Genomic DNA, 230,686 nt, shown 5'->3' on the forward strand with positions numbered 1-230,686 from the left:
ATGAGACCGAGCTCCGCATTTAACTCGCCGGTAAACGACATAGCCAGCGGAAACACGACATAATACCCGAATGCGATCCCGATCAGGAAGCACAGGAACACATAAGGTATGTATTTAAGCGTTGCCTTCCGTTCGGCTGACCGCAAGCCCGGGCTGACGAACGCCCATACTTGATACAGCGTGAAGGGAAGTGTTACGCCCAGCGCAACCATCATCGCTATTTTCATATATACGCCAACGCCATCCCAGAAGGAGAAGGCATTCAGGTTAATCTTCACGCCTGAAAGGGCATTGACCGTGACATAATTATAGATGGGTTTAACTACGAAGAAAGCGGCAACCAGTACGAAAACAAATACGAACAGTACCCAAAACAACCGGCGGCGAAGTTCCGTTAAATGTTCAACTACACTTTGCTGCGTCTCTTCAGCCATATGCCGTCCTCCCCGACTCCTAAATTACTCAAAACATACAAAATCCTTCCCGAAGGAAGGGATCGCACCGAACTATCATGCTCCTTGCTGCAAAAGATCCTCTTAATCCGGCAGCCTTCTATCCTCTGCTTTTGACGATTCTTGAACAGAAGCCGGGAGCTCCTTCGGAGGCTGAGGCTTGCTGTCTTGAGGCTGATCCTCCATAATGTCCCGCGTCGCATCCTTGAATTCCTTGAAGGTCCGCCCTACGACGCGCCCAAGCTCAGGAAGCTTATTGGGCCCGAATATAATTAGCGCTGCGATGATAATCAATAACAAACCGCCTGCACTCATGCTGATCCCCCTTCCAAAAGCAGTTTAAAAATGTAGATTTTCATTTCTTCTCACATTTCATTCATACGCCCACATCATACCATAACTAGTAACACAGTAACAGTGAAATTCACTCCTGGGCCTCAGCCGCATTTGAACCCCGGGCTTGCAGCTACAGCCGGAATTGCCCCGTAACCATCAGCAGTGCCTCGGGCAGCTGGTCCATAATGGCTGCCAAATTCTCGTGAACTCCTTTTGGCGTGCCAGGCAGATTCACGATCAGCGTCCGGCCGCGAATGCCCACGATGCCGCGAAACAGCATGCCTGCGGGGTTCTTCTGCATGACCGAGTAGCGCATCGCTTCAGCCATGCCCGGCACCTCGCGCTCGATTACCCGGCGCGTGGCCTCCGGCGTTACATCCCGGATCGCCAGCTCCGTCCCTCCGGTAGTAAGCACTAAGTCTGCTTGAAAATAATCTGTCATCTCAATTAATGCCGCTATAATCTCATCCGGTTCATCGGGAACGATGCGGTATTCTATAATTTCCCCGCCGAGCTCTTCCTCTACAAGTTCCCGGATCACCTGGGCGCTCGTATCCTCGCGTTCCCCCCGGGAACCTTTATCGCTTGCCGTCAGGATCGCCGTTTTCCAAACCATGAAGTCACCCTCCTCATCCACATTAGGAACTCCGTTATTTATGTCTGAATTTAAATCCTTATTTAATGACGACTTATATTTATAATTATAGAAGCAATAATTTAAAGCTCAGATAAATAGTCTCCGCTTTTTCCTCCCGTTTTGCTGCGAAGCAGGGTGGGGCCGATGACCATATCCTTTTGCAGCGCTTTGCACATGTCGTACACCGTCAGCGCCGCAGCCGATACCGCTGTGAGCGCCTCCATCTCCACGCCTGTCTTGCCTTCCGTCTTCACGGTAGCCTCCACATACAGCTCATTATGACCGTTATCCGTAAAAATGAGGTTGACCCCCGTCAACGGCAGCGGATGGCACATGGGAATCCAGTCAGAGGTCCGCTTTGCCCCCTGAATCCCGGCAATTTGCGCTACGGCAAGGACGTCTCCCTTGCCAACCTTGCCTTCCTTTATAGCGCGAAGCGTGTCCGGGTGCATCGTAATCGTCGATACCGCAGCGGCGGTACGGACCGTCACCTGCTTCCCCGAAATATCGACCATGTTGGCTCTGCCTTGCTCGTTAAAATGAGTCCATTTCCCTTCCCGGGATTCCGAAGACATTATCGTTCACTACTTTCATTAATATATATTGTACCGGAGGACGTAAACAGCAGGTCTACCCTGAAGTCATGCGGCTCCATGGGAATATGATCCCTTAATATCTGTTCCTGGTAAGCCATCGCTGCGATGACTGGACCTGCGCCGGCCCCCGGATTTAAACAACTCATAAAGCGGTCGTAATATCCTCCCCCGAAGCCGATTCGTCCGCCTGCTCTATCATAAGCGAGTCCGGGAACCACGACAAGGTCGATCTCTCCCAGACGGCTCTCGGGCCAAATCTCCGTATGCTCCCCCGGCTCGGGGATTCCCCAGGCCCCCGGCAGCAAATCGCCGGCCTTCTTCAGTTCATGAAGGGTAAACCGGCTATTCCCGGCCACCTTCGGAACAAGTACACGATCCCCCTGCCGCCAGCAGCTGTTCATCAATTCACTTGTATCGGGCTCATCCCGAAATGAGGCATAAATAAAAACCGTAAGCGGCCTATTTAGCTTAATGCGCAGCGGCCCCAAAATTTCCCGTTCCGCCAGCAGGCTGGCCGCCTTGGACTGCTCCTGCCGCGACAGCTCCGAAATTTGTGACCGGCGGAGCTTCATCTCTTGGCGCAGCCGATGTTTGAGATCCGGGATATCCGTCATAATCAATCCCTCATAGAGTAATATATTCTCATCTAGTTTATCATTGTTGAAGCAAAATGAAAACTAAAGCGATTTCTGAAAAAATATCATGAATTCGCCCGTTTTCATAGCATTGGAACCCTTGTACTCCACAAGGTGAAAGACAAATGCAATACGCTGCAGTTTCATGTACACTAAAAACATAGAAAGAAAAAGCGGAGGATACAGAAGTTATGCTACTTCAAGCGACTAATATTACGAAACGATATGGTGTTACCGAAATACTTCATGGCATTAACCTACAAATTTTAGAGCGGGACCGCATTGGCCTTGTTGGCGTCAACGGAGCCGGAAAATCAACGCTATTGCAAATACTTGCTCAAGAATTGTCCTACGATGAGGGGCAAATTTTTAAGGCAAAGGAAACTACGATCGGCTATCTCGCCCAGAATAGCGGGCTGCAATCAGAGCTCACCATCTGGGAGGAAATGCTGAACGTCTTTGCTCCCCTGCTGGAGGCGGAACGCGAGCTCCGCACCATGGAGCAGGAAATCGCTGACCTGGCCGAGCATGGCGTTGAAGATAGAACCTACCGGGATTTGCTGGAGCGCTATGCCCGCAAACAAGACTGGTTCAAGGATAACGGCGGATACGAGATCGAGACTCGCATCCGCAGCGTGCTGCACGGCATGGGCTTCGGCAGCTTCCCGCCGGATACGCTTATTTCAACGCTGAGCGGCGGGCAGAGAACCCGGCTCGCTTTGGCCCGGATTCTGCTTCAGGCCCCCGATTTGCTCATGCTTGACGAGCCGACTAACCATTTGGATATCGAGACCTTAACCTGGCTGGAGGATTATTTGCGAAATTATGCCGGGGCGCTGCTGATCGTCTCCCATGACCGTTATTTCCTCGATCGGCTCGTCACAGCCATCGTTGAAATCGAGCGCCATCAATCGAAACGATACACAGGCAACTACACCCGTTATATCGAACTCAAGGCAGCCGAATACGAGAGCCAGATGAAATTGTACGAGAAGCAGCAGGACGAAATTTCCCGCATGGAGACATTCATTCAACGCAACATCGTCCGCGCCTCGACGACGAAACGGGCCCAAAGCCGCCGCAAGGCTCTAGAGAAGATGGAAATCATGGAGCGGCCGACCGGGGACCTGAAGCGGGCCAGCTTCTCCTTCGAAGCGGAATATATGACCGGGAAGGATGTGCTGCAGGTCGATGGCCTTTCCTATTCATTTGATGATAACAAGCCGCTGTTTAGCCGTGTCTCTTTCTACTTGCGGCGCGGCGAGACCGTTGCCCTGATCGGTCCCAACGGAATTGGCAAGTCAACCTTGCTCAAAATTCTAACCGGAGATCTCAAAGCCTCTTCCGGATCGATTGTCTGGGGCAGCAAAGTAAAGATCGGATATTATGACCAGGAGCAGACCCATCTCAGTGCGGCAAACACCGTGCTGGAGGAGGTATGGAGCGCCTTTCCGCATATGGAGGAGGCCAGAATACGGACGGTGCTGGGCAACTTTCTCTTCAGCGGCGATGACGTTCAGAAGAAAATTGCGGCGCTTAGCGGCGGAGAGAAAGCAAGGGTGGCGCTGGCCAAGCTGATGCTGCAAAAAGCCAACGTTCTCATTCTCGACGAGCCAACCAACCATCTGGATCTGTTCAGCAAGGAGGTGCTCGAATCGGCCCTTCTCGATTATGACGGAACCCTGCTATTCATTTCGCATGACCGTTATTTTCTTAATAAGATGGCAGAAAGGATCATTGAGCTGCATCCTGACGGCGCCCATCATTTCCTGGGGAATTATGACGACTATTTAGCGAAATTGCAGGAGCTTGCGGAAGAGGAAGACACAGGGCAATCCGCCAAACCTGCTGCGGCTGAACCCGCTTCCCCCGGCAGTGAACCTGCCCCGGCGAAGAATGGCGCTGCCTCATTTGAAGCGGAGAAGCAAGCGAAGCGTGAGGAGCGTATGCGGCAGCGCCGATTGGAACAGCTGGAGCAGTCCATTTCCGAGCTGGAGGAGCAAATCGCGGCAATTGAAGCGGAATTAGCCCTGCCCGAGGTCTATCAGGACTATACAGCCGTGCAGGAGAGACAGCTATTGATCGACAAGCATAAATCGCAACTGATGGCTGCCTATGAAGAATGGGAGTCACTGGCAGAAGCCTGAAAAATATTTTTTTTACATTCACTTAACAATCAATCTAGTTATACACAAGCTTATCCACAAATCCACCTTTGATCAACAATCAAAAACGGCCTCTCAGGCCGTTTTTTCCCTTTAAAAACACTGTTTTTCACAAATTCATGCAGATTATCCACTGAACTGTCCACATTATCCACAGTTTTCAGAAAAAACTTATCCTTTTTCTCATAAAATGATCAATCTCTTGGTACGCAAGCTTTCATTCTTTTTTCATTAAGTTAGTCTACAATCTGTGGATAACTTTGTCCACATCTTGACAGACAAACATATTTTATAGTAGCGGCAGAGTTCTTTCCCCTAGTTCTTGCTTCCCTAATTTACTGGGTCACTTTCCTCTTACGCCGCTTAGATGCCTGTAATCATTTCTTAGAATCCTATAGCTGGGAAATAGCCGGGTTGCCTGTAAACTTTGCCCCCTACACTCCTGCATCACTCCCTCCCTGCAGCGAGCATAATTACCTTATCACCTATTACTTAATAACCAAATTATGTTTCATAGAACATTAGAAGAAATAGACACCCCCGTCTATAAGCCTATTGCTAGAAATAGTGGCAATTATTATCATCTTTATAGATTTTTTAGTCCCTGTAAGCGAACAACCGGAATTTAATTAAAGAGAGACTATATTATTTTGGAGCATGATGCATTGTAATCATGAAAGGAGAAAATCATATGAAAACCGTAAAAACTGCTTCACTCTTCCTTCTAAGCCTTAGTTTGATTTATTTGGGGGGATGCCAGGGCGGCGGCTCTGGACAAGCCTCCTCCTCAGGCCAGACGCCGGCCTTCCAAGAATCCTCCCTTCCTGGCGGCGGCATCGCTTTCCCGCATAATGAACGAATCCATCTCTCGACCGACCAAAAATGGGTGGCCAGCGAAGGACATTTGTCGGACCTGATCCGCCTGCAATGGACAGCGGATCGCGCCAAGCCGGCCATATCCTGGGCAGATGAGAAAGGAGTAGATAAAACAGCAATCGTGTCCCATGACAAAGCGAACAATCCGGAGCAGCGTGATCATAAGCATATCTCCATCGAAACGACGATGTCCCCTGACGGCAAATACAAAGATCAGCTGTTTACCCGTTTAGAAATTCCTTATGATACCGATGTGTCCGAAATTCGCACCCATTCCTCCAACTTTAATGTCATGGATGGAATTTTACGAATCGCTGCCGGAGGGAACCGGGATTTGCAATTTGCTAAGACGGGCAAAGACAATGCTACCACTCCGCTTTGGAGTCTCCGAGCTAACGGCTCTGAGCTTAAAGGCAATAACGCCGGAGGCGACTTCAGCCTGGTACGCTTCTCAGACGATGGCGAAGCGATCGACAGCTCCCTGTTCGTGAAGCGGAGCGACGGAAATATCGGCGTCGGTACCAATGACCCGCAGAGCAAGCTGGATGTGAACGGAAACGGCATAACGATTCGCGAGCCGAAAACCCCCGCTTCCTCCAAAGCTCCCGGCAATAAGGGAGACATCGCTTGGGACGAGAATTACATTTACGTTTGTGTTGCCAAAGATACATGGAAACGGATGGAGCTGTCCTCCTGGTAATGGCTGCCCGCTGGATCTGGCAGCCTGCCGCCTACACGAAGCAGAAAGAACCTTGGCCGCAGAGGCACGCCGCCCTGCGCCAGGGTTCTTCTTTTCTCCGCAAGCAAGCTTGAAGTCGAACGGTTCAACCGATAAAATATATTGTCATACAGGGCCAAAGAAAGGAGCTGCACCATGACCCGAAAAGTAGTCAGCAACATTTCCGAGCTTGTCGGGGATACGCCAGCCGTGAAGCTGAGCCGTCTTGTCAGCCCGCAGGATGCTGAGGTTTACGTAAAGCTGGAGTATTTCAACCCTAGCGGCAGCGTGAAGGACCGCGCGGCCTCCCATATGATCCGCGAAGCGGAAAAGGCCGGCAAGCTGAAGCCAGGTGCAACCATCATTGAGCCGACCAGCGGCAACACCGGCATCGGGCTGGCCATGAACGCCGCAGCCAAAGGATACAAGACCATTCTGGTCATGCCGGATAACATGACCAAGGAGCGCATTAATATTTTGAAGGCTTACGGTGCGCAGGTGGTGCTTACGCCAGCAGCCAAGCGGATGCCCGGGGCGATCGAGAAAGCGAAGCAGCTCCTTGCCGAAATTCCAGGCAGCTTCATGCCGCAGCAATTCCAGAACGAAGCCAATCCAGACATTCATCGCCTGACGACCGGTCCCGAAATCGTTCAGCAAATGGACGGCAGACTGGATGTTTTCGTCGCCACCTCCGGAACCGGCGGGACGATTACAGGTACGGGCGAATATTTGCGCAGGCATATTCCCGGAATTCAGATCGCCGTCGTCGAGCCGAAGGGATCACCGGTACTGTCCGGGGGAGAGCCGGGCCCGCACAAGCTCGTCGGCACCAGCCCGGGCTTTATCCCGCCTATTCTCAATACCGGCGTCTATGACGAAATCGTTCAGGTATCCGACGACGATGCGCTGGAGACGACCCGCCGCCTGGCCGCCCTGGAGGGCATTCTAGTCGGGCCGTCCGCGGGAGCCTCAGTCTGGACGGCGCTTCAATTCGCCCGCAGACTGGGAGCCGGCAAGCGCATTCTGTGCATTGCCCCGGATACGGGGGAACGATATTTAAGCATGGACATTTTCGCTTAAAGCGTTACAATAAACCAAGTACATTAGAAATGAGGTGCCCGGCTATGAGCGAAATCATTCAGGGAGTATCCCATATCGACACGAAAGAGTTAAAGGACATTTTACAGGACTCCGGAAACCGGACCATCATCATCGACGTCAGGGAGCCGGAAGAATACATGCAGGCCCACATCCCGGGCATCCCGCTTATTCCTATGGGGGAAATTATCAGCTATATGGACGACTTGGATCCGGACCGGGAGTACGTGTTCGTATGCCGGAGCGGGCAGCGGAGCTTCAACGTAGCCAGCTACTTCCAGCAGCGCGGATTCAGCTCGGTACATAACTATGCCGGCGGCATGCTGGGCTGGGACGGGGAAATTGCTACAGGCCTGGAGAATGTCATCGAGCATCCCCTGGATCCGAAGAAGCTGGAAAGATAATATCCTGCCCGGCAAAAATACCGCCAAAAAAATCTCTCCTTACAATCGCAGGCATTTGCCGATGCCCTGTGATCATAAGGAGAGATTTTATTATTGTAAAAGGTGATAAAATAGCTGCTTTGACAATACGCCAATAAGAATTATTCTTTATTCCGCCTGATAGCTGAAATAGTCAAAATACGCCGGCGTCTCGGAATTCCGGCCGTTTCCGGTCGCATACATGCCGAGCAGCGCTCCGGTAAATCCGCCGTTCTCCTCCGGGGATAATGCGCGGGCTGGCGCGAATCCTGCTTCATGCCACGTCTTCCCGTTCAAGGAGTAAAGAAGCGCATACTCTCTTTCCTTGGCGGCGACGCGAAGCAGCATCCGCTCCGCACGAATCGGCTCCTCCGCCAGCACGATCGTCAGCCCCTGATCCGTCATGGCCGCAGTCAGAACCGAAGCCCCTTCCTTCCGGCGGATCCCGAGCGTCAAATGTCCCCGCTCGTTCAGCCTGACGGCAATGCCCGCCTCTTCACCCTCGTTCTGTGGAGCGAAATGAAGCTCGGTCGTAACGGTGACTTCCCGGTGCTGCTGGCGGACGCCGAGGAACAAGGCAGGCCCTGCATCCCGCAGCGTAAGGCTGTTTCCCTGCAGCGCTGCATATCCCGGCCTTGCTCCCAGCAGCGCCTGCTCATCCTGCGGGGACAGCAGGAACGTCCAGCGATGGTCCAACCGCGCCTCCGCGAAATCGTCCCGCCAATTCGGCTCGGAAGCCGAGGCTTCCAGCGGGATGAACGCCCCTTCCGCCGCCATCTCCAGCCGAAGCGTTCCTTCATTGTTGTCCACCACCGGCCAGCCCTCCTCCGTCCACCGTACAGGGGCCAGGAAGGTCTCCCGGCCAAGCACGCTGTACTGCCCGTCTACGGGACGGACGCCGAGGAACATGGCCCACCATCTTCCCTCCGCATCCTCGACCAGATCCGCGTGGCCGACGTTTTGAATCGGATCGTCAGGCAGGCGGTTATGGGTCAGCATCGGATGCGGCATCATTTCGAACGGGCCGTAGGGCGTATCCCCCCGGTAAACCAGCACGCGATGATCCCGCCCTGTGCCTCCGCAGGCGCAGGTCAAATAATATCGGCCGCCGATTTTGTACAAATGTGGACCTTCCGTCCATACCCCTCCGTCGCCCCGGGCCACGACTACAGGCTCGCTCAGCGCCTCTCCCGTCTTAATATCGATTTCATACTGAATAATGTGCGATTCCTTGTCCGCCCCCATTTGCGCTGTCACGTACACCTTGCCGTCGTCGTCAAACATCAGCGACGGGTCGATGTTCCCGTAAGGAATCCGGATCGGATCGCCCCATGGCCCGGCCGGATGGGAGGCCGTCATATAGAAATTGCCGATGCCCATCACATCCGTTGTAATGATATAGAAGACGCCCTCATGATGCCTTAAGGTCGGTGCATAAATGCCCTCCGAGCTCCTGCGCCCCGACAGATCGATTTGGCTCGCCCGCGTCAGCGCATGTCCGATCTGCTGCCAATGAATCAGATCCTTGCTGTGAAAAACCGGCAAACCAGGAACATATTCAAAAGAGCTCGTCGCCATATAATAATCGGCGCCTACCCTGGTCACGCTGGGATCGGGATAGAAGCCCGGCAATACCGGGTTGCGGTAGCTACGCTTCGTATTCATTCCGCTGCTCCTCTCGGCTTATTAACTACATTGCATAACTTCATAATTCGTTCGGCCGCAAGGCTAATAGCGGCCCAAAAATAGCCGCCCAATCCGCACACGAGACCAGGGATTGCGCTCCCTGATCTCTCTGCAGCCTGTTATTTCTCATTTCTGGGATTTTGCAGCCTCTGCCACGCGGTAATAGGCCGGCTTCGGCTGATGTTGGCCATCGAACAGGAACGGCCAATTTTTGCGCCCGCGCACCGGGAAATCATCCAGCCATGTATAATCATCCGCCGCTCCCCAGAAGGTGACCGCGCTGATAACGTCCTTGTACTCTTTGAGCAGCCTGAACATTTGCTCGTAGCGCTGCGCCTGGAGTTCGATGAGCTTGGCCGGGGCTTCCTTCAGATCCGTGCGCTTGTCATCGAAGGCGAACATCGACACATCCAGCTCGGTCAACTGCAGCTGCAGTCCCAATGAAGCATACTTCTCGATCGCTGCGCGAATTTCCTCCAGCGAGGGATCATACAAATTCCAATGTGCCTGCAGGCCGATGCCATGGATCGGTACGCCCTGCTCCAGCAGAAGCTGCACGAGCCGGTAGATCTTTTCCCTTTTCAGCGGATTCGATTCATTATAGTCATTGTAAAACAACTGGGCTTTCGGATCCGCCTCGTGCGCGAGCTCGAACGCTTTGGCGATAAAATCCATCCCGGCAATTTCCGTCCACTTCGATTCCCTGAGCATCTGCTTCCTGTCATCGGCAATTACTTCGTTCACGACATCCCAGGCATAGATATGCTCTTTATAGCGCCCGACTACCGTTTGAATATGCTCCTTCATCCGCGCGTACAGCGTCTCTTTGCCAACCAAGCCCCCGTCGCGGTTCTCGAACAGCCAATCCGTCGTCTGGTTATGCCAGACCAGCGTATGGCCTCGGACCTGCATACCGTGACGCTTGGCGAAATCCACGATTGCGTCCGCATCCTCGAAGGTGAATCTGCCCTCCTCCGGCTGCAGGCTGGCAAATTTCATTTCATTCTCGGCGGTAATGCTGTTGAAATGATAGGCCAGCAGCTCCTCCTGGGATTGGATCGTCCGCGGATTCACGGCCGCTCCAATCTGAAAGCAATCCGCGAAGAGCTCCTTCAGCTTCGGTTCATGTCTTGCAATAGCCCTGCTCATTAGCCCTTAACCCCTCCTAGCGTCATTCCCTGCACGAAGTATTTTTGCAGGAACGGGTAGACCATGATAATAGGCACGCTCGCCACGATTGTCATCGTTGCGCGAATCGACGTCGGCGTGACGCGGTTAATGGAAGCTTCCGAACCGGAGAACATGCTCGCATAGTCGTTGCCGCTGTTCATGGATGCATTTGAGTTCTGCAGTATTTTCATCAGCTCATATTGAAGGGTGCTCAGATTCACATTCGACGAATTGTACAGAAATACGTCAAACCAGGAGTTCCACTGCGCTACGGCAGAGAACAAAGAGACGGTAGCGATAACCGGCAAGCAGAGCGGCAGAACCACCCGGAGAAACGTCGTGAACTCGCCGGCGCCGTCAATGCGGGCTGACTCCAGTATGCCTTCCGGCAGCTTCTCGATGAACGACCGGATAATGATGACGTTGAACACCCCGATCAAGCCCGGAATGATATACACCCAGAAGCTGTTCATCAGGCCGAGCTCGCGGACGAGCAAGAAGTTGGGAATCAGCCCCCCGCTGAAATACATCGTCAAAATAAAGGCGATTGAAATAAACTTGCGCAGCACGTATTCCGGGCGGGCGATCGTATAGGCGACCATCGTGCAGCAGAAGACGGACAGCACCGTGCCGATGACGGTGCGCAGCGCCGAAATCAGTGTCGCATGAAAGATCGTCGCCTCCTCAAATACGTATTTATAGTTCTCCCACGTAAACTCCCGCGGCCATAAATAAATGCCGCCTTTGAGGGAATCATTGGCTGTATTCAGCGACACAGCAAGCGTGTTGGCGAACGGATACAGCGTAACGATGACAAGACAAATCATGAAGATGATATTGAAGAAATCGAATATCCGGTCCGATGGCGATTTGAACCGGGCATACATCTTCGGCGCTTTAGATAGCGACTTAGCCATATTGAATCCTCCTTCGAAGTACGTCCTCAGAACAGCCGGTCCTCGCCGAGTCTCTTCGCGATATGGTTGGCTGTAAACAAGAGAATGAAGCTGACCACCGTCTTGAACATCCCCGCCGCGATCGAGAGGGAGAAGTTCCCCATCTGAATCCCGTATTTAAGCACGAAGATATCAAGGTTCTCGGAGTAATCGACGTTCATGCCGTTTCCGAGCAGATATTGCGGTTCAAAGCCGGTTTCCAGCAGGTTGCCGATATTCATAATGAGCAGTATGACGACAACCGACTTAATGCCCGGCAATGTAATATTCCAAATGCGCTGGAACCGTCCTGCCCCGTCGATCTCTGCGGCTTCATACTGCGACGGATCAATACTGGTCATCGCCGCCAAATATATAATGGTGTTCCAGCCTACGTTTTTCCAGACCTCAGAAACACCGAGTATTCCCCAGAAATATTTCCCTTCCCCGAGCCATAATATCGGCTCTTTGATCAGACCGAGCCACAGCAGCACGTCGTTAATGATGCCGCCGTCCGCAGACAGCGCTGTCGAAATAATGCTGGAGGCGACGACCCATGAAATAAAGTGCGGCAAATAACTGATCGTTTGCACAACGCGCTTAAAGGCAACCTTGCGAAGCTCATTGAGAAGAATCGCTAAAGTAATCGCTGTAACAAACCCCAGAACAAGATTAATAAAGCTCATAGCTAGCGTATTGCGCATGACTCTGACGAAGTGCTCATCCTCGAACAGGAATTTAAAGTGCTTCAGGCCTACCCAGGCCTGATCGAACATGCCTTTTGCCGGCTTATAATCCTGAAACGCAATGCTCCAGCCCCATAACGGCAAATATTTGAAGACAATCAGCCAGATCAGAAAGGGCACTGACATAAAGACGAGCGCTCTCTGCTTGCTAAGCTTGTGGAAGAAACCTTTCAAGCCGCCATCGGTATTATCAGCCTTCGGCGTCTCTGCCGGTCTTAATTGGGTCACATTGTCCACGGTTTCTTCTCCTCCCTATCCAATAATGGGGAATTTAGATAACAGAAAGGCCGGAAATCCTCTCATTGTCCAGATCAGCCGGCCTTTCCATTTCAAATTCTCGGTTTATTATTTTCCTTGAATCAGATCGATTTTCTTGGCAACTTCATCTGTGATCAGCTGCTCGTAATCCTTCACTTTCAGCTTGCCAAACTCTTTTACGTATTCATCCCAGATTTTGTCGAACTCCGCCGGATTGGCAAGAACGAGTTTCGGGAAGTATTTGCGCTGCAGATCGCCCTTCTTCTGCGTAAAGATTTGCGCTGGCGAGCCTTGCTCGATCGGAATACTCCAAGCCGGATACCAAGGACGCTCGTCAGGCGCAGCGAACAATTGCGAGAACGACTTGACGCCGTACGCTTCCAGCAGCTTCTTGTCACCTTCGTGATAAGACATTTGCGCTACTTCAGGCTGACGCCCCGCCCCTACGGAGTTGCCGTCCGGCAGTGAAGAACCATTGCCGTAACGCGGCCAGTTGTATTCAAAGTACTTGAATCCGAACGACTCGCGGAAGGATTCCTTGTTCGTCTGCTCAATTTGCTCCGCCGTACGGTAGAATCGGCCGTTTTCATCTACGGAATAGGTCTCGCCTTCGATTCCCCAGTTGGACAGGATCTGATTCTCATCGGTTAGAAGATTATCGAAATATTTGATAATCCGTACAGGGTCCTTTGCGCTGACCGAGATGCCCACCCCGCGGTTGTTCACAAAGGAAGGCGGGTCAAGATACTGATCCTTGATGTTCTCGTCAAACACGATCGGCAATGCCATGTATTCCAGATCATCGTTACCGGTTTGCAGCGATACTTCGCGCAGATTATTCATCGCCTGGCCTACCTGCCATCTGTAGTCGAAGAAGCCTAGCACTTTTCCGGAGGCGATTTTGGCAATGTACTGGTCACGGTTGTCAACGAAGGACGATTTGTCAAATAATCCGTCCGCATTCAGCTTGTTCAGCTCCTGCAAATAACGTTTGGTAATCTCATCATCGGCGTAGTCATTCGCCTCGTGAGTTTCCATGTCGATGATGACTCCCCCGTCATTCGGATACCCCGCAAGATGCATCGGCGGATTCGTCAAAGCAAAAAACTGGTCTTGCGTAGTCAAAGCGATATATCCGGTCAAGTCCTCATCTGGATGCTTCTTTGCATAGTCGCGAATCAGGCTCAAGTATTCGTCAAACGTTTTGATCTTAGGATAGCCCGCTTCCTTCAGCACCCGGCGCTGAATCCAGAAGGCTCCCTGCTCGATGTTCGGAGCGGAAATATACTCGCCCACTACGGCGCTCATCGGAAGGAAATAGATATTTCCGTCCTCGGCCTTCATCAGGTTGTAGTAAGGCTCGTATACCCGTTTGATATTCGGAGCATGCTCTTCGATCAGATCGTTCAGCGGGATAAACGAGCCCGCACTCAGCAGCTTATCGATCGATCCGCCCGGCACTAGAACGTCCGGGTAGCTGTTGCTTGCGATGAATGTGCCTACCTTCGTATTCTCATCGCCGACAAGATGCTCGATTTTAAAGTTCACGCCGGTCTGGTCTTCAATGATTTTGCCAATTCTCGTCTCATTCGTATTAATGTCCTTGCCCGCTACTGCATTAAAATAAGTAAAAGTTACTTTATCCAGCTTCTCTTCCTGGGCCCCGCCGCCTGTTGACGTACTGCCTAGAGGCTGATTACTCTCCTTGCCGCCGGAGCAGGCAGACAACAGCGATGCCAGCATTACGATGGTCAGACAACTTAGCCAAAACCGTCTTTTTTTCATGCTTTTGACTTCCCCTTTCGAACCCTTCATTATTGTAAGCACTTTCATTATAAAAGAGGCCAACGGGGAGTTTTACCCGTCAATCTAAAGTTGATACTTAGGAAACTATAGGAGCCTGATATAGATTTCTATATGAATTGCTTCTCAGCCGGAATAATCAGAAGAATCTCCGTCCCCTCGCCAGGCTGGCTTTTAATGTTCAGACTCAGCTGCTCCTTGTAATACATTCTCAGCCGGTAAATGACGTTTTGAATCCCGATGCGCTCGCCCATCTCCTCCTCGCCCTCCATATAGCGGTACAATTTCTCGACCTGCTCACTGGACATGCCGACACCGTTATCGCGGACAGAGCATATTAATTGCGCGCCGGACTGCTTGATTTCTACCTCAATCCTCCCGCCCTGCTTGAGCGGCTCGATGCCATGAATGCTTGCGTTCTCCACGAAGGTGACGATGGACATTTTGGGAATCGGGATCGAAGAATCGGCTTCGCTTGCCGTCACCGTGTAGTCGATTTTATCGCCGAACCGGTACTTCTGGATTTCCAGGAAGCAGTATATGAATTCCAGCTCCTCCTTCAAGGTGACCATGTCCCTCCGCCATACGAGAGAATTGCGGAAAATCTTCGCCATATTGTGAATGATGCGGGCGGTCTCCTCCTCGTCCTTCATCAAGCTCCGCATGCGGATCGTCTCCAGCGCATTGAACAGAAAATGCGGATTGATCTGGCTTTGCAGCGCATTCAGCTGGGCATGGCGGCGTTCCAGCTCCAGGTTCTTCTTCTGGATGTCAGCTACGTATACATTGTTGATAAGACTCTGAATTTGCAGGGTCATCCGGTTGAATTCTCCGGTTAATTGTCCGATCTCGTCACGCGAGCCTTCCTCCCCAATCGTTTCAAAGTGCTGGTTTTTAACCTTCTTCATATGCTTCAAAATACGAATCAGCCTTACATTCAGCGACCGGGTAATCCAGACGATAATCAGGGTCGGCAGCAGAATATTAAGGCATGTCAGCAGCACAATGAAATCGCGGTTTTGTCTGACCTCCTGGAACACCTCATCCTCGGAAATCCTCCCGACGATGCTCCAGCCGCTTAAATTATTGCTTTGCCCATAAGCTTTGCGGAATTCAATCGTTCGCTCGGGAGCGATGATCTGGTCGAAGGGGACGGCTCCCGCATGCAGGTCGAGATCGGCATCGTTCGTATACTCGACCTCCTCCCGGTCGTTCAGCAAGTAAATGCGGCCCTGCAGGTTCAGATTGTTAAATATCTGCCGAATAACCGGCATGCGCATATCAATTTTCAGGAAGTTCCCGTTCTCCTGCCGCGAGAAATAGTAATAATCCATCCGGCGGATCACGCTGAATGTATCCAGCTGGCCGTTTTGGCCCGTTCGCACGAAGATCGGCGCGGACTGCTTGGCTGAGGAAATTTGCTTGTACCATTCCTGCTGCTTGACGTTCTGATCGATATAAACAATGCCGCCGGAATACAGCAGCGTGGGATTGTCGACATATAGGGTGATCGCCTCCACAGAATTGTAGGTCGGGCTGGAGGTGTTGATGGTTCGCCGCAGATAGGAGTCATAGGCTTCTACATACTCTGCGGGGTGCTCGTATTCCGTCTCGATGATCTCGTTAAGAAGATGGTCGGTATAAAAAACAGAAGATACCTGCAGGGTATCTTCCACTTCTTGAAGAAACTCGTTCTTGACTTGCTCCAGAGCCCGGGAAATGTCCTGCATGCGCTGATTTTTGACACTGGTTGTGGTCACATTATAGAAAATGAAATTCGTAAGCAGGATCGGAACGAATACGCATAGAAAATAAAGCAGCAGCATTTTGTCCCTAAGCCGGACATTATTCAAATTAGGTATCATCGGCTCGCCCCTTCGGACGCCCCTCCCTTCATGAGCTGCGCGCGGTATTCGCTTGGCGTCAGCTTCTCCAGCTTCTCGAATTGGGTGACGAAGTAATCGGGATTGCTGAAGCCAACGCGATCAGCGACCTCATATATGCGCATGTCCGTCTGGCGGAGCAGGCGCTTCGCCTCGCCTATTCTTAACTGCAGAAGGAAATCATTGAAATATACCCCATAGGTTTTGCGGAACAATTGGCCCAGGTAGACGGGATTCATGTAGAATTTTGCGGCAATGGATTTCAGGCTGATGTTCTCCTGGTAATGCTCTTCAATGTAAGTGCGGATTTTATGGATGCCTCCCTTTTGCCGCTCCTTGCGCAGGGCACAAATATATTGGCCGCTCTCCGCTGCAAAAGCGGTAAAAAGACGCTGCAGTTCCCGCAAGGACAAATTCAGGTCCTGCCAGCCGATGACCGGGTTCAAGGAGCCGAGCGTCCGCTCATCCCCATCCATGCTTCGGATAATGTCGATCACGCCGATTACGCATTGGTGAATATTCATCTTCACGGCCTCCGGAGCATAGCGCAGCTCCTGAAAACGCCGGAACAGCTGCTTGATCGAACGCTCAAGCTCCTCGAGCCGGTATTCTTCGATCTGCTCGATTAAACGATGGTACAGCTCCTGATCGACAGGCATATACTGAACGGTACATTCACTGTTAGGACTGTGAATCACGATGCCGTCATGGTCGTGAATATATTTATACAGCAGAGCCTCCTTGGCGCTCTCGTATGCGCCCCGAAGACCGGCCAGCCCTTGAACCGGGCATCCGGCGTAAATAAAGACGCGCCCTTCGCGAAGCTCTATATTGGCTTGAAGCGCTTCGGCGAACGGGCGGATATGATGATGGAACGGCTTCAGCATGCGATCGGAAACGATTACCCCGATGCGGTTGCGATGCTCGTGTATGTAGAGCGGCTGTTCACCGCCAACGATGGCCTGCAGCGCCTGCTCCACCTGATCCATGAACCGGTGAAGCGGTACTTCCTCTGCCTCCCGCCACGGATGCAGATCATTCAGCTCCACGAACATATAATATAAGGAGCTGCTGCTGGTCATCTTCAGTTGAGCCTCCCAAACCGCTATGACGGACTCATCGGCTTCGTTCTTGATGATCGATTCGATTATCGCCTGATTCTCCAGCCGCTTCTCCCGCTCCTTCTCGTCCTGCTCCCGGAGGAGCCTGTCGCTCAATCTGCACAGCATGTCGGTGAACTCAACTTCGTCGATCGGCTTGAGGATGAAATCATGCACCCCATAGCGAACCGCCTGCTGGGCATAGCTGAAATCGTCATAGCCGCTAATAATGACAAATACGGGCGGCTCTTCATCCTCCTCAATCAGCTGCTGGATTAGCCCGAGTCCATCCAGCACCGGCATGCGAATGTCAGTAATGACCAGATCGGGATTCGTTGTCCGAATCAACTCCAGCGCGTCTTCTCCGTTATCGGCCTCGCCGGTGATCCGGAAGCCGCAGCTCTCCCAGTCGATCAGTTTGATCAACCCCTTCCGCGTATACACCTCATCATCCACAAGAACAACACTGTGTAGCCCCATCGATATACCTCCTCTCTGCCGGCGTGCCCGGACTGCAGCCGGCATTGATGTTTGTAATTATGGTCCGATTCTGCGCCTAGGAAACACCGAAATACCGAACCGCGTTATGGTAGCAAATGTCCTGCACGATCCCCCCGATATAACCGTAATCTGCGGGGAGCTCTCCTTCTTCTATCCATTCTCCGAATAGCCGGCACAGCACCCGCCGGAAATATTCATGCCTCGGCAGAGACATGAAGCTGCGCGAATCCGTCAGCATGCCTACGAAGGTGCTGATGACCCCGATTGAGGATAACGCTTTCAACTGCTGCAGCATTCCCTCCTTCTGGTCATGGAACCACCAAGCGGAGCCAAGCTGAAGCTTGCCTGCGCTCTCGCCGGATTGAAAATTGCCGATTGTCGTAGCAAGCATTTCATAATGATAAGGATACAGGCTGTACACGATTGTCCTTGGCAACTGGCGGGCCAGCTCCAATTCATTCAGAAAGGCGTTCAAGGACGAAGCCAGATGATAATCGAGGATTGAATCGTACCCGCTGTCCCTGCCGATGGTTTCCAGCATGCGGGTGTTATTGTTGCGGATTGCCCCGATATGGAGCTGCATGGCCCAGCCGCGCTCATAATACATTTCTCCCAGACGAAGCAGCGTGAACGTGCGGTATTTATTTTCTTCCGAGTCCGTCAGCGCTGCCCCGCGAAGCGCTTTGGCAAAAATCTCCCCCGTCTCGCGCTTTGTCGCCCGCTCAAATGGAAACTCACCGAAGCCATGGTCGGACAAACGGCAGCCCTGCTCATGAAAAAAGTCGATTCTGTTCTTCAAGGCAGCCAACAAATCCTCGTAGCCTGCGATCGTGCAGCCTGCTGCCCGGCCCAGCTCCTCCATGTACTCTATGAACCCCGGAGCAGTGATGTTCAGCGCCCGATCCGGCCTGAAGGTCGGCAGCACCTTGGCCGTAATCTGATCATTGTCCTTGATTCGTCCATGCGCAGCCAAATCATCAGCCGGATCATCCGTCGTACACGCGACCCGTACGTCAAAATGCTGCAATATGCCTGCCGCCCGAAGCGATTTCTCCTGCAGCCGCTCATTGCAGCGATGCCAGATTTCCGCGGCGTTCTCCTCGCTCAGCCGCTCCTCGATGCCAAAATATCGGGACAGCTCCAAATGGCTCCAGTGGTAGAGCGGATTGCCGACGAGGCGCGGAACGGCGCGGGCCCAGGCCATGAACTTCTCCTCATCGCTTGCCTCTCCCGTAATAAGCGATTCATCGATGCCGAGCCAGCGCATCGCCCGCCATTTATAGTGATCTCCTTCCAGCCACAGCTCCGTCAAATTGCGGAACTGTTTATTCGCCGCAATATCCGCCGGATTCAAATGATTGTGATAATCGTAAATCGGCATCCCTGCTGCATATTCAAAGTAGAGCTTCTTGGCGCTATTGCTCGTAAGCAGCAGATTTTCGGTATTAAATTGCTTCATCTCCATCCCCCTGACAGATTATATTCCTGGCTAACAATTCACAGCGATATTTCTTGATTATTATTCAGTTCCATACTACCATACAAGTGTGGTAGTATGGAAGAAGTAAGGAGGTGATCGATTGAGAGGAATGAACCCTCCCATGCAAGAATCGGCTGGGAATACCGTTTATTATGAGTTAAAGAAGCAAATCGTCAATATGGAGCTGGCTCCGGGAACTACACTGTCCGAGAAGGAAATGTCGATCACTTTCAATGTGAGCCGCACCCCCGTCAGGGAGAGCTTCGTCCGGCTTGCGCAGGAAGGATTGGTGGTGGTGCTTCCCCAGCGCGGCACGCGGGTATCGCTGATTGACCCGGAGCTCGTGATGGAAGCCCAGTTCATGCGGGAGCAGCTCGAGCGAGCCGTGATCCGGCTGGCCTGCAGGCATTTTCCCGAGGAGCTGCTCGCCGAGCTCAGGAACAATCTGTCCCTGCAGAAGGAATCACTGATGAAGCATGACGGAACGGCGATGTTCGAGCTCGATGAGCAGTTTCACCGTATATTGTTCGCGGGGGTCAACAAGCTCGGAACCTGGGGCGTCATTCAGCAAATGAATGCCCATTTGAATCGGAGCCGCATCCTGTGGATGAGAACGGAGCCGCACTGGGATCATCTGTTCGAGCAGCATCGTGACATGTATGAGGCGATTCGCCAGAAGAATGAAGCCTTGGCGGATCGCCTGATGGAGACCCATCTAGCGCTCAGCATATATAATCTGGGCCTGCTTCAGGAGAAATTTCCCGATTATTTTAATAACCAGACAAAAATTAACTAGGCGGTGGAAAGCATGCGTATGGTATTTCGCTGGTTCGGCGAGAACAACGACACGGTTACGCTGGATCAAATTAGACAAATCCCTGGAACGGAGGGAATCGTGTGGGCGCTTCATGATGTGCCCGCTGGGGAGGTATGGCCTCTGGAACGGATTACGGAAGTCCGCGACTTAGCCAGCAAGCACGGCTTGCATACGGAAGTCGTCGAGAGTGTAAACGTTCACGAGGATATCAAGCTCGGGCTGCCTACCCGGGATCAATATATCGAGAATTATATTCGTACGATCGAGAATCTAGCGCAAATCGGCGTTAAGGTTATCTGCTACAATTTCATGCCTGTATTTGACTGGGCGAGAACGGATCTGTTCAAAGAGCTGGAAGACGGCTCCACCGCTCTATTCTTTGAGAAGGAGAAAATAGACGGGGTAGATCCGTTCGAGCTCGTAAAAATCATCAATCAGAACAGCGATCTAACCATGCCAGGCTGGGAGCCGGAGCGTCTCGCACATCTCACCTCCTTATTCGAGGCCTACCGGGATGTGACGGAAGAGGATTTGTGGGACAATCTCAAATATTTCCTCGACAGAATTGTCCCCGTCGCCGAGAAGAATGGCATCCTGATGGCTGTTCACCCGGACGATCCGCCATTTTCAATCTTCGGTCTGCCGCGGATCCTGAACGACCAGGCCGGCTTCCGCCGCCTGCTATCGCTGCATGACAGCCCGGCCAACGGCATTACGCTCTGCACCGGCTCGCTCGGAGCCAAGCCAAGCAATGATATCATCTCCATGATTCATGAATTCCAGGGGCGGATTCCGTTTACGCATATCCGCAACGTCCGCGTCATGGAGAATGGAGATTTCATCGAGACCTCGCACAAAACCTCCGATGGCACCGTTGACATCAGCGGCGTTGTGAAAGCCTATTATGATACCGGTTTCACCGGCTATTGCCGTCCGGATCATGGCAGGCATATTTGGGGCGAACAATGCCGTCCGGGCTACGGACTGTATGATCGCGCCCTCGGAATTATGTACTTATGGGGACTGTGGGACGCCTATTCCAAACAGCAGGCTGAAGCGCCCAAGGCCAAAGCCGGGGAGGGGAAATAGCCATGTGTGCATTGCCTAAGCATTCCTCCCTGGAAGGTAAAACAGCCGTTATTACCGGAGGCTCCGGCGTGCTCTGCCGAGCTATGGCCCAGGAGCTTGCCCGACAGGGAGTCAAGGTAGCCATTCTTAACCGGACGAAGGAGAAGGGAGAAGAGGTTGCGGAGGCGATTCAGGCCAATGGCGGCCAGGCGATCGCGGTCGCCTGCGACGTCACCGACGAGGCCAGCGTCCGCGAAGCCGAGAAGATCGTCCAGGAGCAGCTGGGCCCTTGCGACATTCTGATCAACGGCGCGGGCGGCAATCAGCCTAGCGCCAATACGACGAACGAAATTTTCCGCTCCGAGGATTTGACGAATCCGGATATCACGACCTTCTTCGACCTGAGCATTCCCGGGGTGCGAACCGTGTTCGATTTGAACTTCGTCGGCACGCTGATTCCTACCCAGGTTTTCTCCAAGGCGATGATCGGGCGTCCCGGGGCTGTCGTGCTGAACATCTCCTCGATGAGCGCGCCGTGCCCGATGACCAAAGTGCCGGCCTACAGCGCGGCGAAGGCCGCCATCAACAACTTTACGCAGTGGCTCGCCGTGCATCTGGCGGAATCCGGCATCCGCGTCAATGCCATTGCGCCCGGCTTCTTCCTGACGGAGCAGAACCGCAGACTGCTTACGCATGAGGACGGCTCGCTGACCGAGCGTTCGCACAAAATCATTACGCACACGCCGATGCGGCGCTTCGGCGTACCGGAGGATTTGCTCGGGACGCTGCTCTGGCTGGCCGATTCCGACACGTCCGGCTTCGTTACCGGAACGGTCATTCCGGTGGACGGCGGATTCATGGCCTATTCGGGAGTATGATCAAGCTTTGAAAACTATAGCAGTTTCCCCTTGCAATTAAACATGTTGTTCTTAAACCTCCCGGACAAATAAGGGGATCTTATATACTGATTAAAATTCCGGAAACCGATGAATACCATTTTCTGTGCAGGGGGAGTATCATGTTCAGCGAAAATTATGTTGTTGGGCAAGCCAGCGGCGACGGCGCTTTTCGGCTCGTCCATGAAGGATCTTCCGCGGATATCTACATATCCGCCGAGGATCATGCCGGGGTCGTTCGGGCAGCAAAGGACCTTCAGGCCGATATCGGCCGCGTGTCCGGGCAGAGTCCCATGCTCATGCACGATCCTAAGCTGCTGGCTAGTCATGCCGTCCTCATCGGGACGATCGGCAAGAGCCCGATCATTGACGCGCTGATCGCGGAAGGCAAACTGGATGCAGGCGATGTCACAGGGAAATGGGAGTCCTTTGTCATCCAGACGGTGGCCCATCCCCTTCCGGGCGTCGAGCAGGGGCTGGTCATCGCCGGCAGCGACAAAAGAGGAACCATCTTCGGCATCTACGACGTATCCGAGAAGATCGGGGTATCACCGTGGTACTGGTGGGCGGACGTTCCTGCGGTGCGGAAGAACAGCCTCTTTATCGTGCCCGGCACCTATAAGCAGGGAGAGCCCTCGGTGAAATACAGAGGGATCTTCCTCAATGACGAGGGGCCATCCCTGATGGCCTGGGTGCGTGCGAATTACCGTGATTTCACCCATGAGTTCTATGAGAAAATATTCGAGCTGCTGCTCCGTTTGAAAGCGAATTATTTATGGCCGGCGATGTGGGACAACACGTTCTACGAGGATGATCCGCTAAACGCCGAGGTTGCCGACCGTTACGGCATCGTCATCGGAACCTCCCATCACGAGCCGATGCTGCGGCCCCACGGGGACTGGAAGAAGCATAAGGAAGGCCCCTGGGATTATTCCGTTAACGAGGACGTGCTCTACCGTTTCTGGGAGGAAGGCATCCGGCGCAGCCGGGACTATGAGAGCATCGTCACACTCGGCATGCGGGGCGACGGGGATGAGGCGATGGGCGGACACTTGTCCTTGGAGGAGAAAATCGTCCTGCTCGAGAAGATCGTAAGCGACCAGCGGAAGATCATTGCCGAGCAGACCGGCAGGGCTCCGTCCGAGGTTCCACAGTTATGGGCGCTGTACAAGGAAGTTCAGGATTATTACGAGCACGGCATGCGCGTGCCTGACGATATTACGCTGCTGTGGTCCGACGACAACCACGGCAACCTGCGGCGAGTCCCTGCATCAGAGGAACGTCAGCGCTCCGGAGGAGCGGGCATCTATTATCATCTTGATTACGTCGGCGGCCCCCGTTCCTATAAATGGATCAACACCGTGCCGGTTCCAAAAATATGGGAGCAAATGCATAAAGCCTACGAATATGGTGCGGATCGCATCTGGATCGTGAATGTGGGCGACCTGAAGCCGATGGAATTTCCGCTGGAATACTTCCTGCGCATGGCTTGGGACATTTCGCAATTCACGAAGGACAATGCCTGGGAATGCACGGTCCGATGGGCGCAGCAGCAATTCGGCCCCAAGTACGGCGAAGAGGCAGCGGAGATCCTGACGGGCTATGCCAAGTTCAACGGCAGAATCAAGCCGGAGCTCCTGAACGGCGTCGAGCTGTACAGCCTGACGGACTACAAGGAGGCGGAGCTGGCGTCAGCAGAGCTGAAGTCGATCTCCAGCAAGGCTGAACAGCTGTATAATGAGCTGCCTGAGCAGCTGCGCGACGCCTTTTTCCAGCTTGCCCTGTATCCGGCCCAGGCTTCCGCGCAGGTGCTGGAGCTTCATCTGCAGGCCGCGCGAAGCCGCCTGTATGCCCGCCAAGGAAGAGCTGCGGCCAATATCGCCGCTCGGGAGGCAGAGCTGCTCTTTGAAGCGGATCGCGAGCTGACCCTCGCTTACAACAAAATGCTCTCGCAAGGCAAGTGGGACCACCTGATGGATCAGACCCATATCGGGTACACCTACTGGAACCAGCCGCCGGTCAATGCCATGCCGGAGACCGGCACGGTCGCCGCCAAGGAATATTTCGAGATGGGCATCGCCGTGGAGGGCTCGGCCGATGTATGGCCGGATGTCAACACGGTATGCAGGCTGCCCGAGTTCAACAGCTTTACCCGGGAGGCGCGGTACATCGATGTCTTCAATAAAGGCACGGAGCCGTTTACCTTCCGGGCGGCGGCCGGAGCTCCCTGGATCAAGCTGTCCATCTCCTCGGGCGAGATCGTTACGCAACAACGAATCTGGGTGGATATCGACTGGGCCGCCGCGCCCGTAGGTCACGAGGTGCATGGCGAAATCGTCATCAGCGGACCAACGGGAGAAGAAGTCGCCGTTCAAATCCTCGTCTTCCATCCCGCCGAGCCCACCCGGGAATCGTTAGTTGGCCACATTGAGACGGGCGGCGTCATCGCCATTGAGGCGGAGCATTTCTCCGCCAGCCACAGTGCCAGCGGAGCGAAGTGGCAGCCCATTGCAGGCTATGGCCGCACATTATCCTCGGTGGCCGTATTCCCGGTCACCGCGCCTAGCGCGGAGCAGCCTCATCCCGAAAATTCGCCAAGCCTGGAATATCCGGTCTACCTCACGAGCACAGGGGAGATCAGCGTCACGTTATACGCCGCTCCTTCCATCGATTTTGTAGTCGGCCAGGGGCTGCGCATCGGCGTCTCCTTCGATGATGGACCGGTACAGATTGCCGGGCTGATCGCGAAAATGCCGGACGGAGGATTCGATGAGGGCGATGGGGAGCAAAGCGTTATTTATAATATCCGTACGGGCGCAACGCGGCACCTTATCGAGCAGCCGGGCTATCATACGCTGCGCATATGGATGGTCGATCCGATCGTTGTACTGCAGAAGCTCGTTATCGATACCGGCGGCCAAAAGCCGAGCCTGCTCGGCCCGCCGGAGAGCTATTACAACGGACTGCCTGCAGGGACGGAGCCATGGGCCTTGCAGACTGCGGATCGGGAAAGCTTCGATCCGTTCGTCGTCCCGGGTATCCTGGGCGGCTGCTGCACTTCTCCCGAGGAGAAGCTGGATATTTTCGTGCAGCAGAGCGGCCTGTACACGCTGAAGCTGGCGGCCATCGTCAAGCCCGGCGACAAGCCGATGCTCCGGCTCCGCATCGACGGGCTGGAGCTGCCGGGGCCGATCTGCCTGAGGCCGGCCGAAAACAGGAGCGGGTCTCTGCGCTATATCGCGGAGAATATCCCGCTCCAGGCAGGCCGGCATTCGCTGCAGTTCACGGCCGAGCACTGCCGTGCCCTAAACGGGGAGATGCAGCTTCAGCTCGCTGCGCCGGATCGGCTGCGCGTTCGGCCATTGCTGCAGCGCAGCGGCCTGCTTCCAGAGAAGCCGCTTGTCGCCCAGATCGGCCTGCTCGGCATTGACGAGCGCTGCAGCTGCCGCTATGCGGTGACCGTCTCGCTATACAGCGAGGACGACCGCCTGCTGGACGAGGCAGCCGTGACCGGCATCGTGCCGCGCGGCGGCGAGGAAGTGCAGCGCGTCTGCCTGGCCGATCCGCGGCTTGGCAGCGAGGTTCGCGGCTATGCTCTGGCTGCCGATAGCTGTAAGGCAGGCGGCCATGCCCTGGCTGCCGGAAGCGGCAGAGCCGCTAGCCTCGCTCAAACCGCTGGCGATGGCAAGGCCCTCAGCGGGAGCGGCGGGACAGAGGCCAGCATGGCGCAATGCAGCGCGGCAAAGAGCGGCGCAACAGAAAGCGGCATGACGCCGAGCAGCAACGCAGAATGGAGCAGAACGCAGAACGGCGAAAAATGGGCTGGCGGCTCAGCTACCCGCTATAAGCTAAAGCTTGCCATAACCTATGACGGCATCACGCGAATGCACTGCTCAAATTGGATACTCTGATTTTTGTGGCATTATAAGCCTTATAGAAAAAACAGCTGCCGGATGATCCGGCAGCTGTTTTGGATTGCAGCCTTCTGGGAAATTAAATTTCGCTCTAAATGACAACGCCCTTTTTCAAAATGACATTTGCGTACAGCGCCCTCTCCCCCGTAGACACAATGGCATAGGCCTGCTTGGCCCTTTCGTAAAAGGCGAACCGCTCCATTTCCTCAAAAGCATCTGCCCCGGAATGGTATTGCTCCACGATTTGCCGGTATCTGTCCCAAATCGGGGTATCCACGCCGTCCCCGGGGATTACGGCCATCAGCGTCACGGGCCGGTCTACATACACATCCAGCGGAAACAACGGCAGTATCGCCTCCAGCAACTCAGCAATGCCATGGCCATCGCAGCGAACCAGCCGCTGGGCATGACTCGCTGCCGGGAAATTGGCATCAGCAAGCACGACTTCATCCGCATGCCCCATCTCCATCAGTACTTTTATGAGCTCCGGCGAGATCAGGCTGGAGATTCCTTTTAACATGACAAGCCCTCCCAACTTATTATCGATGAATCATAGGATTGGCCTAAACTGGCAATAATCCGAGCCAGACGGGATCAGCCAGCTTGCTTGCGGTGTATAGGCATCACAGCACAAACATCTCCATTAAGCAACCTTCGGCTGACTGATACGGTTTTCTGTTGTTCCTCTAACCATCACTGAATTCAGGCTATCGCTTCAAGAATCCCATCTCATGATCAACCCTCAGCCCGGGCAGCTAGCCCGCAGTATTTCTCATAAGCCTCTTCCCATTCATTTCGGCCTTCAGGCTCGTAGACTCGCATCGGAAATGACGCCTTTACCACTTCGATGCCTTCCCCCATATTGCGAATGCAGCCTCCAGCCTGCAGCTGTACAAGCATATTCCCGATAGCGCTGGCCTCCACCGGTCCGGTCCATACCGGGCGCTGGAGGGCATTGGCCGTAAACTGGCACAGCAGCTCGTTCTGGATGCCGCCCCCTACCATATGCAGCCCCTCGAACCGCTCCCCGGTCAGCTGCTCAGCCTGCTCCAGCACCTGACGGTAGCGCAGGGCCAGACTCTCCATGATGCAGCGGACGGTCTCTCCGATGCTGCGTGGCTCCGCTTGGCCAGTCTCCCGGCAGTAGCCGAGAATCTCTTTAGGCATATCCGAAGGATTCATGAAGCGCAGATCGTCCGGGTTGATTAGGCTGCGAAACGGCGCTGCGGGCTCCGCCAAGGAAGCCAGTTCTGGATAAGAATAAGAACTGCCGGACTGCTCCCATTTTCGCCTGCATTCCTGCAGAAGCCATAGCCCCATTATATTCTTCAATAAATGATAGCTGCCGCAGGCCCCGCCCTCATTTGAGAACTGCAGCTCCAGCACCGCAGGGTCCAGCAGCGGCTGTTCCAGCGGAGTACCGAGCAGCGACCATGTGCCGCTGACCAGGTAGGCAAAGCGCGGCGAAGCGGAAGGAACGGCCGCTGCCGCCGATTCGGTATCGTGCGAGGCCACCGCCACCACCTGCAGTGGAGGCACGCCCAGCTCGGCGCATAAGGACTCGCTCAGCTCTCCAATAACCGTTCCAGGATACACCGGCTCAAGAAGTATATCTGCAGGCAGGCCGAGCTTCTCCATCAAAGGCTTATTCCAGCCTCCTTTGACCGGATCGTACAGCTGCGTCGTCGTGGCCATCGTGAATTCGCAAGCCTTGCGCCCCGTCAGGAAATAATTCAGCAAATCGGGGGTCAGCAGCAGGGCTGCGGCCGCTTCCAGCTTGGGAGAATTTCTTTTTTTCAAGGCATAGAGCTGATACAGTGTATTAAAAGGCATAAATTGCAGCCCGCTCTCCCGAAACAGCCGCTCCTTCCCGATCAGTGCGGATAGTTCCTCCACCAGCCCTTCAGTCTGGCGGTCCCGGTAGTGGTAAGGCATGCCCAACAATTCGCCGTTGCGATCCAGCAGGCCGAAATCGACGCCCCAAGTATCGATTCCGCAGCTTATCGGCTTATATCCCGCCTGGCAGGCTTGGCGGATGGCGTGCTTGATCTCCTGCAGCAGCAGCGCGATATTCCAATGCAGGTATCTGCCGATCTGTACTGGCGTATTGGAGAATCTATGGATTTCCGTAATGCGCAGTCGGCCGGGAGTCCTGGAATCGCCAGGATCGGCGGGTTGGGCGGAAGCCAACAGATCTCCTTCGTCCCTGACAAGCTCGCCGATGAGCGCCCTGCCGCTGCCTGCCCCCAAATCGAAGGCCAGAACGCAAGGGGATTTATTCATCTTTGATCACCGCCCGTTCATTTCATTTTTTGCAGCAGCTTAATCCGGTAGTCCTCGCTTTCCAGCGCGGCAATATCCGCCGTCTCTTGAGCCGTAAGCGGTACCGGGCTGCCTGCGGCTTTGGCGCTCAAGTAAATTTTCGCGCTCTCCTCCACCACCTGGGTGCGGTAATAAGCCTCCCGCAAATTGCGGCCGGTCGTAACCAGACCATGGTTGCCGAGGAGAATCGAACTGGCTTCGTTCACCTTGGCGGCCACGGCCTCCGCAAGCACATCCGTCGTCGGAATCAGGTAGGGAATATACACGGTGCTTCCGACAAGAGCCGCCTGATCGGGGAACATAATCGGCAGCTCCCGTTCGATCAGGGTAAAAGCGATGCAGTAAGGGGGATGCGTATGAACCATCGCACCCATATCGGGCTTCTGCCGGTACCCGTATAAATGCATCAGCACCTCCGAGGATGGGCGCAAGCCGGTATCGGCAATCTCACCCGTGGGAATATCCACCTCAATCCACTGCTCAGGTTCAATTTCCTCCAGGGCAAAGCCGCTGGGGGACAGGTACATTTTATCTCCCGCCCGCGCGCTGATGTTGCCCCCGGGTCCGACGACAAGGCCGCGTTCCACGATTTTGTGCGCATATTTGCACAGCTCTATTCGCGTATCCATATTTCGCATGCTGTCTCTCCTCTCCGATAACAGTAAAATACATTACTTATACAACGGCCCGAAATTGGCGCAGGCCCGGTAATCCGCATTCTCCGCACTCTCCGTGCCGAACAGCCCCCATACCCGCGGGCGAAAAATTTGTTCTGCCGGAACATTGTGCATACTAACCGGAATGCGCAGAATCGAAGCAAGTGTAATCAGGTCGGCGCCGATATGACCGCAGCTGATAACTCCATGATTGGCCCCCCATTGATCCATTACGCTGTATACGCTCGTAAAAGCGCCGCTCCCCGTCAAATTTGGGGCGAACCAGGTCGTCGGCCAGGTAGGGTCGGTCCGTTGATCGAGCACGTCATGTACATCCTGCGGCAGGTCGACCGAATACCCCTCGGCAATCTGCAGCACCGGGCCAAGCCCTCTGACGAGATTGAGCCGGGCCATCGTCATCGGCATGCCGCCGCGCGTCAAATAATCGGTAGAAAAGCCGCCTCCCCGGAAATACTCCAGCGATGCCGGACGCCACTGGGTTGCTGCGAGCATTCTCTCCACTTCTTCGTCGCTAATCTCCCAGAAGGGCTTGATCGCAGGCCGACCATCCTTCGTCTGTTCTCCCGTACCGTCCAAGGCGGCCGAGCCCGAATTGATCAAATGAAGAACACCGTTCTTCGCCCCGCCCTCCAGCTGATAGCCCGCAACCCGCTCTACCGAAGCCGGGCTCCAATACGTTCTGACATCGGCAAAAATCTGGGCCGTATTCGTAAGCAAATAGCCGAACAGCATGCTTGCCCCGTTCAAGCTGTCGTTCTCGGTAGCGACGATGTAGGGGGAGCGTCTGCCATTCCAGTCGAACGAGGAGTTGAGCAGCGTCTCCATAAAATCTCCGTTCGGACAATGATCCGTCCACTGGCGCTGCCCCTGGAATCCGGAGGCGATCGCATGGTGACCCTGAGCCTCCTCCTCGAAGCCCAGCTCGGCCAGGCGCGGGTTGCCGATCATCAGATCGCGGGCTATAAGCGTCATTTTGACCACGGTCTCCCATTCCTGATCCTTGCGCTCGCGGGACGATTGCAGATGCTCGGGGTTATTATCCGCGCCCTCTTTGCAATGCTTCTTCGTCCAAGCCAGCGCTTTGTCATATTCCTCTGGATCGAATATGCCTTCATTCATACGCCGCGTGAACTCGCTCATATCGATGTATTCATTGCGCATCCCCAAATATTCCTGAAAGAAGCGGTCATCCACCATGGAACCCGCGATGCCCATCGATACCGAGCCCATCGACAAATACGCCTTGTCCTTCATAATCGCAACCGCCAGCCCTGCTTTGGCAAAGCGCAGCAGCTTCTCCTGCACATCCGCCGGAATTGTCCCGTCTCCTTCATCCTGAACATCCTCCCCGTAGATGCCGAATGCCGGAAGGCCTTTTTGAGCGTGCGCCGACAGGACCGCGGCCAAGTATACCGCACCCGGACGGCCTGTTCCGTTGAAGCCCCACACCGCCTTGGGCAATGTCGGGTCGGTATCCATCGTCTCCGTTCCGTAGCACCAGCAGGGAGTAACCGTAATCGTCAGGCCGACGCCGGCGTTTTTGAATTTTTTTGCAGCCGCAGCCGCTTCGGCCACACCGCCTATGCAGGTATCGGCAATGACACATTTTACGGGCTCACCGTTCGGGTAACGCAGTTGCTCCGACAGCATGGCTGCTACCGCTTGGGCCAGGCCCATCGTCTGCTCCTCCAGCGACTCGCGAACCCCTCTTCTTCTTCCATCGATCGTGGGACGAATCCCAATGGCCGGGAAGCCTTCCCGCCATCTGTAATCGCTTTCAAGCACTGTCACTGTTCTCCCTCCATTCGTGAAATTCGAGCATACCTATATTCTAATGAGGAGCAGTGGGGAAGATAACCTACTATTTTGTTCTTTTGCCGTCTATAACGGTCAATAATGTATACCTCTGACTCTGATTTATATATGTGCTCCCTTGCACTCTGTGGCCTATGCGTTTCCTTTGTACTCTGGTTATGCATGGCTCCTAGTATTCTGATATATGTACTCCCTGCACCCTGGTACCGCGCAGTCCTGTACTCTGATATATGTACTGCCTCTACCCTGATACATGCGTCCCCTGTACTCTGGTATGTGTACCCCTCTACCTGTTACATGCGTTCCCCTGTACTCTGGTATGTGTACTCCCTCTACCTGTTACATGCGCCCCCCTGTACTCTGGTATGTGTGCTCCCTCTACCTGTTACATGCGCCCCCCTGTACTCTGGTATGTGTGCTCCCTCTACCTGTTACATGCGCCCCCCTGTACTCTGGTATGTGTGCTCCCTTCACTTGTTATATAATGGTAGTTAAAGTTCGGATAGGGAGGACTGACCAGTGCCGAAAATTGAAATTCCCTACAACAAGAGCGATCGGTTTCGTTTCAAGAAAATCCCCGAGCTCCTATACGCCGGGCAAGTCGTGGACGAGACCGCCTTCTATGCACCGACGCAAATTCACGATTTCTGCGAAGTCATCTATATCGTCGAAGGCTCGGGCGAGTTCAAAATCGGCGGCAAATACTATACCCTGCAGCAAGGTGATGTGGCGATCTATAACCCCGGCGTCCTGCATGAGGAACGCTCGACGAGCCGAAATGGAGATATGTTCAAGGTCGTTTATTGCGGGCTGGACAATGTGCATATCGAAGGCGTTCCAGTCGGATTGCTGCTGCCGCCGTATGTTGACCCTGTCATTAACTGCGGGCAATATGCCGGCCGGGTCGAATCCTACTTATCGGAAATACTCCGGGAGTGCGATTCCCAGGATTTAGGCTACGAGACGCTTAGCAGCAATCTGCTGATGTCGCTCATCACACTCCTTTATCGGCTCATTGACGCAGAGCACCAGTTCCATTCCTTCAAGGGCAAAAGCGAGCTGACGATCCGAACGAAGGAATTTATCGACAACAATTTTACGCAAAGCATTACCCTGAAAGAGATCGCCGACACCCTCTATGTCAGCCAGCATTATTTGTCCCGCTTATTCAAAAAAGATTTGGGCGACTCTCCGGTCAACTATCTTATCACCCGGCGAATTGAAGCAGCCAAGCGCCTGCTCAACGAAAGCGATTCCCCAGTGCATGAGGTGGCTGCCGCCGTCGGCTACAATAACGACAAATACTTCTCTATGCTCTTCAAAAAAGTCACCGGTCAAACCCCAAGCGCCTTCCGCGAAGCACGGAGGCTGAAGCAGTAATTTGCTGAAAAAACTTGCAGGCTGACAGTTAGCATTACCGATAGGTCTGCTGGGTAAATTATGTAAATGAGGGGTTGATTGATACAGCTGTGGCATATTGGAGGCAATTTGGGGGCGATTGGTTGGCCTACTCGACTGTTGTGAGTATTGTGATTAGTAAAAAAACCATGGGCATCCACCCGGCAGCCAATGTGTTACGTAAGGTTAGGTTACTCTAAGTGCCGCTGATGCAGACTTAAGCCGTGTACACTACTGCTGAGTTATGTAGTATAGGTGGCTATATGGATCGCCGTTGTAGATCAGTAGCGTATGCTGATGCTTGTGTTGCGTAGTATAGGTTGCTCTAAGTGCCACGATACAGACTTAAGCCGTGTACACTACTGCTGAGTTATGTAGTATAGGTGGCTATATGGATCGCCGTTGTAGATCAGTAGCGTATGCTGATGCTTGTGTTGCGTAGTATAAGTGCCACGATACAGACTTAAGCCGTGTACATTGCTGCTGAGTTATATAGTATAGGTGGCTATATGGATCGCCGTTGTAGATCAGCAGCGTAGACTGATGCTTGTGTTGCATATTATAAGTTACTCTAAGTGCCTCGATACAGACTTAAGGTGTGTACACTGCTGCTGAGTTATGTAGTATAGGTGGCTCTAAGTGCAATTGTTCCGGTGACGTGATGCGTGTAGTGTGGTACAGGGTTTGACGGTTAATTTGTTGAATCTAAGTGTCGAGCTGAGCAGAACCAATCCAGCTAATTGCTAACGGACACAGAAGCCGCTATTTCGATGATTTCGGCGATTTTCCGGTTGTTACGGACACAGGAGACCTTATTAGGCAAAATTGGCTAAATTTAGGTTGCTTTTAAGCAAATAAGGTCCTCTGAGTCCGTTAGTTCTTTATTTTAGGCATTTTTATCGAAATAGCGGAACCTGTGTCCGTTACCATCCGTTTCCCGCTATACGAACGCTCTAACAAGCTAAGCTGACTCTTGCCAATGTTGCACCGGATCCCCAACAGTAGTGCAATACCATCCAGCGCGAGCTCCGCTTGCTACAACTATACTACTCGCAACAGGTTGCACCGGTATCCCCAACAGTAGTGCAAAGTCATCCAGCACGAACGCGCTTGCTACAGATACACTGACTCGCAGCAGGCTGCACCCCTGCTCGCTGGCTGATCGGCGACAACACTTCACGCAAGCATCCGCCATGCGCTATCGTCCCGCCTGAACGTGCCTACTGCTCCGCGCTTCCTCAAACAGCTTGGAACAGGCTTGCCTTCCAGCGCAGCGCTATCGGCGGTTCTGCTCCAGCCACTGTACGCCATAATCTACTAGCTCCCTCTGCGGCATCAGCATTGCGGTTGCCCCGGCTATTTTTCCCCGACGGATTCGTCCGCCAGACTCTTCCATATCTGCACCCAAGCGCTCGAAGTCAGCCGATTCGTAATCCAGATCCATGTAGTTGATCCATTGCCTGATGCCATCACTTGTTACCGGAGATTTGCATTCTACCTCTTTCTTGCCAGCGTAGCTTGCCCGATGCTCCGCAAGATGAAGCGAGGTATTGCTGCCATGACCGACGCCGAGCAGCAGTACCCATCCACAGCGATCATAGATTTTGGCTAGCGGCGAACGCTCGCCAAGACCGTGATCAAGCTCATGCCCTGCCACGATGTCACTTGCATTTGCCCCCCAGGCGGCAAATGAGACTTGGGGGTGGCTGCTGCGGACAACTCCCTTTTGCTTGCGAAACGTATCGGGAATGACGCCCATCCATTCACAGGGTGTCAGATCCTTATCATAAGGAGGCATCTCTTTCCGGATCGTCTCCCACCAAGCTTGCGATACCGGCGGATTCATCCAGCCTGACGGATCGCTTAAATCGGGAGTATGGGTCGGCATAACCAAGGTGCCGTTCTCTCCGATCGCCTTCTCTAGGGCAAGTATGACGGAGACCGGGCCGCCGAGCACCCACTGCCCGAGCGATTTAAAGGAGGAATGCACCAAAAGCGTCATGCCCTCTTCTATTCCGAGCTTCCTTAAATCCTGTAACAGCGTATCCACTGTAATTAATGATCCTTTAATTTCTTCCATTGCGTTATCACCTTTTCTTCCGATTCAATCACTTATTGCCGTTGAAAAAACATATGACCAGCAGCCGTCCAGTGAGCGGCAGCCATCAGGCATGCCTCGGGCCATTTGCCATACCCACAGGAAGCCAGGCCTATGGCGTACCTATTGAAGCTTATCCGGTATACCTAGTGACGCTTTATCTGGTGTACCTATTGAAGAATTTTCTGCCTGTGCATCCAAATCACCCGGATATATGTGACGCTTTATCTGGTGTACCTATTGAAACTCTACCGATTCTAGCCTACGGCCGACTGCCTCCCCGCGTCCCTACAGCCAACTGGCCTGCTCGCGCCGGCTCCGCATTCCGTTCAACAGCGCAATCTCACTGGACTGTACGAAGCGCTCGTATTCGGGCGTCTCCATGCCATAAATAGCAATCCGCCCTTCAGCATCGTAATGAATGCCGAAGCCGTATTTTTTGGGAAGCTGGGAAGCCCTTAGGCAAGCATGCGATTTGCTGAACAAGGCATTCCAAATTTGCTGCCGATTCTTCTCAAGCTCCTCGGCCGGAATGTTTTTATGCCGGATATGGACCTCGAACAAAAGCTGCTCATGGGTGTAGCGGTAGGGCTCACGGCTTAAGAGCTCATACTGGATCACGTGGACCGGCTTGCTGCCCCTGTTATACTGCGGAACGATGCTGCTGGTTACGGGGCAATCCGGCGATACCTTAATAAAAGTATTTTTGTAGCTCATCGTTTGACTTCGCCCCCTTCGGATATCAACATGCAAGATTATAAGAATAACAGCTAGTAACATAATCATACCCTCTATTGGTCTATTAACTCCAGCTAACTTTAGCCGCCGGTTCTATTGGAGCCGTTTAATCGAAGTGGCCTTCTCTCTTGGCCTTCCGAGGCAGCCGCTAGCCTACTCTCCTAAAGCCCTCCTTCTAAAAAAGTTATAACGGCGATCCACTCCGGCGGTAATCCGTTATTATAAGGATCCATTAGCGTGCGCGTACATATAATCCGATAAGGCTACCCTTACTATAGCGATCTGCTACCATGATCCTTTACTATGCTGTTCCTATTCAATTCTTTCAGCAGCAATTTCCCCACGGATTTTCGACAATTTTCACAGTTTCGCAAAAAATACGATAATATTTTGCAAAGAGACAGGAATATTGGAATGATTTGCCGAATAGTACCTGTTGGCGAACGAAGATGCTGATCTGTCGTTCTTTTAAGACTGCGGAAATAATGTACTCAATCATCTGCAGCTGCAGATTTATATGAAGCATTTCTGTACTGGATTCAGGAGGAAGATATGAAGCTCGGATTTAAACGTAAAAACCAACGGTACACCGTTCTCTTTGTTCCCGAAGGCTCGCAGCCGGTCTTTCGTCTGAAATTGACTTCCACATATTTGGTGGCCGGCATAGCCACTGCAGTTCTTTTGCTCGTTACTGCGCTCGTTCTGTTCACGCTGAACCGGAGCCATGCCTTCAAGATCGCAGCATTGGAGACCAGGCTCTCCGCCTCCTCGGAGCAGCTTCAAGCAACGGTCAGCGATAAAGAGCAGGAGATCGACCGGCTGCTGCTCCAATTGATGGAGCTTTCCGAGAAGTCCAAAGTGCTGGAAACGAAAATGACGGAGCTCGAGAAGCTGGAAGCAGAGTTGAAATCCATCACAAATGGAGAACGCAAAGGGAGCGGAATCCAGTCCGCTTCGGCTTTATCATGGGAAAATTCCGGCAGCGAGCAGAGTACGGAAGGAATGGGCGGCGAGCTCATCCCTTTGAGCGAGGAAGACATTGACTCTCTCCTCGAAGAGACGAGAGAGAGCATCTCCGCCTCTCTGGAAGAAATGCCTGCTCTGCAGGCCAGACTGGAGCAGACCAAGGAGGCCGTCACGGAGTACAAGGAAATGATGCGCATATTGCCAACATTTTGGCCAGCGGATTCCTTAAAAACAACCTCGCCGTTCGGCAAAAGACAGGATCCGTTTACCGGCAGGCTCACGCTGCATAACGGCCTGGATATCAAGGGTAGCACCGGCGATTCCATATACGCTGCGGCCGACGGAACTGTGACTGATGCCGGATATAGCTCGTCGCGCGGCAATTACGTCACCATCAGGCATCCGTCGGGACTATCGACGAACTACTTGCACCTAAACGAAATTTCTACGGCCAAGGGCGAGGAAGTGAAGCAAGGCGATGTCATCGGCACCCTCGGTTCGACCGGGCGGAGCACGGGGCCTCATCTGCATTTTGAAGTGGTGAAGAACGGCGTTATGGTCGACCCTGAAATTTATCTAATCAAACCGGAAAAGGATGAGGATGAATAATGTTCAAGACCAAGGCGATTCCCGTAAAGCTTGATCCTGATACTACGGACACGCTGGTAGGCGAAGGCAGCAGCTTCGAAGGCAATATCAAATCGGACGCAAGCATCCGGATCGAAGGGGAGGTTACGGGCGATATCGAATGCAAAGGCGATGTGACGATCGGAGAGAAGGGGCGAGTTAAGTCCAACATTACCGCACGCAATGTCATTGTTGCCGGCACCGTGACCGGGGACATTCAAACGAAGAGCAAGCTCTCCATTACATCGACGGGGAAATTATACGGCAATATTACCGTTGCCAGCCTCTCGGTCGAGGAAGGCAGCATCTTTGAAGGCAGCAGCCGCATGAGCAGCCAGCCGGAAACAGCATCGAGCGCCAACCAGGAGGCGGCAGCCGCTTCGCAGACCTCTTAGTTTAGCTTTCGGTCCGGTCGGCCAAAATATAGGGTTCAACTTGGATTCGATCTTATGGAATGGCCTAGAACCCCCTCTGCCTAAGGAGGGAGATTAGACCGCCCATAGGGACTTTGGCAAAAGAATTGTGTTGTTCCGCATGCTGGGCGTGCTCTGCCGATATCTTATCTGGGGCTTCACTGAAATGGGTACGGAGGCACGCAGTACATCCAGCAGCCCGTTGGGCAGCTGACGAAATAAATAAACCCTTGCTGCAATGGATCCAGCGGCTGCTGAAATGAGAACTTATAGAGCTTGTATATGTTTAAAAGAGCCCGTCGTCTCTTGCGATGGATTTTCCCCATCAAAAAAAGATCTCATCTTCCTTGCTTAAGGAATTTGAGATCTTTGCCTTTAAAGGGATATTTCAGGTCCAGGCTATCTATAGCTATGCCTTGTCTTCCTTGATCCCTACGGACCAAGACTCCAGCGTTATGCACGGCTCAGCCTTGAGCTCCCAGCCGGAGAATTCACCGCTTTTCCATTTCAAATAGGCAGCGGCCCCGATCATGGCCGCGTTATCCGTACAATACTTCAGCGGGGGGATAACGAGGTCGATCCGCTCCTTCCCGCACCGTTCGGCAAGCGCCGACCGCAGCCCCCGGTTCGCGGCAACTCCGCCGCAGAGCAATAACTGCACCGCCCCCGTCGCCCTTACCGCTCGGATCGCCTTCTCCACCAGCACCTCGATGACCGACTCCTGAAAACCGCGGGCAATGGCTGGCCCGTAGCCTTCTTCCCCGCGCATTTTATGCTGATTTACCGCATTCAGAACCGCCGACTTCAACCCGCTAAAGCTGAAATCGTAAGAATCCGGCTCCAGCCAAGCCCGCGGCAGAACCTCGACGGTCTCGGACTCCAGCGCCAGCTTGTCGACGTGGGGTCCTCCGGGGTAAGGAAATCCCAGCGCCCTCGCTACCTTGTCATAAGCCTCTCCCACGGCATCGTCTCTCGTGCGCCCGATAAGCTGAAAGCTGCCTTCGCGCTCCATCAGCACCAGCTCGGTATGGCCGCCGGACACAACTAGCGCGATCGAAGGATAATGGATGTCCTGCACAAGCCGGTTCGCATAAATATGCCCGGCGATGTGATGCGTGCCGATCAACGGTTTATCTATAGCAAAGGCCAGGCTCTTGGCGGCCATAATGCCGACCAGCAGGGCGCCAACGAGCCCCGGCCCCTCCGTTACGGCTACGGCCGACAGCTCCTCCAGGGCAATGCCTGCCTCTTGAATCGCTCCCTCCAGCATGAGCGTGATGCTCTCCACATGCTTCCGGGAGGCTACCTCCGGCACGACTCCGCCAAATGCCTGGTGCGTTTCGATCTGGCTTGCGATCAAATTCGAGAGCACCTCGGTTCCATTTTTCACAACGGCAACAGAGGTCTCGTCACAGCTTGTCTCCACTGCCAATATATAACAATTCCGATTCAAATCCAATCTTCTTCGCTTCCTTCCTCCGCGCCTGCTTGCGGCTCCCGTTCGGGAAGCTCGCACCACATGATGAGCGCATCCTCCTGATTGTCGGAATAATAGCCCTTGCGGGTGCCGACAGAATGAAATCCGAGCTTCCTGTACAAGGATTGGGCGGAATGATTCGTAACGCGCACCTCCAGCGTCATCCGGCGCATGCCGAGCTCGCCTGCCCAATCGATCATTTTGCGGAACAGCAGCTCGCCCAAATGATGGCCGCGATACGCTGTTCTAACGGCGATATTGGTAATATGCGCCTCATCAAGCACCGTCCACATGCCTGCATATCCGATCGGGCTTCCCTCGTATTCCATCACCAGATATTTCGCGAAATGATTGAGCGTCATTTCGCTGCGGAATGCCTCCTCGCTCCAGGGCAAGGTAAAGGATTCATGCTCGATAATCATAATATCGGGAATATCCTCAAGCGTCATACGACGGAAGGTTACCTTGTCCATTTGGATCGATTCTACTGACACCATGTCCGCCCCCCTCCTGAATGCTAACGCAGCTTCTTCGCTTCCGCCTCGGCCAGCTGGGTATAATTGGGCTCCAGCGTGTGAACGTCGTCAAGCGCACCACGCAGGAACTGTTCCGAGCCCATAAGCCCCAGCCATGCCCCCTCGAGCTCATATCCTCGAAGATGCAGCGTGTCTCCCAATAAAGGCCGGAGCTCCTCCAGCGCTGCCTCGTGAATTGCAGCGTCCCCAACAAACCATACCCCTGCAGGCCTTTGTCCGGGGGGCAGGGCCTGCAGGCGGCCGGCAAGCTCGTCCCGCCAATCCGCCACGAGCCGGATCGCGTCCGGCTCGATGCGTCGCGGGATTTGTCCTGCCGCCGCACTGAATAGCGCGGTATAGGCCTGTCCACGCCGGGCATCGATGAGCGGCACGATCCAATGATGGGCAGAGTCAGCGGCTGCCTCAGCATCCGCGCCTGCAAGGATGCGGCTGCCGCCAGCCTCCGTCTCGGCGGAAGCCCCGTCTCCTGCAAGTGCGATCTGCCCTGGAACTTGACCGGTTCCCGCAGCAAAAGCGCCGAAGGCTATCGCCGCCAGGCTCGATACGGCGGATACCGGCAGCCCCAGCGACCAGGCCAGCGTCTTGGCCGTCGTAACGGCAATGCGGACACCGGTATACGAGCCAGGGCCAACGCCTACAGCGATACCGTCCAGCTCCTGCTTTCCGACTCCGGCTGCCGCCATGGCTTCTTCGATCGCCGTCACTAAATAGGCCGAATGGTTGCGCTCCGCCTTGATATTCCGTTCCGCCAGCAGCCGGCCGTTCTCCATCACGGCGACGGACAGCGTCGATGTGGACGTATCCAGCGCCAATAACCGCAAGCGCGGCTGATTTGTATGCTTCATTTAAGTGCAGCTCCATTCTCTCTCAAGGTCGAGATCCATTGTCCATAAGGATCTCCGCGTCCGGTCAAATGCATTTTACGCTTTGAGCCTAATCCGGCTTCTATATATATGTGCAGCACCCGTTCCGGCAAAATTTCGTCGATGATGCTGGACCATTCCACCAGCGTCACGCCTGGGCCGTAGAAGTACTCGTCCAGCCCTAAATCCTCCGCTTCCTCCAGCGTCAGCCGGTATACATCCATATGGTAAAAGGGCAGTCTGCCCTCATACTCCTTGATCAAAGTAAAAGTCGGGCTGTTCACCGTATCCCGAACCTCTAAATGCTTCGCAAACAGCTGGGAGAAAGCCGTCTTCCCCGCGCCCAAATCGCCGTCCAAGGCTATGACTGTCCCCGGCGTCGCCCGGGCCGCGAGAAAAGCGGCAAGCCGTCCGGTCCCTTCCAAATCCTCCGCTTCATATATCCAATCGGCCGAAGCCCGATCAAATCCCACTACAATACAACCACCTTTACATACGAAAAATCGCGGCGCAGACTGCACTGCACCAAGACATCGTCCAGGGCACGCCAGCTCCGCGGAACTATGCTTAAATGCTCAAACGTATGTCCCCATTATATCGGTCTGCCGCTTGGCCCGCAACAGCTTCGGCCGAAGCCCGCCCGGTTATGAGGAGCCAAATTGGACCATACTATGATAGAGACCATCCGATAATATCCCTGGCATCACGCCCATTACAGCAACACTTTAGCCATCATCCTAAGCTTAACCGCCAAAAAATAAAATATGGAACACAGAAAGGAGCAACCTCAAATGCATACCGTATGGAAGGGCGCAATCAGCTTCGGGCTTGTGCACGTCCCCGTCAAAATGTTCTCCGCTACGGAAGACAAAGACATTTCCATGAAATACATCCATACCGCCTGCGGCAGCCCGATTTCTTATGTAAGGCGTTGTCCGACCTGCGATAAGGATACGTCCTGGGAGGAGATTTCACGGGGGTATGAGTATGAGAAAGGCAAATACGTCCTGTTCGAAAAAGAGGAGCTGGATCAGCTGTCGGCCCAAACCGAGAAAACGATCACCATTCTGGATTTCGTGGATTTGACTGAAATCGATCCGATCTATTTTCAGAAAACATATTATCTCTCACCTGACCAGGCAGGATCGAACGCCTACCAGCTGCTGCTGGAAGCGATGCGCCAGTCCGGCAAAATCGGCATCGCCAAGATCGCGATCCGCTCCAAGAGCAGCCTCGCGGCCATCCGCGTTATGGAGGGCTGTCTGGCCGTGGAGACGATCTTCTATCCCGATGAAATCAGGCCGATCGCACAGGTGCCGAATCTGCCGGAAAACATCAATGTAAACGATAAGGAGCTGTCTATGGCCAAGCTGCTGATCGAACAGCTCTCCACACCGTTCGAACCGGGAAAATATTCCGACGATTACCGCGAATCCCTGCTGCATCTTATCGAGCAGAAGATTGCCGGCGAGGAGATCAGTCTGGCTCCAGCCAAGCCTCAGAACAATGTCATCGACCTGATGGCGGCCCTGCAGGCCAGCATCGAGGCCGTGAAGCCTGTCGTTACCGATCCCGGCCCTGCCAAGCGCACGCGTAAAACGACGGCCAAGAAGCCGGAGGCCGGAACAGGCGCTCAAGATGCTCCTGCTGCAGGCGAAGGCACGCCTAAGCCGAAGAAGCGCGCATCCAGCAAAGCGAAGAAAACTATCTCCTGAGGGCAGCCCGGTCTTTTTAGCACAGGTCGCACCGCGCGCAGCTCCCAGCGCGCGGTGCTTCGCTGCATGACGGCGGTCGGTCGACCACAGGGTTAGATGCTCTGCGTAACCGTACAGCTCTCCGGCGGCATGTCCGCCATTCCCTGCAATACGGGATGGCGCATCGTTCCGCCGGGAGTCCACTCCATGAACTGCACCTTCACCGTAAGCAGCGGCCGGGTCCAAACCGCTCCCTTGATGCGCTGCGGAATATTGTGAAAGGTTCGCTCCCTTACCGTCAGAGCGGATATTTGCTGTGCAAGGCTGCGCCAGGCCTCCTGATTCAGCTTGCCGCTGCCCGTATGCCCGATATACACGAAACGCCCTTCCTCATCATACAATCCGAGCAGCAGGGCATTCATGACGCCGCCTTCCCGATAGGTTACACCGCCGATCACCGCATATAAATCATAGCCGAGCTTCAGCTTCTGCCAGCGCCCGTCTTTGCCGCCAACAGCATAAAGGCTGTCAAGCCGCTTGCTGACGACTCCTTCCCAGCCCCGCTCCTTCATGACTGTGAACAGCCGCTCTCCGTCGGTATAGCTGGGAACGAGCTGAATTTGGGCGCTCGGGATCAGAATTTCCTGCAGCAGCTCCTGCCGCTCGGCAAGAGGACGTCCCGTGACCCATTCCCCGTTATAAAACAGCACGTCAAAAATCATATGTATCGCAGGGATCTGCTTGACGGCGAAACGAATTTCCGTTTCCCGCCGCAGGCTGTCCCGCTTCATAATTTCGTGGAAGGACGGCCGGTCACCGGCAAGCGCAATCATCTCTCCGTCAAGAATGACAGATTCCGCCCGGCAATAAGAGGAGACGTCCATAAATTCCGGATACTGCCGACTTCGCTCGTTGCCCTTGCGGTTAATCAGCCGAGTCCCGTTTCCATCATAATAAGTGAGTAATCGCACCCCGTCCCATTTAACCTGCGCAATCCATTCCGGCCCCGCTGGAAGCACTTCAGTACGGATCGGCTCAAAGGGGACTACCGGCTTCAGCTCCATCTTTCCATTCCTCCTGCCTTTGCTTGTTCCTCCAGCTTGGCGCCGAAGCCAGCCTGGCCCTAAATACGCCGTTTATGTGCGCATCCATTTAATGTACATGCAGACCGATATACGGAACTTACGCGTATCTTCGGATCAGCATACGGCGTTTATGCGTATCCTCCGAACAGCATGCACTGTTTACGTGTATCCTTCGGACCGGCATACTGGGCTTGCATTGATCTTCGGATCGGCATACTGGGCTTGAGTCTAACTTCGGACCGTCATACGCATATCTTCCAACCTAAGACCGAGCTTACACATATCTTCCAGCCTTCATCCGCACTTACACGTAGCTTCCGACCTGCATACCACGTTTGCGTTGTATCTTGAAACCAGCAGAAGCTGTTTACAGGTATCTTTCACCAAGTTTGCCCATGCCGGGTTACTTCCATTCTATGTACAGGAAACAGCTTCTATAGCGGTGTTAAGTTTATTCAAAATGGGTAAGCCTAGAAACAAGCGCAGTCATACTTTTTATGAGCAACAGATCGAACAGATCGAACAGATCGAACCCATCGAACAAGTTACACAGGTCGAACAGAACAGTACAAATACAGTCAAATACAGTACAAACCGAACCAACCGGACTGACTAACTAAGCAGACTGAACTGACTGAACTGGCCGCACTGAAAAGTCCAAGGCAAGCCAGAGAAATCTATATCAAGACAAGGAGCATGTCCATGTCCAGAACGCTGAAAGGCACGATCCTCGTCGATGGCGAGGAAGTCACCATCTCCAACCCCGATAAGCTGCTGTGGCCGGAGGCCGGAATTACGAAGAAGCTGTATTTGGAGAAGCTCGCTGAAATTTCCCCCTACCTGCTGCGTTACTGCCGAAACCGTCTACTTACCACCATCCGGTATCCGGACGGGGTGGGGCGCAAATTTTTCTATCAGAAAAATGCCCCTGAACCGCTGCCGTCATTCGTCCGCACCTCCATGCATGAGGGGGTCGACTACGTCGTGCTTGACAGCCTGCCGGTGCTGCTGTGGCTCGGCAATCTGGCATGCATCGAATTCCATCCATCGCTCCATTACGTGCAAGAACAGCTGCCATGCGAATGGATGATCGATCTGGATCCCTCGCAGGATGAGGAGCCTCGCATTATGGAGGCCGCCGCCTACGTCGGGGATATTCTGTCCTCCCTGGGACTGGAGTCGGTGCCGAAAACCTCCGGGGCAACGGGCGTGCAAATCATCGTGCCGATCGAATACGGCGTTACGTTTGACGAGCTGCGGCTGATCGGGCATTTCGTAGCCCGTTATGCCACGGAGAAGTACCCCAAGCTGTTCACCATCGAACGGCTCAAAAAAGATCGCGGCGACAAAATTTATTTCGACTACCTGCAGCATTATGCCGGAAAGACGCTGGCTGCGCCCTACACGCCCCGGGCCCGCCCTGCTGCCAGCGTGTCGACGCCGTTAACCTGGGACGAGGTGCGCAGCAACCCGCTGCCCTCCGACTTCAACCTGCTCAACATCGGAGAGCGACTGAAGCAGAAGGGCGATTTGCTTGCAAACGTTCCGCCGCAGTCCGTCAAGCTCATTCTGCAGCATTTGAAGTAAATCCCAGCTTGCTGCAAAACCATCAGAGCAGCGGGGAGAGCAGCCGGCACAGAAGCTCCAGCCCTTTCTGCAGCTTCGTACGGCGGGAAAAGGCCTTCAGCTCGATCTCCCGGCTCTCTCCCAGATCCTTTAAGAAATCCTCGCATAAGTGCTGGATCGGCGCTTCATCAAACAGAATCGCCGTCATTTCGAAATTGCAGAAGAAGCTGCGCATATCCATGTTCGCCGTGCCGACCGAGGCCAGCAAGTCGTCTATGATCATGACCTTGGCGTGGATGAACCCCTTCTGGTATTGATAGAATTTCACACCGGATTGAAGCAGCTCCTCTACATAGGATAGCGAAGCATACTTCACGATCCGGCCGTCAGACTTGTAGGGAATAATGATTTTGACGTCAACCCCGCTGACGGCAGCTGTCTTGATCGCATTGTAGATGCTGGGATCAGGAATGAAGTACGGCGAAGTAATCCAAATGCGGCGCTTGGCGACGGCAATCGCCCCGAAGCACATCTCCTGAATCGCATCCCAATGCTGGTCGGGACCGCTGGTAAGTACCTGCACCTGCTCGCGGCCCTGGCAGTGATGCACGGGATACAGCTCAGGATGATTGATCCGCTGGCCCGAAGCGAGACGCCAATCTCCCAGGAAAGCATTTTGCAGAAAATACACCGCGTCCCCGCTAACCTGCAGATGCGTATCGCGCCAATAGCCCAGCTTCCCGTCCAGCCCCAGGTATTCATCCCCTACATTAAGTCCTCCGACAAAGCCCACCGTTCCGTCGACTACGAGTATTTTCCGATGATTGCGATAGTTTACCCTCCGGTCAAATGTGGCGAGTAGCGCCGGCAGGAAGAAATATACCTCAACTCCGCCATCCCGAAGCTCTTGTACGAATGAGTTTTTTAATTGGTAGCTGCCGAGTCCGTCGCAGATTAGCCTGACCTTCACGCCCTCCTGCGCCTTTCGGAGCATGACCCTTTGGAAGCTGTATCCTATCCCATCCGCACGAAAAATATAAGATTCCATATGTATATGATCCTTCGCTCGCTCCATCGCCTCCAGCATCGCCGTAAAAGTCTTCTCCCCGTCCGTCAGCACCATCGTCTCATTGCAGCCCGTAACCGGGCTTTCCGAAATATGGGTAAGCAGGCCGAATAATCTCTCCTGATGACGGTATTCCGGATTATTCATCTGGTCGATGCTGTCTATAATGGCCGCCTGCTGCCACAGCCGGGAACGTATTTCCTGAAACACCCTGGAACCCCGGCGCCGCAGCTTCCGCCGCTTCTTATAGTCCTGGGCCACGAAATAATACAGAATGAAGCCGATAACCGGAAAGAGGAACAGAATAAGCATCCAGGCCACGGCCTTGCCCGGATTGCGGAATTCCAGAATCAGAATCGTAGCGATTTGAAAAATAAATGCGAGCAATATTAGCACCAGCCACCACATGGACCTCACCTTCCTCCACTCAGCATTAGCCAGGACATTCCCAATTTATTCATATCATTTATACCGTGAACTATATGAGACAAGATGACTTTTTTGACATGTTTTAAGAGACGGGAGAATAGATACAGTAATAGAAGCTATCAAATATACGGGAAGGAGATGCCATGAGAAGTGCTAGTTTATCCCGCCGCATGACGCTGCTCGTTCTCCGGGAAGCCAATCAGCCCGTCAAGCAAATCCAGGTATCGAAACCGTTCGTCATTGCCGTGCCCATCGTCGCCCTGCTATCCATTTCCGGCCTGATTGTCAGCTTGCAGATGCAGTCAGAGAACACCATTTCGCGCCTGGAGGATACGCTAAAGCTGCAGAACCTTAAATTCGAAGCCGTCGTCACGGACAAGAATGAAGCGATCGAGCGGCTGCAGAGCCAGGTCATCACGCTATCCGGGCAGTCCAAGGAATTGATGGACCGCATGGAGCGGGTAAGCGAGCTGGAAGCCGAGCTGCAACAATTTATAGATAAATACGGGAGCCCGGGCGATGCCGGCAAGCTGTCCTCCCTCTCCAGCCTGTCCTGGGACGATTCGCTGGGAAGAGGCGGAGAGTTCATAGCCGTATATGATCAGGAAATTGAAGAATTGGCTCAGGAGACAAGCGACGATTTCCTGGAAATTAGCGCGATGCTTGATGAAATCGAGAAGAATGTGCCCGCAACGCTGCAGAAGGCCAAGCAGACCCAGTATTCCATCTCGGGAACTCCCTCGGAATGGCCAACGCTGTCCACCCGCCTGACGTCGAACTTTGGATATAGAACCGATCCGTTTACAAGGAAGGCTGCTTTTCATGCCGGAATAGACATTGCCGGCAAGATCGGCGACCCTGTGTATGCCGCGGCAGCCGGCAAAATCATCGCAGCGGAGAGCAACCGCTCCCGCGGCAAATACATTATAATTCAACATCCGAACGGACTGCAAAGCTGGTATATGCATCTCAGCGAGCTCAAGGTCTCCGAGGGAGATGCCGTCAAGAAGGGGCAGACCATTGCAACTCTGGGCAATACCGGCAGGAGTACGGGACCCCATTTGCATTTCGAGATCGTCAAGGGGGACAAGAAGGTCAATCCGCTTTCCTATTTGCAATAATATATCCCATTCATGAACGGAGGGTAAAATATGTTGAAGGATCATAAAAAAGCGTCGGGATGGCAAGGTACTCTGATCGGGCAAGGCAGCGTTGCCGAGGGCAAGCTGGAATGCGAAGCCGGCCTCAGGATCGAAGGTTCGTTCCGCGGGGAAATCCACTGCCAGGGCCAGGTGATCATAGGCGAGACCGGGGAGGCGCATTCCAATATCCATGGCGCGGACATTATCGTGGCCGGCAAGGTCGTCGGGGATATCGCTTCGCAAGGACGGCTGACGATAACGAGCAGCGGGCTGGTGGAAGGCAACGTCCATGTAGCCAAGCTGGTGATCGTGGAAGGCGGGCTGCTCAACGGTGCCAGCAAAATGGAAAAGCCAGCCCCCGTATCGCTCCCTGCTGCCGATTCCAATAAGAAGGCTAAAAAGGCAAGACAGCCCGAAGCAGGGTAACCCCCGCTTTGGGCTGTCTTTTCACCGGTAAATCTATAGATTGATTAGAATTATGCCTCGGCTGGTGCCATGCTCGCTTCATTCCGGTTCTCGCGCCGCAGGAAGTACAGCAGGGTGAGGATCAGGAACACGGCGCCAAAGCCAGCCAGTATGCCGATATTCTGCCAGGCAATGCCGAAATCTCCGCTGGAAATGACCGCTTTGTAGCCGATAACGCTATAGGTCATTGGCAGGAGCGGATTCAGGACCTTCATCCAATCCGGAATCAGCTCAAGCGGGAATGTGCCCGCACTGGTTGTCAGCTGGAAGATCAGAATAAGAATCGCCAGGAAGCGTCCCGGATTATCCAGCCAGGTGACCAGGGCCTGAATAATGAACATGAAGCATAGGCTGGTCACGAAGGTAAAGAGATAGAACATCGGTACGCTGTGCACTTCCAGCTTCAGCACGTAAAGGACGAGTGCGGCGGACAGAATCGACTGGACCAAGCTCATGCCTGTGAAGGCGAGAGCCCGGCTCACAAAGCGGTTCCACCCGGTGGCCTCGGCCACGGATGAGCCTCTGACCGGCACGACAAGCGTGGAGATCAACGCTCCGACGAACAAGCCGAGCGACAGGAAGTACGGGGAGAAGCCGGTACCGTAGTTCGGAACCTCATTGATTTTATGCTCCTCGACTTCGATCGGCTGCGCGTACATGCTGACCAGCTCATCGCTTTTCTTCACGCCGGACGTTTGCTCTGCGGCTTCGTTCAGCTTGCTCGCCAGCTCCTCGGAGCCGGAGGCCAGCTTATCCATGCCGTCCTTAAGCTCGCCTGCGCCGCCAGCCAGCTGCTTCGAGCCGTTTGCGATCGTGCTGACGCCGCCGGTCAATTGGCCTACGCCACCCTGCAGCTGCTCGGCACCTCCGCTCAGCTGCGCCGCGCCGCTTGCCAAGCTCTGGCCGCCAGCCGCCGCCTCCGACAGCTTCGCGCCGAACTGCTGCAGCCCGCTCGCCAGCTGCTCTTGTCCGCCAATCAGCTGGCCTGCGCCCTGCGCAAGCTGCTGCTGGCCTTGCACCAGCTGCTCGCTGCCCTGCAGCAGCTGTCCATGGGCGCCGTGCAATTCACGCGCGCCTTTCAGCAGCTCCTGCTGGCCGGCGGCGACCTGCTCGCTGCCTTCGGCTACCGCTTTGCTCGCGGCGAGCAGCTTCTGTACCTCCGGATTGGCAGCCAGCTCCGAATTCGCCTTCGTCAGCTGCTCAAGACCGTGCGCTACGCCTTTGGCGCCTTCGGCCACTTGGCCGCTGCCCTGAAGCGAGGCCTCGAGCCCTGTCTGCAGCTTCGCGCTGCCCTGCTCGGCAGCGGTCAGGCCGGCTTGCAGCTTCTCGGCCCCCTGCAGCGAAGCCTGCAGGCCGGTATGAAGCTGCACTCCGCCTTCATGCGCCTGGACAGCGCCGTCCTCCAGCTGCTTCTGCGCAGCAGACAGCTGGTTCAGGCCGCTGGCGAGGCTGGAGGCTCCGCCTTTAAGCTCCTTAGCCCCCTGGCTAAGAGTGGCGATGCCCTCCGCCAGAGGCGACACGCCGCTTTGCAGCTTGTTCGTGCCTTCGACCAGCTTGGCCAGGTTCTCTTTCAGCTTCAGAGCTCCTTCATCCAGCTGCACGGCGCCGTCGCTGATTGTGCTGGCTCCGGAGCCGGCGTCGCTTAAACCGCCGGAAATTTTCTCAACCTGTTCAAACAGGGTTTCCGTATAAGCTTCAGTTACTTTAGCCGATACCTTAGCTTTAATTTCCTTTACAGCGGTTCCGCCGATTTGCGAAGCCAGGAAGTTATAGCCTTCGTTCGGCTCGAACACGAGCTTGGCGGGCTGCGGCTGCTCATCCATCAACGTGGTCGCCTTGGACGAGAAGTCTTCAGGAATAACGATCTTCATGTAATACTCGTCGTTCTTCATCCCTCTGTCCGCTTCTTCCCGGGTGACGAACCTCCAGGAGAAGTCGTCGTTCTTCTTCAGCTCGTCGACCAAATCCTGGCCGGCCTGCAGCGACTTTCCTTCATATTCGGCACCGATATCTTCATTAACTACAGCAACGGGCAGCTCATTCATTTTACCGTAAGGATCCCAGAATGCCGTCAGGAACATTCCACTGTACAGCACAGGGATGAACAGGACGACCAAAATGGGGATAATCACTTTTGGCTTTTTGAAAGAAGCTCCCAAATCCTTAAAAAACACCGACATTGATTTCATTAAGCTTCTCTCCTTTGATGTCTCTATATCTATTTATCTATATATGTTGGTTTCTGAGTTCTTCTCTCTCTACTTCTAGGCACTTATTCGGGGGATAAGCCCCCTGACAGAAAAATGTGGACGAATTCCCTGATCTGCTCTTTGCTCAGCGGCTCCTCACGCTTGTTCCATTCTGAGGTGAGGGCAATATAGAGCTTGAACATCACGAAGGAGACCACCTTCGGATCCAGCGAGCGGATTTCCCCGCGCTGGGCGGCGAGCGTAATTTTGCCCTCCAGGTAGCGGAGGATCTCGTCCTCGATCCGCTGAAGCCCTTCACGAGCCTGCGGCGTGCCGAAATCGCGCACCTCCTGGGACAGCTTGATGAGCAGTTCATGCTCGCGCCTGAACTCCAGGAGCAGATCCATGGAGTGATATACGTTTTCGAAGAAGGATTTATCCTCGCTAACCTCCGTTTCAGTGATCCGCTTCATCTCCTTAATGACGGAACGGAGAATCTCGTCAAAGAGCTCTTCCTTATTCGTAAAAAAGGTATATATCGTCCCTTTCGCCACATTCGCGATTTTGGCCACCTGATCCATCGTGGTCGCCTTGTATCCGAACAGGGCAAAGGATTTCTCCGCCGCCTCAATAACCTGCTGTCTGCGGTCTACTACGGCCATCTTCATCACCTCCTTTAATTGGAATGATCGCCGGCTAGCCTTACTCGAATATCTGTCGGCGCATTCCCGGCCTAGAGCCTTGATATTTCTGATTTCTCGGAAAAATGACCAAAAATCTATTTCAGTCATTCGGTCATTTTTCACTTTAGCACTTCGATTATTTCTTTGCAACACTTTTTTGGCTTAATTCTTTTTCCCCGACTTAAGTCCAGCCTTCGACCAGTCTGCAGGCTCTTTTGTTTCCTGCTGCAAACTTTTAAACTATAACCAGAACCGGACATTCACTTTACGAGTGGTGCCGGACGCGTAAACCATAAGATATACTTTCTAAATACGTTTAAAAAATACAAAAAAAAACCGCCCCATCAGGAGCGGATTTATTCCTTGAAGCAGGTGATAACATGTCCAAAAAGCGAGTGCTGATTCTATCGGAAGGGTTCGGCAGCGGCCACACTCAGGCCGGCCATGCATTGGCCGCCGGCATTAAGAAGCTCTGCCCGGACACAAAAACGAAAGTCATGGAGCTGGGCTCGTTCCTAAATCCGATTATCGCCCCGTGGATTTTGTCTGCTTACCGCGTTACCGTAAATACGAGTCCTGCGCTGGTAGGGATGCTGTACCGGAAAAAATACGAAAAGCCAGTCGGCCGATTGACCCGGCTGGCCCTTCATAAAATGTTCTACCACCATGCCTCCCAGGTCATTCAGCAGTTGAAGCCGGATGTCATCATATGCACGCATCCGATTCCCAATGCCATCATCGCAAGGCTGCGCAGCTCCGGCCTTCGCGTACCTCTGTATACGCTGATCACAGATTATGACGCCCATGGCGCCTGGATCAGCCCTGAGGTGGATCAATATCTCGTCTCCACGCCGGAGGTTAAAGAACTGCTGCTGCAGCGCGGAGTCCATCCCGATGCGGTACGGGTAACGGGAATCCCCGTCCATCCCGACTTCTGGAGCACCCAGGACAAAGCTTCCGCCAGAAGAGAGCTCGGCATCAAGCAGATGCCGACCGTCCTCGTCATGGGCGGCGGCTGGGGCTTGCAGCTGAAGGATGAGCTCTTTGACAAGCTTATCGCCTGGCGCGACAAGGTACAGATCATTTGCTGCACGGGGAGCAATGGCAAGCTGGCCGAGAAGCTGCGTGCCTGCCCGGAGCTAAGGCATGAGAATATAACCATCATCGGCCATACCAATGAAGTCAGCAAATGGATGGATGCCTCGGATATCCTCATCACGAAGCCTGGCGGCATGACATGCACCGAGGGATTAGCCAAGGGCATTCCCATGCTGTTCTTCGAATCGATCCCCGGTCAGGAAGAGAAGAATCGCGAGTATTTCGTCAGCCATGGCTTCGGCATGGAGATGTCGTCCCCGAAGCTTATCGATCAATGGTTCAAATCGATTACAGAGCCTTTGCAAGGCAGTCCGATTTACGGCAAAGCAAGATTCCGCCGCACCCCGGCATATCGGCCGGATGCCTGCGCCAAAGACGTGATCCAGCTGCTGCAGGGCAGCGCCTTTCAAACGAGGCTGGAGTACGCTTATTTATAGAAGGTATGATTCCCGATTTCCTTCGACTTGCTCTTCGTCCGGGCAACCGTTAAATCGGTAGCCAAAGAAAGCGACAAGAAATAATAAGTGTCGTCGGACACTTCCTTGCGCCCATGTAAAGCCTCCGTCACAGCCCGAATAGAATCCTCGTTCGGCGTAACCCGATCCATTCTTCCGTTCTGCACAGGACTAAATTGTGACTTCTGGTAAATAACTTCCTTAATCGTGTCGGGGTAATTGGCGGACCGCAGCCGGTTCAAGACAACGTTGGCGACTGCCACTTTGCCTTCGTACGGTTCACCCTCTGCTTCTGCCATCACTATTTTGTGAAGGAGATGCAGCTCTTCATCCGTCAGGGCGTAGTGCCAGGTAGCCTTATCCTTGTCTGCCTGGCTAAGCAGCTCTGTCCGGGTGAAGTATATTTGGTTGGGGGGAAGAGACATATCTATTGCTTCTGCTGCCTTTGCAGCCGTCTCAGCCTTAACCGCCTGACCCTGCACCAGAGCTTGCTCCGCTGCAAGGAGATGGCGTGTGAACAAAAGCTGATAACGCTGGTTTGCCTTGGATTCGTTCTGCTTCTTCACCGGAAGTCTGGAAATAAGCGGAACGATGGGTCGATAAATACGCCTCTCCTGAGACAGGGATGCGTCAAAGCTAGCGGCCGGATTCCGATCCTGCTGCTTAATTACGGACATATTATTTGATGAAAGCTCTATTGAACTAACACGATTCTGGCTATTATCCATACGACCCCATAATAATGAAATCGACCCTGAGCACACTAGAATAGCGCTTATTAAAAGCGCGACGTAACGATTCTGTCTGAAAATATACATATGGCCTCCTACAATTGCAAATATCTCTATAATGATTCTCTAACTATGTAACCGTAAAAAGAGGTTTTGAATACTTTCTCTGAAAATTTCGACATAAAGAGCCTTCCGAAAGGGAAGGCTCTCCTTATAATCGTTCTGCAGCTAGCGGAGAAACAGAGATTCATTTCCGTAAAGGAACGATCCCAACTACCTCATACATCGGACTTACGGTTACCCTAGTACGATACAACAAAATGGTGTCATTTGTCCAATCCCCAAAGGATATTCCTTTATTTGTCAGCGGTTCCTTCAGCCTTTCGGCCTCCGCGAATTTGCGGGCCAGCGTAATATGCGGGGCATACGGGCGCTCCTCCGCAACGTACCCTAGCCTGGTATTGACGGCGGTGACCCGGCTCTGAAGGCCATGCAGCGCAGCCAGATCCCCCTGCACGCCGCTCCATAGCACCCGGGGCTGGGCTGGGCGGCCGAAGGCTCCGATTCCCGCCGCTTCCAGCTGAAACGGCTCGATTCCGGAAACTGCCTCCCGAAGGCCTTCCAGTATCGCCTGTACGCGGGAAGATGGCGTATCTCCCAGAAATTGCACAGTGATGTGATAATCCGCCGGATGCACCCATTTGCGAAATTTCAACTCGTCCTGACGCTTCTGACACCAATCGTTCAGCCGATTCTTCACCTCGTCCGGCAGTGGCACGGCAATGAACAGTCGCCATTTTTCCCCTTCCATGGACATGATCCGCCTCCTTTGTGAAAACATTCTCAATATTTGTTTTTTTGTCACATTTGGACACTTACCGCTATTATTCAGCAAACAATTGAGAATTATAATGAACTTGTATATATCCATAACATAAAATTTAGGATAGGAGAACAATAACAGCATGGGATTAGCTCGAAAAATCACATTAGCGATCATCAGCCTCCTTATGGCCATCGGCTCCTTGATCGGCGTGTTCAGCTACCAGACCGCCTACCGTCAAATTCAACAATCGGTCGGCATTGAAGTGCTGGGCTGCGCCAACATTACTACAGGGCTCGTCGACCCCCGAATGATTGAGCAGCTGCTGCAGGGTGACCAATCCGTGTTGTCCACCGTAGAGGAACAGCTCAACTGGACCGTGGACCATAAATCCTTGTTTAAGGAGAGCTTCATCTTGTCTCTGGACGGCAAAATTCTGGCTGCCGACAAATACCTCCAGGCACGCGGCTACTCCGCGGGGGATTCCTTCTATTTGGCGGAGGCGGATCGGGATATGATCCGGGAGATGAAGCACTCTCACTATAGCAGCGTATATACATATGACGGCACTGAGCTGTTGTCGGGGTATGCTCCAATTTTCTTGAACCATGATCCGGCAGGACCTATCGTTGGGCTGATGACCATCAATTTTGACGCTTCCATCATTCACGGGCGCACATGGGAGATCATTACGCTGCCCTTCGTGATCGGCGCCGCAGTCTTGCTGCTCGGAGCGGTCTGCGTCTATTTCTTCATCCATCGCATGATCCGGCCGCTCGAGCAGCTTTCCCGGCAGGTAAACCAGGTCGCAGCTGGGGATTTAAGCGTGCAGCCCCCCGCGATCCGAAGCCGGGATGAAGTCGGGCAGCTCGCCAGCGATTTCGGAAATATGGCCGCAAGCCTGCGGCAGCTTATCGCCGAGGTCAATGAAACGTCGATGCAGGTCGCTGCGGCCTCCCAGCAGCTCGCCGCCAACACCGACCAGACCGGCCAGGCTAGCGAGCAGGCTGCGCAGATAACCGAGCGGCTGACGGAAGACACCGAGTCGCAGCTGCGCAGACTGGCGGACAGCTCGGCCGTCATCCGGAGCATGGCGACGGCCATCGACGAAATCAGCCACCGTGCCGAGGCTGTCGCGCAGTCGGCACAGCAATCCGCCGATGCCTCCCGGCAAGGCCGGAGCGCGGTGCAGCTTGGCGCAGCGCAGATGGAGGTCATGGAGCAGAAGATAGAACGGCTGGCCGCCATGATCGAGGAGCTCGGCAGCCATTCCAAAGAAATTCAAAGCATTATCGGCATAATGACCGAGATTTCCGCAGAGACGAACCTGCTTGCCTTGAACGCCGCGATTGAAGCTGCTCGAGCGGGGGAACAGGGGCGCGGCTTCGCAGTCGTCGCGGCTTCAGTACGCAAGCTGGCCGAGCGTTCGGTAGAATCGGCAGAGCAGGTTTCCGGCCTCATCGGCTACATGATTCAGCAAATGGAGCTGAGCGGTGAATCGATGCGCGATGCTCTGCAGGAGACGCTTCACAGCACCGAGCTTGTACGCAAAGCCGGCCATTCCTTTACAGCGATTGAATCCTCCGCCGCCTCTACCGCGGAATCGATCGAGGGGGTTGCCAGGAATGTCAAGGAGCTCTCCGATCGTTCCGTCCGTTTAGTAGAATCCGTAGAGGACATTGTTGCTGTAGCCAATGATAATGCAAAGCGGACTCAGACGATATCCGCCGCAGCCGAAGAACAGCTGGCCGCCATGGAGGAGGTTGGAGCGTCCGCCAGCTTCCTGTCCGGCCTGTCAGAGAAGCTGCACAGCATGATTGAACGATTCAAAGTATAGTTCCCCCAACAGCAAAGGGCTGTCCCAAAAATAAACTTTACGACCGGTTGCCCTTGATGGGACCAGTATGCTCTCGGTCTCAAGATGCGTTCGATGCGACTAATACGCTCTCGGTCTCTGCGCTTAATCGGACCACTATACTCTCGGCCTCAAGTTGCCCTTGATGCGACTAATACGCTCTCGGCCTCCGCGCTTGATGGGACCAAACTCGCTCTCCACCTCCCTTTTACGCCGAGTATGAACCGCGGGCTTCTCGTTCTAGCGAACTTGAATCCGGGAATCCGGGTTACTCGTTCGAGCGAACGTGAATCCGGGAATCCGGGTTACTCGTTCGTGCGAACTTGAATCGCGGACCTCTCGTTCTAAAGAACATGAACCGCGGCTTTCTCGATTAAATGGATTTATAGTAGTTAGTTTCTGCGTCAAAGCAAGGAAAGCAGATTTAAATGGATTTCATGTCGTTAGTAAGGAGGAACTGTCCATCATGGGCGGGATTCTTGATTTTAGGTGCATCAAATCCATCTAATCTGTTGAACCACTCATTTAGAACATAATTAGATACATGAAATCCATTTAGTTTTTGAGTTCGATAGGCAAACCTAAGTGGATAATAGTCGGTGTCGGTGAAGATTACATGAATTCCATTCAGTATTCGAGTTCGATAGCTTAGTTCGTGCTTTAGTTCATGCTTGTGTTTGTGCTTGTGCTCGTGCTCGTGCTTGTATTCGTGCTTGTATTCGTGCTTGTATTCGTGCTTGTGTTCATGCTTGTGCTCGTGCTTGTGTTCGTGCTTTAGTTCGTGCTTGTGCTTGTGCTCGTACTTGTGTTCGTGCTTATGTTCATGCTTGTATTCGTGCTTGAGTTCATGCTTGTGTTCGTGCTTGTGTTCGTGCTTGTGTTCATGCTTGTGTTCGTGCTTGTGTTCGTGCTTGTGTTCGTGCTTGTGTTCATGCTTGTGTTCATGCTTGTGTTCATGCTTGTGTTCGTGCTTGAGTTCGACAGCATATGTTCGAGTTTAGAGTGCCACAGCTTATATAAGATGAGCCAAAGAATGGGGTTCAGGCAAGGGAGAAATGGATTCCGGCAAACATTGATTCGCAGAAGCGGATTTCCAGAGACGAATCCCGCAGAAACGAATCCCATAGAGACGAATTCCGCAGAGACGAATCCCACAGAGACGAGTTCCGCAGAGACGAATTCCGCAGAGACGAATCCCACAGAGACGAATTCCGCAGAGACGAATACGCAGAAACAAATTTCGTAGAAACGGATAGCTTTCTAAAAGAAAGGGGGCGCCCCCGTCATCTATGATGACTTCTGGGACGGCCCCTTGCTTGGCCTAAAGGCCAGTCACGTATATTGTATAATCATCGTACCATGCATGAACACGCTGTTATTTATCCCTGCGCTGGCGAGCCCGCGCTTCGCCGCCTTTGCGGCCCGCTTCCTCGCGGCTCATCTTCCCGTCATCGTTATCGGAATTGCTGCGGGCTTCGCCGCCTTTGTGCCCGATTTCCTGATAGAACTCTTTGTCATGATTTTTAGCGGTAGCCTCGCCGCCTTTGCGGCCAATTTCCTGATAGAATTCCTTATCATGGTTCTTAGCGGTAGCTTCGCCACCCTTCTTGCCAATCTCCTGATAGAATTCCTTGTCATGATTTCTGGCAGTAGCCTCGCCGCCCTTACGGCCTGCTTCCTCCAAGCTCATCTTACCGTCACGATTGTTGTTAGCCATGGTTGGTTCACTCCTTATCGTATTTGTAAGGTACCGCATCGGGTACGGTATTGTATTACCCGCTCCACAGAAATCAAAACATCAGCGCCGTATAATATGCGTCTTGGCAACTGGTACATAGGTGACGTTGTCAAGCAAGAGATCGTAGCCAATCGGTTCTCCATTTACGGTTATCGTAATTTTCTTCAATTTATGATCCAGCTCGTTCGTTTGCAATTTCTGTTTCATAATCGATTTCTCTCCTTATACTTCTGTGCAGATTTGCATGGACGCTTAAAATTAACCTGCCTGGAGATCATCGAAACAGTAAGCACGCTAGAGCACAATAACAGCGAGGAGCAAATATTGAACAGAGCCGATAATTTCTATAATCCCTACTTTCATAGGCCGCAGTGTTCTCCCGGCAAAAACGAAGGTACGAATAAGCGGGAACAAATAGGCTGTCATCATCAGCGGCAAGCCTAGCAGCCAGGGAATCACCAGCAGGACGACATGGTATCCTTTTGCACAGGCGATCCACCGCCTATTGGTCCGCTCGCGGAATACAGACTTCACGAAGAACACGCTGCCCATGAAAAAAAGCACGTTAAACCAAACGACCAGCAGCATGGTGCGATCCCATCCGCCTCCGCCAAGCCAATAAGCGGCAGCCCCGCCGATCGAGAAGATCAGAACAGCACACAGATCATTCAATACGGCCCGTTCTGATTTTTGCTTCACATGCCATAAATTGACCGATAGCAGGACAAGCAAAATCGGCCCAAAATAAAATAGCTTCGGAAAGCTGATCAGAACCGGAACCAAGCATAATAGGGCAATAGCGCCATAAATCACGCCCCAAGCGACCAGGCGTCTGCGCTCTTTTTTGCGCTTGACCGATTGTAGAAACGGATACGACGACAAGTATAGAAACAGCCATGCCAGAATTAAAGGCAGATGCATCCACTGCGGCCGCCCCGTCACCATTCCGATCACAAACGGAACACTGACCATGGCCCATCCCCCATGCTCATGGGGAATGACGATCCCCTGCTTCTTCACATTCCTCTAACCTCTTCCCCTTATGCCATTTCTTTTAACCGCCAATATAGGACATATTGATTTTCTTCCGCAGCAGAGCCCTCTGCTCCGTTCGTTCATCGGAGTACCGATCCCCCCGCTGCTCCCAGACGCTTCGAATGGCGGCAAGGATTTCCTCCCTGGACGCCCCTCCCCGCAAGAGGCTGCGCAAATCAAAGCCCTGCGAGGCAAACAGGCAGGTATAGAATTTCCCTTCAGACGAGAGCCTAGCACGCGTACAGGTCGAACAGAATGATTCCGATACCGAGGTAATAAAGCCGACCTCGGCTTCAGCGTCCTTATAGCGGTATCTCTGCGCTACTTCACCATAATAATGCGGCTCCAAGGCCTCCAGCTCGTACACCCTGGACAATTGATCATAAATATCCCTTTTGGTAACCACGCGGTCCAGACTCCAATCGTTATCGTTGCCCACATCCATGAATTCGATGAAGCACAGCGTGATGCCCTTCTCTTTGAAGTAGGCAGCCATCGGAAGAATTTCCTGATTATTTACGCCTTTTTGCACCACCATATTTACCTTGATCTGAAAGCCGATTTCCCTGGCATGCTCAATATTGTCAAGTATGGTGACCGGTCTGATGCCGCGTCCATTCATATATGCAAATAAATCCGGATCCAGGGCATCCAGGCTAATGTTCAACCTGCGGAGGCCTTGATCATACAACGCTTGAGCATATTGCTTCAGGAGCAGGCCATTCGTAGTCAGGCCTATGTCCTCGATCCCTTCAATGTTCACCAGCCTGCCCACGAGTTCCGGCAAATTTCTGCGCAGCAGGGGCTCCCCGCCTGTTAAACGAATCTTCTTTACACCCAGAGAAGCAAACAATTGTGCTGTGTAACAGATTTCTTCCAGTGTCAGCAGCTCGCTTTTAGGCAAAAATTCATAATCATCGCCGAAAATCTCCTTAGGCATGCAGTAGGTACAGCGAAAATTGCAGCGATCCGTTACTGAAATGCGCAGATCGCGGATGGGCCGATTCAGCTGGTCGCGTATAGGTTCATTTCTCAACATCCCCTTTGCCCCTCTCATGTCCTCCCGCAATTACTTATCATATGGCCCTTTAGCATTTAACCGCCGCTCACGGGAGGTATTACAGCCACCGTGTCCCCTGTCCGGATAACATCATCTTGGCGAGCATACTCCTCATTCACAGCAACAAATACAGTTTTAGCCTTAAAATCCGGGTAGGCTGCTTGTACCCAGTCCATAAATTCCTGAACCGTCCATTCCTGACGATCAATGAGCTCCTCCGGCTTCCCTGTCACATCGCGCAGACCTGCAAAATAGAGCACTCGTATCATTCCGCTCTCCCTCCAAGCTCAGGCTTCTTCCCCTGCTCTCCAATCCATTCCTCGCCGTCTTCCCATATTTCCTTCTTCCAGATCGGCACCATTTCTTTGATGCGTTCAATTGCGTATTCATTGGCCCCGTAAGCCGCCTTCCGATGCGGTGACGATACGGCAATGACGACGGCAATGTCGGAAATGTGCAATTCACCGATGCGATGGGTTATCGCCACACGCGTGCCCGGCCATTTCTCTTCAACTTCGGCGCCGATTTGCGCCAGCTTCCTTTCCGCCATCGGAATATAAGCCTCATAAGCCAAATATAGCGTTCTGACGCCGTGTGTCCACTCCCGCACATGCCCCGTAAACGTAGTTACGGCACCTGCCCCCGGATGCAGCACCTTATCTATAGCATCCTGAATATTTATAGGCCCGTCGACTATTTCGTACTGCTTCATTTCCATCCACCTTACATCTAAAAATAGCTCAGGGCTACCAGCCGAATGACCGGTCGCCCTGATTTTCACGATACACTAATATCGCTGAACAATCCAACATAGTGGACGACTTCACCTGAATCATCTTTTACCGCATTGATCGTCAGAAACTCCAAATATTCCTCCCCATTCTTCCGCCGGTTCCAAATTTCCCCTTGCCACTGGCCCGTTTCTCGGATCGTATGCCACATTTCCTCGTAGAATGGTTTAGACTGCCTGCCTGATTTTAATATACTGGGCTTATGGCCGATGACCTCATCCTCATTATAACCTGTTAGCTTGGTGAAGGCAGGATTAACGCTTCGAATCCTTCCCTTGGCGTCGGTAACTAGAATTCCCTGCCCTGTATAGCGAAACACCTTACTGGACATGACCAGCCGGTCCTGATAATACATCCATATGACAAGGATTAGGCTTGCTAGAGCTACTTGAGACAAAGCCATGAACCCAATGGAATACTGCCCGGTCATGGAATAAATCATGGAGAGCATAAGCGGCGGAAAGAAGCCCCCCAGCCCCCCCATCATCGATACGATCCCATTCACGGTTCCGGCCTGCTTGCCGAAGTATTGCGGAACCAGCTTGAATATAACGCCATTTCCCAGCCCCGCACAAATCGCTATAGTTAAACTGCCTATTGTATACAACCCGATCGATGGAGAGAAGGCAAGCAAAATGCCGGAAAGCGTCAGCCCTAGAAATATACCCATCAGCAAAATTAACGGCTTAAACTTGTCGCCAAGCCATCCGCCCACTGGACGCATGAATGTAGCCAGTGCGATAAATCCCGCTGTACGCATCCCGGCATCCACTTTATCAAGCTCAAAATGCGAGACCAGAAAGTTAGGCAAGTACACGGTGAAGGCCACAAACGAACCAAACGTGAGGAAATAGAAAAGCGAGAAAAACCACAGCTTATCGCTCTTATAGACCGCCTTGATTTCCTCCTTAATAGGCGTCTTCCCTTTGACTTCTTTCCGGTCGCCAAACAGAAGATTTAAGCCGATAAAAATCAATAGCAAAATCAGATATAGCTTGACCGTTAATGACCAGCCTACCTGGGTCGCAATCACCGGTGCTGCAAACGTAGTAATCGCTGTGCCCAGATTGCCAATCCCGTACACGCCATTGACCAGCCCATGCCGTTCCTTCGGGTAGTACTTCGGCAAAGACGTTACGCCCACAGAGAATACGGCGCCGCCAACCCCCAGAAACAATCCGCCGATGACTAAATCGGTATACGAAGAAGCCTCGCTGATATAGAATACCGGGAACAGCAGCAGCACGAAGCTAACCGAGAATACGATACGCGCTCCGAACACATTGGCATAGTACCCGAAAGGGATTCTTAGAACTGACCCGAGCACGACGGGGATCGCCGTGAGCATCGCCAGCTTCTCCGCTGGAATTTGAATATCTTCTTTCATAAATGGAATGAGCGCCGAAATAATCACCCACACCATAAAGCCAAGTACTAAATTCATCGTTTGCAAAGGCAGCTGCATTTTTCTAATCATCAGATCACCTAATTCCTGCATACTGAATTATTGGTTCCCACGTCTAATTGTAAATGCAGTACGAGAAGAAAAATAATAGGGAAATCCCCTGATCGTGCCGAGGAATTCCCTAAATATTGTGCGTTTTAGATTTGGCTATGTTAACCTTTATTATAATATTCAGCGGGTGTGTTACTTGTAGAACCAGTGACAGCTCCTATTATCGGTGCTACGAAAACGTCTCATCTCGAAGATGCCATAGGTGCCCTTTCTATTACATTAACACCAGAGGAAATCGTATCATTAGAAGAAACGTATATACCTCACAGGATAATTGAACACGAGTAATATTGACTTTTAGTCAGCTAGCTTATTAAACCCCTTACGGGGCGGTTATTGGCTAAAAATCAAGCAGCTTCTTCTTGAGGGCGTACTCCACTAATTCCGGGCGGCTCTTTAAGCCCAGCTTCTCCATGATTTTCGCCTTATGCACCTCGACCGTCTTGACGGAAATGAACAATTTCTCGGCAATTTCTTTGTTCCCATAACCCTTAGCAATCAGTGGCAGCACTTCTATCTCCCGCTTGGTTAACAGATTGAAAGGGTCGGAATCACTGGATTCCTGATCCTTCTTGATGAACTCCCTGACAAGGGATGTCGCCATCTTGGAGTGAATGTACGTTTCCCCCTGATGAACGGTGCGAATCGCCGTCAGCAATTCCTCGTCCGGTGCGTTTTTCAGCACATAGCCTGCAGCCCCGTTCTTTAGAACATGGAATAAATATTCCTCATCGTCGTACATGGTGAGAATCAATATTTTGGTATCGGGATAATCACTGCTGATCTTGCCTGTCGCGATCAGACCGCTTTCTCCCGGCGGCATGCTTAAATCCATCAATAAGACGTCAGGGCTATGCTTGGCAACCATTTGATACGCCTCGATTCCATCTGCGGCCGTGGCCACGACCTCCATGTCGGGCTGATAATTCAGGATCATGGAGAAGCCGCTGCGAACGACGGCGTGATCGTCAGCGATAACAATTTTCACTGCTTACCCCCTCCTTGATTTGACGATAACGGAATGCGAAGATGGATCGTCGTTCCCACGCCCACCTCCGACAATATCGTTAATTGGCCCTGCACAAGCTCGGCACGCTCCCGCATCCCGAACAAACCCAGCCCTGTCCCTCGCGGATCCTTGGCGTTCAATTGAAATCCGGAGCCCTCATCCTGCACGATGAGCTGCAGTTCCCCCTCCTCCTCAAACAGCCTGACCAGCATTTCATCTGTATTCGCATATTTCAGTGCATTCAATACCGCTTCCTGGCAGATCCGGTAGACGACCGTCTCTATTTCGCTGCTGTATCTCGCAGCGGATAACTCTGCCTTGAAGTCGATCAGCAGGCCATAGTTCTTCTCCAGCCATTTGAAATGGGAGCGGAATGCCGCCTCCAGTCCGAAATCATCCAATGACGCCGGGCGCAATTCCACAGCCAGCCGCCGGATATCATCGAGCAGCCGGGTTAACGAGGCTTCCGTCTGCTGCAGCTTGTTCAGGACGACTTCGTCGGCATTCATATATTTCAGAACGCGCAGATCGACGAGGGAGCTTAACAGCTCTTGAGCAACGCTGTCATGCAGCTCGCGTGAAATTCGCTTCCGCTCGTCCTCTTGCGCCTTGATCACATATTTGGTCATATTGGTCTGATACAGCATTTCCTGAGTTCGGTATTGCTTCGTTAAATTAAGCAGCATGAAGACACGGATGCCCCTCGCCTCATCGATCACATGGAAGCTTGCTGCATAAGGAACAAGCCCTCTGCCCCGCGTATTCAAATACACTTGAAAGGAGGAGAAGTCCTCCTTCGTATTCTTCAAGAAGCAATTCACACAGGAGATCATCGCTTCTTCACTCGTATAGCCGGCACAGGAGCTGCAAATCGAGATCGTTTCTCCTTTATGCAGCTGTTCGATCACATCGTAATCCAGAATATTCTCCGCGGCCGGGTTCATATGCAGAATTTCCCCCTCGGAATTGACGAAGAAAATAGCCTCCATGCTGTTCTCGTACATATTCCTTAACAGATCTGACATCGGGATATCGATCAAGGGGCTCACTCCTCTATCAGCTCTTTGGTGAAATAGGGGCCGAATGATGGGTCGAGATACTGCCTGAAATCATCGAGCAAGGAGGCTGTTAACCGGTTTGCTTCGCGAAAGCCTACCAGCAATACGCCGGCAACGCGGCTTTCCTTCCATAAAGGAGTGGCGCATACGGCTTGAAGCTGCTCCGCAACGATAATCGGATAATTGAACAAATCGTTCGGATCGAGTTCATCCGCTATATTTTGAATCATCATCGGCTTTCCCGTCTTGAACACCATGCCGGCGATCCCTTTGCCCGAATGCAGTACAATCCGCTTATAGCGTTCGTTCAAATTGCCTGATGCGTACTGCCAGGTGAGTACAAACTGATCGGCAGCGGATTGAACAAGCGCAATAGAGACTAGATCAAAGTCAAACCGTTCCCGCAGTGAATCAATCGCTTGCTGAAAATCAAAATTCGGTTCATCCCTCATCATTTAAACACCCCTGCTTAGTGAAAAGAAAGAAGGCATAACGCCTTCTCTCCTACAATCCTTGTTTACGGTTCTTTCTGTATAGAATATAACTTCTGCCTACATAATTCAATGGAACACTCCAGACGTGAACCAGCCTTGTAAACGGCCATAGCCCAAAGATAAAGAAGGCCGATAAAATGTGAATTTTAAACGAAATCGGCACATCCGCCATTAAGCTGGCCTCAGGACGAAGGACAAACAAATTCCGGAACCATACGGATATCGTCGAGCGATAATCGAAATCAGGCTGGACGGTATTCGTAACGATCGTACTGTACATGCCCATGATGACAATAAATAACAATACCAGGTTTACGATAATGTCCGATGCGGAGCTCAATCTTCTTACATTTCTAATCGTCAGGCGCCGGGCGGTCAGCAGCAGCATTCCTCCCAGTGTGATCATTCCGAAGAAGCCTCCGATATACATCGCGCCCAGATGATACAGATGATCGCTAATCCCTATAGACTGTATCCATTCTTTAGGAATTCCAAGTCCGGCAAGATGGCCGAAGAACACGGGGATGATGCCCAGATGGAACATCAGGCTGCCGAGCCTCAGATGCTTCTTCTCGATAAATTCGCTGGACTTGGCTGTCCAGTGGAATTGATCATGGCGATAACGGTAGATATGGCCGACAACAAATAGGACGAGACATAGATAGGGGAAAATCACCCACAGGAATTGATTCCATAAGCTCATTGCTCTTTTGCCACCTCCTGTTTGACACAAGCCTTCAGCGTCTCCCGCAATCCCTTGATCAAGTGGTAGTAGGGATTTTCATTTTTCTCCAGCGATTTCAGCAAATGATAGGTGCCATCCTCAATGACGCCTGCCAGTACGCTAAAGTCTTTCTCGGCCTGTGCATTACCCTGCCAGCTTGCCGCATAAATAAACTCGCACATCAACGGCAAATAATCAGACAGCTCATGATCCGGCATTTCCAGCCCGAACATCTGATACAGAATTTTCAGCTTGGCCAGCATTTGCCCGCGTTCCTTGGTATCTTCGAATTTGAAGTAAGTCATATATAAGGTCGAATCCTTTTGAAAATCAAAGGTCTGCACGTACATTTCCTCTATTTGCTCCATACTGAAGCCATGCATCAAATCCCAGAATCTCCTCACATGCTCATAAGCCGGGTCGCCGGGATCCAGCAGACCTTCAATGACCGATGGATGGAAATCAAGCTTCTCCGGGTACGTTAATTGCTGGGCGAAAAAGCCGAATATATGCTTATATTCATAAAGCTTCTCGAGATTAATCACGCCAAATTCCCCCATAGAAGTAATCTTCTTCTGTCGCATTCTTCGCTCCGGGTGATCCGCCAATTCCGCAGCCCCCACAATCCATCCCGAAGCCCGCCGAGCCCTGGGCATGATAGGTGTCCAAGTACGTTTCCTTATGAGATGTCGGGATTACGAATCGATCCTCATATTTGGCAATAGCTAGCAGGCGATAGATTTGCTCGGTCTGGTGCGCGGTTAATCCCAGGCGGTTCAGCCGCCCCTCATCGAAGGCCTTGCCTGTCTGTGTGGCTCTCATATACGAACGCATCATCGCCAGACGCTGCAGCGATTCTTGCACAGGCTCGGGATCGCCGGCGGTTAACATATTGGCTAAATATTGAATTGGGGTTCTCATTTCTTCAATCGCCGGGAAGATCATATCCGGGTTCTGAATCGAATCCTTGCCTTCGAAGTAATTCATGATCGGACTGAGCGGCGGTACATACCATACCATCGGCAATGTCCGGTATTCCGGATGCAGCGGGAAAGCCAGCTTGTATTCAATAGCCAGCTTGTAAACCGGCGAATTCTGGGCCGCCTCGATCCACTCCTCCGTTATGCCGTCTGCACGGGCCTGTGCGATGACGGCAGGATCATTCGGATCAAGGAATAAATCGCATTGAGCCTGGTACAAATCCCTCTCGTTCGGCATGGAAGCCGCCTCCTGCACCCGGTCGGCATCATACAGCAATACGCCAAGGTAGCGGATACGGCCCGTGCATGTCTCGGAGCATACCGTCGGAAGCCCGGCTTCGATCCGCGGGAAGCAGAAGGTGCACTTCTCGGCCTTGTTCGTCTGCCAGTTGAAATATACTTTCTTGTACGGGCAGCCTGTCATGCAATAACGCCAGCCGCGGCAGGCCTCCTGATCGACAAGGACGATGCCGTCCTCGTCGCGCTTGTACATCGCTCCAGACGGACAGGACGCCACGCAGCTCGGGTTCAGGCAATGCTCGCAAAGACGCGGCAAATACATCATGAAGGCCTGCTCGAAGTTGAACTTAATCTCTTCCTCGATCTTCTCGATGTTCGGATCCCTCGGTCCTGTAACATGAGCGCCCGCCAGATCGTCCTCCCAGTTCGGCCCCCACTCCAGCTCCATGTTGTCGCCCGTAATGGCCGACTTCGGACGGGCCACCGGCTGGTGCTTCTTCTCGCCCGCAGTAGTGAGATGCTCATAGTTGTAGTTCCATGGCTCGTAATAATCCTTCATCTCGGGCATATCCGGGTTGTGAAAGATTTTGCCGAGGGCGATCTTGGACAGCTTGTTCCCGGATTTCAATTCAAGCTTGCCGTTCTTAAGCGTCCAGCCGCCTTTATATTGCTCCTGATCCTCCCAACGCTTCGGATAGCCGATGCCCGGCTTCGTCTCCACGTTGTTGAACCACATGTATTCCGCGCCAGGACGGTTCGTCCAAGTGCTCTTGCAGGTCACGCTGCAGGTATGGCATCCTATGCATTTATCCAAATTCATAACCATGGCGATTTGCGCTTTAATCTTCAAGCCAGTCAACCTCCTTCATCTTACGGACCGCAACATAGACATCCCGCTGGTTCCCGATCGGTCCGTAATAGTTGAAGCCATAGCTGAGTTGGGCGTAGCCGCCTACCATTTGCGTTGGCTTAACGTGAATTCGCGTCGGCGCATTGTGGCTTCCGCCGCGTTCCTTCGTAATCTCGGAGCCTGGAACGTTAATATGCTTATCCTGCGCGTGATACATGAACATCGTGCCTCTCGGCATGCGATGGCTAACCACCGCTCGCGCTGTAACAACGCCGTTCCGGTTGTACACCTCAAGCCAATCATTATCCTGAATCTGGTGGGCAGCGGCATCCTCGTCGTTGATCCAGACCGTCGGGCCGCCGCGGAACAAGGTCAGCATATGAAGATTATCCTGATACATGCTGTGAATATTCCATTTGCCATGCGGCGTTAAATAGCGCAGCACAAGCGCATCCGTGCCGCCGGCAATTTGCTTGTCCCGAGGGCCGAACACCATGGGCGGCAAGGTCGGCTTATAGACCGGCAATGCCTCGCCAAATTGCAGGAACAGCTCATGATCGATGTAGAAATGCTGTCTGCCTGTAAGCGTACGGAATGGCACAAGGCGCTCAATATTCGTGGTGAATGGGGAATAACGCCGCCCCATTTTATTGGATCCGCTGAACACCGGGGTAGGAATGACTTCGCGCGGCTGTACCGTAATGCTCTGGAACGTAATGCGCTCGGCTGCTCTGTCGGCGGAAATATCTTTAAGCGAAACGCCCGTATCCTGCTCCGCCGACTCCCATGCCCGCTGGGACACTTTGCCATTCGTGGCGGATGACAGATTCAGGATGGCGTCAGCGGCATGGCGGGCGGTCTGGAGCTTCGGAAGCCCATTTTTGATCGAATCATCATGATAAGTGCCGTTGATGCGCTTCAGTTCCTCATATTCCTCGGCGACCGAGAAGCTGACACCGTGCGCCCCCACTTTGCCTGTGCTCAAATTCGGTCCAAGAGTAATGTATTTGTCATAGATCTTCGTATAGTCGCGTTCGACAATGCTCAGATTCGGCATGGTCTTGCCAGGAATCGGCTCAGCTTCACCCTTATGCCAATCCTTGATGACGCCGTACGGCTGGGCAATTTCATTCACAGAATCATGGGCAAGCGGTGTAGTTACAACATCTTTATATACGCCGGGAAGATGCTCCTTCGCCATGTCCGAGAAAACGCCGGCAATCGTCCGGTAAATATCCCAGTCTGAACGGGATTCCCACAAGGGATCGACCGCCGGATTGAACGGGTGCACGAACGGATGCATATCCGTAGAAGACAAATCTGTCTTCTCATACCAGGTTGCCGCAGGCAATACGATATCCGCATACATCGGCGTCGACGTCATCCGGAAATCCAGCGCCACGAGCAAATCCAGCTTTCCCTCGACATCCTCTCGCCAGGTGATTTCCTCGGGCTTCTCCTCCTCGTTAGGCGTTGACAACAGCCCATCCGATGCGCCCAGCAGATGCTTCATAAAGTACTCTTGCCCCTTCGCCGAGCTGGATATCAGATTTGAGCGCCAAACAAATAGCGTACGCGGGAAATTCTCCGGCGCATCCGGATCTTCAACAGCAAAGCTGGCTTCTCCAGATACGATTTGCTCCAATGCCTGCTTCATAATGCCTTCGTTATCTGTTATGCCTTGCTGTTCAGCTTCTGCAGCAAAAGCGAGGCTGCTCTTGTTAAACTGCGGATAGGACGGCAGCCAGCCGAGCCGGGCAGCGAGCACATTGTAATCCGCGGGATGCTGATAGCGCAGCTCTCCCCCAGTAGGCGATTTCAGCGAATTCGTCCCCGTCTCCTCATACTTCCATTGATCTGTTGCAAAATAGAAGAACGACGTGGCATTCTGCTGGCGCGAAGCACCCTGCCAGTCCTTCGCAAAAGCAATCGCGGACCAGCCTTCGATCGGACGGCATTTCTCCTGGCCCACATAATGCGCCCAGCCGCCGCCGTTCACCCCCTGTGATGCTGTCAGTATGACCAGATTCAGAATGGAGCGGTAGATCGTGTCGCTGTTAAACCAGTGATTAATCCCGGCGCCCATAATAATCATGGAGCGTCCCCCGGTATCCAGTGAATTCTGCGCAAATTCACGGGCAATTTGAATGACGATGGAGGACTTGACGCCTGTGATGGCTTCCTGCCATGCGGGCGTATAGTGTGTTGATGCGTCATCATATCCAGCTGCCTCATGGTCACTGCCGCTGCAACGCACGCCATATTGGCTCAGCATTAAGTCATATACGGTAACGGCCAGGCGTTCTGTACCATCAGCCAACTGGATTTTTCGAGCCGGAATCGAACGCTTGAAGGTTCCGTTCCCGGTAGGATCAAAGAACGGGAATACCATCTCTTCCCACTGGGCGCCATGGGCTTCCACAGATAACGCCGGGCTGATCTTCGTACCGTCCTCGCGTTCCAGAATCAGGTTCCACTTCTTGTCCTTCTCCCAGCGCTGACCCATCGTTCCATTCGGAACCAAAATCTCATCTGTGGCTTCGTCGAGAATGACCGGCTTCCACTCCGCATGCTGTGATGTGTCTCCCAGATCACTGGCTCGCAGGAAGCGCCCAGCTTTGTAGCTGCCTTCATGCGGATCCAGAAGAATAAGGAACGGCATATCTGTATATTGTTTGGCATAGTCAAGGAACATCGGCTCCTGACGCTCATGATAGAACTCACTCAAAATAACATGGGTCATCGCTTGGGCAAGCGCCGCATCCGTCCCGGGATTCGGGGCCAGCCAATGATCAGCGAACTTGACGTTTTCGGCATAGTCCGGCGCTACTGATACTACTTTTGTGCCTTTATAGCGAACCTCGGTCATAAAATGAGCGTCTGGTGTACGCGTTAACGGCACGTTAGAGCCCCACATGATCAGGTAGCCGGAGTTGTACCAGTCGCTAGACTCGGGCACATCCGTCTGCTCGCCCCAAATTTGCGGCGAGGCGGGAGGCAGGTCGGCATACCAGTCATAGAAGCTGAGCATTTCGCCGCCCAACAGCGAGATGAACCGGGCGCCGGAGGCATAGCTGATCATCGACATCGCCGGAATCGGCGTGAAGCCGGCGATCCGGTCCGGACCGTACTTGCGGATCGTATAGATGAGCTGTGCTGCGATGATCTGCGTGGCATCCTCCCAGGATACGCGGACATGGCCCCCTTTTCCCCGGGCCTGCTTGTAGGATCTCGCCTTTTCCGGATTTTCCACGATACTTGCCCAGGCGGCTACCGGATTGGCAGCTTCCTTCAGGGCTTGCTTCCACATTCTCAAGAGCCGGCCCCGCATATAGGGATATTTCACCCGCAGCGGACTGTATTCATACCACGAAAATGAAGCGCCGCGCGGGCAGCCGCGCGGTTCAAATTCCGGCATATCCGGTCCGCATGACGGATAATCGATCTGTTGATTTTCCCAGGTAATAATTCCATTCTTCACGAATACCTTCCAGCTGCAGGAGCCGGTGCAATTAACCCCGTGCGTCGTACGGACGACCTTGTCATGCGCCCATCGTCCGCGGTACATATTCTCCCAAGTGCGATCCTTCTCTTCAAGAATCGACCAATGATCAGAGTAGCTCTCAATCGGTTTGAAAAATCTCAGTCCGAAATTCCGTTTCACTGGATGAATCACTCCTTCTGCAGAATGACAAAGATATGGCGGGAACCAATAATTTGTCTATTCTTATACCTTCATTATGAAAGGGAGCCATTCTCATTCCTATAAGGGGAAGTCCTGATATCGTTTCGGGGAAATCCCTCTTTCTTTCAAGAATCGCTTCTTCGTCGGCCGGCAGGGTTTACTTCCTGCTTCACAACCACTTATAATGAAACGCGAATCGTCCAACAAATACTGCATCATCACTGGAAAGGGAGTTTGTATGTATGAGAAGCCTGCGGACCTTTCTTGCCTTGTTCCTGTTCATCCCCCTTATATCTGCCGGTTGCAGTGCAGCTCCCAAAGAGCAGGTGGAATTAACCATTTCAGCAGCGGCAAGCCTTACAGACGCTATGAAAGAAATACAAGCCCTCTATGAAGTGAAGCAGCCTGCTGTTAAGCTCACTTTTAATTTCGGGGGCTCCGGCGCTCTGCAGAAGCAGATCGAGCAAGGTGCGCCTGCCGATTTATTTCTCTCTGCAGCAGCTAACAATATGAACGCCCTGCTGGACCAAGGCATGATTGATGACGAACAGCATGTCAATCTGCTGACCAATAAGCTTGTCGTTATCATGCCTGTCGAGAACACTGAAGAGGTACAAGAACTGAGCGGCTTAAAAGATAATCGCATCAAGATGATCGCCCTGGGAATTCCGGAGAGCGTCCCGGCGGGAAGCTATGCCAAGGAAGCTTTAATGTCTGCCGGGCTATGGGACAGCCTCCAGTCAAAAGTGGTACAAGCCAAGGATGTTCGGCAAGTTCTGCAATACATAGAGACCGGCAACGCCGATGCAGGCTTTGTCTACCAGTCCGATGCGCTGACCTCTTCCAAGGTGAAGGTCGTTTTTCCCGTTGATCCGGCCAGCTACACGCCTGTCGAGTATCCGATCGGCGTTATCAAGTCCACCAAGCATAGCAAGGAGGCCGCGGAGCTCTATAACTATCTTCAGTCTAAAGAGGCGCTGGACATTTTTATCAAATATGGCTTCGCTCCGGCACAGAACTTATGAGCATTCAAATACTTCAAATACCTTGGCATGAATTTTGGCCGCCTATCCGCTTATCCCTGCAGGTCGCCCTGCTGTCCAGCGTGCTGGTCACGATTCTGGGGACGGCCATCGCCCGATGGACATCCAGCCGGCAATGGAAAGGCAAAATTGTACTAGAGACAGTGCTTATGCTGCCGCTCGTCCTGCCTCCTACAGTTGTCGGATTCTTGCTGCTTGTCCTCCTGGGAAGGAGGAGCGGGATAGGCCGTTTCGCCGAATGGCTATTCTCCTCCCCGCTCATATTCTCCTGGTGGGCAGCAGTCATTGCCTCTATCGTCGTCTCATTTCCGCTCGTCTACCAGACGATGAAATCCGCGTTTGCCTCGGTAGATCGGGAGCTGGAGGATGCTGGACGATCCAGCGGAGCCAGCGAGTGGCAAGTATTTCGCCATATTACGCTGCCGCTCTGCAGTCCATCCCTGATGACGGCCTATATACTCGGGTTTGCCCGGGGGCTGGGGGAATTTGGAGCAACCATCATGTTCGCTGGAAATATTCCGGGCAAAACCCAGACGCTTCCCACCGCAATCTATGTAGCCGTCGATACCGGGAACACCGAATTGGCCTGGGCCTGGACCATTACCATCGTCTTCATTTCCTTCCTGATGCTGCTGTTGACCCGGCGAAAAAATAAAACATGGTGAACAAAGGAGCACTCCTCACTCCTTGTCCACCATCAGGCTGATCGGGAACCCCGTCTTTTACTTGAATGGGTTCTCCTATTTTTCGGAACTCTCTATCTTTTCCAGAACTATATCTATTTCCAGAACTATATCTATCCATATGGGAACCATCTTTATCTTTTCCGGAACTATCTTTATCCATATGGGAACCATCTTTACCATAGTAGAAAGTTAAACAAGCTTAGCTTCGTAACCAAAAAGATGTTCAAAGGAAAAGATGGGCAAAGGGCAAATTGGGAACTCTCTAAACGTTCTTGGCGTAGTTTTCGCCGGGGATCTTCGTCAATACAACGTACAGGCTGGAGTTCGTCTCACCGCCGCGATACGAGAAATCCTCGTACCCGGTAATATGCAGGATGTCTCCCTGGGTCACGGCCGAGGCCTGCCCGCTGCAGATCACTTGGCCAGCACCTTCCAGGACTAGTATATACACATTTGCACCAGGGTGTTTATGTGTCGGCAGCTCCGCACCCGGAGCAAAGTTCAATATGAAAATAACGTTGTCCTCTTCCTTGAACACAATGCGCTTGGTAAATTTGTTCTCCTGATATTCCTGATACTGGCTAAGCTGACGCTTCTCCATCGCGATCATCCTCCTTATGATATTGAAGCTGTATTAAACGTTGCTTGACGCTGCCGTTGAGGCCGCATGTTGAGGCTGCCTGCTACGCTGCCTGCTATGCTGCCTGCTATGCTGCCTGCTATGCTGCCTGCTACGCTGCCTGCTACGCTGCCTGCTATACTGCCCGCTATGCTGCCTGCTATGCTGCCTGTTTACACTAAAATGTTGTACAGTAAAAAGGCATGCACTAAAGCTGTGTCGTACACATAAATGGAATTCATGTATTTAATTATCCTCTAAACGAATGTTACGAGGGATTAGATGGATTTCATGCACCTAAATTCAAGAATCCAGCCCATGATCGCCATCTCCCTTTTTCTAATAACATGAAATCCATTTAAATCTGCTTTCCCTTTCTTGCCGCCGAAACTAACTACCATGAATCCATTTATATAAAATGAACTATTAACATGAATGCAGGGCAAGTACGTAAAATGTTCCTACTACACCATCTATTAACGCCATCTGTTGACGCTACCTGTAACGCTACCTGTAGCGATTCCTGTAGCGATTCCTGCTACGCTCCCACACGATTACCCGCATCACTACCCTTAACGCTGCCTGTATCAAACACTAGAGCCGCACCTCATACTCGCAGCAGTCGTCCCCATTTACATTGCACTTGATTTCCCTGACGAACACTCTTTTGTTCATTATTTTGCTAAGCGCTCCCTCCATAATGGCGCCTTCCAGGTCGCAAACCAGATTCCCTTCGCTCTCCGGCAATCCCACGCAAAAACAATCATGTACCGCAATATGAAGCTTATGGTCTTCATCAAGAACAATTTGTGGATCGCCTACCTTCAATTCGCGGAATAAATCAAGCAGCTCTTGCACGGATTGTACGGGCAGGCTTTCACCGATTTTACGGCCAACCGTCAATGTCGTTCCCTTCCCTTTCATCGGAAGACCTTGATACATGCCGATAAGACGAATAGCTCTATAAAGTTCGATCGGCACCGTGTGTCCCAATTTTGTCCTTGAAATTTTCTGCATATCATCAAAAGAAAATTCCTGCAAAGTATTTGCTTCTCTCATACAAGCACCTCGTTTCTTCATTTGCACCGGCCCTACTCTTATTGTATGGGATTGTTTTATGAAGATTGTGATTTTCGTCACAAATAGATAAATAAACAGACTACTGCTGTTTTCAAATACTAAAGAAGCTATGGACACCGGCTTCTCTTTCTATAGCCTATCTGGATTCCATAACCGATACTGTAGACTGTGACTAATAACCGGAACTAATATCCGTAAACAGTAAATGATTAACACTGATTACTGCTAACTGATAACTATGACTGATGACTGCTGACTGCTAACCAATGACTGAACAGGAAATGAATATCCAATACTAATATCCGGGGGAACAAGTAACTGATAGCTGCAACCAATTCTGGCAACTGATAAACCGATGACTAATAACCGGCAACTTCTATCTGGAAACCGTGGCTGATTAACTATCGCCTCTACCTGATAACTCTAACTGAAAACTCTACCTAATAACTCTAACTATAACTCTAACTGTAACGTACGTAAGCCAATAGCTGATTAACTGATTACAAAGCCAATTCTGACCAATGACCATAACCGGTAAAATATCGCTGTCTGATATTCGAATTGAACTTTGTACGCCGTGCTTCTTGTGCACCGGATGCGGATCGAGGCATGCTTGGATAACTGTCGACCAACTCTGTATCCTGCACCCGATTAAGTAAGGTTTAGTTGGGTTTCGTGTACTTATTTTTAGTGTAATGGAGCGGCATAGAGAGTTAGATGGATTTCATGTATTTAAAACATTCCAGCCCCATTTTCCGGTGTAAAACCCCTGAATTAATAACACAAAATCCAGTTATATTGCAGGCTCTGCACCATATCCATATTTTAATTACCGAAAATCCATTTATCCTGTTACCTTGCTATATTGCCTAATTGTAAATTGCTAAATTGAACGGAAATAACAATCCATCTATCTTGCTAAATTGGACGGAAATCCAATATCTAAAAAAACAAGCTTCTCATGCATCATCTGTCATGAAAAGCTTGCTGCAAGCGAATCGCGGTTTTGCTTCGTGATTATTTTATTCTAGTACCTTCACTTACTGAGAGCCGAAGCTGTTCAAATGAAACACCGTATCCTGGCTGTACATTTCTTTCGGCGGCGGATCTATGGCAGAATAGCCCAGACCCAGAATGGCAACGACACGAAGCTTTGCAGGAATGTCTAATAACTCGCGGACATAATTTTCCCGCTGAGAAGATTCGCTATGATCCTCAGAATGGTACACCGCTCCCCAAGCTGCTCCAAGTCCGAGCGATGTCGCGGCCAGCCAGAGATATCCTCCAGCGATGGAGGCGTCCTGCAGCCAATATTTGCTCAGCTCCTCATTGCCTATAATCACTATCCCTGCCGCAGCCTGCTCCAGCCATTGCATATAAGGTGTCGTCTTGCTCAATTGCGCTAGAAGCGGCTTATTCGTGATCACGATAAATTCCCTCGAAGGCAGATTATTTCCGGTAGGAGATAGATACAAAGCCATAGTAAGCTTGTTCAAATCCGTGTCCGAAATGGGGGTCTCTTTAAAGGATGTAATCTCTCTCCGCTTCTGTATTGCCGCCAATACGTCCATGTTCATTTTAGTCACCATCCAATCCCAGTTTTGTTATATTGATCGATAAAACCAATCTGCTTACTATTATATAACTAATTATTGGAAATTTGATCGAACAAAAAATAATACCTATAATGAAATATAGGTATTCATCAACATGAATGGAAGGTGCTCTAATCATGATCAAATTGGAAGTCTCACCGCTGGCCGCCCGCAGAATTCAGGAAAAATTGGGTGAACAGTCCGGCGTTATCAAACTGTATTACGATACGGAAGGCTGCGGCTGCGATGGTATCAACACACTGCTGATTCAAAACAGACAAGGGGAATTTGACATTCCGCTTGATGCCGGGGACTTGTCCTTTGTCGTTGATCGTCAGCATCAGATTTTCTATGAAGATCTGCTGTGGCTTGATGCCGAGGAGAACTATCCTACCTTCAAATTGAGCAGCAAATCCTCCACGTACAGTTCGAACGTACAGCTTCGAGATTTACGGTAGACCGTCTCCACTAGGCTGAAACGACTTCTCTAACTTGGCCAAACTACTGCTGTTGATGTGGCCCAAACGGCCTAACAATGACCTGCCGAAACCACACTGCTAACTTAGCCGCAACAACTGACGCTGACCTGCCGAAACCACACTGCTAACTTAGCCGCAACAACTGACGCTGACCTGCCGAGACGACTACTGCTAACTTAGCCGCAACAACTGACGCTGACCTGCCGAAACCACTACTGCTAACTTAGCCGTAACGACTGACGCTGACCTGCCGAAACCACTGCTGCTAACTTAGACTCAACGACTGACGCTGGCCGCCGAAACCACTACTGCTAACCTAGACTCAACGACTGACGCTGGCCGCCGAAACCACTACTGCTAACCTAGACTCAACGACTGTCGATGACTGGCCTAAGCGGCTGCTTATCGTTATTTACGCGTTATTGCCCCTCGAGAACCTCCTTCAGAACAAGGGCGTGGTTATGCTTCTGATCCTTCGCTGCATACAGCAGCGTGACGGTATCCGTTTCGCTCCAGGCACGCAATTGCGCAAGATGCGTTTGAACCTCGTCCTGAGCCAGCTCCTGCGCGTAGAGCTGTGAAAATTCAGCAAAACGCTCCGGCTTATGTCCGAACCACTGCCTTAGCCCGGTGCTCGGAGCGACCTCCTTCATCCATAAGGACAGGCAGGCTTCGTCTTTGGCTACGCCGCGCGGCCATATTCGGTCCACCAGGATGCGCTTGCCATCTTCGCTGGCAGGTCTCTCATAGATTCTTTTGATTCTTATCACGGCTTCTTCCCCTCCGTTTATTGCTCCGTTACCTCGTAAGAATCCCGTATGGAATTTTATGCAATAAATGTTATCCGTAAGAAAAGCACCCATAGATCCAATACCTGGACAACAGCCCCCGGTCACTAACAGTTTCTCTTGCGACATAAAGATGCGGAGGCTCCAAGCTTACAATTTCTAATATCCTAAAAGAAACCTGTCCGGCTAGGAGCGATCCTAATCGAACAGGTTCCATGGGCATGTCTGTAATTTATTTGCCCAAATAGGCGTTCAGCATCCAGTTGTGCTTCTCCAAGGAAGACAGCACACCCAGCAGCAGGTCACTCGTCGCTTCGTCCTCGGCTTGCTCCGCAGCCGCCATTCCGCGCTTCAGTTCTCCGATGATCACCTCGAAGTCCGCCACTATGGCCGCCACCATCTCTTCGGCTGATGTCTTGCCTCCCGCCTCGGAAATCGTCGCCTTGGCCAGAGCTTCCTTAAGGGTGCTGATCGGTTCACCGCCAATGGCCAGCAGCCGCTCCGCAATTTCATCCACATAGCCGGCTGCTTCATTATATAGCTCCTCGAATTTCTCATGCAGCGTAAAGAAATGCGGACCCTTCACATACCAGTGAAAATGATGCAGCTTCGTGTACAGCACGGTCCAGTTCGCGATTTGCAGGTTCAGCTCCTGATGCAGAGCTTGCTCGGTTTGAGTTTGCACTTGGTTTGTCATTCATTATTCCTCCATTCAACAAATCGATAATAAGGTTCAAGTGTCTTCGTTTTAATTATTTTAAATTTAGACTAGATCTAAATCTTAAATATATATTACCATGTTTCCACGCTTCATGCAATGAATAATGCATGAACATCCTATGAAGGGATGGCCTTATTGAATTTTGCGCGAAACGAAGGTTTTTTATGCAAAAAAGACCGGCGCTCACGCACCAGTCCCCGATTTATACATCAAATTCCTTGCGGATATGCAATTTGAATTGCTCCAGACTGCGTTCCATTTGCCGGATGCCTTCCTCTACCAGCTGGCGATCGATAACGCTGCCGGACTCGGACTTTACCTTACGGATGGACCATGCTTTCTTCTCCTCTTCCAGATAAGCCTGACGGCGCTGAAGCTCCTTGTATTTATCCAGCAGATCTGTGATGATATCGTAGAATCTCTCATAGTCCACGATAATGTCATCCAGGAAACGGTCCACTTCCTCTTTCTCGTATCCGCGCATTTTCACGTCAAAATCCTTCTCATGAATAGTCAGGGCGTCCAGCTTGATGCCGAGCTGCTTGAATAAGCCTTTCTGGTCCTCCAGCTTGCGCGTATATTCGTCTTGCATAATGATCCCTCCACACCTAAGGCTTGAGCATATGTAAATGAATAGCCATTAAATATGGTACCATATTTGCAAGCAATTATCATTATATCTGCAGGCCGGACTCCAGCCTGAGAATCTCGATTCCCGCAAGCAGCACAATGCCGATGCCATGTGTATCATTAAGCTGCCAATCCAGCTCCTCTTTATAATACAGCTTATTGAAGGAGTACCCCGAGCCCCGGCATACACCATATACATTGCCCAGCTTATCGATGCATGCCGCAGTCAGCCCTTCCCAGCCCCTGACCGCCGCCTCCAGGTACAAATCCGGTTCCTCAAGCCAGCCATTCCTGATCCCGTGAACGAAAGCATATATGAACATGGCTGTGCACGAAGCCTCGGCATAAGACTCAGGGTCTGTCAGCACCTGGTGCCACATCCCGCTGCCGCCCTGCAGCCTGCGGTAGCCTTCGCTTAACTCGCAATAGAACCGCAGCAGGTCTGGCCTGAGCCTATGGTTCCCCGGCATGATCGTCAGCAGCTCAGTCAGCGAGAAGATGACCCATCCGTTCCCCCGGCCCCAGGGCACGCCGTTCGGCTTGCCGAATTTACCGTCGAATACATGATGCATTATTCCCAGCTCGGGAATGAACAGGCGCTCTTTATAGCTAATAAACTGGGAGGCAGCATCATTCAGATAACGCTCGTCTCCCGTAAGCTCATAATACCTGCAAAGAAAAGGAACGCTCATGTACAAATCATCGCACCACATCGTATCCTTCATAAAATCAACTGTACCGCGCGTCCGGTAGAAGGCCCCGTCAGGGAGGCGGTCCTGCACATCTGTAATGTAGCGGGCAATATGCGCCGCAGCGCTCTCCGCCCCCCGTATTGGCCGCAGCTTGTTCGCCGCCAGCATCGCGGCCCCGAAGGAGCCGCAGTCATCCAAAGAATCGATCAAGCTCAGCTGATGATTGATGCCTGGCGCGCCGTAGTGCTCAAGATCCCACTGGGCATAATCATGCCACTTGCTGCACTGCTCGATATGCTCCGCGGCATACTCGGTGTATTGAGGTGCCGACAGAGCGGCTCCCGTACTGAGCAGCCCGTACAGCGTAACCCCCAAGGGATAATTCCATCTGCCATACAGCGTGCTTTCCAGATAAGGCCGGACCCAGCATCCCGGCCGGTCCACCCGCCAATAGGTGGCCTCCGGGCCCTGTCCGAACAGCCGGTCCATCGCCGGAATCTCCTCGACCCGTGGCGCAGCTGCTGCAGAGAACGCACCAAGATACAGCCAGCTATCCCCCATGCCTTCCACGGGATACGGCTGTACAAAGCGGAAGACGGCCTCCGGCGATGACGGGGAGACGGCTTGAGGCTCCGTGAACTTGAAGCCCCAGCACTCGCTCCCGCGTTCGCTCCTGCAGACCGACTCTACGATAATATCATACCGCCCGAACCCGACGTCCGGTACCCGGATATCCATGCTTCCGTTCTCTCCCGCACCTTGAAAAACGGGCCGGCCATCAAAGTACACGATGATCTCTCCCGAAAAGACTCCCTCCAGCCGCAGATCGGCCCGCAGGCTGCCGCGCAGCTCCAGCTTGCCCCAGGCGAAGGCCTTTGCTCCCGGCTCCCCGCCGAACAAGCGGCGGAAGCATCCGCTGTCAAGCTCCTCAGGTGTCCACTCGACCCGCGGATGCCATGCAGTCCACGGATTCAAGCAGTTCTCAGCCGGAGGGCCATCGCGATCCAGCTGGATTGAATCATAAGCTCCAGGATGATGGGATCGGGACGAGGATCGAGCACGGCAAGGCTCAGCCTTGTCTCCTGAGGCGGAACCATCCGTACCCAAGTCATCCGTGTCATGGCCTAATTTTAAGCCAGCACTGTCCCCCCCTGCCCAACCGTCATCACGGTTTTGGCCGATCCAGCCCGGGAGAATGCGCCAACGTGCCTGCTGCGGCTCGCTATAGACCCAACCTTCGCTCCCGCGGCCTTCACTCGTAGGATTCAGGAAGTGCATGGGCGCACCCTTGACACTGCCCGTACCGAAAATCCCCCCGCAGCCTGTGCCAACGGCAACAAACTCCAGAACGATATCGTTCCGGCCCTTCCTCGTTGCGGCGCGAAAAAACGCTCTTCTGTCCGGGAATACGTCATCATTCAAATTCGATTGAAAGGCCAGGCTTCCATTGATATAAATTTTAACCGGACTGTAGCAGCTGACCGCGAACGGCGTCTCGCCGTCCTTTTCGGCCCACAGCATCCCCCAAACATAGACGAACTGCCCCTCAGACAGCCCCGGCCACCGCTCCGCCAAATTCATATCATAGCGGCAATCCTCCAAGCGGGGAAAGCCATGGCGGGAATGGATCCGGTAGACGGGAGGCTCGGGCGGATTCGAGCCGATGTAGCGGCTCGCTATAGCAGCGAGCACCCGTCTAGTCTGTCTCGCGGTATGCCTGGAAATCGAATCATGCGCCGGAAAATAGGTTTGCATCAGCCTCTCCTCCCGGATACAAGGTAGAATTATACAAGCGCTTGGGCTGGGGCAGCGGCACGCCGGACGGCGGAGCGGACAAATCTGCAGCCTCGCCAGAGTAGACGACCGCCAGCTCGTCATCATAAATAACGACTTGCTCGGTTCCAACGCCGAGCAGATCGCCATGGACGGCGTAGCCCTCATGCCGGAACTCCGCCACAATATTCAGGTGGCCGTCATACAGCGCCGGGTATACGCCGCCTCCGCGGCGATAAGCGAGGATATAGTCCGGGGCCCCGGCGCGCCAGCTGCTCAGCGTTTCGGCGATAGTAAGCCAGCCGCTTGTCGTCCGCTCCTCCTTCCACAGCTCCTTGCCTTCGCAATCGACCAGGAATAGCGCGTCCTTGCCCTTCTGTCCTTTTCCATCGTCCTCGCGGATCATCCGGTCCAGCCCGGCGATCTGCAGCCCCGGCAGCTCGGGGCGGAATCTGCCCAGCGCGATATGCTGCGATTCGATCGAGCCCTCATATCTCCACCGCTCACGCCCCTCCCTGTCATACATCACGGTGACGCTGCCGCCGATGACCAGCTCGGTCGCACCATCGCCGTCCACGTCCCCGACCCATATGCAGTCGGCGTGATCCTCCAGATCGCGGCAGCTCCACAGCACACGTCCGCGATGATCGAGGAGGTCGTAGCCGGCCATCACCTCATCGTAGCCATCACCGTTCAGATCGCTCGCCCACGGATAATGCCCGATATTGCCTTCATGTGACCACAGCAGTTCAAATTTGCGGTTCAAAGCCCACATCCGGTGATAGCGATCCTTGAGAATGATGTCTGAAGCATGCTCTCCGCCCGACAAATTGGCGATGATGATGCAGTCATGGGCATGCGGATCCGGCAAGTCATGCACCTCCTTGATCCGGCCAGTCGCCCCGTCCAGGATATGGAACCGGTCATTCATGACGCACAGCACTTCCAGGCAGCCGTCGCCGTCAATGTCATAAATTTGCGCCGGATAATCGGAGCCCTGGCTTCCCGCCCCCAGGCTCGGCTTGCCCTGCTGCCACAGCATTCGGCCGCTGAGATCATAAGCCGTAAGACACTGCACCTGGTGGGGGATATAACGCACATCCTGGCGGTCATCCGGCTGGACGAGCAGCAGCTCGGCGCGCCCATCTCCGTTCAGATCACCGAGCAGCATTTTGCATCTCGGTCCAGAGGCGCTGATGTCAATATCCGCCAAACGAAAAGGCCCCCCGGTATGCAGTACATGCTGTGCCTGCTGTCCCTGTTCTAAGTCCAGGCTGTTTGCGTTGTTTCTTCCAGTCTCAGCGCCCAGCTTCCCTGTCGTACGTTCTGAATGCTTCATGTCCTCTCTCCTTTTCTTCTTCGCCCGCTTATTCTTTTACGCTGATACGCCTTGAAGCGGAATCAGGCCAAATTTAACCGGCTCCCGCCGGGAACCTCAACGATGCTGCCCTCTACATCAAGCCAGATCGGCGCTGCACCCGGGTTATATACGAAATCTCTGGCCGCTGAGAATTTCAGCCATCTGCACGTCTGCATGTAATCCGCGATTTCAATGTTCGTTGCATACCAAATATCTTCATGCCCGCCTGCCGTTTCACAGAACCGCTCAATCAGCTCCCAATTTCCGTCATGATCGAATTCATAGCTGTGGCCCCAGACGTACATTAAATAAAGATATTGGCGCTTATGCAGCCCGACAAAGGTCTCAGCGTGCTCCAGCAGACGGTCGTTATGATGGCAGGTGGCCCGCCATTCCAGCCAATCCTCCGGCAGCCCGAAGCCGCCGTGCGTCTGCACTGTCCGCGCATATTCAATCCCGAGATGCGGCAGCAGCTCTTTGATCTCCCTGCTGTAGGAGCCGTTGGGATAAGACATTCCCCGTACGGGCACGCGGAATAGGCGCTCCAGATTTTTGCGGTCCTCCAGCACCTCCTCCACAACGGCTTCTATCGGGCAGCGGGCCAGAGTCGGATGCCGGACCGTATGCACGGATACCTCATGTCCTTCGTACAAAGCGACCGCTTCTTCCGCAGTCAGACGATCTTCTCCTCCCAGCAGCCCGGAATTGATATGGAACGTCCCCCGAATCCCGTAACGGTTAAAAATCCCGACCAGTCGCTCATCAGCTCTCCGTCCGTCGTCATAGCTCATCGTGAGCGCCTTGTGCTTTCCCTGGGGATAGCAGAAATAAATATTAGGCTGCTTCTTCATACAGTGCTCCCCCTCCTTTTATGGCTCTAATGGTACCGTTATTTGTTGGTTTTCGCCGGCTGCGGTGCTGGCTGTGTGGCTCTTCGACTCCTTGGACACATTAGCTGTGCTGTTGTGGCTCGGATATTCGTTTCGCTTTTTGATGATCGTTCCGGTTTGTTTTACTAATGAAAAGGGCAAGCTGAACCCTCGCCTTGTGGCTGCGTTGACTGTGTTCACTCCGTTAATTCGATGGATGAGGCCCGTATACGGCAAGCTCCGCATACTCGGCAATGAGCGGAGCCATCTGCCGGAAGCCCAGCTTCCCTCCAGCAAGCGGCGGGCCGCAGGATACGCCGTCATCCTCCCAGGACAGCACCTGCAAATCGTTGATGGCAAACGTAATTGTTGGCCCTCGCTTCAGCACGAGCATGTTGTAATAATCTGCCGAATCAGGAACGCCAGGCAGTGGATCCGCTCCTTGGGCTACGAGATGAAAACCGTAGCTTTTTCGCAAATGGCAGGTATGAAACTGCCGCTCCTCAGCCCACATCCGGCGAAAATAGGAAATGTGAAAGGCGTCCATCATCCCGTGGTGATACTGTTCGTACTCACCGGTACGCCTCGGGAGAGACGGGTCGAATAAATCCTTCCCTCCCGCTCCTCTGGCGCTAAAAAAAAGAATTGCCAGCCCAGGCTCCCGGATTGGACGGAAACGCCAGGAAATCGCCACATTAGCCGGAAGCTCCTCCGGGCACCAAAATACGAGGTTGGCCTTCTGCCCCTCCGCCGCGCTGCGGATACTCTCCAGGCGCATCCAGCCCCGCGGAAAGGACACCGCCCCAGCCCCCTCCATCTTAAAGCCTGCCACGTCCGCAGGAGATTGCAGCGGGTTGGCATACAGGCAGTTCCACTCCTGCGGGATCAGGCTGCTTCTCGCCCTCTGGCTCAACGTACCTCCTCCCCTTTCTGCTGCATGAACTCATGAAATGATCCAGGCAATTCAGCCGGAATCAACTCCAGGCTTATGATCGTATTGATCGACCACTGCGAAGCTTCGTTCGTATTGATCCAATCGATCTCCAGCAGTTCATCGACATAGATGACCCGTACAGCCTCTTCCTGCAGGTTCACGCGCGCGAAGCTGTTGCCGAGCAGAATCGACCAGCACTTCTCGGCCACCTCGGTACTTCGGCGGTAATAAGCACCGTAAGCCGCGATCGCTACACTGAGCACCGGGTGCTCGAACCTCAGCCTTTGGCTGCCGATAGCGCCCCCTGTCAGCGCCTGTTTCTCCTCATCCGGCAAATTATAGAAGACGCCGAATTCCGCCAGCATTTCCTCCCACTCGGGATCCTCAAGCATCCCCGCCAGTTCGAACCAGACCTGCGGACCGCCCATGCATATCGCCAGATGCCTTCCCCAGTTGTCATCGCCCATGCCTGCCAGCATCCCTGTCTTGGGATCATATCCATAGGTAGGGCCGGACAGCAGCCGGAAATTAGCAGCCTTGATGCAGCTGATTCCAGTGACGATTTTATCCCGGTAGGCTGTATCCTCGAAGCGCTCCCAGCGAGTCATCCAGTTGGAGGTGAACGCAGCCCAGTCGGGACCGACCCGGATATGCGTCGGATGCTCATCCTTCGGAAAATACGCCCTCATCGGATCCAGCGTAACGGTGGAATAATCGGCATCCTTCACCTCGTCGAGTATGTCCCCGACCCGCTCATCGGCGGTCAGGTAATAGTAGTACCGATGGAGACCTGCCATCGCGATCCGCGCCTCCTTGCAGCCGCAGCCCCAGTGCATGACGTTGTGCCTTGATCCGAGCCCCGCATATTCGCCGAAATGATAGATGTCCACCTCGCTCGTATGCCGGGTCATTGCCTCGGCCATGCGGAACACATCCGCCCGCCCGGAGCGAAGGAACATCAGCCAAAGCCACATATTCGGCGCAAGCTCGGTATTCTGCCAGGCGCACCCGCCCAAATCGTAATTCCACACATGGCGAACGGGATCATAGCTGTGCATGAAATCGCCGTAATCCCAGAAGCCGTACCATCTCCGCTGCTCGCTCTCCGACAGGTAGAAGGCGATTATGCCATCCAGCTGATCCTCCAAATACGCTCTCTCAGGCGTGCTTCGATCAGGCAGGCTCCAGATGCCGAAAGCGCCGGCTTCATGGTAGTATGCCGGATCGCAGACAAGCCGTGCAGATGCAGCAGCCTCCTCCGCCATGTGCTTCAGCAGCCCGGATTCCGGCGTCTCCCCGGTGCACCATAGCAATAGTTCGCTCGTATTCGCGATTCCGTAAGGCGTAGCCCGCAGCTCCTCGGCCCCTTCATAGGACGACTCCACATGCGTTCTCGTATCGTAATGCCGCAGATCCATCGCCCCTGCATCGGGCGACCAGAACCAAACGGTGAAATCGGCTTCGTCCCCGGCCGCTCCACGAATCTCCATGCCGGAAGGCGACTTCTGCCAGAAATCCTTCAGTCCTGCGGCAAGTCCGCCGCCCTCGCCTCCGATATAACCGAGCCCGCCGGCCCTTTTTCCTTCGGCTGCCTTAACCCAGCTGCAACCGTCTTGCGTCCGCTTCGAAATCCGGTAATGCTCGGAGCAGTCCTGCACCAGCTTGAAGCTGCCCCATGTCGCCGAATCATCCAGCAAGCCTAGAAAATATTCATCTCCATCAGGATCGAGCTCCACGCTCCTTCCTTCGGTCTGCGCCTCGTACAGCTCGCGGTAACGCCCCTTTGTCCGCCGCGTATGAAGGGACTTGGGCGACTCGCTGAACAAGCCGCAGTCCCCGGCGAACCGGACATGGCGATTGTAAAGAGGCCCACGAAGCGGCACCATAAACAAAACGCCCAGTCCCTTGATATAATCCTCGTGCGGATTGCCGTCATAATAGAAGGTATGCATGAGGCGTATCGATGATAGTCCGGCGTAGAAATACAAACGAATCGTGTACGGGAGCCATTGCCTGGCTCCCCCCGATCCGGAGCGATGCCGGCCGTCCAGCCTTACGACCGCGCGAACAGGTCCCCGCTGCTCCACCTTGGCCCGCAGCGTGCTGCCCGTAAACTTCTCCTCCTTCCAGATGCGTGTTCCGGATACCGTGCTGGCCTCCTCCCGGATGCATACCAGTTCTCCGCCGCTGCATACTTCAGCGCCTCCCCGCATGATGCTGCGGATAATCCCTCTCCCCTGCTTGTTGATCGTGCAGGTCATAATTCCTGTATCGACAACGAAGGCATCTTCAGTTTCCGTTACCGTTATCTGAGCTGCTGCTTCGTTCTCCTCCCCCGGCGGAAAAGCGACCGAGGCGTGGGCCGTCCATTTTACACTCCCGTCCGGCCAGTAGGCCGCTGCCCAGCTCTGCAGAGGCAGCCTGCTATGATTGCCGGTGCCGTTAGCCTCTTCATGCTCTTTGCTGTCTGTTGCTTCACTAGCGCAGTTGGTGCTTTTTGTGCTATATGTACAGTTTGTACGGTTAGTCTGGTTAATTTGGTTAATGTGGTTAGTGTGGTTAGTGCCATTTGTTCGATTTGTGCAGCTTGTATTCATGGCAAAGCTGAAGCCAGAATTGACAGCGTTTATATAACTGGCTATGCTTCCATTCAGAGCAGGACCCAGCGTAGTATTCAGTGAAGCGTCCAGTGAAGTATCGAGTGCAGGAGCCTGTTCAGGAGCCTGTTCAGGAGCCTGTGCAGCATCCTGTACAGGATCTAGCGCAGCGTTTTTAGCGTTTTCAGCACTTTCAGCACTTTCAGCACTTTCAACACTTTCAACACTTTCAGCACTTTCAGCAATTCCAACACTTCCAGTACTTTCAGGAATTTCACCGATTCGAACAAGACTAAGCCCGGGCAGCTCATCTCGGCTCAGTACGCCTTTTGCCCAGGGAACGCCCCAGGTTACTCCGACAGGGAGCGGTGATTCATTCAACCACCGTAATCCGATCGATGTCCGTCCAGCCATAGACCACCATCTCCTTCTTCTCTAGGTACCCCCATTGTAGGCAGGGGGACATTTGCCGGCAATGAGACTTTCTTGCTGGCGCAAGACGGCCGTGCTGCTGGCTATGTCCTCCTTCTTCCCGCTGGTTTGGACTTTATTGCAGACTTAAGATTATTTCGCAAAATTTTGGGAGCCGGGTACCCGCCAAGCCTTTCCTCCGCCAGGATCAGCAAAACAAAAAGCAGCGAGTTTTAATCGCTGCTTTCGTACAGTCGCTGCTTTCATACCATCGAACATTTCTCTCCAGTCGATTTAAAAATCAGACTCCAATGCGTAAATCCTTATGTCACTCATTGGCTCAGCTCGCGATAATGCGTTGGCGTCATCCCTTCCATTTTCTTGAAAATGCGATTGAAATAGCTATGCTGGTATCCCACCTGTTCAGCAACCTCGCTGATCCGCAGCTTGGTCTCGCGCAGCAGCTCCTTAGCTTTATCCATGCGCAGCTCCGTTAAATAATCGATAAAATTATTCCCGGTCACCTGCTTGAACGATTTGCTCAAGAAGAAGGTATTGGTGCCGATCTCGTCCGCGCAGCTATCCAGAGATACATCGCGCATATAATTTTGCTGCAGATAAATCATCGCCTGCTCGATCATCAATTTCACTTCAGCGTTGGAGCGCTGGGAGAGCTCCTTCAAATATGGGGCAACCACCTTCTCTTTGAACCAAATCAGCATAAGCTCCGGTTCGCGGATTTGCGACAGCGCCTCGTACAAATTCACGCCCATGAACAGCCGCTTCGGATCGATCCCCGATTGCATGATGGCATGCTGTACATGACCGAGCAGATGCAGCATGCCCTGCTGCACATCGATCGCCTTCGCCCCTTTAGCCCTGAGCGCCTCCAGAAACTCGGTCAGAAGGCGGTACGCCTCCTCCTCCTGGCCAGTGCGCATCGCCTGTGTCAGCTCCCGTTCCAGGGTGAAGGAATACGTTGGCTCGGCCTCGTCGCTTCCCTCCTGCTCCAGCCGCTCCAGGTCGATAATCTGGTTCTCGTTGCTGAAGGGGCGGTAGCTGGCCGCCTGCTTCACCTCTTCGAATGCAAGCGGGATATCGGATATGCTGGACACGGGGGCGCTGAAGGCCACCGTTACCCTCATTTTCAAAATAACGTTGATCGTCCGCGTCAGCTCCTCGCTGAAACTATGTACCTCAGCATCCGCCGAGCCGTCCTCCGGCAGAACAAGCAGGATCCCCGCCGTCAAATCGTGAAAGTGGATCGTATCCGCTTGGCTGAAGCGCTGCATGGCCAGTTCGCCGATGATATTAGCAGCCGCATAGGATACGAGCCCTTCATCGCCGCTCCTGAATTTTCCCTCCACGCTCGTGATTCCCAGCAGTTGGACGTAAATTACGATAAAATGCCTGTTCTCAACCTCCCACCGAAACCGTTCCATCCGGCGGCGCAGGTCCTGTTCGGAATAAGCGTACAAATGCCCCTGCAGGAGCTGATTCAGGAAGCTCTCCTTGACGTGGGGAAGCTGTTCCGCCAGCTTGCGCTGCAGATCATGGCTCCTCCAGTGCAGATTCTGCCACTGCTGCTCGATTAGGGCGAATTCGTCCTCCCTGCCCTCCGCTCTGATGTCATCCGACAGCAGCGTCTTGAACAGCCGCCTGATCGGCGAATACATCCTCCTCGATGCGATCCAGGATAGAATTGCCGCCAGCAGCAATGCGCTGAAGCTGACGATCAGGATCAGCTTGGAAATGAACAGAACCGGCGAAGTTATACTCGTGATCGGCGAGGCGGATACATAGGTCCACTCGGTGGCAATCCGTGAGAATTCCCCATACGTGACCGTATACGTCGCCCCGTCCCACTCGAAGAAGAAGGATGACCTCTGAGCAGGCCCCCGTTCTTGGATCCTAGAGCGCAGCTCGGTAACGAATGGCGAATTCGAGCTGCTGCCGCCCGCAGAAGCGAACAAATCGCCTGTGTTCTGCACCAGAAACGTCTCCCCCGCGTTGTACGGGGTCATCGTCTTCAGCATATTCGCCACCTTCTGGGGATCCATCCGGATGAGCAGCGCCCCGAAGGGCTCCTGGCTTCCGCCCGGAATATGATGCACCAGCGTGAGCTCTTTCGCTTCGGGCCTGTTCGGGTCGAAGGCCCATTCCGTCCAATAGGTGCTTCGATTCGCCGCCATCAGCTTGTCATATAATCCGGATACCACAGCAGAATGGATTTCACCATACTCCGGGTTGAACAGCAGAGGCATCGGCTCCTGCCCTGCCAAATAGAGCTCCACCTGCTTCACCATCGTATTCGAGCCCTGCATTACAACCAGCGTCTTCGTAATGTCGCGTGCCCGTTCGAAATCCCGCTTGAAATCCAGCCCGTTCAGGCTGTAGTCGAATTGGGGGTCAAATGCCCAGTGCGACAGCATCAGCTCCATATTGGACAGCTGCTCATCGATGTTCCGGGCACGCTGTTCGATTTGCTGATGATGCATCTGCAATAGCTCGCTCTCCAGACGCCCGCCAACCAGCCCATAAACGATGATCCCGGTAATGATGCCGGGAATCGCTGAGACGACCAGCATCATGATCAGATTATTGCGGTAATACTTCCCTTTACAGCCAGTGGGCCCAACCGCTCGCGACCACCAATTTGCCAAAATTCCCGTCTTCATCTCCTCACCAACCGAATCAAGGTATATACAAAATGTAAACGCATTCATGCCGAATTACAAGTCTGCTTACATAAAATGGGGCAATCGGCTTACCGCTTCCCGAGCAAAGAAGCTGCACGCGCAAAATCCATCATATGATTTCACGCGGCAGCTAAAATCGCCTCACGGCTTGGGGTTCTACATTTGAGGTTCTACGCTTGAAGGTGCTGCATTTGAAAGTTTTACGCTTGATGATTCTGCACTTTAAAGCTCTGCACTTGATGGTTCTACGCGCTTAGTGTTCTTCGTTTGATGTTCTATGCTTTGATGTTCTATGCTTTGGTGTTCTATGCTCGGAGCTCTACACTTGATAGTCCTACGCTCGGAGTTGTGCGCTCAGGGTTCTGCGCTCGGAGTTCTCGGCTTACTGCTTCACTTTACTGTACAGGTCGTTCATTTCTTGAACCAAATCATCGCCGCCCGTCTTCTTCCATACGTCAAACGCAGACTTTAGACCTGCTTCATCGATCTGTCCGACGATGAATTTGATGCGCGCATCGTTGATGATGTTGTCGAGCTGCTGGCCCTTTTGCGAATAAACGGTAGAAATGAACGCCTCGGCTGGATTCGTTACGATAAATTCCTCGTTGGCCTTTTGCACCTCGGTCTGCTTAATGCGAAGCGGCGTCTGCTTGACCTTCTTGGCGCGGTCCTCGGGAATGAAGCCGAGCATTTGATTCAAGCCCTCTACCTCAGATTCCAGCTTCACGGTATCCTTGATCGGTTCGACGAACTCGCCAGCCAAATTGTAGTGTACGCCCTCAAGGCCGAAATTAAGCAGCGTCTGCATCTCCGGTTCGTTCAATTGATCCAGGAAGCCGAGAACCCGCATCAGCTCCTCCTCGGTCTTCACGGAGGATTTAGGGATGGCTAATATGCCCGAGAAACCGGAGGTCGGCAGAGTACGCAGCTGCCCATCAGCTCCCTTTACGCCGCCGATAACGTCAATATAATGGCGATCCGGCTCATCCTTCCCTTCCTTGGCGAGGGCGGCATGGATCTTGTCGTCGATCCGGGCGCCGACGTCGACGACGTCGACGATGACGCCGGCCTTGTTGTTGACGATCGGATCAACCCATTTCGCGCTGTCCATGACGGCAAAATCCGAGTTGATCAGTTTCTCGTCATATAATTTTTTCATAAATTTAAGCGCTTCCACATATTCCGGATATTCATGCTCCGGCACCAGCTTTCCATCCTCGATGCCCCATTTATTCGGCGCGCCGAACCACAGCTTGATCGTATCAAAGCCGCTGGCCCACTGCCCCGTCCATTTTACGAGCACCATGCCGTAGGTATCGTCCTGCCCATTCTGGTCGGGATCCTGCTCCTTGAACGCCTTCAGCATATTGTAGAAATCATCAACGGTCTGCGGCGCTTCCAGGCCGACGTTATCCAGCCAGTCCTTGCGGAAGGCAACGCCATTGCGCCCCAGCACCCGTCCCCGGTAGATGCCATAATTCTTGCCTTCAATCGACGAGTTCTCCATGATGACGGGATTAGCGCCGCTCAGGTTCGGAAAATGCTGCAAATAAGGGCCGACCTCCCAGAATGCGCCCGACTTGGCTGCACTGACAAAGCTTGGCGCCTTCACGTCCCCGACATAAATGATGTGGGGCAGCTTGCCTGAAGCCAGGGTGATATTGAACTTATCCGCATAAGAGGCGTTAGGCACCCACTCGAAGTGAATGTTGCTGTTCGTTCTTTTCTCGATTTCCTCCACGACCGGGCCATCATCCTTCGGATAATTCGTCTTGAATATCGGCAGCATAATCGTCAGGTCAAGCGGGGCCTGTTCGCCCTGCCCCTTTCCCTCATTTCCGCTGTCCGCGCCGGTCGAAGCGGGCTCGGCCGCCGATCCGCCGGAATTGCCGCCGCAGCCGGCAACCGCCGCCATCATGGCCGCGATCAGCCATACGGATAACCAGCGCTTCATGGCTCCCCTACTCTTTTTCCTGTTCATTCCCTTATAACCTCCCTTATGAGTTTCGCAAGCTTCATGCATGATATATGGTAAAATCATCAGGCTCCTTAAATGAAAGAGCCGGACGAAGTTAACCCTTGATCGAGCCGAGGAGCACGCCCTTGGCGAAATGCTTCTGCAGGAACGGATACACGCACAGAATCGGAATTGTCCCCACGACGATAACCGCCATCTTGATGGATTGCTCCGGCGGCTGCACGAAGGTCGGATCCATGGAGCTCAGGTCGCCGGCCGACTGCGAGAGCATGACGATCTGCCGCAGCATGACCTGGAGCGGCCACTTGCTGGGATCGTTGATGTAGAGCAGGGCCGAGAAGAAGTTGTTCCAATGCCCTACGGCATAGAACAGCGTGAAGGTAGCAAGCACGGGCTTCGAGAGCGGAAGCACGATCCTCCACAGCAGGCTGAGCTCGTTGCAGCCGTCGATTTTGGCCGCTTCCTCCAGCCCTGGAGGCAGCTCCTGAAAGAAATTTTTGACGATGATCAAATTGAATGCACTAATGGCGCCGGGTAAAATCAGCGAATTCAGTGTATCCAGCAAATGCAGCTCGCGAATGACCAGATATGTCGGGATCATCCCGCCGCCGAACAGCATCGTGAAAATGACCAGGTTCAAAATCATATTGCGGCCCATCAGATTCCGCCGGGCCATCGGGTAAGCCATCGTCACCGTGAAGAACAGATTCACAATGGTGCCGACGACGGTAACATATATCGATACGCCGATGCTGCGCATGATGGTATCCGTGGAAAAAATGAATTTGTACGCATCCAGCGAGAACGTCCTCGGAATCAGGAATACGGCTCGTTTCGTAATTTCGGCATCCGTGGCGAAGGAGCCCGAGATGACGAATATGAAGGGCAGAACGGCCAGCAGTCCGAACAACGCAAGGAATACATAGTTGAAAGCATCGAATATTTTCTCGCCCGTGCTTCTATATCGCTTGACCACAGCATCTTCTCCTCCCTGGGTTCAATGGTCAGTACAATCCCGATTCACCGGATTTCTTGGCCAGCCAGTTGGAGCCAAGCACAAGTATTACACCGATGACCGATTTGAACAATCCAACAGCCGTACTATAGCTAAACGCCCCCTGTGTGATCCCGAGCGCATACACATAAGTGTCGAACACTTCGGCGACCTGGCGATTCAAGGCATTCATCATCAAATAAATTTGCTCGAACCCGTTATCCAGAATCGTGCCCATCCGTAAAATGAGCAGAATAACGATCGTGCTGCGAATGGAAGGCAAGGTGATATGCCACAGCTGCCTCCAGCGGCTGGCCCCATCCACGATGGCCGCTTCATACTGCTCCATATCGACGCCCGCCAGCGCCGCCAGGAAAATAATCGTTCCCCAGCCGCATTCCTTCCAGATCGTTTGCAGAATAATGAGCGGCCGGAACCAGTCCGGGCTGGCCAGGAAATCGATTTTCCTGCCTGTAAACGCATACAAAAACTCATTGACCATCCCGCCTTCGGTTGTCAGAAACACATAAGTCAAGCTCGCCACAATAACCATGGAGATAAAATGAGGGACATAGATCAGCGTTTGAATCGTTCTCTTGAAAAGCGCCCGGCGTATTTCATTAAGCAGCAGCGCCAGAATGATGGGAGCCGGGAAGAAGAAAATCAGGTTGTACAAGGACAGCACCAGCGTATTGCGCAGGAGCATGAAGAAATCGGGATTCTGAAAAAAAACCTTGAAATGCTCGAAGCCTACCCACTCGCTTTTCCAAAAGCCAATATAGGGCTGGTAATTCTTGAAGGCAAGCAATATTCCCCACATGGGCACGTATTTGAAAATCAGAAAATAGAGCAGGCCCGGCAGCAGAAGAATATACAGCCACTTGTCGCGCTTCAGGCGCTTCCAGCGCGTCTCCCGCTTGCTTCTTAAGGCTTGTTTGCTCATAAGGATGTTTGGCGCAGCCGTTGGTTTCACCCTGTTCACCTCCATATTCATCGTGAAGCCGGCAGCTTGCAATCGATGTAGCCTCATTATGGGTCAGCGCTTATTTTCCGGCAATTAGACTTTCTTGGCAGGCGCGGCAAACGGCTTGTCAGCCCCACTCGCACAAAAAAGTGCAAACGCGGCAAAACATTGCTATTGCCGGGAGATAACGGCTAAGACAGACTGAGGGGAGAAGGCTATCAACTATGGAAGGTGGAGAACGAATTGAATAAAAAGCTGTATCATGGCGCCTGCTGGTACCCGGAGCTATGGAGCCGGGACGTGCTTCTGAAGGATATCGAAGGGATGAAGCGATCTGGAATCAATGTAGTGCGAATCGGGGAATTCGCCTGGTCTGTCTTTGAGCCGGAGGAGGGACACATTGATATCAGCTCATTCGTTGAAGTCATCGAGCTGCTGTACCGCAATGGCATCGATACGGTAATGTGCACCCCGACGCCTACCCCGCCGATCTGGCTGAGCCATGGCCATCCGGAGCGGATGCACGTGGATGAGCGTGGCACCGTGATGGGCCATGGCGCGCGGCAGCATGCTTGTACCAACCATCCTTATTTCCGCGAGCGGGCCGCGATCATTACCGAGCATATCGCCCGGGCCGTCGGCTCTTTGCCGGGCGTTATCGCCTGGCAGCTCGACAACGAGTTCAAGGCCCATGTGGCGGAGTGCATGTGCAGCACGTGCAAGGGCTTGTGGCATCGCTGGCTGGAGCAGCGCTACGGCACGATCGGCAGGCTGAACGAGGCCTGGGGGACGAATGTCTGGAGCCAGGCTTACCAGCGCTTCGACCAGGTGCCGCAGCCGGGTCCCGCTCCCTTCCTGCATAATTCATCGCTGCGGACGATGTACCAGCGCTTCTCCATGGAGAAGATTGCAGAGTTCGCGGATGAACAAGCAGCGATGATTCGGCGCTTCTCCGCAGCCCCGATTACTCATAACAGCAGCATCGCCTTTCACGTGGACAACGAACGATTGTTCAGCCATCTCGACTTCGCTTCGTTCGATACGTATGCCTCCAGAGAGAACGCCCACGCGTATTTGTTCAATTGCGATTTATGGCGCTGCTTGAAGCCGGGCAAGGATTTCTGGATCATGGAGACAAGCCCCTCCCATGCCGCTTCGCTGGAGAGCTATGCCGCGCCGCACCCGAACGGATACGTGAAGGCCGAAGCTGTGGCGGCCTATGCCCTGGGCGCTCAGGCGTTCTGCTACTGGCTGTGGCGGCAGCAGCGTTCAGGCAGCGAGCAGCCGCACGGCTCCGTCCTAAGCGCCTGGGGCGAGCCAACAATCGGGCATCGCCAGGTGCTGGAGGTGGAGTCGGCCAGGCAGGAGCTGGAGGCGCTGCTCCTGAAGACGAAGCCGGTACAGGCCGAGGTAGCGATGACTTATTCGGATGCGGCAAAGGCTTACCTGAAGACAGAGCCGCACCGGCAGCTCAATCACCGGGGGCTGATGAATGATTTCTATAGAAGGATACTGTCGCTCGGCATCCATCGCGATGTCCTTCCCGAAGGAGCAGATCTAAGCGGTTATAAGCTGCTGTTTACTCCTTTTCTCCCTTATGTATCTGCTGAGTATTTGCAGCGGGCGCTGGAGTTCACGGCCCGGGGCGGGATTTGGGTCGCGGGCCCGCTTACCGGAGGACGGACGGAGGAGCATACGATTCATACGGATTCAGGGTTGGGCGCACTGGAAAAATGGGCGGGCGTGAAGACGGTCTATACATACCCGATGGAGGGTACGGGAGCCATCGGCCGCGCCTTTGGCGTATCGGCTCCGCTCTCGTTATGGAGCGCGGTATTTCAGCCAGCCGAGGGCGGCGCGTCCGTAGTGGGCGAGATCAGCGATGGGCTGACGCCCGGTCTGGCGTTCGCCACCGAGCATCGGCACGGGCTGGGGAGAATCGTCCTGCTGGGCTCGATGCCCAGCGGGGAGGCAGGCGACGAGCTGCTTCGCCGGCTCATCCGGCACTATGCCGATGAGGTGGGAATCACCATAAGAAGCGATGTGAAGCCTGGCACTCTGGTCGCGCCAAGACAGAGGACCGATGGCCAACTGGTATGGATCATCGTCAATATGGATGGCCGTGGGGGCAGTGTGACCCTGCCTTGTCCGGGATGGGACGCCCTGACGGGAGATGTGATCCCCGCGGGCAAGGTCATCGTGGAAGCCTATGGATACCGGGCAATCCAATTGAACGTGGAGCCCTTGTAAGCCAGCACGCTCCTTAACTAAAAGCAGCACTGCTTCCTGCGCGCGCGATGCCGTTCAGGGCAGGCCTCGGTTGGCTCTTCAAATAATTCAAGCAGGGACTTTCCCAGCCGCTCAGGCCGAGCGGGGGAAAGTCCCTTTTGCATTGGAAACAACTGCATGTTTCCAGAGGGATGATTGAAACCTCCGCACGCATCACAGAATCCGCTGCATAGTAGCATGTCCTATAGCTGATTTGGGTTTTTTTGCTGTATAATATGAAGTCTACGGATGAACCCTTAATGGTAGCTGCCGCCTGATGGGATTTTCCTTACAGCATGAATTAGAGGAGTTTTATGCATGAAGAATCCAAAAGTCACATTAGCTATCCTGTTGTCAAATTTATTTATCGCTTTTCTCGGAATCGGGCTCGTTATTCCTGTGCTGCCCACCATTATGAATGAGCTGAATGTTAGCGGGTCAATCGTCGGCTATATGGTGTCGGCCTTTGCCATTATGCAGTTGATCAGTTCACCGTTGGCTGGACGCTGGGTAGATAAATACGGACGTAAAATCATGATCGTTCTCGGGCTGTTCATCTTCGGCTTCTCGGAATTTCTGTTCGGAATCGGGAGATCTGTTGAGGTACTGTTCATCTCCCGTATGCTGGGCGGAGTAAGCGCAGCGTTCATTATGCCTGCGGTCACAGCTTTTATCGCGGATATCACCACGAACGATACCAGATCCAAAGCGCTTGGCTACATGTCAGCAGCCATCAGCACGGGCTTCATCATCGGCCCGGGGTTTGGCGGGTTTCTGGCGGAGATCAACACGCGCCTTCCCTTTTATTCCGCCGGAGTACTTGGCGGAATCGCCGCGATTCTGTCCCTGGTACTGCTGAAGGAGCCGGAACGCACGATTGAAGATTCATCAAAGTCAGGGCGGCAAAACAGATTCCGCCTCATCTTCGTCCCGATGTATTTCATCGCGTTCATATTGATCTTCGTGCTATCCTTTGGCCTTGCTGCATTCGAATCGCTCTTCAGCCTGTTCGTCGACCATAAGTTCGGCTTCACGCCAAAGGATATCGCTATCGTCATTACCGGCGGTGCGCTGGTCGGCGCCGCTGCCCAGGTCCTGCTGTTTGACCGCCTGACGAAACGCCTGGGCGAAATCAATTTGATTCGCTATTGCCTGGCGATTTCCGCGGTTCTCGTGCTCCTGATGACATTTGTAAGCACCTATTTCATCATTTTGCTGACAACCTTTGTACTCTTTACCGGCTTCGATTTAATACGTCCAGCCGTCACATCGTATTTATCGAAGATTGCCGGGAACGAGCAAGGCTTTGTCGGCGGCATGAACTCGACCTTTACAAGCATAGGCAATATTTTCGGCCCGATCATCGGTGGCGCGCTGTTCGACATCAACTTGAACTACCCGTACTACTTTGCCACCCTAGTCTTGGTAATCGGTACGGTGATCGCGTTGTTTTGGAAGAAGCCGGAAATTGAAAGTATTTCTAGTGATTTGAGTAAAATTTAAAATGCACATTGTAAAGGGTATAATTTACCGGCTGGATGATCCAAAGCTCATCTACCTTTGCGGGAACAACGACATAAAATTTATTAAAGCGTATTAACGACATTCTCCAAAAGCGCCCCTTCCAAAGTGAAGGGGCGCTTTTTATTTAGCGGTAGTGCAGTGCCGATTTCCCGCACCGGACTCTTCAGAACTGGCTTTTACAGCAAAGTATATGCCCTCAGATGAATAAAGATTTTCGATCGCATTAGTGGAAACAATGAACGCAATCGCTAGATAAATGAGTTCCTTCTTGATAATACTGTCCTGATTCAATACGGCCTGGCCTTCCTGCTCAATCGTCTGCAGCGCCTCCTCAATGGATTTCTTGTTCTCCTCGACCAATTTCAGCTCACGATCGACGATGGGCTGGTACTGGGAGTGAAAACTCCGGGGATTTTATCATTGTCCAGCGAATTTGCCCCGTCCAAATTCGGTTGTAATTTGTAGAACACGTCCAGGCTGACGCCGTCATATTCCTTTGAATATCCCATGCGGGACAAAAGCCCGTTATTCAATGATTTCGATTTAATTTGGGCGAACTGTTCCCCGTTTACAAATTTCAGAAATTCCCATGCTACATCGACATTCGGCGAGTTCGCCCGGATGGCAAACAGTTCATTAAAATAGATATCTCGGGATTTATCAGGTTCGGCCGGATCGACCGGCCCCGCGACGATGCCGACTTGAAAAGGTTTGTAATCCTTGAGCATATTCTTGGCATCTTTTATGTTGTTCAACAAATAAGATCGGCCGATTGTCATTGCCGTACGTCCCATCAAAAACGCCTGACTTTGATAATAATCTTCTAATGTTCGCTCTGGAACCCGCCATCCTTAGGATTATAAATTGTACCTGTGCATTGTGATTTTTTTCACTATTATATGCAATATGTTCCTTATTTACAAATCTACGATAACTCTAATTCCTTATTTTGTAAACAATAAATATATATTAAAAATATTTCTAAAATTTTCGAGAAAAACAGCCAACTTTCATTTCGTTGGCCTTAATTCATATTAATCAATGATACTAATGAGGATCGCCTCAGCCACTTGCTTATCTTCGTTCGATAACCAAACCCTAACCGAGGGAGCCGGATCCCCAGTCTCTAACAAGGAGGATATATCAGAACTTGTTACTTCTTCATACTTGCTGATGACGGTATTTTTATCGGAAGAGATATATCTGGTAAATATTCTGGTTGCGTCATTTATTTGTATATGAACATACTCCTCGTCCGTTTCTTTTTCCTCTGTTGTTCGCACTGATTTAGGATTCATATACACTGTTATTTTATTGGTTTCAGCAGCTGCCAAATCTCCAAACAAGTCTGCCTCTGCTTCATTCCATCCCGCCATTATCTCATTATTTTCATAAATATATTCGACCTTAGAAGTTGAGAGAGACAACAGCTCTGGCTCTACCATCCTAATAACGACGCCCCCAGAAAGTCCTGCAGCCAAGAGGAAACCAACAAGAGACATCAGGAATTGATTCTGGGAGGATGTTGATTTATGGAGCCATTTATATACACCAACACCTATAGCCCCGCCAGCACAATTCAATAGAATATCATCGATGTCGCTGCTGCCCAAAGCAAACACATATTGAATAACTTCGAGCGCAAATGAGGTCAGCAGCAGGCAAAGAAATGAAACATGCAGAGGCTTGTTGCGTGCAGCATAAGCTACGAAAATCCCCAAAGGAACAAAGATAGCAATATTCCCCCCTATATTTGCCAACGCCCTCCCCATTTCAATATTCTCGCTTGTAAAAAATTCAATAATCGTATTAAAAGGAATGATATTAATGCTTCTTAATGCTGACATTATTCCTGAATGGAACAGTGCTGAAAAAGGAATTGTCTTAAACAAAATAACTTTAATGGCAATTAAAGCATAGGCGATAAACATTGCGTAAAATATGACAAGCAATAATCTGTTGGCACCGGTTTTTCCCGGGTTGTCCCCCCATCTTTTGTTTAATTTGGGTTCCATCTTACAGTCACACCTTTCCTTAGTTTATTTCTCATGTCCCATCATATGGAAATACGTTTATATTGAATATATAGTTACATTTATCTCATTTTCCTTTTTTTATTTACAATCATACAAAGGGAATACCCTAGGTCTGATCCAAAACATTCTACTTCTCCCCCCCCCCGTCTTAGTCATCGGTACTATTATTGCGCCGTTCTGGAATAAAATGGAGATCGAAAATATTTCTAGTGATATGGTAAAATTTAAAATGCACATTATAAAGGGTGTATTTTCCATTATATAATGTAAATGGACTCATACCAATTTTTAGGAGGTTTTTTCATGAAAAACTGAAGCAATGTGCTGTTCTACTCGTTTTTCTTCTAATATTTCTTAATTCGTACAGCTTAGCTTACGCAGCCTACGAGAACACGATCACAGTAACCTCCACATACCAGACCGTACGGGAGGTGTTCCCTCATATTGCCTTCTATATTCCCGGCATACCTCTAATTGCTTCTGGACTTAAAATCCTTTGATTTCGGGCATGCAAAAAAAGCTCATTCCTACTCATAGTGCAAGTGGGAATGAGCTTTTGAAAGTTTATCAAGTATGTTTGTCAAGGTTCTAAATGGGTTGGGGGTGTAAACTTGCTAATTTACAAGAACGTTCTTCTCAAGGTCTCTATTTTCTCAATTTCATATTGGTAACTACATTTTCCTTTAAAACATCCTCCCATTTTTTAAAAAAAATTAGCCGGGAATCGTTTCTGTCCAGAACTCCGGGTTAACCGGATTGCCACTCCAAGCAAATTGAACCAGATCTTTACCGTCATCCAGCAGTTGACTGACGATGCCATCCCCTACGCCAACTATCGTTACGGCAGCGGCCATGCCGCCCGTGTTCAGGTTCGGATTGTTCCTCATTCCATAACCACTTTCAGCCATAGCTAATCCGAGCAGTCCCCTGGTGATCTTCCCTCTACTCGAACATCTCCAGTCCAAACCATTCCCGCCTAACCGCCGCCATGGTACTGACCGTGTTGGCAATATGCTGATAGCCCGCTACGGCCACCAGGAATTCCTGATTGTATTCCCCGATGACTTCGCCGTGATAGATGTTCATATTCTTCAAATACTGCTGCATTTTCCGAATATCCTCGGCAGGAATCGCCTGATTATATTCATCCAGCAGCTCGCTCTCCTTAGGCATCACTGACATATTCTGCTTCAGCGGATTATAGTCGCAAGCATCCAAGGGAGACCCTTTATAGAACTCGGCCAAACGAATACCCGTTGTATACCATTCCTCAGACACGCCCAGTTTCGTCAGCTTCTCCCTTTGCTGCTCAGCAAACTCATAGGCATATCCCATGTATAACTCATGATCATAAATGGCGTACATTTTATAAGCCGCCTGGCTGGGCAATCTCCTCGAATGCTTTGGCAATCGTCTCCAACTCTGGTGAGCCCATGCTTGCTCCTCACCGTTGAAACCAGCTCTGGATCGCCCCTTCCAGGGTAAACCTAGACGGTTTCTTCGTTACACTTGCCTTGGCAGCATCCTTCTCTGCTTTTATGTATTCTCTTTCAGCATAGCGTAAAGCCTGAACCTTCTCCCTCATCTGCTCGTCAATACGCTCTGCCAGCTTCTCGATTTCCTGCAGTAAACCGCCCACTTTGCGCGCCGTCGACCGAACTTCATGCTCAGAAGGCTCGGTATAAGCAGCCTCGACATCGCTAGCTAACCGCCTCAGTTCCCTGGACATTCCCGTTACTCCATTTTCATCGTCCGCTCTAGCCGTTCCAGATCACGTGCCAAGCCACCGATTCTGCCGGGTTCCACTTTATGCAGCATCCCAGGGTCTTTTTATATCTTGGCTATGTTAAATTCTAATGTTGATATTTGACCATAAGAAAACCGCCTTGGTGAAAAGGCGGTTTGAGTTAGTTATCGTTCTCAGTTAGTGCAGAAAGCAATTACGTTTAGCGTAATGGTTCGCCGTAGAAGACATGGAAATGAAGATGTTTTGAATCTTGGTACTTCCCTAAATTAGTCAGCACTCTGCAAGCCCCATACTCAGACTGCACTTGTGTTGCCACCTTTTTAACAACGTCCATCAACTCAATTAAGAGTTCATTGTCGCATTGTTCAAGTGTTAGAAGTGATGAGATGTGTTTCTTTGGAATCGTAACAATGTGAACGGGATAAAAAGGGCGAGTATGATGATATGCAAGAACGTTATCAGTCTCAAATACTTTCTGTACAGAAGTACGACCACTTAGTACCTCGTCGCAATAAAAATCCTCAGACAATTTCATCCCTCCACATCTTTTCTTCTTAATTTTAGCATAAGTTATATTCTGTCAGTACCCTGCCCATTATCTTAACCAGAATAAGCAGAAAGCCTAAGTTTTGTATTCGTGTCGGTTACAGTATACAGGCATGATTTGACCAACATATTTTTCTTATTCGATGAGGTATTCTCATATTCCTTGCTTTCTACATAACGAAACCAAGCCAAATAATGTTGCAAATATTTGGTTGCAACACCATTAAAGCGGTCCATCCATTTCTTCAAGCGGCTGTGGTAGCTGTTTACGTTTTGGATATGATACACGCCTTTCACACGTTGTTTTCCGTCAGACTTGAATCGGTAATGAGCCAAGCCTTTTGAATTCGCATAGGAACTGAATGCTCTCCACGAATCAGTGCATAGCACGTTGGAGTCAGATAGATGACCACCAATCGCTTCATCCAATTTTGTAGTCCGAATACGTCCACGTCCAAGTACGCCAGAGTAAGTCATTTTCTGACGGTCACGGGCAACAAGAACACACACTTGGTCATTACTGATGCCACGATACTTGGCTTTGCCACCACGTTTACGTGGCTTGCGTTCGGTGATTTTCCGTCTACCTTTTTCAGAGTATAAGAAGTATGTTTCGTCCATTTCGACAATTCCCTGGAAAGTTTCGGTTGGAATTTGCTTCAAAGCGGCAAGAATCTTATGCCGCCAGTAAAACAAAGTTATGTGTGTGATTTCTTCATGCAGTATTTCAGCACACTTACGTAATGAATAGCCCTCAATCATACATTCAATGAATCGAACCCAAAGATAAGGTCTTCTCGTTCTTTGGAGAGGGGTATGCGTGAGGTCATTGAACGTTTAGCGACAGGACTTACAGCGATAACGTTGACGTTTAACCTCTCCAGTACATGTTTTTACAGCGTACTTTCCAAATCGCACGACTGAATGTCTTTTACAGTAGGGGCAAACAAGCCCGTCTTTATGCTTCTGTTCTTGAATTTCATCAATCGCTCGAACTGCAACTCCCTTAGTTCGTGATTGCAAAAAGTGGATAAGCTCTCGCTTAACAAATGTTCGTAAATATTAAATATAAACAACAAAGTTTAACATAGCCTATATCTTAAAAATATTCGCTCTTGTGATTACAAAAAAAGGCACCGCCAGGCGCCCCCATTTTCTATCCTTAAGACTTGCTTGTTTCTTCTATAGACTTGATCTCCTGCGGCTTGTCTTCCTCTTCCTTGGAATCGCCGCGGGCGCCTTTCTTAAATTCCCTTAACATCGTGCCAAAACTGCGTCCAAGTTCCGGCAGTTTGCTGGGACCGAACAACAGGAGCGCGGCGATGACCAGCAACAGCAGATGCGTTGGCCGCAACAAGTTTTCAAGCACATTTATCACTCCTCGGATATATCTTATTGTAAATTATACTACGTTATACGGTAGAAAGGGAGTTTTTCTCACCATTTCAACAAAATATTGCAGGAGAAACCAAATCGGAGCCTTAGGCATATGCTGTGAGCAAAGCGACGCAAAGGAGTGAACATCATTGAGTTCCTACAGTCTGTTAGCGATCATTGCGATCGGCTTGGCATCGAACTTGGATAATGCAGGGGTCGGAATTGCCTACGGCGTTCGGAAAATCCGCATTCCCTGGTACTCTAATCTGGCGATTGCAATCATATCCTTCCTGGCTACCCTGTTCTCCGGTTTGTTCGGAAATTTAATATCTACCTGGATCTCGCCCTGGATCGGGCAACTGATCGGAACTATTGTCATTATAGGGGTTGGCGTATGGGTGCTGGTTCAACCCTATGTGGAGAAAAAACCGATTCCCAAGCAGTCCTCAGCCAATTCTTTAACAAGGCTCTTGCAGAATCCGGAGGAGGCGGACATCGACAGTTCGAAATCAATCAGCCTGCCTGAGTCGATACTTCTGGGAATCGCTTTGGCCATGAATGCTCTGGCAGGCGGCTTCAATGCAGGCATCACTCAATTAAACGTATGGTATACCTCGTTGTCTGTCGGCCTATTCAGCTTTATTCTGCTGGCGCTCTGTGCAGGCTTCGGGGAGAAATTCGCTGCGGAGAAGCTGGGTCATCGAGCCACGGTCATTTCCGGATTACTCTTGATTTTAATCGGCTTTCGCCAGATGTTTTGAAGGGAAAGTGTTGTATTTTTTTCGGGCAACAAAGCTCTATGCTTGAGGCACGTGACTTTTGTGTCACTTATTGTCGTGCATTTTATTGTGTACTCCAATAGAGGACGATGAGAACGGATTGTTTCATTAGCTTAATTGTTTGGCGGTCGACGAATTTTCCCATTGAATTTACCAATAATGGAAAACTAAGGACTCCATCATACCTCCAATACAGAGCTAGAGCCAAGCTGTACAAGGATAAGGTGCGGCTCGCGGACTACAAACGGTTCTGAAGCTTGAATGTCAAGCAAGCATAAATTTTATTGGCTTAGGACATAACAACCCTTAGAAAGGAGGGGTTATTATGCCTAAATCAAACCTAGGGGTACATGAAAAACTAGAGCTTCATGAGCTTCTTACGTTCAAAACGACTTGCCTGACCAAAAGCCAAACGATGGCTTCTATGGTCACCGATCCAAACCTCAAGACGATTCTGGAGAATGATGTGCGAAGCGGAACCGAAGACATCCAGCAATTAAGAAACCTACTCGTATAAACAGGAGGCCGTAAACATGAACACTATCATGAGGAACATGACTGGAATGGGCGCGATGACCGATCAGGTAGTTGCCTCCGATTTGTTGATCGCCGCTAAGAGCGGCATCAAGAATTATGCTGCCGCACTCTCCGAAGCGGCTACTCCCGAGGTAAGAAATGTTCTGTGCGATCAATTGAGCAAAGCCGTCAACCTTCACGAGCAAATCTTCAACTATATGAGGGACAATGGGTACTATAATGCTTACGACCCAGATCAGCAAATTCAGATGGACGTACAAAATGCAGATAAGGCTTTAAATTTGCCGAACGCTTAAATGGATCTCCCTAAATATAATGCCGCCAAGAGAGCTTGGCGGCATTATTGTTCGGTAAAGCATTATGCTTGGTTGAATGTAGATCAAAAGTCACACATTTGTATTTTTAGAACCTTCCATTTAGGGTATAATAATAGTATCCGGATTACTCTCGTCTTCTTTGCCTAACGGATCATGTTATCGGTATACCGGGCTTTTATCATGATGAGAGGTGTTAATTTTGCTTTGGCTTTCTAATTATGAAGAAGATTTGCAGCAAGCGTTCGCTAATGCGGACAAATCATTATCCGCCTTCCCTCCCTCATTCAGCCAACCAGCTCGTGACTTCCTCGACAAGTTTCATGTACTCAAGGAGAACCGCTCGAAGAACTACATCTGCTACCTTCTGCCGTTCTGGCTGCAGGAGAAGTCATCCGTATCCATTGCGGACTGCCGCCGAATCGCGGTGGCGAACATATTCGGGATGATGTACTACCACCTGATTGACGAATTAATGGACAATCCTGAAGCGCGTTTCAAGCATCAGCTTCCGCTAGCCGACCTGGTTCACATTGAGTTCATGAACATCTACAGAGACTACTTCCCCACGGGCTCTCCATTCTGGTCATACTTCCGGAAATATGTCATCGAATGGGCAGAGGCTGTCACCCATGAGAATATCAACGATTTTTTTCTAAATCATCCCGTGCGAGTTGCCCATAAAGCTGCGCCTGTCAAGCTATCTGTCGCTGCTGTCTACCTGCTCTCCAGACAAGAGCAAATGATTCCTGTGCTTGAAGACAGCGTGGATACCGTGCTTATTTCGCTGCAGATGCTGGATGATTGGATGGATTGGGAGAAGGATCTCAAGGAAGGGAGCTATAACTGCCTCGTTGCCCTGATCAGAGCCAAGAACCAGCTGCCAGAGGATTGGGAGCCTGCTCCGCAAGAGATTAAGCAAGCTATTTATACGGAAGGCATTTTAGTAGATTATGCACACCAGGTAGAAGCTCATCATAAAACATTAGACCATATTCACTCTATCGCCCCACATCTCTATGACTTCCATGAATTTCTTCTGTATAATATTCAGCAAGCTGCACAGCAAATTGAAAGAGATAGAGAATTGTTGGAAAATGGAGGATTAGAGTACTGGTTGTCGAAAAAAATCTCTAATTCCTAGATTAAAACTGTGACTAATGTTATAATATGTAAGCACTTATTACCATTTTTTCTGAGAAAGGGTGATCTTATGACAACATCAGGAGCTCTCCTTCAGACGCAAATTATTCAGAAAGCTTGGCAGGACCCCAGCTTCAAAGCCAAACTGTTAGCAGATCCAAAGGCTGCTATCCAGGAGGCGCTGGGGGTTATAATTCCAGATCACATCAAGGTTAAAGCAGTTGAGGAAAGTTCCGACGAATTTTACCTTGTGCTTCCCCCAAACCCGTCGGAAGTGATTAAAAGCGACATCAAGCCAAATGCTGTGTGGATGTAAATTTTCAGTAGCAAACTTACAATTTTACAACGAGAGTAGGCTTAAGCAAAAAAGCTTCCCGTCAAGCATCTCTTGACGGGAAGCGAATAATTGCTTCGGTGCCTACTCCTTTTTCACTTAAGAAAGTAATTTCTCCTTGCATAACTTCAATAATCCTGAACGTTACCATTAAACCAAGTCCAGTTCCCTTAGTCTTGTTGGAGAAATAAGGCTCCCCAAGACGGGCTAAGACATCGGAATCCATTCCCTCACCGTTATCTTTAATATGAATGAATACCCATCCATCTTCTTTATATCCCCAAACCTGAATGTCTCCCTCGCCTTGTAGAGATTCGATACTATTTTTAATAATATTAATAATGGCTTGTTTAAATTTAGATGAGTTTCCTCTGATTAATAAATTTTCGGGTATATTTACGGCTATTTTTCCTCCCTGCAGATTAGCCATCGGGACTAATATTCCTTCAATATGTATAAATTCCTGCAGTAAGTTTAGTGTGACTACTTTTCCTACTTCTGGCTTGGCGAAAGTAAGAAAGTCAGTAATTATATTCGAAGCGCGATCAAGTTCGTCAAGAGCCATATTCAAATAAACCTTCTCTGAATTCTCATGCTTTTCAGCCATCAATTGAATAAACCCTCTTGTTACCTGCAATGGATTTCTAACCTCATGAGCTACAGAGGCTGCCATCTCACTGATGATCTCCATTTTCTCCGAACGCTGCAATTCATTATTGAACATCTCGAGTTGCTTAGAGTACTCAACCACCTGTTCATGATTCTCAGAAAATCTTCTACCCAAAATAATGATTAAGGAGATCAGGAAGCTAATAACACCCCACTTCCACAGATATAGATCATAATATGCATTCTGAGAATAAAACCAAATTAATTCTCCAACTCCAAGTATCGCAAAAACTAAAAATCCAGTAGTAAAAATTAAAGCATCTTTATTCTTTTGGAATGTATAAAATGTCACTATACTCAAGAGCAAAACAAACTGAACAATCATAATATATCCAAGTAACTCCTGTGACACAAAACCATACATTCTAGAATATTTGCCTGATGTAATTTCATGAAAAATAACCACAAAAAAACAAATTATAGAATAAACAACCTGAAAGTTTCTAAATTTCTTAATAATAGAGTAGTAACCGGCACCAAAAACTCTTTCGAAGAAAAATGTAAACGAGGGTAATAAAATAAATAAAGCTATATCAAATAAGGTAACATACAGCTTGCCTTTGTCTTCAAATAGCCAATATAAAAAAGATGAATAAGTGATAACAATTACGCCACTTGATAAGAAGACAACGCATAATGAGAGCCATATGATCAAATTATCGGATCTTAGGAATACTGTGCAAGCTAACATAATAACTGCAATAAATATAAGTGTACTGCCTAATATGAAATCAGCAATATTTCCTCTAACATATTCTTTAATAAGATCCTGATAAACACCTATTTTAATGGTACCCTGAATCCCTATTCTATTCTGCGAAAAAATCCCTATATAGAGTGTACTATCCGAATTAACCTCATCCAATGGCAATAGCACACTATTTATTTCATAATTATAATCACGCTCTGACTCATAAATTTTAGTCCCATTCATAATAGCAACGATATGTTTACCGTAAATCTTATCGATAAGAATCGTTGAAGAACCAGATGAAAGTTTTGGAAGTGTAATCTTGATCCATTGTGCTATTGCGCCCTGGGGTCTTTCAGGCGTTGGGCTATTTAATGAAATATGCGTCCAACCTGGGAGTCCCTCCAATTCCTGTTTAGTGATATTTTTGTCGAATTCATTTGTCCAAGTAATTTCCCAATCATCAATAGCCTGCCTCATTGAATCCTGGTTCCCAGTGCTCTCAAGTAAATAAGCGCAATAGGCTGCTAATATTAATACAAAAAAGATGGCTATCCCTTTTAACAACCTTTTCATTACAGCACCCCTGCCAATAAAATAAGAACGATCCTTGTTACTTCATGACTATATTATTCGATATAATTCCGCTTAAACCTTCAATATTCTGGAAAGGCTCAAAATTTTTTATCATATATTGTCATTTACAAGAAAATATTTGTAGGATTTACAGCTATCAATTTTCATCATTCTCCAGTTGAAAAGGAGGAAGTCTGCTACCCCACCTTCGGCATGAATCCTAACCAAGAATAATTTGATAAAGAAAGGTGCAAGCTTGAGGGAAGCGGACAAGTGTTAATATACCATGACTTTACGTCCGGGGATAGACGCAGGATAGACTTGTACAGTATCCATTAGCAGTCATTAGCTGCAATTAATGAAATAGCGCGTACCGATTAAACCTCGGTCCGCGCTGATGCACAGCGAACCCCGCGCGCTAGCTGCGGGCGGGGCGAAAACATAACTATTCTCATCTATCTACTTGCTTGGGTACGGATATCCAGGTTAAATCACATAAAAGTATTCCTTTTCCTTCTCTTGTCTGGCTCTGACCCCAAAGGTAAAAGTATCCTGACGGAGTCCGCGCCGCAGCGTTTCAAGAGAAAGAACATCGCCTGGCGAAATATTGCCCAGATTGGCGCTAGGGCCAAACTTGTTCAGGAACAATACCTGCTGACTTTTTAAAGGCGCTTCCCATATCAATTTATCCGGATCCGTTACAAACTTCAGAACATCATCCAGCAGATTCAACCGGCATTCGCCATGCTCATCGAATACGCCGACCCCTCTGCCTGATTCACGAGCTTCAATCGTTAACAGCTCCGCCCCTGCCTTCAAATCGGCCTCAAGCGTATCGGCCAGCTCGGCTGCATCTATAAGTGATCCCGACAATTTTTTTCCGTATTCCGTGAAGACCCTCAGGCCGTGCTTCCTGCCTTCCTGGATCAGCTCCGTACGTTTTGCGCGGGAGAGCTCAATCGTCCCATCCGATACTTCTACCCCATTAAAGCCGAGAGTGCATATGGTGTTGAAAAATTCCGGCACTACATCCTGCAATACGGCCGTCTCCAACAACGTACCGCCTGGCATTACCGTGACCCCGTGCTGTTTGGCCAGATTGATCTTATATAGCAGCAATTCAGTTTGATAGAGCGGGGCTGTGCCAAACCCGAATTTTACGCAATCCATGTAGTTCGAACCTGTCTCCATCAGATCCATAAATGAGTTTCTGCCAAGACCCTTATCGATGACCATGGTATACCCTCGACTAGCAGCATTGCGTATATTGTGCGTGCTTTCAAGTTCAGATTGCTTGCGATATCCGCACGGGTCACATAATTCTGTTGGCCAAATTTCATGTAAGGAACTTTTCATCTGGATTCTCCTCAATTCTTTTTGACTTGTCGCTTCATCCAATGACATAGGCATCATATGCTGAATTTTCATGTCATGTGCCCATGGCTTTGAAATTTATAAAGGCCAAATCAGTCGATTTGAGGAGGCGGCTTAATTAAAAAGAACACCAGTCCAAGCGTGATAAGCGAGAGTATGGACACCGATATAAAAACAAGGCTATCGGACTTATCCATCATCCAGCCGAACAAGGGAGGACCCGCCGCCACACCTAAAAATCGCAAGCTGTTATATAGGGATGTGATCATCCCCCGTTCGCTTTTTTGAATCGCGCCGGTGATCATCGTATTCAAGCAGGGAAGAAGCAGGCCGGTTCCAATGCTGCTCACCGTTAGCAGCCCGATAAATACATAAATATTTTTTAAAAAGAACAAGGTAGCCGCAAGAGAAAGCGTCATGGCAACCAATCCGATATTCATAAGCCATCGCATTAATTTGCCATTTTTTTTAATCAGGCTTCCCGTTGTATATGAAGTAATGACCATGCCTAATAAGGGAATGGCCAGTACCAGACCTTTCATCACCCCATCAATATTATACGGCTCGTCCTCAAGGATGTTGGATAAATAGAAAAGCACTCCAAACAATATAAAAAGCCCCAATGAACCTGCGAAAAATGCAGTGATGAGCCATTTGCCCTTTTCCTTGAATATTTGACCAATTTTTTTAATGTATTTGGATAATTCGTTCTGTTCGTTATGCTTCGGCTCTTTTATTAGAAAGATCACCGCTAACAAGGACAAAGCACAAAATACGGGAAAGGCGAAGAACGAGGCATACCAAACGATCAAAACAAGCAAGGAGCCGATGATTGGACTAAGAACCTTTCCCGTCCCATTCGATGCTTCGATTAAGCCAAGGGCCTTGCTCTCCGTCCCGCCGTCGTATAAATCACCTACGAGCGCCATAGCAATCGGGGCCGTTCCTGCCGCAGCAATCCCCTGAATCGCTCTGGCAGCAATTATAACCGCATAGGAGTCCCATATGGCACCAAACCCGGCCAAAATTCCGGCTCCGCCATAAATGATCAAGGCAGGCACAATAATGATCTTTCGGCCAAAACGATCGGACAGATAGCCGATAACCGGAATGAAAATTCCTGCAGCCAAGGAAAAAATCGATATGATTAAGCTGCTTTGAAATTTACTGATTCCGAGCTCTCTTTGCATGACGGGAAGAACCGGCACCAGCATGGAGTTGCCGAAGACGAGCACGATCGGGATCGTGGCAAGGGCAATAAACTCCCAGATGCGTCCCTTTGAGCCGTGATCTGATTTTTTCGACGTGTCTTTTGATTTCGAAGGCTCCTCCAGTTCTATGTCGCTCTGGAAGCTAATATTCAGCTTTCGCGATTTCGTTTTTTCCATTTGTGATAGCTCCCCTGACTTGATATGTTTGGTTATTATTCGCAAATTTCTAAGCAAGTATTCCTTATAACCGCTTAGAATGGATAAGCTTAGGGATATATCATGTATTGGGGAGGAGCACCTCTTTCAGCAAGGCCAATATACTGTAATAAAACATCGCTTTATGCTGGCTGAAGGGGATATGAGATGACTATAAGGATTGTGCAGGGACACCATCATAAGCTCGGAGCTTCAAGAATTAATGTCATCATTGATGTCATCCGGGCTTTTACTGTAGCGCATTATGCTTTTATTCATGGAGCACAGGGGATCATTCTGGCGGGAACCTTGGAGGAGGCTTTTCGATTGAAAAAACAATTCCCGCAGTTTATGCTAGCGGGGGAGATCCGAGGTCTTCCGATCCCAGGATTTGATCTGGACAATTCGCCCGTACGTTTGCAAAATGCCGATCTTCGCGGAAAATTCCTCATTCAGAAGACCACCAACGGAGTAAAAGCCACCTTAAACTCATTAAATGCAGACCATGTGTTTGTTACCGGGTTCACTAATGCAAGAACGACAGCGGAGTATATAAAGAATGAGTTATGGAAGGAAGACGAAGACAACACCATGTCTATTCATTTAATAGCTTCCCACCCGTCCGGGGATGATGACCTGGCGTGCGCACAGTATATATCAGGGATCATACAGGATTCCAATCGTCTAACGGCTGATGAAACAATCGAACGGATTCGAAAATCAAAAGCAGCCGGGAAATTTTACGATCATGACAAACCGGACTTCCTGCAGGAGGATATTGCCTTATGTACCCAAGAGCTGGCCGCTGAATTCGTTATGAAGGTGAAGTATAAGGACAAACTTCGGCTTATTGAGAAAGTACAGGTACAGATATAAAATGATTATTATCCCAAAAAGCTATTTATGCCCGAATTGCCAAAAACCAGCCCGCAAAGGCTGGTTTTTCTCTTATCTTCCGATTGTACATGCCAGGGGCTCATTTTTTGCGCCAAGCGAGATAAAAAACCGATTTCAACCCAGGATATTGATGAAACCAGTTAATAATCCGGGTCGACAGCCATTGGCACACCACTGCAAGAATGATGATTTTCCAATCAATTACATATGCAGTGAGGGCAAATATAAAACCGTTCATCCAGAACAGCGAAGTGCCGGGGTTGATTCTCTTGTATTTATAAATCGCCAAAGCTACATAACCGATTCCCCCATTGGATACCCGCTGTTTGATGAGGATCGCGACAGCGGTGCCGAGAATGACCGAGCCGAACAGCAGATCGATCCATACGTTCGCAAACGGAGGATCGACGAACACCTCGAAGAAATTGACGGATACGGAAGTTACTGTGATGACGAACACCGTGCCAAAGGCGCTGATTTTGCCCAAATAATTAACTGTAAAGACCAGAAAAATAGTATTGGCAAACCATAACCCGAAGCCCATCGGCAAACCGAATGCGTGATTCAACAGGACAGCAATACCTGCCCCTCCTCCAGAGGGTATGGCGTGAGGAAACAGAAAAATAGCCATGGCGAAGCCCTGCATAACGGAGCCGACGGTGATCAGGAAAAATTTCTTGATTGCACGGCGATAGAAGAGTGTCTTGTTTCGGCCAGGGATGAATGGCAAATTCATATGGAATCAATCATCCTTCATCGATTGGAGTGACAAGCCAGTCCTGCTATCTTAATAGTATGCTTGTCACTGTAAGTCGAGACCAAGAGGAAAGAAATACTATTGCTAATCCGTCGGCTCCATGTCCGCAACCACCATCTAAGCTCGCCTAAACCTCCGGTTGACCTTGATGTGGCTAGCACGACTTCACCTTCGATTGACCTGATGTAGCCAGTACGACTTCACTACGACTGACCTGATGTAGCCAGCACGACTTCACTACGATTGACCTGATGTAGCCAGCACGATTTCACTACGATTGACCTGATGTAGCCAGCACGATTTCACTACGATTGACCTGATGTAGCCAGCACGACTTCACTACGATTGACCTGATGTAGCCAGCACGACTTCACTACGATTGACCTGATGTAGCCAGCACGAATTCATTACGTTTGACCTTGATGTGACCAAGCACGTCCCCCTTTACGCCGAGCATAAATCGCAGTTTTCTCGTTCTAGAGCATGAATCGTGGATTTCACATTTTAGTGGGCATGAATTTTGGATTTCTCAGTCTAAATGGATTTTTAGTAGTTAATTTCTGCGGAAAAGAAAGGAAAGCTGATTTAAATGGATTTGATGTCGTTGGAAGAAGGAAATGGTCCATTATAGGCGGGATTCTTGATTTTAGGAACATGAAATCCATCTAATCCATTGAACTATTCGTCTAGAGCATAATTAGATACATGAATTCCATTTAGTGTTCGAGCTCGATAGCTTGTGTCCGAGTTTATGTTCGAGCTTACGTTAGAGCTTGTGTTCGAGCTTGTGTCCGAGCTTATGTCCGAACTTGTGGTCGAGCTTGTGTCCGAGCTTATTTCCGAACTTGTGTCCAAGCTTGTGTCCGAGCTTGTATCCGAGCTTATTTCCGAACTTGTGTCCAAGCTTGTGGTCGAGCTTGTGTCCGAGCTTATTTCCGAACTTGTGGTCGAGCTTGTGTCCGAGCTTGTATCCGAGCTTATTTCCGAACTTGTGTCCAAGCTTGTGGTCGAATCGGACAACCTATATATAATGATTCAAAGAATGGGATGCAGGCACGGGAGAAATTGTTCCACAGAAATTGTTTTGCAGAAACGGATAGCTTTCTAAAAGAAAGGGGGCGCCCCTCGGTCATCTCTGATGACTTCTGGGACAGCCCCTCCTGCGTTGCTTTTTACATCATTTTTTTAATTTCATCCTTGATGGACTCCGCTTGCGGCCCGAAGACGACCTGTACCGCGCCTTGACCAAGACGCATAACTCCGGATGCGCCAAGCTTCTTCAGCTCGGAATCCTTCACCTCTTTCTCATCCTTCACGACCAAGCGAAGGCGCGTAATACACGCATCGATGCTTACGATATTATCGGCGCCACCGATATTCTCCAGCACCTTGGCTGCTTTCGACGCTCTAGACCCTGCCGCCCCAGCGCCAGCACCAGCGGCTGAGCCAGTTGCTGCACCAGCTTCTGCGCCTGCACCCGCGTCGCCGGAAGCCTCTTCGTCATCGTCCTCGCGTCCCGGTGTTCTCAGATTCAGCTTAGCGATCAGAATCCGGAAGAGGAAGTAGTAAACGACACCGAAGGCCAAGCCAACCGGGAAGAGCAGCCAGGCGTTCGTGGACAGCTTCAGATTCACCAGGTAATCGATCAATCCGGCGGAGAAGGAGAAGCCCAGATGCACATCCAGCACGTACATAATCAAGCCGGAAAGACCGGTCAGAATCGCATGCACCACATATAATACTGGAGCAACGAACATGAATGCGAACTCAAGCGGCTCGGTGATCCCTGTCAGAAATGAAGCCAGGGCCGAACCCATAAAGATGGAACCAACGAACTTGCGCTTGGATGGCTTGGCGGAATGAATAATGGCCAGAGCCGCCGCAGGCATCGCAAACATCATGATCGGGAAGAATCCAGACATGAACATTCCAGCCGACTTGTCTCCGGCAAAGAAGCGCCACAGGTCACCGTGGACCACTTCGCCAGCTGCGTTAGTGAACTCACCGATCTGGAACCAGGCGATAGAGTTCAATACGTGATGCAGGCCCAGAGGAATCAACAGGCGGTTGGCTGTTCCGAAAATGAAGGAACCGATGCCCCCCAGCCCTACAACCCAGTTACCGAATGCAGCAATCGCGTCTTGAATCGGACTCCATATCATCCCAATCAGAACCGCAAGCACCATCGTTGAGGCCGCGGTAATAATCGGCACAAACCGTTTGCCGGCAAAGAAGCCGAGCCAATCCGGCAGCTTGATATTATGGAACCTGTTATACAGGAACGCTGACCAGAGACCGACGAAGAAGCCGCCCAGCACCCCCATATTCAGCTTCACGTCATCCGGTATGAATGGCATTTGCAGCGGTACTTGAGCCAGTACCTTCGTTAGTACCATATATCCGATAAATGCTGATAAAGCCGCAACAGCGTCTCCAGCAAAACCGATCGCAACGCCGATCGCAAAAATAAACGGCAAATTATCCAGAATCGCAAGGGCGCCGGAGGTCATAAACGGAGTAACAAATTGATTCAGGAAGGCTCCGAAAGCCCCGAGCGGTATATCATTTTGATAATCGATCAATCCAAGCCCTTGCAAAATACCTGCCGCAGGCAAAGTAGCGACCGGCAGCATGAGAGATTTACCCAGCCTTTGCAATTTAGCCAGCATATCCATCATCCTTTCAATTTCAATAAATTAGCATTACTTTAGCATGAATTTGAAAACGCTTACAATATGTACCGAGTAGACATCGGCTTTCTTCCCTGCAGGCGAGTAAAGAAAAACCTTTGAATTCCCCTCCTTATGCGTTTCTTTAATTCACCGTTTTAAAGGCGCCTTGACTGCAGGCTGGCGGTCGATCCTTCCAGAAAACCATAAAAAAAGCCAAGAAGAACGACGACTGCTGTAACGTAGTCTTAGATCTTCTCGGCTCATGCCCACATTCATGGTAACACGCCTTAAAACGCATTCATTTGTTGTAGTTATCTTAAATCAGTCCTAGCCCATTGTCAATAAGAAAAATATCCAATCTAGGATTTTAGACTGATGCTAAGGACGAAATCCCTGCCTGCAGTTACATTTCCGGTATGCCCTTCAACGGATGAGGCCAGCTCGTCCGCATTGGTAACGATAATCGGCGTAACGACAGGATAGCCGGCTGCCTTAATGGCATCCATATCGAATTCGATCAGCGTCTGTCCCGCTTTGACCGAATCCCCCATTTCCACATGGCTTGTATAGCCTTCTCCTTTCAAACCTACAGTGTTGATGCCGATATGGAACAGGAACTGCAGTCCAGTAGCATTGTCCTCCAGCATCACGGCGTGCTTGCTCTTAATGACATGGGCAACCGTGCCGTCAAAAGGAGCGACCAGACGCCCCTCGGCAGGCTCAATCGCAACCCCCTGCCCCATAAACCCTCCGGCAAAGGCCTCATCCGGCACCTCGGAGAGGGGGATGACTGTACCCGTCAGAGGAGCTGGAACCTGCACCACCTTGGCGGATTTCTTCTTAAAGCGTTCGAACATTATGATTCCTCCTTGATCCACTGCTATTTGTTTTGTGTGCGTCCGCGAAATAGGCGATATAGATGCATTGCCAAAAAGCATATCTCAGCCTCCGGTACTTTCCTGCCCAAATCCTGCTCCATTTCATCGGCCAGCCGGCTCGCAAGCTCATACTCGCGGGTAAACTGACTCTTGATCTGTTCTGCGAATGGATTGTCTACATTCACTGAATGATTCAGGATCCGGTCGACCGAGAAGCGTAAATGCATCAGCAGCCGGACATAATCCATGCTACCGTTTTCAAAGACGATTCCCCGCTCCTGTTCAATAATCTCGATAAGCCGTCCCACCATATTGGATGCCTTTACCAGCTGGCCCACCGGGACGTGACTAACCGCCGAATAGACATGATACGTCAGGAAGCCTACCTCGTCTTCAGGGACGTGGATATCAAAGGCCTGGCCGATCATGTCCGCTGCCTTCAACGCTATTTCATATTCTTTGGGGAAGCTGATTTTCGTCTCTTCAAGGAATGGGTTGATAATATCCATGCCCTTTCGAATCCGGTAAATCGTAAATTGAATGTGGCTCGGAAGCGCAAGATATACCTTGTCATTCAGCTTTCCCGAAAATTCTTTGCTGATACTGTTCAGAATTTCATCGGTTATTTCCAGTACCTTCGGATCAAAGTCCTCCAGCAGCCGATACTCGTTCAACTGCTCTCGGTCCTCGAGCTTGAACAGCTTCTCGATGCGGGGATCATCCGAAGTGATCGTGCCGCCGACCTTTGTTCCGAAGCCGATTCCTTTGCCAAGTATTACGTATTCAAGCTCTTTTTTTCCGCCGCCATGCACCATAACGACATTGTTGCCGATAACCCGAATGACCTTGAATGTCTCCGGCCCACTCATGTACATCCCCCCTTTCTATAAGCTTAAACTGTATTTTGGCAAAAGAGGTAACAAAAAATAGAAAAGCCAAGAAGAAACCTCTGCTGCAACAAAGGCTTCCTCTTGGCTCATGCCCGAAACGGTAACACGCCACCACAAAAGTGGTTATAGAGAATATGATAAAGCATCTGAAGATGAGCGTCAACACGAGGAAAAAGAAGCCAAGAGGAGCCCCCAAATACGAAGAGCCTCCACTTGGCCTATGTCCTCATTATTTCAAGTAAATATCGATTGCTGCCGCCTGGCCGTTCCGGACCTCATGCGCCCATTCGCCGCCAATTACAGCTCCGTCGATCTGCGCCGCTGTGCCGTCCTTCTTCGTCAGCCGGATTCGCTCAATCACGGCTTTATCCGCCCCGAACGTGTCCGCCTTTCGCGGATTATAGTAAGTCACCTGCGTGCTGCCGAGGAACTTGAACGAGACTTCCCCCCGCTCATCGAACAACCAGCCTGGAAGCGTAGGCTCGAAGGCCAGCTGCAGCCGGCCGTCCTCGACGCTGAACACCCGGCTGCCCATCATCATTTTAATCCACATGCTGATAAATTCCGCTGTCGATCCGCTCAGACGGGCTACAAATCCCCGGCCGTGCACGTGAGGATCCGGATTGACGCTCGTAGCGATGAACGACGAGTTCTCCAGCGTGCTGCGGCCGTATACCGCAGGATCCAGGAAGGGGATCAGAGACGTCTTCATCTCCGCGAAAAATTGCTCATACAGCCCGCTCTTCAGCAGCGCCAGCAAATACTTGTAGCTCATGTGAAGGAACACGGACTCCCGCTCCAGCCAGCCCGGCGTAAATGCCCGGATCCGGCCAATCTCCTGGGATTCGCCATCCAGGCTCACCGACGTTTTGTACATCTGGATCTCCTTGTCGAACAGGTCGCTCTCCCGGATGAGCTCGTAGACTTGCTGCGCTTGCGCTCTGTCATCTATCGTCTTCAGCCAACGCGCCGGACCTTCGAGGAAATGGGGCAAAGGCCTCGCTTCGAATTTCTTGACGGTGACCTTTGGCAGGCCGTAGCCGCTAATGACAGGCTTGCCCTGGGCATCCGTGACCGGCTCGTATTCCACAGCCTCAAAGACAAAATAGGTCGGCGTCAGACCATCGCCCAAGGCGATAGCCCGATCGATACCCTGATCGATTTTACTCCGCATCTGCTTGTACTTCTGTCCTAGCTCACCGAGGGAAATCGCCTTCAGCTCGCCGCTGATCCCGAACCGGATTTGATCCCGGTACTGCTCGCGGGCCGCAGCCGCTTGATCCCAATAATCGAACTGCTCAAGCTCTCCTGCAGAATGGCGCTGCAGCAGCCCGCTAACCCGCTCAAGCAGCTGATGCATTTCCTCCGGCAGCATAATCTGCCGATGGCCGTATGCCTCGCTTGCCTCGATCACCAGATTCACGATCCGCTTCAGTTCGAACGTCTCGCTCATGCCGGAGCCGAACAATCCCGGCAGGCCGTTCATCGCATCGTTCCAGCCCGGCTTGTCGCCCTCCATTTCCACGCCCATGCCATAAGGGTCAAGCGTCGCGAACTTGTTCAGCGACAACGAGACCAGCTTCACGAACAGGTTCGTGCGGAATACCTCGCCCTCTCCATGCTTCGTTCTCAGCCAGTTCGTATCGTTGAGATTCAAGCCGAACCTCTGCATTTTCTCCTCATCATGCTCCAGTGCTCCATATTGCCGCACCTTCGTTCCGTTGATGACGTATTTCTCGCTTCGAGGGAGCACCCGTGCCGGACTGTCGAAGAACATATATACTTCTTCCCCGAACAGCAATTGTTCTTTGCGGTCCGGAAAAATATCCAGATATCCGTCGATGAGATCCATATTGTACGTCCAGTGGTCTGACCAGTACCCCTCGCGGAAGGCCGCTTCGATATTCTGCTCCGACAGAGACAGTATTTCTGTCAGAAGCTCCTCCTCGTTGCGCAGAAGGCCCGCATTCTTGTCCGCCAGCAGGGAGATGACTTTGCCCGGCGTAAATTTACCCAAACACAGAGCTAGCAGCTTCTCGGCAATTTGCGGATTCGATACCGAAGCCTTCACCAATCCCTCAAGCCCGGCTGCCTGCTGCTGCGGCACGGTAAAGCTCGTTCCCTCAACGCCAAGCGGATTGTAGCCGTCCGCCTGGATCAGGCTGAAGAACGTCACAATATTGAACGTGCCGACGCGCGGATTGAAATAGATGTCATTCCTGCGATTCTGGTTGGCATCCCGGAAGTTCCCGTTCCCTTGAGAGTAGTACTCCGGCTCGATCGAGAAGAAGTTGTAATCGCGTTCCAGATCTCCGTGCTTGCGGGAATACAGATGGATGACAAACCCCTCTCGCCCGTTCTCGAACAGGAAGGGGTAGCCCCCGCGCAGGAAGTTGTCCAGGTAGCTCTGGCGGCAGTACGCATCGAACAATGGCGAGGACGTCCGGGTCGCGATATCCTCGGTCAACTCCTCTGTCAATCGCCCGGCTTCCGCCTGCTTCGCGTCAATATATGCAGGAGCGGCGATCCATGGCGCCTTCTCATTCAAGCGCTCCAGGCTCTCGATATGCCCGATCAACGTATACAGCGTCGTCGTCTCGCCTGGCGCCAGCTGTGCGGATAATCCGGTGAAGCCGCACGGCACCTTATTCGTGCAGTATTCCTGCTCCGCCATCAGCTCGGCGAGGGAGCGCTCGGCAAAACGATCCGGATAGGCGAGGGACGTATTGTCGCCAAAGATGATCTGGAAGTCGACAATCGGCTTGACGATTTTGCCGTCCTGGCCGAACGACAGATAGAAATGGCCGCTCTGCACCTCGCTTACCTCCGCGCTGTCGCTTGTGCTGGAGCGCACGCGATAATACGGGATGTTATTGTCCAGATTATATACTTCCATCCAGCTCCGCAGCAGATTACCGACTTCCTTGTATCCCGCGTTCTCCACGCCGTAAGGCAGAATTTCCGGCAGACCGTCCAGCAGCTCAAGCTTCATCGGCTCCCCGGATATATTCGTAATCTCTACTTTGCGCACCAGAGCGGCATAATCGTCGTTCGGCACCTGGAAATAAGTGACCTTGACGCTGATTCCCTGCTCCTTATGCACTTCCTCGATCCCGACCTCATTCGCCAGAATGACCATTTTCCGCTCGGCGGCTGCATCCGGACTCGCACTTTGGAACGGCTCATAGATTCCCTCAGCGCCTTCCCGCTTGATGAAGGTTCTGAAGCCCTTCGATGACACCGATTGGTAGGTGATGCTCGCCGGAGAGAACTCCATAATCGGGCTTTTCTTATCGCGAATACCGAAGCTGCATACCGCTTGGCCGCGGTTGACGTAGAACGTCCACATCGGAATTCCCTTCAGGCCTGCCAGGCCAGGCAGGAAGCTTGAGAAAGGCTTGGCCTTATCAAACTGCTTAATCACGAAAGCATTCTTGTCAAATGAATAGTTAGACATGCTGTTACCTCCATTTATCATTTTATTTCATACCATCCGTCCACGAGATATCATGAAATCCCTTTTACCCATTGATTCGAAACCGGTTTCGAAATCCTTTAAAAAACAAGCCGGCCCAAGTAAGCTGGCTAACCAAATGGGCGGCATGAATCGCGTACAACCAGTTCGACCGGAAGCATATCCCGCTGTAATTCTTTATGGCCTTCTATCGAATAGATTAACATGTTAGCTGCCCTGCTGCCAAGTCCGTAGGTATTCTGGCGGATCGTCGTCAGCGCGGGCGTTAAATATTTCGCCATCTCAATGTCGTCGAAGCCGATGATGGAAATATCCTCAGGCACGGATATTCCATGCTCCCTCATGGCAATCATCGCGCCGACCGCCAGATTGTCACCGGCCGCGAATACGGCAGTGGGGCGGTCCTTCAGCTCAAGCAGCTGCTCCATCGCCTTATATCCGTTCTCCACGGTAAAATTGTAGCTGCCCTGCACAATAAATTCAGGCTTGACCGACAAGCCCCGGCGCTGCATCGCTTCAATGAAGCCCTGCACCCGCTGGACGCCGGCAAAGGAATGCCCGCCGCCAATATGGGCGATGGAGCGGTGTCCGAGTGAATATAAATAGTCGACAGCCAGCTCGCTTCCCAGAATATTGTCGGAATAAATCGTGCTGACATGCTCTGATTCCGAATCCAGCAGGATGCACGGAATGTCCGCTTCAATCAGTTCATGAAAATAAGGATCTGAATAGTCCGGGCCAATCACTACGATGCCGTCGACACCGCGTATTTTGCAATGCTCCAAATACCCGCTTGGCTTGCCCCCGATATCCTTCGTGATGAACATCAAATCATAGCCCTTCGAGGTTGCCACCTTCTTGAATCCTTCAATGACGCCGCCGAAATAAGGATGCAGAATACCGGCCCCTGACGAGTCATTGAACAATACGCCGATCGTCCAGGAACGCTTGGTCGTGAGCGACCGGGCATGAGCGTTAGGAACATAATCCAGCTGCTGTGCAGCCTCGAGGATTTTCCGGCGCGTCTTCTCGCTGACATCCGAGTAGCCATTGAACACCTTGGATACCGTGGTCGGCGAAAAACCGGTTAACTTGGCAATATCATAGATCGTAGTCAATCGTTTACTCATCTCCTGATATATTCATCCGAGCAGGTTCTCATACGGGGTCAAGCAAATTGTAGTCGGCACTGCCATATGAAGTCAATACAAATATGGAAATTCCGATTGTTTCAACCGCAGATGCGACGTTTAAAAATTACACAAGACATCAGAAATCCCCATTTTCCGATTTAAAGGATAAGGAGGTAAAGTCTATGTATGAGCCTCGAGAACGCAATGAAGTGAGCAATGTTGACGTAGAAAGAAGAGACATTCAGCAGAAATCCGAGCCCAGTATGGTTGCTTCGACTTTCATTAAATATGCGGCATATATCATTCTGTTCTTCGGCTTCCTGTACTTCCTCGTAAAATACGTGTTTCCTATGTTTTAGAACATTTGAGATTTTTCTTATAAATTTCCTTTGTATTTTGGATTTGCACAGCCAACTCCTCCGTTTGAATCCCGCCATTCGGGGCAAACTTCAACTAAAACAATGAGGAGGGATTATATTGCCAGAACATTCAATGCATTCAGAGCCTTCAGAACATTTGCAAAAGGCAGACAATCCGAAAACCAAGGCGGCTGATCATGAATATGAAAGGTACCAGGTGCTTAGAGAATACCGGCCGGAGAACGATATACCCGGCGATGATTTGCTTCCTCACGATACCCGAATTACCCAGGCTCTTAGCGAGGAGGATTCCCATTCTGCGGGGCCTGCGGAAAATATCCAGGATAGCAGTGATTTTCCAGATGTCCCGGATGCCGATGAAATCGCCGCGAACAGTCCAGTCGACCCTGCGGCACCCGACCCGGACGCCATGCCTGGCATCGACGTGCTGAACGGCTATAGCGGGGATGACGAGCCATCGCGCACCTGATTTTTTTTGGATTCTTACTGCAGGCATGCTGCCATAACATGACAATACCTCTCCGTCGCGGATTCGCGTGGAGAGGTATTATTATGGGACTAACGGATCATGCCGGAATACTGGATCCGTACATCAGCCTTAACGCTAAATTCCAGGTTCGGATACAGCTTTCTCCATTCCTCTTCTTCGGTCTCATTGTTCCAGCTTATGGCCCTGTATCTTAACCCCCAGCCAAGCGGATCTAATCCGGTTCCATGAATTTTGACGAGGAACTGCTTGATTTCCTTCTCCCACTGCTTGCTGGCCGCTTTGGAGACCTGCTCAAGAATCGGCCCCGTCGTCGTTACCGACTTGCTGTTATCCTCCAGGACAGCCCGGCCTCCGACCTTATATTGCACAATCATCTTGCCTTCCTCTGATTTGAGCAGCTTAAACTTGGCACGGGTCGTCTCCATATTGTAAGTGTAAATATTGTCGTCCAGTTCTACGTTGAAGCTGGTTCGCAGTCCCTGCGTCTTCAGCAGGTTGTACAACCGGGCCTCGTTTGCCGTCAGTTCGGCGCGTACTCTCTGTTTATCAAAAAGCATTGCTTTATTGATGACCAGAACATCCTCCTCCTCTTTTTCAACAAGCGGCAGGATGGGATCGGCTCCTATCTCTGACAGATGCCGCCGAAAATTATAGGAGTAAATGCTGACGATGAACGGTGATTCTGTCCCTTCCTTCCCCAAGCTTAAAATTAGGGCGTAAGCGGGGACTCGCTCGCTTATCATGCGAACACCCAGCACTTCCTTGGCAGTGGGTCTAGCCACGGCCACATGGCCTATCAATTGAATGTCCCTGCGCCTTGCAATCCAATCGCTCATCTCCCGGATATCCGTCTTGGCATATCCTTCTCCAAAGAGCAGTGTCTTGCAATGACTGAAATCCAGCTCCTTATCCACCTTGGATTTCAGCAAGCGAACCGCCTCCGGAATACTGTTTGAAATTTGCGAAACAATGATTGCTTCCTGACTTCTCTTCGTAGGGTCGCCTTCGGGTATAGCAAGCTTAAGGGAGACCTGAACCAAATGCTTCTTGCTCCCACCTCCTCCGCCTTCTCCTTGACCCTCCTTCTTCTCGACAGAATCAACCGCCAACCCTAGGACGAACGCCCTCCGGTCCACATCCTTGAATTGGCAGCCTGCAAGCAGCAGACTCAGCATAAACAGCAGAATCACGAGCATTAAGTTCAAACATTTTCTCATGCCCTCTTCTTCCTCCTCCAATAAGCAGCGAAGACCGATGCCACTAGCAGAAGCTCACCGGGTAAACGAACATAAAGGAACCACTGCCCAACCAGTTCCAGCTTTATCTGATCAAGAAAAATCCCCATTCCGAGCGTGGCCAGAACCATCGGTGCAAGAATCCACCAATCTCTATTCGAAGTGGTTCTATCCCTGCTCGATTTATTCGATTTATTCGATTTATTCGATTTATTCGATTTATTCGATTTGCTCGAATTACTCGATTTAGTTGAATTGCTTGAATCACTCGAATTGCTTGAACTGCTTGAACTGCTTGAACTATTCATACTGCTCGAACCGCTCGATGGATTTGATTTCTTCTTATCCTTTTTTTCAAAAAAGGACTTTATGAGCTCCAATGCAATATGCCAATGAATAACAGCGGTTACGAGCGATAGGGACAAATATGTAAAGTAGAATATGAACAGCACGCGCTCAACTACAAAAAATTCACTCCGGATTGAATCAGCCGTTGAAAACCAGCTATAAACCTGATGTTCTACTCCAATTGTACCGTGATAACCGATGGGTACCAGAAACGTGATAAGCAGAATCATCAATCCGGATACCGGGATCAGCCAAAGATGTCTAGGCTTCATGCTGTGAAAAGCCCGGTTGAAAATCGCCAGATTTACATACCCGGTAAAAATAAATGTGGCTCCCGCAATAGAACTATACTTCGGCATCGTCCATAAATGAGTAATGACCTCCATTACGGCATCCCAGCTTAAATACGGATTGAACAGCGCCTTGATAAGGATGTAAGTTACCAATGGTACATTGATGATAATGGTAATTTCCAGCGCATATAGGATCGATTCCGTTGTGAGACGGCTGCACAGGGTAACCAGCACCAGGTAGCCGATGATTGCATACAAGGGTGATAGATCCGGACTGATATACCGGAGGGTTATATCGACAAAGGATACTAGAGTAACAGCTCCGGATACATACCACAGAATGGCAAAAATACTGAGCAGCGGAATGGAAACCACCCGTGGAAAATCGGCATAGATCTGCGGCAGCCCTTCCCCGGGAAATCGGCTGATCAGCTTCGTAAATATGATCAGCAGCGTGCTCCCGATCACGACCGAAACAAAAATAGACATCAGCGCTCCCTCGAACCGATTGCCGGTCAATACGCGGGGAACGAAATTGATAATATTGATTAACGCATTGATCAGATACAGGTAATAGTAGTACCTTTCTTTAACCATTCTGCTTTTCTCCCTTGCCTTTACTGCCATCTAAAGCAAACATCTTTAAATATGGCTTCCCGAAGCTGCGCATGCCGGACAGATACATTACAACCCCTACCGTACTGACCACAATGCCGATCAAGCCAAATGTCGCCGCAAAAAAAATCAGAAAGTATTTGAGCACCCGAACTGTAAAAGCCATCATATTCAGAGGAATAACGAAGTTGGATATAGCTACGGCCGACACGATAATAATCATAATGTTACTAACCAGCCCCGCCTGAGTCGCCGCCTGGCCAAGAATAAGGCCTCCAACCGTCGTCGCTGTCGGACCGATGGCCTTCGGCAGCCGCAAGCTCGCCTCAATGAGAAATTCCATCATTAGAAGCATGAACACAACCTCGACAAAAGACGGGTAGGGAACTGCAGCACGGCTGCCGGCAATCAAAAGTGTTATTTGCACCTTTAATATTTCCGGGTTGTAGGAGGTAAAAGCAACATAGAAGGCCGGAAGAGTGACGGTGATGAACAAGCCAATATAACGAATCATTTTCATAAACCAGCCAACCAGGGGAAGTTGGATTTTATCGTCCATGGCGGTAAAGAAATCATTAAATACGCTTGGAGCAATTATCGCGTAACCCACGGTATTCATCAGTATGGCGATCTTGCCTTCCGACAGATTGAATACGACCCGGTCAGGCCTTTCCGTTACGATCGTAGTAGGAAAGATTCTATACTTGTGCTCACTAATGTACTTCTCCAGCTCGCCCGCCGACTGTAAAATATCCACCGAAACTTGGGACAGACGACTCTTAATTTCCTTCAGGACCTCCCCATCCACCCGCGTATCATCGTACATGATGGCTATAGTCGTTTTGGACACATTCCCGATCGTCATGGCATCGACCTTCAAATCCTTGGACTGATAACGGCGGCGAATCAAATTCATATTGATTTCGATATTCTCCGTCAATGCATCGTTCGGCCCTTGTACAATCGCTTCCGTAATGCTGGAGGTAATGCCGCTGTATTCTATTTTCATAGCATCGAATAAGTAGCTGCTGTCCTCAATCCGGATATAAATATAGCCCTTCAGGACAAACTCCATGATTTGCTGCTTATCCTGGGTCTCTTCGCAGCCGGGAAACGTGGATAAATACTTCTCGTACGCCTCGAGATCCATCTCATAGCTAGGCAGAACAATAAAACGGTTAACCGTATCCGAGTTAGTCAAGCTTCTCAAAAATATAATTTTTATATCCTGGGAATTTCCCAGGGATCTCTCCTCAAAGTCCATCAAGCCGCACAATTGCTTAGACAACCATTCATCCACCCGTTGTTCGGCAGGTTTCGTAGGCATATTGAATTTCCTTTCATCTGTACTTAGTCCACTTATTTTGGCAATCAACCGGATAAATCATACATTTTTCACTTGATTCCAACAGAAAAAAAGCCTGGCGTTCGGCTCGCCAGACCTGGTTCCCTTGCCTGCAGTCCCAAATCCGTTAAGAAGTATATCCATGAATGTATACTCCTCTTATTAATGTGTACACTAACCTCAACCCGTGGGAACCATAAATTCTGAAAATAAAGGTGTGAGGTGATGTAAATGTTTAAGAAGAATAAACGTAAAAAGTTATTAGATTCCCAAAAATCCTCTGCAAATCAATTGGACACTAAGCCAACCCTTGATCATACTCTGATGGAATTTGCTGAATGTGCAGATCTAACCACCCGAACTTATCCCGAAATCAAAGTCGACCTGGTATTCTTTGAGCATTTGGTAGACGATAGCAAGATAAACAATGATGTTTTTATTCCACTGGCTGAAGCGAATCAAGAGAATATAACCCGTATATTAAGTCAATCCCAGTATAAACCGGCTAAGGATTCCAGATTTGATCAAGGGTATCTTATCGGGTAATGTTGCTCTCTTTCATGAGAGTGACACTTATATTGTTGATGTTTATGGACCTGCAGCCCGTGCCATTGAACAATCGCAAACAGAAACAGTCATTACGGGGCCACACGATGCTTTTACGGAACAGGCTAACTCTAATTTATCGCTTATCCGCGAACGACTGAAAAGCTCGCATTTAAAAGTAATTAAGCTTGAAGTCGGCGAAGTTGCAAAATCTAATGCTTATATCCTGTACATAAAAGATATTGCCAATATGGATTACGTGAATGAGTTGGCTTCTAGAATCAAAGCCATGGAGATCGATACGGTTTACGATACGAATATGTTAATTCAATGTATTGATGATAATCCATCCTCCATCTTCCCGCAGTTTATTTCGACAGAAAGACCTGACACTGCCGTCTCTAAGCTATCCGATGGAAAGGTCCTCTGTTTTCTTGATGGAAGCCCTTCGATTGTTAGCGTTCCAGCTTCCTTTTTTGAATTTTTTACATCCTCCGATGACTACTACCAGCGGTGGGCTATAGGCAGTGCAACCCGATTATTACGGCTCGTCGCCTTCATTATTACTATCACCTTCACCGCTGTTTATGTCTCGATAACGACATTTCATTATGAGATGATACCGGAACACTTACTCTTATCCTTAACCGAATCACGGAACAGGGTTCCTTTTCCACCCTTGTATGAAGCTTTGCTTATGGAAACAACAATAGAATTATTAAGGGAAGCTGGCGCACGCTTGCCTACTAAAATCGGTCAAACGATCGGTATCGTTGGAGGTATCGTTATCGGCCAATCAGCCGTCCAGGCTGGCTTTACAAGTAATATCCTGGTCATCGCAGTAGCTTCCTCAGCCATCGCCTCTTTTGTTGTTCCAAACTACGTTATGAGCGCGTCGATTCGCTTAGTCCGGTTCGGTCTAATCATTCTGGCCGGCCTATTGGGGAACTTTGGACTTGCTGCAGGCATTGCTGCGGTGGTCATTCACTTAAGCGGGCTGACAAGTCTTGGATCATCCTACCTGTCTCCAGTAGCGCCGTTCCATAGCAGCGATTGGAAAGACGTGTTTATTCGGGCACCTTTCTCCCTCTTTACAAGAAGACCAAGCCAAAGCAAGTCTCCTAACAAGATACGCAACAAAATGCGGAAATAGGTGAATTTTATGAGAAATAAGCTCAGCTTCTTTCACACAACAATCATGATCTATATGTTTCAATCCGGGGTTGTTATCCTTAGCATGCCGCATATTCTGGCTTATTACTTTGGAACGAACGGCTGGCTGGCGGTTATCCTGATTTCATTAATCGTAAATGTGAACATTGGTTTTATTTTTCTGGTTTACCGGCTAGGCAAAGGCAGATCCGTTTTTGAAATTCTGGAGCAATCTGTTTCGAAAGTCATACTCTTCCCCCTCTATATTGCCCTGGCCATCCTTTGGACCGTCCTTGGTTCTCTGGTATCCAAGGATTATGTTCACATATTTCAATTATTTTCATTTCCTAATACGCCACCGATGCTGCTGACTGTTCTCATGGGCTTGCTAGCTCTAATGCTGCTTGTAAAAGGAATTTTTGTGATCGAAAGGGCTGCAACCATTTTTTTCTGGCTTATCATTTGGATGCTGTTATTGCTTTTTGCTTTCTCGTATGATTTTGAATGGGTTCGTTTAACTCCTTTTGTCTTTAAGGAAGGAGACAATTTTCTGCTAGGGGGATTGAACCTTTTAAAGGGGTTTCTCGGCTATGAATTAAGCTTGTTCTTGTTCCCTTATTCCGATAAGAGGACAAAATTGATACAAGCAGTAATTATTGCAAACGTCATGATCACATTGGTTTATTTCATCACCTGCTTTATTGCTTACGGGTTCTATAGCCTGAATCAGCTCAAAGGCGTTCTTTATCCCGTGATCGATATGATGTCTTACATCAAGTTTCCGTTCGTACAACGGGTTGAAAACTTATTTTATGGTTTTTTTATGTTCACGAACTTATTCTCAACAGTTGCATACGTGTGGGCAGCCAAAGAAGCTTGTCAGCGCGTTTTCAAAAAAGTCAAGCCGGGCATACTGGCGGTGGTTCTCATAATCATCGGCTTTTCTGCTATTGCTATTCCTGATGTAACTGGGGAGGTCAGGGAATGGCTGGCCTTTCTGGGCTTTTTCGAAATAGGCGTAGCATTTATATTACCTGTATTACTTATACTTGTACTAATTACACAACGAATAATGGGCGGTGCAAGATGAGCAAAAAAGGGGTTAGGATCGTTGCAGCTTTCCTAGTGATCATGATGATGGCCGGATGTGGGGATGAGCGTATTCTGGAAAGGCTTGGCTTTATCGAATCGCAAAGCTTTGATCTGCTCCCGAATGGGAAGTTGCGTATTACGTGCAGCATTCCAATTGCTGATCCCCAATCAGAACAAAACAGAAAGGTTATAGCTATTGACGCAGAAAGCAGTAAGGATGCCAAGTTAGAATTTAACAAGAAAACCAGCCTCACCCTTGTTAGCGGTCAATTGCGGAATCTCTTAATCAGCAAATCTGTTGCAGAGCAGGGATTATGGGACAAATTTGATACATTTGGAAGAGACCCCGCCATTTCCCCGCAAGTCAATATATCGATTGTAAATGGAAATGCTGGACATCTGCTGGAAAAGGACTATAAACAGCATCCCCCAACAGACAAATATGTCAATCGGTTATTAGGCAAGGAAGCAAGAGCGCACACTATACCAAAAATGACACTGTATGAATTTTCAAGGGATCTATTAGATGACGGGATTGATTCTATTGCTCCTATCATAAAAGAAGAAGAGGATAATATTACCCTAGATGGTATCGGCCTATTTATGGAAAGTAAATATGTGACTAAAATTGATACAGAGGAAGCTATTATCTTGGGATTTCTCCGAGGGAATCTCCAACGAAGCGCAATAGATGTCGAGCTTAAGAAAGGACAGCAGGTCATGTTCAACTCACTCACCTCAAAAAGAAAGGTTAAAGTAGAGCATGCTGATACAGAAAGAGCAAAGGTAGCGATTCATGTTCATCTAAAGGGATCTATTTTGGAATATACCGGACCGCTAAAACTGGATAATCCGAGTAACAGAAGAGAAATCGCGAAAACGGTCTCCGAGCATTTGACCGAAAGGGCTAATAAGATGGTGAAATTCATGCAAAAGCACCAGGTAGATAGCCTTGGAATCGGGCAGTATGTTAGAAACAGCTTGAGCCATAATGAATGGCAGTCGATGAACTGGAGAGATGTATACTCGAAGGCAGACATAAAATGTTATGTTCATATCAAAATCAGGAATATAGGAAAATCAAGCTAGTTGGCAGCATGTGGCCACCTGGTTGTAAAGCGAACGGGCCTGGGGCCAGGTTCACCGATCTTGAAGTAGATAGCCCGGGTAGCAGGACTCTGACTGCTGATGCAGATAGCCAGGCTAACGAGACTCTGACAGATCTGGCACCAGCCGAGTCTTTCCGCTTTCAATAAGAACTCCCCGCTATTTTTCCCGTGCCTGCCTTTCTTCACGCCACAGTCTACAGTACCTTCGCTAAAACACGGATCCTGCTGCTGCAAATTTATAGCCACTTCATCAGGCTCGCGGTAGCTGAATCCAGAGTATACACCCTCATTCCTTTATAACCTATTACAGTATTAGCATTGCGCGGTTTCAATTCGTTAGGTCACTTTCATAAGCTATTGGATAAAATATAATCGGTTCGCCGGACATTTGGCCTTATGCCGGAATATACATATCCTGTGTTCAGTGGAATCCTTTATTCCTTTCTATTTTCCTTGACGTGGAGTACTTCTTTCGTTCAAGCAGGAGGTATGAGATATGCCCAATTACCGGATTATTGTAGATTTATCAGACCGGCAGCTGCATTTGCTGGATGGAGATACCGTCGTGCGTTCTTTTCCCGTAGGAATTGGTAAAATGCTCACCCAGACCCCGACCGGAGATTATGCCATCATTAACAAGCAGAAAAACCCCGGCGGACCGTTCGGGGCATTCTGGATGGGCCTCTCCAAGCCCCATTACGGCATTCACGGCACGAACGATCCTTCGTCGATCGGCCACGAAGTATCCCATGGCTGCATTCGTATGTATAATCAGGACGTGCTGACCCTGTCTTCGCTCGTGCCGGTAGGAACAAGAGTGACGATTCGGCCCTAGGGAGGCCGTTAGATGGGGGGCCATTGTACGTAGCGTTAGCCGTGGCCTTTGTCAGACGGGCATTGATTCGCCACAGGACCGTGGCCATGGCAAGTTCGAGGACTTAGTGATACGGCCTTAGCAGCACGGATGCAGGGACGTCCATAGGGAAGCGACCATTGTGAGCCGCCATAGTGACGAGGCCATCTCCTAGGCTACCCTGCCAGCTCTGAAGCAATAATACCGATCACCGAACTGCAGAAGTAATCGTGATATAATGGACGCAGATAAGCCGGGGGGGTGAACTGGATGAATATCATGAGGAAACGTGCCAATCAGGAGACCGTTTACGGCCCATCCCTGCAAGAGAATGAAGCGGAGATAGAGCCAGGGAACTGCGTACGCTCGGGAATGAAGGTTAGCCCTGCCCTAAAGGCAGCTCTGCCTCTGCCAGCAAAAGGCTATGCTGGAGCAGACGCCGGAGGACAAGGTTCGAGCAGCCATGCCTTTGAAGATCATGAATTGGCGGTGCATGAGCACGTTGAAATTCACAGGCTAGGCTATGGCAAGATCGGGGTGCAGGGTCATGGCGAGACTGACGGACTTGAACACGGCGAGGCGACGTTGCATGGTAACAGCCAGCAGCCCGATCATAATCACTTTAAGCACGCCGATCAAGGTGCCAGAGAGCCTGACGAGCTGTGTCTCCTCGCCGGCAAAATCATGCTGCAAAGCGGAGCCGAAACCTACCGGGTCGAGGATACCATGACCCGCATGGCCGAGGCGATGGGCCTGAAAAGCTCGCACAGCTATGTCACCCCTACGGGAATCATGTTCCAGCCGAGCAGCTCGCAGTCAGCCAAGCTGATTCGTATCGTCGAACGGACAACCGATTTAGAGAAGATCGCCGCCGTCAATGATGTGTCGCGCAAGCTGGGCACCAAAGACATCACGCCTGCAGATGCCCATGCCCGGTTAATCGACATTGAAGGATCGAGGCATGAGTACCCGATGGTGCTGCAAATCGCCACGGCTGCAGTCGCCAGCGGCTGCTTCACCTATATGTTCCGTGGAGGCATGGCCGACATCCTTCCCGGTGTCCTGTGCGGCGGGGCCGGGTTCGCCATGTTCCTCGCGCTGCACCGTCTGATCAAGGTTAAATTTTTTGCGGAGTTCTCCGCCTCTTTTCTGATCGGACTGCTGGCCGTCGTCTTCGTCGCATTAGGAATTGGACAGGAGCTGGATAAAATTATTATCGGCTCGGTCATGCCGCTTGTACCCGGACTGTTGATCACGAACGCCGTCAGGGATCTGATGGCTGGTCATCTGGTTTCGGGCTTGTCCCGGGGAGCGGAGGCCTTCCTGACAGCCTTCGCCATCGGCGCGGGGATCGCCGTTGTTGTTACATTTTTCTAACCGGAAGGAAGGATTCTACGAGATGATATCGCCGCCATTTCTATCGCTCGCTTTGCATCTCTTGACGAGCTTCATCGCCTCCGCTGCCTTCGGCATTTTATTTAATGCCCCTAGAAGGCTGCTCCTGCAATGTGGGCTGGCCGGAATGATGGGCTGGGTCGCCTATGTCCTGCTTTCCCCGCCCCTGGATACCGTTTTTGCCACGGTTGCAGCAACGTTCATCGTCGGAGTCATCAGCCAAATACTCGCAAGAATATACAAGAAGCCTGTCATTCTCTTCAGCGTCTCCGGAATCATTCCGCTCGTACCTGGGGGGTTAGCTTATGATGCTATGCGCCAGTTCGTCGAAAGCGAATACAACCTCGCCGTCCAGCTTGCGGCCAAAGCATTTTTAATCTCGGGTTCTATCGCCATTGGACTTGTCCTGTCTGAAGTACTGAATCAGATGATATTCAAGCTCTCCAGGCGGCAGCGCATGGCCAAGCCCAGACAGTGACCTTTCTTCGAATATATACATACTTTAGGAAAAGAATGCTTCGACTATTAACCGGCCTGATCCATTCAAAAATCAATAGAGGATATGCACCGAGTGCATATCCTCTATTGTCGTCATACTTCGCATAACCATATTCACAAAGTTGAACTAACCTTATTCCTATATCCGCCTGATGGCTCATCGTCATCGTCCCTAGGCTAATTCAACTGGCTGGTTCTACGAAGGCAAAAACAAGCTGAATAGAATCTCGGCTGCGGCAGCAACAATTTTGAACGAAGGATCGTACAATTGGGCTCACTTAGCCGATCGCTACGCCAGTTTTGTACGAAAAATCGTACAACTTCGCAAAAACACTTCCCGCACGGCTTTTTGCCAAAACCTCAAATCCAACTTATCTAGTTCAATGTCTACAATGATTTCCCGCTTAGCTCGAATTCCGTCTGATGCAGCTCTTTAATCATTCGTCGGAGGAAATGACTCTCTTGATCCTTCAATCCATATTGGTTCTCCTTGGCGAGCATCTCACCTACCTGTCTCTTCAACAGCTCATTACGGCGCTCCAACACTTCATCATAAGCCAAGTTCAAGTCAACTCCTCTTTTGTATTTGAAAAACATCTCTAATTATAGAATGAAGCGGCCCGAAGAGAAACCGCGGTGAGCCAGTATCCACATAGTTATCAGGGGGTGAGGGGAATGCTCACGACCTCCGTACCCGGCGCTCGTAAACATCCTCCCAAATGCTCACGCATCATCCTCATTTCTCCCATTTCATGTAAAACACTCTATTTATCCACGGTAAAAACAGCTGCATTTTCGCCTTTCGAGCCTTTTTACGATCATCCCATGCTCATTCTCAAAAACCTTTTACGGTCACGCCCAAAGCTGATTCGCAAAAAATTGTTTAGTTTTTAGAAATAAAGCAAAGGGTATAAAGATAAATAATACCGACATGAACAGGAGGAAGAGATCAATGAATTTGAAGGGAAAAGGCTGCCTGATTCCCATCGCCATCATTGCGGCAATCGTCATTATCGGCATTGCCCTGTTCGCAGGAAATTACAACAAGTTCATGGCTTCCGAGGAAACGGTAAACCAGCAGTGGAGCAAAATCGACGTACAGCTGCAGCGGAGATACGACCTCATTCCCAATCTGGTCAATACCGTCAAAGGCTACGCCAAGCATGAAAAAGAAGTAATCCAAGCGGTATCCGACGCCCGGGCTGCGCTGGGCGGAGCGCGCACGCCCGATGAACTGGCCGCCGCGGATCAGCAGCTCCAGGGCGCACTAAGCCGCCTGCTCGTCGTCGTGGAGAACTACCCGACGCTGAAGGCGGATGCCCAGTTCACCCAGCTGATGGATGAGCTGGCCGGAACGGAGAACCGGATCGCGGTAGCCCGCAGCGACTATAACAATGCGGTCGCCGAGTACAACAAGCTGATCCGGCGCTTTCCCGGGACGATCATCGCACGGATGATGGGATTCAATGAGAAGCGGTATTTTGAGACGACACCGGAATCCAGAACGAATCCGGAGGTCGATTTCGGCACGGATGAGACATCGCGGCATCCGGCAATGCCGGCAGCACGTCCTTCAGTCGGCTGGCTTCAGCCAGAAGGGGATTGGGCATGAGCCCTGCGGCCTGCCGAAGACGATTCATCCGTGGCTTGCTCCCGCTTCTCATCCTGACGTTATCCGTATTTGCGTCCCTGGCGCCCAGCGCCTCGGCCGTTCCGAAAATTCCCGAGCCTCGAGGGGATATTTATGTACAGGATTTCGAGCAGCTCCTGACGACCGAGCAGACCCGGTACCTCCTGGCTCTCGGCAGGGCGCTCGAAGATCGCACGAAGGCTCAAATCGCCGTGCTGACTGTGCCCTCCTTGGGGGATGAGCCCATCGAGGAATATGCGCTTCAGGCACTGCGGACTTATAAGCTAGGCGATGCCAAGCTGAATAACGGCGTCCTCCTGCTCGTCTCCCTGGGCGACGGCCAGCCCGGCAGCCGGCAGGTCCGGATTGAGGTCGGCTACGGCCTGGAGGGCGCGCTGCCCGATGGCAAAACCGGACGAATCCTCGACCAGGTGACCATCCCCTATATCGTGAATCAGCAGCCGGGGCAAGGCATCGTCGAAACATACAAAGTCCTGTATAACGAGGTCGCCAAGGAATACGGCGTGGAGCAGGAGCTGAATCCTCAGGAAGTAGCCCTGCCTGCCCCGGCCGATTCGAAGGAGGGCGGCGGCCTGTCCCTGCTTTGGGTCATCATCATTGCAGTGTTCATCATGATCGACATCGTGTTCTTCCGCGGCATGTTTACCATGCTGCTTCTGTCCATCCTCGGCCGTGGCGGCGGCTTCCGCGGCGGCGGGGGAGGAGGAGGTTATCGCGGCGGCGGCGGGGGATCCTCCGGCGGCGGCGGGGCCAGCCGCAGATTTTAGTCCGGTTCTTCTCCGATAAAGCGGTATAATAGTTATCAAACGGACTATTTACGCAAGGGAGAGAACTGTATTCATGACATCTACTACGCGGCGGCGGGCCGTATTCTTCGATCTTGACGATACGCTGTATGATCACCTTATTCCTTTTCGTGCTGCGCTCATTAACCTCTTGGGCACGAAGGAGGGCTTTCCTTACGAACAGGCTTATCACCGGATGCGTTACTACAGCGACGCTCTGTCTGCCGAGCTTGGCGGGACGCCGACACATGGCGAGGAGCTGCATCAGATGCGGCGGCAGCGCTTCCGGCTCGCTTTGGCTGAATTCGGCCTCTCAATTACGCCAGAGCAAGCGCAGGCTGTACAGGAGGAGTACCTCAGCCTGCAGTATGCGATCGAACTGTTCGACGGCGTGGAGGAGCTGATCACGGAGCTGAAGGCCAGAAACTTCGTTGTCGGCATCATTACGAATGGCCCGCCCGATCATCAAATGAACAAGGTCAATGCCCTGGCCCTGACCAGGCTCATTCCTGAAAAACTGATTTATATATCCGGAGCCGTCGGCTTCACCAAGCCGGACAAGCGCCTCTTCAGTCACGTGACCGAGCAGTTAAGCTTGGCTCCGGAGAATTGCTGCTACATCGGCGACTCTTGGCGCAATGACGTCGTGGGCGCGCTCGATGCGGGCTGGAAGGTACTGTGGTTCAATCATCGCAGCGTCAAGCCCGAATCGGAGCATCAGCCACACCATGAAGTGACCGGTTATCCGGAAATTTCCAAGGTGCTGCTGTCAGATTACCTATAAAAACCTTCTCAACAGAAAAAGGGCGCCCCGCAGTCTGTTTTCAATGACTTTCTGGACAGCCCACTTTTTCATAGGCTTGGCTTGGTAATGCTAATGGACCTGGGTTCCGCTATTCGCCGAAAATACCTGCAAAATCGAAATTAACGGACATAGGGTTCTCTATATCGCTAATATGGAGTGTAAATGAGATGATTGACACCTAATAAGGGCTCCTCTGTCCGTTAGCAGATGTGAAAAAAGGAGTATCACCACAATAGCTGATCTCATGTCCGTTAGCAGTTCCTAAGCCCCTCGGCGTCACGCAACTATTCAGCCTTTCGGTACATCAAACCTCTCGGAAACAGGGTAATCCAGCTTTCAGCTTTTCAGCATTCAGCATTCAGTATTCAGTTACCGATACCACGACTGTAGCGTGCTATTTTTTTACCCATAATTACTTAGCTAATGTCCAGATATCCCCAACTCCTCAGCCCCACAGTTACTCGATACGCCTCTTATTTAATGAAGACCCATCGAACGAAAGGTTCTAGCAAGAAGCGCTTTTCAATGCCGTCCTCGTTCTGTAAATCGCGTTCCATCGCTTTTCCTAGAAAGCTCCGGTTCCTCCCCCGTCCCCTCCTCCTCCGCCTCCGCCGCCGGAATAGCTGCTGCTTCCGGATGAAGTGTCGGGCGGCCTATAGGCAATCGCCTTCTGGGTATAGACCAGGCCCTCAAGCGCGGACAGGCTGAACCGCGACGCGACCAATTGCAATGCTTCGTCGCCGGAGCGGCGCTTCATCGCCTTCAGAAGCTGCGGCCCCGCATCCAGTACGAGCGCGAATTCAGCGAGTCTGAGACCGGATTCCGTATCGTAGCGAAGTGCCCCTTTCGAATACCACTTTCCACGTTTCAGCCGCCTGCGCCAATAACGAAGACCAGCGTGAAACTTCCAGCCCTCCAGCGTCAAAGTATAGGGGCGCAGAATAAGCGAGAGTATAAATGTAATGACGATCAGCACGGCATACGTGGTTGTGGCAGAGCTGTCGTATAGAAATCCTGCCGCTGCAAAGCAGCCGAAATAATACAATCCAGAAAGCCATCTCTTCTTCGGATAAGCAAGCGCAAATCCGGCCAGCGTTCCAAGAATCAGAAAAGCCCAGATGATATCCGAGGTCTTCGAGACGTCCAGGATAAACAGGACAAGGATCGTCATGAAATGAATGAGGATCATGGCCGGCTTCATGGCCCGCTGTAAGCGGTTCGGGTAAACATACGCATGATAATCCTCTCTGAGATCCAGATGCGCACGCCATTTGTTAAAATCGGCGTGAAGGCGTTCGGACAGGCGCCGATACCGCTTCAACTCATTGGCATCCTTCTTCTCCTTCCGCGTAGGACCGGTAAACCGCTCGGTCTCCAGCTTTTTGCCATAGAAGAACTTATCCAGGAAAAACCTCTCCGTTTCGTTTAAGGCCGAGCGCCTTCCCGTGAAGACGAACTCCGGCAGGATGTCAGGCGCCTTCTTGTCTTCCAGCAGCCGCCTTGGGGCCTGCCTTTCCTCCATTGCCACAAGCCCTTGGTGCCGCAGCGAGAATACGCCGGCAAAAATGTCCCGCATTTTCAGCCGCCCTTTACGGTAAATATATACCGCCAGCAGCGGATCGATCTCCTCCAGCTTACCGGGAGCTATTCTGCTTCGCAGCAGCCATCCCGCAACCCTTCGGAAGGGCAAAATTTGCAGCCCCAGCAATAGAAGGGCTCCATATGCCAGCAGCTTCAGCACACCGTCAGCGATGGCCAGATGCTCCGTCCGCTTGTCCAATCGCTGCTCACGTTCCCATTCCTCCGTCAAAGCCGCCTCCAGAGGAAGCGTCTCCGCTCGCACCGCCTGCTCGCCGATCCATTCCGCCGGAAAGAGTACTCTTAAGCGGGCCGTGCCGTTCTGATCGAGATGAGCATTGAAGTAGCGGAGGTAGGGGGCCCCCCCGTGGTCTCCAGACTGCATCGCAACCTGTCCGCCCGTCCGGTCGTGCAGGAAATAATGAATGCGGCTCTCGTCATACGGCTCCTGAAGCTGCAGGTCGACCGTCACGTTATAGATATCGTCATTGTTGTTCTTGAAGAAGCTCCACGACAGGTCGCCTGTGTCTGCATAGCGTGCAGCGGCCCCCTTGATCCGGTACCGGTAATAAACCCGTTTCGTCTCATCCGAGGAAGGCGCATGGATATAATAAGTATCGTTATCCTTATTAAAGTCTACAGCTAGACGCTGTAAATTGTCGTATGTAAAGTCTTCGAAATGCTTTCCCTCCGACGGAATATACGCCTCAAAAAACTCGATCCCCTCATGTCCCTTGGGCTCAACATACCGCGTCATGCCGTTCCAGCTGCTCTCAAACCGGTAGGTGAACAGCTCCTGTATAAACAGATCGCCATCCGGCATAATTCTCGCCGCCACGTCCACCCGCTCTATCGTAAATCTCTTATTGTCCCCGCAGCCCGCCAGCATCACAATGCTGAGCGCCAGCAAAAGCCACATCCATCTCCTCATGCTGTCACCTCGAATATTAAATCTTCAAACTATTATAAACGAATTTAAATATAAAAAAATAAGACCATAGAATTGTTCAGCTCCTATGAACGCCAGCAAGCCCGCTCCCTGGCTAACCAGAGGCGGGCTTGCTTCACAACTCTCGCTATGAACATGTAACTTCTAAAATCCGGGATGTTGTTTAAATTACTGTCTCACAAACAGGGCCAGTCCCGGGCGGAATTCATAGTTCCACTGCTAACATATCTACCGTTACACCACCTTTGCCCTCAACCTCCTATGAGCGGTGCGGATTAACGGCTCTCTATCTCGAGCCAGTTTTTGCGGATCAGCTTCTGATACCAATAATAGCTCTCTTTCGGCGTGCGGACCTGCGTTCTGTAATCTACATGGATTAGACCAAAGCGGCAGGAGTACCCGAATGCCCATTCGAAGTTGTCCATCAGCGACCAGGTGAGATAGCCTTTCAAATTCACGCCCGATTCGATCGCGCGGCCCAGCTCGGCAACATGGCTCTCCAGAAATTTGATGCGGCGGACGTCGTTTACTTTTCCATCCACCACTTCGTCATTGTAGCAGGCGCCGTTCTCGGTAATATAAATCGGAATCGGCCCGAACTGCTCGGTCAGCCAGCTCAAGGTCAAATACAGGCCTTCCGGGAAAATAAACCAGCCTTTATCCGATTTGTCGTATCCAAGATCGACATGCTCCAGATCCAAGTAGTTGTTGCCTTCCTTATGACGCACAATATTGCCGCCGTAGAAATTCAGGCCAAGGAAATCTATTTTCTGCGAAATGATCTCCATGTCCCCAGGCTCCATGACAGGCTCGGCGCCCTTCGTTTTGATCCAGGCTGCCATTTCCTCCGGATATTTGCCTGTAAATACGGGAGTTACGAACCAGGTATAGATAGTAAACGCCCGATAAGCCGCGTCGATATCCTCCTGCTTGCGAGAGAACGGCTCGTACCAGTAAATATCCGGCGCATAACCGATCTCGCCCGCTGTCCCGAGCTCACGGAATTTCGCTACCGTCTTGCCATGCGCGACCAGCAAATGGTGGCCGACCTGGATGGCCGATTGCCAATTCATAATGCATGGGGCATGTCTGCCGAGCAAATGGCCGTTAATCGCGGTACACCAGGGCTCATTGAACGTCATCCAATGCTTGATCAGGCCATCGAACTCGCGGAACATCGTTTCGGCGAACATGACGAAGGCATCGATCGTCTCCCTGTTCTCCCATCCGCCCTTCTCCTGCAGCGCCTGCGGCAGCTCCCAATGGTACAGCGTGCAGAAAGGCTCAATTCCGTTCTCGAGCAGCTTGTTCACCATGCGCTTGTAATGCTCGATTCCCTTGCGGTTGACTTCGCCGAAGCCATTCGGGTAAATGCGCGGCCACGATACCGAGAAACGGTAGGCTTTCACGCCCAGCTCTTTCATGAGCTGGATGTCTTCCTCGTACCGGTTATAGCTGTCGCAGGCGATGCTGGCGTCATCGCCTTGATAGATTTTGCCGGGCGTTGCCGCCATAACGTCCCAGATGCTCGGCCCGCGGCCGTCCTTATCCAAGGAGCCTTCGATCTGATAAGCCGAAGTAGACACGCCCCAGATGAAGTTTTCCGGAAATGGTATAATGGTCATCGTAAATTCCCCCTGCCAAATTAATAGATTTAAATTTGTATTTAAAATATATTGCTGTCTCCTTGATCATATATCGATCAGTCTGTAACTTATACTAGATAAACCCCAGGCCGCCGTAAAGGCGAATAAATCAAGTTTCAGGTATGATTTCTTCAGCTAAAGCGGCAGCTCCAATATATCGATGCCGTAAGGCTCCAGGCTCAGCGTCTCCTCCCGTTTCCTGCCGTACAGCACGCTGTGGAAGGCTCCTGGCAATGTTACTTGATGCGGCTGACGGCTCAGGTTCAGCACGAACAGATAGGCCGCGGTATTCATGGTACTCACATGATTCGCAGTGTTCATAGTGTTCGCGGTATTCCCGCTGCGCACCGCAATCTGCACGCCCTCCGGCAATCCTGGAAACATGAGCATTCCGTGCGACTTTGCCTCTTTTTCGAACAATTCCAGCAAATAAGCTTCCTCCAAATGCGTGCCGAGATAATACACGCGCCCCCCGCCGAAGGAATTCACCGTCGCAGCCGGCACACCGCTGTAGAAATCCTCAGCATACCAAGCGATCGCTTCAGCCCCCTGCAGACTTAAAATATCGCACCACTGCGAGCCATGGAAGGAGCGTCCCTCCGCATTCACCACCCTATGCCTGTCGTGCCCGATTGGATCGTACTCCTCCACCCGGACGCCCGTGCATTCCGCGAGCAATCCGGGCAGCGGCAGCATGACTGCTTGGTTGTTCATATGCTTCACGCCCGAGCGGCTCGTGACGATCACCGTGCCCCCGGCGGCAGCAAAACGCTCCAGGGAGGCCGCGGCCTCCTCACTCAGCAGATAGAAGCTTGGAGCGATTACGAGCTTATAGCCGTCCAGAGGCTGGGTCCATTCGATAACATCGCAGCCGATGCCCAGCTTCGTCAGTGCGCGGTGATAATCCTTCACATTCTCGTAGTAGTCCATGCCTTCGACCTGAGGCTGAATGCGAAGGGCTTCAAGCTGTTCATGCGACAGCAGTATCGCCGCCTCATGCCTCAGTACTGTCCCCTGCAGCTTGCCGGATAAAGCGTTAACCTCTCCGCAAAGCTCGGCAAACTCAGAGAACCGCCGCCCGGGTACATTGCCGGGATCGATCAGGCCGTGCCAGAACTGCTCGGCCCCCATGGCCGCGGTACGCCACCGGAAATGCACGACTGTGTCGGCTCCCTTGGCGATCGCCTGCCAGGAGAATGCCCGGATAAATCCCGGATACGGCGCCCGCCACGTCGGAAACCAGCAGCCCGGCGAACCGCTCAGCTGCTCCATAATCCAGAAATTCCGCCGCTTGATCCCGCGGGTGACATCCAGGGCCAGCGCTCCGCTGTACGGTCCGGTCGACTGCTTGTCCGGTGCTGTATTCGGATAATAATCGAAGGAGGCGAAATCCAAGTCGGCACCCGCCTGATACAGATTCAGCCTCTGCGGATACGTATGGAAATTATGGGTCACGAAATGGCCTGGGCAGTTTCTGCGAATAATATCTATCTGACTCCGCTGGAATTCCTCTATAGAGTCCCATTGAAACCGGGCAAAATCCAGCAGATAGGACGGGTTCTGATGCCTGGAGCCTCCATAGGGCACGCCGACCTGCGACCAGTCGCTGTATTCCCCGCTCCAGACGACCGTGCCCCATTCGCGGTTCACCGCTTCGAGCGTGCCATATTTTTGCTTGACCCATTCCCGGAATTGATCATTGCAGGCATCGCAATGGCAATCGATCACCCAGTACTCGTTATCCGTCTGCCAGCCAATGACCGCCGGATGACGGCCATAACGCTGCGTCATCTCTTCGATGATCCGCGAGCCGTAGACCCGCAGCGACTCGCTGTTGTAGCAGCGGTGGCCCCTCACGCCCGGGTAAGTGATGCTGCCATCCGCATTTCGCGGCAGGATATCGGGCCTCAGCTCGGTCAGCCAGCGGGGCGGCGTATTGGTCGGCGTACAAAGGACGACGCAAATATCATATTTATGGAACAGATTAATCGCCTGATCGAGCCATTCGAAATGATATACCCCCGAGCTGCTCTCCATTCGGCTCCAGGCAAACTCCGCCAGCCGAACGACCCGCACGCCCGTTGCCCTCATCAGCTGAATATCCTCCTCCCAGCGGGAAGGGTCCCAATGCTCCGGATAATAAACGACGCCGATTTGCACTTGATTCGCATACTTGTTCATGGCAATAACTCCTTTGACCCTGTTTTGACTCTGATTGCCCAAATCCGACCCTGATTTAACGCTGATTTGATTCTGATCTGATTTAGGCCTAAGCGAAAAGGCTGCTCCTTCGCTCATCCATATCGAACAAGTCTAAGAAGCAGCCTATTTCACTTTCCTATGGTCAACCAATATATCCGTGCGCCAGGATGGGCTATTTCAATTTATCCCAAGCCGCCTGCATGTTCTCCGTCCAGGACTTGATGTCGCTCTTTCCGGCGATGAATTGCTGGATCACACTGCCGAACTCTTGAGCTACGCCATCCGGGTATTTGCCCGCCTGATGCAGAATGATTTTATCTTCTTGGATGTAGTTCCACAGATCCGCCGCGATCGCGCCCATATCCTCTGGCGTCGACTGGATGCTCCTCATCGTGGGGATAAATTTAAATTTCTTCACGATATATTCTTTGCCAATGTCAGAGGTCACGAGCCAGTTCAAGAAAATTTTCGCTTCTTCTTTGGCATCGGAATCCTTGTTCACAACCAGGTTCACAGGCACCCCAATCGTTACCTTGCCCGTTTGCTCCGCATTATCGCTTACAGGCATCGGCAGAACGCCAATGTTCATGTTCGGATTAATTCCGTCGATCATCGTCTGCGCCCAGTTGCCCTCTTGCATCATCGCTGCTTCCCCGTTGGCGAACATCGTGACTTGCGTATTATAGTCCGTAGTCAGCGGGTTCTTGTTGCCATAGTCCACCGTAAGCTGCATCAGGCGCGCCCAGTTCTCAAATTTCTCATTGCCCACGATAGAAGCCGTGCCTTGGTTAAGCCCGTTGATGAAGCCATCGATATCATCCTGGTTGGCGAAGGCCACGCTGATGCCTTGGCTGCCGACAAGCCACCATTCCTGATAAGCGTTGGCAAACGGCGTAATACCTGCCGCTTTCAATTTCTTGGCTGCATGTTCCAGCTCGGTATACGTTCTTGGCGGAACGGTAATCCCTACTTGTTGGAACAGGTCCTTGTTATAGATAAATCCAAAGCCTTCAAGAGCTAGCGGCATACCGTAGACCTTGCCATCTTTTGTAATCGGTTCGGCAGCCAGCGGAACCAGATCCTGTACCCATGGCTGGTCGGACAAATCCTCAACCTTATCCAGCCACATATCTAGTTTCGAATAACCGTTGTTGGAGAAAATATCCGGGGCGTCGCCGGAAGCGAATTTCGTCTTCAGCGCCGCATCATAGTCAGCGCCGCCGCCAACCGTCTGAATGTCCAGCTTGATGTTCGGATACTCTTTCTCAAATTCTACCTTCAGTTCATTAAGTCCTTCCACAATTTCCGTTTTAAATTGGAAAATGGTGACTGTCTTTTGCTCCTGGCTGCCGCTGCCTTCGCCACCGTTTGCACTGCCGTTATCAGCAGCTTTGTTGCTGCTTCCGCCGCAGGCTGACAGGATGACGGACAGAATCATGAGCGCGGATAGTAAGACAACGTATTTTTTCATCTTCATGGCCATGTTCCCCCTTGATCTATGCGAAATAAATATTTGGAACAGAGGATCGGCTCTCTAGCCTTTAACCGATCCCGCTGCGATTCCCTCAACGATGTAGCGCTGAAGCATTAAGAAGAAAGCGATAATTGGCGTAATCCCCAGCACAAGCGCCGGCAGCGCGATATCCCATTGCTTCGTATATTCCCCAAAGAAGGAAAAGGTAGCCAGCGGGATGGTCCGCATATGCGGCCGCTGCAGAATCAGCGACGGAAGGAGATAGTCGTTCCAGATCCACAAGCAGTTCAGAACCACTACCGTCATGATCATCGGGCGCAGCATCGGCAGCACCATGCGGAAAAATACGCCTATGGATGTACAGCCGTCCACCGTTGCAGCCTCCTCGATTTCCAGGGGAATCGATTTGACGAACCCGTGGAACAGGAATAGCGACATCGGAGCTCCCAGCCCGAGATATGTGATAATCAGACCCAGCTTGCTATTGTTGACGCCGAGTTCATTCACGATTCTCATGAGCGGAATCATGATCGATTGGAACGGGATCACCATCGCTGCGATGAACAGGAAGAAGAGCAGGCGATTGAATAAGGTGTTGGCCCGAACCATGCGATATGCGCCCATGGCGCTAAACAAAGCCAGAATGATTACACTGATTACGGTGATGACCAGTGAATTCGTAAACGCCTGGGGAAACCGCGTCAGCTCCCATGCCTTCGTAAAGTTACTCCATTGGAACGCGGTCGGCCAGCTGGCCGAGTTCGACATAATCTCGCCAAACGTCTTGACTGAGTTGACGAGCAGGAAATAAAACGGCGACAAAAAGAGCAAAGCAACGATAACCATGATGATTTCCGTTATGAACAGGCGGCCGGAATATCTTTTGTGCATTATGCCTCGACCTCCTTCTTCTTCGTCAGCGCCACTTGGACGATCGTAATGACCGCGACGATCACGAAGAACAGCATGGCCTTCGCCGTACCCAGACCGTACCGGTTATTCTGGAAGGCTTCCGCATAGACGTTCATGGCGACCGATTCCGTGGACTTAAATGGCCCGCCCTTCGTGAGCGAGAGGTTTAGGTCGAACATTTTGAACGCCCAGGAAATGGCCAGGAATAAACAAATCGTAACGGCAGGCATAATGAGCGGAACAATAATGCTGCGCAGCATCTGCCAGCGATTGGCGCCATCGATTTCCGCGGCCTCCATAATCTCGGTCGGCACATTCGTCAGCGAGGAAATATAGACGACCATGAGGTAACCCGCCGTTTGCCACACAAACACGATCGTAATTCCCCAGAAGCCGGTAACGGAATCTCCCAGCCACGGAAGCCCGAAGAACGACCAACCCGTGACGTCATACATCGTACTAAAGCCTTTGATGAAAATAAACTGCCAGATGAATCCGAGCAGCAGCCCGCCGATCACGTTAGGCATGAAGAATATCGTTCGCAAAATATTTCTCAGCTTCAAAGCCTTTGTTAAAAAATAAGCGAGGAAAAATCCGACAACATTCGTCAGGACGATGCCAACCAAGGTGAATCTGGTCGTAAACCAGAACGATGACCAGAAATCGGGATCATTCGTAAATATCGTTTTGAAATTGGCCAAGCCTACCCAATTGACTGTACCCGCCACGCCGTTCCAATCCGTCAGCGAGTAGTACATGCCGAGGAAGAATGGAATGACCATGATGACTGTGAAGAACAGCAGGACCGGTCCTACAAAAAACAACTGCAGCCCCCATCCGGACAATCTTCTCTTGCTCATGGCGCAGCCCCCTTTCTTTATACCGAAAAAACTAGTGTATTGTCATTATCACTTGAATTGGCTACGATAAACACCGACAGAGGTGAACACTCAGGTGCAATTTATTGATCGGGGGAAAAAATATTGAAGTGGAACAGCATACGCGCCAAACTGATCCTTTTTCTACTTCTGGCTACCGTCATTCCGATCGTGGCGACGATGTTCGTTACGTACTCCTATACGGCCCATTCGCTCAGAACGAGGGTCGCCGAAGAAGACACTAGGCTGCTGTACCAGGGGGGAAGGCATATCGTCAATCTGGTGGAGGATTTAAACCGCAGCTCCTCCAACGTCTTCTCTATCTCCAACCAGTTAAAGGCCGGATATGAGGACGTGCAAAGCAACTCCCGCGTCTTCGCCGTATTATCCAATATAGCGACTTCTGTACCGGATATTTTCCAGGTGTATCTGTACGAGAACGGCAACCGCAAGGCGACCCTGGTAACGCTCAACACACCGCAGCGGAACTACGACACCGACGTTTACGCTGATGTGCTGACCGAGGACCGTCCTGCCGTATGGGTGCAAAAAAGCCATATGAGCCATACCTACGGGCTCAAGGCCTTGCAGCCGCGCTACCCTTCGCGGCCGGTATTTACGCTCCACCGGAGAATCGAGAACGTCCCCTCGAGCGAGGTCATCGGCTATTTATCGATCGATGTGAGCCTGACGGCATTGACTGATATCGTCGACCAGTTGTATAACAAGGAGCGGGAGAAAATCTTTATCATTGAAGAAAATGGTGATTTAATCTATGCCGATGAGCAAAGCATGCTTGGCGAGCCGCTGCAGGAGAGCTGGTACTCGGAGATGATCTCCGCCTCGGGACGAACGAGCGGGAGCTTCGAGCGGGACGGCAGCTTGTTCATCTACAATCGGATTGCCGGGAAAGGCATTGACTGGACAATCGTCAAGCAGATCCCCGTGTCGTATCTAGTCCGGGAGGCGAACCATGCCGCTGGAATCAACCTGCTGCTGCTCGCCGTTTCCTTAATGGTCATCGCCGCGGCAACCATCATCATATCGGTGCGGATCACCGCCCCGATCAAGCAGCTTGGCAAATATATGAACCAAATTCAATCCGGTAATTTGAATGTCGACATCCAGCCGGCCAGCAATGATGAGATCGGCGCCGTCATGCTCCGTTTCCGCAGTATGATGGACACGATCAACAACCTGATCTTGCGCGAATACAAGCTGGAGCTGGCCAACAAAACGAATCAGTTGCGGGCGATGCAGGCGCAGGTCAATCCCCATTTTCTGAACAATACGCTGCAAATTATCGGCACGCTGGCCCTGGAGCTGAAGATGCCCCGCATCTATGCGCTGCTGTCGGCTCTGGCGAAAATGATGCACTACAGCATGCATTTTGAGGATAAAAACGTCACCTTGCGGGACGAGCTCGAGCATGTCAAAGCCTACATCGAGCTGCAGAAGGAGCGCTTTGAGAACCGCTTCCAGTTCCATTATGATGTAGATGATTCGCTGCTTGACCTTCCTATGCCCAAAATGATTCTGCAGCCGATCGTCGAAAACTACTTCAAGCACGGATTAAACCGCACAGCATCGGACGGGGAACTGTCGCTGTCCGCGAGAAGACTGCGCGAGGGCCAGGTCGAGATCGTCGTGCAGAACAATGGAGCACAGATTCCCGATGACAGACTGGAGCAACTGCAGCAGGAACTGAGCAATTTATCCGCCGACAGGATCCATCATCCGGTGGATAACGGCGATGAGGCTAGCCGCCCCTCGATCGGCTTGGCTAACGTTCTGGCGAGACTGCAGCTTGTCCATCGAGACGACGCGGCCCTGACGATCAGCAACCTGGATCCGGTCGGCGTGCAAATCACCCTGATCATTCCTGATCAAGACAGAAGCGAAGTGTGAGTGTAGATTAGGGCACTTATTGAGATAGAAGAGAGTGTGAATACAGATGAGGGCACTTATTGTAAACAGAAGCGGAGTGTGAGTACAGATGAAGGCACTTATTGTAAACAGAAACGGAGTGTGAGGGCAGATTAGAGCGCTTATTTTAGACAGAAGCGGAGTGTGAGTACAGATGAAGGCACTTATTGTAAACAGAAGCGGAGTGTGAGTACAGATGAGGGCACTTATTGTAAACAGAAGCGGAGTGTGAGTACAGATGAGGGCACTTATTGTAAACAGAAGCGGAGTGTGAGTACAGATGAGGGCACTTATTGTAAACAGAAGCGGAGTGTGAGTACAGATGAAGGCACTTATTGTAGACGATGAAGCCAGGGTCCGTAAGGCTGTCCGCCTTCTCGTAGATTGGGATGCCCACGGCATTGATGAAATTTTGGAGGCGGGAAGCGGCAACGAGGCCATGGGACTTATCCGCCAGTCCAAACCCGGACTCGTGATCATGGATATGATGATGGCCTCGGGACACGGCATGGAGCTGATGGAATGGATCAGCGAATTTGCCGGCGGCATTAAATTCATCGTGGTCAGCGGACATAATGATTTCGATTTCGTGCGCAGCACCGTCCGCCATGGGGGAATCGACTATATCCTTAAGCCGATTGACGCGGAAGCCATCAATGCGGCGGTTCATAAGGCGGTGACGGAATGGCGCAATGAGGAACGGGAGCGGGCCGACATGCAGCGGCAGAGCATGCAGCTCAATGAGTTCAAGCCGGTTTACGGAGAGAAGCTGTTCTCCTCCCTCATCGAGGATCAGAGCGCTGCGGAAGCCTCCATTCGCCGTCTGCGGCATGAAGGGGCTATCCCGGCAGAGGCCGATACCGTACAGCTCTCGCTGCTGCAGCTGGATGCCAGTGACGAGCAGCTCCTCAAGCGGTTCGGCAATGATAGCGAATTGATGCATTTTGCCATCATCAATATCTGCAATGAGTTCCTTGCCAAGGATCGCATCGGCATCGCCTTCAAATATTGGGGCGCTCCCTGGGAAATTATCCTTCTGACCTGGGAGAGCTCCTGTGACATTCGGAAGCTGGCCGCCCGCATCAATGAGGGGCTGCTTCATACTCTGCAGCGCAGAATGCATTTCGGGCTCGGCTCAGCGGGGCGGCTTCCGCACAGCCTTCCCGGCCAATATGCCGAAGCCAAATCGGCGCTGGCCAGGCGCAACCTTCTGCGAAGCGGCGGCTATGTGCATTCGCTGGACGCGGGAAGCGAGGAAGCCGTGGAAAGGCTTGGCCAGCTAGCCTTCAGCTCGGTCCGAGAGGAATGGAAGATGGCTGTTCTGAGCGGCAACGACGGGCAGATTTCCGCTGCCGCGGAGAAATGGGTCGGCGAGCTTGGCCGGGTCGGAATCGTGACACCGGAGCAGCTGCAGCACTGGACATCCGCCGCCATGCAGTTCCGTGCCCAGCTTCTACGCGAGACACTGGGCGCCGCCGCCGGGGAAGCCGAGACTGCCCTGGAGCCAAGCGACCGGCAGAATCCGCCTCCCTTTCCGGGCAGTTATGCCTTTACACTGTTCGCATGGCGCGACTGGTCTTATCGCTTCATGACCGAGCTGGCCCGGGTCATCATCGAGCGGCAAGCCAAAGACAAGCGGACGATCGACGATATCGTCAGATACGTCGAGCAGCGCTATATGGACGACTTGTCCCTGCTTGACATCGCCAGCGCTTTTTTCGTCAGCCGGGAGTATGTTTCACGCAAGTTCAAGCAGGAATTCGGCATTAATTTCTCCGATTATCTTGCCACTTACCGGATCGACAAGGCGAAGCGGCTGATGCAGAATCCCCACCTGAAAATTGCGCAGATCGCCGAGATGGTCGGCTTTCGCGACGTCAAATATTTCAGCAAAGTGTTCAAGAAGCAGGAAGGCTTGTCTCCAAAGGCTTACCGGAGCAAGCTTGAAGTCTAAGGTGAGCCAGGTACGTTCCATAATGGATCAAGACCCCTGCAGAAAACCGCCTTTTCTCGAATTCACTTATATTTTCTTTTCTATATTAATATGAAAAAAAGCAGTGAAACACCAGGAGAAAATATGATAAAGCGAACCTAAGAATAGGTTGGAGCAAGAAAGGATAATGCTTCCGAAGAAAAGGAGAGCTTTCTAACTAGTAAAGAGAAATTTTTAGAAGAAACGAGAAGCTTTCTGACTAGAACCGAGAAACTTTCCAGTAGAAGCAAGAAGCTTCTGACTAGAACCGAGAAGCTTTCTAGAAGAAGCAAGAAGCTTCTGACTAGAACCGAGAAGCTTTCTAGAAGAAGCAGAAACTTTCTAATACAATTTCTAGAACAAGCGAGAAGCTTTCTAACTAGAGACGAGAAATTTGAGTAGCAGCGAGAGGCTTTCCAGAAGAAACAAGAAGCTTTCTAATACAAGGGAAAAGCTTTCTAATAGAAAGCTTTTTCGGGCGTATGAGTCTGGTCGCCTTGTGAGCGAATCTTCACCTTATAGCCTTTAGCATCCAAAAAAGTCTGTGAGCAATAGTGATCACAGGAACTACTTAAATAGATGGATTTATAGTAGTTATTTTCGGCGATAAACAAGAGGAAGTAGATTTAAATGGATTTCATGTCGCTAGTAGAAAGGAATCTCCCAATTATCGCCTGGATTCTTGATTTTAGGTGCATAAAATCCATCTTTTTTTTAAATCATTCGTTTAGAGCACAATTTAGATACATGAATTCCAGTTAGTGCACGCACCTTAGTATATGCCATCTTAGTGCCATGCACCTTAGTGCACGCATCTTAATGCCATCTTAGTGTCACGCACCTTAATCCATACATCTTAGTGCCACGCACCTTAGTGCACGCATCTTAATGCCATCTTAGTGCCACGCACCTTAGTGCACGCATCTTAGTTCACACACCTCATTGTACAATTTCTTAGATGCACTTATCTTAGGGTATGCAACTTAATGTCACACGCACCTTAGTCCATGCACCTTTGTGCCACGCCCTATGTGCAAGCACCTTAGTCCATACACCTTAGTCTCACGTACCTATGTGCAAGCACCTTAGTCCATACACCTTAGTGTCATGCACCTTAGGACACGCACCCATTGTCCATGCATCTTAGTCCACGCACCTACGCACCTTACTGTAGATATAGATATGGAGTGCCTTTACCAATAACGCTGCAGTAAGAACGACCGCCGTCATGCGGCGAACCCCGCGCGTTTTGGAGGTGCGTGAAAGTCAAAATGGTTATGGGCTTAACTGTACGCATATACAAACAGGGCTGCTTCCAAGGTCATGCAACCATGACTTAGGAACAGCCCTGTAAATAATTGTTTGCGAGACGCAAAACCGATTAAGCCAATACCCGGGTCAGGAACGAGCGCGTCCGCTCATGCCGCGGATTTCCGAAGATTTGATCCGGCGTACCGGACTCGATAATTTCGCCGTCCGCCATGAACAAGACGCGGTCAGCTACCTCCCGCGCAAAGCCCATTTCATGCGTCACCACGATCATCGTGATCCGCTCCCCGGCCAAGCGCTTCATCACCTGCAGCACCTCTCCCGTCAGCTCAGGGTCAAGGGCCGAGGTCGGCTCGTCGAACAGCAGGATTTCCGGGTTCATCATCAAGGCCCGGGCAATCGCTACCCGCTGCTTCTGGCCTCCGGACAGGCTGGATGGGTAGACGTCCGCCTTATCGGCCAGACCGACCTTGTCCAGCAGCTCGAGGCTCATCCGGGACACCTCGGCTGCGGACAGGCCCTTAACCAGCTTCGGCGACAGCTCCAGGTTCCCCTTGACCGTCAAGTGCGGAAACAGATTAAAATGCTGGAACACCATGCCCATTCGGGAGGTAATCGCTTTGATTTGCTGGGCATTGGAATAGGCGCCGTCGCGAACGAGATATTCATCGCCGATCCGAATACTGCCGCCGTTCGCCTCCTCCAGATGAACGAGGCTGCGCAGCATCGTCGATTTTCCCGACCCGGAAGGGCCAATGACGGCTACGACTTCACTCGGGTTCACGCTGAAGGAGATGTTCTTTAGCACCTCAAGCTGGCCGAACACTTTTTTCAAATCGTTAACTTCAATGATTGCCATAGCTAGACAGTCCTTTTATTCGAATTTGAACTTACGTTCAAGCGTTTTGAACAGCAGGGTAAGACCTAGAATCATGAGCAGGTAAACAACCCCGGCAACGACGAACGGAACGATGGTAAAATCGCGATTGACCGCCGTATAGGCGAAATGGAGCAATTCGGGAACGGATACCGCATAGAGCAGGGCCGTATCCTTGACGAGCGTAATCGATTCATTGGATACCGCAGGCAGGGCCACGCGGAACATTTGCGGCATAATAATCCGCGTTAATGTCTGCCAGCGGCTTAGTCCCAGCACCTTGGCTGCTTCATACTGGCCTTTGTCGACGGCGAGCAGGCCGCCGCGGAAAATCTCCGCAAAATAAGCGGCGTAGTTCAGTATAAAAGCCAGACTGGCCGCCGCAAAGCGATCCAGCACCAGATATTCCCCAATGAACGGGAGCATCGGCAGGCCGAAGCAGAAGAACAGCAGCTGCAGCAGCAGCGGTGTTCCCCGCATCACGTATACATAGCCGTTAGCAAGCCAGCTGAGCGGCTTTATTCGGCTGTTTACCATTAACGTGACGAGGAAGCCCAGCGGAATCGACAGCAGAATCACCAGCACAAACAATAGGATCGTCGTTTTGGCGCCCTGCAGCATCGGTATCGTTATGTCCCATAGGTAGCTTATACTCATATCATTCGTCTCCCCAAAAACAAAAACCGGATAATAAGCGATCCGGTTATCGTATAATGACTTTTACCCATCCGAATTGTCTATTTCAAAACCTTGTCTTCGCCAAACCATTTCGTCGAAATTTCACCGGCTTTACCGTTGGCAATCAGCTTATCAATCGCTTGCTGCAGCTTCTCCAGCAATGCCTCGTTGCCTTTCTTGACGCCGATGCCATACTGCTCGGGAGCAAGAGACTCCTCAACCAGCTTAAAGGTTCCCTCATCCTTGGACATATAATATCTGGCCACGACTTCGTCGATAATTACCGCGTCAAGGCGCTTCGTCTTCAAATCCGTAAGAGCAAGCACGTTATCCGCGAACTCGGTAACGCTCTTCACTTCGGAGTGGATCGGATTGGCATTCAACGCATCCGCCGCCGAAGACAATGATTGCAGACCTACATTTTTTCCAGCCAAATCCTTGATGGAATAAATATCGGAATCGGCCAGCGTAATAATGATCTGGCTGTTCTCCAAATAAGGCTTTGTGAACAGAACCTTGCCTTTGCGCTCCTCGGTGATCGTGTATCCATTCCAGATCAGATCGATCCGTCCACTGTTCAGCTCGGATTCCTTCGCTTTCCAGTCGATTGGCTGGAAGGTCACTTCCACGCCCATTTCCTCGCCGACCGCCTTCGCGAAATCAATATCGAAGCCAACCAGCTCATTGTTCTCATCCCGGAATCCCATCGGAGCGAATTTATCGTCAACTCCAATAACCAGCTTGCTGTCACCCTTGGCTCCGCCGCTGCTGCTGGTACCGGAACATCCTGCTAACGCAACCATCAATATCGATATAATTACCCCTAGTACAACCAGTCTATTTCTCTTCATATTGACCCTCCCCGTCTAGTCCGTACAACCTAAATGCTTTAGTTCGTTAATACGTTATCAAGGTTATATCATAGCATATCACCATGAAAGAGTCGAGAGAAATGATAGATTGTAATAAACTTCCTTATACTAGAAAAAACGCCCTGCGGCGTTTTCTCAGAGTGTCGATTCGGAACTTAACGGCGATTCCCTTCATCAGGCGCCAGCATGCCGGTTATGAATGCGTTAAGCTCCTTGTAAATGTCCACGATCTCGGACATCGGCATCCGTACCAGCCCGCTGGAGGAGGGGGCTACGAATTCATGGATCCCCTCCACGACGGGATTCTCCTGAAATCCCCATCCTACTTGCGATCTGCGGCTATATTCTGTATACACGCCCTTGCCGACGAAGCACGCCACCCTTGGACGATATTTTTCGAGCTTGGCTCTCAATATTTGCCGGCCCTCAGCATACTCTTCTCGGGTTATGTCCTCTGCCCCTTTCGTCGGGCGGGCCACGATATTCGTAAAGCCGTAGCCGAGCTTCAGCAGTTCTCCGTCTTCCGAAGCCTGATAAAGCCTTGGCGTAAGGCCTGAGCTCTCTAATATCCGCCAAAAATTGTTCCGGGGATTAGCGTAATGATGACCGACCTGCCCGGAACGAAGACTGGGATTAAAGCCGATGAACACGACGTCCAGCCCGTAGTCCAAATGGTCCGCAATCTCCCTCAGTTCTCTGGATTCATTTGCCTTGCTCATGGTTACCTCCGCCTCCTTCAGATTGATGGACAATTTTTTCATAGCTGTATGACTATCGGTTATTAGTAAGTAATCTGCCCCACTTGTCTATTCAACCCGCCTGGTATCTTCCCCAGCCTCATTGATATCATACTAACCCTGCACTCCCCTACCCTTGCCCTCAGATTGTCTGGCCGCTCTTCTGCGCCGATCCGGGATCCAGAAGAACAGTACATACATGCCAGTAAACATCACAAGGGCAATCGCTTCCTCCGCCAGCAAATAATAAGGATAGGGCCCAAACAGATCCAGCATGGACGGCGTGCTCGGCTTGCTTCGCAGAAACATATAATTCGCGCCGATGGCATGATTCAGTGCACCGACCGCAAGAGCGAGTATATTAAGAAACAGCATAGCCCAGCCGATGGACCTCCACGTCGGCCTGTATTGCTCGATCCAGGTCATATAGAGGGAAGCGAGAATAATCGCCGCATGCGCGATAAAAAAATGAAAAAAACGAAAATGCGGATACCCGAAATCCAGGCTGGGCGTCAGCCAGGCCTGCAGCGCCCCGCCGATTCCGGCAAAAAACAAAATCTGATACAGCAGCCGGTTTCTCGTCAGCAGCATTACAATGGACAGCAGCAGCGATACACTGCACAGCTCCAGCGGCAGGGTATCCGTAATATCCCACTGCTCTGCGAGCACATACCACAAATTCAAAGCAATCTCGGATGCCAACAGGACACCCAGCAATCCATAGCGAATCACCTTCTTGGTGAACGCGCTGGAACGAATCTGCCTTCTTCCTGCATACAGCGCAACCATCAGCAATACAAATAGCCCTATCCCCACGAGATGCGGAGCGGAATACAGCCCAAAATCAGGGGCATCCTCCACTCCAAAAAAAGCCGCCACATCCATCAGCATTTTCCTTTCCTTCATCTTTCAAGTTATCACCTGTTAATGTCTATAATATGGACGGTAACGATAGAACAGGTCAAGCCTTTGTTGGCTTGACCTGTCCTCCTTGTCCTTAAATCAAATTAGTGGGGAACCTGTGAACTGAAATCATCTCGACTGGACTTGTTGGCGTGGTAGAATACGACGTCACCATGGGTTAAGGAGAATTCGTGGCCGAATGCATCTTGAATTAGTTCTTGAAAGCCTTCCATCTGCCATTGATTTTCTCCCCATTTGTTCATCATTGGTGCATGAATATATTGGAGATGAGGTGTATTCACATTACCGTCCCGAACAGACTCCATATTAAAGTTTACGACGATATACCCGTTCTTATATCTGTTCTGCATGAACACAGGTGACTTGTCATCCAGCCGGCCATAGATCCGATGAGCCTCCTCTAAAGATTGCCCTGCTTTGACAATGTAAGGATTCGCAGGCAGACTGTACTCACCGTACCACTGTTGAATAGATGCGTTCGCCCGCTGAGCATCTACAGAGGAAGGCAAATCATGGTTCAAATATTTGCCTTTAGGCCCGATAAAAGTTCGAAGCTGTTCCGGCAAAGCCATCCTGCTATAGCTGCCAACAGGTACCTTCTGCTTTGTCGCCTTATTCAAATACAAATCAACGTATTGATTTCGGGACAAATTCTGTCCTAAACCATTATAATGATCATATTTGTACAATGCCGTATCCGTCAGAGCCTCCACCGGCACATTGCGCAGACGCTCATTTAAGATCACGTAACGATAAGCTTGGTCGTCCCTGGAACCGATTTTGACAAAAGGCTTCTCGTTCGTACGATAATATAGATCTACTTTCTCACGAATCCTGCCATCCTGGCTTACGAAATAAAAAGCAGGAGTGATCACAATCCCATCCCGTTCTCCGAACATATTTCCCTTTGTCTTTAAATCAAATTTAAAATGGTATCCCGTCTTAATGGAGACATTCTTATAGCCTTGCAGCGGGTGGCTGCCCGGACGAATCAATAGTGTGAACGGCATGGTGTTGCCTCGGGGCTGCCCGTCAATATCTCTAGTGCCAACCCAATAAGAGACTCCGGTAGGATTACTGCTGCCTTTGGATACGCGGAATACCCTTTCCCAATTGAAATCCGCAATATCTGTAATGTGAAAATCATAAAGCCGTCCAATGACATCAACAGATACTTCATCGACAGCAACATGATTTATTAAATTCAGGTTGGCGTCCTGCTCGTATGGTATATCCTCGTATTTGGTGCCTGGCGCATTTTCTGCAATATTTCGAAAATACACTTGATAATGGCCCTCATCCACCCAAACCGGCAAGAAAAAGGTGGTCTCCACCTGATTTACGGGAATATCAATCCAGGTGCGCTTCGGAATAAACTGAGTCTTATTCTCATTGTATACATCAAACGGAAACAGAACCTGCTTAATTCGATAGTACTTTGCGTAATCTCGATCTCCATAACCCGGATAGCTCCACTCATCTAAATGCTGCCCCCAGGTCGGCATTCGAATCTTGAAAGGTCGCTCGAGGATCAGAGCCGAGCGATTCTCATTGGGATTCGTCTTCTGATTATGCGCCTGATCATCCGATACAGAAGAATAATTTACCACAGGGGTATGTACGGTTATGGGGTTTATTCCGTAAATAGGAAAGTTTATATCAGCTCCTCCATTAATATTGCCGGGCATAATCCCATAATAAATAGTTCCTGTGCTTTGTTGATAAGGCTTGTTCGTTTTGCTAATCGGGATGATATGCCCTGGGCTATAAAGCACATTCTCGCCAATCGTTCTTGGCTCAGGAATACTTCCTGGTGGCGGGCCAGCCTCTTCCGTTTCTATGCCGTCCATAATAATAGCACCGTTAAAATAGAAGGTATCGTTCTGAACAATAACGTTCGGTATTGCCGCCTCCGCTTCAGACAACAGATCTTCCCCCGACAAATCCGGACGATCCTCTCCTCCGCTACGACTCTCGGGTGGAGCTATTATTGTCTCAGGCAGTGGAGGAGCTTTAAACTTCCCCGTCATTTCGGTTGAAAAATCCGGGGGAGTGTAATAGGTCGGCTCAATTCGAATGCCGTTTCCTTCAAATGCATAATTCCATAGTGCAGCTTCCTTGATTTCATACACTTCCAGATTATTAATAACCCAATAAGAATAGGGTCGTTCAATCGTATACTGCCTAACAATCTCTTCCTCATCCGTCATAGGCTCAGGCGGCTCAGTCGCACCTTCCTCGGCAGCAGGATACCATGTCAGATGGAAGGTTTTTTTAACAGTCACATTATATGTACACATCCCGATCATTTCAACAAATTGGTTCCTAAATAAATACTCTTCTGTGAAAACATTGCCATACAAGCTCTCCGAGGTTGGAATCCCCATTATAACATCAAACGGTTCACTCCCTCTCCGATCTGCCTTGATTACCCCATCAGCATAAGGGATCATGACCTCGCCTTTCAATACTTGGCCGGGAACAGGTTCAGTGCACTCCGAGCTCGATTCGATATCATCCGGGGAATCCCCTTCATAATAAATTTTCATTTTCTCGGGATACCTGTACGTATAAGACACAATATCATATTCATAATTGGCCAAGTAAAATAACATTGCCGCGTTGCCTGCAGGAAGCTTATGAAAGTTATCCGCATTATAATGCCGTTGTGTAAATATTACTTTAGCCTGATTTAAGTCAACATAATTTTTATCACCATTTAGGTCAGGATATATAACCTGCTTCATTACCGTCGACGCATCATTTTTGCCATAATAGAATTCACCTGGGGTATATGGTTTGGGGTATCGGACATCATCCCTGTTATTAACCCGTACTGCTGTTCCATCATTTAAGCTGTCAATGATGCTCCTGCGGTTATCGACCACATTACTAGAAACCGAAATCCCATATTTTTCGCTTTTAAAGGATTCTTTCCTGCTAAAAGTAGCATCTAATTCCACCTCGACACCCGGGTATTCATGCAGTCCTGTAGACGGGTTGATCTTAGGATTCGCTTTCCCTATGAATTTATATCCTGAGGTTGACCCCCCAGGGGTCCAGCCTACCTGAGAGGCTCCGCGCTGCCAAGCAAAATATCCCCCTGCGATTGGAATATTGGCCAGGGATTGCACTAGATCAGCCTCGCCGGAAAATGTAAGCTTCCCTCGATAATACCGGTCATTCACTTCAACAGTATCAATAACCTCATTACCCTTAATAAATTCAATTTTTAATATTTTATTATTAGCTCCGGCATCCTCATTAAAATTTACCTCCATGGAATCAAAGCGCGTATACAAAATTCCGCCGCCTGTCATCTTATCGTTTCCAGAAAGATTGTAAGGAATTGACTTCGTTATGACCTGATTTCCGGCAGCTCTGACTGCAGGATGATCTGGAATTGAAACGGACAGTATAGCTGCTGTCAAAATGCCAGCAATCCCGACCCTGAATATTCGTTTCGAATAATCTGACATATAGAATACTAGTCCTTAATATATTTAGGGCCGTCAACTCTAATTAGTACATTTTCGATTCCACCAACCCATTCAGATAATGCCGGTGTTTTAATAGTAATATATATTTGTCTTTCTTTCTCCTGAATCCACCCTTCTTTGGGAATAATATAAGCTTCCACATCGTTAGCTTCTTTGCGATAAAGACTGGCAGCTTGATTCAAGACCTTCTTTTCACGAAACAATTGATAATCAGGCGGTTCTATTCCATGAATGGAAGTTAACGGCCCGTGCTGATACGTAGCAAATTTCGTTTTATCTTTGTTGTATATTGTTCTTCCCTTGAATAGAAGTACGTAGCTTTTCTTCCAATCTGTAATGGGATAGTTGTCCACAGGTACATTATTTATTCTGGCTCCGTTAAAATCAATCTTTAACTCCTGGATTGGATCAAGCAGCTTTAAATTCGGGTCATTGGGATCCTCTAAATCAATAGCGATAAGCGCATCCAATTGTCCCTTATATAGGCCATTCTTCGTTTCAATGACCATTAGATCCTCACGCCACAAGTCCTCTATTGTCTTCCCCTTATAATGTTCCTCTCTAGTAACAAAAAATTCTGGCATAACGGTAAATATATTCGTCTTATGCCAGGCTAGCTCGGCACTGGAGACTGCATACTTGTCAGCTTTTAACTGCCCTCCTGCATTTAACGTCCGAATACGTTCCATAATTTTGTCAGCTTGGGCCTGAGTTATGGTCTTGTCCTCGCCAAGCTCCCCCTTACCCAGCCCCGTGAGCAAACCTGATTTGGTAGCCAGATACATCCACTTATCGTCTTCTTGTGTATTCCCTCCCGTTGCCCGCACAACCACTCTAGCAACCTCCTTGCGGGTAATAGGCTTGCTCAGCGATTGGTATGAGCTTGGAAAGTCCGTCTCAACATATAATTGATGATCGCGTGCTGTCTTAGCGTAAACTTCATACCCGGAACCCGCAGCTTCCTCTAAAGGCAGCTCCAGTGTGGCAACAACCAGCTTAAGGAATTCCCCCCGCTGAACAGGCTGATTCACTATAGGCAAAGCCGCTGGAATTGCAGCTTCCTGCTTGGAAGCTGTAGTTGCCGTATTGGCTCCAGCCTTATCCTCAGCAACACTTGTTACCCCAACCAAGAGGGCTGTCACTAAAACTATAGTAAACCTTCCAACCATCCATTTCTTCATGTTATGTACGCTCCTATTCTTAATAATAGATGAGTTATACATTACATATTCCCCATTACCCACCACGAAGACATAGTTCTCCAGGCACTTGTATTAGGAAATATAGGATAATAATACCATTTAGCGATTGAGAAGTTTGTCGTATTTTGTTGTTTTGGAATAAAATTGTTGAATTATAGCCAGGAAGAATTAAATAGAAAAACCTTGAAAGGCTCGCAGCCCATCAAGGTTGTGAAAAATTTAATCATTAGTTGCCCATTGGATAGAAAACCGTAAAGCTCGTTGTGGTAGCTAACTAGTTAGTTGAAACCTTACTTTGCATATATTGCTCTACAATCTCTTGTGCTCGCTTAGAAGGTACGTGCCTAGAATTACGAAGATATACGACTTCATCAACGAAAAAGCCTACACTTTCTTCCGCTTGTGTAGGAAGTATAATAATCGCGCCAGCATTTTTTAAGATTTCGATACAGATATGAATACTACAATTCAATATTAAATCGTTAATCCATCCCGTACTCATCCAAGGAAAACAAAATATTTGTTTACCATAGGCATACCCAATAGCTAAGGAGGCTTTCCATCTCTCCCAACTAAGCTCCTCCAATTTTAGATTCAATCGATCTTGTGATAAATTAAAAAGTTCAACAATTTCCCCAACACTTTGTATCGAACCACTGTGATTGTGTTTGATTGCTTCCTCTAGCTGCTTAATAATACTTTTCCTTTTTGAAAAAGGGTTCCTAGAAATCCCTTCCCCTACATACCAGCTAATGCCCTCTAAATCGGTTAAAGTAGCTAACATGCCATCCAATTTAATTTCACCGGAAATAAATTGTTCTCTTCCAGCTAGATTATAAGACAACCCCCAGCCACCTTCACCACATTGACCAATAATTCCATACGATCCACCCTTTTTAAAAATATATCGAAAATCTTTAATATCATCTATCATTTCACCGTAATCTTTCATTTTAGGGTAATACAAAGCGCTTTCAATATTAACCTCAATTTGGTTTACTTCCAGAACTCCCACCACCCTTTCTTAAATCCAATCTCTTTAACATCAAAAATTTCAATTGGTACTCTCTGAAAATCTGTTGTTTGTACAGTAATATGTTTTATTTTTGAGTTAATTATGCCTACGTCAGGTTCGAATGAGGCATTTGTCTTAAATTCCAAAACTGTTTGAGTCCGACCTCCAATTCCGGCGGCTTTTGCTTGCGACTTAGTTGGTTGTTCAGTCCATGCAAAAACGCGTGATTCCCATTGATTACCGGATCTACCTAGTTTATTTGAATCCATAATTTGTTGAGCGGAATCCTTGGTTGTTACGTGGTAGTAAGTTCTAGCATCACCCTTACCCCCACCCGAACATTGCTGCTTCATCAATCCCAGAGGATCAATGTAGCGAACTGGGTCGCCGTTTACGTAGGCATAGCGGTTAAAGGTTTGGCCGTCCTGCAGGTCTCCGCGGATAACATCACGGTTCAGGAACCGCTTTAGCACCGGATGGTAGTAACGGGCACGCATGTAATACAGCCCGTTCGGGTCTGTTATGACTCCGTCTCTTCCATTATACTGGAAGGGCTGACGATTGTCTCATTCGTGGCTCTCAACCTTGCCATATGGATCGTAAGTATAGCGATCTCTTACCCGGCCTTGTTCATCGGTCAGCAGCGTCGTGCTTCCGCGAAGATCGCTGTGATAGCTCAAGTAATTCCCGGCTTCATCCTCCCGGCCAATCAGGCCATGACCATATACATAGAAAGCCTTCGGAGTCCCATCCTCATGAAGCTCCATGAGTACTTGACTTAACTCGGTACGATCGTCGATGACATAGCGGGTGGTTGTCCCCCTCTAGGTTAGGGAGATTCGGTTATAAGCATCATATTCTAGACTTCTACTAGATGATTATTTGAATTCTTCTACACTTGGCATACAAAAAAACCTTGAAAGGCATAAGCAATTCAAGGTTTTTTCGCACTAGTCTACAGATAGTATTTCAACCGACTCACAGTAAAATTTAAGAGTGCTATTCTCGTAATCATTAATAAAATATCTTTTAGCTTTCTCCCATCCATCTCGTCCATAATCAATAATTTCAAAACCTAAGATTTGATTATATCCCCCCCCAAAACCTTTAACTTCCAATGAGGATACATTTGTAAATTTAATTAATACATCTAATTTCTCATTCTGAACGTTAGATTCCAAAACAAAACATATTTCAAGATAAGAAACATTCTCAAACTCTGAATTTACATCAATGTAATAATTTAAAATGGTTATAAAATTTAGTTGTCTTAAATCAAAGTCAGGTTTTTTATCGATAATTTTATGAATGTTTTTAATAAAATTCAATAAATTCACCATCCATCCAAAAGTCATATCGCTTTTCATATCCATATTGTGGGTCATATTTAGGTCCATACTTCGTTTCATGTAAATGTGGATTAGAATGGTCAGAGTACCCATGATTAGTATTATCAACTCTATATTGTTGCCTACCATAGCTGTCATATATAACAGTCGATTTTTCTAATTCTCCTGTTCTTTCATTGTACTTATTATGTGTAATTTTGTCACCCGGAGTTGAGTTTTTAGGAGCATCCCTTTTCCAATAATCATCTGGTACAAATGGCCCCTCACCCTTACCCCCACCCGAGCATTGCTGCTTCATCAATCCCAGAGGATCAATGTAGCGAACCGGGTCGCCGTTTACGTAGGCATAGCGGTTAAAGGTTTGGCCATCCTGCAGGTCTCCGCGGATAACGTCGCGGTTCAGGAACCGCTTTAGCACCGGATGGTAGTAACGGGCACGCATGTAATACAGCCCGTTCGGGTCTGTCATGACTCCGTCTCTTCCATTATACTGGAAGGGCTGACGAGTGTCTCCTTCGTGGCTTTCAATCTTGCCATATGGATCATAAGTATAGCGATCTCTTACCCGGCCTTGTTCATCGGTCAGCAGCGTCGTGCTTCCGCGAAGATCGCTGTGATAGCTCAAGTAAATTCCCGGCTTCATCCTCCCGGCCAATCAGGCCATGACCATATACATAGAAGGCCTTTGGAGTCCCATCCTCATGAAGCTTCATAAGCACTTGACTTAGCTCGGTACGATCGTCGATGACAACGGGTGGTTGTCTCACTTAAGGTTTGCGATAATAGCAGCGTATATGGGGGCGGCGTATTCTACAGTCGCGTAGATTTCCCTATGAGGAAGCGAATGAGCATAACAAAAAACAGGTCAATCATAGTGGTATCTGACCATAATCGACCTGTTCAATGTAACGGAATAGCACGAAACGACGAAATCTTCACACTGGTATTACATGGGTTATTTGTGTTATTGGTTGAATGATGAGTTCATTCGGTACTGGGTAGCCCCACCAATAATAAGCCCTTAATTACAATAGCCAGTAACAGATTGAATAAATCCTGATTCAGCCTTAATTAGGGCATTAACTGTTCCAGTAATTTTAACAACAATTAAATTGGCTTCATCCTTGAAGATTTCAATGTTTGCCTTGAAGTCAAATGAGCCGGAATTCAGTGTAATTTCTTGAATAGCCGACAAGTCAATTCTAACAGCAACAGTATTCTCGCCTAGTTCCACCCACTTCTTGGGTGGTCTTTCAGCATAATAAGGCATATCAAATTTAACTGCGACAACACGCCCTTCATCATGGATGTTTACTTCAGCAATACGAACATCCTTAAGTTCAGGTACTTGTTCATACAAACTTACTAGAAAGTTGTTTCTTTCCAAGACTTTATACCACACTTCTTAACCACCTCTATTTATTAAATGGATAATGCTCCATCGTACCTGGAACTTTACCTGTTCGGGTATTATCGGCAGATCTTACATTAAAATGTGGACCTTGTCCACCTTTTTGGCGATTGTCGATGACATAGCGGGGGGGGGGGCCCTTCCAAGTTAGGGAGATTCGGTTGTAAGCATCATATTCTAGGCTTCTACTAGATGATTATTTGAATTCTTCAACACTTGGCAGCATACAAAAAAACCTCGAAAGGCATAAGCAATTCAAGGTTTTTTCGCACTAGTCTACAGATAGTATTTCAACTGACTCACAGTAAAATTTAAGAGTGCTATTCTCGTAATCATTAATAAAATATCTTGTAGCTTTCTCCCATTCATCTCGTCCATAATCAATAATTTCAAAACCTAAGATTTGATTATATCCCCCCCCAAAAAAACCTTTAACTTCTAATGAGGATACATTTGTAAATTTAATAAATACATCTAATTTCTCATTCTGAACGTTAGATTCCAAAACAAAACATATTTCAAGATAAGAAACATTCTCAAACTCTGAATTTACATCAATATAATAATTTAAAATGGTTATAAAATTTAGTTGTCTTAAATCAAAGTCAGGTTTTTTATCGATAATTTTATGGATGTTTTTAATAAAATTCAATTAATTCACCATCCGTCCAAAAGTCATATCGCTTTTCAAAACACTCTGACTCTTACCCCCACCCGAACGTTGCTGCTTCATCAATCCCAGAGGATCAATATAACCGAACCGGGCCGCCGTTTACGTAGGCATAGCGGTTAATGGTTTGGCCATCCTGCAGGTCTCCGCGGATAACGTCGCGGTTCAGGAAGCGTTTTAGCACCGGATGGTAGTAACGGGCACACATGTAATACAGCCCATTCGGGTCTGCCATGACTCCGTCTCTTCCATTATACTGGAAGGGCTGACGGGTGTCTCCTTCGTGGCTTTCAACCTTGCCGTATGGATCTTAAGTATAGCGATCTCTTACCCGGCCTTGTTCATCGGTTAGCAGCGTCGTGCTTCCTCGAAGATCGCTGTGATAGCTCAAGTATTCCCGGCTTCATCCTCCCGGCCAATCAGGCCATGACCATATACATAGAAGGCCTTCGGTGTCCCATCCTCATGAAGCTCCATTAGCACTTGACTTAGCTCGGTACGATCGTCGATGACATAGCGGGGGTTGCCTCACTTAAGGTTAGCGATAATGGCAACGTATTTCGCGGCGGCGTATTCTACAGTTGCGCAGCATATTTCCCTATGAGAAAGCGAATGAACATAACAAAATACAGGTCAATCAGGTGGCATCTGACCTTATTTGCCCTGTTCAATGTATCGAAATGGCGTTATTTAGTAGTAAAATTCAAATATAATGGGCGTACAAACAAAATGATAAAATCTGCGTAGGTATATTACATTAGTTATTTGTTTTATTGGTTGGAATATGGGCTCTTTCGGGACTAGACAGCCCCTCTTAACCATAAAAAACACCAGTAAAATTTCTACTGGTGCTCTCAAAACAATTACATGAAACAAGATTTAATTTTATTTTCGATATTAATGTCCATACCGTAAACTTCAAAATATGAAGTATCAAATGGACGAATTTCTAATTCTGCCTCAGGATGTTGTAGTCCTTCACTTTCTTCTGTTTCTGGTAATATATTGGAATCCCATCCAATTTTTTTACCTTTCCTAATCCCGATGAACACTCCCGAATGGAACTGCACTATCTCTTCTGCTTTTTTAATCAGTTCATCTGTACTTAGGATTTCTGAGTATGGTTTTGGAAATAATACTTCGGATGGTTGGTTACTGCTACCAAACACATCAAAAGCAAACCAAGTAAAATTGGAGGTTTCGTGTTGAATACAGGCTAGTATTTGAACAAGCTGTTCTCCCAAACAACCTATCTCACTTTGGAAATACTCCCCACTTAATCTAAGTATAAATGTAGGTTTTTTTAGATAATTGTCCTCCAACTTTCCCACCTCCATTACTTAAAACTCCATGAGCCATCTTTAAAGACTGCAAGATGGTCATGTGGATTGGTATGATTCGGACGACCATGGTCAGTCCAATCTGTACGTTTCACTGGAACACCATTCTTCCCCCACTCAAGGGTTTGAATATAATCCCCTTTTCTACCTTTTTGCCACCCAATCTGTGTATGAGGATTCATTGATTCAGGCACATGAACAGTTCCATTTATCATTTTTCCGTCTGTTCTAGGAAGCGGCATAGGATTACCGCTAGCGTCCTTTGGAACATACTTTGGTGTTTGAGCTTCACCCATCCCCTAAGTTGTAATCTTAAACTTGGGAATAAAGAAGGTGGCAACTGGTTCTTCCAATTACCACCCATTATATCAGCTTGCTTGACGCTCTGTTAGAGTTGCCGCCGCCCTGTATTCCGTCTTGTGCTTCATCATGCTGTAGATAATGTTTACAAGCCTTCTCATGACGCATATAAGGGCTTGCTTCTTGGTCTTTCCCTCTGCTAGCTTGCGTTGGTAATACTCGTAGAACTTAGGATTCCGTTGCTTCTTGTTGTCACCTTTAGCGACTTGGATTTGCTGAACGGCTAGGTTGTGGAAGATGGCGTTCAGCACCCGATTTCCTTGTCCGCTTGCTTGGTCTTTGCCCTTGCCGCCCGAACTAAAGCGAATAGGAGCAATTCCGGCGAAACGGGCTAGCTTGTCAGCGTTAGGAAAGCGGCGAATGTCTCCGATTTCGGCAATCAGTTCCGCCGCTGTAACGGTGCTAATACCGTCCATCGAATCCAGTTTGTAATCTGTCTCAGACAGTACCTGACGTAGCTGTGCTTCTGTCTCTTTAATAAGTTCTCTGCTCCGCTTCATGTCCTGTACCATATTTACAACAAGAAAGTCTCTTGATGCTTGGTAGTTTCGCTTTGTTTCTCCGTCTTTCTTTACCAGTTCCAAGATTTCTTCTGCTTTACGGGTAGAACAGGTGTTATGGCTTGCTTTACGGAGATAAGCCGCTAGTTCCTCCGCCCCCACCGATTCCAAGTGATACGGAGCAGGGTACTTCTCCCAAAAGGCTAGAGCCGCCTTCCCGTCAATATCACAGAAGAACTTCTTGTAGGACGGATAGTGATAGCTTAACTGCTGATGAAGTTGGTTCTTGAGCGAAGCGGCATGTTTGACGATAGAGTTCCGTCTTGCCACCAGTTGCCCAATAGTCCAGTATATATCTTGCGGATTCGCATCCGGCAGGTCATCGAGCCTTGCAAACAGAACCTTCGCAATACAGAACGCATCCCAACTGTCGCTCTTTTGGGTTGTTGCATTGCTCATACGTTCATTGTAGGACAGGGCGGAATTGACTTCCTTGACGATTTGCTTCTTCTCGACAAGGTAAACGGCTAATGCTCTGCCGTTGCCGCCTGTATCTTCTAATCCATAGACAGGGGTCATTTCTTTTGGCGTATGCTTCTTGACGAACTTCATCAACTCGTCAAAGGCAGATGGCTTATTCTCGATTTGGATTTCGCCTAGCCGCTCATGCCAACAGTTGATGATAACTGCTGTATGGTGGGCTTTATGCAGGTCTAACCCTACGTAAACATGACGCATTTTGTAATGCATAAAAGAAATCACCCCTGTGTACGGATTCTAAGTCTGCGTGATGGGTAAAGAATGGGGGCAACCTCAGTTCAAGCGTTAACCTTTCGGTTCGCAACGGGACGCAAGCCTCTCCAATCAATACTTGTCACAGTATGGCTTCATGTAAGCCATCAGCTTCTATATTTCCATAGCGGTATGTTCCACTATAAAAATCCCGTTTGTCCAAGATTCGTTTAATTTGCACTTTCGTAAACAGTCTGCCTTGTTGGGTCGTAAAACTTCTTCATTCATGGCTTCGGCAATTTGGGATAGTGACCATGCCGGATGTTCTTCCTTTAGCTGAAATACTCTGCGGACGGTTCGGGCTTGGCTTTCATCCACTTGGATGTACTTCTGACCTTTCTTTGCCTTGTAGCCGAAGGTGGCTCTCCCTCCGGCATAGCCGCCCTGCTCCGCCTTCTTATAACGCCCCCTGCCAAGCTTGAGGGCGATTTCGAGCCGTTGGTACTGGTCGAGCAGTTCCATCAGTCCGTTGATTAGAAAATCGTTCGGGTCTTTCTTGTAGATGCTGTAGGTCGGCTGTTCGATGCTCCGAACGTCCACCCCATGCTTCTTGAACTCTCGATGCACCAACACCTTCACAATGTCAGACCGCCATAAACGGCTTGTATTGAGGACGATAACTGCATAAATGGATTGGGTAGACAGGGCGGCTAACATGCTCTGAAAGCCGATTCTGTCCACTTCTAGGGCTTCTTCATCGACCTTCGCCCCACTAATACCTTCATCACTGTATATGTTCATCAGATTCCATCCTTGTACCTGACAATAGGAGCGGATTTCATCTTGTTGGTACGCTAAACTGTGGCCATCTTTGGCTTGTCCACTCGTTGACACTCTGACATAACCGATGACATTCATGTTGATTCCTCCCCCACCGTTACAGAAATCTCAATTTTTGTAACGGTATTCCGTAACATACTCTGATTATATTACGGTATACCGTTGCACACAAGAGATTTCAGGTGATAAGATGAAAGAAATCCACATTATTTCGTAACGGCATTGCGTTATGGAGGGGAATACTATGCCAATTCGGTTAAGATTAAAGGAAATCCTCGAAGCACAAGGTATCAGCCAACGTGAACTTGCACGTAGGATGAACATAAGACCAAGTACGGTCAGTCATCTTTGCTCCGATAAAGTTAATGCGGCATATTTCGATACGTTAGAACAGATATGCCGTACACTTAATATCAGCTTGAACGAACTTCTAGTATTGGAAGATGACTAACCTTACCGGATAGAATGGCACAGGGGAGTATTATCGCTTCCTGCCATTGTTCCGCCGCTACTTCATTCAGGTCAATAACATCCTGCGTTTTCATCTGTTCCTGAATTTGCTTCCGGTAGTAAGGAGTAGTATCCTGCGGTAGAAGTTCTCCTTGCTGAATCTCCTGAACTAACCGCCCCACCTTCGGGGCAAACTTAGAAAAGTCCGTAAGCACAGCACATAGATACTTATTGTTAAACTGCGGCGGATACTGAACCAATGAAGCAAGCGGTATCTTCCCCTTTGGAGCATATACAATTTCCATCCTCGTTTGCTCCTCTTGTATTTTCAACCGCCTTGTCTCCGACAACTGACGCTTCTTGTCATACACCCGACAATAGCCATCCTCCTGACGCTGATGTTTGCCGTTGTAATAACGTGTTCCTTTGAACAGTCGTAGCTTGCGACCCTTCGTTGACATTGTAAATAGGTCATTGATGGGAACAGGAATGTCGAAAGCAACATCACAACGCACAAACAAGATTTCATTGGCATAGTCTCGGATTTGTTCAAGCCAGTACCGGAAGTAAACAAGCGACTTCGGATAGGCTTCAATCCTCAGCGTATTCTTACGAGTTTTCGGAGCAAAGACCAACTTGTAGGAGATATGAAGGAAGTGTTCCCCCGTTTTGATTCTGATACGGTATTGAAATCCTCTATCCCCTACTGCCATCCTGACCCCGTAATAGTGACAGATGCGTTTATGGAACTCATTGAAGAAGTCCCAATAAACGTCTGTAAAGTCAATGACAATGCGGTCGATGGATACAGTGACCCCTTTCATGTGCCGCCCCCTCCCGAATTTTTTGATGAATTTCGGGCTTAATTAGAGGGCAGGTGGCTAGCCTTTAACACATAACCTTCCCGTTGTAAAATTTTCAGTTCAGTCCTGACAATATAGTTGTCGGACTATCCAGTGGATTAGTTGCGATGTTCCCGACACTATATCCATCGGGGTATCTATTCGCAAAGTTGCGATTGATTTGAAAAACCTTTGAGAAAACGAAGATAACAAAAAACAGGTCAATCATGGTGGTATCTGACCATAATCGACCTGTTCATCGTAACGGTATTGCGTTATTTAGGGTATAAAATTCAAGCATTTATTGTGCGTACAAATGAAATGGAGAAATCTTTGTAACGGTATTACATGGGTTAGATGTGTTATTGGTTGAATGATGCGTTTATTCGTCAATGGGTAGCCCCACCAAAAAATAAAGGCTCAATAGTTTGAACCCTTAAGACCTCTCTACTCTATCCAAGAAATTCTGGCAACCCTTCTAACCATTCCGTAAAACTATTTGAGTATTTCTCCACTCGGCAGTCTTCATGATAGAAGTAAAAAACAGGTGAGTTAGGACACTCTCTAGAATTAAGACAGAAGTAATCACCGTTGCCGATACTGTAAAATGGAATAAAATCAGCATTCCATCTTCCCAGATTCATTTCATAATTATAGGTAAACTCAATGGTATCGTTACCGTTTGTCGTCCCCGTAGAAACATTGAGTATGTCACCAGGAAATGAATACTTCGCCATTAATTCAATGAAATAGCGAAATTCCTCATTAAAACTGCAATTGAATTTTACTTCGAGTTGTTTCCAATCACTTGGAGAAGGTGGGTCAAGTTGACCCACTTCTTCGTCCAAAATATTTTTTAACAAATTATCAATTTCTTCTTTTTTCATACCTACCTCCTAAATACCCTCGCCAGGTAACATATATTCATTACCTCTTTGTTTGTAATGTTCCCTAATTTCCTTCGCACGTTGAGCAGGTGTCAGATTAGATGGTCCTTGGTGTCTAGTATGATTACCTGCCCCACGATGAACTCTCTGCTCCAACTCATCCAGTATACCACCATTTTGTACAGGGATTTGTTGTCTATGATGTGCTTCAATGTTCCTATCACCGTGAGTAGCTTTTGTTGTCGGACCTTTTCCCTGACGCATTCTGATGACTTCTTCAAAAGTTGTAGGCTCATATCTTACGGGTGGCACTGACATGGATGGGTCTGGATTTGGATAATTGGAAGGACTAAGATTACCCGTCCCCTCACCCTTACCCCCACCCGAACATTGCTGCTTCATCAATCCCAGAGGATCAATGTAGCGAACTGGGTCGCCGTTTACGTAGGCATAGCGGTTAAAGGTTTGGCCATCCTGCAGGTCTCCGCGGATAACGTCGCGGTTAAGGAAGCGTTTTAGCACCGGATGGTAGTAACGGGCACGCATGTAATACAGCCCGTTCGGGTCTGTCATGACTCCGTCTCTTCCATTATACTGGAAGGGCTGACGAGTGTCTCCTTCGTGGCTTTCAATCTTGCCATATGGATCATAAGTATAGCGATCTCTTACCCGGCCTTGTTCATCGGTCAGCAGCGTCGTGCTTCCGCGAAGATCGCTGTGATAGCTCAAGTAATTCCCGGCTTCATCCTCCCGGCCAATCAGGCCATGACCATATACATAGAAGGCCTTTGGAGTCCCATCCTCATGAAGCTCCATAAGCACTTGACTTAGCTCGGTACGATCGTCGATGACATAACGGGTGGTTGTCCCTCTCCAGGTTAGGGAAATTCGGTCGCCCCTCCAGTTATATCGATATCTCGCTTTGCCTGCTGTGCACAATCGGTTGCGGACATCATATTCGTAGGCTTCCATGATTTCACCGTCGGTCATATAGAGCAGATTGCCATCCCGATCCATCTCAACAGGGAAGATTCCAACCTTAGCAAGTCGATTATCTGAGCCGTAGGACATGTTCAATTTGGCATCAGATGAACTATCGCCGCTTTCGGTAATATTTCCACCTAAGTCATAGGTGTAATGGAATCGGCGTCCCGGCCACGATCCGCTGCTTAATCTTCGAAGGTTATCATAGGTATACTGCCTTTCATCCTCCATTACGATTTGGCCGATTTCATTATAGACATATCGAAGATCCTGCAGCATCACGCCATGGGCTGTTGCATCCTTTATGCGAAGAAGCTGGCCTGCCGCATCGTAACTTCGATGTTCAGTGCTTCCGTTAGGACGTACAGTATTTATAACACGTCCGTTGGCGTCATATTTATACCGGGTTAGACGACCGCGCCAGTCCTTGACCTCACATAGTTCACCTGCGGCGTTGTAGCGGTATTCCACTATTTTTCCGTCTGGATAAGTCAAATGAGTCAGCTGTCCCAGGGCATCATAGCTATAACGAATCCGATGGCCCCATGGATCGCGGGATTCGATCAATCTCCCCATCAAATCATAGCTTCGCTCGGCCCGATCGCTGCCTTCAACGGCAGATATCACTCGTCCGTCCAAATCATATTCTAGCGAGATTTGACCGGCTTCATCTTTAACCTCTACGACCTGTCCAGCAGCATCATAATGATATTCCGTGTTCTGACCTCTTGCATTGCTGCGGCATATGAGCCACCCTCGCTCATCATAGCTATTGACCAGGCTCATTTCAGCAGCATTCTTCTCTTCAACCAGCAGCCCTGTCTGATCATAGCGAAGCATCGTGCGATTCCCGTTGGAATCCGTATAAGATGCCAAGCGATCCATGGCATCAAAGGATTGCTCATAGCGGGCTGTATGTTCCTCTATCACCGCACTGACCCGATGAGCTGCATCATAAACAAGCTCTATCTGACGTCCAAGAGCGTCCTTCTCCTCAATCAGCTGGCGCAGAGCATTAAATCGTCGATGCGTCGTGTGCCCCAGAGCATTGGTTACAGCTATAGGGTTTCCATTCATATCATAGGTTAAAGCTTGGATCTGCTGTCCTTCCGCATCGACCACAGACAATAATCTGCCCGCTTTGTCATACGTATAAGCCAATTCACGGCCTAACGGATCGGTAACCGTCGACAATCGGCCAACGCTGTCGTAAACAAGCCGTGTTGTGGCTCCAATGGAGTTCGTATGTTCTACAAGGCGCCCTTCATTATCGTATGTATATCTGTCCGTATGCCCCAAGGCATCCTCAGTCGACTCCATCTGTCCGGCGGCATTATAGGTATATTTAATGGTCGCTCCGGATGGCTTCTTCTCTTCAATCAAATGGTCATTGGCATCATAAGCAAAGCTCCAAGCTCTGCCGATCGGATCGGTCACCATTACCAAATTATCATTGGCATCGTATAGTCGTTTGGTTTGACCTCCCAGCGGGTCCCGAATGTCATTCACTCGTCCCGCGTCGTCATGAGCAACTGTAAATATTCTTCCCTCAGCATCTTCTATTCCCGACAGCTCTCCAGTATCCTGGTAGTGATATTTCGTGACAGCTCCAGAGAAGTCCTGATAAGCAATTCGAAGCCCCTTCGAATCGTAAGTATATTTGCTGACAGTGCTGTCCGGGCGAGTAACCGAAAGCAAACGGTCCTGCTCGTCATACTCATAACTCGTAACCCCGCCTAATGCATCAATCTCCTGTACAACGAGGTGCTTGCTATTATAAGTGTATGAAGTACGGCTGCCTGAGGGGTCGATGATTGCGATGAGACGACCTTGCTGGTCATACTCTTTGGTTGTCTTCTCACCCATCGCATTTATCCGTGCCGTCTCTTGTCCCCATTCATTATAAGTATATTCACGCTTGGTTCCATCTGGTTCTGTGATCTCAATTAATAAATGGTTTGCATCATGAACAAATTGTCGTTCTTGCCCCAAAGCATCGATCAAGGTCGTAATGGTATAACCCGGCTTGCTGTCAGTATCATAGCTCAAACGGGAAATGGCTCCTCTGCTATCCTCTTGAGCGATGATCCGATGCTCTGAATCAAATGTATTAACGAACTGAATTTCTCCAGCAACCATTAAAGAGACAATCCGCCCATCTTTATCATAAGTCAACTGGGAGCAGTGCCCATTAGGATCGAGAAACTGTATTAAATGGCGAGACTCATTATAAGTAAACTCAATTGCCCTGGCATTATCATACACACGCTCTAGCAAACCTTTGTTATCGTACAGAAAGTTCAATGCCCTGCCAGTAACAGCATCTTTCAAGCTAATAAGGCGTCCTTCATCATACAAGGCTTGGAGCAGAAAACCATCACGGTTGCGATGCCGCTCGAACCTTCCATCATGGTTAAAATAAAAACTCTCCCGATCTCTGGTTCGCAATTCATAGCCCTTATCCGTTAAATGCAGTTCATTCCATTTGGAGTCGATATCTCCGCCCCGGAATACTCCGTCAGCTTCCTGATAGAACACATTGTAATGGCTCGCATTGCGCCAGACGGTTATAGCTCTCCTGGTATCCGTACCTTGCGGGCTCGTCTCCTCCAATTTCATAGCATAATTGTGCGTCCAGGCAATTCCAAGCTCGCTGTCCTGGAGCAGACCTGAATGGTAATACAGCTCAAACTGCCATATCCCCGCACCATACAGCTTAAGAGCAGGGTGAACAATAAATTGCTGTCCTGTTGCAGTATGAATGGGATCCCCCACACAGCTCTCCGTATTACGATTGCTGTTATTCATCGTTGAACTATCCGTTTTAGACTTGGAGGCAGATGTACCTCCACCCCCGCCGTGTTGTCCCGCTTCGAGAGAATTCGAGCCTCCTTTCATACTCGTTGGGGCCTCTTTAGCCGCCGCAGCTGTTTTGTTTCCTCTGCTCGCTAGCGCAGCTGCTGTTGCAGCTGTTCCACCAGTTCCTGCTCCGATGGCTGCAGCTATCGCTTGATCTGATCCCTTCAGAGCATCTGTATTCTTTGCTGCACGATCCATCCCTTTCATACTGTCTTCAGCTGCAGAGACCTGTTTAGCTGACGTCAACTCCTCGGCAGTGTTAGCCGCACGATCACCTGTTTTACCAGCTTGGGAGACGCTGTCGCTGCGATGGATCGCCGATGCAACCTCGTCGCCGCCCTTGACATGGCCAGCGGCGTCTGTCGCTTGCTTAACAGCGGCTTTCGCCTCGGCAGCCGCATCCACTGCCCGTTCGCCTTGCTTCACGGCATCTGCAACCGTATCGCTGTTTCGGGCAACAACACGAATTCCATCCACGGCCTCATCGGCAAACTTAACTAATTTCGCCGTATTTCGAGCGCCTTTTCCTAAAGGCCCTAGAACGGCTAACCCCCTCTCCCAAGGAGCCAGCTTCTCACCTGTAATTAGATCTCTCCCGATTACGGCTTCAATAATACCTTTGGCATTACCCACAATCGGTACAAAATCCAATGCCATGCTTGCAGCAGTCTTGATGAATTTCCACACTTTACTCTCTTTGAAAGGACGCCCCTTGCCGTCTGCTTCACCAAACTGCTCGCCCTTGGTAATAGACTGTCGTGAGAGTTCTTCAAGCTCGCGCCTTATCTCCGTAATCCTCTGATCAATTTGCCGGAAAGTACTATCGACGTCAGACCGGCTCCGGCTCTCAAGAGTAAGCCTGCTCATAGCTCGCTGAAGGCTTGACTGCATGCTTTCCAGTTCATTAGCAGCTCTCTTCAACTCTCGGCCTGTTTGATTCAGGCTCGGAATTTCCACCTCTATTCTCAAGCTGCTCCCCCCTTATTTCATTCGGCTTGCATTTGCACGGGCAATCGCCGCTTCACGCTCACGCCTAGCCTGTTCTTCTCTTCGGCGATCTTCTTCCATATCCGCCTGGCGAAAGGCTTCAGCGATCCGTTCAAGTGAATTTGCAAATCCGTCCATTTGAGACGCTGTTCGCCCTAGCTTCAGGTGAGTCTCACGAAATCCCTGTATGAAGCGCTGATAGGCCTGGCCCTTCCAGTTCATCGAGGATACCCGTTCGTTCAGACCCCGCGCTTCATTATTTAATAGCTGGCTGCCTGATCTGACTTGTTGGGCTATTCTCTGGAGTTCATAGACATCAGCACGAATCGGCATTGGCCACTCCTCCTAATATGTATTCATATCAACTTGCCTGAATCTCTCGGCGATTGCATTCAACTCATCTCCAACGTCTCTCAGCAAGGTAGACACGCTCTCTAGTTGCTTATGTGCATCCTGATAGGATGAATAGAAGCGCTCTCTTGAATTTCCTTCCCAGTCACCGCCTAAACCATCAATTAACGCTTTTAATTCCTTGGACATATTTAAATTTTGCTCACTGCAGGCAAGGAATCGATCGCCAATTTTTTTAATTTGCTCCGGTTCAATCTTGATGCGTTTTGCCATGCTTATCCTCCTCCCTCAACTTCAACGCCCAGATCGAAGTTAGCTCCAAAACGATTCAAACCATCCAGAATAACTTCAGGGTTATAAGCCTGAATATTAATATCTTCGTTGCTGATTTCCGAAACCAGGTACAGCTCCTGCTCGTTCTGCACATAATGATAGCTTTCGGTGTACCATTTATACTCCTGTCTATTCCAAAACACCATAGATCCCGAGCGCTCCGCATTTTCAAATGCAGCAACAAGCGGCTGCAGCTCATCTTCCGGACACTCCTTCTCTTCTAAGAGTGCTGCTCTTTCCTTGGATGTCATAGCGCTCCACTTGTTCCAGCTGCAATCATTCAACTGCAGCTCGCATTGCCTCTCTGACCGCAAGGTTAGCGGAAAAAAACGGAACAGCCATTCAAAAGAAATTTCCGCATTGGCTACCGGACTAAGAACAATACTGCCCTTTTCGTCAACCATCATCTCGACGACCAGATTCGGCATAAAATATAAGAATGCGTCATAGCTTCCAGAGCCGGCAATAAACTTCTTGACCTGAACGGCGTCCGATGCTCCGCAGACGGCAATACAGATTCCAAGCACATCTTCTATTTCATATGCTGCAGAAGCATTGCCCTGGATAAGATATCCTTTGGATATTAACCCCGGCCTGATTTGATCAAATTGCTCTTCGATTTCGTCAACCAAATAGCCGCGAAAAGGATCCTCAAACCCAGCAACTCCTTGAAGCCCCAGCATTTCAGTCAGAAAGAAGAACTCTTGCGATGTAAGTCGGTAGACCGCTTCATTCTGTGACAACTCATCACGATCCTTTCCCCTAAATATTCTTGAAGATATAAATTGTCAGTGAAATTAGGATAAACACCACAGATAGAATTAAAGTAACCATCCACACATTGCGATACAGGTTCTCAGGCTCAGTAATCTGTTCCTTCCGCAACATGTCCCTTACTTTCAAGGTATCTTTGACCTCTGCCTCTAGAGACTCATCAATGGATTGCTGTACTGATGACATTACCATTTCGATTTCTCTGCGCAAGGAAGAGGCTTCGGGAAAATAAGAAATCAATTTGCCATATTCCCATAAAGCTGCCGTTAATTGCCCCCTTCCTTCAAGCTCTCTTGCCTTTTGAAGCGATTCCTTCAGCTTATCGTCGGGGAATGGATTAACTTGAATCGCTTCGAGCTTTTCCGAGCCTTGGACTTCATCAACCACATCCTCCCTCGGTTCTTCTACGGGCTGATCGAGCTCTACTACAGAGTCAATAGAAGAAAGAGCAATTAGCCATTCGCCAAACGAAGGGCACTGCTGAAGCTGCTCCGACCGCCAAAGCCTAACGAATAACCCAGCGGCCTCATAGCCATACAGCTTCTCTATGGTCTGCTGCATAAGTTCGAATCGATTGCATTCTTGCTGAAGCTCGTCAGGATCGAAATAGCTGTCTCCCCAGCTAAGATTTCTAATTTCCGGGCTTGACCAAGCTAACATTTCTGCAATGAGGATTCCTCCGGCAAAACGGTCACTATCCGGCCCCCACACCAAATCCTTCCGGACATACTGAGCCATATACCCGTTAATCCCCTCAGGCAAATGATCAGGCTCCTCAATCCCGGCCATATACAAGTCTTCCAGGTCCAGAAGCTCGATGCGAACCTCGCTCAGATCCTCCGCCTGATAGCCAGAAATCATTAGGTTTGACGAAGATAAATCCGTATGGGCAAGACCTTGCTGCTCCATGCCTGCAAGAATTTCGGCTAGCGCTACTGCCAAATGTCTGCATTGCTCTTCCTGTAATTCTCTTCTCTCCTGAATAACTTCACACCATGTATCCCCATCGATCCAAGGCATGATTACGCTGTATAATAGTTCAGGATATTGGCTTAGCAGCTCCATCTCCAGCTGGGGGCTCAGCACTTGTCTATCGCATACACGAAGGCCCCGGAAGCCGGATATGCCGAGCATCTTCTCCGAAGTTCTAATTAAGGAAGGGTGTCTAAAGGAAGGCCGAAAGACCTTCATAGCCACATCTTGACCGCCGTCCTCACTCAGGAGTTTATATACGGTGCCTTGTCTTCCTTCCTGACCATAAGGAACCCCGGGAAAAGTCGGGTGTTCTGCCATGCTGAATACTCTCTCTCTTATATGGAGCTTCAAATTTATTTCGGGTCTAAACACAAGGATTACTCCCTTTATAGTTATAAATGCTAGAACAACGATATTTTATCGCTCTTCATCATGTCCTGGGCTTCCGAGGCCGTTGAGAAGGACTCTACTTTCTCTAATCTTAAATAGTATCCTTCCAACACCTTTAGTTCGCTCAAGGTACTATTTCCAGATACCTTTTGCCATTGCTGGCTCCCGTCGCTGATTAGGAAATCCAACTGATCTAAGTTGTAATTCAGGGGCGCTCCCTGGCTGATCCCACGCAGTATAGGATCTACCAGCTCTATTAACGGCACATGGCTAGGCAAATCCAAATCCTTCGTTTCACCGGTGGAATCTATAATTACTGTCATTATCGTTCGATCCATAAACTCACCTTTTGTTATTTAATTGGTGTTGAAGCAGACATTTGAAAACCTAAGGCTATAAGGTCAGCACTTGTTCCTGGAAGCATCATTAATGCCCCTTTCTGGATAGAGTAAGCTGACTCCGTCATAAGTTCCCGATAGCTCTCAGGAATAACAGAAGACATTCTCTTTAACTTCTCCGAATATAGATCTGGCGTGAACGTGTCTGGCATAATGCCCTTCCATGTCTTGACGTCCTTTACTTTATCTTGGACAGCCTCATCGGTCATAAAGATATTCTCTATCAATACATTCCCGTCTGGAACCGACATGTCCATAATTCGGCGGGCAATTGGCTCCGGATCCTCACCGGTGTAAACGCCGTCCGTCATATGGCAAATAACAGGCGCGGGGCAATGTGTCATATGAGGAAGCTCCGAAAGGAGAATTTTCTCGGCCTGCCTGAAGGCTTTGGCTGTATCTGTGAAGCGTTTTGGATACAATTGCGGCAAATTCCCACGGTTGGCAATACGATCAATAGATTTCACTCCATCAAGCAAATCGTAGACCTCATCACTATAGGCCAAAATAGAAATACGATATCGTGGCGATAGCGATGTGCCTTTCGTCGAACGATATACGATTTGTCGGATCGCCGTTTTCAAGGCCTCGTTAATGATGTCCATTCGTCTGCGGCCTTCAAATTCCAGCGTCATAGAACCGCTGATATCCAGCAGGTAGATGATTAGTGCGGGGGTGTTCTCGGTGGCCCGGACTTGATAATTCACGTTGAATTTCTCCTCATTATTTATTCCTTGATACATCAAAGGCCAGGCCAGTAATAAGTCATTACTTAGCCTAGCCCTTAACCAATTTTCCCTGCTAACCTTGTTGGTCTGCTTGTCTAAAGCGATCTGCAATATTTTTGAGCTCTGTCGATACGTCTGTCAGCATTTGTATGTATGTCAGCATATTTTTCTTATCTGTCTCATATCTTTGGAAGAAGCGCTGCTGCGTCATCCCGTCCCATTGACCCTGCATAGATTGAATCGCCGAGTTCAATCGGTCCGACAGATCCTTGCTAGAGTTAGCCCCATTCTGAAATTGTGCTGCAATTCTATCTAATTCCTCTGGTGTAATTAAAATACGTGACATAGATATTCCTCCTAATATAGAAAATGTTAACAAACTAATATAATAGTACTAAAAAAACCGTTTCCCTTCAATACATTTTCTTACATTTTCGAGCTAAACAAGACTATTTTCCCAAGACTTATTTACCTCTCTAATCTGATCCTCGAGCAAATTAATTCCATGGCCAAACGAATGTACAGCTTTAATCCGCTCTATCTTTCTTCTAATATAGTATCCTTCTCCTGCTGGAAGAATTTTATTGCTTTGCTCATATGGAATCTTAATATTGAACAATTGAGCATCAGAAATGTCGGTTGTGCCAAGAAGCCACCCAACCTGGGAGGATTTAATCTCTTTCATCCATGAGTCCCAGTTTTGATGCAGGTCGCTTGCCTGCCCGGCAATAACGATCACCAAACCACTCTCCTGGCCGTAACGAGTCAGGTATTCCAAATGCTCTGTTACTGCGAAAGATCCCGAGATTCGTTTAGCCGTAACATCCGCATCATCCATTAGAAGCATAAGCTTAGGCTTGCCTTCAGACGAGGCTGGTTCCGAAAGTCGTTTTTCTACTTCATTTCGAATTGTCTGGAGCATCTCCTCCAGACTTCTATCGTCCGATGCATAGCCTCTTGTATGAGCTAATGACCTAAGTGCGCTTACCCCCGGAGATGAGCGTCTAAAATCACACAAATATAACTCAAGCTCCTCTGAATTGCGGTATTGCGATGCCATGATCCCAATTGTAGTAAGCAATGAAGTCTTTCCACCTTCCGCACGCCCGGCAATCGTAAAGAAAGGGCCATCAACAAGGTTCCAGACAAATGGCTTAAGATCATCTACTCTGAGGGCGATTGGAAACTGTTCGGAAGAGTACTCCGAGCTTCTTCCCCAGAATTCCTGCAAAGAAATCATTTCAGGCAAGGTTCGTACTGGGGACGGCTTATAGCCTTTCCAACTCTCATCCATAGTCTGAAAAATTTCTCTAAGCTTCTTGGCTCTAGCCGATTCGCTAGGTGCTTCCACCGAAAGCGCGGTCTGGAACTCAAAAGGCGGCAGGGCTCCTTTAACAAAGCCGCGTCCTTCCGGCAGCTGCCCAGGAATACTGGATAGACGGCCGACCGTATAATGGTAATCCCCCGCATCAGATAGCTGAAAGGAAATGGCGTTGGGGAAATTGCTTCTAACTCGATCCGCAATATCCGATACCCGATTCACTGTAATCGCAAAATATATCCCAAGACTCGCGCCTTCCCGCATGATTACTTCTATTCTTTCGTGAGCTTTCTCAAACTGATTTTTAAAGCTTAGATATCCATCAATAACGACAAGAATCGCTGGCAATTTCTCTCCGGTATCGTCGCAATAAGCAAGCCTTGACTTAACCCCTGTTTCGGCAAATAATACTTTTCGATATCTGATCTGCTCCTCCAGCAATCCTATTAATCGCTCAATTTTCTCCTCTTGGTCATCCTGAATAACATCCCCCACATGAGGCAGCAGATGATAGTCCTTGAGCATGCGGCCAAAATCAAGCGCATATATATGGACATCCTCTGGAGTATTCCCCAATGCAAGGGCATAAAGGAACGTCTGAATGAACGTCGTTTTCCCTGTTCCCGGCATGCCATAAATAATCCAGTGCCCCGATTCGAGATCAATATGCAGCGGGAATTGTGTCTGATTGCCCACATCATCAACAAGACCTACTTTAGGGTTCAACAATGTACGAGTCTCAATCACTGCATCAGGCAAATCGTCCAAGACAAGCTCGGCTGGAAGCGGAGGAAGCCATGGTCCTGGCAAACGATGGATACCTTGACTCTCAGCCTCTTTGGCAATATATTGTGTCAGCACACTAAGCTGCTTCAGCTCGATCCCCCGTTCTTCCGCCCGTACTTGCGGAATAATTTCCAAGGGATCCACGAGCTTGCTGCGGCTGCCATCGAGCCTGATCTCGAAAATCTGATTATCGCTTTGCTTGGCATCCTCGCCTGGCCGGTAAGGCGCCCCGCTCCATGCAAATTGAACAGATTCAAACACTTCGTTGCTCCCAACCTGCAAATAGCCGCGTCCTGGGTTTGTAATATAAGCCGCATCAGGAATCTTAAGCATCTCTCGGCTGTCCCCTTCATCCTGAACCCTCAAACATATGCGATACCTGGAGTTGCTCCAAATCTTATCATCTACCACTCCTCCGGGCTTCTGCGTGGCCAAGAGCAAGTGAACCCCTAGCGTTCTTCCGATGGCGGCAATACTGACAAGCTCGCTCATGAATTCCGGCTGATCCTTTTTTAGCTGAGCAAATTCATCAATGACTATAAAGAGATGCGGCAGCGGTTCCCGCTCTCGCCACTCGGTTCGATAATATTCATCAATATGCTGCACATTCCCGGCGGAAACAAACAGTCTTTGCCTGCGCTTAAGCTCTGCCTTCAAGGAAACTTTGGAGCGTTCAATCAACCCTTCCTCTTCCAGATTGGTGATCGTCGCAATGACGTGAGGCAAATCCGCAAAGGTATTGGACATTCCGCCTCCTTTATAGTCAATCAGCATAAGAGCAACGTCATGCGGATGATAGTGCACGGCGAGCGAAGCGATCATCGATTGTATGACTTCACTCTTGCCGGAGCCTGTTGTGCCAGCCATTAATCCGTGCGGACCATGTCCCTTGCGCTCAATTTTATCGTGAAGATTCAGAATGACAGGCTTCTTCCCCCCTCGAACCCCGACGGGGAATGGAAGCGTATTCGGATACCGGTTCTGTTCCCACTTGCTTGATACATCGATTTCATGAACCACATCAACTTCGAATAGCTCAAATAAGGTCAGCACATTTACAATTTCATCTGCGGAATTGCTCTTAATACGATAAGGCGCAATGCCCCTGGCATAACTATCCACTTGGAACAATGTCATGCTGTCGGATTGAAACGGCTGAACATAGGGAACAGCATCCTTGGGTTTAGCATATGTATTATCCGAAGAGCCTCCTGTTACATTTGTAGAGCGCATAATTCCTTCTGTTCCCTTTAGCTCAACAACTAACTGACACTCCTTAGGCAGCAAATCTCTCCTCGACGCCAGCACCACGGTGCAGGCGCCAATATCGTCGGACTGTTTAAGAAGCAGAGGCAGTAAGGGCTCATGCTCTAGCATTTCTATATAAGATATGAAGCAGACATAGAAGGGCAGCGCCTCTCCCTTCTTTTCGCTCCATGAGCGTCTTTGAAGTATAGTGAATAGCTGCTCCAATAATTGTGGCTGATAGCTTCGCTCCTGAAAAATATAGCGTTTGCTTCTATTATCATCCCAAGTGTGAGGAAGCCACCGGAGCCAACTCCAATTTGGTGCTTGCAGTTGATTTAGAAAGGCGCTAATCTTCACTTCATCGGGTGCATGGTGGGTTGATATTTGAGTTATGACTGACCTGCAGAACATATTTAAGTCCTCTTCCTCGCCAACCAGACCGATCACACGATATTTATTCATATCCATAAGAGCCGGGACATTCGTAATCGTTGCGAAGCGTTCCGCTAGTTCCTCCGCCTTCTCCACTAACGGATCCTTATCCAGCCCTTCCTGCTTCGGGACATTGATTTCGAACCCGCTTGGTACAGTACCGATTCCTACCCGTATCTTCATAAAATCCGCATCCTGAGGGATTCTCTCCCAAATCGAGGAGCTTCTCTCCAGCATTAATTGGGTACAGAATTGTGGTTCAAGATGGGTTTGATGCCAATCGAGCACCAATTCGTTCTTCCAGTTCTGAAGCTTCTCCCGCTGCTCTTCCAAATGAGCTTCGTATTTCTGGGTTCGTCTCTTCAAATCTTTGCGATGCTTGCTCTTCTGCTGAATATGCACCAATACCGGAATGAAATAGGAAGCAACCATCGTACATAGTGAAACCATTTGGATAATAACGAATTGATTATTCCCTCTGCTATTGTAAAAAGCCATCATCGCCGTAGCCCCGGCAACCGTGACCATAATCGGAACCATAATGGATATCAGGTTCAACGACGGGGTCTGAGGAACCGATGGAGGGCGAACCAATTCTACAGGTTCCCTGGTCTGCTCTTTGATTATTCGCGGCGACCTTCGATAGAAGAAATATGACATAGACTAACCACTCACTTTCCTATACTCTTGCTGTTTTAAGCATGATAATAGAACCATTCCTAAATACCCGGTAAAAAGATAGAATATAGGCCGATTATACCATGTGGTTTTTGAAAAATTTGTCGATTATTGTTGAATGTTACTAATATTTTTATTTAATTCAAAATAAAAAAACCTCGCATTATTTGCAAGGTACTTGATTTTATATCTTAAGACCACCTATCTGCCTAATCGTCCAATTGGCTCTTGATCGAACTCGATTTCTAATCGGACGGCAATTCCGGTGTGTTACTTGAATCTTTATCTTCTACCCTCTGACTATTCATATATTCCTTTGGAATACCCGCACTGCTCACCTCGTATGTAATATAGCTTATAAATACATGTATCTCATCATCTTCCTTGCCTTCTATATGCCCTCTAAAAAAATAGTGCTGCTAACATAAGAAGGCATAATATCATACTCCGCAAAAACGACATCAACATTATAATTTTCCTTAAAATGCTTTAACGCTACCTGCTCTGCCTTTGCTCGAATTTCCTTTTCCCGCTTCAGTTCTTCCTTGCTCTTACAACCCCCTACTAGTACAATCAATATGAAAAAAAATACAATCAATAATATCCTCGGACTCTTCACATTATCACCTCTATCAATTTTCCAGTTGCTCCTGAGATTCTGATCTAATCAGACGGCAATTCCGATGTGTTACTTGAAGCTTCATCTTCTACCCTCTGACTATTCATATATTCCTTTGGAATACCCGCACTGCTTACCTCGTATGTAATATAGCTTATAAAAATGTCGATTTCTTTATCTTTTTCACCTTTTATATGTCCTTCAAAGTAGATAGTACTACTTATATAAGAAGGCATAATATCATACCTTGTAAATACCACATCAACATTATATTTTTCTTTAAAATGATTCACCCCCACCTGCTCCGCCTTTACTCGAATTTCCTCTTCCCGCTTCAGTTCTTCTTTACTTTTACAACCCCCTACTAGAAGAATTAATATAGAAAGACATACTATCAGGAATATCCTCATACCCTTCATTTTCTCATCCCTTCATTTATTTGGAATTTATAATATAATACTATTATACTATCAATTAATAATTAAGTATAAAGGAGGAGGAGCTTTGGCTTATATTAGTGATGAAGTATATAAAGAAATATCAGAAGCCTCATATAAAAAAACTAAAACTGTTCAACGTGATACCAAACTTCAAGGCTGGGAAGCCGTTGAACCAGAAGGAGCCGTTCTTCATGGCACTCGAGGATTTGATGCAACTGTATTCTACAATGAGAAGAACAATCAGGTTGTCATTGGCTTCCGCGGAACAGAGCCTCAATGGGGCGGCTTGGATCAGACTTTAAACCGACTTGGCGACTTTGACACAGACTTGAATGATATTGTTCGGGGAAGGTTCAAAGAACTAAAGAAGCAGCATGAGCCTAGCCTTAAAAATTTTTTATTATATTCTTTAGAGGCAGATATGAATTATAGAGCCAATCAGTTCTATCAAGCACAAAAATTGTATGATGCTGTAAAAAAGCAATATCCTACCGCCGAAATTACCTCTACCGGTCATTCATTAGGAGGAGCACTTACACAGTATGTCGCAGTAAACAATGGTATACAAGGGGTCACCTTCAGCGCTCCTAGTGTTACTAATTTGCTAACGGACGAACAACTTGAGAAACTCAATAACGGTGAATATGATAAACAAATCATAAATTACGTCCACCCTAGCGACTCCGTCGGTGCCGGAGCATTAGGGGAGTATAAACGCCATGTCGGCTCTACATACTATGTCAATTTAGACTTTCAATCTGCTAACGAAGCATATTACACTATAAAATATCCAACAATCATTGGGGGAAAAGTGTGGTATATACCCGGTCAGTGGGGACCTGGGCATTTTATGAGGGTAGCTTTTTCATTTATGGGTAGTGACGATCGGCTATCTTTTCATTCCCTAGAGAACTTCACTTTTGATTCCGATGGAAATATCAATAATACTCTAATAGATAGACTGACAGGCGAACCGATTCAAGGATCTCCGCGCTGGAATAACTATATCGACGCTATAGTCGCGTGGGAGAAATTAAGAAATGGCACTCTCGATATGTTTCAATCCTATTCCAACAAATTTTTCTCTAGCATCGCACTTCTAGCTGGATCAACCATTGAACTACAGCCCGAAGCTCTTAAAGAGGCCAGCAGCAAAATCAAACTTAATGTCCAGGAATTTCAACGAGAGCTTCCCGGAACTTTAAGAACGATTCAGAGTCTCCTCGGGTCAAGCCGCAGCCGTTCTCTTGAGCCCATTGTACATAACACCATTTCCGAATTGAACCAGTTCATCCGCTGGTATGCCACTACCGCAGACCGTATCGCTCAGTTCATTAATAAGAAAGCGGATGATTTCATTCAAGCGGATCGAGGCTAGCCCTTTTTAAGAACACAGGAGGTTATACATATGTCAGGAAAAATCCTTATAGAGCTTGATGAATTATTGCAAGCAGAACGAAAGCTAAATCAAGTGATGCAAAAGCTCCGACAAGATGAATTCTATTTAAGGAACGTCTATGGCCAGCTATACGGCTGGAAGGGAATGGCTGGAGACGAGATGCGTAAACAGATGAGCTCCTTCTTTAGTGATTTATCTACCTGGAATTCTCGGTTTGAGGCCCGAAGAGATGAGCTAATCCGCTATATTGAGCGCATGAGATATTTAGACGAATCCATGAAATAGAGAAGAATATAAGGATAGGTATTATTTGAACCTATCCTTTATGTTTTCCCTACCTTCGTTTTACTCTTTTTCATTCCCTGTAGACTCGAAATATTCCTCCGGCAAACCGGCACTGGTTACTTCATATGTCATATAATCTATAGAAACATCTACTTTTTTCTCTTCTTCTTCTGCAATATATCCTTTTAAAAATATTGTACTATTCACATATAGAGGTAAAATTTTATATCCCGTAAACACCACGTCTAAATTATAAGTATCCTTGAAATGCTTCAGCCCCACCTGCTCGGCCCTTGCTCGGATTTCCTCTTCTCGCTTCAACTCTTCTTTGCTCTTACAGCCTCCTACTATAAGAATCAATATAGAAAGAAATATGAGTAACAGCATTCTCCGACTCAATGTTCTCACCTGCCCTCATTTTTATTAGATCCTGTCTCTTATTTATTAATTATCTCTTGGTCGTCTAGTACTTCTTTTTAAATTCTTCTGCTATTCCCACTACAGACACTTCATCTGTCTGACGGTCTACAATAATATATACTGCCTGATCTTTCATACCTTCTACATGTCCATACAAGGTTATAGTATTACTTATGTAAGCTGGCATAATATCATACTCAGTAAAAACTACATTAACATCGTAATTTTCCTTGAAATAATTTTTGGCTACCTGCTCGGTTTTTATTCGAATCTGTTCTTCTTTTTGTAGTTCTTCCTTGCTCTTACAGCCTCCTACCACCACAATCAATATAAAAAGAAAAATTAACAGCAGCATTCGTTGCTTCTTCATATTCTCACCTTTTCATATATTTGGTACTTTATAACGCAATGATACCATTCTTTTGGGTGGTGATCATAAGCTGTGATTATAAAGCAACAATAGATCCTATCCTATAGACAAGATCTATTGTTCTCGTTCATCTTCTATTTTAGCTCATTAATAACCAGGACTAACTCTAACCCGGCCTTATTAATGCGGAACGGTAGAGTGGAAATCATCCCTTGAAGACTTGTTCGCATGATAGAACACCACATCACCTTGCTGCAATTGAAACGGGTAACCATACGAATCACGAACAATCTCCTGATACCCTTCTAATTCCCACTGACTTCCAGTGGGCTGCATAGCCGGAGCATGAATGTACTGAAGATGTGGATAATCCATGTCTCCATCCTGAATCGTCTCGATATTAAAATTCACGATAATGTATCCACTTTTCAGAAAAATAGGGGATTTATCGTTTAATCCGCCATTTTGCCTGCCCCATTCGGCGATGTTCACGTCTTTTTGCACTACATAAGGCGCTGCCGGCAGACTATATTCACCATACCATTTCTGAACGGATACATTCGTTCGTACACGATCAACCGAAGCCGGGATGGACTGTCCTAAATAGGTGGTTTTCGGCCCGATAAATGTCCGTAATTGCTCTGGCAGGACAAGCAGGCGGAACCAGCCTACAGGTGTTTTCTGCTGGGTATATTTATGAATGTACTTATCGATATACTGCGACTTACTAGCAGCGTCCAGCCCAGTTCCCCAGTAATGATCATACTTGTAACTAGCCGTATCGGTGAGTTCTGTAGCAGATACATTCCGCAGCCTGTGGTTTAGTATAACGTATCGCTCCACTTTATCGTCGGTGGATCCCACCTTGATAAAATTTTTCGTATTCGTATGATAGTAGAGATCTACAGGAACTCTCGTTCTTCCGTCATTTGTAACAAAATAGAACGTAGGCGTGATTCTCACACCGTCCAACTGATCCATCATATTGCCTTTGGTTTTAAAATCGAACTTAAAATGATAACCTGTCTTGATCGACACATTCTTATAAAACGGATGACTGCCAAGACGGATCGGCAGCGTATACCGCTGCGTATTTCCCCTGGGATTTCCATCAATGTCGTTCAGTTCAACCCAGTAGGCCGCCCCCGTGGGCGTCACGCTTCCTTTGGCTTCCCGAAAAACACTCTCCCAGTTGTAATCCGCAATGTCAGTAATCCGAAAATCATAGACTCGGCCAATCGCGTCTACCGGTACCGTGTCATACGCAATATGGTGCGTCAAATCCAGGTTTGCGTTCGTTTGATGACTCGCATCGTAAGGAGCATTATGTGCGATCGTCCGGAACTCTACGTCGTAGAATCCTTCGTCAACCCATACAGGCAGGAAGAAGGTAAAGGACTCCTGGGATTTCTCGACTTCAATCCACGTATTCTTCGGATAGAAGCGGGTTTGCGTTCCGTCATAGACATCAAAGGGGAAGCGCACCTGTTTGCTGCCAATGTATTTCAAATAATTGCGATAGCCGTATCCGAGATAATTCGTATGCTGTCCACTATTGGGCATTTCAATCGTAAACGGCCGGTCAAGAATGATTGCAGACCTTCTGGCAGCTGGCCTCGTTTTTTGATTATGCTCCCGGTCGTCGGAGACATCCGGATAAATAACTACTGGCGTATGAACCGTTACGTCATTAATGCCGTATATCGGGTAGTTTAGTTCAGCATATCCGTTGACCTGAACGTAATATATCGCTCCGCTGCTGGGCTGATACGCTTTATTCGTTTTGGTCATCGGAATAACATTTCCCGGGCTATATAGCACATTGTCCCCGATCATGGGAGCCATTGGGATAGGATACGGAATAGGGCCGCTTTCCTCCGTTTCCATTCCATCCATCAGGGTCTGACCATTTAACGTAAATGTATCATTGCTGACTCTGACACTAACCGCGTTGCGGGCCGCCTCCTCTGGATCACCGTCAAAGCTCACCTGAATATCCTCGGGTATCGGCGAAGGCTCATAGGCATGGGTCTCGGCTGTAGCATAATAAGGCTCATAATACCCGACAGGCCTAATGCGTATTCCATTTCCGTCAAAAGCATAATTCCACAAATCCGATTCTTCAATTTTATATACTTCTACCTGCTGGATCGTCCAAAATGAATATTCTTTATCCACGACTACCTGAACGACAGAACCTTCCGGCTCCTCCCCCGGATCTTCTCCTGGCTCGGGCGGCGGCGGCATAACCGTTACATTAACCGTAAAGGTGCATGTCCCGATCATTTCCTGATAATCATATAAGTGTAAATATTCTTTGGCCCACACATTACCATACAAGCTTTCCGTTGTCGGTATCCCATCAAGCACATTAAATGCTTCATTCCACCGGGAATCGGCCTTAATCACTGCACTGACATCAGGGTAAAAATCCTCCCCTGCCATCGTCTGCCCCGGCGAGGGCGTGGTACATTCAACACCAGGTGGTTTATCTTCGCTACCTTTTAACTTGTAATACATAAACAATGTATATTTTTCATGTGAACCGTTGTAAGTAAAAGAATCCGGATCTCGCTCAATTATATCTCCACCTGGATCGCCATCCATGGTAGTCTTTTTATACCCCACGTATTCATATCGATCATTTGTTGGTGGGATAAACTCATAATGAGTTCCTACAGTCATTTCTTCATTTAATCGCGGTGTAAACACATCGAGTGGGTGGCCGTTAACTGTAAAGTATTTGACGTTGAGTTGTGTTGCCAATTCGATTTTAAACAGAATAGGAAGGTAAATACGAAAGGCTTCCACATTAGGTGCACAAGTCGGACATAACTGATCTTTAATATCCTGCGGTCTTTCTGCATCTAATAACATATTTACTGTAATGGGAATAGTCGTCGTATCTGTTCCTATCCCTTGCTTAGAAAAAGGTTTAATATCTGAATCAGAAGTACCTATACTTATATGCTTTTCATAATCATTATAAGTATCAAAACGAGAATCGCTAAAATACACTTCAGGATCTCCAGTTGTATAAATACGAGCTTCAACATCTTTAATTTTGCGATTTGGAAACTGGAATCTATACGTGAAAGACGCCTCCCCACGCATTCCTTTGTTCGGCTGTCTTCCGCCATCTGTCCAGTTCCCCGCGCTATCCTTCCACATATCGTAGTAAAACATACCGACAAAATAGCGATAATTTCTATCTTTGTGGTATTTCAGAGGGGTAATATCTGTCGCTGCACTAACTTCATTTGTCCCGATGGGGATCAAAGAAGCTACAAGGATACCTACCAAAAATGATAATATAAAGCGCTTATTTTTTTTCTCCATGGACTTAATTTATTCTCCATGGGTTAACCATCAAAGGGACATAATCCTGGTTTCCCCCATCAAATCCAATGTACTCTATGTCACTTAATTCCAAAACTTTCTGATCAATAATTCCGTCTAACGTTTTATCAGACAGCGACCATATTGGATAGAAGTCATATTTAGTTCCGTCACCGTTATTAATAGTTCTACCAACTACATGATTACGAAACCGAATATCATTTTTGTTAGTAAGGTAAAACAGGTTTCCTACCGTAGAGGTAGTCTTAGCTCGTACTTTAAGAAAGACAACTTTTGATGTAGGCTCTGTAAACAGCTCAACACTGTAAATTTCACGTAAAAATTTCGTAGGCAAATCCGCTTCTTTAAAAATCAATACCTTCTCATAAGTTATATCTTCTCGTGGACGTTTCAGAAGATATTCTTTATCCTTAAACCACTTTAAATATGGATCAATACTCACTGTTTTCAAGCCAACTTCCTCTAAGGTTGGTACCACCTTCTCCCCAATCCACACCCAATTCCCCACCTGATCCCAGCTCACCGATTCACCCAGGTTCTCGCTAACAAACCGCAACGGAACATAGGTGCGTCCCTTTACTGCTTTGGCTGCCGTATCCATCGTTACATTTTGGCCATCGACCACAGCCACCTTGCTTCCTAATGTAAGAACGATCGACTTCTCGCCCTTCAGATAGGTTACGGTTTTTTCACTGAAGTCTACCTTTGCCCCCAGAGCTTCTCCAATCCCGCGAAGTGGTACCTGAACCCGATTGTTCTCCATGACCGGATCGCCGCCTTGAAATTTTACCTTTCGTCCATCTACCAATACAGCTAGCTGCGGACTGCCTATAACTGTCCCAAGATCGGCCGCGGCCTCTACGTTCCTCTCCCATCGCAGCACCGAAACTCCAATCACGCCACATAGCAACAGCACTATCAATCTCTTCATTTTACTCTCCCTTATTTTCTGCAGTTTTAGAACAACCAATTATGTACTAACTTTTATAGATACTAAAATGCTCTCCGACCAGGTGAAAATTAAATATTTCATATTAATCACTACTTAAAGTAAAGTGTAATCCGCTTGCTTAATGATAAAAAATTATGTTTATTCAGATTTTCTTTATCATGTGTAGTTGGTAAAGTCCCAGCATAAGCTATATCAGACAAGATACTCATGAATACTATTCCACTCAGTATCCTCTTAAATTTCTTCATCTATTATTCCTTCTTACTTAAACGGATTTTCGAGGAGAAAGAGTGATTTACGGGAAAGACCGCTAAAACCAATATAATCCGCTTTCTTGATAGTAAATTGGGCATAATTTTTATCATTAATAGAAACATCATCTCTTCGCTGATCTATACGATAGTTCTCTATATATGTTTGATATGAATCATTTATTCTCATTGCCTCTATTGGGCCGCGTATACGTGCTCCTTGAGTATCAGATGATAAGTAATATATTCTACTGAAGGCAGCCGAATATCTTACACGCAGACCATCTATACCATTCTGCCTAATTTTCCATATATCATATATTACTCGATCACCCACTTTTAAAGGCAATTGATCGTAGTTGAACACATAGGCATCTTCTTGTCCATCATTATATAACCCACTAATTGGATCTATCATCTTCTTGAACTTATCAAGCTCTTGCGGCTTAATCCCAATCTCTTCGGGCGTAGGAATTTCTTTAGATCCAATCCATACCCAATTTCCCACCTGATCCCAGCTCACTGATTCACCCAAATTTTCGCTAACAAAGCGCAACGGAACATAGGTACGTCCCTTTACTGCTTTGGCTGCCGTATCCATCGTTACATTTTGGCCATCGACCACGGCCACCTTGCTTCCTAATGTAAGAACGATAGATTTCTCGCCCTTCAAATAGGTCACCGTTTTATCGCTGAAGTCTACCTTTGCCCCCAGTGCTTCTCCAATCCCGCGAAGCGGTACCTGAACCCGATTGTTCTCCATGACCGGATCGCCACCTTGAAATTTTACCTTTCGTCCATCGACCAATACAGCTAGCTGCGGACTGCCTATGACTGGCCCAAGATCCGCCGCGGCTTCTACGTTCCCTTCCCATTGCACCATCGAAACTCCAATCACGCCACATAGCAACAACACGATCCATCTCTTCATTTTACTCTCCCTTATTTTCTGCAGTTTTAGAACAACCAATTCTGTACTAACTTCTATAGATACTAAAATGCTCTCCGACTAGGTGAAAATTAATCTCTTCAATAAATTCATTGTCCTTCTTACCATCTCTATTCCCTATTTAAACGGATTTTCGATGGCTACTGCATAATCATATAAATCACCATCTTCAAGTAAAATGTAATCCGCTTGCTTAATGGTGAAACTAGTCCAACCTTCATAGTTTTCTATATATACACTATTTTGAAATTTATCCAAGCTGCTTACTACAGGGTAGAAATTCATTCCCGTGTTATCACCATTATTAGTAAATGCATTATCAATACCATGTCGACCTCTTGCGAAACTATTTTTCACCAAAAAAGTTATAGGATTTCCCCTGTGGTTGCTGCGAATTCGAATGAAATCTTCTCTCCTGCGTTTAACCAAGTCAATACTATACACGATTTGACTATCGGCCAACTGAATTGGCAAATCACTGGATTTAATAATTTTGATATGAGTATAGTCTTTTCCCCTAATATTCTTAAAAAACAAGTCACTCTGAGTATACTCCCTAAACTCACTTATTGGCGTGAGCTTATATTGCTCATCGTCAGTACTCGGAATCTTCTTCTCCCCAATCCAAACCCATCCCCCCACCTGATCCCAGCTCACTGATTCACCCAGATTCTCGCTAACAAACCGCAACGGAACATAGGTGCGTCCTTTAACTGCTTTTGCCGCCGTATCCATCGTTACATTTTGGCCATCGACCACGGCCACCTTGCTTCCTAATGTAAGAACGATCGACTTCTCATCCTTCAAATAAGTCACGGTTTTATCGCTGAAATCTACCTTTGCCCCTAGTGCTTCTCCAATCCCGCGAAGCGGTACCTGAACTCGGTTGTTCTCCATGACCGGATCGCCGCCTTGAAATTTAACTTTTCGTCCATCAACCAAGACAGCTAGCTGAGGACTGCCTATGACTGGCCCAAGCTCCGACGCGGCTTCTACGTTCCCTTCCCAATGCAGCATCGAAACTCCAATCACGCCACATAGCAACAACACGATCCATCTCTTCATCTGTTCGATTCTCCTTATCTCTAATGCTAATTAACTGTCTATCTCACACATTCCTTCGGAAAATATCCGGCTGCGGCCGCATCCTTTCTGGTATCAAAGGTTTCTTCTATGCGATACGGATACCCGCAGCCTTCTTGATAATAATATTTGAATCCCGTAGCTTCATCGATCCCTCCATATATCACCGTTTTCTTAACCAGCCGTCCTCCTCCAAAGGCATAATTGTTATAGAACTGATCACCCACAGGAATCCCCTGAACAAAAGCAAGAATACCGATATCATTGATCGTATTAACCCATTCCTCCTGCGGTATGCTCGGCAGTTTAAAGGTATAGTGAATACCGTTGCGGATAGCGTGCTCATTATGCTCGTTAATAAAATAAGCCAAATCCTCCTGGATTCGCTTAATGATCGTGCTCCTTCTCATCGCTTCAAAGCCCTGAGCATCATTTAACAAGGAAATATACGTTTTGTTCTGCAGCTCATGCTGGAATCCCCTCAGCCATTCTCCAGAAGCAGCTTCATAGGCTCGGACATATCCATCCAGCGTAAAGTTAATGATATTCCCGGATGAGTCGGAATAAGCATATGGCTTCTTCGGCCGCCATAAGTGCTTGTATATGATCTGCCCCTCAGAATCCCGATATTCAGAAATCGCATAAATATGATAGCCGTCATAGTCCATAACAATAATCGCTGGGATATAAGCGGCTAGCGCCCCCTCCCTTATCCGATCCCCGTCTACCTCAAAGTTCAGGTACATCGTTCGGAAGAAGGTCTCCACAGCTAATTCCTTGTTTACTTTAAAATATTTCTCAGATTCATATTCAGCCTCAAATTCCTGCAGCTCATTCGCATTCAGAACGACTCCCGCGTCCTGTACCGCAGTCCTTAAAGCTACAGTATATTGATGGTTCAGAGTCTGGACGGTCTTCAAATGAGCGGTTCGCAAATCCATGACTAAGAAGAAGGGGAGAATGATACAAACGAATAGAATCGCCCAATTAGTAATCTTCATTAATAATCATTCCCCCATAGGTTACATACACCTTGTTGTTGCTGCCGGTATTCCCATTTGTAAAAAAGTCCTGCAGGATCACAGCCATCGTACGATTTACATTTCGCACCTTCACGCGAAAGAAGTCCCCCGCAACCATAGGATCCGGCCGAGTCGCTGCTGTATCCCCTGTAGAGATTGGATAAATACGCTTCTTGCTATCCAAAGGCTCCGTGTTATTTGGAAACAATGCCGCCATGATCTCTTCCGTGTAATGACCATTAAAATAAATATCGAAGCTGCCTTCAAAGGTAGCAGGATTGGCGGGATCAAAATAAACCGGATTGTACCGCTTATGCAAATGCTCCATTTGAATATCGTATTGATTCCCGGTGGCTCCTAGCTTGCGATTCAGCTCTAAATACATATGCGGAGTGATATAGCCTTTTGTGCGCACCGCGTCCACAAACTCCGTGACCGCATTGTGAACGACCATTTGCGAGAGTTCGTCCTGGCGCTGAGCTTGCTGGTAGAGTGGATACCCGAATAGCAGGGCTACTGCAATAAATATCGCCATTATTTTAGATAATGATCCTTCCACGCACTCACCCTCTATGTAAAAATAATGGTTAACAGAACACCCTGACTATCCCGGATGTAAGCTACATCATACACCTTGTAAGGATCAATTCCAGAAATATTGATTGTCTCCGGATCAACGTATTTTGAGAAATATTGGCTTCCAACCTGGATATTAACCCCCAGCTGAGAAATCTGATATAAGCTCTGTATGACTTCTGCCCCCGTATAGGTCTCATTGCTGTTGAGCTGAAGGCTGGTGTACAGACGACGTTCCTCCTGCTCCATGGATGTTCTGGCCGCTTCGAAAGCGGCCTCCTGAGCATGAATACCGTTAAGAGCGAATATAAAAGCAACGATGAACAGGAATATTTCGGCAGCAACGAATATAGTTCTCTCAAGGTTATCCACCATCTTTTAACCCCTGCCCTCTATACCATCGTACGCAAGCCATGATTTATTCCTGTTCAAACTCTATGCCGCGGATCATATTATTCTTATCTCTCACGATAGTAGCTTTAAATTTACCGCTCGGATTAATATACTCCGGGTATCTCTGATTCTCAGGTATAGTTAAGTCAACATTTTTATAGTCAGAATTAATGGAGCCCTTGTCATCCCCTTCGTAAACAAAAGTATTTCCATAGAACGTCCCAACATTATTGCCAGCTGCTTTCTGCTTCCCAGTCACTACCCGAATTCCAAACTGCTCCAAATTCATATACTGGCGAATCGCATTCAGCACCTGACTGCCTGACAGAGTAGTATTGTTATACGTATTAAACTCCGTGTCAGACAACTGGGTTGTAATCGAGGCCATTTTCGTCTGGCCCTGTTTCGCGGCATCCTGCGAGGATATCGTAATAATAACCACAATCGTAATTAGCATAATCGTCAGGAATATCCCTGCCGCGACTCGTATACCGACGCCTGTATTTTCTTCCATCTCAAGTACATCTCCTTTAAATTAAATAGTTTGTATTTGTTTTGATAATTCTCCGAGCTGTCCGAAGGACATATAGAGGAACGGAAAGACCAGATATAGCCCTATTAGCAGTGCCCCCGGTGTCCATCCGATCATTCTCCCCCATGAAGCCTTTTGGCGGATTAGCCGCTCGAGCCGCTCCTTTTTCTGCTCCGCATAGTATTCCTGCTCCATCTCTAGATCGTCAAAGGCCTCGCGAATCGAAATCTTCTCAATAGCCTGGTGCAGTCTCTTGATAATTCTGACAAAGGATTCGAAGGGGGCTTCATCCATTAGCGTCTTCAAAGCGGCTTCGGAGCCGCTATCAAAGGTAAGCAGCGCACGCTGCAGCGCTGGCCTGAAGATGATGCCATACCGTTCCATCCATTCTAAAATCGTCTCCACCGACATTCGTTCAAACTCCGACAATATCGAAATTAAGACATGAAATTGATCTACTTCGTTCTGCATTTCCATAGCTCGAAGCTTCCGCTGAAATTGGAGAATCCATACCGGCAAATAATAACCTGCCCCTCCAGCAGCAATGGCAATGAGCAGCTCCCACCACTTGAAGAACTCGTTATTAATGAGAGCCATTTTCCCTTCAATGCGCATAATAGCGGAATTCATATCAACATCACTAAGCGGCTTGTCCGAATTTTGTTCAATCACGGTCTTTATGCTTTCTCTATTTTTTTGTCCCTTCGCCTTCACCTCTCTTATAATTTGGTTGTCGAATTTGGTTAATTCCTCGGCTCTACTCAGCTCGGTCTCATTCATGTAGCCAAGAATCGTAGTCTGTTCTTTGGTCGGACTGTTATATACATGAAATACTGCGGTAATGTGGAGAACGACAGTCAGGATGACTACACCAACGAACCCTGCAATACTTACGGCAATTCTATGAATGTAGAACCATTCCAATATAAATGGCGAGTTTGCTTCCTTAAGAAGCATGTTCAATCTGTAATGCTTGCGAGTCTGCGCCCCTGGAACCAACCGATCGACAAACCACCGGACAATCGGCCAATTATAGGCCTGCTTCTCCCATTGCTTTCTAGGCCCTTTGGGGACATATTTAGCCTCGTCATTCTCGGACAGCTTGCGAATAAGAACATAACTAAGTGCCGATACGCCATAAATCACCAACCGGATAATAATCCCCATCTTACTGGTATAGAAATCTTTCGTAATTGGGAAATAACTCTCCGCCCAGCGTACCAACGGGAAAGATAGCAGAATGGGGGCTATAGCGATCATCGTCAATCCCCCAAGCCGATAGCGCAGCCTCTGCCTCCTTAACAGGTCATATCTAATTTCCTGAACAAGCTTGTTGATTGAATTCAAATACATGGAGCCCTTGTCCACCGTACGGTCGCCATACTCCATAATCAAATGCGAGATTCCCGCAAACACCTTTAAATATCGATTAGGTGCTACTGCATAATAGCCCTCAAGTCCTTTATGCGGTTCGTGAGACGTTAAGATATCATAAATTTTCTCGACCTGAAGCTTAATTTCCTGAGGCGAAGCCTGTGCTGCCTGATAAATCGCCTCATCCACCATACGCACCTCTTGATAGTAATGGCGATTATCCTCCAAGAAACGGGAAAATTGCTTGAGCAGCCTGTCCTCTACCCGATTAACAAATATATCTACAAATAATTCATTCATGATGATGGCAATCAATACCCCGAAGAACACCGCCATCCAGCTTCTGCTTACTACTGCTAATATCAGAATCCCCAGCAAAGCTGAGCCTAGAGTAAAATAAGTAATTCTCATCGTTTCTTTGCGAAGAGTATATTCATCGTATGTATTAATAGCTGTTAGCCGCTTGCGTATGCGCAAAATTTGCCCACGGGTAATGGGAACCCGCAGAAGAAACATGTAGGATTTTTGATAGAAGATCAATAATTTGGGTGGAGTAGCCCTCTTAGTGTTCTGTCCGGTTGTCCACACACTGCCAAAGTTCTTCCTTCTCTTTCGCTCTTTGAGGATGGCAAAGATCAGAAATAATCCTGATACTATGATCGCCGACCCGCAAATGACCAGTACCCAGAACCATTTATTCATGGCAATCCCCCCAATAGCGGTCCAGGAATGCCTGGAATTGCAACCGATCATCGGCACTCATATGGAACATCATGCTGTCAATTTTCTGTTGGGATATCGGAGCTACGGCAACATATTCACCGTTTCGATATTCAATAATGTTTCGTGCCGTCCATACGCGCCCGCTGCTGCGGCGATAAGCCTCTCTGTGCAGCTCAACCAGAGCGTCAAGCTTGCTCTCTACGCTGTCTCCAGTAGCAGATAGCGCATCCCCTTCCAATACATCCGACTCGTAAGTCACAGGAATAATTTCCGTAATCCGCTCGATATATCTCCTCCCGTCGGTTTCCTTGCGCATATGAATATCCCATTTCACGGCATGGACTACCTGCTCCTCGGCAATACGTTCATTCTGGAAGACTCCTGTCTTGAGCAAGGAATTTCGCAGCGACCATACCAATTCGCGAACTGTAGTTGCATGGTGGGTAAAAATAGTGAATAAGCTTGCCACCTGAGACATCTGGATCATCCAGGCTGCCACCGGATCGGTCGCCACCTCACCTAGAATATTAACGGCTCCGTCCGTCTTCTTCTGCAAGTCGAGTCCTGCTTGTCCGGAAATGCTGTCCGTCTCTCGAAAAGCTAGAGTGTTTCGTTCCGGGTAAAGTCGTCTTAAATGAAGCTCAAACGTCATCTCCTGTATCCGTAAAGTTAAAGTAGCGTATATGTATTTAACAGATGCCATGACTAGCGAAGTCTTCCCCGAGCCCTGCGGGCCAGTAAATGCCGTTACCTGCGCTCCCCTCATCAAGTGCTTGATCATTTCCCGGGGGAGCTCTGAATGATGGCCTGATTTATCGGAGACAAGACTATCCAGGTTCATATTCGGGAGGTCAAATTTCCGAACGAAGAAGGCCCAGCTTTCCGCAAAAGGAGGCCGTACAACAACAACCCTTGAGCCGTCTTTCATTTCATTGACTTTGAACCCATTCGTTTCCGTAAGCTGCCCTGGGTTATCGTATTTGTAAATATTCTGGCATACCCTCTTCAGCTCAATATCCGAGCCAAAGCTGAGAAACGGCAAATGAATCGATTTCCCCCGGAAAAATATCCACACGCTCTGATAACCGGGATGACGGGAATTCTTCATCCCCTGCATAAGCTCCATCTCATCCTCGATGATTTGCATCGCCGAAGGAATTCCTGATACCCCTCCCGAAACTCCGTCAATGGCCATGTCCCGTATGTCATCAATCACTCCAAATCCTTTATAGGCCCCATAAATACGTTGGACGATAATACTCAGCTTGTCCGTATATTCCAGGCTATTCGGGGCCTCGCGCTGATAAATGCTCCGAATCTCTTCGCCTGTAATAATATAGGAGTCAACCGTGCCGTCTTCGATAACTTGCTTCGGCCGGTCAAGCTGGTATTTATCAATCAGTCGAGTCAGCCCTTGAAAGCCGTGTTTCTTCTTATACAGATGCAGTAGAATTTCGAATTTATCCTGATCCGTCAACTGATCAGGGTCTTCAAACGGAATAATGTAGTTAATATTATGCTCATCCAGCTTATAGCTTCGATCCAGCAGGTCGTAAATATATTGCTTTAAATACATTTTCTCCTGGATATCACCGTTCGTAGCATTCTTCATCGCACTTCTCAGTTCTGCGACAACGGCTTGCCGACGGGCATATTCTTCCCCTGAAAGGCCCATATCCAGCAAACTGCTGTTTACAAAGTCATTAATAGTCACCTTGACATACTGAAGAATGGATTCCAGCTCGAACCTTCTCCTATCTCCGTCCGAGGTCTTGGTCTTCTCTTGATTCGGCTTCCGATTCAGCACCACGAAGAGGTACACAACCAATAGGATCAATATAATCACGATCACGATAAAATTGAGGGTGTAAGACATCCCCATCTTATAAGGCCCTTCCTTCCATGTACTTTGTCTTCGCATTAATTCCTATTTCCGTAAGAATTAACTCGCTTACCTTGCGTACTTCTTGCATGAACATGTAATTTTTATGATGCTTAGGCACAAAGCGATTCTTAACAAAAAAGCCCTTCACATCGCCATCATTGACATGATCCCGGAAGCTAGTGTTATAGGGGATAGACGCTATTTTCCCTTTGTATTTATATTTATTCGCTATATTTCTGATCTTATATTTAGAATCGTGGTCATACTGCCCGATTAATAGAATGTGCGGCACCTTATCCAAGGCTTCCGGCCAAATCCTATCTTCCTCTTCAAAATATTTCTCAAGAACATTTATATTTTGATTGAGGCAAACGACGACAAGATCTGAATTAGCCAAGGTATTCAGAATAACGGGGCTATTAACACCGCTGTGTACATCAAGCAGCAGCATGTCATAATAATCCTGCGCCTTGTCGAATATGATCTCCAATACATCGTTTGAGCTTTCGAATCGCAGCTTATCCGACTTCTCGGTACCGCTAAGCAAGTCCAATCTATTTCTTTCGATAAGCAGGGCATGGTTCTTGACCGTTTCCCTCTCCAGCTTATTGCTCCGGACAGCTCGCTCCAGCGCATCCATGCCTGATCCTGATACATCGATAAACTGCCTGTTATACTGATTAATGGTTCTATGAAATGATCGTTCCAGCGTAGAGTCAGACCATTGCGGCTGTGAGATTAATGTTCTCAGGTCATATTCCAGCCCGATCAATGCGGCTATGGCGGCGGTATTGCTTGTGACTCCTAACCCGTGCTGTACTCCCCAAAAGGAAACCTGCGCCACTTACTTTCTCCTCCTCTCGGTACGCTTCCACAGCCTTCCGGCCTCTTTGTCATCAATTTCCAAAATTGCAGATAACACTTGCTTTAATACCGTTTTATATTCTCCCGACAATTTGCTCATCGAGATCTGATTGCTGAACTGATTATGTATTTTCTGGGCACTATCCCGCTCATCTACGTAATACACAAGCGTGTCATGCCATTGAATAGGGAGGTGATCCAGCAGTTCATCCAAATACTCCTCACTAAAGGCATCCGTTGCCCGCTGCACGATTCTTGTAATCGACTTTAGCTCAGACGCTTCGCTCTGTTCAAAGAATCCGTTTAGCAATTGGCAATTCCTCTGCATTACCGTATTATCTAAGGACGTTACCAAGAATACAGGATTTTCACTGCTCCACTCCTGAACATTCTTTAAATAGTCTACGTCTATTAAGACATAATCATAGTTTGTCTCAGCTATACGCTCTTTGAGCTGGATCGGACTACATACGTTCTCCATAACATCAAAGCCGTCATATTGATGGACATCCGCCTCTATATCCAGCTTGGGATATGCATATTCATACCTGCCTGACTCTGTTGCATCTGCGATGAGCACGCTGTGCTCCATTGAAATCAATTTCCCCAGGTAGAACATCATATCCGTCTTATCATAATGTCCAAGAAATATTATTTGCTTCATGGCTTTCGATCTACTCCTCTATAGAAACACTATCAATATTGTCTTTAAAGATATCTTCCGACCGGGAAGTCGTTGAAGATGCTGGCCGTGATGACATGGATTGCCCTGGACCAGATGAGGAATCAAGTAATGGATTATCCTGTGTAAACTCGGTAGTACTAGAATCATCGTATTCGTTCTGATAGGAATTTGGGTTGTTCGTCTCCAGCTTCGACTTGCCGCTAATATACTTCTGACGCTCCTGCTCCGGCATCTCCCTTAGATCCCGCTCTAGTCTTTCCCGATTCCGCTGCTCCATAGCCATTGTTGCAATACCAATAATATTGGGGTTTGACATAATCAACTCCTGGACTTTAGGATTTGGCGGATATGTAACATGTGCTTTCTCTTGCATATAGGGATCTACGTAGCTAAGCGCGTATATAGTAGCATCGTTAATAAATGCATCCACGATAGCGCTAGACATAAACAATATTTCTTCTTCCTTCAGTTGGTGCCACACGGTACCGTTATTCAAATCAGCAACCTTTTTCTTCGAAAGAACAATATAGTCCTGTCCCGTTGGGAATTTGATTCTAATGTCAACAAAATCTCTTGTGGTTAGCTTTAACGGCAGCTGAATCAGATTAAATTCTTGATTACGCAAATCATCGGGCGTAATTCCTTCCTCAAACAGCATCGCATTTGTGATTAATGTGTTCTTCTTTAGATCGATCTTGGAATACTTGCCTATGATATCTTTCTCCAGAACTGCATTATCTGGTACCACACTCCGTGGAACGCTTACAGAAACAATATCCTTCTCGGTGATTAGATCCCCTGCCTTATAATCATCGCTCAATATGGCCACATTAACTCTTTCCTCATTGAGCTGCTTCTCAGCTGCAGCTAGCTTGGTTTCAACTTCACTAATGCGCTGCACATATTTTTTCTGAATACTGCTTACATATAAATATCCAATAATTAGACAAATAAGCAGAATAATCGCTCCTCCAATGGCGCCTGCCGTTAGAAGCTGCTTCTGCCGCAGTCGTATTCTCGACATACCTTAACTCCCTTCAAAATATTGAAATGAATCCAATTACCTATCATTGTAGGAAAATTATATCATATGGTTTTTGCAGAAACTGTCGATTTTTGTTGAAATTTTAATATTTTATCTAAATTTAGTTAGAAGTATTCAGTTCTAAAGACCTTCATCTGTAATTGCAAAAAAAGCACCCTGTTTAAGACATAAAAAGAGGTTCCCCTAAGCAGGATACACTTTGCTTAATAGAGGAACCTCTCAAATGCTTATTTAACAAACAATAGCGCCAGTAAAATAATGATGATGAGCAAGCAGCCAATAATAATGAAATAAAGGGCGTTTTTTGTCGAAGCCTTCTTCTTTTCTCCCAAAAAATTTTTTAGCAATTTCGAAATCGTCGAATCGGTCTCGCTTAGAGCTTTATAAGGATCGGCATGAGGAGGAATTCGATATACCAAATTACCCGGAAGCTCCTTCCTTATATCCGCTATGCTTATCGGATCTACAAAGGGAATACAGTAGAACCAATTGGATTGATCGCTCTTCTTGTGTGCGTCTCGGAATTTTTTGATTCTAGGCTGCCGCCATTCGCTTCCCGCACCGATTACAATCTGAGCATTCGCGCGATAGAATTCAGCACTCCACTCGCTCTCAGTATAGCTGCCTATATCCAATATAAGATAATCATAACCTGCAGCCAGCAGTGAGCTCATATCCATCTTACTAGTGCTCTTATAGTAAACTACTCCATTTATACTGAATTGTGCGGTGGGGTTGGTATAATCCCGAATGCCCTCATAGGCGCTCTCAATATAATTAAAATCCTGCGAACCGTTAGCTTCAACAATAGCCACCGAGTATCCCTTCCGGTTCAAGTAATTCGATATCAAAATACTAAGATGCGTGGATCCTACCTTGGCTTCCACCCCCATAACAGCTACTGTTATGGTTCCAATAATTCGATCCTGGACAATAACTCTCTCCTGAAAGGGAAGCTCAGGAATTTCCAGATCCATAACGTCCGCATTCTCCAAATAAGAGCTCTGAAGCTTGGAGGTAAATCGGTAAATGCGATCTTTGACGCGCTCCATTTGCACTTCCGAATCATTCAATTCCGGCGCAGCTCCGGGTTGGCTTTGATTGTTCGGCAACAATTTATTTAAAGCCTGGATAATAGACTCGGGCTTAGTGCCCGGCACTGTCGTAATCACTTGAATTCCCATGTCCGCCAACTGGTGAACCATTCCATCCTCTTCATGACGATCAAGGGCAATGACTACAACTTGCGTATGACTTCTTAATGATTTATACTGGCGTATTCCTTCTAGAAAGGGCTGGGCTTCTGTACAATCCATATCCGTTACAAAAGTTTGAATGTTAATTCTAGCTACGGAATGTATGAATTCCAAATACTCGGAGCCGCTAAATCTTCCTGTTTTCTCATAGCTAATGTCTGAATTCCCAATTGCTTTACGGACTTGGGCGGCAGCTTTGGCTGAAACAATCAGTGCATTCATACTCTACCACCCCCATTTCCATCATGACTCAGGATTTTGCTATTTGCCAAATCAAATATTTTATCCAAGCCATTTGATTTTATCCGGTCAGCATCCTGTCTGGCATCATGGAGGAGCTGCTCCAATTCTGCCCCTTCAATAACATTCGTATAACCGACTGCAATAGGGTATGGAACTTCTCCTTCAATGTTCATCCGTAGGGATTCTACTAGGCTGGCCATTTCTAAAGATGATTTGGTAATCATGACGGCCACCCCATCTTGACCATATCTGCACGAAAAGCCGAGTCTATCTATGTATTTCTGAATAATTGGCCCTATGTTGTTAAAGTGTTCATCGTAAGACCCGCTTCGATTTTCCTTACTGAAATCAATCAATATGTATACAATACCGAAGGCTTGTCCACGCGATAAATATTGATTAGCCTGCTGGACAAAATGCTTGCGGGTGTATAACCCGGTCGTCTCATCCCTAGTCGATGTGAAAGCAGCGGCCTGCATAATATCCAGCACTCTCTCCATTAGCTGGGTGAAGATCATGTACATCGAGAAGAATAGAAAAAGCATACCTAGCACATGAAGTCCATTCATCTTCGTTATTGCTGCAGATATAAAAAAGATAAGATGGAGTGCATATCCTATAAATGAGATTACAATTTTCGGCTTGATCCCGGTTTCAGGAACAATCTTATATATCATGAAACCAGCAAGTCCGGCAATAACAAATAGCAGAAGTAAAGCTGCCATTTCCACAGGCAAGAATAGCGATGCCGCTGCCGTTATAAGACTAGCACCAGTCCCTGTTAAGTGTCCGTATAATTTATCCTGTCTTTTTGTGAATAACAATCTATGCAGAGCAATCTGCATGAGAACGAAGCTGCAGGTCAACAGTGATAGAAAGAATGTATACCACGAATTAAATTTATTTGGCAAGGCTAACATAGCTATAGAAGATATTGCACCCAGTAGAGTTGCGCCAAACAGATTGATATACAGCTGACTGCGCCACCTAAAATACATCATTGCTCCAATTGTTGCCAAAATAAGCATCATCGATAGCAATAGACCATAGAAAGTTAGTTGAAAATTAATCATTCCATAACACCTTTCTCTTTATTAACTCCTCGTTAATATGCATAATGGCTTCCTTGGATAGAACTTTAGTCCCCTTAATAATGTATACCCCCTCTATATAATATACTATAAGCACCATAAATAGGAATATAGATATAATCGTGGGTTTTGATCCAATATGCTCTTGTATCTACTGATAATTGAAATGAAAGGCACCCATGGGTTTGACCGCCGTCAATTTCATACATTCCCCGCGTCTGGCCGCTGCACGAGTGCTTGTGTATGATTTTTCATACACAATCCCTGCGTCTGGCCGCTGCACAAGTGCTTGTGTATGATTTTTCATACACATTCCCTGCGTCTGGCCGCTCCACGAGGGCTTGTGTATGATTTTTCATACACAACCCTGCGTCTGGCCGCTGCACAAGTGCTTGTGTATGATTTTTCATACACATTCCCTGCGTCTGGCCGCTCCACGAGGGCTTGTGTATGATTTTTCATACACAAGCCCTGCGTCTGGCCGCTGCACGAGGGCTTGTGTATGATTTTCATACACATTCCCTGCGTCTGGCCGCTGCACGAGGGCTTGTGTATGATTTTTCATACACAAGCCTGCAGCAGTCCACTGCACGAGGGCTTGTGTATGATTTTTCATACACATTCCCTGCGTCTGGCCGCTGCACGAGGGCTTGTGTATGATTTTTCATACACATTCCCTGCGTCTGGCCGCTGCACGAGTACTTGTGTATGATTTTTCATACACATTCCCTGCGTCTGGCCGCTGCACAAGTGCTTGTGTATGATTTTTCATACACATTCCCGCAGCAGTCCACTGCACGAGGGCTTGTGTATGATTTTTCATACACAATCCTGCAGCAGGCCACTGCACGAGTGCTTGTGTATGATTTTTCATATACAATCCTGCAGCAGGCCGCTCCACGAGGGCTTGTGTATGATTTTTCATACACAACCCTGCGTCTGGCCGCTGCACAAGTGCTTGTATATGATTTTTCATATACAATCCTGCAGCAGGCCGCTGCACAAGTGCTTGTGTATGATTTTTCATACACATTCCCTGCGTCTGGCCGCTGCACGAGGGCTTGTGTATGATTTTTCATACACAAGCCTGCAGCAGTCCACTGCACGAGGGCTTGTATATGATTTTTCATATACAATCCTGCAGCAGGCCGCTGCACAAGTGCTTGTGTATGATTTTTCATACACAATCCCTGCGTCTGGCCGCTGCACGAGTACTTGTGTATGATTTTTCATACACAATCCTGCAGCAGGCCACTGCACGAGTGCTTGTGTATGATTTTTCATACACATTCCCTGCGTCTGGCCGCTGCACAAGTGCTTGTGTATGATTTTTCATATACAATCCTGCAGCAGGCCACTGCACGAGTGCTTGTGTATGATAAATAAGCTGACGCAGGCGTCAGCTTGAGTTTCAAATGATACTTCTTTCATGATAGGGGACTTTATCGTTACTGATTTCGGCCTTCGATAAACCAACTGGGACCCACAACATTGCGTACTTCTTTTCTTTTATAATCATATGTAATGTAAATCGGTACATCTTCATGCCCTGTAATATAACCTGTAAGAAAAATGGTCGAATTTATTGAAGGATGGATAATATCATAATCAGTGACTATAAACTCGCTATTATAATACTTTTTTATATATTCCTGACTCAGGATCGTAGCCGTCTCTACCATTTCCTTCTTCTCTATGCTGGATGTATAACGGTTCACCAGCCAGAGTGCAACTATAACAAGAGCAAGAACCAAAACCACTTTTTTCACCATGTTCATTCCTCCCTTCTATTTTTTTCGAGATCTATTCCTTATTTCCATTTCAATTACATCGAAACAAGATTAGTTGAAGAGACAGGCTACGACATTTCAGCAAAAAAAGAATCCTTTGCTACTGGGGGTTCTGTCCATTTGATGGAGAATATTTGGGATTCCGGGTGTCGATGAACCAACTGGGGCCCCCAACATTGCGTACTTCCTTTTTTTTATAATCATATGTAACAGAGATCCGTACATCTTCATGCCCTTTGATATAACCTTTAAGAAAAATAGTCGAATTTATCGAAGGATGAATAATATCATAATCGGTGACTATATATTCGCTGTTATAATACTTTTTTATATATTCCTGACTCAGGGTCGTAGCCGTCTCTACCATTTCCTTCTTCTCTATGCTGGATGTATAACGGTTCACCAGCCAGAGTGCAACTATAACAAGAGCAAGAACCAAAACCACTTTTTTCACCATGTTCATTCCTCCCTTCTATTTTTTTCGATACTTTCCCTTCAATTTCATCTAATCACACCGCAATAAATTAGTTCAAAAGAAACACTACTGAGTTCCAGATATACCTAAAGGGAATCATATGTAGTATAATAGTTCTAGTTCCTCATCCTGGAAAAGCAGCGATTAAACGGATAAATGTACCCTGCGTCATTTCAACAAAAAACTACTGCGTATCCTGCCCGCTTGAAGAGGAATACTTCGGTTTTCGAGTTTCGATGAACCAACTGGGTTCCTTAGCATAGTCTACTTCTTTTTCACGATAATTATAAGCAACGGTGATCGTTTCACCCTCATGCCCTTCAATATAACCATACATAAAGATAGTAGAAGAGATAGAAGGATGAATAATATCATAATCCTTCAATATATATTCACTGTTGTAATACTTTTTAATATATTCCTGACTCAGGATCGTGGCTGTTTCCACCATTTCCTTCTTCTCTATACTGGATGTATAGCGGCCTACCAGCCAGACCGTAACCAGAACCAGAGCCAAAGCTGCAACAACTTTCTTCGCCGAGTTACATTTCTCCTTTTATGGTAATTTATATATTTCGTAACTTTATAATATATTGGCAGAATAGACAAGGGGGAATAGCATTGACATACATTAGTGACAAGACCTACTGGACTATATCGGATGAGGTTTATCGTCGAGATATTACTCCTGGAAGTTACAATCACCGAGATCTTCCAGGCTGGAAAATCGTCGAACCCGAAGGAGCTATGCTGCATGATACCAATGGCTCCGGGTTCGATGCCACTGTCTTCTATAACGAGAAAGATAATCAGGTCATTATCGGCTACAGAGGTACGGAGCCGCCGGATCGCCCCTTTTGGAGTGTACTCATGGACTGGGGAACAGATTTGAATGATGTCGTTGGCTACCGCCCCAAGAATTTGGAGAAGGTCCATGAATACTATGAAAAGAACAAGGCAGAAATCGATGCCTTGCCTCCAGATTTAAGACTCTCCTTTACAAGATCCGAATCTGAGTATCAGAACAACCAGTTTATCCAAGCCCAGAACCTGTACGATGTAGTGCGGAAAGAATTTCCCAACGCTGAAATCTCCACAACAGGCCATTCCCTTGGTGGCGCGGAGGCTGAATATGTTGCGGTTCGCAACGGTATAAATTCGGTAAGCTTCAATGCTCCCAGCATCGTACACATCCTGCCGGATGATCTTCCGGAGAAGGTGAAGAACGGTGATTTTCGCTACACGAATATTGCTTATGTCCATCCGGGGGATACGATCGGCTCCGGTGTCACCAACGCCGAGCGGCATGTTGGAGAGACCTACTATATTAATTCGACCTTTGAAGACGCCAATAAGCGTAGTGTATTCGTTCCCTTCTCGATCCCCCAGAAGAGAGATAATCCTTTCGCACAATTTTTTCTGGGATACAAGTGGACGCCTATTCAGTGGGTTCCGGTTACGCTGCCCTTCGGACGGCAGGATGCATTAACTAAATTTTACAACTCCATAGCAGGTGATCAAACGCATTCCTTGCAGCATTTTGAGTTTGACGAAACAACCGGAAATATTAAGAATAGATTGTTCACTATGGATGGAGAAGCGGTTGACGGAAATCCTAGGGTAGCGGCATACGAACGAATGATGGCGGCACGAGCTGAATTCCAAGAAGCATGGGGAAATCTAGTAGAACGCTACGGCTCCCAATGGGGGGCTTTCGGACAACTCGCGGCGGCAGGATTGGGTATACCTATTGGAGATGGACATAAAGTAGACCGGCCTTATGCCGGGGGCCATGCTGACGGAAATAAAGGCGGAGGCACAATCCAACTCACGCCGGCGGAGCTGCAGCAAGCAGCCCGTCAAATGAGGAGCAGCCTGCATGAGTTCTCTAACTATACGAGAACCTCCATCCGTTTGTTCCAGGCTCAGGTTGAGACAAGTCACAGCCAGTCCCTAGCACCTATTGTCTACAACGCCATTACTTCATTTGAGCGGGTGAATCAATGGTATCAGCAATCTATAACGGATATTGCGAATTACATCGATCTAAAGGCACAGCTATTTATAGCTGCGGATCAATAATAGGCAGATCAGATGGAGATCAGAACGATTGAGGCTTGGTAAGTGTTAGGCATATCCAGAGTAATGATATTATGCAATGGGGAGGCTTAAGGGATGAACAGAATATCTGTACAGCTGGAGGATCTCAGAAGAGCTGTTCAACAGTGTGATCGCTTGAAGCAAAGACTCCAGTATCAGGAGCAGCAGATGAGAACGATCCACAGTCGTCTGCATGATTGGAAAGGCGAGTCAGCCGTCAATCTGGCTCGAAAGATGGAAGCATTTTTCCAAGGAGCAGCAACTCGCTCACAAGAGCTGGACATACATAAAGAGCAACTATTGCGCTATATCCGAAAGATGGAGCAGACGGATCTCACGACCTACGGCCAGTCACGCTATTAGTCAACAGGCTCCTGGTAATTCCAGGAGCCTGTTGAATTTCACCCGTTAAGCCGCAGCGGTTCTAGAATTCAACAAACAAAATCAGGGCTGCTTGCACCCATATTTTGCTCTCTGCCAATTTTGAAAACCATCTTCTCCCCTCGATCTTATTCTCCGAGTTCCCCCTATCATTTCTTTTCTTATACTATGGAAGTTTAAATATCAAAAAATGAACGAATTCATGAAATATGCTTAATTCCACTATAACCACAGGATAAAATCGTACCATTCACTAAATTTCCTCATTTTACCTTAATGATCTATTACTTAACACAAGCTTTCTACTTAGTTCCAAAGGCTACGCTTGAAGTAATTATAAAAACTCCTATTGACATTGTCGGATAAACCCCCGAACATAGTGGCTAGAGAAGTAAATTACTGCTATATATAGTTGGAGGTTATAGTATTGAACGAGAAAAGTCCTCGCCTGATTCAATCCGTGAAACGGGCGCTTGATATTGTGAACTGCTTCGATTCGCTGCATACTCAGCTGTCGCTCACGGAAATCAGCGAGAAGCTGAATCTGAACATAAGCACCGTATATGGTCTGGTCAATACGCTATGCGCGTATTCTTATATTGATAAAAATCCAAACAACGGCAAGTACAGACTCGGCCTCGAGTTTCTGTTGAAGGCCAATCTGGTCTCGCAAAGCCTCGATCTCAAGGAAATCGGCCATCCGTATCTCACTCAGCTGACCAAGAAATTCCACGAGACTTCCCACTTGTACGTCTACCAGCATGAGCAAATTTTCTGCGTGGACAAAGTAGAGTCCCCGAACAATTATTTCATTATTAGTTCACGGGCCGGCAGCAAGCTGCCGATGCACGCCTCCGCTTCGGGGAAAATATTTCTGGCCCACATGCCTGAGCTGGAGCTGCAGAGCTTACTGCAGCATTATAAACTGACCAAGCTAACGGAGAAGACGATCACCGATAAAAAGAAGCTTCTACATAACCTGCAGCAAATTCGGGAACAAGGATACAGCATTGAGGATGAGGAAATCGAGGCAGGCGCTTATAGCCTTGCCGCACCCGTAAAGGACGCCGGTGGTCAAACCATCGGCACGATCAGCATTATCGGCTCGCTGAAACGGATCAAAGAGAATGAGGAGCAGATCCTCGCGGATTTGCTCGCTGCTGCGCAGGGGATTTCAGGCCAATTCGGCTATCCGGTCAAGCCCGTTTAAGGCTGACAGAACAAGAATCGTCTACCGGATCTTTCAGAGAAGAAGGCATATCGTATCCTGAAGGCAGGCATGGAGCGTTGACCTTGCATCAACAATGATCATCGGCAGAAGCCATCATTAAACCTATTATCATAAATAAAATGAACCCTGAAGGGTTCCATTAGGATACAGCTTGATTTAACAATTTGGTCGTATAACTTGGCTATATAGCTTGGCTGTGCAACTTGATTGAACAATTTGGTCATATAACTTGGTCGTATAACTTGGTTGATTCAATTTGATTGAACAACTTGCGTGTATAACTTAACCCCGCTATCAGCGGGGTTAACTATATCAATTAACAATATCGGCTCGGAGATACAGCGATCCCCGCCTTTGATTAATTCAGGTTTGCCGCTTGCAGCAGCGCGGATAAATTCAATTTGGCCGTGCTGTCGTACACGATATCGGCGCCGGAGGCACGAAGCAGCTTCTGCTCTCCGATCCCGACCGCAAACATCCCTGCCGCCTTAATCGCCATAACCCCTGCCTGCGCATCCTCAATCCCGATACAGCATGCAGGATCGGCTCCCGCGGCCTTCGCTCCCTTTAAGAAAATATCAGGCGCCGGCTTGCCGGGAATGCCGTCGGGATCCACAATCGTGTGGAAACGCTCCGCAAGGCCCAGAGAGCTTAAAATTTGCGGGGCATTCTTGCTCGCAGACGTAAGCACCGCGGGGACTCGATGCTCTGCCAGCTCGTCAAGCAGTTCATGAATTCCCGGGTAGACATGCTCAGGAGCAAGCTGCGTTAACAGTGATACGTAATGCTTGTTCTTGTCTGCAGCCAGCTGCTCCTTCTGCTGCATTGTATACTGGTGCTCCTTCCGTCCATGCACGAGGATCCGCTCCAGGGATTCCATGCGGCTAATCCCCTTGAGCTGCTCGTTAAAAGCCCGGTCAATATCGATCCCGATCTGCTCCGCCATTTGCTTCCATGCTAAATAATGATACTCTGCGGTATCGGTAATGACACCGTCCAGATCGAATAATACAGCTTCCAGCTTCATCTCAGCTTCTCTCCTCTTTCGCTTCTGCCAGGTTGATTGTCAACACATCGCTGAAGCGGTATTCCTTCCCGTAAACCTCCAGCTTGACCGGGACGCGATCCATCGCCTTAATCACTAGCCGATCCTCCGTGATCTCTGCTTCCAGACGCTGACCTTGCCAATGGATCGTGAACTCCAGCCGGCTCCAATGCTCCGGCAGCTTAGGGTTCATCCTTAATTCGCCATGCAGCATGCGCATTCCGGCGAAGCCCATTACAATCACCTGCCAGATGCCGCCGATCGAAGCCGCATGTATCCCTAAATCGGAGGATTTCATTTCCGGCCCCAAATCAATCTCACAAGCCTGTCTGAACAGCCGGTAAGCGAGCGGACCATCTCCCAAATCATTGGCGAGTATCGCATGCGTGGACAGACTCAAGGAGGAGTCGTGGATCGTCTTCGGCTCGTAGTAATTATAGTTGGCGACCTTAACGTCATGCGCGAATTTGTCTTCAAGCAAATAGAACAGGATCATTAAATCAGCCTGCTTGGATACCTGAATATCGCTCAATTGCTCCAGGCTGTAATCCTCGAAAATCGTATTTACATGGGTCTGGTTCTTATATTTCGTCAAATCGATAATCCGCTTCGTCAAATAAGTATCATCCTGCGGGATGACAAGGTCTTCCCCCGGCTGCGGAAGATAAATTTTATCGATGCATTGCATCCAGGCCTCCATCGCCTGATCCAATTCCAGTGCATCATTCAGACGATGAAATACAGCAGAATCGCTCTCCTTCAGACGGCTATAGTACTCAATGGCAAGCTGCATGTTGAAATGGGCAAAATAATTCGTAAACGCATTGTTGTCCACATGCTCTTTGTACTCGTCGGGGCCGATCACATCATTAATGCAATACTGCCCCCGATCTGCATTCCATTCCAGACGGCTGCCCCAGAACCTGGCCGTATCAAAAATAATTTCATAGCCGTAATCGTCCATAAAGGCTTGATCGCCGGTTACCTTATAATACTGCCATACCGCAAACGCCACATCCGCAGTAATATGCTGCTCAATAAAGCCGGTCCAGATCTTCGTCTGCTTGCCGGTGACGATATCCACGCGCCCCCATTCCTGGGCCATCTCGCCGTCGCTCGGCCAGGCAGCCTCCCAGGGATACATAGCCCCTTCGTAGCCGTTGCTACGCGCCTTTTTTCTCGCCCCTTCAAGCCCTAAATAACGGTAAGTCAAGAGCGATCTGGCCACCTCAGGATTGGAATAAATAAAGAAGGGAAGAATGAACATCTCCGTATCCCAGAAGGAGTGCCCCTGATAGCCCTCGCCGCTAAGCCCCTTGGCAGCAATCCCCATCCGTTCATCATGGGCCGGAGTCATAATCGTCAAATGATAGAGTGCAAAACGCGCCGCCAGAAGGTCGAAGGCGTCCTTGGATTCAATGTTAAGCTTGTATTGCTTCCACACCTTCTGTTCCCACGCCTGCACATGCTGCGCAAACAAGCCTTCATAGCCCTTGGCTGCACACTGCTTCAAGGTGGAGAGCGCTCGATCGCGCATCTCCTGCAGCGTCAGGCCGTCGAACGCTTTATCCCGGGACGTGTGCACGGTCGTCAATTTCTCAAGCGAGAATTTCTGCCCCTTCGCAAGGGTCCCTTTATAGCTGAGCATAATCAAACGGCGATCCATCCGCATAAACGGCTCACTCAGCTCCGAGCCCGCAAGAGTAACGCGATGCACCGTATGGAACATGAAATCAATATGGGATTCTTTCGTTCTCGCCACCATCTCTACATACTTCTTGTCATAGATCCGCTTCTCCCCTTCAAAGAAATGCTGTGCCCCGCTGTTGGACACCTGGGCATTCACGCCGCTCTCCACGCTTACATGCACGTCATCGCTCAGCGCCTCCAGCTCCATCTGCATGCCGATAAGGTGCAGATTGTCGAGCGACACGAACCTTCTGAACTTCAACACCACCCGTTTCCCGGCCGAGGTTGACCAAATAAACGATCTTCTCAGCTCCGCAGTCTTGAGGTTCAGCGCCCTAACGTAATCCTCCGTGCGCACGGATGCATCCAAGCGTTCCCCATCTATAAAAATATTCATCCGGGTCACATCGGCGGCGTTCGGCAGCTCCGCTACCTCCTGCGCATCCGATTTGTTAAAGGTTCCGGCGACAAACAGATTCCTTACCTCACCGACATAGGGTTCCTCCGCAGCACTGCGCAGCCCCATATATCCGTTGCCGAGAGACATGATCGCCTCGGCCTTCCCCAGCCAGTTGCTGGAGAACGATGATTCAGCCACAATCCAGTTCTTCTCCTCGCCCGTTCCTAAATCATATTTCATCCCCACGCTAAATTCCTCCAATCCGATGCCGTTTTGCGCATCGCAAGATTTATCTTCGATTGATGTCCCAAACTGCATAAGCAAAAGCCCGTTCCCCTATAAGAAAAATAGGAATACGGGCATCAACTATTTCAATGATCATTGCAAGCTGCTTCTTAACCCTTGACTGCACCCGCAGTGATTCCATCTATAATGTTGCGCTGCATGATAATGAAGAAGATAATCACCGGGATCGATGCCATTGTCAGAGCAGCCATCGCCAAGTGCCATTCATTCATGTATTGCCCGAAATAAACCGACGAAGCTAGCGGAATCGTCTGATTCTTCTTGGAGCTGAGCGTGATCAGCGGAAGCAGGAAGTCATTCCAGATCCACAAGGAATGCAGAATGGCAATCGTTGTCGTAATGGGCTTAAGCAGCGGCAGTACGATGCGGAAGAATGCGCCTACAATGCCGTTGCCGTCAATCAAGGCGGCCTCCTCCAGCTCACGAGGAATCGATTTGATAAATCCATGGTACAGGAACAGAGCTAGCGGAATGCCGAAGCCCCAGTACATAATGATTACCCCGGTGATCGAGTCCATCATATGCAGGTCGCTCGCTACCTTGACCAGCGGAATCATCAACGACTGGAACGGAATAACCAGAGATGACAGGATCAGCATGAACAATGCCGTGCTCACCCACCCGGGACGCCGTACGAACTGGTACGCGGCAGGCGCGCTGATCAATAAAATCCCGACTACGGACACGACAGTGATCATCAATGAGTTCATGAACACGCCGCCGAAATTCAATTGATTCCATACCGTCTTGAAATTATCAAAGTGCAAAACACTTGGCAATGAAGCTACCGATGAAACAACTTCATTATAGGATTTAAATGAATTCACCAGCGTGACGTACAATGGAAAGAATACGAATATAGCAATTACAAATAAGATTGTAAATATAATCCAATTCAATCTCTTGTCTCGTTTCTTCATTACATTTCTACCTCCCTACGTTTCAGTACAAGGGACTGAACAATAGTAACGGTAGCTAGAATAAGGAAGAATATAACCGCCTTTGATGAAGCATAAGTGAACAGGTTTCTGCCGAAGCCTTCGGTATAAATGTGATAAGCCAGGGATTGTGTGGTTCCGAAGGGCCCCCCGCCCGTTAACGAGTAGTTCAAGTCAAATCCTTTGAAGCCATTGGCAATAGCCAGGAACAGGTTAATCGTGATCGCCGGTCTAATTAGCGGAAATACGACATTTCGCATTCTGCCCCAATAACCGGCTCCGTCAATTTCCGAAGCTTCTATCAAATCCTTCGGTACGCCCTGCAGGGCAGATAGATAAATGATCATGAAGTAGCCCACAGATTGCCATACGGCAACCATAACAATGGACCAGAATGCATAATCCGGCAGGCTTAGCCAGTTCTTTTGAAAAATAGACCAGCCGGTAGCCTCACCGATTTGAGCAAACAAATTCGTAATAATAAACTTCCAGATAAAGCCGACAATAACCGAGCCCATAACATAAGGCAGGAAATAGACCGTCCGCAGCAAATTTCTGAGCTTGATCGCCCGGTTCAGGCCAAGGGCAAGGAGCAGTCCAAAAATATTCAGCAGAATCGTAGTTGCCGCCACATACTTGGCCGTAAAATTAAATGACTTCCAGAAGGAGGCATCGTGGAGCAGCTGTTGATAGTTGCTCCACCCGACCCATTGGATGTTGCTGCTAATTCCATCCCAATCCTGAAAGCTGAAGATAATCGCTCTCAGGAATGGAATCAGAATAATCAATGTGAAGAACAGGATAGCCGGCGCAACGAAAGCTGCGTATATCAACCATCCGCGTGATTTAATCGCCATGTCCAATCATTCCTATTTTCTGACTTTTTGATCCCAGATGCTTTGCAGTTCTATGATGGCTTGATCTTTGTCATATTGTTCGCCGACATAGGCTTGCAGAGGTACTGTGAAGTCTTCCGCAATCCCGGATGGCCACAGCTGGAACGACCAGATCAGCGTCTTCTCATCCTTCAAATACTTGTCGAGATCTTCGGCCAAAGGCCCCAGATCAGACGTTGTTTCCAAATCCGTAAAAGCAGGAATCATCTTATAAGAATCCACGATATACTTCTGGCCATTCTCGTGCAGCCAAGTCAAAAACTTCTTGCTCTCATCGACGACCTTGGAATCTTTGTTAATGGAATAGTACGTGGATACGCCTACAGGCATCTTTGTATCCTCTGGGTTGTCATTCAAAGGAATCGCGAACATCCCGATGTTCATATCTGGATTAATCTTCGTAATCGAATCGATCGCCCATACGCCTTGCTGGATCATAGCCGTTTTGCCGGAGGCGAATTCGGACACTTGATTGTCATAGTTGAGACCGATCGTATCCGTGCCTTTACCGTAGTCTACCGTCATGTCCAATACATCGAAGAAACCGTCCAAGTTTTTGAGATCGGCGATTTTGGCTTCGCCTTTGTACATTTTCTCAATCATGCCTTCCGAATCCGGCTCATAAGCGAACGGAAGATTGAACAAATGCTGGCCGAGCACCCAGAACGAGTTATAGCCCTCGGAGTAGGATAGAATGCCTGCCGCCTTCAATTTCTCGTTGACTTCCTTCAATTCCGCTAATGTCTCAGGCAGCTTCTCGATGCCTGCTTGGGCGAACAAATCCTTGTTGTAAATGAAGCCGTAGCCCTCCACCGCCAGCGGGAAGCCGTATTTCTTGCCATCGACGGTCATCCCTGGTACGGACGACGGAATAACCTTGTCCATCCAGGGCTCATTGGATAAATCAACAAGCCTTTCCGACCAATCCTGAATGTCCGTATAAGCTCTCGTCATAAAAATATCGGGGCCGTCCCCGGCTGCAAAGCGGGTTTTCACCAGCGTATCGTAATTGCCGGTAACCTGGGCCTCAATAATGACATTTGGATTTTCAGCCATATAGTCGGCGGCCATCGCTTTGATTTTATCCGTGATTTCCGTCTTGAAATCCATAATCTTGATCGTTACTTTTTCGGAATCCGCCCCTGCTCCCTCATTGGTTTTTGGGCTGCTTCCGCCAGCACATCCGCTGATCAGGGACAAAAGTACAACACTGGTGAGAAGCATTAACATAACCTTGCGCATCTTTATATACCCCCTAAGTTGTTGTTTGCTACAATTTTATTCTATGAGTTTCTCCAATGTCGAAACATAGACGATCTTCGCCGAAACTAGTACTTTATGAACCTCGTACCATCTTGCGATATTTTAACGGGGACAAGCCATGCTGCCTGCGGAACACTTTGCTGAAATAGCTCTCATCCTGGTAGCCGATCATTTCCGAAATTTTAACTACCGGCAGATCGGTATGCTCAAGCAAGGACTTGGCCTTCTGCATGCGCAGCTCCGTCTGATAGGTAATGACGGTCATGTTATACTTCTCTTTGAATCTTCTGGCGATATGCTGCGGACTGAAATGGAATCTCTCCGACAGCTCATTCAGGGAGAAATTCTCATGAAAGTGCTGTTCAATATAATCATGGATAAGTTGAATGCTCCTGCCTTCGTAGCCGTTGTTCCCGGACTCCTCGATCAACCGCCACCACTGCTGAATCCACTTGCTTCCCCATTCCTCGATATAACTGATCCATACAGAAAGGGACAGGCCCTCCATGTCCTTGTCCATCTGAAGGCAGGCCCGCTCGATCATATAATTGGCTTCCTTGGTATAGCGCTGAAGATCTGCCAGGGTCACATCCCCGCACTGCTGAAGCTCATCCGCAAACCCTTGGATTACCTCTTCAATCCGTAGCTTATCCCCGTTCTCCAACGCGATGTTCAGCTGCAATTCTCTATCGGACAACGCGGGTTTATCCGGGCCAGTCCGCTGCCCAGCGATGATCGGAGACTGGATCAGCTCCAGCCTCGCGCTCAAGTACTGCTGCTGAGCCTGCAGCAAGCCGGAGACCTGCTGACTGATCCCCGTGAACGTCTCCAGCCCGATTGTCGAATTCCAGGCCGCCGTCATTTTATGAATATAGAAATCTAATGAGCTTGCCATTTCCCCGCCCGGAGCTTCTCCTGTAACCAATACCCACAATTCATCCTCAAAATGGAACAGAAGATGGCGTCCATACCCTGCTAACGTCTCTTGTGCTATATTCTTGACTGTGAAGGAGAACAGTCCGCTATCTCCGTTATAGCGCCGCTTCATCAAGCCCGAACCATTCCTCATCAATATAAGAGAAATCCTGACGCAGTTCGGCGATATGCCGAGCTTCCGGCAGTAATTCTCCAGTTCGGGCAGGGATGCATCATCCCCTCTTAACAGCTGGGTCATCTTCTGTTCCATCACGACATAATCGGCCTGCTGGACAAGGAAGCCCGTATCCCGTTTGGCACGCATGCTGCTCTCCCGCTGCTTGCACAAGGCAACTGCCTGCGCCAGCGCTTGTTCGAGATCCCGCTTCTTAAAGGGCTTCAATATATAATCCACGCCTTTGGCGCGAATCGTAGCCTGGGTGTAAATAAAGTCATCGTATCCGCTAACGACGATAATCTGAATATCCGGGTAATCGCGGCGAATCAGATCCAACAGTTGAATCCCGTTCATCTCTGGCATGCTCATATCACAAAACACGATTCCCGGCTTATGCCGGCGTATCAGCTCCAATGCCTCGCTCCCATTCTCGGCCTGGAGTCGCTCATCAATGTCGAACTGTTCCCAATCTACCGCCAGATCAATTCCTTCCCTGACATGCTCCTCGTCATCGACAATCAATACTCTCATTACGGTTCCTTCCTTTCTTCTGTCTTGTCCACTGCGATGTATAATGAAATGATCGTCGCCTCATAAGGCACGCTGGTCATATCCCACGTAAAACCGGAGCCGTAGAGCAGCCGCAGCCGCTGTAATACGTTGATTAAACCGATCCCGTTATGGCCGTAATGCAGCTTGTCCTCTAAATAATCACTGCGGATCGCCTCGATTTTCTCCGCCGGGATCCCCTTGCCGTTGTCAATCACGCGAATCAGCAGAACATGATTTTCAGTGTTCTCCTGTCGCCTCAGGTCTATTTCAAGCCGGATGCTGCCGTAGCCGCGGCCCTTTTCAATTCCGTGCACAATACTGTTCTCAATCAAAGGCTGCAGCAGCATCTTCGGCACTTCCATGGAAGTGGCCTCCGGATGGCAGGTCATAGAATAGGTTAATTTGTTCTTGAACCTCCCTAATTGAATGGACATGTAGTCTTCGATATGCTTGACTTCCATGCTCAGCCTAACAACGTCGGTGCGGAAATCCATGCTGTAGCGCAGGATCGATCCCAGCTCGGCAATCTTGTCACTTAGTTCATATGCCTTCGCTTTTAACGCAACCGTGCCGATATACTGCATCGTATTATACAGAAAGTGCGGGTTGATTTGAGCCTGCAGCATTTTTAATTGTGCTGTAGACAGCTCTAGCTTGTACCGGTATTCCCGATTCATGAACTCGTCCAGATTTCTTACCATCGTATAGAACCGATCCTCCAAAATCCCGAGCTCGTCTATTCTCTGGCTCTCCTTCTCAATGTCAAAGTTCCCCTGCTCGACGCGCACCATGCTGCGAAGCAGTCTTTTAATCGGAAGAATAATGAAATAAGACAGAATGACGGCTAAAATGATGACGAAGATAATCGCAATCAGCAGGATCACAACCGATTGATTCAACGTTGTGTAAGCGGAGGCATTAATGACCGAATCAGATATATATTTCACGAGGGTAAAGGGCAAATTTTTATTCTCATTGTTTGAGTAGATGAATACTCCTTTTTTACCGTTCATTTCCCCTGCAAATGATCCCTTGCCGCCCGCCATCTTGCTTTGAATAGAACCGACCCCGTTTGTTTGCTCAAGCGAGCTGTACAGAAACTGCTTCTGGTCATGAATCATCAAAAAATAAGCGCTGTCCTGCAGAACCTGGGTATGAATCAATTTATCGATTTCACTAAGGCTCACATAAATGTTTATCGTTCCGAGGACCGTCGCTCCCGGATAATCGACCAGATTTTTCTGGATCAATAAAATGTTCTTGCCGCCCAGCCTCTTAACGCTGTAAACCGTAGCCTCGCCCTCGATCTCATCATAATCGCTGAGCATTTTCTTAATTTCATTGTTGCCCACGTCCGAAGAGGTAAAGGTCAGATTTTTGGTCTTGCTGATATACTGAACTCCATGGAATTCGGGGCGGCTGATATACATGGCATTCACTTTATTGTAGATGTACAGCTTCTGAAGGGCAGAGATTTCCGTGGAACGCAAATATTTCATGAGCTGGGGGTCTACATAAAAAGAGCCAGTCAGCATATTCAGATCCTCGAAATAGATTTTGAGGTTATTCGAAATAATCTCCATCGCATTCTGGTTTACGTCAATCACCTGCTGCTCCATAGAGCTGGAAATCGTGCGGTAAGCAAACACGCTCGCCAGCAGGAAGGGCAGAATCGCCACGCACAGCATGACGACCAGCAATTTTCTAAATAAGCTTCTTTTGAGCCATTTCATCATACTCCCCCATATCCTCTAAGTTGTTAATACAAAAGAATCCCCCTTTGCCCTGGCTTTGATTCCGGTAATCTGGAATGGATGGGTCAAATGAGGGATCTTATTTTGTATGAAAGTAATTGATAATATTTTATCTGCATGAAGTAAATTTATCAACGAGAAAAAATTAGCGCCATAAAAAAACTGCACCTCCAATGTCAGATCATATCTAACCATGGGGTGCAGTTCATCTTCAAGGATGGAGTCTATTCTGCCTATCTATTTCTTTGATAAAGTTTTTTTCGTTGCTTAAGGCTTTTTCTCTGCATGAAGTCTTTTTCGTTGTTTGAAGTCTGTTTTTTGTCTAAGTTTATTTCTTTGTCTATGCCTATTTTTCTGGCTATGCCTACTTCTCTCTGGCTATGCCTACTTCTCTCTGGCTATGCCCACTTCTCTCTGGCTATGCCTACTTCTCTCTGGCTATGCCCACTTCTCTCTGGCTATGCTATTATTTCTCTCTGGCTATGCCCACTTCTCTCTGGCTATGCCTATTTCTCTCTGGCTATGCCCACTTCTCTCTGGCTATGCCTATTTCTCTCTGGCTATGCCCACTTCTCTCTGGCTATGCCTATTTCTCTCTGGCTATGCTATTATTTCTCTGGCTATGTCCCGTCCGCGGCCCTCTCTTGGAATGGAAGCTGGCTGAGCCGACCCGTTATTAAAGTTTGACTTAGCGCGTCCCGGATTGTAGTTTAACTTAACGCATCCCTAAGATATCTCATGTCGGAACACTAGCTGCTCATACGCATCCTGACCGTCCTCTAAAAAGAACCCTTATCTTCATTCGCCAGCTGCAGCAAGGTATGATACAGCACTTCCGTTCCGGCCGCACAATCCTCGGGGGAGCTCCACTCCTTAGGATTGTGGCTGATGCCGCCGCGGGAGCGCACGAAGATCATGCCGACCGGCCATAGGGAGCTGAACTGCATCCCGTCATGGCCCGCGCCGCTTGCTAAGCGTGGCAGGTTCGCCAGATCGGCTAGTTTTCCGGCCTGAGCCACGGCCTCCTGCACCGCCGAAGAGCTGGGAGCTGGAGCAACCCGCTGCAGCGGCTCAATCTGCAGTTCAATGCCGTGCCTCTCGCACACCTGCTGGCTGTAAGCGTGAATGCTCGCCTCCAGCCGGTTACGCTCGGCTTCGTCGATATCCCGCAGGTCGAGCGAGAATTGAACCTCCCCGGGGATGACGTTTACTCCGCCTGGCAGAGTTTTAAGCTTCCCTACCGTGGCCACTGCGTTCTCGTATTTTTTCGCTTCCGCGTAAATGTAATTTAGGATCTCCGCGGCTGCCTGCAGCGGATCTCGCCGCAGCTGCATAGGGGTCGCCCCGGCATGGCCTGCCTGACCGATCAGGGTGAACTGCTGCCAGAGCGGCCCGGCGATGCCTGTTACGAGGCCTACCGGCTCATCCAGATTCTCCAGCACCCGGCCCTGCTCGATATGCAGCTCTACGTAAGCCTTCACCTCATGCGGAGGCTTAGCCGCTTCCCCTACACGCTCAGGCGCAAGACCTGCCGAACGCATCGCATCAGCAATCGCTATGCCCTGTTCATCCCGCTGCTCCAAATCCTTCGGCTGCAAGGTCCCAGCTACGGCCCGGCTGCCGATCATGCCGAATCCGAATCTGGAGCCCTCCTCATCCGTAAATGCGATGACCTCGATCGGGTAGACGTTGCGAACTTCCAGCTCATTCATTCGCTGCAGTGCTTCGATCGCCGCGAGGACGCCCAGCGCCCCGTCGAACATCCCGCCATCGGGAACTGTATCGATATGAGAGCCCGTCAGAACTGCGGCAGCCTTGGGGCTCGTTCCTTCCCGGCGGCCGATGAGATTCCCGGCGGCATCCTCGCGGACAGCCAGCCCGGCTTCCTTCATATAAGCGGCAACAAGCTCCTTCGCGCGAATTTCATCAGGGGTAAAAGAATAACGGGTGACTCCCCCGCTAATCTGCTTGCCGATTTCCCCCAGCTCCATTAATCTCGCCCACAGACGCTCCTTATTGATCGCCATTCTCCCCACCCCCAGGCTCCTTCCCCGATGATTTCATCTGGAACCTGAAATGGCAATGCCCGTCTTTAAGCAAATACTTATCGTGCACGACTTCGAAATTAGGGTTGTAGCCCTTCGCGATGGCCGGGTCAATCATCTGGCAATAGAGGATTCCGTATTCCTCCATGCCGTCTTTTTTCCACTGATCCCCGAACGCGCATCTCGTAAAGTTCTGCTCGATCTCGACCGGATGGTATTCCGTTTCATATTCGAACAGATCGCTGCGTCCCATATCGTAATTCGGCAAATAGCTGTGAATATCATTCGGCTGTCCGGCAGCCGCCGCCCGGCGGGCGATATCCCGGCCCCGTTCCTCGCCGAAGGTGCGCACGCCCTCGCGGATCGCATCCTTCCCTTCTTCGCCAAAACGATCCACTACGGCCTTGGAGAGGTGGGCGAACAATTTCGCCATGATTGTATAAGGAGATACCGGCTCCAGACTTTCGTCGTGATTCAGCTTTTGCTGGGATTCCTCTTGTGCTTTGTCCCGTTTCTCTTGGCTCATTTTCAGACGCCTCCTCAATTAATCTATCTGTACAGACTTCCAACGCTAACTCATTACGATGCGAACTCAGTTACAATGTAAACTCATTACAATGCTAACCGCTAACGTTGCGATAAAGGTCGCAGGAAGAATCAAAAACAGAGCAGTAGCACTAGATGCAATCGATGCAATATTATCTGACTATAAAAGTTAAACTATTGAAGTGAATGTAGACCAAGTACAATTTCTTTATAGTTTTATAGTTCATGTTATATAAGCTGTGTCGCACAGTAATCTAAGCTGCTGTTTGTTAATATAGCTACCGTACACTAATAGAAGCTGCTGTAAACTAATATAGCTACCGTAACTAATAGAAGCCACCGCATACTAATTTAAGTTACCATACACTAATACAAGCTACCGCGTACTAATTTTAGCTACCGTACCCTAATACAAGCTGCTATATACTACATTAAGCCGCCTTACACTAATTTAAGCTACCGCGTACTAATATAGCTACCGTGCACTAATATAGCTACCGTACACTAATTGGAATTCATGCATCTAATTATGCTCTATATAAATGTTTCAGGGGATTAGATGGATTTGATGCATCTAGAATTAAGAATCCTGCCCATAATTGGCCAATTCCCTTCCTCTAACGACATGAAATCCATTAACATTTACTTCCCCTTCTTTACCGCAGAAACTAATTACTATAAATCCACTTAAAAATATGAATCTATTGAAATGGAAGCGGGCAAGTGCTACGGCAATGAATTTGGGCAAGCAAGCGCAAAAGCTACTACAATGAATGTGCGCAAACAAGTGCAAGTGCTACTGCAATAAATGTGCACAAACAAGTGCATATGCTACTGCAATGAATCTGCGCAAGCAAGTGCATATGCTACTGCAATGAATCTGCGCAAACAAGTGCAAAAGCTACTGCAATGAACGTGCGCAAACAAGTGCAAGTGCTACTGCAATAAACGTGCACAAACAAGTGCAAGTGCTACTGCAATAAATGTGCACAAGCAAGTGCAAATGCTACTGCAATGAATCTGCGCAAACAAGTGCAAAAGCTACTGCAATGAACGTGAGGCAAGTGCGTAAAATGCTCCAACGATCGAGTTGCTCCCAGTTCGCTTGAATGATGCAAATTCATAATCATAACAGCCGTCTATTTACGCTCTAGCCGATGCCCAAATAGACCGACTTGACCACGTCGTTATTCCTTAACTCCGCAGCCTCGCCTTCCACAACGATGCTGCCCGTCTCCATCACATAGCCGCGATGGGCGGCAGCAAGCGCCATGGTAGCATTCTGCTCCACCAGCAGCACGGATACGCCTTCCTCGTTCACCTTGCGGATCGCCGCGAAGATCTCCTTCACGATCAGCGGCGCAAGGCCCATCGAAGGCTCATCCAGCAGCAGCAGCTTCGGCCTCGCCATCAGAGCGCGGGCAATCGCCAGCATTTGCTGCTCCCCGCCGCTCATCGTCCCGGCGAGCTGCTTCCTGCGCTCCTCCAGCCGCGGAAACAACTCAAACATGCTCTGTATATCCGCAGCTACCCCTGGCTTGTCCTTCCGGACATAAGCGCCCAGCTTCAGGTTCTCAAGCACCGACAGGTCGGGGAATACGCCCCGTCCCTCAGGAACCTGCGAGATGCCCCGCTCCACGATCTGATGGGGCTCCAGCTTCGTGATCTCCTGTCCCTCGAAGCGGATCTGTCCCTGAATGCTCTTATTCAGGCCAGAAATGCTGCGCAGAGCCGAAGTTTTCCCCGAGCCGTTCGTCCCGATCAGCGCCACGATCTCCCCCGGCTGAATATGAAGATTCATCTGCTTCACAGCCGCTATCACACCGTAATTTACGCTTAAATCTTTAATTTCCAAAATAGCTTGGCCGCCGCTCGTCAAAATTCCTCGACCTCCCCGCCCAAATAAGCCTGAATGACATCCGGGTTGTTTTGTATCTCCTCCGCGCTGCCCTCGGCGATTTTCTCGCCGTAATTCAAGACAACGATACGGTCGGAAATCTCCATAATCATGCCGATGTCGTGTTCGATCAGGATGATCTCGATATTGAATTCCTTGGAGAGCTGCCGGATTTTCTTCACAAGCTCGGCCTTCTCCGCGGCATTCATTCCCGCCGCCGGCTCGTCCAGCAGCAGAATTTCGCAGCCCGTAGCCAGCGCCCTCGCAATTTCGAGCAGCCGCTGCTCCCCGTACGGCAGGCTTCCGGCCAGAATGTCCAGCTTGTGCGCAAGCCCAACGACCTCGAGCTTCACCAGGCATTCCTGAACGATGGCAGCGCGCCGCTTGGCCGTAGAGCCTCCCGCAAAGATCGAGCGAAGCACCCCCTCGCCGTTGCATTCCGCATGTGCGATGAGCACGTTTTCCAGCACCGTCATATTTTTCAGCAATCGCGTATTCTGAAAGGTCCGGGCAATCCCCAGACCTACTCGCCTGAACGGCTTAAGCTTGTTAATGACCCGGTCCTTGTAAATGATCCTGCCGGAGGTCGGCTGATAAATACCCGTCAGCAGGTTGAACAGCGTCGTCTTTCCCGCCCCGTTCGGTCCGATGATCGATAGAATCTCGCCCCGGCGCACCGTCATATCGACATTGTTCAATGCGACAAGCCCGCCGAACTTTACCGACACCTTCTGCAGCTCCAGTACGTTCTCCATCACTTGCCCTCACCTTTCCGCACCATGCCGTAGAAATTATATTTGCGGTGCTTCTCCCCCCAGAATCCAGTCGGCTTGAAAATCATCATTAGCACGATCGCGAGTCCCAGTAGCATCATCCTATAGTCGCTCATATACCGCAGCAGTTCGGGGGCAAGCACGAGAATGACCGCGCCGAGCACCGAGCCAGGCAGACTGGCTGAGCCGCCCAGAATGACCATGGCCAGAATATTGACCGAATCCAGATAGCGGAAGGCATCCGGACTAACGAAGGAAATGTAGGAAGCCCAGAACGCTCCGGCAATGCCAGCGAAGAATCCTCCCACGGTAAAAGCGAGCAGCTTGTATTTATTCGGACGAATTCCGACCGACTGCGCCAGCGTCTCGTCCTCGCGAATGGTCAGCAGGCTGAGGCCGACGCCGGAATGCACGATGCGGTGAATGACGAAAAACGTCAACAGCGCAAGCGCCAGGATCAAATAATAGAACTCCATTTTGCCGCTAAAGGTGTAGCCGAACACAGTCGGTGCGGGAATCCCCGGCAGCCCCATAGGCCCGCGCGTTACATCGACCCAGTTGACGAAGATCAGCCGCACGATTTCCCCGAAGCCGAGCGTGACGATCCCGAGATAGTCCCCCCTCAGGCGAATGACCGGAGTTCCCAGCAAAAACCCGAAAAAACCTGCAATCACGGCGGCTGCAGGCAGCGCGATCCAGAACGAAACTTGAAAATGGATCATGAGCAGGGCTGCGGAATAAGCGCCAATGCCATAGAAAGCAGCGTGTCCGAGCGCGAACTGCCCGGCATATCCGATAATGACGTTGAGGCTCATCGACAGGATGGAGAAAATCCCGATCATGATCACGATATGCATCCAGTAATCGTTAACCTGCTGCAGCACCAAAGGCAGAACGATCAACACGGCAGCTGCCGCCCCTATGGCCGTAGTTTTTCTTAAGCTCAAGCTCATCACCTACACTTTGTTGATATCTTTTTTGCCGAGAATGCCGGAGGGCCGGATCAGCAGCACAATGATAAGGATCGCGAACGAAATGACACTCTTGTACTGCGTGGAAATATAAGCGCCGCCCAGCGTCTCCACCAGCCCGAGCAGTACGCCGCCGAGCATCGCGCCGGGAATGCTGCCGATTCCTCCAAGCACCGCCGCTGTAAAGGCGTTGATCCCTGCCATATAACCCATCGTCGGATATACTGCGTTATAGTAAATGCCAACCATGATGCCCGCACAAGCGGCAAGCGCGGAGCCAATCCCGAAGGCCAGGCTGATCATCCGGTTCGTGTTGATCCCCATAAGGGCCGCATTAGTCAGGCTCATGGACGTTGCCCGCATCGCCGTTCCCGTCTTCGTCTTCGTGACGAACAGCTGCAGACCGAGCATCAGAATAAAGGACAGAATTAGAATCAAAATTTGAATTTCGGAGAACGTGATGCTGCCCAGGGTATAAGTACGGCTGCCGAACGTCGTGGGAAATGGGCGCATTTCCGTCCCCCATAGTTTCTGAGCCAGGCTGATCAGGAACGTGGATACGCCCAGCGCGCTAATCAAGGGAACGATCCGGTCAGCCATTCGCAGCGGCCGGTAAGCAAGCCGCTCAATCAGGATTCCGATCCCGGAGGTCACGACCGCAGACAGCAGAAATGCGAGATATAGCGGCAAATCCAGTTCTTTCATGAAAAAAAGTCCCAGAAAGCTGCCCATCATAAAAATATCGCCGTGCGCAAAGTTGACGATTTTCAGGATGCCGTAGACCATCGTATAGCCCAGCGCAATCAGGGCATAAATCATCCCGATCGTCAATCCGTTGGTTAATTGCTGAAGGAGCATAGTAACACCCTTTCAAAGCCAGGGAGCAGGAATGAAGTTCAGTCCTGCTCCAGAAGCGGTTATTTATAGAGTTCGAACTTTCCGCCTTGCACCGTCAGTTTCGAAGGAATCGTCTCGACGTCGCCGTTCTCGTCAAAGCTCAGCACGCCGGTCGCTCCTTTGTAATCCTTCAAGGTTTCCAGATACGTCTTGATGCTCTCTCTGTCTGCGCCCTTCTCCTTGATCGCCTCGATGACCACCGAAGTAGCGACATAGGAGTAAGCTGCATAGGTATCCGGCTGGCTGCCGTACGCCGCCTCATAATCCGCGGCGAACTTCGTTGCCTCCTCATTATCGCCGCCCGGGTAGAAGAAGCCGATCAGCTTGAAGCCTTCTACAGATTCCCCGCCCAGCTCAAGCAAAGCTTCGGAATACAGGCTGTCGACACCGATAAAATCAACGCTCAGGTTCAGCTTCTTCGCCTGCTGGGAAATCAGTGCCGCCTCATTATAGAAGCCGCCGATAAAGATGGCCTCAGGCTGCTTGTCCTTGATCTTCGTCAGAATCGTACTGAAATCCTTATCGCCAGGGTTATAGGCTTCCGCAGCCACAACCTCGATATTGTTGGCCGGAGCTGACTTCTGGTAAACATCCAGCAGACCGAGGCCGAAGTCGGATTGCTCATAAATCAGCGCAACCTTGCTGTACCCCAACTCCTTGGACCAGCCTGCCAGGTAATCGGCTTGGAACGCATCCGTCGTAATGACCCGGAAGGTATACTCCCCAGCATCCGTAACGCCAGGCGCGCTGGAGGACGGGGAGATTTCGACGATTTTATTTTTGTTGTATACAGGTGCCGTTGCCAGCGTAGCCGAGCTGTTGAAGTGGCCAACGACAGCCAGAATGCTCTTGTCCGACACGAATTTATTCGCGACGTTGACAGCCTCGTTGGAATCCCCTTTATCATCCTGAACAACGATCTCTACCTGCTTGCCGCCGATTCCGCCCGCCTCGTTGATCTGGGCTGCAGCCAGCTCGGCGCCATTCTTGAAAGCCTGTCCATACTGTGCCTGCGTGCCGGAAATCGGCGCGGCAAGGCCAATCCGAATGGTATCGCTCTTAGCCTGTGCTCCATCGTTCGCGGCGCATCCGCCCAACAGACCGACAAGCAATCCTGTCAATATAACTGTTAAAAAAGACCTCTTCATGTTGATCCCCCTTAATACTAAAATTAATCCTATAAGTTAAGTATGGATTTTATTATAGGGCATTTCCCCGAAAAAGCAACAGTTTTTTATATAGTCGAATCAGTTTTGACAATGTCAAAATCGGGCTGTGTTTTGTGAGCTGTATCTATGTAAATTTTTCTGGCTGTCCTTTATATAAGCAGTATTCTTATGCTTTCTCACGCCCCTTTAGATGAGCAGGATTCATGTATTTTTCTCTCGGCACTTTATATGAGCGGTGTTCTTGTACTTTTCCTACGGGACTCTATATGAGCGGTGTTCTTGTATTTTCCCACGGGACTCTATATGAGCGGTGTTCTTGTACTTTTCTAACGACCCCTTAGACCTCTTAATTGAACCGGAGTCTTGGAATAAACTAAACAACGGATTTATGACAGCTCCTAGGTGATCAGAATATAGACTTATGAGCTTGCTGCCTGTACCTAGATAGTTAGGACACGAATTATCACTGACTGTTCCTAGATGGTCAAGACAAGATTTATCACTGTACTGACTGTTCCTAGATCGTCGAGATCAAGCAGCCTAAACGGACGCGATCAGATAACTAGATGCATTCCATGCAGTTAGTTCAGCGGTTTCGGCCTTGTTAGAGGGAGCTAACTGTAAAACCTACATCTAGTTCCAAGCTATTTCGACGAATTCGCTCCAATCAGGCAAACTAACTGGATATTTTGCATTTAGAACATGTACTTTTGATAAAACGAGCTTAACTAGATGTATAAAATACATTCCGCTTTATAATCATCAATGAATGCTAGGACTGTACCTAGGTAGTCAGGACACAGACGTACTGACTGTACCTATATAGTCAGGACACAGATTTACCACTGTACTGACTGTTCCTAGATCGTCGAGATGAAGCAACCTAAATGGCCGCGATCAGATAACTAGATGCATTCCATGCAGTTAGTTCAGCGGTTTCGGCCTTGTTAGAGGGAGCTAACTGTAAAACCTACATCTAGTTTCAAGCTATTTCGACGAATTCGCTCCAATCAGGCAAAACTAACTGGATATTTTGCATTTAGCGCATGTACTTTTAATAAAGCAGTTTACTAGCTGTACAGCAGCCTGCGTCCTCCCCGCCAAAAAAAGAGGCCAGCTCCCCTCATTGTCAAATGAGGGAAACTGGCCTCTCTTGATTCTGTTAAGCAACGGATGCAAGACCTGTTCGCGGTTTACACGCCTAACCAAGTCTTGAACATATGCTTCGTTGTAGCCTTGTTCATCTCGGCGATGGACGTCGTGAGCGGAATACCTTTCGGGCAAGCGCGCACGCAGTTCTGCGAGTTGCCGC

At 49.4% G+C, this 230,686-nt stretch carries 200 protein-coding genes and 5 pseudogenes (2 of these 205 cut by a window edge); 51 read left to right on the plus strand and 154 right to left on the minus strand.

Annotated features, from left to right (window positions below; translation table 11 throughout):
• From tatC to BN2762_RS03580, 5 genes are all read right to left on the minus strand, one after another.
• Nucleotides 1-434 carry the 5' portion of a twin-arginine translocase subunit TatC gene (gene tatC / locus BN2762_RS03560; protein ID WP_055105661.1) on the minus strand. The gene continues 322 nt to the left of window position 1, outside the view, so only the first 434 of its 756 coding nucleotides appear in the window; its start codon is at nucleotides 432-434; its stop codon lies beyond the left edge, outside the window.
• Between the two features lie 102 nt (nucleotides 435-536).
• Complete coding sequence (locus BN2762_RS03565; protein WP_055105662.1) at nucleotides 537-767, minus strand: twin-arginine translocase TatA/TatE family subunit; 231 nt, start codon at nucleotides 765-767, stop codon at nucleotides 537-539.
• 151 nt (nucleotides 768-918) lie between these two features.
• Entirely contained in the window at nucleotides 919-1,404 is a 486-nt protein-coding gene (locus BN2762_RS03570; protein ID WP_055105663.1) for a MogA/MoaB family molybdenum cofactor biosynthesis protein, read from the minus strand.
• 101 nt (nucleotides 1,405-1,505) lie between these two features.
• Complete coding sequence (gene moaC, locus BN2762_RS03575) at nucleotides 1,506-2,000, minus strand: cyclic pyranopterin monophosphate synthase MoaC (RefSeq protein WP_055105664.1); 495 nt, start codon at nucleotides 1,998-2,000, stop codon at nucleotides 1,506-1,508.
• Nucleotides 2,000-2,635: a 5-formyltetrahydrofolate cyclo-ligase gene (locus BN2762_RS03580; RefSeq protein WP_055105665.1), complete on the minus strand. Its 636-nt coding sequence runs from the start codon at nucleotides 2,633-2,635 to the stop codon at nucleotides 2,000-2,002. Before BN2762_RS03580 ends, moaC begins: the two co-directional genes overlap by 1 nt.
• 212 nt (nucleotides 2,636-2,847) lie before the next feature.
• Here BN2762_RS03580 and BN2762_RS03585 point away from each other — a divergent pair, with 212 nt between their 5' ends.
• The 4 genes from BN2762_RS03585 to BN2762_RS03600 all read left to right on the plus strand — a co-directional run bounded on the left by BN2762_RS03585 (nucleotide 2,848) and on the right by BN2762_RS03600 (nucleotide 7,917).
• Nucleotides 2,848-4,803 carry an ATP-binding cassette domain-containing protein gene (locus BN2762_RS03585; RefSeq protein WP_055105666.1) on the plus strand — a complete coding sequence of 652 codons (1,956 nt, stop codon included), beginning with the start codon at nucleotides 2,848-2,850 and terminating at the stop codon, nucleotides 4,801-4,803.
• A 709-nt stretch (nucleotides 4,804-5,512) separates the two neighbouring features.
• On the plus strand, nucleotides 5,513-6,397 hold the full coding sequence (locus tag BN2762_RS03590; RefSeq protein WP_055105667.1) for a hypothetical protein: 885 nt from the start codon (nucleotides 5,513-5,515) through the stop codon (nucleotides 6,395-6,397).
• A 174-nt stretch (nucleotides 6,398-6,571) separates the two neighbouring features.
• Entirely contained in the window at nucleotides 6,572-7,495 is a 924-nt protein-coding gene (gene cysK, locus BN2762_RS03595; protein ID WP_055105668.1) for a cysteine synthase A, read from the plus strand.
• 44 nt (nucleotides 7,496-7,539) lie between these two features.
• Entirely contained in the window at nucleotides 7,540-7,917 is a 378-nt protein-coding gene (locus BN2762_RS03600) for a rhodanese-like domain-containing protein (protein ID WP_055105669.1), read from the plus strand.
• Between the two features lie 147 nt (nucleotides 7,918-8,064).
• Here the strand turns inward: BN2762_RS03600 and BN2762_RS03605 are convergent, their stop codons facing one another.
• From BN2762_RS03605 to uxaC, 8 genes are all read right to left on the minus strand, one after another.
• Nucleotides 8,065-9,600 (minus strand): glycoside hydrolase family 43 protein, encoded by a 1,536-nt coding sequence (locus BN2762_RS03605; RefSeq protein WP_055105670.1) that lies wholly within the window; start codon nucleotides 9,598-9,600, stop codon nucleotides 8,065-8,067.
• Between the two features lie 147 nt (nucleotides 9,601-9,747).
• A complete protein-coding gene (locus BN2762_RS03610; protein WP_055105671.1) occupies nucleotides 9,748-10,770 on the minus strand; it encodes an endo-1,4-beta-xylanase in 1,023 nt (340 codons plus the stop codon).
• A complete protein-coding gene (locus BN2762_RS03615; RefSeq protein ID WP_055105672.1) occupies nucleotides 10,770-11,708 on the minus strand; it encodes a carbohydrate ABC transporter permease in 939 nt (312 codons plus the stop codon). The genes BN2762_RS03610 and BN2762_RS03615 overlap by 1 nt, the downstream gene beginning before the upstream one ends.
• Nucleotides 11,709-11,734: 26 nt before the next feature.
• Nucleotides 11,735-12,598, minus strand: a complete 864-nt coding sequence (locus BN2762_RS03620) for an ABC transporter permease (RefSeq protein WP_083484768.1) — start codon at nucleotides 12,596-12,598, stop codon at nucleotides 11,735-11,737.
• A 219-nt stretch (nucleotides 12,599-12,817) separates the two neighbouring features.
• A complete protein-coding gene (locus BN2762_RS03625; RefSeq protein WP_055105674.1) occupies nucleotides 12,818-14,515 on the minus strand; it encodes an ABC transporter substrate-binding protein in 1,698 nt (565 codons plus the stop codon).
• Between the two features lie 128 nt (nucleotides 14,516-14,643).
• Entirely contained in the window at nucleotides 14,644-16,398 is a 1,755-nt protein-coding gene (locus BN2762_RS03630) for a sensor histidine kinase (RefSeq protein ID WP_055105675.1), read from the minus strand.
• Nucleotides 16,395-17,996 (minus strand): response regulator, encoded by a 1,602-nt coding sequence (locus BN2762_RS03635; protein WP_055105676.1) that lies wholly within the window; start codon nucleotides 17,994-17,996, stop codon nucleotides 16,395-16,397. The genes BN2762_RS03630 and BN2762_RS03635 overlap by 4 nt, the downstream gene beginning before the upstream one ends.
• Before the next feature lie 76 nt (nucleotides 17,997-18,072).
• Nucleotides 18,073-19,476: a glucuronate isomerase gene (gene uxaC / locus BN2762_RS03640; protein WP_055105677.1), complete on the minus strand. Its 1,404-nt coding sequence runs from the start codon at nucleotides 19,474-19,476 to the stop codon at nucleotides 18,073-18,075.
• A 130-nt stretch (nucleotides 19,477-19,606) separates the two neighbouring features.
• Here uxaC and BN2762_RS03645 point away from each other — a divergent pair, with 130 nt between their 5' ends.
• The 4 genes from BN2762_RS03645 (at nucleotide 19,607) to BN2762_RS03660 (ending at nucleotide 26,189) form a co-directional block, all read left to right on the plus strand.
• Entirely contained in the window at nucleotides 19,607-20,293 is a 687-nt protein-coding gene (locus tag BN2762_RS03645) for a GntR family transcriptional regulator (protein ID WP_055105952.1), read from the plus strand.
• A gap of 12 nt (nucleotides 20,294-20,305) precedes the next feature.
• On the plus strand, nucleotides 20,306-21,403 hold the full coding sequence (gene uxuA, locus BN2762_RS03650; RefSeq protein WP_055105678.1) for a mannonate dehydratase: 1,098 nt from the start codon (nucleotides 20,306-20,308) through the stop codon (nucleotides 21,401-21,403).
• A 2-nt stretch (nucleotides 21,404-21,405) separates the two neighbouring features.
• Entirely contained in the window at nucleotides 21,406-22,260 is an 855-nt protein-coding gene (locus BN2762_RS03655; protein WP_055105679.1) for an SDR family oxidoreductase, read from the plus strand.
• A 140-nt stretch (nucleotides 22,261-22,400) separates the two neighbouring features.
• On the plus strand, nucleotides 22,401-26,189 hold the full coding sequence (locus BN2762_RS03660; RefSeq protein ID WP_074048560.1) for a glycosyl hydrolase 115 family protein: 3,789 nt from the start codon (nucleotides 22,401-22,403) through the stop codon (nucleotides 26,187-26,189).
• 94 nt (nucleotides 26,190-26,283) lie between these two features.
• Here BN2762_RS03660 and fucU read toward each other — a convergent pair whose 3' ends face one another.
• From fucU to BN2762_RS03680, 4 genes are all read right to left on the minus strand, one after another.
• Entirely contained in the window at nucleotides 26,284-26,712 is a 429-nt protein-coding gene (fucU, locus tag BN2762_RS03665; protein ID WP_055105680.1) for an L-fucose mutarotase, read from the minus strand.
• A gap of 215 nt (nucleotides 26,713-26,927) precedes the next feature.
• Nucleotides 26,928-28,475: a rhamnulokinase gene (locus tag BN2762_RS03670; RefSeq protein WP_055105681.1), complete on the minus strand. Its 1,548-nt coding sequence runs from the start codon at nucleotides 28,473-28,475 to the stop codon at nucleotides 26,928-26,930.
• Between the two features lie 17 nt (nucleotides 28,476-28,492).
• Complete coding sequence (locus BN2762_RS03675) at nucleotides 28,493-29,152, minus strand: class II aldolase/adducin family protein (RefSeq protein ID WP_055105682.1); 660 nt, start codon at nucleotides 29,150-29,152, stop codon at nucleotides 28,493-28,495.
• A gap of 33 nt (nucleotides 29,153-29,185) precedes the next feature.
• Nucleotides 29,186-30,976, minus strand: coding sequence for an L-fucose isomerase (locus tag BN2762_RS03680; protein ID WP_055105953.1), 1,791 nt, complete (start codon nucleotides 30,974-30,976; stop codon nucleotides 29,186-29,188).
• Nucleotides 30,977-31,525: 549 nt separating this feature from the next.
• On the opposite strand from BN2762_RS03680, the gene BN2762_RS03685 reads away from it, so the two are divergent.
• Entirely contained in the window at nucleotides 31,526-32,386 is an 861-nt protein-coding gene (locus BN2762_RS03685; RefSeq protein WP_055105683.1) for an AraC family transcriptional regulator, read from the plus strand.
• A gap of 1,294 nt (nucleotides 32,387-33,680) precedes the next feature.
• Here BN2762_RS03685 and BN2762_RS03690 read toward each other — a convergent pair.
• Together BN2762_RS03690 and BN2762_RS03695 are read right to left on the minus strand one after the other, a co-directional pair.
• Nucleotides 33,681-34,484 carry an AAC(3) family N-acetyltransferase gene (locus tag BN2762_RS03690; protein ID WP_055105684.1) on the minus strand — a complete coding sequence of 268 codons (804 nt, stop codon included), beginning with the start codon at nucleotides 34,482-34,484 and terminating at the stop codon, nucleotides 33,681-33,683.
• A 306-nt stretch (nucleotides 34,485-34,790) separates the two neighbouring features.
• Nucleotides 34,791-35,219 (minus strand): DUF6157 family protein, encoded by a 429-nt coding sequence (locus BN2762_RS03695; RefSeq protein WP_055105685.1) that lies wholly within the window; start codon nucleotides 35,217-35,219, stop codon nucleotides 34,791-34,793.
• Between the two features lie 573 nt (nucleotides 35,220-35,792).
• Here BN2762_RS03695 and BN2762_RS03700 point away from each other — a divergent pair.
• Complete coding sequence (locus BN2762_RS03700) at nucleotides 35,793-36,815, plus strand: M23 family metallopeptidase (protein ID WP_055105686.1); 1,023 nt, start codon at nucleotides 35,793-35,795, stop codon at nucleotides 36,813-36,815.
• Nucleotides 36,815-37,228, plus strand: coding sequence for a bactofilin family protein (locus tag BN2762_RS03705; RefSeq protein ID WP_055105687.1), 414 nt, complete (start codon nucleotides 36,815-36,817; stop codon nucleotides 37,226-37,228). Before BN2762_RS03700 ends, BN2762_RS03705 begins: the two co-directional genes overlap by 1 nt.
• Nucleotides 37,229-37,655: 427 nt before the next feature.
• On the opposite strand, the gene tsaD is transcribed toward BN2762_RS03705, so the two are convergent.
• The 4 genes from tsaD to tsaE are packed head-to-tail and all read right to left on the minus strand — an operon-like array spanning nucleotide 37,656 to nucleotide 40,595.
• On the minus strand, nucleotides 37,656-38,705 hold the full coding sequence (tsaD, locus tag BN2762_RS03710; RefSeq protein WP_055105688.1) for a tRNA (adenosine(37)-N6)-threonylcarbamoyltransferase complex transferase subunit TsaD: 1,050 nt from the start codon (nucleotides 38,703-38,705) through the stop codon (nucleotides 37,656-37,658).
• The gene (gene rimI, locus BN2762_RS03715) at nucleotides 38,696-39,220 is read right to left on the minus strand and encodes a ribosomal protein S18-alanine N-acetyltransferase (protein WP_055105689.1); all 525 of its coding nucleotides are present in this window, start codon (nucleotides 39,218-39,220) and stop codon (nucleotides 38,696-38,698) included. The genes tsaD and rimI overlap by 10 nt, the downstream gene beginning before the upstream one ends.
• A 20-nt stretch (nucleotides 39,221-39,240) precedes the next feature.
• On the minus strand, nucleotides 39,241-40,104 hold the full coding sequence (gene tsaB, locus BN2762_RS03720; protein WP_055105690.1) for a tRNA (adenosine(37)-N6)-threonylcarbamoyltransferase complex dimerization subunit type 1 TsaB: 864 nt from the start codon (nucleotides 40,102-40,104) through the stop codon (nucleotides 39,241-39,243).
• Complete coding sequence (gene tsaE, locus BN2762_RS03725) at nucleotides 40,101-40,595, minus strand: tRNA (adenosine(37)-N6)-threonylcarbamoyltransferase complex ATPase subunit type 1 TsaE (protein WP_055105691.1); 495 nt, start codon at nucleotides 40,593-40,595, stop codon at nucleotides 40,101-40,103. The genes tsaB and tsaE overlap by 4 nt, the downstream gene beginning before the upstream one ends.
• Before the next feature lie 318 nt (nucleotides 40,596-40,913).
• On the opposite strand from tsaE, the gene ku reads away from it, so the two are divergent.
• Nucleotides 40,914-41,837, plus strand: coding sequence for a non-homologous end joining protein Ku (gene ku / locus BN2762_RS03730; protein ID WP_055105692.1), 924 nt, complete (start codon nucleotides 40,914-40,916; stop codon nucleotides 41,835-41,837).
• A gap of 92 nt (nucleotides 41,838-41,929) precedes the next feature.
• Here the strand turns inward: ku and BN2762_RS03735 are convergent, their stop codons facing one another.
• Complete coding sequence (locus BN2762_RS03735) at nucleotides 41,930-42,880, minus strand: ATP-dependent DNA ligase (protein WP_055105693.1); 951 nt, start codon at nucleotides 42,878-42,880, stop codon at nucleotides 41,930-41,932.
• Nucleotides 42,881-43,603: 723 nt separating this feature from the next.
• Here BN2762_RS03735 and ligD point away from each other — a divergent pair.
• Nucleotides 43,604-44,488 (plus strand): non-homologous end-joining DNA ligase, encoded by an 885-nt coding sequence (gene ligD, locus BN2762_RS03740; protein WP_055105694.1) that lies wholly within the window; start codon nucleotides 43,604-43,606, stop codon nucleotides 44,486-44,488.
• A gap of 22 nt (nucleotides 44,489-44,510) precedes the next feature.
• Here ligD and cls read toward each other — a convergent pair whose 3' ends face one another.
• Entirely contained in the window at nucleotides 44,511-45,941 is a 1,431-nt protein-coding gene (gene cls, locus BN2762_RS03745; protein ID WP_055105695.1) for a cardiolipin synthase, read from the minus strand.
• 164 nt (nucleotides 45,942-46,105) lie between these two features.
• Here cls and BN2762_RS03750 point away from each other — a divergent pair, with 164 nt between their 5' ends.
• Both BN2762_RS03750 and BN2762_RS03755 read left to right on the plus strand, forming a co-directional pair.
• Nucleotides 46,106-47,083 carry a M23 family metallopeptidase gene (locus BN2762_RS03750; protein WP_055105696.1) on the plus strand — a complete coding sequence of 326 codons (978 nt, stop codon included), beginning with the start codon at nucleotides 46,106-46,108 and terminating at the stop codon, nucleotides 47,081-47,083.
• Nucleotides 47,084-47,113: 30 nt separating this feature from the next.
• Complete coding sequence (locus BN2762_RS03755; RefSeq protein ID WP_055105697.1) at nucleotides 47,114-47,530, plus strand: bactofilin family protein; 417 nt, start codon at nucleotides 47,114-47,116, stop codon at nucleotides 47,528-47,530.
• Nucleotides 47,531-47,580: 50 nt separating this feature from the next.
• Here BN2762_RS03755 and BN2762_RS03760 read toward each other — a convergent pair whose 3' ends face one another.
• Both BN2762_RS03760 and BN2762_RS03765 read right to left on the minus strand, forming a co-directional pair.
• Nucleotides 47,581-49,758: a YhgE/Pip family protein gene (locus tag BN2762_RS03760; RefSeq protein WP_055105698.1), complete on the minus strand. Its 2,178-nt coding sequence runs from the start codon at nucleotides 49,756-49,758 to the stop codon at nucleotides 47,581-47,583.
• Nucleotides 49,759-49,841: 83 nt separating this feature from the next.
• Complete coding sequence (locus BN2762_RS03765) at nucleotides 49,842-50,420, minus strand: TetR/AcrR family transcriptional regulator (RefSeq protein ID WP_055105699.1); 579 nt, start codon at nucleotides 50,418-50,420, stop codon at nucleotides 49,842-49,844.
• Between the two features lie 401 nt (nucleotides 50,421-50,821).
• On the opposite strand from BN2762_RS03765, the gene BN2762_RS03770 reads away from it, so the two are divergent.
• The gene (locus tag BN2762_RS03770) at nucleotides 50,822-51,976 is read left to right on the plus strand and encodes an MGDG synthase family glycosyltransferase (RefSeq protein ID WP_055105700.1); all 1,155 of its coding nucleotides are present in this window, start codon (nucleotides 50,822-50,824) and stop codon (nucleotides 51,974-51,976) included.
• Here the strand turns inward: BN2762_RS03770 and BN2762_RS03775 are convergent.
• Together BN2762_RS03775 and thpR are read right to left on the minus strand one after the other, a co-directional pair.
• The gene (locus BN2762_RS03775; RefSeq protein ID WP_230202410.1) at nucleotides 51,967-52,671 is read right to left on the minus strand and encodes a cell wall hydrolase; all 705 of its coding nucleotides are present in this window, start codon (nucleotides 52,669-52,671) and stop codon (nucleotides 51,967-51,969) included. The genes BN2762_RS03770 and BN2762_RS03775 overlap by 10 nt on opposite strands.
• A 301-nt stretch (nucleotides 52,672-52,972) precedes the next feature.
• A complete protein-coding gene (gene thpR, locus BN2762_RS03780) occupies nucleotides 52,973-53,542 on the minus strand; it encodes an RNA 2',3'-cyclic phosphodiesterase (RefSeq protein WP_055105702.1) in 570 nt (189 codons plus the stop codon).
• Nucleotides 53,543-53,690: 148 nt separating this feature from the next.
• Between thpR and BN2762_RS03785 the strand changes: the two genes are divergently transcribed.
• Nucleotides 53,691-55,385 (plus strand): methyl-accepting chemotaxis protein, encoded by a 1,695-nt coding sequence (locus tag BN2762_RS03785; protein WP_055105703.1) that lies wholly within the window; start codon nucleotides 53,691-53,693, stop codon nucleotides 55,383-55,385.
• Nucleotides 55,386-56,443: 1,058 nt separating this feature from the next.
• Here the strand turns inward: BN2762_RS03785 and BN2762_RS28290 are convergent.
• From BN2762_RS28290 to BN2762_RS03820, 8 genes are all read right to left on the minus strand, one after another.
• On the minus strand, nucleotides 56,444-56,620 hold the full coding sequence (locus BN2762_RS28290) for a pentapeptide repeat-containing protein (RefSeq protein WP_083484769.1): 177 nt from the start codon (nucleotides 56,618-56,620) through the stop codon (nucleotides 56,444-56,446).
• Nucleotides 56,621-56,778: 158 nt separating this feature from the next.
• On the minus strand, nucleotides 56,779-57,120 hold the full coding sequence (locus BN2762_RS03795; protein WP_055105704.1) for a KGG domain-containing protein: 342 nt from the start codon (nucleotides 57,118-57,120) through the stop codon (nucleotides 56,779-56,781).
• Between the two features lie 81 nt (nucleotides 57,121-57,201).
• On the minus strand, nucleotides 57,202-57,348 hold the full coding sequence (locus BN2762_RS27200; RefSeq protein ID WP_187386469.1) for a hypothetical protein: 147 nt from the start codon (nucleotides 57,346-57,348) through the stop codon (nucleotides 57,202-57,204).
• An 87-nt stretch (nucleotides 57,349-57,435) separates the two neighbouring features.
• Nucleotides 57,436-58,161, minus strand: coding sequence for a YwiC-like family protein (locus BN2762_RS03800; protein ID WP_055105705.1), 726 nt, complete (start codon nucleotides 58,159-58,161; stop codon nucleotides 57,436-57,438).
• Nucleotides 58,162-58,195: 34 nt separating this feature from the next.
• Nucleotides 58,196-59,215 carry a GTP 3',8-cyclase MoaA gene (gene moaA, locus BN2762_RS03805; protein ID WP_187386470.1) on the minus strand — a complete coding sequence of 340 codons (1,020 nt, stop codon included), beginning with the start codon at nucleotides 59,213-59,215 and terminating at the stop codon, nucleotides 58,196-58,198.
• 56 nt (nucleotides 59,216-59,271) lie between these two features.
• On the minus strand, nucleotides 59,272-59,505 hold the full coding sequence (gene moaD, locus BN2762_RS03810; RefSeq protein WP_055105706.1) for a molybdopterin converting factor subunit 1: 234 nt from the start codon (nucleotides 59,503-59,505) through the stop codon (nucleotides 59,272-59,274).
• Nucleotides 59,502-59,948 (minus strand): molybdenum cofactor biosynthesis protein MoaE, encoded by a 447-nt coding sequence (locus BN2762_RS03815; protein WP_083484749.1) that lies wholly within the window; start codon nucleotides 59,946-59,948, stop codon nucleotides 59,502-59,504. The genes moaD and BN2762_RS03815 overlap by 4 nt, the downstream gene beginning before the upstream one ends.
• Before the next feature lie 65 nt (nucleotides 59,949-60,013).
• The gene (locus BN2762_RS03820; RefSeq protein WP_055105708.1) at nucleotides 60,014-61,504 is read right to left on the minus strand and encodes an MFS transporter; all 1,491 of its coding nucleotides are present in this window, start codon (nucleotides 61,502-61,504) and stop codon (nucleotides 60,014-60,016) included.
• Nucleotides 61,505-61,666: 162 nt separating this feature from the next.
• On the opposite strand from BN2762_RS03820, the pseudogene BN2762_RS27475 reads away from it, so the two are divergent.
• Nucleotides 61,667-61,831, plus strand: a pseudogene (locus BN2762_RS27475) (aldo/keto reductase); the annotation flags it as partial.
• Between the two features lie 52 nt (nucleotides 61,832-61,883).
• On the opposite strand, the gene BN2762_RS03825 reads toward BN2762_RS27475, so the two are convergent.
• The 7 genes from BN2762_RS03825 to BN2762_RS03855 are packed head-to-tail and all read right to left on the minus strand — an operon-like array spanning nucleotide 61,884 to nucleotide 70,562.
• Nucleotides 61,884-62,531: a response regulator transcription factor gene (locus BN2762_RS03825; RefSeq protein WP_055105709.1), complete on the minus strand. Its 648-nt coding sequence runs from the start codon at nucleotides 62,529-62,531 to the stop codon at nucleotides 61,884-61,886.
• Nucleotides 62,528-63,577 carry a sensor histidine kinase gene (locus BN2762_RS03830; RefSeq protein ID WP_055105955.1) on the minus strand — a complete coding sequence of 350 codons (1,050 nt, stop codon included), beginning with the start codon at nucleotides 63,575-63,577 and terminating at the stop codon, nucleotides 62,528-62,530. Before BN2762_RS03830 ends, BN2762_RS03825 begins: the two co-directional genes overlap by 4 nt.
• 20 nt (nucleotides 63,578-63,597) lie before the next feature.
• Nucleotides 63,598-64,065, minus strand: coding sequence for a GAF domain-containing protein (locus BN2762_RS03835; RefSeq protein ID WP_316246759.1), 468 nt, complete (start codon nucleotides 64,063-64,065; stop codon nucleotides 63,598-63,600).
• A gap of 49 nt (nucleotides 64,066-64,114) precedes the next feature.
• Nucleotides 64,115-64,807, minus strand: a complete 693-nt coding sequence (narI, locus tag BN2762_RS03840) for a respiratory nitrate reductase subunit gamma (protein ID WP_055105710.1) — start codon at nucleotides 64,805-64,807, stop codon at nucleotides 64,115-64,117.
• A complete protein-coding gene (gene narJ / locus BN2762_RS03845; RefSeq protein ID WP_055105957.1) occupies nucleotides 64,804-65,373 on the minus strand; it encodes a nitrate reductase molybdenum cofactor assembly chaperone in 570 nt (189 codons plus the stop codon). Before narJ ends, narI begins: the two co-directional genes overlap by 4 nt.
• A complete protein-coding gene (narH, locus tag BN2762_RS03850) occupies nucleotides 65,366-66,898 on the minus strand; it encodes a nitrate reductase subunit beta (protein ID WP_055105711.1) in 1,533 nt (510 codons plus the stop codon). Before narH ends, narJ begins: the two co-directional genes overlap by 8 nt.
• On the minus strand, nucleotides 66,888-70,562 hold the full coding sequence (locus BN2762_RS03855; RefSeq protein ID WP_055105712.1) for a nitrate reductase subunit alpha: 3,675 nt from the start codon (nucleotides 70,560-70,562) through the stop codon (nucleotides 66,888-66,890). Before BN2762_RS03855 ends, narH begins: the two co-directional genes overlap by 11 nt.
• Before the next feature lie 263 nt (nucleotides 70,563-70,825).
• On the opposite strand from BN2762_RS03855, the gene modA reads away from it, so the two are divergent.
• Both modA and modB read left to right on the plus strand, forming a co-directional pair.
• On the plus strand, nucleotides 70,826-71,608 hold the full coding sequence (modA, locus tag BN2762_RS03860; RefSeq protein WP_055105713.1) for a molybdate ABC transporter substrate-binding protein: 783 nt from the start codon (nucleotides 70,826-70,828) through the stop codon (nucleotides 71,606-71,608).
• Nucleotides 71,605-72,291, plus strand: coding sequence for a molybdate ABC transporter permease subunit (modB, locus tag BN2762_RS03865; RefSeq protein WP_055105714.1), 687 nt, complete (start codon nucleotides 71,605-71,607; stop codon nucleotides 72,289-72,291). Before modA ends, modB begins: the two co-directional genes overlap by 4 nt.
• Before the next feature lie 283 nt (nucleotides 72,292-72,574).
• On the opposite strand, the gene BN2762_RS03870 is transcribed toward modB, so the two are convergent.
• The 3 genes from BN2762_RS03870 to BN2762_RS03880 form a co-directional block, all read right to left on the minus strand.
• The gene (locus BN2762_RS03870) at nucleotides 72,575-72,913 is read right to left on the minus strand and encodes a cupin domain-containing protein (RefSeq protein ID WP_055105715.1); all 339 of its coding nucleotides are present in this window, start codon (nucleotides 72,911-72,913) and stop codon (nucleotides 72,575-72,577) included.
• Between the two features lie 612 nt (nucleotides 72,914-73,525).
• Entirely contained in the window at nucleotides 73,526-73,990 is a 465-nt protein-coding gene (locus BN2762_RS03875; RefSeq protein ID WP_055105716.1) for a V4R domain-containing protein, read from the minus strand.
• Between the two features lie 1,061 nt (nucleotides 73,991-75,051).
• Complete coding sequence (locus BN2762_RS03880) at nucleotides 75,052-75,588, minus strand: nitroreductase family protein (protein WP_316246760.1); 537 nt, start codon at nucleotides 75,586-75,588, stop codon at nucleotides 75,052-75,054.
• 155 nt (nucleotides 75,589-75,743) lie between these two features.
• Here BN2762_RS03880 and BN2762_RS03885 point away from each other — a divergent pair, with 155 nt between their 5' ends.
• A complete protein-coding gene (locus tag BN2762_RS03885) occupies nucleotides 75,744-76,064 on the plus strand; it encodes an iron-sulfur cluster biosynthesis family protein (RefSeq protein ID WP_230202412.1) in 321 nt (106 codons plus the stop codon).
• A gap of 440 nt (nucleotides 76,065-76,504) precedes the next feature.
• Here the strand turns inward: BN2762_RS03885 and BN2762_RS03890 are convergent, their stop codons facing one another.
• The 12 genes from BN2762_RS03890 to BN2762_RS03945 form a co-directional block, all read right to left on the minus strand.
• Nucleotides 76,505-76,855: a DUF488 domain-containing protein gene (locus tag BN2762_RS03890; RefSeq protein WP_055105960.1), complete on the minus strand. Its 351-nt coding sequence runs from the start codon at nucleotides 76,853-76,855 to the stop codon at nucleotides 76,505-76,507.
• A 250-nt stretch (nucleotides 76,856-77,105) separates the two neighbouring features.
• Nucleotides 77,106-77,570: a Dps family protein gene (locus BN2762_RS03895; RefSeq protein ID WP_055105717.1), complete on the minus strand. Its 465-nt coding sequence runs from the start codon at nucleotides 77,568-77,570 to the stop codon at nucleotides 77,106-77,108.
• Nucleotides 77,571-77,796: 226 nt separating this feature from the next.
• Nucleotides 77,797-78,186 (minus strand): DivIVA domain-containing protein, encoded by a 390-nt coding sequence (locus tag BN2762_RS03900; RefSeq protein WP_055105718.1) that lies wholly within the window; start codon nucleotides 78,184-78,186, stop codon nucleotides 77,797-77,799.
• A gap of 82 nt (nucleotides 78,187-78,268) precedes the next feature.
• A complete protein-coding gene (locus tag BN2762_RS03905) occupies nucleotides 78,269-80,671 on the minus strand; it encodes a glycoside hydrolase family 88/105 protein (RefSeq protein WP_055105719.1) in 2,403 nt (800 codons plus the stop codon).
• The gene (locus BN2762_RS03910; protein ID WP_230202426.1) at nucleotides 80,646-81,860 is read right to left on the minus strand and encodes a hypothetical protein; all 1,215 of its coding nucleotides are present in this window, start codon (nucleotides 81,858-81,860) and stop codon (nucleotides 80,646-80,648) included. Before BN2762_RS03910 ends, BN2762_RS03905 begins: the two co-directional genes overlap by 26 nt.
• Nucleotides 81,861-82,090: 230 nt before the next feature.
• Complete coding sequence (locus BN2762_RS03915; RefSeq protein WP_055105720.1) at nucleotides 82,091-82,900, minus strand: polysaccharide deacetylase family protein; 810 nt, start codon at nucleotides 82,898-82,900, stop codon at nucleotides 82,091-82,093.
• A 223-nt stretch (nucleotides 82,901-83,123) separates the two neighbouring features.
• The gene (locus BN2762_RS03920; RefSeq protein WP_083484750.1) at nucleotides 83,124-83,831 is read right to left on the minus strand and encodes a DUF1961 family protein; all 708 of its coding nucleotides are present in this window, start codon (nucleotides 83,829-83,831) and stop codon (nucleotides 83,124-83,126) included.
• Nucleotides 83,828-86,863 (minus strand): exo-rhamnogalacturonan lyase family protein, encoded by a 3,036-nt coding sequence (locus BN2762_RS03925; protein ID WP_230202413.1) that lies wholly within the window; start codon nucleotides 86,861-86,863, stop codon nucleotides 83,828-83,830. Before BN2762_RS03925 ends, BN2762_RS03920 begins: the two co-directional genes overlap by 4 nt.
• A gap of 329 nt (nucleotides 86,864-87,192) precedes the next feature.
• Nucleotides 87,193-89,451 carry a helix-turn-helix domain-containing protein gene (locus BN2762_RS03930; protein WP_230202414.1) on the minus strand — a complete coding sequence of 753 codons (2,259 nt, stop codon included), beginning with the start codon at nucleotides 89,449-89,451 and terminating at the stop codon, nucleotides 87,193-87,195.
• Nucleotides 89,452-89,941: 490 nt separating this feature from the next.
• Entirely contained in the window at nucleotides 89,942-91,540 is a 1,599-nt protein-coding gene (locus BN2762_RS03935) for an extracellular solute-binding protein (RefSeq protein ID WP_055105722.1), read from the minus strand.
• 91 nt (nucleotides 91,541-91,631) lie between these two features.
• Nucleotides 91,632-92,513 (minus strand): carbohydrate ABC transporter permease, encoded by an 882-nt coding sequence (locus tag BN2762_RS03940; protein ID WP_055105723.1) that lies wholly within the window; start codon nucleotides 92,511-92,513, stop codon nucleotides 91,632-91,634.
• Nucleotides 92,514-92,541: 28 nt separating this feature from the next.
• Nucleotides 92,542-93,474 (minus strand): ABC transporter permease, encoded by a 933-nt coding sequence (locus BN2762_RS03945; protein ID WP_055105963.1) that lies wholly within the window; start codon nucleotides 93,472-93,474, stop codon nucleotides 92,542-92,544.
• A 264-nt stretch (nucleotides 93,475-93,738) separates the two neighbouring features.
• On the opposite strand from BN2762_RS03945, the gene BN2762_RS03950 reads away from it, so the two are divergent.
• Both BN2762_RS03950 and norA read left to right on the plus strand, forming a co-directional pair.
• Nucleotides 93,739-95,745 (plus strand): beta-galactosidase, encoded by a 2,007-nt coding sequence (locus BN2762_RS03950; RefSeq protein WP_055105724.1) that lies wholly within the window; start codon nucleotides 93,739-93,741, stop codon nucleotides 95,743-95,745.
• A gap of 336 nt (nucleotides 95,746-96,081) precedes the next feature.
• Nucleotides 96,082-97,266 carry a multidrug efflux MFS transporter NorA gene (gene norA, locus BN2762_RS03955; RefSeq protein ID WP_055105725.1) on the plus strand — a complete coding sequence of 395 codons (1,185 nt, stop codon included), beginning with the start codon at nucleotides 96,082-96,084 and terminating at the stop codon, nucleotides 97,264-97,266.
• 141 nt (nucleotides 97,267-97,407) lie between these two features.
• Here the strand turns inward: norA and BN2762_RS03960 are convergent, their stop codons facing one another.
• The 9 genes and pseudogenes from BN2762_RS03960 to tatA form a co-directional block, all read right to left on the minus strand.
• Nucleotides 97,408-97,647: a hypothetical protein gene (locus BN2762_RS03960; protein WP_055105726.1), complete on the minus strand. Its 240-nt coding sequence runs from the start codon at nucleotides 97,645-97,647 to the stop codon at nucleotides 97,408-97,410.
• 2 nt (nucleotides 97,648-97,649) lie between these two features.
• Nucleotides 97,650-98,042, minus strand: coding sequence for a hypothetical protein (locus BN2762_RS03965; RefSeq protein ID WP_222861012.1), 393 nt, complete (start codon nucleotides 98,040-98,042; stop codon nucleotides 97,650-97,652).
• A 279-nt stretch (nucleotides 98,043-98,321) separates the two neighbouring features.
• Nucleotides 98,322-99,302, minus strand: coding sequence for a VanZ family protein (locus tag BN2762_RS03970; RefSeq protein ID WP_055105728.1), 981 nt, complete (start codon nucleotides 99,300-99,302; stop codon nucleotides 98,322-98,324).
• A 734-nt stretch (nucleotides 99,303-100,036) separates the two neighbouring features.
• Nucleotides 100,037-100,231, minus strand: a complete 195-nt coding sequence (locus tag BN2762_RS26745; protein ID WP_222861013.1) for a hypothetical protein — start codon at nucleotides 100,229-100,231, stop codon at nucleotides 100,037-100,039.
• A 34-nt stretch (nucleotides 100,232-100,265) separates the two neighbouring features.
• Entirely contained in the window at nucleotides 100,266-100,688 is a 423-nt protein-coding gene (locus BN2762_RS03975; RefSeq protein WP_055105729.1) for a hypothetical protein, read from the minus strand.
• A 79-nt stretch (nucleotides 100,689-100,767) separates the two neighbouring features.
• Nucleotides 100,768-101,052: a hypothetical protein gene (locus BN2762_RS03980; RefSeq protein ID WP_055105730.1), complete on the minus strand. Its 285-nt coding sequence runs from the start codon at nucleotides 101,050-101,052 to the stop codon at nucleotides 100,768-100,770.
• A gap of 217 nt (nucleotides 101,053-101,269) precedes the next feature.
• A complete protein-coding gene (locus BN2762_RS03985) occupies nucleotides 101,270-101,599 on the minus strand; it encodes an HIT family protein (protein ID WP_055105731.1) in 330 nt (109 codons plus the stop codon).
• Nucleotides 101,600-101,670: 71 nt separating this feature from the next.
• A pseudogene (locus BN2762_RS03990) lies at nucleotides 101,671-102,603 on the minus strand (IS1595 family transposase); the annotation flags it as partial.
• A gap of 175 nt (nucleotides 102,604-102,778) precedes the next feature.
• Nucleotides 102,779-102,985 carry a twin-arginine translocase TatA/TatE family subunit gene (gene tatA, locus BN2762_RS03995; RefSeq protein ID WP_083484753.1) on the minus strand — a complete coding sequence of 69 codons (207 nt, stop codon included), beginning with the start codon at nucleotides 102,983-102,985 and terminating at the stop codon, nucleotides 102,779-102,781.
• A 157-nt stretch (nucleotides 102,986-103,142) separates the two neighbouring features.
• Here tatA and ytaF point away from each other — a divergent pair, with 157 nt between their 5' ends.
• From ytaF to BN2762_RS04020, 5 genes are all read left to right on the plus strand, one after another.
• Nucleotides 103,143-103,754: a sporulation membrane protein YtaF gene (ytaF, locus tag BN2762_RS04000; RefSeq protein ID WP_055105733.1), complete on the plus strand. Its 612-nt coding sequence runs from the start codon at nucleotides 103,143-103,145 to the stop codon at nucleotides 103,752-103,754.
• Nucleotides 103,755-104,097: 343 nt separating this feature from the next.
• On the plus strand, nucleotides 104,098-104,289 hold the full coding sequence (locus BN2762_RS04005; RefSeq protein ID WP_055105734.1) for a hypothetical protein: 192 nt from the start codon (nucleotides 104,098-104,100) through the stop codon (nucleotides 104,287-104,289).
• Between the two features lie 16 nt (nucleotides 104,290-104,305).
• The gene (locus BN2762_RS04010) at nucleotides 104,306-104,605 is read left to right on the plus strand and encodes a spore coat protein (RefSeq protein WP_055105735.1); all 300 of its coding nucleotides are present in this window, start codon (nucleotides 104,306-104,308) and stop codon (nucleotides 104,603-104,605) included.
• A gap of 211 nt (nucleotides 104,606-104,816) precedes the next feature.
• The gene (locus BN2762_RS04015; protein ID WP_230202415.1) at nucleotides 104,817-105,767 is read left to right on the plus strand and encodes a hypothetical protein; all 951 of its coding nucleotides are present in this window, start codon (nucleotides 104,817-104,819) and stop codon (nucleotides 105,765-105,767) included.
• A 69-nt stretch (nucleotides 105,768-105,836) separates the two neighbouring features.
• The gene (locus BN2762_RS04020) at nucleotides 105,837-106,082 is read left to right on the plus strand and encodes an NHLP leader peptide family RiPP precursor (protein ID WP_055105737.1); all 246 of its coding nucleotides are present in this window, start codon (nucleotides 105,837-105,839) and stop codon (nucleotides 106,080-106,082) included.
• 61 nt (nucleotides 106,083-106,143) lie between these two features.
• Here BN2762_RS04020 and BN2762_RS04025 read toward each other — a convergent pair whose 3' ends face one another.
• The 3 genes from BN2762_RS04025 to BN2762_RS04035 form a co-directional block, all read right to left on the minus strand.
• Nucleotides 106,144-108,036 (minus strand): sensor histidine kinase, encoded by a 1,893-nt coding sequence (locus tag BN2762_RS04025; RefSeq protein WP_055105738.1) that lies wholly within the window; start codon nucleotides 108,034-108,036, stop codon nucleotides 106,144-106,146.
• A 486-nt stretch (nucleotides 108,037-108,522) separates the two neighbouring features.
• Nucleotides 108,523-109,392, minus strand: coding sequence for a phosphosulfolactate synthase (gene comA / locus BN2762_RS04030; protein WP_055105739.1), 870 nt, complete (start codon nucleotides 109,390-109,392; stop codon nucleotides 108,523-108,525).
• Nucleotides 109,393-109,502: 110 nt separating this feature from the next.
• On the minus strand, nucleotides 109,503-110,798 hold the full coding sequence (locus BN2762_RS04035; RefSeq protein ID WP_055105740.1) for an MFS transporter: 1,296 nt from the start codon (nucleotides 110,796-110,798) through the stop codon (nucleotides 109,503-109,505).
• A 186-nt stretch (nucleotides 110,799-110,984) separates the two neighbouring features.
• Here BN2762_RS04035 and BN2762_RS04040 point away from each other — a divergent pair, with 186 nt between their 5' ends.
• The gene (locus BN2762_RS04040) at nucleotides 110,985-111,692 is read left to right on the plus strand and encodes a 2-phosphosulfolactate phosphatase (protein ID WP_055105741.1); all 708 of its coding nucleotides are present in this window, start codon (nucleotides 110,985-110,987) and stop codon (nucleotides 111,690-111,692) included.
• Between the two features lie 100 nt (nucleotides 111,693-111,792).
• Here the strand turns inward: BN2762_RS04040 and BN2762_RS04045 are convergent, their stop codons facing one another.
• A complete protein-coding gene (locus BN2762_RS04045) occupies nucleotides 111,793-112,449 on the minus strand; it encodes a YitT family protein (RefSeq protein ID WP_055105742.1) in 657 nt (218 codons plus the stop codon).
• Between the two features lie 760 nt (nucleotides 112,450-113,209).
• Here BN2762_RS04045 and BN2762_RS04050 point away from each other — a divergent pair.
• Nucleotides 113,210-113,578: a hypothetical protein gene (locus BN2762_RS04050; protein ID WP_148499863.1), complete on the plus strand. Its 369-nt coding sequence runs from the start codon at nucleotides 113,210-113,212 to the stop codon at nucleotides 113,576-113,578.
• 64 nt (nucleotides 113,579-113,642) lie between these two features.
• Here the strand turns inward: BN2762_RS04050 and BN2762_RS04055 are convergent, their stop codons facing one another.
• The 5 genes from BN2762_RS04055 to BN2762_RS04075 form a co-directional block, all read right to left on the minus strand.
• Nucleotides 113,643-115,139, minus strand: coding sequence for a PTS transporter subunit EIIC (locus BN2762_RS04055; protein ID WP_055105744.1), 1,497 nt, complete (start codon nucleotides 115,137-115,139; stop codon nucleotides 113,643-113,645).
• Between the two features lie 362 nt (nucleotides 115,140-115,501).
• A complete protein-coding gene (locus BN2762_RS04060) occupies nucleotides 115,502-115,999 on the minus strand; it encodes a PTS sugar transporter subunit IIA (protein ID WP_148499864.1) in 498 nt (165 codons plus the stop codon).
• 23 nt (nucleotides 116,000-116,022) lie between these two features.
• Entirely contained in the window at nucleotides 116,023-116,889 is an 867-nt protein-coding gene (locus BN2762_RS04065) for a PRD domain-containing protein (protein WP_055105745.1), read from the minus strand.
• A gap of 250 nt (nucleotides 116,890-117,139) precedes the next feature.
• On the minus strand, nucleotides 117,140-120,367 hold the full coding sequence (locus tag BN2762_RS04070; protein WP_055105746.1) for a hypothetical protein: 3,228 nt from the start codon (nucleotides 120,365-120,367) through the stop codon (nucleotides 117,140-117,142).
• A 128-nt stretch (nucleotides 120,368-120,495) separates the two neighbouring features.
• A complete protein-coding gene (locus BN2762_RS04075; RefSeq protein ID WP_055105747.1) occupies nucleotides 120,496-121,503 on the minus strand; it encodes a LacI family DNA-binding transcriptional regulator in 1,008 nt (335 codons plus the stop codon).
• A 197-nt stretch (nucleotides 121,504-121,700) separates the two neighbouring features.
• Here BN2762_RS04075 and BN2762_RS27205 point away from each other — a divergent pair, with 197 nt between their 5' ends.
• Both BN2762_RS27205 and BN2762_RS04080 read left to right on the plus strand, forming a co-directional pair.
• A complete protein-coding gene (locus BN2762_RS27205) occupies nucleotides 121,701-121,877 on the plus strand; it encodes a hypothetical protein (protein ID WP_019635976.1) in 177 nt (58 codons plus the stop codon).
• Between the two features lie 118 nt (nucleotides 121,878-121,995).
• Complete coding sequence (locus BN2762_RS04080; protein WP_055105748.1) at nucleotides 121,996-122,367, plus strand: hypothetical protein; 372 nt, start codon at nucleotides 121,996-121,998, stop codon at nucleotides 122,365-122,367.
• 89 nt (nucleotides 122,368-122,456) lie between these two features.
• On the opposite strand, the gene BN2762_RS04085 is transcribed toward BN2762_RS04080, so the two are convergent.
• Genes BN2762_RS04085 through BN2762_RS04095 form a run of 3 tightly spaced genes read right to left on the minus strand, consistent with a single transcriptional unit; the run spans nucleotide 122,457 to nucleotide 126,206 of the window.
• Nucleotides 122,457-123,605: a Ger(x)C family spore germination protein gene (locus BN2762_RS04085; RefSeq protein WP_055105749.1), complete on the minus strand. Its 1,149-nt coding sequence runs from the start codon at nucleotides 123,603-123,605 to the stop codon at nucleotides 122,457-122,459.
• A complete protein-coding gene (locus tag BN2762_RS04090; RefSeq protein ID WP_055105750.1) occupies nucleotides 123,602-124,861 on the minus strand; it encodes a hypothetical protein in 1,260 nt (419 codons plus the stop codon). Before BN2762_RS04090 ends, BN2762_RS04085 begins: the two co-directional genes overlap by 4 nt.
• A complete protein-coding gene (locus BN2762_RS04095; RefSeq protein ID WP_055105751.1) occupies nucleotides 124,854-126,206 on the minus strand; it encodes a spore germination protein in 1,353 nt (450 codons plus the stop codon). The genes BN2762_RS04090 and BN2762_RS04095 overlap by 8 nt, the downstream gene beginning before the upstream one ends.
• Before the next feature lie 249 nt (nucleotides 126,207-126,455).
• Between BN2762_RS04095 and BN2762_RS27480 the strand changes: the two genes are divergently transcribed.
• The 7 genes from BN2762_RS27480 (at nucleotide 126,456) to BN2762_RS04135 (ending at nucleotide 132,849) form a co-directional block, all read left to right on the plus strand.
• Nucleotides 126,456-126,770: a hypothetical protein gene (locus BN2762_RS27480; protein WP_055105752.1), complete on the plus strand. Its 315-nt coding sequence runs from the start codon at nucleotides 126,456-126,458 to the stop codon at nucleotides 126,768-126,770.
• Nucleotides 126,745-127,923 carry a spore germination protein gene (locus tag BN2762_RS04105; RefSeq protein WP_055105753.1) on the plus strand — a complete coding sequence of 393 codons (1,179 nt, stop codon included), beginning with the start codon at nucleotides 126,745-126,747 and terminating at the stop codon, nucleotides 127,921-127,923. Before BN2762_RS27480 ends, BN2762_RS04105 begins: the two co-directional genes overlap by 26 nt.
• 9 nt (nucleotides 127,924-127,932) lie before the next feature.
• On the plus strand, nucleotides 127,933-129,012 hold the full coding sequence (locus tag BN2762_RS04110; protein ID WP_074048562.1) for a GerAB/ArcD/ProY family transporter: 1,080 nt from the start codon (nucleotides 127,933-127,935) through the stop codon (nucleotides 129,010-129,012).
• Nucleotides 129,009-130,103: a Ger(x)C family spore germination protein gene (locus BN2762_RS04115; RefSeq protein ID WP_055105755.1), complete on the plus strand. Its 1,095-nt coding sequence runs from the start codon at nucleotides 129,009-129,011 to the stop codon at nucleotides 130,101-130,103. The genes BN2762_RS04110 and BN2762_RS04115 overlap by 4 nt, the downstream gene beginning before the upstream one ends.
• Before the next feature lie 516 nt (nucleotides 130,104-130,619).
• Nucleotides 130,620-130,958, plus strand: a complete 339-nt coding sequence (locus tag BN2762_RS04125) for a L,D-transpeptidase (RefSeq protein ID WP_055105757.1) — start codon at nucleotides 130,620-130,622, stop codon at nucleotides 130,956-130,958.
• Nucleotides 130,959-131,636: 678 nt separating this feature from the next.
• Entirely contained in the window at nucleotides 131,637-132,353 is a 717-nt protein-coding gene (locus tag BN2762_RS04130; protein WP_055105966.1) for a threonine/serine exporter family protein, read from the plus strand.
• Nucleotides 132,354-132,375: 22 nt separating this feature from the next.
• Nucleotides 132,376-132,849: a threonine/serine exporter family protein gene (locus tag BN2762_RS04135; protein WP_055105758.1), complete on the plus strand. Its 474-nt coding sequence runs from the start codon at nucleotides 132,376-132,378 to the stop codon at nucleotides 132,847-132,849.
• Nucleotides 132,850-133,256: 407 nt separating this feature from the next.
• Here BN2762_RS04135 and BN2762_RS26750 read toward each other — a convergent pair whose 3' ends face one another.
• Entirely contained in the window at nucleotides 133,257-133,436 is a 180-nt protein-coding gene (locus BN2762_RS26750; RefSeq protein ID WP_019635966.1) for a hypothetical protein, read from the minus strand.
• 385 nt (nucleotides 133,437-133,821) lie between these two features.
• Here BN2762_RS26750 and BN2762_RS04140 point away from each other — a divergent pair, with 385 nt between their 5' ends.
• From BN2762_RS04140 to BN2762_RS04150, 3 genes are all read left to right on the plus strand, one after another.
• Nucleotides 133,822-134,481, plus strand: a complete 660-nt coding sequence (locus BN2762_RS04140) for a LemA family protein (protein ID WP_055105759.1) — start codon at nucleotides 133,822-133,824, stop codon at nucleotides 134,479-134,481.
• Entirely contained in the window at nucleotides 134,478-135,287 is an 810-nt protein-coding gene (locus BN2762_RS04145) for a TPM domain-containing protein (RefSeq protein ID WP_055105760.1), read from the plus strand. The genes BN2762_RS04140 and BN2762_RS04145 overlap by 4 nt, the downstream gene beginning before the upstream one ends.
• Before the next feature lie 73 nt (nucleotides 135,288-135,360).
• The gene (locus BN2762_RS04150) at nucleotides 135,361-136,089 is read left to right on the plus strand and encodes an HAD family hydrolase (RefSeq protein WP_055105761.1); all 729 of its coding nucleotides are present in this window, start codon (nucleotides 135,361-135,363) and stop codon (nucleotides 136,087-136,089) included.
• A 586-nt stretch (nucleotides 136,090-136,675) separates the two neighbouring features.
• Here BN2762_RS04150 and BN2762_RS04155 read toward each other — a convergent pair.
• From BN2762_RS04155 to BN2762_RS04180, 6 genes are all read right to left on the minus strand, one after another.
• The gene (locus tag BN2762_RS04155) at nucleotides 136,676-138,607 is read right to left on the minus strand and encodes a DUF2207 domain-containing protein (RefSeq protein ID WP_055105762.1); all 1,932 of its coding nucleotides are present in this window, start codon (nucleotides 138,605-138,607) and stop codon (nucleotides 136,676-136,678) included.
• Nucleotides 138,608-138,912: 305 nt separating this feature from the next.
• Nucleotides 138,913-140,262, minus strand: coding sequence for a GH1 family beta-glucosidase (locus BN2762_RS04160; RefSeq protein WP_055105763.1), 1,350 nt, complete (start codon nucleotides 140,260-140,262; stop codon nucleotides 138,913-138,915).
• A 156-nt stretch (nucleotides 140,263-140,418) separates the two neighbouring features.
• The gene (locus BN2762_RS04165) at nucleotides 140,419-142,464 is read right to left on the minus strand and encodes a beta-galactosidase (protein WP_055105764.1); all 2,046 of its coding nucleotides are present in this window, start codon (nucleotides 142,462-142,464) and stop codon (nucleotides 140,419-140,421) included.
• Between the two features lie 193 nt (nucleotides 142,465-142,657).
• Nucleotides 142,658-143,956 carry an ABC transporter substrate-binding protein gene (locus tag BN2762_RS04170; RefSeq protein ID WP_055105967.1) on the minus strand — a complete coding sequence of 433 codons (1,299 nt, stop codon included), beginning with the start codon at nucleotides 143,954-143,956 and terminating at the stop codon, nucleotides 142,658-142,660.
• 63 nt (nucleotides 143,957-144,019) lie between these two features.
• Nucleotides 144,020-144,850, minus strand: coding sequence for a carbohydrate ABC transporter permease (locus BN2762_RS04175; RefSeq protein WP_055105765.1), 831 nt, complete (start codon nucleotides 144,848-144,850; stop codon nucleotides 144,020-144,022).
• Entirely contained in the window at nucleotides 144,850-145,731 is an 882-nt protein-coding gene (locus BN2762_RS04180; RefSeq protein ID WP_055105766.1) for a carbohydrate ABC transporter permease, read from the minus strand. The genes BN2762_RS04175 and BN2762_RS04180 overlap by 1 nt, the downstream gene beginning before the upstream one ends.
• Before the next feature lie 123 nt (nucleotides 145,732-145,854).
• Here BN2762_RS04180 and BN2762_RS04185 point away from each other — a divergent pair, with 123 nt between their 5' ends.
• The gene (locus BN2762_RS04185) at nucleotides 145,855-147,657 is read left to right on the plus strand and encodes a cache domain-containing sensor histidine kinase (protein WP_055105767.1); all 1,803 of its coding nucleotides are present in this window, start codon (nucleotides 145,855-145,857) and stop codon (nucleotides 147,655-147,657) included.
• A 340-nt stretch (nucleotides 147,658-147,997) separates the two neighbouring features.
• Nucleotides 147,998-149,629, plus strand: coding sequence for a response regulator transcription factor (locus BN2762_RS04190; protein ID WP_055105768.1), 1,632 nt, complete (start codon nucleotides 147,998-148,000; stop codon nucleotides 149,627-149,629).
• Nucleotides 149,630-151,028: 1,399 nt separating this feature from the next.
• Here BN2762_RS04190 and BN2762_RS04195 read toward each other — a convergent pair.
• The 20 genes and pseudogenes from BN2762_RS04195 to BN2762_RS04275 form a co-directional block, all read right to left on the minus strand.
• Nucleotides 151,029-151,775: an amino acid ABC transporter ATP-binding protein gene (locus BN2762_RS04195; protein WP_055105769.1), complete on the minus strand. Its 747-nt coding sequence runs from the start codon at nucleotides 151,773-151,775 to the stop codon at nucleotides 151,029-151,031.
• Between the two features lie 15 nt (nucleotides 151,776-151,790).
• Nucleotides 151,791-152,450, minus strand: coding sequence for an amino acid ABC transporter permease (locus BN2762_RS04200; RefSeq protein WP_055105770.1), 660 nt, complete (start codon nucleotides 152,448-152,450; stop codon nucleotides 151,791-151,793).
• Between the two features lie 80 nt (nucleotides 152,451-152,530).
• Nucleotides 152,531-153,322 carry an amino acid ABC transporter substrate-binding protein gene (locus BN2762_RS04205; protein ID WP_055105771.1) on the minus strand — a complete coding sequence of 264 codons (792 nt, stop codon included), beginning with the start codon at nucleotides 153,320-153,322 and terminating at the stop codon, nucleotides 152,531-152,533.
• Nucleotides 153,323-153,498: 176 nt separating this feature from the next.
• Nucleotides 153,499-154,062: a mismatch-specific DNA-glycosylase gene (locus BN2762_RS04210; RefSeq protein WP_055105772.1), complete on the minus strand. Its 564-nt coding sequence runs from the start codon at nucleotides 154,060-154,062 to the stop codon at nucleotides 153,499-153,501.
• A 132-nt stretch (nucleotides 154,063-154,194) separates the two neighbouring features.
• The gene (locus tag BN2762_RS04215; protein WP_230202417.1) at nucleotides 154,195-154,986 is read right to left on the minus strand and encodes a YwaF family protein; all 792 of its coding nucleotides are present in this window, start codon (nucleotides 154,984-154,986) and stop codon (nucleotides 154,195-154,197) included.
• 101 nt (nucleotides 154,987-155,087) lie between these two features.
• Nucleotides 155,088-158,435, minus strand: coding sequence for a DUF5704 domain-containing protein (locus BN2762_RS04220; protein ID WP_148499865.1), 3,348 nt, complete (start codon nucleotides 158,433-158,435; stop codon nucleotides 155,088-155,090).
• Between the two features lie 56 nt (nucleotides 158,436-158,491).
• Nucleotides 158,492-159,685, minus strand: a complete 1,194-nt coding sequence (locus tag BN2762_RS04225) for a hypothetical protein (protein WP_055105774.1) — start codon at nucleotides 159,683-159,685, stop codon at nucleotides 158,492-158,494.
• A 295-nt stretch (nucleotides 159,686-159,980) separates the two neighbouring features.
• Nucleotides 159,981-160,721, minus strand: coding sequence for a hypothetical protein (locus BN2762_RS04230; RefSeq protein ID WP_222861015.1), 741 nt, complete (start codon nucleotides 160,719-160,721; stop codon nucleotides 159,981-159,983).
• Nucleotides 160,703-161,269: pseudogene (locus BN2762_RS04235) on the minus strand (RHS repeat-associated core domain-containing protein); the annotation flags it as partial. The gene BN2762_RS04230 and the pseudogene BN2762_RS04235, both read right to left, overlap by 19 nt.
• Nucleotides 161,270-161,287: 18 nt before the next feature.
• On the minus strand, nucleotides 161,288-161,488 hold the full coding sequence (locus BN2762_RS27485; protein ID WP_055105777.1) for a hypothetical protein: 201 nt from the start codon (nucleotides 161,486-161,488) through the stop codon (nucleotides 161,288-161,290).
• A gap of 183 nt (nucleotides 161,489-161,671) precedes the next feature.
• Nucleotides 161,672-162,049 carry a hypothetical protein gene (locus BN2762_RS04245; RefSeq protein WP_055105778.1) on the minus strand — a complete coding sequence of 126 codons (378 nt, stop codon included), beginning with the start codon at nucleotides 162,047-162,049 and terminating at the stop codon, nucleotides 161,672-161,674.
• Nucleotides 162,036-162,713, minus strand: coding sequence for an RHS repeat-associated core domain-containing protein (locus BN2762_RS27490; RefSeq protein ID WP_055105779.1), 678 nt, complete (start codon nucleotides 162,711-162,713; stop codon nucleotides 162,036-162,038). Before BN2762_RS27490 ends, BN2762_RS04245 begins: the two co-directional genes overlap by 14 nt.
• A gap of 378 nt (nucleotides 162,714-163,091) precedes the next feature.
• A complete protein-coding gene (locus BN2762_RS04255; protein ID WP_055105780.1) occupies nucleotides 163,092-163,472 on the minus strand; it encodes an Imm50 family immunity protein in 381 nt (126 codons plus the stop codon).
• Nucleotides 163,473-163,485: 13 nt separating this feature from the next.
• A complete protein-coding gene (locus tag BN2762_RS25775; protein WP_316246764.1) occupies nucleotides 163,486-163,638 on the minus strand; it encodes an HNH/endonuclease VII fold putative polymorphic toxin in 153 nt (50 codons plus the stop codon).
• Between the two features lie 114 nt (nucleotides 163,639-163,752).
• Entirely contained in the window at nucleotides 163,753-164,133 is a 381-nt protein-coding gene (locus BN2762_RS04260) for a hypothetical protein (protein WP_055105781.1), read from the minus strand.
• 94 nt (nucleotides 164,134-164,227) lie between these two features.
• A pseudogene (locus tag BN2762_RS27495) lies at nucleotides 164,228-164,401 on the minus strand (RHS repeat-associated core domain-containing protein); the annotation flags it as partial.
• A 613-nt stretch (nucleotides 164,402-165,014) separates the two neighbouring features.
• Nucleotides 165,015-165,473 carry a hypothetical protein gene (locus BN2762_RS04265; protein WP_148499866.1) on the minus strand — a complete coding sequence of 153 codons (459 nt, stop codon included), beginning with the start codon at nucleotides 165,471-165,473 and terminating at the stop codon, nucleotides 165,015-165,017.
• A 14-nt stretch (nucleotides 165,474-165,487) separates the two neighbouring features.
• Nucleotides 165,488-165,787, minus strand: coding sequence for a hypothetical protein (locus BN2762_RS26770; RefSeq protein ID WP_148499867.1), 300 nt, complete (start codon nucleotides 165,785-165,787; stop codon nucleotides 165,488-165,490).
• A gap of 72 nt (nucleotides 165,788-165,859) precedes the next feature.
• The gene (locus tag BN2762_RS04270; RefSeq protein ID WP_055105783.1) at nucleotides 165,860-167,101 is read right to left on the minus strand and encodes an IS110 family RNA-guided transposase; all 1,242 of its coding nucleotides are present in this window, start codon (nucleotides 167,099-167,101) and stop codon (nucleotides 165,860-165,862) included.
• A 124-nt stretch (nucleotides 167,102-167,225) separates the two neighbouring features.
• Nucleotides 167,226-168,001 (minus strand): annotated as a pseudogene (locus BN2762_RS04275) (recombinase family protein).
• Between the two features lie 166 nt (nucleotides 168,002-168,167).
• Between BN2762_RS04275 and BN2762_RS25785 the strand changes: the two are divergent.
• Complete coding sequence (locus tag BN2762_RS25785) at nucleotides 168,168-168,374, plus strand: helix-turn-helix domain-containing protein (RefSeq protein WP_074048563.1); 207 nt, start codon at nucleotides 168,168-168,170, stop codon at nucleotides 168,372-168,374.
• Here the strand turns inward: BN2762_RS25785 and BN2762_RS04280 are convergent.
• From BN2762_RS04280 to BN2762_RS04340, 12 genes are all read right to left on the minus strand, one after another.
• Nucleotides 168,337-169,197 carry a hypothetical protein gene (locus tag BN2762_RS04280; RefSeq protein ID WP_055105784.1) on the minus strand — a complete coding sequence of 287 codons (861 nt, stop codon included), beginning with the start codon at nucleotides 169,195-169,197 and terminating at the stop codon, nucleotides 168,337-168,339. The genes BN2762_RS25785 and BN2762_RS04280 overlap by 38 nt on opposite strands.
• 470 nt (nucleotides 169,198-169,667) lie before the next feature.
• Complete coding sequence (locus BN2762_RS04285; RefSeq protein ID WP_055105785.1) at nucleotides 169,668-170,102, minus strand: SMI1/KNR4 family protein; 435 nt, start codon at nucleotides 170,100-170,102, stop codon at nucleotides 169,668-169,670.
• A 9-nt stretch (nucleotides 170,103-170,111) separates the two neighbouring features.
• Complete coding sequence (locus tag BN2762_RS04290; protein ID WP_222861016.1) at nucleotides 170,112-174,812, minus strand: RHS repeat-associated core domain-containing protein; 4,701 nt, start codon at nucleotides 174,810-174,812, stop codon at nucleotides 170,112-170,114.
• A gap of 114 nt (nucleotides 174,813-174,926) precedes the next feature.
• Nucleotides 174,927-175,265, minus strand: a complete 339-nt coding sequence (locus BN2762_RS04295) for a WXG100 family type VII secretion target (RefSeq protein WP_055105787.1) — start codon at nucleotides 175,263-175,265, stop codon at nucleotides 174,927-174,929.
• Between the two features lie 12 nt (nucleotides 175,266-175,277).
• Nucleotides 175,278-175,556, minus strand: a complete 279-nt coding sequence (locus BN2762_RS04300; protein WP_055105788.1) for a WXG100 family type VII secretion target — start codon at nucleotides 175,554-175,556, stop codon at nucleotides 175,278-175,280.
• 2 nt (nucleotides 175,557-175,558) lie between these two features.
• Complete coding sequence (locus BN2762_RS04305; protein WP_055105789.1) at nucleotides 175,559-176,359, minus strand: hypothetical protein; 801 nt, start codon at nucleotides 176,357-176,359, stop codon at nucleotides 175,559-175,561.
• A gap of 19 nt (nucleotides 176,360-176,378) precedes the next feature.
• The gene (locus BN2762_RS04310) at nucleotides 176,379-177,683 is read right to left on the minus strand and encodes a protein kinase domain-containing protein (protein WP_055105790.1); all 1,305 of its coding nucleotides are present in this window, start codon (nucleotides 177,681-177,683) and stop codon (nucleotides 176,379-176,381) included.
• Nucleotides 177,684-177,766: 83 nt separating this feature from the next.
• Complete coding sequence (locus BN2762_RS04315; RefSeq protein WP_055105791.1) at nucleotides 177,767-178,093, minus strand: hypothetical protein; 327 nt, start codon at nucleotides 178,091-178,093, stop codon at nucleotides 177,767-177,769.
• 14 nt (nucleotides 178,094-178,107) lie between these two features.
• Nucleotides 178,108-178,860, minus strand: a complete 753-nt coding sequence (locus BN2762_RS04320; RefSeq protein ID WP_055105792.1) for a vWA domain-containing protein — start codon at nucleotides 178,858-178,860, stop codon at nucleotides 178,108-178,110.
• Nucleotides 178,861-178,954: 94 nt separating this feature from the next.
• Nucleotides 178,955-179,227: a WXG100 family type VII secretion target gene (locus BN2762_RS04325; RefSeq protein ID WP_055105793.1), complete on the minus strand. Its 273-nt coding sequence runs from the start codon at nucleotides 179,225-179,227 to the stop codon at nucleotides 178,955-178,957.
• A 93-nt stretch (nucleotides 179,228-179,320) separates the two neighbouring features.
• Entirely contained in the window at nucleotides 179,321-183,328 is a 4,008-nt protein-coding gene (gene essC, locus BN2762_RS04330; protein WP_074048564.1) for a type VII secretion protein EssC, read from the minus strand.
• Between the two features lie 681 nt (nucleotides 183,329-184,009).
• Nucleotides 184,010-184,384 (minus strand): hypothetical protein, encoded by a 375-nt coding sequence (locus BN2762_RS04340; RefSeq protein ID WP_055105796.1) that lies wholly within the window; start codon nucleotides 184,382-184,384, stop codon nucleotides 184,010-184,012.
• Between the two features lie 85 nt (nucleotides 184,385-184,469).
• On the opposite strand from BN2762_RS04340, the gene BN2762_RS04345 reads away from it, so the two are divergent.
• Together BN2762_RS04345 and BN2762_RS04350 are read left to right on the plus strand one after the other, a co-directional pair.
• Entirely contained in the window at nucleotides 184,470-185,783 is a 1,314-nt protein-coding gene (locus tag BN2762_RS04345) for a lipase family protein (protein WP_055105797.1), read from the plus strand.
• 30 nt (nucleotides 185,784-185,813) lie between these two features.
• Entirely contained in the window at nucleotides 185,814-186,089 is a 276-nt protein-coding gene (locus BN2762_RS04350) for a hypothetical protein (protein ID WP_055105798.1), read from the plus strand.
• A 60-nt stretch (nucleotides 186,090-186,149) separates the two neighbouring features.
• Here the strand turns inward: BN2762_RS04350 and BN2762_RS04355 are convergent, their stop codons facing one another.
• The 17 genes from BN2762_RS04355 to BN2762_RS04435 all read right to left on the minus strand — a co-directional run bounded on the left by BN2762_RS04355 (nucleotide 186,150) and on the right by BN2762_RS04435 (nucleotide 205,145).
• On the minus strand, nucleotides 186,150-186,449 hold the full coding sequence (locus tag BN2762_RS04355; protein ID WP_222861017.1) for a hypothetical protein: 300 nt from the start codon (nucleotides 186,447-186,449) through the stop codon (nucleotides 186,150-186,152).
• Between the two features lie 103 nt (nucleotides 186,450-186,552).
• Nucleotides 186,553-186,879, minus strand: a complete 327-nt coding sequence (locus BN2762_RS04360) for a hypothetical protein (protein WP_055105800.1) — start codon at nucleotides 186,877-186,879, stop codon at nucleotides 186,553-186,555.
• A 180-nt stretch (nucleotides 186,880-187,059) separates the two neighbouring features.
• Nucleotides 187,060-190,218 carry a DUF5704 domain-containing protein gene (locus BN2762_RS04365; RefSeq protein ID WP_074048565.1) on the minus strand — a complete coding sequence of 1,053 codons (3,159 nt, stop codon included), beginning with the start codon at nucleotides 190,216-190,218 and terminating at the stop codon, nucleotides 187,060-187,062.
• Between the two features lie 4 nt (nucleotides 190,219-190,222).
• Complete coding sequence (locus tag BN2762_RS04370) at nucleotides 190,223-191,170, minus strand: copper amine oxidase N-terminal domain-containing protein (RefSeq protein WP_055105801.1); 948 nt, start codon at nucleotides 191,168-191,170, stop codon at nucleotides 190,223-190,225.
• A 282-nt stretch (nucleotides 191,171-191,452) separates the two neighbouring features.
• A complete protein-coding gene (locus BN2762_RS04375) occupies nucleotides 191,453-192,373 on the minus strand; it encodes a copper amine oxidase N-terminal domain-containing protein (protein WP_055105802.1) in 921 nt (306 codons plus the stop codon).
• 135 nt (nucleotides 192,374-192,508) lie between these two features.
• Nucleotides 192,509-193,456, minus strand: a complete 948-nt coding sequence (locus BN2762_RS04380) for a copper amine oxidase N-terminal domain-containing protein (protein ID WP_055105803.1) — start codon at nucleotides 193,454-193,456, stop codon at nucleotides 192,509-192,511.
• 38 nt (nucleotides 193,457-193,494) lie between these two features.
• A complete protein-coding gene (locus BN2762_RS04385) occupies nucleotides 193,495-194,475 on the minus strand; it encodes a hypothetical protein (RefSeq protein ID WP_055105804.1) in 981 nt (326 codons plus the stop codon).
• Nucleotides 194,462-195,031 carry a hypothetical protein gene (locus BN2762_RS04390; RefSeq protein WP_074048566.1) on the minus strand — a complete coding sequence of 190 codons (570 nt, stop codon included), beginning with the start codon at nucleotides 195,029-195,031 and terminating at the stop codon, nucleotides 194,462-194,464. Before BN2762_RS04390 ends, BN2762_RS04385 begins: the two co-directional genes overlap by 14 nt.
• 35 nt (nucleotides 195,032-195,066) lie before the next feature.
• Nucleotides 195,067-195,447 carry a hypothetical protein gene (locus BN2762_RS04395; protein ID WP_055105806.1) on the minus strand — a complete coding sequence of 127 codons (381 nt, stop codon included), beginning with the start codon at nucleotides 195,445-195,447 and terminating at the stop codon, nucleotides 195,067-195,069.
• A gap of 43 nt (nucleotides 195,448-195,490) precedes the next feature.
• The gene (locus tag BN2762_RS04400) at nucleotides 195,491-195,979 is read right to left on the minus strand and encodes a hypothetical protein (protein ID WP_055105807.1); all 489 of its coding nucleotides are present in this window, start codon (nucleotides 195,977-195,979) and stop codon (nucleotides 195,491-195,493) included.
• 21 nt (nucleotides 195,980-196,000) lie between these two features.
• Nucleotides 196,001-198,073 (minus strand): hypothetical protein, encoded by a 2,073-nt coding sequence (locus tag BN2762_RS04405; protein ID WP_055105808.1) that lies wholly within the window; start codon nucleotides 198,071-198,073, stop codon nucleotides 196,001-196,003.
• On the minus strand, nucleotides 198,066-199,976 hold the full coding sequence (locus BN2762_RS04410) for a P-loop NTPase family protein (protein WP_083484760.1): 1,911 nt from the start codon (nucleotides 199,974-199,976) through the stop codon (nucleotides 198,066-198,068). The genes BN2762_RS04405 and BN2762_RS04410 overlap by 8 nt, the downstream gene beginning before the upstream one ends.
• Before the next feature lies 1 nt (nucleotide 199,977).
• On the minus strand, nucleotides 199,978-200,823 hold the full coding sequence (locus tag BN2762_RS04415; protein WP_055105809.1) for a hypothetical protein: 846 nt from the start codon (nucleotides 200,821-200,823) through the stop codon (nucleotides 199,978-199,980).
• Nucleotides 200,824-201,507 carry a hypothetical protein gene (locus tag BN2762_RS04420; RefSeq protein WP_055105810.1) on the minus strand — a complete coding sequence of 228 codons (684 nt, stop codon included), beginning with the start codon at nucleotides 201,505-201,507 and terminating at the stop codon, nucleotides 200,824-200,826.
• 10 nt (nucleotides 201,508-201,517) lie between these two features.
• The gene (locus tag BN2762_RS04425) at nucleotides 201,518-202,552 is read right to left on the minus strand and encodes an SAF domain-containing protein (protein WP_055105811.1); all 1,035 of its coding nucleotides are present in this window, start codon (nucleotides 202,550-202,552) and stop codon (nucleotides 201,518-201,520) included.
• Between the two features lie 248 nt (nucleotides 202,553-202,800).
• Nucleotides 202,801-204,051: a hypothetical protein gene (locus tag BN2762_RS04430; protein WP_055105812.1), complete on the minus strand. Its 1,251-nt coding sequence runs from the start codon at nucleotides 204,049-204,051 to the stop codon at nucleotides 202,801-202,803.
• A complete protein-coding gene (locus BN2762_RS04435; protein WP_055105813.1) occupies nucleotides 204,048-205,145 on the minus strand; it encodes a diguanylate cyclase domain-containing protein in 1,098 nt (365 codons plus the stop codon). The genes BN2762_RS04430 and BN2762_RS04435 overlap by 4 nt, the downstream gene beginning before the upstream one ends.
• A 726-nt stretch (nucleotides 205,146-205,871) precedes the next feature.
• Here BN2762_RS04435 and BN2762_RS26775 point away from each other — a divergent pair.
• Nucleotides 205,872-206,234, plus strand: coding sequence for a hypothetical protein (locus BN2762_RS26775; protein WP_148499869.1), 363 nt, complete (start codon nucleotides 205,872-205,874; stop codon nucleotides 206,232-206,234).
• Between the two features lie 377 nt (nucleotides 206,235-206,611).
• Here the strand turns inward: BN2762_RS26775 and BN2762_RS04445 are convergent, their stop codons facing one another.
• The 3 genes from BN2762_RS04445 to BN2762_RS04455 form a co-directional block, all read right to left on the minus strand.
• Nucleotides 206,612-206,935, minus strand: coding sequence for a hypothetical protein (locus BN2762_RS04445; RefSeq protein WP_055105815.1), 324 nt, complete (start codon nucleotides 206,933-206,935; stop codon nucleotides 206,612-206,614).
• A 118-nt stretch (nucleotides 206,936-207,053) separates the two neighbouring features.
• Complete coding sequence (locus BN2762_RS04450) at nucleotides 207,054-207,410, minus strand: hypothetical protein (protein ID WP_055105816.1); 357 nt, start codon at nucleotides 207,408-207,410, stop codon at nucleotides 207,054-207,056.
• Between the two features lie 202 nt (nucleotides 207,411-207,612).
• Nucleotides 207,613-207,945 carry a hypothetical protein gene (locus BN2762_RS04455; protein WP_055105817.1) on the minus strand — a complete coding sequence of 111 codons (333 nt, stop codon included), beginning with the start codon at nucleotides 207,943-207,945 and terminating at the stop codon, nucleotides 207,613-207,615.
• Between the two features lie 104 nt (nucleotides 207,946-208,049).
• Between BN2762_RS04455 and BN2762_RS04460 the strand changes: the two genes are divergently transcribed.
• From BN2762_RS04460 to BN2762_RS04470, 3 genes are all read left to right on the plus strand, one after another.
• Entirely contained in the window at nucleotides 208,050-209,510 is a 1,461-nt protein-coding gene (locus BN2762_RS04460) for a hypothetical protein (protein ID WP_055105818.1), read from the plus strand.
• A gap of 93 nt (nucleotides 209,511-209,603) precedes the next feature.
• Entirely contained in the window at nucleotides 209,604-209,891 is a 288-nt protein-coding gene (locus tag BN2762_RS04465; protein WP_055105819.1) for a WXG100 family type VII secretion target, read from the plus strand.
• A 445-nt stretch (nucleotides 209,892-210,336) separates the two neighbouring features.
• Entirely contained in the window at nucleotides 210,337-211,119 is a 783-nt protein-coding gene (locus tag BN2762_RS04470) for an IclR family transcriptional regulator (protein WP_055105820.1), read from the plus strand.
• 379 nt (nucleotides 211,120-211,498) lie between these two features.
• Here the strand turns inward: BN2762_RS04470 and pgmB are convergent, their stop codons facing one another.
• The 15 genes from pgmB to sdhB form a co-directional block, all read right to left on the minus strand.
• Entirely contained in the window at nucleotides 211,499-212,167 is a 669-nt protein-coding gene (gene pgmB, locus BN2762_RS04475) for a beta-phosphoglucomutase (RefSeq protein ID WP_055105821.1), read from the minus strand.
• A 1-nt stretch (nucleotide 212,168) separates the two neighbouring features.
• A complete protein-coding gene (locus tag BN2762_RS04480; protein ID WP_055105971.1) occupies nucleotides 212,169-214,514 on the minus strand; it encodes a glycoside hydrolase family 65 protein in 2,346 nt (781 codons plus the stop codon).
• Nucleotides 214,515-214,669: 155 nt separating this feature from the next.
• Nucleotides 214,670-215,500, minus strand: a complete 831-nt coding sequence (locus BN2762_RS04485) for a carbohydrate ABC transporter permease (protein ID WP_055105822.1) — start codon at nucleotides 215,498-215,500, stop codon at nucleotides 214,670-214,672.
• A complete protein-coding gene (locus tag BN2762_RS04490; protein WP_055105823.1) occupies nucleotides 215,500-216,375 on the minus strand; it encodes a carbohydrate ABC transporter permease in 876 nt (291 codons plus the stop codon). Before BN2762_RS04490 ends, BN2762_RS04485 begins: the two co-directional genes overlap by 1 nt.
• A 12-nt stretch (nucleotides 216,376-216,387) precedes the next feature.
• Entirely contained in the window at nucleotides 216,388-217,656 is a 1,269-nt protein-coding gene (locus tag BN2762_RS04495) for an ABC transporter substrate-binding protein (RefSeq protein ID WP_055105824.1), read from the minus strand.
• Between the two features lie 94 nt (nucleotides 217,657-217,750).
• Complete coding sequence (locus BN2762_RS04500) at nucleotides 217,751-219,301, minus strand: response regulator (protein WP_055105825.1); 1,551 nt, start codon at nucleotides 219,299-219,301, stop codon at nucleotides 217,751-217,753.
• Nucleotides 219,301-221,058 (minus strand): sensor histidine kinase, encoded by a 1,758-nt coding sequence (locus tag BN2762_RS04505; RefSeq protein WP_083484761.1) that lies wholly within the window; start codon nucleotides 221,056-221,058, stop codon nucleotides 219,301-219,303. Before BN2762_RS04505 ends, BN2762_RS04500 begins: the two co-directional genes overlap by 1 nt.
• Nucleotides 221,059-221,855: 797 nt before the next feature.
• Complete coding sequence (locus BN2762_RS04510; RefSeq protein ID WP_055105827.1) at nucleotides 221,856-223,103, minus strand: Zn-dependent hydrolase; 1,248 nt, start codon at nucleotides 223,101-223,103, stop codon at nucleotides 221,856-221,858.
• Entirely contained in the window at nucleotides 223,090-223,647 is a 558-nt protein-coding gene (locus tag BN2762_RS04515; RefSeq protein WP_083484762.1) for an L-2-amino-thiazoline-4-carboxylic acid hydrolase, read from the minus strand. The genes BN2762_RS04510 and BN2762_RS04515 overlap by 14 nt, the downstream gene beginning before the upstream one ends.
• Nucleotides 223,648-224,817: 1,170 nt before the next feature.
• The gene (locus BN2762_RS04520; protein ID WP_222861024.1) at nucleotides 224,818-225,525 is read right to left on the minus strand and encodes an ABC transporter ATP-binding protein; all 708 of its coding nucleotides are present in this window, start codon (nucleotides 225,523-225,525) and stop codon (nucleotides 224,818-224,820) included.
• 17 nt (nucleotides 225,526-225,542) lie between these two features.
• Nucleotides 225,543-226,319, minus strand: a complete 777-nt coding sequence (locus tag BN2762_RS04525) for an ABC transporter ATP-binding protein (RefSeq protein ID WP_055105828.1) — start codon at nucleotides 226,317-226,319, stop codon at nucleotides 225,543-225,545.
• A complete protein-coding gene (locus BN2762_RS04530; protein WP_055105829.1) occupies nucleotides 226,319-227,284 on the minus strand; it encodes a branched-chain amino acid ABC transporter permease in 966 nt (321 codons plus the stop codon). Before BN2762_RS04530 ends, BN2762_RS04525 begins: the two co-directional genes overlap by 1 nt.
• 9 nt (nucleotides 227,285-227,293) lie before the next feature.
• Nucleotides 227,294-228,166: a branched-chain amino acid ABC transporter permease gene (locus tag BN2762_RS04535; protein ID WP_055105830.1), complete on the minus strand. Its 873-nt coding sequence runs from the start codon at nucleotides 228,164-228,166 to the stop codon at nucleotides 227,294-227,296.
• Nucleotides 228,167-228,225: 59 nt separating this feature from the next.
• On the minus strand, nucleotides 228,226-229,353 hold the full coding sequence (locus BN2762_RS04540; RefSeq protein WP_055105831.1) for an ABC transporter substrate-binding protein: 1,128 nt from the start codon (nucleotides 229,351-229,353) through the stop codon (nucleotides 228,226-228,228).
• A gap of 1,214 nt (nucleotides 229,354-230,567) precedes the next feature.
• Nucleotides 230,568-230,686, minus strand: the 3' end of a protein-coding gene (sdhB, locus tag BN2762_RS04545; protein WP_187386471.1) for a succinate dehydrogenase iron-sulfur subunit. It continues 646 nt past the right edge of the window; only the last 119 of its 765 coding nucleotides appear in the window; its start codon lies beyond the right edge, outside the window; it ends in the stop codon at nucleotides 230,568-230,570.

Source organism: Paenibacillus ihumii (assembly GCF_001403875.1).
GTDB lineage: Bacteria > Bacillota > Bacilli > Paenibacillales > Paenibacillaceae > Fontibacillus > Fontibacillus ihumii.

Excerpts from the sequence above, each read along its gene's own strand:
- BN2762_RS03935 (WP_055105722.1), bottom strand. The coding sequence starts at position 91,540 with ATGAACAGGAAAAAGAGTAGGGGAGCCATGAAGCGCTGGTTATCCGTA.
- uxaC (WP_055105677.1), bottom strand. The coding sequence starts at position 19,476 with ATGAAGCAATTTAATACCGAAAATCTGCTGCTTACGAGCAATAGCGCC.
- fucU (WP_055105680.1), bottom strand. The coding sequence starts at position 26,712 with ATGTTAAAAGGAATCTCCAGCCTGATCTCGCCGGAGCTCATAAAAGTA.
- BN2762_RS04410 (WP_083484760.1), bottom strand. The coding sequence starts at position 199,976 with ATGGGGATGTCTTACACCCTCAATTTTATCGTGATCGTGATTATATTG.
- BN2762_RS04325 (WP_055105793.1), bottom strand. The coding sequence starts at position 179,227 with ATGTCACGTATTTTAATTACACCAGAGGAATTAGATAGAATTGCAGCA.
- BN2762_RS04135 (WP_055105758.1), top strand. The coding sequence starts at position 132,376 with ATGATATCGCCGCCATTTCTATCGCTCGCTTTGCATCTCTTGACGAGC.
- BN2762_RS03945 (WP_055105963.1), bottom strand. The coding sequence starts at position 93,474 with ATGAGCAAACAAGCCTTAAGAAGCAAGCGGGAGACGCGCTGGAAGCGC.
- BN2762_RS04195 (WP_055105769.1), bottom strand. The coding sequence starts at position 151,775 with ATGGCAATCATTGAAGTTAACGATTTGAAAAAAGTGTTCGGCCAGCTT.
- BN2762_RS04425 (WP_055105811.1), bottom strand. The coding sequence starts at position 202,552 with ATGTCGAGAATACGACTGCGGCAGAAGCAGCTTCTAACGGCAGGCGCC.
- BN2762_RS04420 (WP_055105810.1), bottom strand. The coding sequence starts at position 201,507 with ATGAAGCAAATAATATTTCTTGGACATTATGATAAGACGGATATGATG.
- BN2762_RS04395 (WP_055105806.1), bottom strand. The coding sequence starts at position 195,447 with ATGGTGGATAACCTTGAGAGAACTATATTCGTTGCTGCCGAAATATTC.
- BN2762_RS04065 (WP_055105745.1), bottom strand. The coding sequence starts at position 116,889 with ATGAGTGGGCCGGAGACATTCAAGGTCATTCGGGTTATCGGCAACAAT.
- BN2762_RS03620 (WP_083484768.1), bottom strand. The coding sequence starts at position 12,598 with ATGTCAGTGCCCTTTCTGATCTGGCTGATTGTCTTCAAATATTTGCCG.
- BN2762_RS03615 (WP_055105672.1), bottom strand. The coding sequence starts at position 11,708 with ATGGCTAAGTCGCTATCTAAAGCGCCGAAGATGTATGCCCGGTTCAAA.
- BN2762_RS04350 (WP_055105798.1), top strand. The coding sequence starts at position 185,814 with ATGTCAGGAAAAATCCTTATAGAGCTTGATGAATTATTGCAAGCAGAA.
- BN2762_RS04020 (WP_055105737.1), top strand. The coding sequence starts at position 105,837 with ATGACAACATCAGGAGCTCTCCTTCAGACGCAAATTATTCAGAAAGCT.
- moaA (WP_187386470.1), bottom strand. The coding sequence starts at position 59,215 with ATGTTGAGAAATGAACCTATACGCGACCAGCTGAATCGGCCCATCCGC.
- modA (WP_055105713.1), top strand. The coding sequence starts at position 70,826 with ATGAGAAGCCTGCGGACCTTTCTTGCCTTGTTCCTGTTCATCCCCCTT.
- BN2762_RS03690 (WP_055105684.1), bottom strand. The coding sequence starts at position 34,484 with ATGGAAGAAATTAAAGGATCATTAATTACAGTGGATACGCTGTTACAG.
- BN2762_RS04200 (WP_055105770.1), bottom strand. The coding sequence starts at position 152,450 with ATGAGTATAAGCTACCTATGGGACATAACGATACCGATGCTGCAGGGC.
- BN2762_RS27485 (WP_055105777.1), bottom strand. The coding sequence starts at position 161,488 with ATGGAGCTTCATGAGGATGGGACTCCGAAGGCTTTCTATGTATATGGT.
- BN2762_RS04400 (WP_055105807.1), bottom strand. The coding sequence starts at position 195,979 with ATGGAAGAAAATACAGGCGTCGGTATACGAGTCGCGGCAGGGATATTC.
- modB (WP_055105714.1), top strand. The coding sequence starts at position 71,605 with ATGAGCATTCAAATACTTCAAATACCTTGGCATGAATTTTGGCCGCCT.
- BN2762_RS03820 (WP_055105708.1), bottom strand. The coding sequence starts at position 61,504 with ATGATTAGAAAAATGCAGCTGCCTTTGCAAACGATGAATTTAGTACTT.
- BN2762_RS03645 (WP_055105952.1), top strand. The coding sequence starts at position 19,607 with ATGAACCCTCCCATGCAAGAATCGGCTGGGAATACCGTTTATTATGAG.
- BN2762_RS03580 (WP_055105665.1), bottom strand. The coding sequence starts at position 2,635 with ATGACGGATATCCCGGATCTCAAACATCGGCTGCGCCAAGAGATGAAG.
- cysK (WP_055105668.1), top strand. The coding sequence starts at position 6,572 with ATGACCCGAAAAGTAGTCAGCAACATTTCCGAGCTTGTCGGGGATACG.
- BN2762_RS04165 (WP_055105764.1), bottom strand. The coding sequence starts at position 142,464 with ATGAACAAGTATGCGAATCAAGTGCAAATCGGCGTCGTTTATTATCCG.
- BN2762_RS04090 (WP_055105750.1), bottom strand. The coding sequence starts at position 124,861 with ATGGTTAAAGAAAGGTACTACTATTACCTGTATCTGATCAATGCGTTA.
- essC (WP_074048564.1), bottom strand. The coding sequence starts at position 183,328 with ATGTCATATTTCTTCTATCGAAGGTCGCCGCGAATAATCAAAGAGCAG.
- BN2762_RS04215 (WP_230202417.1), bottom strand. The coding sequence starts at position 154,986 with ATGAAGGAAAGGAAAATGCTGATGGATGTGGCGGCTTTTTTTGGAGTG.
- BN2762_RS03625 (WP_055105674.1), bottom strand. The coding sequence starts at position 14,515 with ATGAAAAAAAGACGGTTTTGGCTAAGTTGTCTGACCATCGTAATGCTG.
- BN2762_RS03590 (WP_055105667.1), top strand. The coding sequence starts at position 5,513 with ATGAAAACCGTAAAAACTGCTTCACTCTTCCTTCTAAGCCTTAGTTTG.
- BN2762_RS04045 (WP_055105742.1), bottom strand. The coding sequence starts at position 112,449 with ATGAATTTGCCATTCATCCCTGGCCGAAACAAGACACTCTTCTATCGC.
- BN2762_RS03605 (WP_055105670.1), bottom strand. The coding sequence starts at position 9,600 with ATGAATACGAAGCGTAGCTACCGCAACCCGGTATTGCCGGGCTTCTAT.
- BN2762_RS04370 (WP_055105801.1), bottom strand. The coding sequence starts at position 191,170 with ATGAAGAGATTGATAGTGCTGTTGCTATGTGGCGTGATTGGAGTTTCG.
- BN2762_RS03785 (WP_055105703.1), top strand. The coding sequence starts at position 53,691 with ATGGGATTAGCTCGAAAAATCACATTAGCGATCATCAGCCTCCTTATG.
- BN2762_RS03750 (WP_055105696.1), top strand. The coding sequence starts at position 46,106 with ATGAGAAGTGCTAGTTTATCCCGCCGCATGACGCTGCTCGTTCTCCGG.
- BN2762_RS03600 (WP_055105669.1), top strand. The coding sequence starts at position 7,540 with ATGAGCGAAATCATTCAGGGAGTATCCCATATCGACACGAAAGAGTTA.
- BN2762_RS03695 (WP_055105685.1), bottom strand. The coding sequence starts at position 35,219 with ATGAGCTACAAAAATACTTTTATTAAGGTATCGCCGGATTGCCCCGTA.
- BN2762_RS04180 (WP_055105766.1), bottom strand. The coding sequence starts at position 145,731 with ATGAGCAAGAGAAGATTGTCCGGATGGGGGCTGCAGTTGTTTTTTGTA.
- BN2762_RS04340 (WP_055105796.1), bottom strand. The coding sequence starts at position 184,384 with ATGAAGGGTATGAGGATATTCCTGATAGTATGTCTTTCTATATTAATT.
- BN2762_RS04170 (WP_055105967.1), bottom strand. The coding sequence starts at position 143,956 with ATGAAAAAATACGTTGTCTTACTATCCGCGCTCATGATTCTGTCCGTC.
- BN2762_RS04495 (WP_055105824.1), bottom strand. The coding sequence starts at position 217,656 with ATGCGCAAGGTTATGTTAATGCTTCTCACCAGTGTTGTACTTTTGTCC.
- BN2762_RS04010 (WP_055105735.1), top strand. The coding sequence starts at position 104,306 with ATGAACACTATCATGAGGAACATGACTGGAATGGGCGCGATGACCGAT.
- BN2762_RS04060 (WP_148499864.1), bottom strand. The coding sequence starts at position 115,999 with ATGTTCGAACGCTTTAAGAAGAAATCCGCCAAGGTGGTGCAGGTTCCA.
- uxuA (WP_055105678.1), top strand. The coding sequence starts at position 20,306 with ATGCGTATGGTATTTCGCTGGTTCGGCGAGAACAACGACACGGTTACG.
- BN2762_RS04485 (WP_055105822.1), bottom strand. The coding sequence starts at position 215,500 with ATGAAGAAACGAGACAAGAGATTGAATTGGATTATATTTACAATCTTA.
- thpR (WP_055105702.1), bottom strand. The coding sequence starts at position 53,542 with ATGTCCATGGAAGGGGAAAAATGGCGACTGTTCATTGCCGTGCCACTG.
- BN2762_RS03900 (WP_055105718.1), bottom strand. The coding sequence starts at position 78,186 with ATGCAAGACGAATATACGCGCAAGCTGGAGGACCAGAAAGGCTTATTC.
- BN2762_RS04450 (WP_055105816.1), bottom strand. The coding sequence starts at position 207,410 with ATGGTGAAAAAAGTGGTTTTGGTTCTTGCTCTTGTTATAGTTGCACTC.
- BN2762_RS03635 (WP_055105676.1), bottom strand. The coding sequence starts at position 17,996 with ATGGGGCTACACAGTGTTGTTCTTGTGGATGATGAGGTGTATACGCGG.
- BN2762_RS04300 (WP_055105788.1), bottom strand. The coding sequence starts at position 175,556 with ATGGCAAAACGCATCAAGATTGAACCGGAGCAAATTAAAAAAATTGGC.
- rimI (WP_055105689.1), bottom strand. The coding sequence starts at position 39,220 with ATGGTGTCAGTAGAATCGATCCAAATGGACAAGGTAACCTTCCGTCGT.
- BN2762_RS04025 (WP_055105738.1), bottom strand. The coding sequence starts at position 108,036 with ATGAAAAGGTTGTTAAAAGGGATAGCCATCTTTTTTGTATTAATATTA.
- BN2762_RS04490 (WP_055105823.1), bottom strand. The coding sequence starts at position 216,375 with ATGGCGATTAAATCACGCGGATGGTTGATATACGCAGCTTTCGTTGCG.
- BN2762_RS03660 (WP_074048560.1), top strand. The coding sequence starts at position 22,401 with ATGTTCAGCGAAAATTATGTTGTTGGGCAAGCCAGCGGCGACGGCGCT.
- BN2762_RS03795 (WP_055105704.1), bottom strand. The coding sequence starts at position 57,120 with ATGGCTAACAACAATCGTGACGGTAAGATGAGCTTGGAGGAAGCAGGC.
- pgmB (WP_055105821.1), bottom strand. The coding sequence starts at position 212,167 with ATGAAGCTGGAAGCTGTATTATTCGATCTGGACGGTGTCATTACCGAT.
- BN2762_RS04040 (WP_055105741.1), top strand. The coding sequence starts at position 110,985 with ATGACTATAAGGATTGTGCAGGGACACCATCATAAGCTCGGAGCTTCA.
- BN2762_RS04380 (WP_055105803.1), bottom strand. The coding sequence starts at position 193,456 with ATGAAGAGATGGATCGTGTTGTTGCTATGTGGCGTGATTGGAGTTTCG.
- BN2762_RS26775 (WP_148499869.1), top strand. The coding sequence starts at position 205,872 with ATGATTTTTCATACACATTCCCTGCGTCTGGCCGCTGCACAAGTGCTT.
- BN2762_RS04145 (WP_055105760.1), top strand. The coding sequence starts at position 134,478 with ATGAGCCCTGCGGCCTGCCGAAGACGATTCATCCGTGGCTTGCTCCCG.
- BN2762_RS04385 (WP_055105804.1), bottom strand. The coding sequence starts at position 194,475 with ATGAAGATTACTAATTGGGCGATTCTATTCGTTTGTATCATTCTCCCC.
- BN2762_RS03760 (WP_055105698.1), bottom strand. The coding sequence starts at position 49,758 with ATGAAATCAATGTCGGTGTTTTTTAAGGATTTGGGAGCTTCTTTCAAA.
- BN2762_RS03735 (WP_055105693.1), bottom strand. The coding sequence starts at position 42,880 with ATGGAGCTGAAGCCGGTAGTCCCCTTTGAGCCGATCCGTACTGAAGTG.
- BN2762_RS04175 (WP_055105765.1), bottom strand. The coding sequence starts at position 144,850 with ATGCACAAAAGATATTCCGGCCGCCTGTTCATAACGGAAATCATCATG.
- BN2762_RS03770 (WP_055105700.1), top strand. The coding sequence starts at position 50,822 with ATGTCCAAAAAGCGAGTGCTGATTCTATCGGAAGGGTTCGGCAGCGGC.
- BN2762_RS04280 (WP_055105784.1), bottom strand. The coding sequence starts at position 169,197 with ATGAAAGGGGTCACTGTATCCATCGACCGCATTGTCATTGACTTTACA.
- BN2762_RS25785 (WP_074048563.1), top strand. The coding sequence starts at position 168,168 with ATGCCAATTCGGTTAAGATTAAAGGAAATCCTCGAAGCACAAGGTATC.
- BN2762_RS04515 (WP_083484762.1), bottom strand. The coding sequence starts at position 223,647 with ATGAGCCAAGAGAAACGGGACAAAGCACAAGAGGAATCCCAGCAAAAG.
- BN2762_RS04155 (WP_055105762.1), bottom strand. The coding sequence starts at position 138,607 with ATGTGGCTTTTGCTGGCGCTCAGCATTGTGATGCTGGCGGGCTGCGGG.
- BN2762_RS03830 (WP_055105955.1), bottom strand. The coding sequence starts at position 63,577 with ATGTCAGATCTGTTAAGGAATATGTACGAGAACAGCATGGAGGCTATT.
- BN2762_RS03765 (WP_055105699.1), bottom strand. The coding sequence starts at position 50,420 with ATGGCCGTAGTAGACCGCAGACAGCAGGTTATTGAGGCGGCGGAGAAA.
- BN2762_RS03925 (WP_230202413.1), bottom strand. The coding sequence starts at position 86,863 with ATGGCTGGACGGACATCGATCGGATTACGGTGGTTGAATGAATCACCG.
- BN2762_RS04070 (WP_055105746.1), bottom strand. The coding sequence starts at position 120,367 with ATGTCTAACTATTCATTTGACAAGAATGCTTTCGTGATTAAGCAGTTT.
- moaC (WP_055105664.1), bottom strand. The coding sequence starts at position 2,000 with ATGTCTTCGGAATCCCGGGAAGGGAAATGGACTCATTTTAACGAGCAA.
- BN2762_RS04210 (WP_055105772.1), bottom strand. The coding sequence starts at position 154,062 with ATGAGCAAGGCAAATGAATCCAGAGAACTGAGGGAGATTGCGGACCAT.
- BN2762_RS04480 (WP_055105971.1), bottom strand. The coding sequence starts at position 214,514 with ATGAAATATGATTTAGGAACGGGCGAGGAGAAGAACTGGATTGTGGCT.
- BN2762_RS04360 (WP_055105800.1), bottom strand. The coding sequence starts at position 186,879 with ATGAAGAAGCAACGAATGCTGCTGTTAATTTTTCTTTTTATATTGATT.
- ku (WP_055105692.1), top strand. The coding sequence starts at position 40,914 with ATGCATACCGTATGGAAGGGCGCAATCAGCTTCGGGCTTGTGCACGTC.
- ligD (WP_055105694.1), top strand. The coding sequence starts at position 43,604 with ATGTCCAGAACGCTGAAAGGCACGATCCTCGTCGATGGCGAGGAAGTC.
- BN2762_RS04095 (WP_055105751.1), bottom strand. The coding sequence starts at position 126,206 with ATGCCTACGAAACCTGCCGAACAACGGGTGGATGAATGGTTGTCTAAG.
- BN2762_RS03670 (WP_055105681.1), bottom strand. The coding sequence starts at position 28,475 with ATGAATAAATCCCCTTGCGTTCTGGCCTTCGATTTGGGGGCAGGCAGC.
- moaD (WP_055105706.1), bottom strand. The coding sequence starts at position 59,505 with ATGATACGAGTGCTCTATTTTGCAGGTCTGCGCGATGTGACAGGGAAG.
- BN2762_RS04205 (WP_055105771.1), bottom strand. The coding sequence starts at position 153,322 with ATGAAGAGAAATAGACTGGTTGTACTAGGGGTAATTATATCGATATTG.
- BN2762_RS27490 (WP_055105779.1), bottom strand. The coding sequence starts at position 162,713 with ATGAAGCCGGGAATTTACTTGAGCTATCACAGCGATCTTCGCGGAAGC.
- BN2762_RS03565 (WP_055105662.1), bottom strand. The coding sequence starts at position 767 with ATGAGTGCAGGCGGTTTGTTATTGATTATCATCGCAGCGCTAATTATA.
- comA (WP_055105739.1), bottom strand. The coding sequence starts at position 109,392 with ATGAAAAGTTCCTTACATGAAATTTGGCCAACAGAATTATGTGACCCG.
- BN2762_RS04125 (WP_055105757.1), top strand. The coding sequence starts at position 130,620 with ATGCCCAATTACCGGATTATTGTAGATTTATCAGACCGGCAGCTGCAT.
- BN2762_RS04435 (WP_055105813.1), bottom strand. The coding sequence starts at position 205,145 with ATGATTAATTTTCAACTAACTTTCTATGGTCTATTGCTATCGATGATG.
- BN2762_RS04535 (WP_055105830.1), bottom strand. The coding sequence starts at position 228,166 with ATGCTCCTTCAGCAATTAACCAACGGATTGACGATCGGGATGATTTAT.
- BN2762_RS03975 (WP_055105729.1), bottom strand. The coding sequence starts at position 100,688 with ATGTACGCCATTTATGATCATGAGTTATACATGGGATATGCCTATGAG.
- tsaB (WP_055105690.1), bottom strand. The coding sequence starts at position 40,104 with ATGAAGCATACAAATCAGCCGCGCTTGCGGTTATTGGCGCTGGATACG.
- BN2762_RS03970 (WP_055105728.1), bottom strand. The coding sequence starts at position 99,302 with ATGGAACCCAAATTAAACAAAAGATGGGGGGACAACCCGGGAAAAACC.
- BN2762_RS04510 (WP_055105827.1), bottom strand. The coding sequence starts at position 223,103 with ATGGCGATCAATAAGGAGCGTCTGTGGGCGAGATTAATGGAGCTGGGG.
- BN2762_RS04310 (WP_055105790.1), bottom strand. The coding sequence starts at position 177,683 with ATGGCAGAACACCCGACTTTTCCCGGGGTTCCTTATGGTCAGGAAGGA.
- BN2762_RS04035 (WP_055105740.1), bottom strand. The coding sequence starts at position 110,798 with ATGGAAAAAACGAAATCGCGAAAGCTGAATATTAGCTTCCAGAGCGAC.
- BN2762_RS04110 (WP_074048562.1), top strand. The coding sequence starts at position 127,933 with ATGAGAAATAAGCTCAGCTTCTTTCACACAACAATCATGATCTATATG.
- BN2762_RS04005 (WP_055105734.1), top strand. The coding sequence starts at position 104,098 with ATGCCTAAATCAAACCTAGGGGTACATGAAAAACTAGAGCTTCATGAG.
- BN2762_RS03675 (WP_055105682.1), bottom strand. The coding sequence starts at position 29,152 with ATGCGAAATATGGATACGCGAATAGAGCTGTGCAAATATGCGCACAAA.
- BN2762_RS04365 (WP_074048565.1), bottom strand. The coding sequence starts at position 190,218 with ATGGAGAAAAAAAATAAGCGCTTTATATTATCATTTTTGGTAGGTATC.
- BN2762_RS04115 (WP_055105755.1), top strand. The coding sequence starts at position 129,009 with ATGAGCAAAAAAGGGGTTAGGATCGTTGCAGCTTTCCTAGTGATCATG.
- BN2762_RS03700 (WP_055105686.1), top strand. The coding sequence starts at position 35,793 with ATGAAGCTCGGATTTAAACGTAAAAACCAACGGTACACCGTTCTCTTT.
- BN2762_RS03915 (WP_055105720.1), bottom strand. The coding sequence starts at position 82,900 with ATGAAGAAGCAGCCTAATATTTATTTCTGCTATCCCCAGGGAAAGCAC.
- BN2762_RS03930 (WP_230202414.1), bottom strand. The coding sequence starts at position 89,451 with ATGATGCTGGTCGTCTCAGCGATTCCCGGCATCATTACCGGGATCATC.
- BN2762_RS04150 (WP_055105761.1), top strand. The coding sequence starts at position 135,361 with ATGACATCTACTACGCGGCGGCGGGCCGTATTCTTCGATCTTGACGAT.
- BN2762_RS26770 (WP_148499867.1), bottom strand. The coding sequence starts at position 165,787 with ATGGGTGAAGCTCAAACACCAAAGTATGTTCCAAAGGACGCTAGCGGT.
- BN2762_RS03880 (WP_316246760.1), bottom strand. The coding sequence starts at position 75,588 with ATGAACATGGACGTATTGGCGGCAATACAGAAGCGGAGAGAGATTACA.
- BN2762_RS04225 (WP_055105774.1), bottom strand. The coding sequence starts at position 159,685 with ATGAAGAAATGGATGGTTGGAAGGTTTACTATAGTTTTAGTGACAGCC.
- BN2762_RS03885 (WP_230202412.1), top strand. The coding sequence starts at position 75,744 with ATGATCAAATTGGAAGTCTCACCGCTGGCCGCCCGCAGAATTCAGGAA.
- BN2762_RS04295 (WP_055105787.1), bottom strand. The coding sequence starts at position 175,265 with ATGCCGATTCGTGCTGATGTCTATGAACTCCAGAGAATAGCCCAACAA.
- BN2762_RS03655 (WP_055105679.1), top strand. The coding sequence starts at position 21,406 with ATGTGTGCATTGCCTAAGCATTCCTCCCTGGAAGGTAAAACAGCCGTT.
- BN2762_RS04525 (WP_055105828.1), bottom strand. The coding sequence starts at position 226,319 with ATGGAGAACGTACTGGAGCTGCAGAAGGTGTCGGTAAAGTTCGGCGGG.
- BN2762_RS04390 (WP_074048566.1), bottom strand. The coding sequence starts at position 195,031 with ATGGCGATATTTATTGCAGTAGCCCTGCTATTCGGGTATCCACTCTAC.
- BN2762_RS04285 (WP_055105785.1), bottom strand. The coding sequence starts at position 170,102 with ATGAAAAAAGAAGAAATTGATAATTTGTTAAAAAATATTTTGGACGAA.
- BN2762_RS04445 (WP_055105815.1), bottom strand. The coding sequence starts at position 206,935 with ATGGTGAAAAAAGTGGTTTTGGTTCTTGCTCTTGTTATAGTTGCACTC.
- BN2762_RS27205 (WP_019635976.1), top strand. The coding sequence starts at position 121,701 with ATGTATGAGCCTCGAGAACGCAATGAAGTGAGCAATGTTGACGTAGAA.
- BN2762_RS04270 (WP_055105783.1), bottom strand. The coding sequence starts at position 167,101 with ATGCATTACAAAATGCGTCATGTTTACGTAGGGTTAGACCTGCATAAA.
- BN2762_RS04055 (WP_055105744.1), bottom strand. The coding sequence starts at position 115,139 with ATGCTGGCTAAATTGCAAAGGCTGGGTAAATCTCTCATGCTGCCGGTC.
- BN2762_RS03630 (WP_055105675.1), bottom strand. The coding sequence starts at position 16,398 with ATGATACCTAATTTGAATAATGTCCGGCTTAGGGACAAAATGCTGCTG.
- BN2762_RS03980 (WP_055105730.1), bottom strand. The coding sequence starts at position 101,052 with ATGTCCAGGGAACTGAGGCGGTTAGCTAGCGATGTCGAGGCTGCTTAT.
- BN2762_RS04405 (WP_055105808.1), bottom strand. The coding sequence starts at position 198,073 with ATGAATAAATGGTTCTGGGTACTGGTCATTTGCGGGTCGGCGATCATA.
- BN2762_RS27480 (WP_055105752.1), top strand. The coding sequence starts at position 126,456 with ATGTTTAAGAAGAATAAACGTAAAAAGTTATTAGATTCCCAAAAATCC.
- BN2762_RS26745 (WP_222861013.1), bottom strand. The coding sequence starts at position 100,231 with ATGGCTGAAAGTGGTTATGGAATGAGGAACAATCCGAACCTGAACACG.
- BN2762_RS04290 (WP_222861016.1), bottom strand. The coding sequence starts at position 174,812 with ATGAGCAGGCTTACTCTTGAGAGCCGGAGCCGGTCTGACGTCGATAGT.
- BN2762_RS04500 (WP_055105825.1), bottom strand. The coding sequence starts at position 219,301 with ATGAGAGTATTGATTGTCGATGACGAGGAGCATGTCAGGGAAGGAATT.
- BN2762_RS03870 (WP_055105715.1), bottom strand. The coding sequence starts at position 72,913 with ATGGAGAAGCGTCAGCTTAGCCAGTATCAGGAATATCAGGAGAACAAA.
- BN2762_RS03775 (WP_230202410.1), bottom strand. The coding sequence starts at position 52,671 with ATGTCCGTAATTAAGCAGCAGGATCGGAATCCGGCCGCTAGCTTTGAC.
- BN2762_RS03905 (WP_055105719.1), bottom strand. The coding sequence starts at position 80,671 with ATGCAAACCTATTTTCCGGCGCATGATTCGATTTCCAGGCATACCGCG.
- BN2762_RS03570 (WP_055105663.1), bottom strand. The coding sequence starts at position 1,404 with ATGGTTTGGAAAACGGCGATCCTGACGGCAAGCGATAAAGGTTCCCGG.
- BN2762_RS03895 (WP_055105717.1), bottom strand. The coding sequence starts at position 77,570 with ATGACAAACCAAGTGCAAACTCAAACCGAGCAAGCTCTGCATCAGGAG.
- BN2762_RS04140 (WP_055105759.1), top strand. The coding sequence starts at position 133,822 with ATGAATTTGAAGGGAAAAGGCTGCCTGATTCCCATCGCCATCATTGCG.
- BN2762_RS03875 (WP_055105716.1), bottom strand. The coding sequence starts at position 73,990 with ATGAGAGAAGCAAATACTTTGCAGGAATTTTCTTTTGATGATATGCAG.
- narI (WP_055105710.1), bottom strand. The coding sequence starts at position 64,807 with ATGAGCTTATGGAATCAATTCCTGTGGGTGATTTTCCCCTATCTATGT.
- BN2762_RS04465 (WP_055105819.1), top strand. The coding sequence starts at position 209,604 with ATGAACAGAATATCTGTACAGCTGGAGGATCTCAGAAGAGCTGTTCAA.
- norA (WP_055105725.1), top strand. The coding sequence starts at position 96,082 with ATGAAGAATCCAAAAGTCACATTAGCTATCCTGTTGTCAAATTTATTT.
- BN2762_RS04505 (WP_083484761.1), bottom strand. The coding sequence starts at position 221,058 with ATGATGAAATGGCTCAAAAGAAGCTTATTTAGAAAATTGCTGGTCGTC.
- BN2762_RS03585 (WP_055105666.1), top strand. The coding sequence starts at position 2,848 with ATGCTACTTCAAGCGACTAATATTACGAAACGATATGGTGTTACCGAA.
- BN2762_RS04160 (WP_055105763.1), bottom strand. The coding sequence starts at position 140,262 with ATGACCATTATACCATTTCCGGAAAACTTCATCTGGGGCGTGTCTACT.
- cls (WP_055105695.1), bottom strand. The coding sequence starts at position 45,941 with ATGTGGTGGCTGGTGCTAATATTGCTCGCATTTATTTTTCAAATCGCT.
- BN2762_RS03815 (WP_083484749.1), bottom strand. The coding sequence starts at position 59,948 with ATGAAGCAGTACGAAATAGTCGACGGGCCTATAAATATTCAGGATGCT.
- BN2762_RS04085 (WP_055105749.1), bottom strand. The coding sequence starts at position 123,605 with ATGAGAAAATGTTTGAACTTAATGCTCGTGATTCTGCTGTTTATGCTG.
- BN2762_RS27200 (WP_187386469.1), bottom strand. The coding sequence starts at position 57,348 with ATGAAACAGAAATTGCAAACGAACGAGCTGGATCATAAATTGAAGAAA.
- BN2762_RS03910 (WP_230202426.1), bottom strand. The coding sequence starts at position 81,860 with ATGCTGCTCGGTGATCTGAACGGAGATGGGCGCGCCGAGCTGCTGCTC.
- BN2762_RS04315 (WP_055105791.1), bottom strand. The coding sequence starts at position 178,093 with ATGGATCGAACGATAATGACAGTAATTATAGATTCCACCGGTGAAACG.
- BN2762_RS04430 (WP_055105812.1), bottom strand. The coding sequence starts at position 204,051 with ATGAATGCACTGATTGTTTCAGCCAAAGCTGCCGCCCAAGTCCGTAAA.
- BN2762_RS04190 (WP_055105768.1), top strand. The coding sequence starts at position 147,998 with ATGAAGGCACTTATTGTAGACGATGAAGCCAGGGTCCGTAAGGCTGTC.
- BN2762_RS03610 (WP_055105671.1), bottom strand. The coding sequence starts at position 10,770 with ATGAGCAGGGCTATTGCAAGACATGAACCGAAGCTGAAGGAGCTCTTC.
- BN2762_RS03835 (WP_316246759.1), bottom strand. The coding sequence starts at position 64,065 with ATGATGAGGGATGAACCGAATTTTGATTTTCAGCAAGCGATTGATTCA.
- BN2762_RS04375 (WP_055105802.1), bottom strand. The coding sequence starts at position 192,373 with ATGAAGAGATGGATCGTGTTGTTGCTATGTGGCGTGATTGGAGTTTCG.
- BN2762_RS03705 (WP_055105687.1), top strand. The coding sequence starts at position 36,815 with ATGTTCAAGACCAAGGCGATTCCCGTAAAGCTTGATCCTGATACTACG.
- BN2762_RS03755 (WP_055105697.1), top strand. The coding sequence starts at position 47,114 with ATGTTGAAGGATCATAAAAAAGCGTCGGGATGGCAAGGTACTCTGATC.
- BN2762_RS04540 (WP_055105831.1), bottom strand. The coding sequence starts at position 229,353 with ATGAAGAGGTCTTTTTTAACAGTTATATTGACAGGATTGCTTGTCGGT.